This window comes from Pseudoalteromonas sp. GB43 (assembly GCF_054923805.1).
This window is the reverse complement of the sequence record NZ_JBPCHJ010000001.1, coordinates 1,556,880-1,735,000: the sequence shown is the minus strand read 5'-3', so window position 1 is coordinate 1,735,000 and position 178,121 is coordinate 1,556,880. Positions and strand designations below refer to the sequence as shown.

General features: G+C 42.2%; 148 protein-coding genes, 7 tRNA genes, 5 rRNA genes and 26 pseudogenes (2 of these 186 cut by a window edge). 122 read left to right on the top strand and 64 right to left on the bottom strand.

Annotation, left to right across the window (positions count from 1 at the left end; genetic code table 11):
• Positions 1-942: ribosomal RNA gene (locus tag ACRWSG_RS08355) — 23S ribosomal RNA — on the top strand (it extends 1,941 nt beyond the left edge of the window).
• Positions 943-1,066: 124 nt separating this feature from the next.
• Positions 1,067-1,181, top strand: a 5S ribosomal RNA gene (rrf, locus tag ACRWSG_RS08350).
• 345 nt (positions 1,182-1,526) lie between these two features.
• Here rrf (ACRWSG_RS08350) and ACRWSG_RS08345 read toward each other — a convergent pair.
• The 5 genes and pseudogenes from ACRWSG_RS08345 to uvrD all read right to left on the bottom strand — a co-directional run bounded on the left by ACRWSG_RS08345 (position 1,527) and on the right by uvrD (position 9,174).
• Positions 1,527-2,500: pseudogene (locus ACRWSG_RS08345) on the bottom strand (IS630 family transposase).
• 456 nt (positions 2,501-2,956) lie between these two features.
• A pseudogene (locus ACRWSG_RS08340) lies at positions 2,957-3,804 on the bottom strand (chemotaxis protein CheW).
• A gap of 72 nt (positions 3,805-3,876) precedes the next feature.
• Positions 3,877-4,833, bottom strand: coding sequence for an ABC transporter substrate-binding protein (locus tag ACRWSG_RS08335; RefSeq protein ID WP_462166054.1), 957 nt, complete (start codon positions 4,831-4,833; stop codon positions 3,877-3,879).
• A gap of 128 nt (positions 4,834-4,961) precedes the next feature.
• On the bottom strand, positions 4,962-7,031 hold the full coding sequence (locus ACRWSG_RS08330) for a GNAT family N-acetyltransferase (RefSeq protein ID WP_300546007.1): 2,070 nt from the start codon (positions 7,029-7,031) through the stop codon (positions 4,962-4,964).
• Positions 7,009-9,174 carry a DNA helicase II gene (uvrD, locus tag ACRWSG_RS08325; RefSeq protein WP_462166053.1) on the bottom strand — a complete coding sequence of 722 codons (2,166 nt, stop codon included), beginning with the start codon at positions 9,172-9,174 and terminating at the stop codon, positions 7,009-7,011. The genes ACRWSG_RS08330 and uvrD overlap by 23 nt, the downstream gene beginning before the upstream one ends.
• A 259-nt stretch (positions 9,175-9,433) precedes the next feature.
• Between uvrD and ACRWSG_RS08320 the strand changes: the two genes are divergently transcribed.
• Entirely contained in the window at positions 9,434-9,658 is a 225-nt protein-coding gene (locus ACRWSG_RS08320; RefSeq protein WP_054554878.1) for a hypothetical protein, read from the top strand.
• Positions 9,659-9,780: 122 nt separating this feature from the next.
• Positions 9,781-10,149 (top strand): YacL family protein, encoded by a 369-nt coding sequence (locus ACRWSG_RS08315; RefSeq protein ID WP_462166052.1) that lies wholly within the window; start codon positions 9,781-9,783, stop codon positions 10,147-10,149.
• Between the two features lie 32 nt (positions 10,150-10,181).
• Here the strand turns inward: ACRWSG_RS08315 and ACRWSG_RS08310 are convergent, their stop codons facing one another.
• On the bottom strand, positions 10,182-10,811 hold the full coding sequence (locus tag ACRWSG_RS08310; RefSeq protein ID WP_054554876.1) for a peroxiredoxin-like family protein: 630 nt from the start codon (positions 10,809-10,811) through the stop codon (positions 10,182-10,184).
• Positions 10,812-10,931: 120 nt separating this feature from the next.
• On the opposite strand from ACRWSG_RS08310, the gene ACRWSG_RS08305 reads away from it, so the two are divergent.
• Positions 10,932-11,552 (top strand): dUTP diphosphatase, encoded by a 621-nt coding sequence (locus ACRWSG_RS08305; protein ID WP_462166051.1) that lies wholly within the window; start codon positions 10,932-10,934, stop codon positions 11,550-11,552.
• Here ACRWSG_RS08305 and yrfG read toward each other — a convergent pair whose 3' ends face one another.
• Positions 11,553-12,209 (bottom strand): GMP/IMP nucleotidase, encoded by a 657-nt coding sequence (yrfG, locus tag ACRWSG_RS08300; protein WP_054554874.1) that lies wholly within the window; start codon positions 12,207-12,209, stop codon positions 11,553-11,555.
• Positions 12,210-12,270: 61 nt separating this feature from the next.
• Here yrfG and nudE point away from each other — a divergent pair, with 61 nt between their 5' ends.
• The 5 genes from nudE (at position 12,271) to ACRWSG_RS08275 (ending at position 14,302) form a co-directional block, all read left to right on the top strand.
• Positions 12,271-12,843: an ADP compounds hydrolase NudE gene (gene nudE / locus ACRWSG_RS08295; protein ID WP_171037179.1), complete on the top strand. Its 573-nt coding sequence runs from the start codon at positions 12,271-12,273 to the stop codon at positions 12,841-12,843.
• Positions 12,836-13,633, top strand: coding sequence for a 3'(2'),5'-bisphosphate nucleotidase CysQ (cysQ, locus tag ACRWSG_RS08290; RefSeq protein WP_054554872.1), 798 nt, complete (start codon positions 12,836-12,838; stop codon positions 13,631-13,633). Before nudE ends, cysQ begins: the two co-directional genes overlap by 8 nt.
• Before the next feature lie 240 nt (positions 13,634-13,873).
• Positions 13,874-13,950, top strand: a tRNA-Met gene (locus ACRWSG_RS08285).
• A gap of 135 nt (positions 13,951-14,085) precedes the next feature.
• Positions 14,086-14,162: transfer RNA gene (locus ACRWSG_RS08280), tRNA-Met, on the top strand.
• 63 nt (positions 14,163-14,225) lie between these two features.
• Positions 14,226-14,302: transfer RNA gene (locus ACRWSG_RS08275), tRNA-Met, on the top strand.
• A gap of 674 nt (positions 14,303-14,976) precedes the next feature.
• Here the strand turns inward: ACRWSG_RS08275 and ACRWSG_RS08270 are convergent.
• The 3 genes and pseudogenes from ACRWSG_RS08270 to ACRWSG_RS08260 all read right to left on the bottom strand — a co-directional run bounded on the left by ACRWSG_RS08270 (position 14,977) and on the right by ACRWSG_RS08260 (position 18,506).
• A pseudogene (locus ACRWSG_RS08270) lies at positions 14,977-17,135 on the bottom strand (ATP-binding protein).
• A 112-nt stretch (positions 17,136-17,247) separates the two neighbouring features.
• Complete coding sequence (locus ACRWSG_RS08265) at positions 17,248-17,904, bottom strand: helix-turn-helix transcriptional regulator (protein ID WP_054554870.1); 657 nt, start codon at positions 17,902-17,904, stop codon at positions 17,248-17,250.
• 230 nt (positions 17,905-18,134) lie between these two features.
• Positions 18,135-18,506, bottom strand: coding sequence for a histidine triad nucleotide-binding protein (locus ACRWSG_RS08260; RefSeq protein ID WP_462166050.1), 372 nt, complete (start codon positions 18,504-18,506; stop codon positions 18,135-18,137).
• A gap of 105 nt (positions 18,507-18,611) precedes the next feature.
• Here ACRWSG_RS08260 and ACRWSG_RS08255 point away from each other — a divergent pair, with 105 nt between their 5' ends.
• Positions 18,612-19,241: a DUF2057 domain-containing protein gene (locus tag ACRWSG_RS08255; protein WP_166339846.1), complete on the top strand. Its 630-nt coding sequence runs from the start codon at positions 18,612-18,614 to the stop codon at positions 19,239-19,241.
• A 52-nt stretch (positions 19,242-19,293) separates the two neighbouring features.
• Here ACRWSG_RS08255 and ACRWSG_RS08250 read toward each other — a convergent pair whose 3' ends face one another.
• Entirely contained in the window at positions 19,294-21,138 is a 1,845-nt protein-coding gene (locus ACRWSG_RS08250) for a M1 family metallopeptidase (RefSeq protein WP_054554867.1), read from the bottom strand.
• Positions 21,139-21,283: 145 nt separating this feature from the next.
• Here ACRWSG_RS08250 and murB point away from each other — a divergent pair, with 145 nt between their 5' ends.
• From murB to ACRWSG_RS08180, 14 genes are all read left to right on the top strand, one after another.
• Positions 21,284-22,294 (top strand): UDP-N-acetylmuramate dehydrogenase, encoded by a 1,011-nt coding sequence (gene murB / locus ACRWSG_RS08245; protein ID WP_462166049.1) that lies wholly within the window; start codon positions 21,284-21,286, stop codon positions 22,292-22,294.
• Positions 22,291-23,283, top strand: a complete 993-nt coding sequence (birA, locus tag ACRWSG_RS08240; protein WP_054554865.1) for a bifunctional biotin--[acetyl-CoA-carboxylase] ligase/biotin operon repressor BirA — start codon at positions 22,291-22,293, stop codon at positions 23,281-23,283. Before murB ends, birA begins: the two co-directional genes overlap by 4 nt.
• The gene (locus ACRWSG_RS08235) at positions 23,280-23,978 is read left to right on the top strand and encodes a type III pantothenate kinase (protein WP_462166047.1); all 699 of its coding nucleotides are present in this window, start codon (positions 23,280-23,282) and stop codon (positions 23,976-23,978) included. Before birA ends, ACRWSG_RS08235 begins: the two co-directional genes overlap by 4 nt.
• A 117-nt stretch (positions 23,979-24,095) precedes the next feature.
• Positions 24,096-24,171 (top strand) — tRNA-Thr (locus ACRWSG_RS08230).
• 40 nt (positions 24,172-24,211) lie between these two features.
• Positions 24,212-24,296 (top strand) — tRNA-Tyr (locus tag ACRWSG_RS08225).
• A gap of 45 nt (positions 24,297-24,341) precedes the next feature.
• Positions 24,342-24,416: transfer RNA gene (locus ACRWSG_RS08220), tRNA-Gly, on the top strand.
• Between the two features lie 13 nt (positions 24,417-24,429).
• Positions 24,430-24,505: transfer RNA gene (locus ACRWSG_RS08215), tRNA-Thr, on the top strand.
• Between the two features lie 136 nt (positions 24,506-24,641).
• Positions 24,642-25,826, top strand: coding sequence for an elongation factor Tu (tuf, locus tag ACRWSG_RS08210; protein WP_054564107.1), 1,185 nt, complete (start codon positions 24,642-24,644; stop codon positions 25,824-25,826).
• 157 nt (positions 25,827-25,983) lie between these two features.
• Positions 25,984-26,064, top strand: coding sequence for an EF-Tu C-terminal domain-related protein (locus tag ACRWSG_RS08205; protein ID WP_082874015.1), 81 nt, complete (start codon positions 25,984-25,986; stop codon positions 26,062-26,064).
• 413 nt (positions 26,065-26,477) lie between these two features.
• Positions 26,478-30,467: a hybrid sensor histidine kinase/response regulator transcription factor gene (locus ACRWSG_RS08200; protein ID WP_462166045.1), complete on the top strand. Its 3,990-nt coding sequence runs from the start codon at positions 26,478-26,480 to the stop codon at positions 30,465-30,467.
• A gap of 290 nt (positions 30,468-30,757) precedes the next feature.
• Positions 30,758-32,536 carry a PKD domain-containing protein gene (locus ACRWSG_RS08195; RefSeq protein ID WP_462166044.1) on the top strand — a complete coding sequence of 593 codons (1,779 nt, stop codon included), beginning with the start codon at positions 30,758-30,760 and terminating at the stop codon, positions 32,534-32,536.
• A gap of 7 nt (positions 32,537-32,543) precedes the next feature.
• Complete coding sequence (locus ACRWSG_RS08190) at positions 32,544-34,256, top strand: hypothetical protein (RefSeq protein WP_462166043.1); 1,713 nt, start codon at positions 32,544-32,546, stop codon at positions 34,254-34,256.
• 427 nt (positions 34,257-34,683) lie between these two features.
• Positions 34,684-35,298 (top strand): trimeric intracellular cation channel family protein, encoded by a 615-nt coding sequence (locus tag ACRWSG_RS08185; protein WP_138600951.1) that lies wholly within the window; start codon positions 34,684-34,686, stop codon positions 35,296-35,298.
• Between the two features lie 39 nt (positions 35,299-35,337).
• Positions 35,338-36,849, top strand: coding sequence for a YifB family Mg chelatase-like AAA ATPase (locus ACRWSG_RS08180; protein WP_462166042.1), 1,512 nt, complete (start codon positions 35,338-35,340; stop codon positions 36,847-36,849).
• A gap of 7 nt (positions 36,850-36,856) precedes the next feature.
• Here the strand turns inward: ACRWSG_RS08180 and ACRWSG_RS08175 are convergent, their stop codons facing one another.
• Positions 36,857-37,561, bottom strand: coding sequence for a winged helix-turn-helix domain-containing protein (locus ACRWSG_RS08175; RefSeq protein WP_462166041.1), 705 nt, complete (start codon positions 37,559-37,561; stop codon positions 36,857-36,859).
• A gap of 165 nt (positions 37,562-37,726) precedes the next feature.
• A pseudogene (locus tag ACRWSG_RS08170) lies at positions 37,727-40,223 on the bottom strand (alpha/beta hydrolase family protein).
• Between the two features lie 144 nt (positions 40,224-40,367).
• On the opposite strand from ACRWSG_RS08170, the pseudogene ACRWSG_RS08165 reads away from it, so the two are divergent.
• Positions 40,368-41,430 (top strand): annotated as a pseudogene (locus tag ACRWSG_RS08165) (hemolysin family protein).
• Here the strand turns inward: ACRWSG_RS08165 and ACRWSG_RS08160 are convergent.
• Positions 41,427-42,647, bottom strand: a complete 1,221-nt coding sequence (locus ACRWSG_RS08160; RefSeq protein ID WP_054554503.1) for an EAL domain-containing response regulator — start codon at positions 42,645-42,647, stop codon at positions 41,427-41,429. The pseudogene ACRWSG_RS08165 and the gene ACRWSG_RS08160 sit on opposite strands and share 4 nt — an antisense overlap.
• 173 nt (positions 42,648-42,820) lie before the next feature.
• On the opposite strand from ACRWSG_RS08160, the gene ACRWSG_RS08155 reads away from it, so the two are divergent.
• Positions 42,821-43,837, top strand: coding sequence for a metalloprotease (locus ACRWSG_RS08155; protein ID WP_462166040.1), 1,017 nt, complete (start codon positions 42,821-42,823; stop codon positions 43,835-43,837).
• Positions 43,838-44,500: 663 nt separating this feature from the next.
• Here the strand turns inward: ACRWSG_RS08155 and ACRWSG_RS08150 are convergent.
• Both ACRWSG_RS08150 and ACRWSG_RS08145 read right to left on the bottom strand, forming a co-directional pair.
• Positions 44,501-45,813, bottom strand: a pseudogene (locus ACRWSG_RS08150) (short-chain fatty acid transporter).
• A 115-nt stretch (positions 45,814-45,928) separates the two neighbouring features.
• Positions 45,929-46,882: a chemotaxis protein CheV gene (locus tag ACRWSG_RS08145; protein ID WP_054554500.1), complete on the bottom strand. Its 954-nt coding sequence runs from the start codon at positions 46,880-46,882 to the stop codon at positions 45,929-45,931.
• A 145-nt stretch (positions 46,883-47,027) separates the two neighbouring features.
• Between ACRWSG_RS08145 and ACRWSG_RS08140 the strand changes: the two are divergent.
• Both ACRWSG_RS08140 and ACRWSG_RS08135 read left to right on the top strand, forming a co-directional pair.
• A pseudogene (locus ACRWSG_RS08140) lies at positions 47,028-48,091 on the top strand (ion channel).
• Between the two features lie 43 nt (positions 48,092-48,134).
• Positions 48,135-48,347: a hypothetical protein gene (locus tag ACRWSG_RS08135; protein WP_054554498.1), complete on the top strand. Its 213-nt coding sequence runs from the start codon at positions 48,135-48,137 to the stop codon at positions 48,345-48,347.
• 31 nt (positions 48,348-48,378) lie between these two features.
• Here ACRWSG_RS08135 and ACRWSG_RS08130 read toward each other — a convergent pair whose 3' ends face one another.
• The 7 genes and pseudogenes from ACRWSG_RS08130 to ACRWSG_RS08100 form a co-directional block, all read right to left on the bottom strand.
• Positions 48,379-49,263: a hypothetical protein gene (locus ACRWSG_RS08130; RefSeq protein ID WP_462166039.1), complete on the bottom strand. Its 885-nt coding sequence runs from the start codon at positions 49,261-49,263 to the stop codon at positions 48,379-48,381.
• Between the two features lie 129 nt (positions 49,264-49,392).
• A pseudogene (locus tag ACRWSG_RS08125) lies at positions 49,393-50,588 on the bottom strand (dipeptidase).
• Between the two features lie 60 nt (positions 50,589-50,648).
• Entirely contained in the window at positions 50,649-50,906 is a 258-nt protein-coding gene (locus ACRWSG_RS08120) for a YheU family protein (protein ID WP_054554495.1), read from the bottom strand.
• Positions 50,903-51,883: a hydrolase gene (locus ACRWSG_RS08115; RefSeq protein ID WP_054554494.1), complete on the bottom strand. Its 981-nt coding sequence runs from the start codon at positions 51,881-51,883 to the stop codon at positions 50,903-50,905. The genes ACRWSG_RS08120 and ACRWSG_RS08115 overlap by 4 nt, the downstream gene beginning before the upstream one ends.
• A 142-nt stretch (positions 51,884-52,025) precedes the next feature.
• The gene (locus ACRWSG_RS08110; protein ID WP_074989877.1) at positions 52,026-52,166 is read right to left on the bottom strand and encodes a DUF3149 domain-containing protein; all 141 of its coding nucleotides are present in this window, start codon (positions 52,164-52,166) and stop codon (positions 52,026-52,028) included.
• Between the two features lie 219 nt (positions 52,167-52,385).
• Complete coding sequence (locus tag ACRWSG_RS08105; protein WP_138618474.1) at positions 52,386-52,811, bottom strand: TIGR02444 family protein; 426 nt, start codon at positions 52,809-52,811, stop codon at positions 52,386-52,388.
• A complete protein-coding gene (locus ACRWSG_RS08100; protein ID WP_462166038.1) occupies positions 52,798-54,717 on the bottom strand; it encodes an ATP-binding cassette domain-containing protein in 1,920 nt (639 codons plus the stop codon). Before ACRWSG_RS08100 ends, ACRWSG_RS08105 begins: the two co-directional genes overlap by 14 nt.
• A 129-nt stretch (positions 54,718-54,846) precedes the next feature.
• Between ACRWSG_RS08100 and ACRWSG_RS08095 the strand changes: the two genes are divergently transcribed.
• The gene (locus ACRWSG_RS08095) at positions 54,847-55,050 is read left to right on the top strand and encodes a YheV family putative zinc ribbon protein (RefSeq protein WP_054554491.1); all 204 of its coding nucleotides are present in this window, start codon (positions 54,847-54,849) and stop codon (positions 55,048-55,050) included.
• Positions 55,051-55,092: 42 nt separating this feature from the next.
• Here ACRWSG_RS08095 and ACRWSG_RS08090 read toward each other — a convergent pair whose 3' ends face one another.
• Positions 55,093-55,305: a SlyX family protein gene (locus ACRWSG_RS08090; protein WP_054554490.1), complete on the bottom strand. Its 213-nt coding sequence runs from the start codon at positions 55,303-55,305 to the stop codon at positions 55,093-55,095.
• The gene (locus tag ACRWSG_RS08085; RefSeq protein WP_054554489.1) at positions 55,292-56,290 is read right to left on the bottom strand and encodes a WD40 repeat domain-containing protein; all 999 of its coding nucleotides are present in this window, start codon (positions 56,288-56,290) and stop codon (positions 55,292-55,294) included. The genes ACRWSG_RS08090 and ACRWSG_RS08085 overlap by 14 nt, the downstream gene beginning before the upstream one ends.
• 200 nt (positions 56,291-56,490) lie before the next feature.
• Between ACRWSG_RS08085 and fkpA the strand changes: the two genes are divergently transcribed.
• The gene (gene fkpA / locus ACRWSG_RS08080) at positions 56,491-57,246 is read left to right on the top strand and encodes an FKBP-type peptidyl-prolyl cis-trans isomerase (RefSeq protein WP_199529967.1); all 756 of its coding nucleotides are present in this window, start codon (positions 56,491-56,493) and stop codon (positions 57,244-57,246) included.
• A 55-nt stretch (positions 57,247-57,301) separates the two neighbouring features.
• On the opposite strand, the gene ACRWSG_RS08075 is transcribed toward fkpA, so the two are convergent.
• Together ACRWSG_RS08075 and rsd are read right to left on the bottom strand one after the other, a co-directional pair.
• Positions 57,302-58,348, bottom strand: coding sequence for a S66 peptidase family protein (locus ACRWSG_RS08075; protein ID WP_462166035.1), 1,047 nt, complete (start codon positions 58,346-58,348; stop codon positions 57,302-57,304).
• Positions 58,349-58,494: 146 nt separating this feature from the next.
• Positions 58,495-58,965 carry a sigma D regulator gene (gene rsd / locus ACRWSG_RS08070; RefSeq protein WP_166341170.1) on the bottom strand — a complete coding sequence of 157 codons (471 nt, stop codon included), beginning with the start codon at positions 58,963-58,965 and terminating at the stop codon, positions 58,495-58,497.
• A 613-nt stretch (positions 58,966-59,578) separates the two neighbouring features.
• Between rsd and hemE the strand changes: the two genes are divergently transcribed.
• Positions 59,579-60,643: a uroporphyrinogen decarboxylase gene (gene hemE / locus ACRWSG_RS08065; RefSeq protein ID WP_462166034.1), complete on the top strand. Its 1,065-nt coding sequence runs from the start codon at positions 59,579-59,581 to the stop codon at positions 60,641-60,643.
• 45 nt (positions 60,644-60,688) lie between these two features.
• On the opposite strand, the gene sthA is transcribed toward hemE, so the two are convergent.
• A complete protein-coding gene (gene sthA, locus ACRWSG_RS08060) occupies positions 60,689-62,119 on the bottom strand; it encodes a Si-specific NAD(P)(+) transhydrogenase (RefSeq protein ID WP_166341167.1) in 1,431 nt (476 codons plus the stop codon).
• Between the two features lie 13 nt (positions 62,120-62,132).
• Positions 62,133-63,266, bottom strand: coding sequence for an acyl-CoA desaturase (locus ACRWSG_RS08055; RefSeq protein WP_058586121.1), 1,134 nt, complete (start codon positions 63,264-63,266; stop codon positions 62,133-62,135).
• A 116-nt stretch (positions 63,267-63,382) separates the two neighbouring features.
• Here ACRWSG_RS08055 and fabR point away from each other — a divergent pair, with 116 nt between their 5' ends.
• The 17 genes from fabR to ACRWSG_RS07970 all read left to right on the top strand — a co-directional run bounded on the left by fabR (position 63,383) and on the right by ACRWSG_RS07970 (position 77,241).
• Positions 63,383-64,015 (top strand): HTH-type transcriptional repressor FabR, encoded by a 633-nt coding sequence (gene fabR, locus ACRWSG_RS08050; protein WP_054554482.1) that lies wholly within the window; start codon positions 63,383-63,385, stop codon positions 64,013-64,015.
• 109 nt (positions 64,016-64,124) lie between these two features.
• Positions 64,125-64,508, top strand: a complete 384-nt coding sequence (locus tag ACRWSG_RS08045) for a hypothetical protein (RefSeq protein ID WP_462166033.1) — start codon at positions 64,125-64,127, stop codon at positions 64,506-64,508.
• A gap of 103 nt (positions 64,509-64,611) precedes the next feature.
• Positions 64,612-65,578 (top strand): IS630 family transposase gene (locus tag ACRWSG_RS08040; protein WP_462166031.1). Its coding sequence is split into 2 segments (ribosomal slippage): positions 64,612-65,010 and positions 65,012-65,578, totalling 966 coding nucleotides; the frame shifts between segments, so codons are not numbered across the junction.
• A 255-nt stretch (positions 65,579-65,833) separates the two neighbouring features.
• Positions 65,834-66,310 carry a hypothetical protein gene (locus tag ACRWSG_RS08035; protein WP_462166030.1) on the top strand — a complete coding sequence of 159 codons (477 nt, stop codon included), beginning with the start codon at positions 65,834-65,836 and terminating at the stop codon, positions 66,308-66,310.
• A 98-nt stretch (positions 66,311-66,408) separates the two neighbouring features.
• Positions 66,409-67,065, top strand: a complete 657-nt coding sequence (locus tag ACRWSG_RS08030; RefSeq protein ID WP_062564771.1) for a PGRP and LysM peptidoglycan-binding domain-containing protein — start codon at positions 66,409-66,411, stop codon at positions 67,063-67,065.
• Positions 67,066-67,068: 3 nt separating this feature from the next.
• On the top strand, positions 67,069-68,190 hold the full coding sequence (locus ACRWSG_RS08025; RefSeq protein ID WP_462166028.1) for a T6SS phospholipase effector Tle1-like catalytic domain-containing protein: 1,122 nt from the start codon (positions 67,069-67,071) through the stop codon (positions 68,188-68,190).
• A complete protein-coding gene (locus ACRWSG_RS08020) occupies positions 68,171-68,776 on the top strand; it encodes a hypothetical protein (RefSeq protein WP_462166027.1) in 606 nt (201 codons plus the stop codon). Before ACRWSG_RS08025 ends, ACRWSG_RS08020 begins: the two co-directional genes overlap by 20 nt.
• Complete coding sequence (locus ACRWSG_RS08015; protein WP_462166026.1) at positions 68,761-69,279, top strand: DUF2931 family protein; 519 nt, start codon at positions 68,761-68,763, stop codon at positions 69,277-69,279. The genes ACRWSG_RS08020 and ACRWSG_RS08015 overlap by 16 nt, the downstream gene beginning before the upstream one ends.
• A 9-nt stretch (positions 69,280-69,288) precedes the next feature.
• The gene (locus tag ACRWSG_RS08010) at positions 69,289-69,801 is read left to right on the top strand and encodes a DUF2931 family protein (RefSeq protein WP_462166025.1); all 513 of its coding nucleotides are present in this window, start codon (positions 69,289-69,291) and stop codon (positions 69,799-69,801) included.
• 17 nt (positions 69,802-69,818) lie between these two features.
• Positions 69,819-70,337, top strand: coding sequence for a DUF2931 family protein (locus ACRWSG_RS08005; RefSeq protein ID WP_462166023.1), 519 nt, complete (start codon positions 69,819-69,821; stop codon positions 70,335-70,337).
• A gap of 9 nt (positions 70,338-70,346) precedes the next feature.
• Positions 70,347-70,859 carry a DUF2931 family protein gene (locus tag ACRWSG_RS08000; RefSeq protein ID WP_462166022.1) on the top strand — a complete coding sequence of 171 codons (513 nt, stop codon included), beginning with the start codon at positions 70,347-70,349 and terminating at the stop codon, positions 70,857-70,859.
• Between the two features lies 1 nt (position 70,860).
• Positions 70,861-71,394 (top strand): DUF2931 domain-containing protein, encoded by a 534-nt coding sequence (locus ACRWSG_RS07995; RefSeq protein ID WP_339980976.1) that lies wholly within the window; start codon positions 70,861-70,863, stop codon positions 71,392-71,394.
• A gap of 451 nt (positions 71,395-71,845) precedes the next feature.
• Positions 71,846-73,393: a 2-isopropylmalate synthase gene (gene leuA, locus ACRWSG_RS07990; RefSeq protein ID WP_175083016.1), complete on the top strand. Its 1,548-nt coding sequence runs from the start codon at positions 71,846-71,848 to the stop codon at positions 73,391-73,393.
• A complete protein-coding gene (leuB, locus tag ACRWSG_RS07985) occupies positions 73,390-74,466 on the top strand; it encodes a 3-isopropylmalate dehydrogenase (RefSeq protein ID WP_054554475.1) in 1,077 nt (358 codons plus the stop codon). The genes leuA and leuB overlap by 4 nt, the downstream gene beginning before the upstream one ends.
• 58 nt (positions 74,467-74,524) lie before the next feature.
• A complete protein-coding gene (gene leuC, locus ACRWSG_RS07980) occupies positions 74,525-75,925 on the top strand; it encodes a 3-isopropylmalate dehydratase large subunit (protein WP_462166021.1) in 1,401 nt (466 codons plus the stop codon).
• The gene (gene leuD / locus ACRWSG_RS07975) at positions 75,925-76,524 is read left to right on the top strand and encodes a 3-isopropylmalate dehydratase small subunit (RefSeq protein ID WP_054554473.1); all 600 of its coding nucleotides are present in this window, start codon (positions 75,925-75,927) and stop codon (positions 76,522-76,524) included. The genes leuC and leuD overlap by 1 nt, the downstream gene beginning before the upstream one ends.
• Before the next feature lie 123 nt (positions 76,525-76,647).
• Positions 76,648-77,241, top strand: coding sequence for a hypothetical protein (locus ACRWSG_RS07970; RefSeq protein WP_054562892.1), 594 nt, complete (start codon positions 76,648-76,650; stop codon positions 77,239-77,241).
• Between the two features lie 2 nt (positions 77,242-77,243).
• Here the strand turns inward: ACRWSG_RS07970 and ACRWSG_RS07965 are convergent, their stop codons facing one another.
• On the bottom strand, positions 77,244-77,561 hold the full coding sequence (locus ACRWSG_RS07965; protein WP_251603649.1) for a hypothetical protein: 318 nt from the start codon (positions 77,559-77,561) through the stop codon (positions 77,244-77,246).
• 175 nt (positions 77,562-77,736) lie between these two features.
• Between ACRWSG_RS07965 and ACRWSG_RS07960 the strand changes: the two genes are divergently transcribed.
• On the top strand, positions 77,737-78,183 hold the full coding sequence (locus tag ACRWSG_RS07960) for a tellurite resistance TerB family protein (RefSeq protein WP_054554468.1): 447 nt from the start codon (positions 77,737-77,739) through the stop codon (positions 78,181-78,183).
• A gap of 23 nt (positions 78,184-78,206) precedes the next feature.
• Here ACRWSG_RS07960 and ACRWSG_RS07955 read toward each other — a convergent pair whose 3' ends face one another.
• Positions 78,207-78,776, bottom strand: a complete 570-nt coding sequence (locus tag ACRWSG_RS07955; RefSeq protein WP_054554467.1) for an NADPH-dependent FMN reductase — start codon at positions 78,774-78,776, stop codon at positions 78,207-78,209.
• Positions 78,777-78,891: 115 nt separating this feature from the next.
• On the opposite strand from ACRWSG_RS07955, the gene ACRWSG_RS07950 reads away from it, so the two are divergent.
• Complete coding sequence (locus ACRWSG_RS07950) at positions 78,892-79,785, top strand: LysR family transcriptional regulator (RefSeq protein WP_462166020.1); 894 nt, start codon at positions 78,892-78,894, stop codon at positions 79,783-79,785.
• Here the strand turns inward: ACRWSG_RS07950 and norR are convergent.
• Positions 79,782-81,345: pseudogene (gene norR / locus ACRWSG_RS07945) on the bottom strand (nitric oxide reductase transcriptional regulator NorR). The gene ACRWSG_RS07950 and the pseudogene norR overlap by 4 nt on opposite strands.
• Before the next feature lie 256 nt (positions 81,346-81,601).
• Here norR and ACRWSG_RS07940 point away from each other — a divergent pair.
• Positions 81,602-82,735, top strand: a complete 1,134-nt coding sequence (locus ACRWSG_RS07940) for an NnrS family protein (protein ID WP_462166018.1) — start codon at positions 81,602-81,604, stop codon at positions 82,733-82,735.
• Between the two features lie 20 nt (positions 82,736-82,755).
• On the top strand, positions 82,756-83,919 hold the full coding sequence (gene hmpA / locus ACRWSG_RS07935) for an NO-inducible flavohemoprotein (protein ID WP_462166017.1): 1,164 nt from the start codon (positions 82,756-82,758) through the stop codon (positions 83,917-83,919).
• Between the two features lie 114 nt (positions 83,920-84,033).
• Here hmpA and ACRWSG_RS07930 read toward each other — a convergent pair whose 3' ends face one another.
• A complete protein-coding gene (locus ACRWSG_RS07930) occupies positions 84,034-84,687 on the bottom strand; it encodes an endonuclease (protein WP_462166015.1) in 654 nt (217 codons plus the stop codon).
• A 116-nt stretch (positions 84,688-84,803) separates the two neighbouring features.
• On the opposite strand from ACRWSG_RS07930, the gene ACRWSG_RS07925 reads away from it, so the two are divergent.
• Complete coding sequence (locus ACRWSG_RS07925; RefSeq protein WP_054554461.1) at positions 84,804-85,157, top strand: VOC family protein; 354 nt, start codon at positions 84,804-84,806, stop codon at positions 85,155-85,157.
• Here the strand turns inward: ACRWSG_RS07925 and ACRWSG_RS07920 are convergent.
• Positions 85,132-85,858 (bottom strand): annotated as a pseudogene (locus tag ACRWSG_RS07920) (hypothetical protein). The gene ACRWSG_RS07925 and the pseudogene ACRWSG_RS07920 sit on opposite strands and share 26 nt — an antisense overlap.
• 158 nt (positions 85,859-86,016) lie before the next feature.
• Here ACRWSG_RS07920 and ACRWSG_RS07915 point away from each other — a divergent pair.
• Positions 86,017-86,397: a hypothetical protein gene (locus ACRWSG_RS07915; protein ID WP_054554459.1), complete on the top strand. Its 381-nt coding sequence runs from the start codon at positions 86,017-86,019 to the stop codon at positions 86,395-86,397.
• A 7-nt stretch (positions 86,398-86,404) separates the two neighbouring features.
• Here ACRWSG_RS07915 and ACRWSG_RS07910 read toward each other — a convergent pair whose 3' ends face one another.
• Positions 86,405-86,842, bottom strand: a complete 438-nt coding sequence (locus ACRWSG_RS07910; RefSeq protein ID WP_054554458.1) for a PaaI family thioesterase — start codon at positions 86,840-86,842, stop codon at positions 86,405-86,407.
• A gap of 161 nt (positions 86,843-87,003) precedes the next feature.
• Between ACRWSG_RS07910 and lexA the strand changes: the two genes are divergently transcribed.
• The 5 genes and pseudogenes from lexA to ACRWSG_RS07885 all read left to right on the top strand — a co-directional run bounded on the left by lexA (position 87,004) and on the right by ACRWSG_RS07885 (position 92,236).
• Positions 87,004-87,621 (top strand): transcriptional repressor LexA, encoded by a 618-nt coding sequence (gene lexA, locus ACRWSG_RS07905; RefSeq protein ID WP_054554457.1) that lies wholly within the window; start codon positions 87,004-87,006, stop codon positions 87,619-87,621.
• Positions 87,622-88,059: 438 nt separating this feature from the next.
• A pseudogene (coxB, locus tag ACRWSG_RS07900) lies at positions 88,060-89,201 on the top strand (cytochrome c oxidase subunit II).
• Complete coding sequence (gene ctaD, locus ACRWSG_RS07895) at positions 89,201-90,793, top strand: cytochrome c oxidase subunit I (protein WP_462166014.1); 1,593 nt, start codon at positions 89,201-89,203, stop codon at positions 90,791-90,793. Before coxB ends, ctaD begins: the two are co-directional and overlap by 1 nt.
• The gene (locus ACRWSG_RS07890; protein WP_054554454.1) at positions 90,793-91,323 is read left to right on the top strand and encodes a cytochrome c oxidase assembly protein; all 531 of its coding nucleotides are present in this window, start codon (positions 90,793-90,795) and stop codon (positions 91,321-91,323) included. The genes ctaD and ACRWSG_RS07890 overlap by 1 nt, the downstream gene beginning before the upstream one ends.
• A gap of 37 nt (positions 91,324-91,360) precedes the next feature.
• Positions 91,361-92,236 carry a cytochrome c oxidase subunit 3 gene (locus ACRWSG_RS07885; RefSeq protein WP_462166012.1) on the top strand — a complete coding sequence of 292 codons (876 nt, stop codon included), beginning with the start codon at positions 91,361-91,363 and terminating at the stop codon, positions 92,234-92,236.
• On the opposite strand, the gene ACRWSG_RS07880 is transcribed toward ACRWSG_RS07885, so the two are convergent.
• Positions 92,136-92,447 carry a DUF2909 domain-containing protein gene (locus tag ACRWSG_RS07880; protein ID WP_138601009.1) on the bottom strand — a complete coding sequence of 104 codons (312 nt, stop codon included), beginning with the start codon at positions 92,445-92,447 and terminating at the stop codon, positions 92,136-92,138. The genes ACRWSG_RS07885 and ACRWSG_RS07880 overlap by 101 nt on opposite strands.
• 14 nt (positions 92,448-92,461) lie before the next feature.
• Here ACRWSG_RS07880 and ACRWSG_RS07875 point away from each other — a divergent pair, with 14 nt between their 5' ends.
• The 13 genes and pseudogenes from ACRWSG_RS07875 to ACRWSG_RS07815 all read left to right on the top strand — a co-directional run bounded on the left by ACRWSG_RS07875 (position 92,462) and on the right by ACRWSG_RS07815 (position 104,514).
• On the top strand, positions 92,462-93,211 hold the full coding sequence (locus ACRWSG_RS07875; protein WP_462166011.1) for an SURF1 family protein: 750 nt from the start codon (positions 92,462-92,464) through the stop codon (positions 93,209-93,211).
• Positions 93,192-93,686 (top strand): transmembrane cytochrome oxidase associated protein, encoded by a 495-nt coding sequence (locus ACRWSG_RS07870; protein WP_166341139.1) that lies wholly within the window; start codon positions 93,192-93,194, stop codon positions 93,684-93,686. Before ACRWSG_RS07875 ends, ACRWSG_RS07870 begins: the two co-directional genes overlap by 20 nt.
• A 20-nt stretch (positions 93,687-93,706) precedes the next feature.
• Positions 93,707-94,696, top strand: a complete 990-nt coding sequence (locus ACRWSG_RS07865; RefSeq protein ID WP_462166010.1) for a COX15/CtaA family protein — start codon at positions 93,707-93,709, stop codon at positions 94,694-94,696.
• Positions 94,697-94,705: 9 nt separating this feature from the next.
• Positions 94,706-95,613 (top strand): annotated as a pseudogene (gene cyoE, locus ACRWSG_RS07860) (heme o synthase).
• Complete coding sequence (locus ACRWSG_RS07855; RefSeq protein WP_054554448.1) at positions 95,610-96,227, top strand: SCO family protein; 618 nt, start codon at positions 95,610-95,612, stop codon at positions 96,225-96,227. Before cyoE ends, ACRWSG_RS07855 begins: the two are co-directional and overlap by 4 nt.
• 164 nt (positions 96,228-96,391) lie before the next feature.
• The gene (locus ACRWSG_RS07850; RefSeq protein WP_054554447.1) at positions 96,392-96,664 is read left to right on the top strand and encodes an STAS domain-containing protein; all 273 of its coding nucleotides are present in this window, start codon (positions 96,392-96,394) and stop codon (positions 96,662-96,664) included.
• A gap of 9 nt (positions 96,665-96,673) precedes the next feature.
• The gene (locus ACRWSG_RS07845; RefSeq protein ID WP_054554446.1) at positions 96,674-97,036 is read left to right on the top strand and encodes a response regulator; all 363 of its coding nucleotides are present in this window, start codon (positions 96,674-96,676) and stop codon (positions 97,034-97,036) included.
• A 15-nt stretch (positions 97,037-97,051) separates the two neighbouring features.
• Positions 97,052-99,133 carry a chemotaxis protein CheA gene (locus ACRWSG_RS07840; protein ID WP_462166009.1) on the top strand — a complete coding sequence of 694 codons (2,082 nt, stop codon included), beginning with the start codon at positions 97,052-97,054 and terminating at the stop codon, positions 99,131-99,133.
• A complete protein-coding gene (locus ACRWSG_RS07835) occupies positions 99,130-99,615 on the top strand; it encodes a chemotaxis protein CheW (RefSeq protein ID WP_054554444.1) in 486 nt (161 codons plus the stop codon). The genes ACRWSG_RS07840 and ACRWSG_RS07835 overlap by 4 nt, the downstream gene beginning before the upstream one ends.
• A 29-nt stretch (positions 99,616-99,644) precedes the next feature.
• Positions 99,645-101,973 (top strand): annotated as a pseudogene (locus ACRWSG_RS07830) (methyl-accepting chemotaxis protein).
• Positions 101,974-102,037: 64 nt separating this feature from the next.
• Positions 102,038-102,856, top strand: coding sequence for a CheR family methyltransferase (locus tag ACRWSG_RS07825; protein ID WP_054554442.1), 819 nt, complete (start codon positions 102,038-102,040; stop codon positions 102,854-102,856).
• The gene (gene cheD, locus ACRWSG_RS07820; RefSeq protein WP_462166915.1) at positions 102,857-103,471 is read left to right on the top strand and encodes a chemoreceptor glutamine deamidase CheD; all 615 of its coding nucleotides are present in this window, start codon (positions 102,857-102,859) and stop codon (positions 103,469-103,471) included. It begins immediately after the preceding gene.
• An 8-nt stretch (positions 103,472-103,479) separates the two neighbouring features.
• A complete protein-coding gene (locus ACRWSG_RS07815) occupies positions 103,480-104,514 on the top strand; it encodes a protein-glutamate methylesterase/protein-glutamine glutaminase (protein ID WP_462166008.1) in 1,035 nt (344 codons plus the stop codon).
• On the opposite strand, the gene ACRWSG_RS07810 is transcribed toward ACRWSG_RS07815, so the two are convergent.
• Positions 104,501-105,532 (bottom strand): polysaccharide deacetylase family protein, encoded by a 1,032-nt coding sequence (locus tag ACRWSG_RS07810; protein WP_462166007.1) that lies wholly within the window; start codon positions 105,530-105,532, stop codon positions 104,501-104,503. The genes ACRWSG_RS07815 and ACRWSG_RS07810 overlap by 14 nt on opposite strands.
• Here ACRWSG_RS07810 and dinF point away from each other — a divergent pair.
• Complete coding sequence (gene dinF, locus ACRWSG_RS07805; protein WP_462166006.1) at positions 105,509-106,843, top strand: MATE family efflux transporter DinF; 1,335 nt, start codon at positions 105,509-105,511, stop codon at positions 106,841-106,843. The two genes, ACRWSG_RS07810 and dinF, sit on opposite strands and share 24 nt — an antisense overlap.
• A 1-nt stretch (position 106,844) precedes the next feature.
• On the opposite strand, the pseudogene ACRWSG_RS07800 reads toward dinF, so the two are convergent.
• A pseudogene (locus ACRWSG_RS07800) lies at positions 106,845-107,112 on the bottom strand (hypothetical protein).
• 14 nt (positions 107,113-107,126) lie between these two features.
• Positions 107,127-107,702, bottom strand: a complete 576-nt coding sequence (nfuA, locus tag ACRWSG_RS07795; RefSeq protein WP_054554437.1) for a Fe-S biogenesis protein NfuA — start codon at positions 107,700-107,702, stop codon at positions 107,127-107,129.
• Between the two features lie 144 nt (positions 107,703-107,846).
• On the opposite strand from nfuA, the pseudogene ACRWSG_RS07790 reads away from it, so the two are divergent.
• Positions 107,847-110,397 (top strand): annotated as a pseudogene (locus ACRWSG_RS07790) (M14 family metallopeptidase).
• Between the two features lie 6 nt (positions 110,398-110,403).
• Here ACRWSG_RS07790 and ACRWSG_RS07785 read toward each other — a convergent pair.
• Complete coding sequence (locus tag ACRWSG_RS07785; RefSeq protein ID WP_462166004.1) at positions 110,404-111,120, bottom strand: ComF family protein; 717 nt, start codon at positions 111,118-111,120, stop codon at positions 110,404-110,406.
• Between the two features lie 58 nt (positions 111,121-111,178).
• Between ACRWSG_RS07785 and bioH the strand changes: the two are divergent.
• The 3 genes and pseudogenes from bioH (at position 111,179) to ACRWSG_RS07770 (ending at position 113,198) form a co-directional block, all read left to right on the top strand.
• Positions 111,179-111,916, top strand: a pseudogene (gene bioH / locus ACRWSG_RS07780) (pimeloyl-ACP methyl ester esterase BioH).
• 101 nt (positions 111,917-112,017) lie between these two features.
• Entirely contained in the window at positions 112,018-112,326 is a 309-nt protein-coding gene (locus ACRWSG_RS07775) for a hypothetical protein (RefSeq protein WP_054554434.1), read from the top strand.
• A gap of 5 nt (positions 112,327-112,331) precedes the next feature.
• The gene (locus ACRWSG_RS07770; RefSeq protein ID WP_462166003.1) at positions 112,332-113,198 is read left to right on the top strand and encodes a putative metalloprotease CJM1_0395 family protein; all 867 of its coding nucleotides are present in this window, start codon (positions 112,332-112,334) and stop codon (positions 113,196-113,198) included.
• Between the two features lie 68 nt (positions 113,199-113,266).
• Here ACRWSG_RS07770 and ACRWSG_RS07765 read toward each other — a convergent pair.
• The 4 genes and pseudogenes from ACRWSG_RS07765 to greB form a co-directional block, all read right to left on the bottom strand.
• Positions 113,267-115,583 (bottom strand): annotated as a pseudogene (locus tag ACRWSG_RS07765) (Tex family protein).
• 135 nt (positions 115,584-115,718) lie between these two features.
• A complete protein-coding gene (locus ACRWSG_RS07760; protein WP_054554431.1) occupies positions 115,719-116,300 on the bottom strand; it encodes a CBS domain-containing protein in 582 nt (193 codons plus the stop codon).
• A 49-nt stretch (positions 116,301-116,349) separates the two neighbouring features.
• Entirely contained in the window at positions 116,350-116,655 is a 306-nt protein-coding gene (locus ACRWSG_RS07755) for a hypothetical protein (RefSeq protein ID WP_194442662.1), read from the bottom strand.
• Positions 116,656-116,768: 113 nt separating this feature from the next.
• Positions 116,769-117,250: pseudogene (gene greB / locus ACRWSG_RS07750) on the bottom strand (transcription elongation factor GreB).
• 156 nt (positions 117,251-117,406) lie between these two features.
• Between greB and ompR the strand changes: the two are divergent.
• Together ompR and envZ are read left to right on the top strand one after the other, a co-directional pair.
• On the top strand, positions 117,407-118,126 hold the full coding sequence (gene ompR, locus ACRWSG_RS07745; RefSeq protein ID WP_054554428.1) for an osmolarity response regulator transcription factor OmpR: 720 nt from the start codon (positions 117,407-117,409) through the stop codon (positions 118,124-118,126).
• Between the two features lie 5 nt (positions 118,127-118,131).
• A pseudogene (envZ, locus tag ACRWSG_RS07740) lies at positions 118,132-119,428 on the top strand (two-component system sensor histidine kinase EnvZ).
• Positions 119,429-119,562: 134 nt separating this feature from the next.
• Here envZ and ACRWSG_RS07735 read toward each other — a convergent pair.
• Positions 119,563-121,605 carry a glycoside hydrolase family 97 protein gene (locus tag ACRWSG_RS07735; protein ID WP_462166001.1) on the bottom strand — a complete coding sequence of 681 codons (2,043 nt, stop codon included), beginning with the start codon at positions 121,603-121,605 and terminating at the stop codon, positions 119,563-119,565.
• 158 nt (positions 121,606-121,763) lie between these two features.
• Between ACRWSG_RS07735 and ACRWSG_RS07730 the strand changes: the two genes are divergently transcribed.
• From ACRWSG_RS07730 to ACRWSG_RS07720, 3 genes are all read left to right on the top strand, one after another.
• Positions 121,764-122,378, top strand: coding sequence for a methylamine utilization protein (locus ACRWSG_RS07730; protein ID WP_054554425.1), 615 nt, complete (start codon positions 121,764-121,766; stop codon positions 122,376-122,378).
• Positions 122,365-123,594 (top strand): hypothetical protein, encoded by a 1,230-nt coding sequence (locus ACRWSG_RS07725; RefSeq protein ID WP_462166000.1) that lies wholly within the window; start codon positions 122,365-122,367, stop codon positions 123,592-123,594. The genes ACRWSG_RS07730 and ACRWSG_RS07725 overlap by 14 nt, the downstream gene beginning before the upstream one ends.
• Positions 123,595-123,667: 73 nt before the next feature.
• A complete protein-coding gene (locus ACRWSG_RS07720; RefSeq protein WP_054554423.1) occupies positions 123,668-125,269 on the top strand; it encodes a methyl-accepting chemotaxis protein in 1,602 nt (533 codons plus the stop codon).
• 49 nt (positions 125,270-125,318) lie between these two features.
• Here the strand turns inward: ACRWSG_RS07720 and speE are convergent.
• Positions 125,319-126,181, bottom strand: a pseudogene (gene speE, locus ACRWSG_RS07715) (polyamine aminopropyltransferase).
• A gap of 198 nt (positions 126,182-126,379) precedes the next feature.
• Between speE and speA the strand changes: the two are divergent.
• From speA to ACRWSG_RS07695, 4 genes are read left to right on the top strand one after another with little or no spacing between them, the layout of a single operon-like run.
• Positions 126,380-128,260 (top strand): biosynthetic arginine decarboxylase, encoded by a 1,881-nt coding sequence (gene speA, locus ACRWSG_RS07710; protein ID WP_462166914.1) that lies wholly within the window; start codon positions 126,380-126,382, stop codon positions 128,258-128,260.
• 21 nt (positions 128,261-128,281) lie between these two features.
• Positions 128,282-129,160: an acyltransferase gene (locus ACRWSG_RS07705; RefSeq protein WP_054554421.1), complete on the top strand. Its 879-nt coding sequence runs from the start codon at positions 128,282-128,284 to the stop codon at positions 129,158-129,160.
• A 28-nt stretch (positions 129,161-129,188) separates the two neighbouring features.
• Complete coding sequence (locus ACRWSG_RS07700) at positions 129,189-130,112, top strand: acetyltransferase (RefSeq protein WP_462165999.1); 924 nt, start codon at positions 129,189-129,191, stop codon at positions 130,110-130,112.
• Entirely contained in the window at positions 130,109-131,359 is a 1,251-nt protein-coding gene (locus tag ACRWSG_RS07695; protein ID WP_054554419.1) for a mechanosensitive ion channel family protein, read from the top strand. Before ACRWSG_RS07700 ends, ACRWSG_RS07695 begins: the two co-directional genes overlap by 4 nt.
• On the opposite strand, the gene chrA is transcribed toward ACRWSG_RS07695, so the two are convergent.
• Positions 131,356-132,492: a chromate efflux transporter gene (chrA, locus tag ACRWSG_RS07690; RefSeq protein ID WP_462165998.1), complete on the bottom strand. Its 1,137-nt coding sequence runs from the start codon at positions 132,490-132,492 to the stop codon at positions 131,356-131,358. The two genes, ACRWSG_RS07695 and chrA, sit on opposite strands and share 4 nt — an antisense overlap.
• Positions 132,493-132,612: 120 nt before the next feature.
• On the opposite strand from chrA, the gene ACRWSG_RS07685 reads away from it, so the two are divergent.
• Together ACRWSG_RS07685 and ACRWSG_RS07680 are read left to right on the top strand one after the other, a co-directional pair.
• A complete protein-coding gene (locus ACRWSG_RS07685; protein WP_462165997.1) occupies positions 132,613-133,392 on the top strand; it encodes a substrate-binding periplasmic protein in 780 nt (259 codons plus the stop codon).
• 80 nt (positions 133,393-133,472) lie between these two features.
• Positions 133,473-134,105 (top strand): OmpA family protein, encoded by a 633-nt coding sequence (locus tag ACRWSG_RS07680; RefSeq protein WP_462165996.1) that lies wholly within the window; start codon positions 133,473-133,475, stop codon positions 134,103-134,105.
• Between the two features lie 61 nt (positions 134,106-134,166).
• Here the strand turns inward: ACRWSG_RS07680 and ACRWSG_RS07675 are convergent.
• Positions 134,167-135,938: pseudogene (locus ACRWSG_RS07675) on the bottom strand (ABC transporter transmembrane domain-containing protein).
• A gap of 77 nt (positions 135,939-136,015) precedes the next feature.
• Here ACRWSG_RS07675 and ACRWSG_RS07670 point away from each other — a divergent pair.
• Genes ACRWSG_RS07670 through ACRWSG_RS07655 form a run of 4 tightly spaced genes read left to right on the top strand, consistent with a single transcriptional unit; the run spans position 136,016 to position 137,771 of the window.
• Complete coding sequence (locus ACRWSG_RS07670; protein ID WP_235373247.1) at positions 136,016-136,420, top strand: DUF3224 domain-containing protein; 405 nt, start codon at positions 136,016-136,018, stop codon at positions 136,418-136,420.
• Position 136,421: 1 nt separating this feature from the next.
• Positions 136,422-136,601, top strand: a complete 180-nt coding sequence (locus tag ACRWSG_RS07665) for a DUF4177 domain-containing protein (RefSeq protein WP_054554414.1) — start codon at positions 136,422-136,424, stop codon at positions 136,599-136,601.
• Positions 136,601-137,218 (top strand): LysE family translocator, encoded by a 618-nt coding sequence (locus ACRWSG_RS07660; RefSeq protein WP_199528402.1) that lies wholly within the window; start codon positions 136,601-136,603, stop codon positions 137,216-137,218. The genes ACRWSG_RS07665 and ACRWSG_RS07660 overlap by 1 nt, the downstream gene beginning before the upstream one ends.
• Before the next feature lie 10 nt (positions 137,219-137,228).
• On the top strand, positions 137,229-137,771 hold the full coding sequence (locus tag ACRWSG_RS07655) for a PH domain-containing protein (protein WP_462166912.1): 543 nt from the start codon (positions 137,229-137,231) through the stop codon (positions 137,769-137,771).
• Here ACRWSG_RS07655 and ACRWSG_RS07650 read toward each other — a convergent pair.
• Together ACRWSG_RS07650 and ACRWSG_RS07645 are read right to left on the bottom strand one after the other, a co-directional pair.
• Positions 137,768-139,558, bottom strand: coding sequence for an alkaline phosphatase D family protein (locus ACRWSG_RS07650; protein ID WP_199528401.1), 1,791 nt, complete (start codon positions 139,556-139,558; stop codon positions 137,768-137,770). The two genes, ACRWSG_RS07655 and ACRWSG_RS07650, sit on opposite strands and share 4 nt — an antisense overlap.
• A gap of 62 nt (positions 139,559-139,620) precedes the next feature.
• Positions 139,621-139,965 carry a rhodanese-like domain-containing protein gene (locus ACRWSG_RS07645; RefSeq protein WP_462165995.1) on the bottom strand — a complete coding sequence of 115 codons (345 nt, stop codon included), beginning with the start codon at positions 139,963-139,965 and terminating at the stop codon, positions 139,621-139,623.
• A 145-nt stretch (positions 139,966-140,110) separates the two neighbouring features.
• On the opposite strand from ACRWSG_RS07645, the gene ACRWSG_RS07640 reads away from it, so the two are divergent.
• From ACRWSG_RS07640 to ACRWSG_RS07630, 3 genes are read left to right on the top strand one after another with little or no spacing between them, the layout of a single operon-like run.
• Positions 140,111-140,416, top strand: coding sequence for an ArsR/SmtB family transcription factor (locus tag ACRWSG_RS07640; RefSeq protein WP_054554407.1), 306 nt, complete (start codon positions 140,111-140,113; stop codon positions 140,414-140,416).
• A 3-nt stretch (positions 140,417-140,419) separates the two neighbouring features.
• Positions 140,420-143,707, top strand: coding sequence for an efflux RND transporter permease subunit (locus ACRWSG_RS07635; RefSeq protein ID WP_199528400.1), 3,288 nt, complete (start codon positions 140,420-140,422; stop codon positions 143,705-143,707).
• A complete protein-coding gene (locus ACRWSG_RS07630; RefSeq protein WP_199528399.1) occupies positions 143,697-144,758 on the top strand; it encodes an efflux RND transporter periplasmic adaptor subunit in 1,062 nt (353 codons plus the stop codon). The genes ACRWSG_RS07635 and ACRWSG_RS07630 overlap by 11 nt, the downstream gene beginning before the upstream one ends.
• Here the strand turns inward: ACRWSG_RS07630 and ACRWSG_RS07625 are convergent.
• The 3 genes and pseudogenes from ACRWSG_RS07625 to ACRWSG_RS07615 form a co-directional block, all read right to left on the bottom strand.
• A pseudogene (locus ACRWSG_RS07625) lies at positions 144,751-145,430 on the bottom strand (nitroreductase family protein). The gene ACRWSG_RS07630 and the pseudogene ACRWSG_RS07625 sit on opposite strands and share 8 nt — an antisense overlap.
• A 29-nt stretch (positions 145,431-145,459) precedes the next feature.
• Positions 145,460-145,822 carry a YfeK family protein gene (locus ACRWSG_RS07620; protein ID WP_054554403.1) on the bottom strand — a complete coding sequence of 121 codons (363 nt, stop codon included), beginning with the start codon at positions 145,820-145,822 and terminating at the stop codon, positions 145,460-145,462.
• A gap of 8 nt (positions 145,823-145,830) precedes the next feature.
• A complete protein-coding gene (locus ACRWSG_RS07615; RefSeq protein WP_054554402.1) occupies positions 145,831-146,685 on the bottom strand; it encodes an endonuclease/exonuclease/phosphatase family protein in 855 nt (284 codons plus the stop codon).
• A gap of 175 nt (positions 146,686-146,860) precedes the next feature.
• On the opposite strand from ACRWSG_RS07615, the gene ACRWSG_RS07610 reads away from it, so the two are divergent.
• Positions 146,861-147,175: a Bor family protein gene (locus ACRWSG_RS07610; protein ID WP_054554401.1), complete on the top strand. Its 315-nt coding sequence runs from the start codon at positions 146,861-146,863 to the stop codon at positions 147,173-147,175.
• Positions 147,172-147,495: a Bor/Iss family lipoprotein gene (locus tag ACRWSG_RS07605; protein ID WP_054554400.1), complete on the top strand. Its 324-nt coding sequence runs from the start codon at positions 147,172-147,174 to the stop codon at positions 147,493-147,495. Before ACRWSG_RS07610 ends, ACRWSG_RS07605 begins: the two co-directional genes overlap by 4 nt.
• Here ACRWSG_RS07605 and ACRWSG_RS07600 read toward each other — a convergent pair whose 3' ends face one another.
• From ACRWSG_RS07600 to ACRWSG_RS07585, 4 genes are read right to left on the bottom strand one after another with little or no spacing between them, the layout of a single operon-like run.
• Positions 147,496-148,734, bottom strand: a complete 1,239-nt coding sequence (locus ACRWSG_RS07600; RefSeq protein WP_199528398.1) for an ABC transporter permease — start codon at positions 148,732-148,734, stop codon at positions 147,496-147,498. It lies immediately after the preceding gene.
• On the bottom strand, positions 148,727-149,434 hold the full coding sequence (locus tag ACRWSG_RS07595; RefSeq protein ID WP_138618388.1) for an ABC transporter ATP-binding protein: 708 nt from the start codon (positions 149,432-149,434) through the stop codon (positions 148,727-148,729). The genes ACRWSG_RS07600 and ACRWSG_RS07595 overlap by 8 nt, the downstream gene beginning before the upstream one ends.
• Positions 149,434-150,600: an efflux RND transporter periplasmic adaptor subunit gene (locus ACRWSG_RS07590; RefSeq protein WP_054554397.1), complete on the bottom strand. Its 1,167-nt coding sequence runs from the start codon at positions 150,598-150,600 to the stop codon at positions 149,434-149,436. Before ACRWSG_RS07590 ends, ACRWSG_RS07595 begins: the two co-directional genes overlap by 1 nt.
• Positions 150,601-150,648: 48 nt before the next feature.
• Positions 150,649-151,359 carry a YIP1 family protein gene (locus ACRWSG_RS07585; RefSeq protein ID WP_054554396.1) on the bottom strand — a complete coding sequence of 237 codons (711 nt, stop codon included), beginning with the start codon at positions 151,357-151,359 and terminating at the stop codon, positions 150,649-150,651.
• 170 nt (positions 151,360-151,529) lie between these two features.
• Here ACRWSG_RS07585 and ACRWSG_RS07580 point away from each other — a divergent pair, with 170 nt between their 5' ends.
• Positions 151,530-152,423 carry an aldo/keto reductase gene (locus tag ACRWSG_RS07580; protein WP_138601069.1) on the top strand — a complete coding sequence of 298 codons (894 nt, stop codon included), beginning with the start codon at positions 151,530-151,532 and terminating at the stop codon, positions 152,421-152,423.
• A 65-nt stretch (positions 152,424-152,488) separates the two neighbouring features.
• Here the strand turns inward: ACRWSG_RS07580 and ACRWSG_RS07575 are convergent, their stop codons facing one another.
• From ACRWSG_RS07575 to ACRWSG_RS07560, 4 genes are all read right to left on the bottom strand, one after another.
• Positions 152,489-153,166, bottom strand: a complete 678-nt coding sequence (locus ACRWSG_RS07575; protein ID WP_462165994.1) for a TorF family putative porin — start codon at positions 153,164-153,166, stop codon at positions 152,489-152,491.
• A gap of 288 nt (positions 153,167-153,454) precedes the next feature.
• Positions 153,455-154,621, bottom strand: a complete 1,167-nt coding sequence (locus ACRWSG_RS07570; protein WP_199528396.1) for a hypothetical protein — start codon at positions 154,619-154,621, stop codon at positions 153,455-153,457.
• A 151-nt stretch (positions 154,622-154,772) separates the two neighbouring features.
• Positions 154,773-154,973 carry a helix-turn-helix transcriptional regulator gene (locus ACRWSG_RS07565; protein WP_462165993.1) on the bottom strand — a complete coding sequence of 67 codons (201 nt, stop codon included), beginning with the start codon at positions 154,971-154,973 and terminating at the stop codon, positions 154,773-154,775.
• Between the two features lie 8 nt (positions 154,974-154,981).
• A complete protein-coding gene (locus ACRWSG_RS07560) occupies positions 154,982-155,401 on the bottom strand; it encodes a hypothetical protein (protein WP_054554393.1) in 420 nt (139 codons plus the stop codon).
• A 230-nt stretch (positions 155,402-155,631) separates the two neighbouring features.
• Between ACRWSG_RS07560 and ACRWSG_RS07555 the strand changes: the two are divergent.
• From ACRWSG_RS07555 to rrf (ACRWSG_RS07455), 21 genes and pseudogenes are all read left to right on the top strand, one after another.
• Positions 155,632-157,574, top strand: a pseudogene (locus tag ACRWSG_RS07555) (AsmA family protein).
• A gap of 275 nt (positions 157,575-157,849) precedes the next feature.
• Complete coding sequence (gene rplN, locus ACRWSG_RS07550) at positions 157,850-158,218, top strand: 50S ribosomal protein L14 (RefSeq protein WP_010378257.1); 369 nt, start codon at positions 157,850-157,852, stop codon at positions 158,216-158,218.
• 10 nt (positions 158,219-158,228) lie between these two features.
• Positions 158,229-158,543, top strand: coding sequence for a 50S ribosomal protein L24 (gene rplX / locus ACRWSG_RS07545; RefSeq protein ID WP_054554391.1), 315 nt, complete (start codon positions 158,229-158,231; stop codon positions 158,541-158,543).
• Between the two features lie 16 nt (positions 158,544-158,559).
• Positions 158,560-159,100, top strand: a pseudogene (gene rplE / locus ACRWSG_RS07540) (50S ribosomal protein L5).
• Positions 159,101-159,110: 10 nt separating this feature from the next.
• Positions 159,111-159,416 carry a 30S ribosomal protein S14 gene (gene rpsN, locus ACRWSG_RS07535; RefSeq protein WP_054554389.1) on the top strand — a complete coding sequence of 102 codons (306 nt, stop codon included), beginning with the start codon at positions 159,111-159,113 and terminating at the stop codon, positions 159,414-159,416.
• 21 nt (positions 159,417-159,437) lie between these two features.
• Entirely contained in the window at positions 159,438-159,830 is a 393-nt protein-coding gene (rpsH, locus tag ACRWSG_RS07530; RefSeq protein ID WP_054554388.1) for a 30S ribosomal protein S8, read from the top strand.
• A 13-nt stretch (positions 159,831-159,843) separates the two neighbouring features.
• On the top strand, positions 159,844-160,377 hold the full coding sequence (rplF, locus tag ACRWSG_RS07525) for a 50S ribosomal protein L6 (RefSeq protein WP_054554387.1): 534 nt from the start codon (positions 159,844-159,846) through the stop codon (positions 160,375-160,377).
• Between the two features lie 9 nt (positions 160,378-160,386).
• Entirely contained in the window at positions 160,387-160,737 is a 351-nt protein-coding gene (rplR, locus tag ACRWSG_RS07520) for a 50S ribosomal protein L18 (protein WP_036974021.1), read from the top strand.
• A gap of 9 nt (positions 160,738-160,746) precedes the next feature.
• On the top strand, positions 160,747-161,253 hold the full coding sequence (gene rpsE / locus ACRWSG_RS07515) for a 30S ribosomal protein S5 (protein ID WP_036974018.1): 507 nt from the start codon (positions 160,747-160,749) through the stop codon (positions 161,251-161,253).
• A 3-nt stretch (positions 161,254-161,256) separates the two neighbouring features.
• Complete coding sequence (gene rpmD, locus ACRWSG_RS07510; protein ID WP_016710201.1) at positions 161,257-161,439, top strand: 50S ribosomal protein L30; 183 nt, start codon at positions 161,257-161,259, stop codon at positions 161,437-161,439.
• 4 nt (positions 161,440-161,443) lie between these two features.
• Positions 161,444-161,879 (top strand): annotated as a pseudogene (rplO, locus tag ACRWSG_RS07505) (50S ribosomal protein L15).
• 10 nt (positions 161,880-161,889) lie between these two features.
• A pseudogene (secY, locus tag ACRWSG_RS07500) lies at positions 161,890-163,217 on the top strand (preprotein translocase subunit SecY).
• 22 nt (positions 163,218-163,239) lie between these two features.
• Complete coding sequence (rpmJ, locus tag ACRWSG_RS07495; RefSeq protein WP_002959476.1) at positions 163,240-163,353, top strand: 50S ribosomal protein L36; 114 nt, start codon at positions 163,240-163,242, stop codon at positions 163,351-163,353.
• Between the two features lie 128 nt (positions 163,354-163,481).
• Positions 163,482-163,838, top strand: coding sequence for a 30S ribosomal protein S13 (gene rpsM / locus ACRWSG_RS07490; RefSeq protein ID WP_036974011.1), 357 nt, complete (start codon positions 163,482-163,484; stop codon positions 163,836-163,838).
• A gap of 13 nt (positions 163,839-163,851) precedes the next feature.
• A complete protein-coding gene (rpsK, locus tag ACRWSG_RS07485) occupies positions 163,852-164,238 on the top strand; it encodes a 30S ribosomal protein S11 (protein ID WP_036974009.1) in 387 nt (128 codons plus the stop codon).
• Between the two features lie 21 nt (positions 164,239-164,259).
• Entirely contained in the window at positions 164,260-164,880 is a 621-nt protein-coding gene (gene rpsD / locus ACRWSG_RS07480) for a 30S ribosomal protein S4 (RefSeq protein ID WP_036974007.1), read from the top strand.
• Positions 164,881-164,904: 24 nt separating this feature from the next.
• Entirely contained in the window at positions 164,905-165,891 is a 987-nt protein-coding gene (locus tag ACRWSG_RS07475; protein WP_004589198.1) for a DNA-directed RNA polymerase subunit alpha, read from the top strand.
• Positions 165,892-165,930: 39 nt separating this feature from the next.
• Positions 165,931-166,332, top strand: coding sequence for a 50S ribosomal protein L17 (gene rplQ, locus ACRWSG_RS07470; RefSeq protein ID WP_004589197.1), 402 nt, complete (start codon positions 165,931-165,933; stop codon positions 166,330-166,332).
• Positions 166,333-167,053: 721 nt separating this feature from the next.
• Positions 167,054-168,594, top strand: a 16S ribosomal RNA gene (locus tag ACRWSG_RS07465).
• A 278-nt stretch (positions 168,595-168,872) separates the two neighbouring features.
• A 23S ribosomal RNA gene (locus ACRWSG_RS07460) occupies positions 168,873-171,851 on the top strand.
• A gap of 124 nt (positions 171,852-171,975) precedes the next feature.
• A 5S ribosomal RNA gene (gene rrf, locus ACRWSG_RS07455) occupies positions 171,976-172,090 on the top strand.
• The 16S, 23S and 5S rRNA genes sit together here, the layout of an rRNA operon.
• 754 nt (positions 172,091-172,844) lie before the next feature.
• On the opposite strand, the gene ACRWSG_RS07450 is transcribed toward rrf (ACRWSG_RS07455), so the two are convergent.
• The 3 genes from ACRWSG_RS07450 to hslR form a co-directional block, all read right to left on the bottom strand.
• Positions 172,845-174,383: a phosphoenolpyruvate carboxykinase gene (locus ACRWSG_RS07450; protein ID WP_462165991.1), complete on the bottom strand. Its 1,539-nt coding sequence runs from the start codon at positions 174,381-174,383 to the stop codon at positions 172,845-172,847.
• 277 nt (positions 174,384-174,660) lie between these two features.
• Complete coding sequence (hslO, locus tag ACRWSG_RS07445; protein ID WP_462165990.1) at positions 174,661-175,506, bottom strand: Hsp33 family molecular chaperone HslO; 846 nt, start codon at positions 175,504-175,506, stop codon at positions 174,661-174,663.
• 12 nt (positions 175,507-175,518) lie between these two features.
• Positions 175,519-175,941, bottom strand: a complete 423-nt coding sequence (hslR, locus tag ACRWSG_RS07440; RefSeq protein ID WP_462166910.1) for a ribosome-associated heat shock protein Hsp15 — start codon at positions 175,939-175,941, stop codon at positions 175,519-175,521.
• A gap of 206 nt (positions 175,942-176,147) precedes the next feature.
• Here hslR and gspC point away from each other — a divergent pair, with 206 nt between their 5' ends.
• Both gspC and gspD read left to right on the top strand, forming a co-directional pair.
• On the top strand, positions 176,148-177,089 hold the full coding sequence (gene gspC / locus ACRWSG_RS07435) for a type II secretion system protein GspC (RefSeq protein WP_138601248.1): 942 nt from the start codon (positions 176,148-176,150) through the stop codon (positions 177,087-177,089).
• A 22-nt stretch (positions 177,090-177,111) separates the two neighbouring features.
• Positions 177,112-178,121, top strand: the beginning of a protein-coding gene (gspD, locus tag ACRWSG_RS07430) for a type II secretion system secretin GspD (protein ID WP_054554840.1). Its footprint extends 1,054 nt past the window's final position; the window shows 1,010 of its 2,064 coding nt (coding positions 1-1,010); the start codon lies at positions 177,112-177,114; its stop codon lies off the right edge, out of view.

The following is a 178,121-nucleotide window of genomic DNA, read 5'->3' as shown; positions in this document are numbered from 1 at the left end:
TGCACGAATGGTGTAACCATGGCCACGCTGTCTCCACCCGAGACTCAGTGAAATTGAAATCGCAGTGAAGATGCTGTGTACCCGCGGCTAGACGGAAAGACCCCGTGAACCTTTACTACAGCTTGGCACTGAACATTGACCCTACATGTGTAGGATAGGTGGGAGGCTTTGAAGCAGAAACGCTAGTTTTTGTGGAGCCGTCCTTGAAATACCACCCTTGTAGTGTTGATGTTCTAACGTTGGTCCCTAATCGGGATTACGGACAGTGCCTGGTGGGTAGTTTGACTGGGGCGGTCTCCTCCCAAAGAGTAACGGAGGAGCACGAAGGTTGGCTAAGTACGGTCGGACATCGTACGGTTAGTGTAATGGTAGAAGCCAGCTTAACTGCGAGACAGACACGTCGAGCAGGTACGAAAGTAGGTCATAGTGATCCGGTGGTTCTGAATGGAAGGGCCATCGCTCAACGGATAAAAGGTACTCCGGGGATAACAGGCTGATACCGCCCAAGAGTTCATATCGACGGCGGTGTTTGGCACCTCGATGTCGGCTCATCACATCCTGGGGCTGAAGTCGGTCCCAAGGGTATGGCTGTTCGCCATTTAAAGTGGTACGCGAGCTGGGTTTAGAACGTCGTGAGACAGTTCGGTCCCTATCTGCCGTGGGCGTTTGAGAATTGAGAGGGGTTGCTCCTAGTACGAGAGGACCGGAGTGAACGAACCGCTGGTGTTCGGGTTGTCATGCCAATGGCACTGCCCGGTAGCTACGTTCGGAACTGATAAGCGCTGAAAGCATCTAAGCGCGAAGCAGGCCTCGAGATGAGTTCTCACTAGACTTTTAAAGTCTCTGAAGGGCCGTTGAAGACTACAACGTTGATAGGCAGGATGTGGAAGTGGTGTGAGCCATTAAGCTAACCTGTACTAATTACCCGTGAGGCTTAACCATACAACGCCAAACGCGTTTTATGACAGCGTAACAGACAGAAGTTAAGTTACTAAAGTAGACAATTACTTGATATCAGAATTCCAGATTTTAGTTAATTGCCAAGGCGATTAACAAACCAAATTTGCTTGGTGACAATAGCGTTTTGGACCCACCTGACCCCATGCCGAACTCAGTAGTGAAACGAAACAGCGCCGATGATAGTGTAGCAGCTGCTATGTGAAAGTAGGTCATCGCCAGGCTCCAAATAAGAGAAAGCCCGATTCGAAAGAGTCGGGCTTTTTTGCGTTTGGAGCTGTCAGCCAGGTAGGTTGGGTAGAGCGGAGCGAAACCCAACATAATCCATATGACCCTCTTCATAACCCATGGTTAATACCAACCCGCAATAATACTTAATCATTTTGAGGGATAATACCATTCCGCATAAAGATTAAATCAATTTATACCAATCCGCTTAATTAAGTAGTCTATTTTGAGGCAATAAAACCTCGTTGATAACAAGGCAAAAATTTCGTTATTTAGTTGTTCTAAATGAGAAATTTTTAACGCAGTTAGCGACAGGTTTTATCCCTCAAAATGATTAAGTATTATTGCGGGTTGGTATTAATCCATTCCCGATTGCACATTTTCTTCACTCGATCCGGGATTGAAATAAAGTGATTCCACGCCTTTGAAACTTCATCGACAATTTCGTCATAGCCTGAAAACACTCTATTTGATAAACAATGTTGTCGTATCCAACTCCATACTTGCTCTATTGGATTTAGCTCTGGTGAATAAGGTGGGAGCTTTATCAGGGTTAGGTTTTTAAATTCTGCAGCTGTATCGTATGTGTGCCAGCCTGCGCCATCTATTATCACGACAGCGTGTCTTCCAACAGGTGTCGCGTGTGATATCTGGCGCATATGCTGCGTCATTGCTTCTTTATTTACGAATGGGCTAACTAACGCTTCTGTTTCGGTTTGTGGCTGGACATACCGCGCCAAATAAGTATCCATAGTCAAATTGCTGTTGTTTTACAATCCGTGGCCGAGTGCCTGTTTCAGCCCAAATGCGCGTAGTCGGATTTTGCTGGCCAAATCGTGCTTCGTCCTGAAACCATACGTCGATCCGATCAAGAGGAAGGTGTCCTGGTGTGTGAAGGATCGTTTCCAGCTGGAAGTTTTTTAAAAGCCTCTTGGCTCTGTAATGATTGTTTTGGGTGTTTAGAGCGGCTTGTGATCCAACTAAAGCCAAGTTGCTTTAGAATTTTATAGACATGATTTAAGTGGTAATGAACACCAAATTCAGTGTGAATGTAATGCACAATGTCTTCACCGGTAAGGCGGCCACCACGTAGTTCTGTGTTCGTGCGCTTTATAAATTCAGACAGTTGTTCAAGTTGCCGCTGTTGCAGCCTTGATGGACGTCCTTGAATAGGCTTATTGTCTAAACCATCAAGCCCATACTCTAGGTAACTAGAAACCCATTTATTCACACTACTTCTTGCAGTGTTTAGACGTTTTGCAATATCGGTTCGGCTATTACCCTCATAAAATAAAGACACTGCGAGCAATCGCATGCGTTTTCGTGCGTTTGGTTCTTTTCGAGAAAGCGCTAAAAGCTGTTCAGATATGTTTGAATTCAATGTTATTAGCCGGTGATTTTATATAGCCTATATTAGATCAGATATTTAAGCGGAATGGTATCAGCTTTCAGCCGTCAGACTTCAGTTGAACTGCGGGGTTGCCCTGTACAAAGTCACCCTCAGCAACAAAACCCCGTAGGCACTTCAGTGCCGAATCTAGACCATAACAAACACATTCATGGCTGAAGCCATTCCTAAAAGTACACTTTGTCTAGAACCTAGAACCTCCGGCAGAGGGAGACGCAGCCCCAAACACCCACACCGGGCGGCTGAACGCTGAACGCTGAGGGCTGAAAGCTGATAGCTCTGCGATGTGTTGGGTTTCGCTCCGCTCTACCCAACCTACGCCAGAACTTAACACTTTACTCTTTCTAACTCGCTAATTAGCGACTAAAAAAGCCCATACTCTTCGGTTTCTTCTGCTTCGTGGCGCATGAGGTGTTCTGGGCGGAAGATGGCGCTTGGGTCTAATAGTAAGCTGTGTTTATGCTTCATTTTAATTAGCCCGCGCATCATGTTTTTAGTTTGTGGGTCAACATCAAAACCAACAGAGGTAAGCTGCTCTAAAGGCTTGATATCTTCTTTCTTAACATTAATATTGTCTTCGACTTTATCGACCAGAAGCCCTATATGAGGTGTTACACCGTCTTTAGTTGTAAAAATGATGATTGGCTTGTAATCAAGGCTTATCTGCTCTCGGTTCATTCAAACAACCGGTTTAGCTGATTAAGAGTTTGTCGTTTTTTTTCTTCAAATAAAATAATTACAGAATCTTTTGACTGTGTTTTCCGTACTTCTAAAAGTTCGCTAGCCATAACATGTAGTGCATGGTAGGGCTTTTCAAGTTTGGCAACAATGCTCTTAAGATCTTCATTATCAGTCTCGAAATCTTTGTACCAGCGACTAAATGAGGACTTACTTGGATTTAGCGAATTTGTGAAGGATGTTCCAGTAGATAGGTTGTTTTCTAATACATTGAGCCATTCTAAGTGCTCTTTTTCTCTTTCAACTAATAATTCTGAAAGCGCGGCATTTACTTCGTATGTTGACCTGTTATTTAAAACTACTCCCAAATCAAATATGGGGGTCGGCGTGTCCATATAATCTTTGACCCCGATAAAGCTCTTATTTTCATTGGGCAATGACGTTAAATTACCCTCATAACGTTCAGTTAGAAGAATATCAAGAATTTTTAATGAAATAGTCTTGTGCCCAACTCGGAAATTAATCAAATCCATATTTCCCTCAAAGCCTTGTTAAGTCTTTATAGCATAGAACATTATTATGTTTTTAGTGATGGATTTACAAAATTACTTTTTGAAATAGGAGCGGTAGATTTTTTTATTATTTCCAGCACTATGACTATTAAATAAATCAGCGAATTCAGATGTGTCAGTGAAGAGGTGAGTTAGCTCGGTCAGCAGACATTGATTGTTTAGAGGCGTTGGGCATTTTTGGGCAGCGCTAACCAATGCTACGGCATTCAAATAACCTTCAAATATAATTCTATTCGCACTCGTGTGATAAGGTTCGATATCTTCAATAAATTGCTTACACCAAGAGTTTTTACAGTTATTAGGGTCAGGTACTACTTCAGTGACCATAATGTTGGCGGGCTGTTTAACTCGCTGATATAAATCATGGCTCGAAACGAAAGACACCGAAGTATAGTCTGGGTTGAAGCTTTGTTTGTTTGCTGCATTAATGAATTCAGCGAGAGGCTCGTAGGTGCCGACTAAACAAATTGCGGTTGCTTTACTTTCTTTTAGAAGCGCTAAAGCTTTTGAAATATCATCACTATTGCGCTTAAACCGAGCGACTTCTACAGGTTTAATACCATGTATTTTTAATGCATTAACAAGGTTGTTTTCTACCATATAGCCAAACTCATCGGCTTGGATCATCAAGCCAATTTTTTCATGCTTACGCTCTTTCACGAAATAATTAATTTGCTCTATGGCTTCATCTTGGTAGCTCGCACGAAGATTAAATACATTTGGCATTGAGCTATTATGTAAAAAATCAGCGCCTGTAAATGGCATTAGAAATGGAATGCGGTGCCTATCCAGAATAGGTTTAATTGCATGGGCTGTTGGTGTGCCCATAGAGCCAAAAATTGCATGGATCTTTTGATCAAATAAAAACTCGCGAGTATTCACTACGGTATTTTTTGGCTCATAACCATCATCAGCTAAAATCAGAATCGATACTTTGCCCATTAATACCGTTTTCTTTGTTGATTTTATTAAAGTAAATATTACTGCCAAGCGCCAGTTGTTCGCCTATTTGCTTTGCGGGTCCAGTGAGCGCAGTGGACATGCCGAGTTTAATGGTAGGCTGTGCGTGTTCAGCTAAAGCTATCTGAGGTAGTAGCAAGGTACAAATACATAAACACTTAATGGCTGTGATTTTGAAGTGATTTATAGTGAGCATACCAACCTTGCACTGCGGTTTTGAACTGTGACTCTAAGTCTTTTTTACCTGTAAAACCGGCTTCTTCGATTAAGCTATTTACAGAGGTTTGCTGTAATACTAGTCGAATAAGGATGAACTTTGTATGTTCATCTAATAAATTTAGACTAATTGGTGTGCTCCAAAGTATTTGCCATAGCAATGGCTGTACTTGGAAGAGGTTAATATCACCAGTTAACAGCCGCTCAGCTCTTGCATCTAAGGCAGAAGATAGATCACTTTTTGGTAAGCCTTTGAATAGCTCTGCAATAAGCTGCCAAGGAAGTGAGTTAAAGTGATCAAGGAGTTGCAAAGAGAAATCTTGCTTAAACTCTTCTATTAACAGTGCTGCGCTATCTGTCGTTTGCTTATCTAATGCTTTAACCACTAAGGCAGCATGTTCTGCCGTTGCTTTGTCATGACTAAATCCAAGCTTAACAACGTTGAAGCCATTACTTTGCCAAAACTTAATTAATGTCGCATTTGCGCCAAAGCTAGCACCAAAATAACTACAATTGCTTAATTGGCTTTCGCAGTGGTTTAACAGGGCTGAGCCTATACCTTGCTGATGACATTCAGGTGCAACAGCTATTCTCACGACTCTCGCTGAGTGTTTACACAAATCTTCTGTTTTTCGGCTTAATTGAGTCAGAGTTTGCGCCATTAAATGACCATGTGGTCGACGCTTTCCTCTTATAACCTGCTCTGCAATCTCAGGCGTTAAGCCACCCTCAATAGCAATTAAGCAAACGGCTTTTAATGCATTTTCTTGTTTGCAGATAGATAGCTGTAGCTCTGGGGCATCAAGCAATTGGCGTAAGTCGTTTACCGTGGTTTGATAATGAGCCAACGCCAATAGCGCCATAATTTGGCTAAGCAACTGCTCATCATCAATGAGTTGCTCTTTGCTTATGCTTTCGAATTGATATGACTCTTTACTCTGCGTTTCTAGGTATTTTGCATCAAGTAATAGTAGTTCACGTAGGCTATTTTCTAGGGGGTCATACTTGGCGAAACGAACAGGTTCATCCAAAGTAATTGCCTTTAGCGATTTAAATTGGCTACGTAAGTAATGTAAAAAACGTAACGTGTAACCACGCCCATTTCCTTCATAACCAACCATAGTGCTGGCAAATACGATCCGTGGATAACTTTTTAGGATCTGCAATAGCATAGGAACCGGAATCGCTGCTGCTTCGTCGACAAATAACAGATCGCAATCAGGTTTTTCATGTAGCAGTGTATCTGGCGCAATATAGCTAAGGTTAGCTAGTTGCTTACAGTTTTGCTCTTTGCTAACACCAAGCTCAGCGGCTAAATGCTTAAAGCTTGTTTGTACGGCTTTGGCTTGGGTGGCGCAAATTAGGATTCTTTTATCTTGAAGATTTGCTGCTGCAAGCCCTAAAGCGGCTGACTTACCACGACCTCGGTCTGCACTGATCACAAAAGGACGATTAGCGCGCCCTGTTGCGGTTTTAATAATTTGCTCAACACATGCTTGTTGTTGCTGATAATTTATCTCAGCAGTTGCTGGCGAAATAGATTGGTAAGCAGGAGGCGAGTGCTTAGTAAAATAATGTGGCTGCAATTTTAGCTTGGCGAAAAAGCGCTGATTAAAAAAGCTGTGTTTAATTGCTTCGCCATAAGAGGTAATACTTGTGAGTGCTGGGTCTTGCCAGTTATTATCATCGGGCAGCAGTAATATAAGTACACCACCAGCTTTTACGGTACCGGCAAGCGCGGCGAGTTTATCGGCATATAAACCGCTAAAACCATCAAAAATTGCGTGTTGAAACTCTTGACCAAGAATCTGGTGAGCATGTTTTGGGAACTCACTATTTGCTAATAATGAGCTGCTACTGAAAACATAGGTATTTTTTAGCGCTAATTGGTTTGCAAACTGATAGCACCAAGTTTCGCTGCCTTGCACAATGACAAGCTGGCGATGCTTTGCAATCACCAGCTCATTACATAGCGCTGTTATATACTCATTATAAGGCTTGAAGTCTTGCATACTGTGTTACAAGCCATTTACTGCCTAGATCATCAAAGTTCACTTGAATACGTGACTGTGCGCCGCTGCCTTCGTAATTGAGTACGGTTCCTGCACCGAACTTAGCGTGTAATACGCGCTGTCCTAAGTTAAAGCCGCTATCTTCAAATGCGGCATGTGTTACTGATGGACTAAAACGACCTGCCGCAGGTGGCCTTGAAACCTGTGTTTTAATACGAATTTCTTCGATACAGTCTTCAGGCATTTCGCGTAAAAAGCGTGATGGGCTGTGGTATTTTTCTTGTCCGTATAAACGGCGGCTTTCTGCGTGGCTAATATATAGTTTTTCCATCGCGCGAGTCATGCCAACATAACATAAGCGACGTTCTTCTTCTAAACGACCAGACTCTTCATTACTTTGTTGTGATGGGAACATGCCCTCTTCAACACCCACCATAAATACCAGCGGGAATTCTAGGCCTTTTGCTGAGTGCAGTGTCATCATTTGCACCGCGTCTTCGTGCTCGTCAGCTTGACCTTCGCCAGATTCTAGAGAGGTATATGCCAAAAAGCCTTGCAGTGGTGAGCTGAACTCTTCATCTTCAGGGAGTTCGTATTGACCACAAGCACTAATAAGCTCTTCTAAGTTTTCTACGCGGGCACGGCCTTTTTCACCTTTTTCAGCTTGATACATTGCCATTAACCCCGAGCTTTGAATGGCGTATTTCGCTTGCTCTTCTAAGGTGAGATCGCTGATTTTATCTTCGATATGCTCAACAAGTTCTAAGAATTTAGTCACGGCACTTGCTGCACGACCAGATAAGTGCTGCTGCTCGATAATAGCTTTAGCGGCATACCAAAGTGGCAATGACTCATTGCGCGCGCAATCACGAATGTGGCTTAGTGTTTTATCACCAATGCCGCGAGCAGGGGTGTTAATAACGCGCTCGAAAGCTGCATCATCTTGACGGTTACCAACTAAGCGTAAATACGAAAGTGCATCTTTGATCTCTTGGCGTTCGAAGAAGCGCATACCGCCGTAAATACGGTATTTTAAACCTTCTTGTAGCATTGCTTCTTCGAGTACACGAGATTGCGCATTGTTACGGTATAAAATCGCGGCGTCTTGTAATGCATTACCTGCATTTAGCCAGCTACGTAGTTTGCTGCTAACAAAGCGCGCTTCGTCTAATTCATTAAACGCAGCGTAAACTGAAATCGGCTCACCATCATTGCCGTCTGTCCACAGGCTTTTGCCCATGCGTTCAGCATTGTTTTTGATCAGCGCGTTTGAAGCTTTCAAAATTGTTGCCGTTGAACGGTAATTTTGTTCAAGGCGAATGGTTTCGGCTTCGAAGTCAGTTAAAAAGCGTTTGATATTCTCAATTTTTGCGCCACGCCAGCCATAGATACTTTGGTCATCATCACCTACGATCATAATACTGTTGGTGTTACCTGCGAGTAATTTTAACCAAGCGTACTGAATCGTATTGGTATCCTGGAACTCGTCTACCAGCATATGGGCAAAACGCTGTTGATAGTGGCGTAAAAGTGTTGGGTGGTTTTTAAGTACTTCGTAGCAGCGCAGCAGTATTTCTGCAAAGTCGACTAAACCTGCACGGTCACAAGCCTCTTGATATGCAGCATAGACTCTCAGCATCATTTGCTCATTAATATCGTAGGCTTGAATGTCTTTAGGGCGCAGACCTTCATCTTTTTTCGCGCTGATATACCAACCAAACTGTTTTGCAGGCCACTTTTTATCATCGATGTTCATCGCTTTGAGTAAGCGTTTGATCATACGTTGTTGATCGTCAGAATCTAAAATTTGAAAGCTTTCAGGCAAGTTCGCTTCACGGTGATGGGCGCGTAAAATACGATGAGATAAGCCGTGGAAAGTACCAATCCACATACCGCCAACCGGTGCTTTTAAGGTTTCTTCTACACGAGTGCGCATTTCTTTCGCGGCTTTATTTGTGAAGGTTACCGCAAAGATACTGTATGCAGAAGCTTGCTCAACTTGCATGAGCCACGCGATGCGATGAACAAGTACTCGAGTTTTACCAGAACCTGCACCTGCAAGTACTAGCATATTTTGCAATGGGGCTGCGACTGCATCCCGTTGTTTGTCATTTAAGCCATCGAGTAATTCAGAAACGTCCATCGTTACGCCTTTTCAATCTATAATGGGTGGAGTATAACAGGTGTTTATGCAAGGCTAAATAAAATACTGTTTTTATAAACAGCTATTTTGGCAAGTCATTAAAATTGAAGTATTAAAATTGTGAATTTGACCGATTTTTAGCAAAAAAAACTAAAATCAAAATAACGCTACTTTTTAACACTTTGATTTGTAAGCCATAATAAGTTGGCATAAAGTGTGTTTACTAAAAGTATAATCATTAAAAACTACAGAGGTTAGTATGGCAGAGCAAGGTTCTGGCGGTAATGTAATCGCAGCAATATGTAATATCTTTTTTCCTGGTTTAGGGCAATTGGTACAAGGCCGTTTAATGGCGGCTATTGCATTCTTTTTAGCATGGGTTATCAGTGGGGCACTAATTTACGTTGCAGTTGGCTTTATTCTACTGCCAATCGTATACCTATGGGCGATTATTGATGCTGCGCGCTTCAAATCGCGACTCTAGCTATTTTAAATAGCATAAACACGAGCGCCCCGTTGGCGCTCGTGCTGATTTAAGACTACAAAACTCGCCACGTTTAGCTGCAAACGGTATAATTAGCAGATAACGTATTAAGAGTACCCTCCATGGAATATCAATTTATCCGCGATCCTATTAGCGGTTTACGCATTAAAATCTCCTCTGAACATGCCGTCATAGGCCGTTGGCTAAACGAAGAAATCGGTAAAGAAAAAATCGCGATGGTACAAGCATTAATCTCCGCGGTTAAGAGCAGTCATGAGCCTTTAACCTTACAAGGTCAAGAAATTGATTTGATCTTAAGTAAAGACGAAGCGCTATTCGAAGCACATGCGTTACATCAAGACAACGAAGACTTAGTTGCCTACCAAGATGATGATTTAATGCTTGAAGAAGAAGGCTTGTGTAGTGGCTGTGGTTTTGAAGACTTTGTTGATTTAATTGAATCTTGGCAAGAATTTACACAAAACCGATAAGCAGAAGCATATTCTGCTTATCGATTACTAAATTATTGCTCGCTCACTGATTTAACAGCGGCTAGTAATAAATCTTCTGTTAAGCGTACTTTGTAATTTGGGTTGGCGTATTGAAAATTAACTAACCCATTAGTGTCTATCACAAACACTGCAGGTACGGGTAACGCTACTTTCACTTCGCCCTCTAACGAGACAAAGTTAACCCCAAGTTTGTTGCGGTAAATCTTTGCTGTTTTGTCATCTAAGTAAAACGCTAAACCTAACTTTTGTGCCAACAAAAGGCTGTCGTCAGACAATAATTGATAGTTTGGTGAAGTAATTTTTGATTCAGCGAGCTTTTCAGGACTATCTGGCGAAACGGCAATTATTTGTGCTCCTAAATCCGCTAGCTCTTTCTCAATTTTTTGGACATTGGCCAATTGCTTTGAACAATATGGGCACCAGCCACCACGATAAACAATGAGCACAGTCGTTTTTTCTTTAAAACGCTCAGCGAGTGAGACGGTTTTACCGTATTGATCTTTTAACTCAATATTTGGCACTGCTAAGCCGGGTAATAATGGGCTAACTTGCTCTGCTGATTCGGCAATATTGGTTGCAGTCGCAGCAATAACTTGGCTTGATAGTACAAATAGTGCACTAATGAGTAGAGATTTAAACATAGGCTTCCTCGGTTATTTTTATCAACTGCAGAGCAGACCTGATCATATGTGTTTTTATTTCATCAATGACAAAATTATCTGTAGTATATACATAATTGAAAATGCAAGTTGGGATAAAGAATGTCTGCTAATTTACAAAAACTCGTTGTTATGCTCGAGATGCAAAATGCGATGAATACTAAAGTTCATGAGCAATGGTTTAGCCAAGGTTTTGAATGGTATCGTGCAATTTGGGTTGAGTGTGCTGAAATGCTTGACCACTACGGTTGGAAGTGGTGGAAAAAACAAACCCCAGATACAGAACAAGTTATTTTAGAGTTAGTTGATATTTTCCATTTTGGTTTATCTTTACGTATTGATGGTGAAACCAGCTATGAGCAGTTAGCTGCGCAACTTGAATCTGAGTTAAATGCACCAGTTCAAGCCGATGATTTTAAACAAACACTCGAAGTGTTAGCCGCGTCAGCTGTTGCTGAAAAGAGTTTTAATGCCGCTGCATTTGCAGGTTGTATGGCGCAAATCGGTATGGATATCGATGACTTATACCGTGGCTACGTTGGTAAAAATACCTTGAACTTCTTCCGCCAAGATCATGGCTACAAAGATGGTAGTTATATCAAAGTGTGGAATGACCAAGAAGATAACGAGCACTTAGTTGAAGTGGTAAAAAGCCTAGATACAGAGCATGCAGATTTTGCAAAACTTGTATACCAAGGCTTAGAGCAGCGTTACCCGAAGTAATTATTTAACGGGTATAAACTCGCGAAAATCGATGGTCGATAAAAAGCCATCGAACTGTTTATGCGGTTGCTGACTATCAGGGTTGGCAACCGCAAGTATATGACCAATACCAAACTCTTTTGCCGCATCTAGCACGGCGGGGCTGTCATCCACAAATAAAGTCCGTTCCTTATCAAACTGCCATTCTTGATGTACTTGTTGCCATAATGGTTGATGCTCTTTACTCACGCCATATTGGTGAGTTGAGATCACCCCATCTAAGTAATTATCGATAGCAGTGTGTTCAAACTTTAACATGGCACAATCTGGGTGCGCGTTAGTAAGCATGATCAATTGCTTGCCTGCTTTTCTAAGCTCAGTTAAGAACGGCGGAACATCTTCACGAATTCTGATTAAATGTTGAATGTCACGTTTCAGTGCCATAATTGGTAAATCAAGTTGCTGCTGCCAATAATCTAAACAGTACCAATTAATTTGTCCGTGAACTTGTTGATAACGATGTAAAATGTCAGCTTTTGCTGCGTCTAAACTGATTTTATGTTTACGCGCATATTGCTCGGGAATAACGGTTAGCCAAAAGTAATTATCAAAATGCAAATCAAGTAGGGTGCCATCCATATCTAACAACACAGTATCGATTTTTGACCAATTTAACATAGGCAATTCACTTTAAAAGATTTATGATGAGCATAACTGCCATGATAGCAAATTAATGCCAATGACACAGAAAAAGCATCCTACACCACCGCAAATTTTGTCTAATGAAGTTGTCGCTAAAAGTCGACTATTTACTGTTGAGTCTCTCGAATTGAAGTTTTCAAATGATGAACAAAGGCAATACGAAAGAATTCGTGGCGGTGGCAGAGGTGCAGTGATGATAGTGCCAGTAACGGCCGATAACGAACTGTTATTAGTGCGAGAGTATTGTGCAGGCACCAATGATTATCAGTTGGGTTTTCCAAAGGGCTTAATTGATCCAGGTGAAACACCACAGCAAGCTGCAGACCGGGAGCTGAAAGAAGAAGTTGGTTTTGGTGCTAAGCATTTCGCTGAACTAAAAAAAGTCAGCATGGCGCCAAGTTACTTTAATGCCACTATGCATATTTTGTATGCTGAAGATCTCTACCCTGAAACCTTACCTGGTGATGAGCCAGAACCGCTTGTCGTTGTAAAATGGCCAATAACTGATTGGCAATCATTATTGCAACAAGAAGACTTTACTGAAGCACGAAGTGTCGCAGCTTTGCTATTATTAACAAAGTACTTAGAGTCGGGAGCGGGCAATGAATGATTTTTTAGAACCGTGTATTCGGTTAGCTGAGCAAGCAGGCGATGCCATTATGGCCATTTATCAGCAGGATGATATTGGTGCTGAGCAAAAGTCAGATCATACTCCGGTCACCAAGGCTGACTTAGCATCAAATGATGTATTAATGGCGGGTTTGAAGAGCATAGCCCCCGATATTCCAATTATGTCAGAAGAAACCCCGATCCCAGCGCTGGCAGATAGAAAAGATTGGCACCGTTATTGGTTGCTTGATCCTATGGATGGTACCGGGGAGTTTATACTTGAAAGCGGTGATTTTGCAGTCAATATCGCTTTAGTTGAAAATAATCGCCCAGTGCTGGGTGTTATTCATTGGCCAGCGAAACAAGTGACTTATTTTGCAAGTTATCAAAATGGCGCATTTAAACGTGAAAATGGCCAAGATCAACAAATTTCAGTAGCAACACCCGATAATTTAACCTTAGCAGTAAGCCGCAGGCAAAAAATTGAAGCGGTCAGTCAGTATTTAAACACTCAGTTTGCGACAGTAGCATTAGGCTCATGCTCATTAAAAGCCTGTATTATTGCAGAGGGTAAAGCTGATTGCTTTTTACGTATAGGACCCACTGGCGAGTGGGATACTGGTGCGTCACAAGTGATTGTCGAAGAGGCCGGTGGCTGCATTACCGATGCTGAATTCAATCCGTTAACTTACAATCAACGAGAAAGCACAGAAAACCCTGATTTTATCGTGATGGGTCACCCCGATTGGGAGTGGCAAAAAATGATTAGTCCTCATCAGCGTGCATTTTAACTTTGTTTTGTGTGCTTTTTGTTCGCTTGAGTTAAATTTGTCACTATAACCCTTGATTTCTAATCTTATTGCTATATGATAGCGCTCTCTCTGAAACAGGGCGTCGTTAACATGCTCATGTTACTTAGAGATTACAGGCGCGGGATGGAGCAGAATGATAAATCATTCGTCGGACTCGCTAATACCTGAAGTCGAAGGTCGTCGGTTTAAATCCGGCTTCTGGGACTCTAAACATACAGGCGCGGGATGGAGCAGCCTGGTAGCTCGTCGGGCTCATAACCCGAAGGTCGTCGGTTCAAATCCGGCTCCCGCAACCAATTTTTAAAAGATTGGTGTAATGTTGGAACTATAAAGGTCGTCGTCACGGCGTGAGGCATTCACTCTTCACCTTCACAGCTCCCGCAACCAACTTCTTAAATTAAGTGAGAAGTAAAATAAACTTAATATTCAGGCGCGGGATGGAGCAGCCTGGTAGCTCGTCGGGCTCATAACCCGAAGGTCGTCGGTTCAAATCCGGCTCCCGCAACCAATTCTCTGAATTGAAAGCCAAGTTGTCATGTAAAGCAACTTTAAATAAATCTACAATTTCAGGCGCGGGATGGAGCAGCCTGGTAGCTCGTCGGGCTCATAACCCGAAGGTCGTCGGTTCAAATCCGGCTCCCGCAACCAACTGAAATTGAAGATTAAAATTAAATGAGTTTGATAAGTAGGCACGCGAAAGCGTGTTTTTTTATGCCTGAAATTCAGGTTCAGAGCCGAAGGTCGTCGGTTCGCTCTCAAAATTCACAGCTCCCGCAACCAACTGAAATTGAAGATTAAAATTAAATGAATTTGATAAGTAGGCACGCGAAAGCGTGTTTTTTTATGCCTGAAATTCAGGTTCAGAGCCGAAGGTCGTCGGTTCGTCCTCAAAACTCACAGCTCCCGCAACCAACTGAAATTGAAGATTAAAATTAAATGAATTTGATAAGTAGGCACGCGAAAGCGTGTTTTTTTATGCCTGAAATTCAGGTTCAGAGCCGAAGGTCGTCGGTTCGCTCTCAAAATTCACAGCTCCCGCAACCAACTGAAATTGAAGATTAAAATTAATTGAGTTTGATAAGTAGGCACGCGAAAGCGTGTTTTTTTATGCCTGAAAAAGTAAGTCTTAAGTAATCATATCACAATCATTTTGAAGCCGAATCGTGTTATTTGTAGGCTTTAGCCAAGGCGCTACTTTAGCGCCGAAAAACATTTCACGGCTAAAGTCGTTCCATGTTTTGATGTAGGCGTGAAATTTATTTCGCGCGTTATCTTTTGAATATTGCGCGATATAAAATCGCGCCTACAATGCTCGCTTACCGCTATGATAACTCACGCCTAGCATGCTTAAGGTAAGCTTGTAGACTTTCTTGCCAAAGTATTAGGGCTTCGGTTAATAGTTCTTTTAAGGGCTTGTTATCAAGTAACTTACGTTCGATGCGCTTCAGCTCTGTACCGTATCGATTAAATCCTAGCTGCAATGCTGTGCTTGCTTGACGGTGAATCAGTTTGATGCACTGCTCTTTATCATCATCTACAAGTTGTTGACAGCGAATGAGTTTATTTCTAGCAGATAAAACAAACTCATTGTAAATCGATGATACCTCATCCTCGCTGAATGAGCTTATCAATGTAGCAGCTGCCGTTTCATCGTAAAGTGTATCTCGTAATTCCACCGCGATACTCGCAGATTGGTTTGTTTGTGAATCGCTCAGAGCTTGACGTAATTTCTGCTGCTTTATTGGTTTGCCTACAATATCTTTTATACCTAGTGATAAATACTCTTTTATTTCATCTGGACTGAGGCTAGCGGTAAATGCTAATACTGGCGTGCGTTGATTTAAATGGTCGATATTTTTTAGCTTTTTTAAGACTTCTTGCCCTGTTAAATCAGGCAAATTCATATCGAGTAATACCACATCAAAGTGATGTTTTTGCATCAGTTCAATCGCGCTATTGCCATCTTTTGCAAGTTTTATCTTGTGCTCATCATCAGCCATAAATTCGATGGCAATTTTCTGATTTAAATCGAGATCTTCAACTAATAACACGTCTAAAGGTCAGTAACATAATCCTTTGATTGGTGACGCTGTTCAACTAGGCTAAGCTCACCAATAGCAAGTGAAATATCAAAGCTGAAAGTACTGCCTTTTTTAAGCTCACTTTCTATGTTGAGTTTACTGCCTAACTTTTCGAGTAGCCGGCTGGTAATTGCTAAGCCAAGGCCTGTGCCTCCTTTCTCTTTACCTGCACTACTTTGCACGTATGGTTCAGTGAGGTAGGCTATTTCTTCATCTTCAATACCAGGGCCTGAGTCAATCACACTTACTCTAACTAGGTGGTCTAGTTGGCCTTCATTAAGAAGCTTCACATGAATCTTTACGGCTCCTTGGTCAGTAAACTTAATTGCGTTACCTACTAAGTTTATAATAACTTGCCTGAGTTTTTGTTGGTCGCAGTAATAACATGCCTGTTCTGGCAAATCATATATCAACTCAAACTTTAAGTGTTTTTGTTCTGCTAGGGGGCTGAGAAGTAGGCAAAGATTATTTAGCCAAGTTTTAAACTCAACATCCTCTTCATAAAGTGCTTCATCTCGTTGATCTAAGCTGGCGTAGTCGAGAACTTTATCTACTAATAAATTTAATGATTCAGCGGAGTTAATAATTGCTTCGCAATAAGGTTTATCACGGGGGTCACTCGATTGGTTCATGATCAACTGTGCACTACCTAAAATACCGTTTAACGGTGTGCGAATTTCATGACTAATAGTTGATAAGAACAAACCTCTTATTTCTAAATCTTTATGGGCTTTTTCGGTGAGTTGATTAAGGTTTTGCTCACGCCTTTCATTACATAGTAGTGCCATGCCTGTAGCATAGAACATTGGAGCTATTACGCCATTAATAAATAAAGTGAAACTAAACCAGTCTGCAGATAATAGGTTGGCGGTTGTAATATCTCCCATCATTAAAGTACGGCCAGTAAACACCGCTAGGATAATGCTGAGAATTAAAATATAAACAATACTGCCATTAGGGTAACTTTTACGGCCATTACGAATAAACAAAGCCAGTAAAAACAATGATTCAACAATATGTTGAAGGTCAGAAACCAATATTCGGCTGCGTAACTCTGCGCTGTCAGTAGCAAGGTAAATCATAGTGATAGCTAAAGCGACTGTGATCGAAACAAAGGTTTTAAAGCCAACGCATTTGGCATTCAAAAACTGACAAATTGCGAGTACATGGATGATTGAGGCACAAAACAGTAGAGTATTTGCAATGGCAACACTGGCAAGGTTATTAATATGGCCATGTAGTGCAAAACTCATTACTGATGCAAACATCACAAGTGGATAAAAAATATAGAGTAAGGTGCCCGGAGTCTTATTGTTGGTTCGCCAAGTAAGGTAATTAAGAAGGGTCATTACTGCCATCATGGCAGCGCTGGCGTAATATAAAGTAGCTGAGTCGAGCATTGTATTTCCAGTGTTTGGCAATCAGTTTGAGCATAAAGTCAATTACAGTGATTAGCAACCAGAAACAAAAACAGACGCAGTAGCGTCTGTTTTAACAAGTAGGGTATTTCGTTTAACGAATTTCGTCAGGAATGTTTTGCTGAGCCCAAGATAGTAACTCAATACGATTACGACACTTAGTTTTTCTAAATGCACTGTATAAGTGAGTTTTCACTGTATGCGGACTAATACTTAAATCTTCAGCTATTTCTTTGTTTTTCGAACCTTTACTCATTAATGAAATAATAGCTTTTTCACGTTTGGTAAGCTTAACTGGTTCGATATCACCGTCTGTTAATTTATGTAGTGCGTCTTTGTTAAACTGCAACATACGGTTAAGTGCATTACACATAATATCACGACGGTACCAGAGTTGGTCTTCAAGTAACAAACGAATGCCTTTCATTAGCACATCGGCGTTATCCGTGGTGTAAAATACACCTCTTATGCCACTTAGAAGAGCGCGATTAGCTAGTTCTGGGTTTTCATCTAGATTAAATAAAACAATATCGCATTTAATTCGTAGATTAACTAATTGCTCCTTTAGTTTTCCCCACGGATCTGTACTTGACGTTTCAATGAATAGCAATCGTGTGCCTTCAGGTACTTCAGAAATATCAGTACCAGTTGTCACAGTAAGTCCTTGTGTTTTTAACAATGGTTCTAATACATTTACACCAATCGTGTTAATCGGTTCTGGATCTAATAATAAAAAGGCTGAACTACTCATATTTATTCACTCTTGAAAAAAGTTGACAATTGCATCCTATCACGCAATCCACCCCTTTCGTATTAGAAATTTCTGAGACTTGTGCAGGAAAAGTACAGTTTGTGTCTATTTTGTGTCAAAAAATACAGCTAGTTAACTAATTGCAATACATTAACTAGCTGATCTGTCACTATTATAGACAAAAACAGTATCTTTGTTCTACCTTTTGCATATTTTTACATACTAAAATATTAGAGATTGGTTTTCTTCTTGTCTTGATACGGAGGCCAGCCCATTGTTTTACCTGCCAGCATATGTAGGTGTATATGGTACACAGTTTGTCCGCCATGGTCATTACAGTTCATTACGACGCGAAAACCGTCTTCACTAAAGCCAAACTGTTTGGCAAGTTTGGCAGCAACCACATATAAATGACCGACTAAAGATGCATTTTCTTCTGTAACATCATTAATCGTCGCTATTGGTGTTTTTGGAATGATCAGCACATGAAAAGGGGCTTGTGGGTTAATATCTTTAAAAGCTAAAGACAACTCGTCTTCATATACAATCTCAGCAGGGATCTCTCGGTTAATAATCTTTGTAAAAATAGTCTCTTGGCTCATACTTAGCTCTCTTATAAATGTGGTTAAATGACCGCCCACTAATGACAAACTTTATTTGCAGTGTCAAACTGAAACTGCCGTAAATTGAACAACCAAGGAGTGAACATGCGTAAGTTAGTATTACTGAGTAGTGCGTTAATGCTATTAAATAGTTTAAGTAGTGTCGCTGAGACTATTCACTTTCCAGAAGAGTTTGTACCTTTACAAGTCGGAGAGCGACTTATTGAGCAGTCGTTTTTCAGTCGTGTTGACGATGTTGAACTTGCTCCTGGTACTTACCAAGTGAAGATGAAATATACCGATCTTTACGAGCAAGGTTATGATGACCACCAAGTTGTTGAGTCAGAGCCATTCTGGGTTGAGCTCACAGTAGAGAGCGGCAAAGACTATGACCTAGTGTTTAATCGTGCCAGTAATGCTGTTGCGGCAGAAGTGTTTGCTGAATCACCGCAAGTAAGCTTAAAAGCCAAGGGCAGTGAACTTGCTGTGCCACTATCGATAGTTAGCTATCGTGCATCTAGCGCGCCTGCACAAGCTGTAGCCAGTGCCCCAGTTGCTGCTACAAGTACAAGCAACAAGCCTGCGACTGCTGTCCCTGTCACATTGCCTGCAAAAGTACCCGGCGGACAAGCGGGTTTGAAAAATATGCCAAGTGCGGCTGCGATGCTTGAGTTTTGGTGGCAACAAGCAAGCCCAGAAGAGCGCCGTGCGTTCTTACAAAAAGTAAGTAACTAATAAAATAATTAAAAAAGGCGCTGATTGCAGCGCCTTTTTTGTGTTTGATGACTTACTTTGCAAATAAGTCGTCAACAGTACCTTGTGCAAGTGGGTGGTAACCCGGACGTGCTTTTAAGTACACATCATGCGCCCAGTCTTTTTTACCGTTTTTAATAAGTGCTTTATAGAGTGGCACAATTAATTTACGACGACCGATGCCTGATAGATGTTCATCAAGCGCTGGGTAAATTGGTTGATAACCATTACCTACCGCTAGCATAAACCATGCGAAAGCACGCTCAGCATTAGTTGACTGTGTAAGGTTGAATTGATTATCAAGCTCAGTCATTTTTTCAATGCTTAAATCGCGAGGTAGGTTATTCAAAAAGTGTAGCCACTCGTGAACTGACCAATCCGCTGTTGGTAACTGGGCTGCACTAATTTCGCCGTTTAACCATGTTTTGGTTACAGCATCAACTTTATCGAAAGCATCAGACGTTGGGTTAGGGGCATCGCTTGGTAAACCAGGCTCAAAGATCCACTCATTAACTTTATCCATGCTCACAACGCCTGGATATTTTTCGATCAAGTTAGCTTTTAAGTAAGTAACAAATTGCGCTGTTGTAAGAGACTTAAACGCAAATTGGTCAAAGTAACCCTTTACGAATGGGTCAAACTTATCACGGCCAAATTTGTTTTCTAGATAGATTAAGAAAAGCTGACCTTTAGTGTAAGGCACTGAGCTAAATGCATCATCAGGATCGCGGCCATTAAGCTTTAAGTTAAGGCGTGTATCTGGTGCTGGCAGAGTTTTAAGTAATGCGCGTAAGCCCGCTGCATCAAGCGCTTGTTCCATAACTGCACGGTCACGACCAAACACTTCTTCCATAATGCGGTTTTCAACGTAAGACGTGAAACCTTCGTTTAGCCATAAATCTTCCCATGTCGCATTGGTTACTAAGTTACCAGACCAAGAGTGAGCAAGTTCGTGAGCAATTAGGTTTACTAAGCTTTTATCGCCAGCAACAACCGTTGGTGTAATGAATGATAAACGTGGGTTTTCCATGCCACCAAATGGGAAGCTTGGCGGTAGCATTAATAAGTCATAACGACCCCATGCGTATTCGCCATACATCGCGTTAGTTTTATCGATCATCGCTTGAGTGTCGTTAAACTCAGCAACTGATGCATCTAAAATTGTTGGCTCAGCAAAGATACCTGTTTGCTTAGACATAGCTTTAAATTCTAAATTACCTGCACCAATTGCGATTAAGTATGGCGAAATTGGTTGTGGCATATTAAATAGGTAATCGCCGTCTTTATAAAGTGCATCTTTGTTATCAGCACTCATTACCGCACGAATGTCTTTAGGAGTGTGAATACGTGCCGAGTAGGTTACACGCATTGCTGGCGTATCTTGTACTGGGATCCAACTACGAGCATGAATTGCTTGTGATTGGCTGTACATAAATGGGTGTGACTTACTGGCTGTTTGCTCTGGTGTTAACCACTGTAAACCTGAAGCTTCTGGGCGGCTGTTGTAGTAAATACGTGCTTTAACCGCTTGGCTTTTAAATTTAATTGTTAATTTTGAGCCCTTTACGTCATCACGTGCAGCAAGGGTGAAGTCAGCTTTGTGCCAGCTGCCTTTTTGATCTTGATACATTACTTTGTCGATATCTAAATCGCGTGTATCAAGTACCAGTGTTTTGCTTGTTGCGTTGTGCCAATCTAGCGTATGCTCAACAAAACCTTCTAGTTGTTTGTCATCAAAATCAACATCTAAATCTAGTAGTAGGTGAGTGGTTGTTACGTCATCTAAGTTTGCGTAAGTGTGCTGGCTGATTGCATCTGCAGTTGCTTGAGAGCAAGCACCGGCCATAGCAAGACTTAAAAGTAATGGTTTAAACTTCATAATAACCCTGGAACGGAAATGAAAAAGAGCCCGTTTTATAACATGATTAGTGCAGTGGGTTGAGTGATTTTTACAATCTAATGCGTATTTTGCGACGATAGGTTACACTAATGCGATTAGTTACCGGTAACCTTTGAGGCGTTTTGTGGCTCAGTCCCTGCAATCTTTTCATACCTTTTCTTTGCCAAGCCAATGCCAGCATTTTTATCAAATTGATGAAGTGAATCAGCTTTTAAGCACAGACTTTTCTGGGCCATTTTGTATTTTAGGTGAAGGCAGTAATACGGTGTTTTTATCTGACTACCAAGGTTCTGTGATCCACATGAATACGAAGGGCATCGATATAGAGCAGCAAAGCGATGGCTTTTTATTGCACATTGCAGCCGGAGAAAACTGGCACCAATTAGTTGCTATGACTATTGCTAATGACATGGCTGGGCTTGAAAACCTTGCTTTAATACCTGGGACTGTTGGTGCTGCACCAGTGCAAAATATAGGTGCTTACGGTGTAGAGCTTGAAAAGTTTGTGAGTTATGTCGAATACTTTGATATTGCCACCAAAACCATAAAGCGCTTAACTAAAGGCGAATGCCAATTTGGCTATCGTGACTCTATCTTCAAGCATGCACTGAAAAATCAAGCGGTGATCACCCAAGTAGGGTTGCTGTTACCTAAGAAATGGCAGCCAGTGCTGAGTTATGGACCATTGCAACAGCTTTCAGAACCCTCTCCACAACAGGTATTTGAGCAAATCATCACAACCAGAAACAGCAAACTACCAAACCCTAGTGAACTTGCTAATGCAGGCAGTTTTTTCAAAAACCCAGTGATCAGGAATGAGCAACTTGCGTTACTTTTAAAACAGTACCCAGAACTACCTCATTACTTTGTGGATGCTGAGCATCATAAAGTTGCGGCGGGGTGGTTGATTGAGCAAGCTGGGTTAAAAGGCTTTAAGGTCGCAGGTATTGAAGTGCATCAGCAGCAAGCGTTAGTGCTAGTAAACCACGGTAATAGTACAGGTGATGACTTAATTGCCATGGTAAAGCATGTACAACAACAGATTTGGCATAAATATCAGATTGCTTTACAGCATGAAGTACGCCTGATCAATGCTGAACATGAATGCCACATTGAATTGGGAGCTTCATCATGAAAGCGCCAGATGGAAATAAGCTCGCTATTTTACAAGCTCTAAATACCGGTGGTTTTATTTCTGGTCAGCAATTGGGCGAGCAGCTCGGTATTAGCCGTGCAGCAGTGGGTAAACATATTCACTCTTTGCAGGAGATGGGGCTCGATATATTTAAGGTTACGGGTAAAGGGTATTGCCTAAATAATAGTGCAGGCTTACTGAACAAAGATAAAATTGGTCTGCATTATAATGAGTTAGGTGGCAGCACCGCTAATGTTGAAGTGCAGCCTATTATTGACTCAACCAACAGTGAGTTAATGCGCCGTTTGCAAACAGAAGTATCACTGCCATCTGGAAGCGTATTAGTTGCAGAAATGCAGCAAGCGGGAAGAGGGCGCCGTGGGCGCGTTTGGCAATCTCCATTTGGCGCAAACTTATACTTTAGTTACTTTTGGCGTTTGGATGATGGTTTGCAAGCTGCTATGGGGGTATCTATTGCTGTTGGGCTTGCTGTTTACGATACGCTTAAAGCCTTATATCAATTGGATGTAGAGCTTAAGTGGCCAAACGATATCTACTTAAACCGTGAAAAATTAGCGGGTGTATTAGTTGAGCTTGATGGTCAGCCGCAGGGACCTTGCCAGCTTGTAATAGGTATAGGTATCAATTTACATATGCCAGAAAGTGTTAGCCAACACATAGATCAAGCATGGACTGATTTAAGCCAGCATGTACAGGGATTAGATAAAAACAAGCTGGTGGCCTATTTGTGCTTTTATTTAGAAAAACGCTTAGCTCAGTATCAGCAATCAGGTTTAAACGATATGTATCTACAGTGGAATCAATTAAATGCATTTGCTGGTGAGTGTGTTGAGCTCAATACGGGTCATCGTAGCTGGCGTGGTATTTGTGAAGGAATTGATAACCAAGGTGGCGTGCGTATTCGCCAAGACGGCGAAGTGAAAAGTTATTATGGTGGTGAAATTTCATTACGTAAGGCTGAGCTATGAAATTATTAGTGGATGTTGGCAATACCGCAATTAAAGCCGTTTTGTTTGATGGTAAGGATTACCAAACCTGTGAACTCAGCAATTTACCTTGGTCACAAATAACAGAGCTGGTCTATGCGTGCGTGGGTAACACCGAGCTACTTAAACCGTTATTAGTACAGGCGCAGCAATATGCTGTTCCTTACTTTGAAGCAGAGGTGACCGCTAAACTCGCTACGTTAACCTGTGCTTATCAGCAGTTTCAAAACCTAGGAATTGATCGCTGGCTCGCGGTGATCGCTGCGTATGTAGAATATCCCGAGCAAAACTGCATTATTATTGATGCCGGTACAGCAACGACAATTGATGTGCTTAATGAAGAAGGTGCGCATCTAGGTGGTTGGATCTTACCTGGCCTTGATTTAATGACCTCTTCACTTACCCAAAATACGCAACGTGTGTTTGATGATGAGCAAATCCCATTTACGACTGAGTTAGGGCGTAATACGCCAAATGGCCTAAAAAATGGTGCCATGGTTGCTACTCTAGGCGCAATCGAGCAGGCAAAACAACACCTTAACCAACAGGATTGCCAGTTAATATTTGCTGGTGGTTATGGAAAGCTGTTAGCAGATACATATAGAGATGCTAAGTTTGACAGCTTGCTCGTATTTAAAGGACTGAATTATTGGCGTGAATTAGCTATAAAGCAGTAAAAATACGGCAATTTGCCTGAATAGTGAGCGTTTAACACATAAATTCACATTTTTTTTAATTTTATGGTTGCATCACAATAAACCTTACCTTAGAATCTCGCCCCGTACTAAAGCAGTGCCGACTTAGCTCAGTTGGTAGAGCAACTGACTTGTAATCAGTAGGTCATCCGTTCAACTCGGATAGTCGGCACCACTTTCCTTTTACCGGAAGTGACTTAGTAAAGAATTTTCGTGGAGGGGTTCCCGAGCGGCCAAAGGGATCAGACTGTAAATCTGACGGCTCAGCCTTCGCTGGTTCGAATCCAGCTCCCTCCACCACTTTATTCTTGACGGTTAGAGGTAGTTTAAGAACAGGTTCCTAATGCGGGCATCGTATAATGGCTATTACCTCAGCCTTCCAAGCTGATGATGCGGGTTCGATTCCCGCTGCCCGCTCCAGACTTCTGGTGTTGCTGATATAGCTCAGTTGGTAGAGCGCACCCTTGGTAAGGGTGAGGTCGGCAGTTCAAATCTGCCTATCAGCACCAGTATCGAGAACTCATCTTAATTTCTTCCTTTATCTGTCAGAAAAAACTATTTGAAATTTGAAAAAATTAAATTAATCTACCCTCGGTGGATTATTTTCATATGTAATCTAGATACACAAAACTGATAGGTTCCGTCATGGCAAAAGAAAAGTTTGAACGCGTAAAACCGCACGTAAACGTTGGTACAATCGGCCACGTTGACCACGGTAAAACAACTCTAACAGCAGCAATCACTAACGTACTTGCAAAAGTATACGGTGGTGTAGCTAAAGACTTCGCATCAATCGATAACGCTCCAGAAGAGCGTGAGCGTGGTATCACAATCTCAACTTCACACGTTGAGTACGATACTCCAACTCGTCACTACGCACACGTAGACTGTCCAGGACACGCCGATTATGTTAAAAACATGATCACTGGTGCTGCTCAAATGGACGGCGCAATCCTAGTAGTTGCTGCGACTGACGGTCCTATGCCACAAACTCGTGAGCACATCCTACTTTCTCGTCAGGTTGGTGTACCTTACATCATCGTATTCATGAACAAATGTGACATGGTTGACGACGAAGAGCTACTTGAGCTAGTTGAGATGGAAGTTCGTGAACTTCTTTCTGAGTACGACTTCCCAGGTGATGACTTACCACTAATCCAAGGTTCAGCGCTTAAAGCGTTAGAAGGCGAGAAAGAGTGGGAAGACAAAATCGTTGAGCTTGCAGAAGCACTAGATTCTTACATCCCAGAGCCAGAGCGTGACATCGATAAGCCATTCATCATGCCTATCGAAGACGTATTCTCAATCCAAGGTCGTGGTACTGTTGTAACTGGCCGTGTTGAAGCTGGTATCATCAACGTGAATGACGAAGTTGAAATCGTAGGTATCAAAGAAACTACGAAGACAACTTGTACAGGTGTTGAGATGTTCCGTAAGCTTCTAGACGAAGGTCGTGCGGGTGAGAACATCGGTGCACTTCTACGTGGTACTAAGCGTGAAGACGTTGAACGTGGTCAAGTACTAGCTAAGCCTGGTTCAATCACTCCACACACGAAGTTCACTTCAGAAGTATACGTACTTTCTAAAGATGAAGGTGGTCGTCACACTCCATTCTTCAAAGGTTACCGTCCACAGTTCTACTTCCGTACAACTGACGTAACAGGTGACGTACAGTTACCAGACGGCGTTGAAATGGTAATGCCTGGTGACAACATCAAGATGACTGTAGAACTAATCTGCCCAATCGCGATGGACGAAGGTTTACGCTTCGCTATCCGTGAAGGTGGCCGTACAGTTGGTGCTGGTGTTGTTGCAACTATCGTTGAGTAATCAACTATAGTGATGCATTAAGCATTAAGCATTAAGCATTAAGCATTAAGAAAAACCCGAGCTTAGTCTCGGGTTTTTTTATGGGTGAAAAAAGCTACCAGCTTTAAGTTTTAAGCAGTTTAGAGTGAAAGGCTAATCTGCCGCCTTCAAATTCCCAATGGACGAAGGTTTACGCTTCGCTATCCGTGAAGGTGGCCGTACAGTTGGTGCTGGTGTTGTTGCAACTATCGTTGAGTAATATCAACAGATAGAGCTTCACAGCTTATAAAAAGGTCGCCTAGGCGGCCTTTTTTAATGCCTGTAGAAAAGCTATCAGCTTTCAGACGTCAGATTAGAACGGTGGGGCTGTTTAGTTCTGTGTATCATTCAGCATTCGAGCAGTTTATTCTTCGGGTAGGTTGGTTTGAGCGCAGCGAAACCCAACACAATCCATGTAAACCTTTTCTTTGGTAAAGCCAAACCACATTAAAGCACTCCCAAGGTTATGCTTGACCTATAACCTAGAGCCTTTACCCTCGCTAACTCGCATCTAAATCCAACCCCTTGATATCTATCTTGGTTATTCATCCCTAAATTGGGAAATGATTATGAATGTTAGCTGAACTGAACTACGCTTGATTAATAACTAATAATAAATGTGTAGATTTAGGGATGATCCGTTTTTTAATAGCGCTGTTAGCACTTCTGTTCTTACCTTCAGCTTGGTCTGCATTTCATAATTACGATATTGAGGATGGATTATCGCAAAGTGTTGTGTTCGATATTGTGCAAGATCAGCAAGGTTTTATGTGGTTTTCGACGCAGGCAGGTTTAAACCGTTATGATGGCAATAAGTTTACCGTATTCACAGCCTCTGATGAGACAAATAGCCTAGCAAATAACTATATCTATCCATTGGCACTTGATAGCGAATCACAGCTGTTTATAGGTACGCGAAATAGTGGTGTAAACCAACTTGCATTACATAATTATCAATTTTCTGAGCCACTCTTAAAAGAGCGTCGCATCACCAGTTTATTGGTAGCGCAACAGCACGTTTATATTGGTACATACGACGGTAGCCTGTTTCGTTACGATAAGCGAACACAGCAACTTGAAAGGCTAATAACAGACTTAAAAAAGCCTATTTATGCGCTATCAAAAATTGCCGACATCCTTTGGATTGGTACCCATGGAGCTGGGTTACTTCATTATGATCTTATTAATAAACAACAAATTAATACTATTTTTTCTGGCTTTGCTGAGCCAATAGATATTCATGCCAGTATCTTTGCTATCAAACAGGCAGCTGATGGCAGTATTTGGTTGGCAAGTCAGGGTGGTGGCTTATACAAGATTGAGTTAAGCACTAAAACAATGACGCAGTGGCTTACCTCTAATGATGGCGGTGTTGGGCTTAGCAGTAATGAAATTCGTGATATTGAGTTTGATAGCCAAGGCCAAGTTTGGCTGGCAACGCGAGGTGGCGGGATTAATGTTTACGATCCAATTAATGCAAGCTTCACCGTTTTAGCACATGACCCATTTGATAAATATAGTCTTGCTCATAACCGGGTCTATAGTATCTACCGAGACAGTAGCGACATTATGTGGTTCGGTACTGCCAATGGGATCAGTAAGCTCGACCCAGCATCATTGCAATTTAGTAAGTTAAAAAAGCCAGCGCCACTTTCAAGTAACGATGCGTGGGCGCTATTTGAAGACTCAAAGCAACGTATTTGGTATGGCAGCTGGGGTGGCGGTATCGATATTCTTGAGCAGCAATTAAATCGTTTAGAGCGCATAACCACCGAAAGTTCACCGTATTCAATTAGTAGCAATGCAATTAAAGCCATTGCCGAAGATCGTAATGGCGATATATGGATTGGCAGTTGGCAGCAAGGGATTGATGTTTTGCATACCGATGGCAGCATCAGTCACTTTCGAGCAGGTGAAGGCGAGCATGGCTTAACTGAGAACAGTATATATGCTCTTTTAGTCGATGAGAAAAATAATGTCTGGGTTGGCACGAATGGTGGAGGGCTGTTTTGTTTTGATAGACAGCGTGGCAAATTTATTAGTTTTGCACAGCCTGTAGCGAATACACAACTTATAATTCCGACTGCGCGGGTGACGAGTTTATATAAAAGCTCGCAAGCAGAGCTGTGGATAGGCACAGATGGTGATGGGGCTTATCATTACAATGCTGCAACCGATACCCTCACTAATTATCGCAAAGGCGACTTGGCTTTATCTGATAATACAGTGCGTGCGTTTTTAGAAATTGACCAGCAAATGTGGCTCGCAACGTCGAACGGCTTAAATATTATTGATTTGAGCAACCAGCAAGTTCATCAGCTTAATGTCGCTCAAGGCCTTCCTAATCAAGTCGTTTATGCATTGTTAAAAGACAATGAAGATTGGGTTTGGCTCAGTACCAACAACGGCCTCGCTAAAATAGATCCTGCAACCATGAGCATTAAAAACTATAAAGCTCGCCATGGCTTACAAGGTAATGAATTTAATGCCGGTGCTTATTTAAAAACCCGTGATGGCCGCTTGATGTTTGGTGGCACACAGGGGGTGAGTGTCATTAATCCTGCTGACCTTGAAGTTAATACTATTGGCGGGCAATTGGCACTTACTAGTTTGCAATTTGATGATGAGGATGTGGTAAACGAAGGAGTCAGTCGTTTAGGCAGTTTATACCAAATAGAAAAAAGCCGTTCAGTGACTATTCCTGCGGGCATCAAACGGGTTCACTTTCAGATTAGTTACCTACACTACTCTGAGCCACAGACTAACCTGTACTCTTATCAGTTAGCGGGCTTTGAACAGCAATGGCGTAAAGCTACAGGGCCTTTTTTATCTGTTGATTATACTAACCTTCCTGCTGGTAAATATCAGTTGAAAGTTAATGCTAGTAGTGAAAGCGGGGCAAATGTGCTCACTCCATTACTGTTAAACATAACCGTTCTTGCTCCTTGGTGGCAAACTAGTGAGTTTTATCTGTTAGCGGCTATGCTGATTTTGGCGATGGTGTGGCTATTCACAGTGCTTTGGACTCGCCGGATACGCAAACAAAAATATTATCTGGAGCAAATTGTTAGTGAGCGTACCGACGAAATCGCAGAGCAAAAAACGCTCATCGAACAGCAAGCTGAAGCTCTGAGTGATTCACTCGAAAATAAAGTACGCTTCTTCACGCATGCATCTCATGAATTACGTACTCCTTTGAGTTTGTTGATTGCGCCGTTGCAAAAGCTAATAGCTGATGAGCGAATTACTGAAAAGCGTGAGCAGCTGAATTTGGTATTGCGAAATAGCCGGCGTTTAGAAAATTTGGTTGATAAGCTATTAACGCTGACTCGTTATGATGAGCGCCATGAAGAGATTATAAAAGTTGTGTCACTATCGGCAATTGCCAGAGAGGTCGCAGGGCAGTTTGCTGTGTTAGGTGAAAAGTCTATCGACTTTAAGGTCGATATTGAAGAAGCCGTATTTATCGAAAGCACCCGAGAAGGGGTGCTCACGATTCTTACCAACCTTTTAAGCAATGCATTTAAATATACTCAGCAAGGTCAAGTCAGCTTAACTGTAAGCGTATCAGGTGAGCTTGCCAACATAGAAGTAACAGACACAGGTAAAGGTATCGCAGACGCTGAAAAAGGCAAAGTATTTGATACTTTCTACAGAGTGAGTAGTCATGCAAATGTAGAAGGTAGTGGCGTTGGCCTAGCCATCGTTAAGCGTTTGGTTGATAAGTACAAAGGCACGCTTGTGCTGGCAAGTCGCTTAGGGGAAGGAACTAGTTTTAAACTTTCATTTCAAGCAACGCAATTTGCTGCTCATGCTTCTGCTGCAAGTATCAGTTTAAAATCAAATGAAGTGCAGAATAAAGCCAGTGTATTAATTATTGAAGACAACGATGAGTTACGCCATTACCTTAAATCTGAGTTACAACACCGCTACCAAGTTTTATTAGCGCAAGATGACCAAGTTGGATTGCAAATAGCTTTGAGCCAAGTGCCAGATTTAATCATCACTGATTTAATGATGCCTAAAGTTGATGGCTTTACTGTGTTAGATTCATTACATAACTCGCCCGTTACATGCCATATCCCAGTAATTATTTTGACCGCAAAGGGCGATTATGAAACTCGAGTGAGTAGTTTGCAGCAACACGCGCTAGATGTGATCACTAAACCATTCGATAGAGAAGAGCTATTTTTAAAAATTGAGAACTGGCTAGGCTGGGTAGCTCAATATGCACAACAATCGAAATCTGAAAAGTCGCCACATAAAGCTCAGCAAAAAACGGCCTTTTCACTCGATCCGAGAGACAAAAAGCTGCTTGAAAAGTTAGCTGAATATGTTGCTGAGCATTTTCATCAGCAGGGCTTTTCTATGCTTGAATGTGCGAAGCACTTAGCATTGAGTGAGCGTCAATTCCAAAGAAAGTTAAAAGTATTGTTAAATATCACACCAAGTGAATATCTTCGCGAATATAGATTGCAAAGAGCTGCTGAGTTGTTACAGCAGGGTCGCCAAGTAAGTCTAGTTATAGATGATGTTGGTTTTTCCTCACGTTCGTATTTTTCTAAGTTTTTCAAAGAAAAATATGGTGTGACGGCAAAAGAATATCAATGTCAAAAACTTTAACCTACTGTTTTTTAATTACATGTCGTATTTGAGTACATTTTTGTCGGCATTCAGTACACACAATTTGAATAACTCATCTACCATAAAACCTTAATGAAAAATGAACGGGAAAACATGCTTCGAAGTACTCAAATTGACGGGCAAACATAAAGTCTAATTTATGGTTAAAAGAGTGATCGAGCGCTGACCTTGTTCATATGTTTATTAAGATTTGCTTCCTTTGAGATTGGCAACTGCTCTGCAGTTGCCTCTTTTTAGTGAGCTATACCGCAATCAATGTAAGGATTAACATGATGAGCCCTCCAAATTTCAGGTCTATGAATTTTATAAAACAATTACTTTTCGCAGCCAGTATTATTAGCTTAACAGCTTGTGGTGGGAATAATAGCAACAACGAAGATGATACCCCTCCTGTTGCTGAAGAGAATAAAAGTCCAACAGTATCAATTAACAGTGACACAGAGTTACTAGAGGGAGAGGAGCTAGTTTTACAGGCGACAGCGACTGATAGTGACGGAAGCATTAGTCAATATGCTTGGACACAAGTATCTGGTCCTACCCTTGATCTTTCTGGTAGCGATACAAGCACCTTAACAATTACAGCACCTGCAGTTGAAGAAGATGCAGATATTGTTCTTGCTTTGACTGTAACAGATGATGACGATGCAACTGCAAGTGCAGAAGTTAATATAGCTCTGAAGCGCAAGGCACTAAAAATAACATTTGAAGGCATTGTAACTGATGAGCCAATTGTTAATTCTAGTGTTGTAGTTCAAATTGGTGATGAACAGTTTGAAGTAACCGCGGATGCCCAGGGTCGTTTTAGCGTAGATATTGAAGTGGATGACTCTGATGCAAATGAATTAGTGAAGCTAGTCGCATATGGTAATAATTCAATCAATCCCGGTGTAGAGTTTGTCTCACAGCTAAAATCAATTTCAACTTTGCTGGCGCAAGCAGGAGCTGATGGAAAACTTAGTAAAGAGGATAATTTTGGCGTTAATGTAACTAATGTTACTACCGCAGAGTTTGCATTATTGACTCGTGATGGTGCTGATATCAACTCCGAAGAAGCACTCGATGATGCATTGTTAGCTGTTGATGCGGATGAGAAGTTACTTTTAGCATCATTAATTAAAATTATTGTTGATAACGAAAACTATGAACTTCCTGAAGGCGTCGAATCAACCTTAGACCTTGTATCAAATTCTGAGGATATTGATAACTTTGTTAATACCGTAGAGAGCCAAGAACCGGGTCTAATTGAATCGACAAAAGAAGAAATTAAAGAAGATGATGAACTTGTAGATCAGACCGTTACTAGTATTGTGGGTGAGTATATTTTAATGCAGCCGCAATACTATAGAGCATCAACTGCGCAGTTAGAGTTTAAGGCTGATGGAACTGGCTATGCTAGTTTGATTGATGTCGATACAAGCTTTAATTGGTCTCAGCAAGAGCAGGATATTACAATTAATTTAGCTGAGCCTGTACTTATAAACTGCTCATTTAGCAATGATGAAAATGATCAGCAGCAGGAGGTATGTGAGTATTTAGTTGAGTTAGATCTAATTATTCTCTTGGAAAATGATGCTAATAGAACTGTAGAGTTTTCTCGCAAAACTGAAACTCGTTTCAGTAACAGCGGTGAAGTGTATAACAGCTCTGAATCTAATTATAACGCCACCCTTATTGAACAACGACAAACACTTGCAGTGACAGCAGATGAGCTTATTGGTACTTGGGTTATTGATAATTTGAGCGAGTTTGGTGGGTATAGTAGTGCTGTAAGTATTGAGCTACTTTCTGGTGGAACTGGGACGCTCACTGATAACGATAAAGCGCCTGTAAGTGTTACTTGGCAAGTCGATGAGAATCAACTGCTTATAAGTAATAGCGCAGAAAGTATCAATTATGACATCGCAATTTGGTTAGTTAAAAATGTACAAGTTGGTTATCAATTTGCTGCATCACTAGAAGCTAAAACAGATGATAGCTCGCGAACAGTTACTGGTTTAATGGTGAAAGATAACCAGCTTTCATTTACTGAAGCAGAATCTACTTGGTAAATGGACTGTGTACCAAGGTTATAACTCACCACAAACAGACCTTCATTACGACGTTTATGACGATGGTTTAATGAATTTTAATTTGAATCAAAACTTTCGTTCTTGGCAAGTAAGTAGTGATGGAGAATTCTTACGTTATAACTATTTTACAAGTAATGGCATTCAGCCAATCTGCCCTGAAGGTGATGTTTGCCAAGTATATAGTGAGTTTTCTCAACGTCTGCTAGCAACCAATAACGGGCAAAACTTTACTTACCGTAAGTATCGCTTTTTTAATTATGACGGAACCGAACGCCCAGAGGATTACTCATCACATCTTCGTAACTTCTCAGTTTCTAATGAATATGGCGTATCTAAATTTGCTCCCTACTGGTTAGAAGAAAACGCTAGCTATGATGAAAATGGTTATCCGACAAACGTTGGTTTTATTGAGCTTTATTCGCCAAGGGAACGTGGTGTTGAAACTATTAAAGTTGAGACAATCTATAACGATGAATTAGATGAATATAAACGTAGAATTAGCTTTTCATATCTTGGAGTTTTAACTGAATATGACTACAGCTTAGCCTCCGGCAAATTGATGTTTAATACATCGCAAGCAGAGGTTAGTGACTTTGATAGGTATTTCTTAACGGTTTGTGTTTATGCGCAGTCAGCGAGTTGTACTGAAGGTGATAAGCAAGCTTGGTTCTTTGATAAAGCGATGGCGGAAGCGCAGGTTGATATTGATCGCCCTGCAACAGAGCACCCGTTAGATGGCGCCTGGCAACTTGCCGATGAACCTGATGTTGCAGTGGTTTTACGTGATGGGAAGTGGATTCAGATTCAAGCAATGGCAGATGAAGGCGTTGATGATGCTCATCCGGGATTTGAGTTAGGCGATTTTACTTGGAATGAGAGTACAGGTGAGTTTGCTGTTGAACTAAGCGAAGATACCAATGGAAGTTTTGGGATTGACGATGCTGGCAGCATTATAGCGTCTGTCTCTGCAGATACACTTACTCTTGAAATTGAAGGGGAAGGTGATGTTGTACTAACACGTATTTATAGTCTGGGAAATCCACTAGTAGGTGCTTATTTCGATGGGTCGCTTGATGGTGACTTCTTTATGGGCATATTTAAAGAAGACGGTACTTTCTTAGAGCTTGCTCATGACACTGAAAATGATGAGCTGGGTATATCTGGAGGTTACTATAATTATGACATTGAGAATCAAAAAGTGTTTGTCGATTTCTATGAAAAAACATACGGTAGCCCAATAGAAGAAGCTGACCCGCACTTTATTGTCAAAGCACAAGGCAACTTTTTACAATTTAAAGATGGCGATGACTTCGGTGTAATGCAAAGAATTACGCGAGTTATTGAGCAAGATTCTTTTATTGAAGTCGACTTAATTGGTACACATATTTTCACCTATATGACCGAGAGTGGTGGTGTTGAAACATCAAATATTGTCATTGCTGAAGATGGCAGCGCTTCATTCGAATTAGATGGTGAAGTTCGTAGTGCGTCTTGGGAGCTGCATTTAGGATCTTTAATGATGTTTAGTGAGGCTACCGAGAGTCAGAATTATGGTTATGGCGTGTTAATGACTCCTATCACAACCGTTGATGGAGGATTTAGCGTTGAAACTTTAGGTTTTGAAGTACCAGAAAGCTATAACGACGATGATGACCCTGCATTACATACATTTTTGTCAGGCAGCTTAATTAAGCAGTAATTTATACCCAAACCACCTCAAGATGCAGAATTCAGCGTTTCACAGGTGCTTAAAATCAAGGCGTTACTTTGCAAGAATGGCAGTCCCTTTTAAGAAGTAACAACGATGAGAGTAAGTGCCTGCGAAGCGCCCAAAGGGTTGGTTTAAAAGCGATTTATACTGCGTTATTGATTTTAACAATAGAACCACTATTACTTGCAATCAATGCCTTGCCTAAATCGCTTTTAATTCCAACTGAAACTCGCACCTTGAAATGGTTTGGGTATATAAAGCCCAGCACAGTATGAAGTACTGGGCTGTTTTTTTAGGATTGATAGTCGTAGTAAATCAAAATACACACCAGCTAATCTACTTAGATCTAATCTTCGCTTAAAAGATTGAAAAGTTTATGTTACAACGGCACTAACATTACTTTTTAGTTACAAACATGACTGAACTTTACCATTGGTTTGATTTAATCGGCGTAGCCGTGTTTGCTGTTTCTGGAACGCTATTAGCGTACGACAAAAAAATGGATGGCTTTGGGGTTGTTGTGTTAGCCACAGTCACTGCTATTGGCGGTGGAACTGTGCGCGACGTTATTTTAGATGTGCCCGTATTTTGGTTACATGATCAAAGCTATTTCTGGGCTATATTACTTTCTGTATTTGTTACCACTCGTTTAATCAATAAACAGCGTTCGATTTCACTTAATGCATTGCAAGTGGCAGATGCTTTTGGTTTAGCATTTTTTGCGGTGATGGGGGCGCAAAAAGCCATGCTTGCTGGTATGCCTGATACCACCGCGATTATTATGGGTGTGATCACAGGGTGTTTTGGTGGCGTTATCCGTGATGTGTTGGCTGGAAATATGCCGATGCTGTTAAAAGGTGAGCTCTATGCTATTACTTGCATCGCAGGTGGGATTGTTTACACATTAAGTATCTCACTGGGTTTAGTGACCGAAATGGCCATGGTGTTGGCTATGCTTATGACCTTATCACTGCGTTTAGCTGCAATGAAATGGCACCTTACATTACACGTTTTTAAATATCCCGACTAAGATTAGTATTAAGAATGAATGATAGGGACATCATGGATCGTGTCTTTAGCTAGAATATTTTCTCGTGCACAAGTAGGTGTGCAAGCTCCTGAAGTGATTGTAGAAGTACACTTAGGCAATGGCTTACCTGCTTTTCATATCGTTGGCTTGCCAGAAGCGTCAGTCAAAGAGTCAAAAGATAGAGTGCGTAGCGCACTCGAAAACTCACAGTTTGGCTTTCCTGACCAACGAATAACCGTCAACCTTGCGCCTGCTGATTTACCTAAAGAGGGTGACCGTTTTGACTTGGCTATTGCAGTGGGTATCTTGGTCGCCTCTGGGCAAATAAACTGCCCCGATATTCATCGTTATGAGTTCTACGGAGAACTGGCTTTAAATGGTGAGGTAAGAGGGGTGAATGCTATTTTGCCTTCGGTGTTAGGAGCGAAAGAGCAGGGTCGCTGTTGTTTCTTACCCGCTGAAAACGACAATCTCGCAAGCCTTGTTTCGGGCGTTTCTCGAAAAGCCGTTTACTCCTTACAAGATGTTTGGAATGACTTATTAAATCAGCAACCTCTGCCACTTAATATTTGTTATCCAGAGCAGCAGTCGCAGCGTGACTCGCTACTCGATTTAAGTGATGTGAAAGGCCAACCTGGAGCCAAAAGGGTACTCGAAATTGCTGCGGCTGGTGGCCATAATTTATTGTTTCTTGGTCCTCCAGGTACTGGCAAGTCAATGCTTGCCCAGCGTATGCCAACGATTATGCCAACCATGTCGGATGATGAAGCAATTAGCACTGCCGCGTTATATTCGATAATTGGTCAATCGGTTGATTTATCGAATTGGCGTGAACGCCCCTTCAGAAACCCACATCATACTTGCTCTGCTGTTGCCCTTGTTGGTGGTTCCTCAAATCCTAAACCGGGTGAAATCTCTCTCGCTCATAATGGCGTTCTGTTTTTAGATGAGTTACCCGAATTTGAAAGAAAAGTGCTCGACTCATTGCGAGAACCAATGGAAACGGGCGTGGTGACTATATCGCGAGCGGCACGACAAATGGAATTTCCATCGCAATTCCAGCTGATCGCCGCATTAAATCCTAGCCCCACAGGAAGCCATACCGATAAGCGTGCAACGCCAGATCAAGTATTGCGGTATTTATCTCGAGTATCTGGACCATTTATCGATAGGATTGATTTACAAATTGAGCTGCCGAGACTCACCAGTAGCCAATTACAGAGCACGCAAGTAGAAGAAAGCAGTGAACAAGTAAGAGCCAGAGTTGAAAGAGCTTATGCAATTCAACTCAACCGGCAAGGCAAAGTGAATGCGCGCTTGAATAATAAAGAAATGAGCATTCATTGTGAGTTGGCAGCTGCTGAGCTGCAGTTTTTAGCAAAAGCCAGCGAAAAACTGGCGTTATCACCACGCTCATATCATCGTGTTATTAAAGTGGCGCGTACCATTAGCGACTTGAAAGCACAGCCAGCAATTACCTTAAATGAATTAAAAGAGGCGTTGAATTATCGTGCGTTTGAACGGCTAATAAGCCAATTAACGCAGTTTTAGTGAGCTTTTAAATTGATAGCATGTAGCCTTTACCGCGAACGGTTACGATACGCTTTTGGTCTTTTTCATCGCTGAGTTTTTTACGTAAGCGGCCAATAAGTACATCAACGGTACGATCGCTTGGGCTCCAGTCAGGCTGACCAATTTCTTCGGAAATTTTTTCACGTGATGTCGCTTTACCCGCATTTGCAATAAGGCAAATAAGTACCTTGTGTTCTGCTTCAGTAAGACGAGACTCTTCACCATTAGGGGTGACTAATGTGCGGTTATCAGGGTGCAGTTTAAAGTCGGCATATTCAATAAACTCTTCGCTCTCATCATCTTGCTGAGAGCCTCTTATGCGTTTAAACAGGGCGCGCATTCTTAGTTCAAGTTCAAGTAAATCAACTGGTTTGCAAATGTAGTCATCGGCACCTTGTGCAAGACCTGCAATACGGTCAGCTTGCGAGTCACGACTAGACAGCACAATAACGCCAATGTCTGTTAGTGCATTAAGCTCTTTGGCAAGCAAAAGCCCATCGCGTTTTGGTAACACAATGTCGATAACGGCTAAAGAGATTGCTTTTTTTGATGAAGCACGCGATTGTACAATGCTTAATGCATCGAACACCGTTGAATCTACCTCAATATTAAACTCAGTTTCTTTAAAATGATTAAGAATGCGTTTAACGAGTAGTTCGTCGTCTTCAACCAATAAAACTTGAATAGTCATTCGCTTTAATTTCACACTTGATTTGTTGTAATGTTAGCACTGTATGGCAAAGGCTGAGAAGAGTCATGATAAGGTTTATAACTATTTCTTACAATTTAATGGCTTAGCGATAGTTTAAAAGGATGAAAGCTGAGCACTCACACAGTGCCCAGCCAAGGGATTAAACTACTTTTCAGGATAAAGGTATTGCCACCATTGCGGCTGATCTTTTAAGTTTTTATCGAAATAAGCCAGCATGGTATTCCACCAGTCAAAGCGTTTATCACGAGCAAAAATTTGGTGATCTGCGCCTTTATACTCAATCAGGTCAACATCTTTACCTAATAACTTTAATGCCGTGTACATATTGTGACTTTCACCAACCGGTACGTTGGTATCCGAATCACCATGAAGGAGTAATAACGGCGTTGTTACTTTGTCAGCATGAAAAACCGGGCTGTGTTGGCTGTAAAGTGTAGGATTGTTCCACGGGAAGCTATTTTTAGATGCTTCAGCTGAGTATAAGTAACCCCACCAACCTTGGCCCCAATACGAGGTGATGTTTGAAATTCCAGCATGAGCAATCGATGCACTGAACATATCTGTTTTAGTTGCGAGTAGCATGGTCATAAAGCCACCGTAAGAGGCTCCTAAATTACCTACACGCTTACTATCTACAAAGCTATATTTATCTAAAAAGGCTTTTGTGCCGTCGATGATATCGTTGGCGGTGTATTCACCCCATGCGTTGACGTGTTTAGCCGAGAACTCTTGGCCAAAGCCTGTTGCGCCCGTAGGTTGTACAACGTAAACAACATAGCCATGCTCAGCCCATAAGTTAAACGGGTAACGGCCTGTAAAACCACGAGTTACTGGTGAAGTGCCACCATAATAATAAACCAGTGCAGGGTATTGTTTATTGCTATCTAAATCATGGGGTAAATAAACGCGACCCTTAATTTCAATGCCATCTTTATTAGTAAAGTTAAACTCTTCCAGTGAGGCTACTTGCGTATTTTTATAGCCAATTGGCTTAGAGTCCCACACTACTTTAGCGCGACCTTTACCTAAGCTTAGTTGTTTTAACTGCTGAGGTGTTGACGCTGTGGTGCCGGTAACCAAAATGCGCGGGGTGCGTTCGTGTGAGTAGCTAACTTGCTCAACAACATCAAAACCCGTATTCACTTTATTAAAACGCTTTTTGCTTAAGTCGAATTGATAAAGTTGTACGGTATCTTGCTCGGTCACTTTAATAAGCGCATCACCGTTTTTAAGTACGTGTAACTGGACCGATAGCCGGGTTAAACTCTTTACTTAGCGCTCTTGCCTTTTTACCGTCACGGCTTAGCAAATAAAGTTGACCGTCATAGTTATTAGCAAGCATCCCTTCAGGAAGGTTACGACCTAAGCCATTATTAAAATCTGGTCCGGCAGTGACATAAATTCCGTCGTCAGTATATTTAGCCTGATTAAATGTATTGTATTGACCAAGTACCGTAAGAGCCGATGTAGCTAGGTTTAGCTCAACAAGTTCTGTTGCTGGTTGTGGTGATAGCTGCATTGCTTGTGCCGAGCGGCTCATTAAGACGTGGCCGCTTTTAGCGTCAAAATCTTCAAGTGAATGGCTAAGTGGGCCTTGGCTTAAGATTTTGCTTAGACCTGTGGCGATATCGAGTAAATAGACTTGCGACGTGGTACGAGCATAAGACCAACGGTCTTGCAGGCCTTGATAATGTTTAGTGAGCTTGCCATTGTCTGTTGGAGACTTCGACCAACTAAAAATTAAGCTGTTGTTATCGAAAAACTGAAAGCCACTTGCACCCGCGAGGTTTTTAGCAATGACGCTAAGTTGCATGGTTTTTAGGTTTAAACGCTTAAGTTCGCCATTTAATAAATACACTAAGCTTTTGCTATCTGGGCTCCAAGTAATGTTACTCGGTTGGGCTGACTCAAAGCGATAAAGTGTATTGTTTTTTGCGTCTTTAAGCTCAGTAACATATTGCGCTTGATTAGCGGTTGCATCTTCGTAATGACGTTGGCTAGTTATGAAGTAATCGCCATTTGGTGCCATTGAAATATAACTAACCGTTGGCGCATCGAATAATTGCTTAGCCGACAAACCGTGTTGTTGTTTAGTACTAAATTGCACAGCATCTAGTTCTGACTTAGCCGTAAAATCAAGCTCAACCTCATTCCAGTTGGCTACTTGCTCAGTGATGATAATAAACTGATGATCGCCTTGGCTTAAAGCTAGCTCATAGCTTTTATTTTTTTCTGTTTGCTTTTCACCATCAATAAATAGCTGCGCGTTTTCAATGCCTTTAAGTGTTAATGAGCCTTGGCTAAAACGTTCAGTTGAGGCGGTAAATTTGAGTGCCTGTAAACCACCAAGTGTTAGCGCACTCACTTTATCGAATGATTGCCAGTCAAGCTCATCGCCAAATACGCGTATGCTATCGCCGCTTTTTTGCAAGCTAGGTAGTAGGTTAGCAATAATGGCATCGCGATGATCCGTTTGATATGGCTTAAGTTGCATATTTTCGCCAAGAGGGCCAATAAATTGCACCGCTGATTTATCAATGGCAGCGGCCATCGCAGTATTGCTTAACGCACATAACGCTAATGCACTAAATGTTGTTTTTAGCTTGGCTGATTGGCTTAGCCAAGTAGTTGAAAGTGTCATAGTTTCGCCTGTTGAAGGTAATTTAAACCAATATAGCACGCTGCAAATTAGCCAAAAAGTGCTCTGCGTTAGATTGCAGTCGGGTTTGAGCTTGTGGATTTCAATTGCTATGGTGAGCAGGTTAACTTTTTAAGAGGGCTTACAGTGACATTGTTACTTGTTTATATGTTTGTTGCTATTACGGTTTCGTTTTTGTGCTCAGTGATGGAAGCGGTACTGTTAAGTATTACGCCAAGTTATGTTGCCATGCTCAGAAAGCGACAACCACAACTGGCAAAACGTGTTGGTAAGCTTAAAGACAATATAGACCAACCGCTGGCAGCAATACTTACGTTAAATACCATAGCGCACACGGCAGGCGCAGCTGGTGTTGGCGCACAAGCTGCAGTGGTGTTTTCAGATGCTGCGGTTGGCGTTGCCTCTGCAATTATGACGCTATTGGTGTTGGTGCTTTCTGAAATTATCCCTAAAACATTAGGGGCTAATTATTGGCGAGGATTAACACCCATTGTTAGTGTGAGCCTAATTTGGTTGGTGTTTATTCTAAAACCCTTTGTGTGGTTTGCAGATATTTTAACGCGCTTTTTAGGGCGTAATTACGATGATATATTATATTCGCCAAGAAATTGAAGCCATGGCTGATATTGGTACTGAATCAGGAGCCCTTGGGCAAGATGAATCTGAAATCATTCGCAGCCTGCTGCATTTTCGTCATGCCAAACTCGATACCTTAATGACACCACGTACGGTGCTTTTTAAAGTACATAAAGATTTAACTGTAAACCAATACTTGGCGGAGCATGGTTCTTCTTCGTTTTCTAGGGTATTGGTTTATGACAAAAATGGTGATGATATTATTGGTTTTGTGCATAAAAATGACATTATGCTGGCTTATCATCGTCTAGGTGAAGACTATAAAATTAGCAAGCTCGTTAAGCCTATTTACACCGTACCAGAAACCTTACATGTGCCGACTTTACTCGAAACCTTACTGTCTGAGCGCACGCATATTTGTTTAGTCGTGGATGAATACGGTGATGTGCAAGGTATTGTCACCCTTGAAGATTTAATCGAAGCATTAATGGGGCTCGAAATTGTTGATGAGCACGATCAATCAGCTAATATGCAAAAAGTCGCCAAACAGCGTTGGCGACAACGTTTAGCATCGAGTAATACCATCGTCAGTGACGATAAGCGTAAACCTTAGCGGCGATGCCCCGCTGCGGTTTTTACCATTTGTCGCCATGAGAGTGACCAATTTAAAAAGTCTTCTTTGGCTTTCGGGCGGCACAGCAAAAAGCCCTGCATAAGAATAAACTCTTTGTAGCGGTCGAGGTATTCGAGTTCTTCCACTCGCTCAATGCCCTCGGCTACAATAGCGAGATCTTCTTGTATCGCTATATTCACTAAGCTACTAACAATCACTTGGGAAAACTGATCGGTTTCAATATTGCTAATCAGGGTGCGATCGATCTTAATTTCGGTAAACGGTAGCGTTTTGAGTTGTTGAACATTAGTAAAGCCAGTGCCAAAGTCATCGAGCGAAATACCAAAACCGCGCATTCGTAAACGGTTGAGTGTTTCGAGCTGTGCCGCACTTCTAAGTGCATACTGCTCAGTGATTTCGAGGATGATTTCACTTGGAGTTAAATTATTTAAGTGTAAGATTAACGCAAGTTTATCTGGGCAGCTTAAATCTTCTAGTTGCGAGGGTGATAAATTGAAAGCGAGCTTTAAGTTTTGATCAAAGTTTTCCTTTATTTCAATAAAATCGCTAGTGGCTTTTTCAAATAATTGAAAAGTAATAAGGTTTATCAAGTCCAAATCTTCAGCAACACAAATAAAGCGTTCGGGCAAAATGATTTCTTGTTCTTGACGCGTGTTGATCCGTGCTAATACTTCAATACTTTCAACCCGGTTGTCATGACGATTAATTTTAGGCTGATAAAACGGGATCACTTCATTGTGGCTGATAGCATGCAGTAGTAATGATTCAGAAATAGGCGCCTGAGTTCGTTCAACATGAATAGCAAAGTGTTCCAACTTTTGAAGTAGTAAGTAAACTTGATTTAATTGTACTGGCTTAGAAACATTACCAATTAAGTGAGCGTTATGCTTGCGAGCTAAGTCAGCAGCTAGGTCTATAACCTTAGGGTCCATCTCAGAAATAATGGCAATTGCACCTTGGTATTTCATGGCGCCTAAATGGCGGATAAGTTCCATGCCATCCATGTCTGGCATATTGAGATCAGTAAAAACAGCATCAAAGTATTTCGGGGCTTTTTTTATTTTTTCTAGTGCTTCCTCAGCACTTAAGCTGGTGGTGATATGAGGGACTTCGAGCTCATTCAAAATAGCATGCATGACAATTAAAATTGCTTTCGAATCATCTACGACGAGAATGTGCCTATTTGACTTAACCATATTCATTCCTTGAATGAGAATACTATTATAAAAGTAGTAGAAAAATTGCATTAAGTCATGTTTATTGGTTTCTTTTTGTATAATAAATAAACAATCACTTAAGGGGTTGAAACTCGTAATTTTATCTGTGCGAAGTATAATAGCCGCACTTTTTATTCGTATTTATAAGAACTATGGTCAGACTTCAGTTGAGTCTCGCAGATGAAATCTTTATTTTGCATTTAAACGGCTCACAGTTAATTCAGCTTTTTCATCAACAACAAGCAATTGCCTTCGATAATCCAGAGCCAAAACTTTATGAGTTTGATTTTCAGGGGCAGCGTATTGGCCTTGATACCAGTAAAGTGCACGAAAAAAGCTTAGTGATTTTTGTTAATCAGCAGCAGGTAAGTCAACTTGCTTTACCTGAGTTGCAAGAAGCCGAACCAAAACGCGGCATTATTGGTTTGCTGGCATTAGGTTTTAAATTATTCAAAAGTGCAAAAGTCGTGAAAGCTGCGTTAGCGGGTGCCTCGGTGGCTGGCTACGCTTGGCTATTTTCCATTGAATTTGCCTTAATGTTAATCGCTTGCTTGGTTGTGCATGAATACGGTCATGTGCGCGCAATGAAATATTTTGGCATTAAAACGAAAGGTATTTACCTTATTCCCTTTGTCGGTGGTTTGGCTGTTTCTGATGATAAAATTACCACTCGATGGCAAGACGTGGTGATCTCACTCATGGGGCCCGCTTTTGGCTTAATTACCTCAGTGCTAGGAGTGGTGCTTTACTACGCCACTGAAATGGAAATATTCGCCGGTGTGGCGGTACTCAGTGCACTGTTAAATCTATTTAACTTGTTACCTATTCTGCCCTTGGATGGTGGCCATGTACTTAAAAGCATTAGTTTCTCGATGCGTTCATGGATAGGCCTAAGTGTATGTTTATTAGGTGTGTTATTTGGCTTGTGGCTGAGTTACACCTTTGGCTTGATGCTACTGGTGTTTTTCTTATTTGTAGGGGCACTTGAGATTATCTTTGAGTGGCGCGGGCGTCACTACTCACACCTCATTCCTCTTGATACTTACGGGCAAGGTTTTTCAGCAGTAATGTACGCACTGGTTGTTGCAGGTCACGTTGCTGTGATGATGCACTTTGCCGACTCACAAAGCCCAATCCTAAGCTTACCAATGAAAATCTTAGCAAGTTAATTAATATTTAAGCACTAAGTTATATTCCGCTTGGTGCTTAAATTCACGTTAGTGCATATAAATCCTTATTTAAATGACTAAGCATTAAATTTAAAAAGGATACTATTTGAGAAAGTTCCGATTTATAGAACCTAGAATATTTAGCTAATCTTAAACCCAAGAGGAACAGTAAAAGGACTTTGCAATGAGCTTGTTCAGAAGGGAGGCGACTGTGCAGCAAAGTGAGCAGTTAATATGTGTAATCACTTTAGCACAGACATTATCTATTAAATTAAATGGAGATTGTTTTGTTCATGAAGCAATTTTTATTAATTTTCTTTATCACTTACATCATAACCAGAGTTGCTTTTTTTACTTTTGATTTTTCTATTTCAAAAAGTAGTTGCTTGGTAGATTATTTTATCGATATATCTGCGTTCATTTTAGTGTACTTCGTTGTTTCTAGAATCGTTTGTTTTGTATTAAAAAGAGATAAAAGAAGCGAGAGCAGTAATTCTAACTTTAAGTAATAGACTGTTGTTTTGGTAGAATGAAGTACTGATTCGGCGGTGATTGAAGACCGAATGAGAGTTTTGGTTACCTTTGGTAAACAAACCGTTTTGAAGAGGGGCTCTCGCTATGAGCTTTTGCCCCTCTCTAATAGATGATGTTTATAAAGCTTTTTTAAGGGTAAAAACTTAGTATTAACGATATAAACACGCCGGTGATGATCAGCTGTACAAGGCAAAAGCCCATGATGTCTTTTGCTTTTAAGCCGGCAATAGCAAGTACGGGGAGTGCCCAGAACGGCTGAATAAGGTTAGTCCAAGCATCGCCCCATGCTACAGCCATGGCAACACGTGGCATATCCGCGCCAAGTGTTTGTGCAGCAGGAATGACAATCGGCGCTTGCACTGCCCATTATCGCCGCCTGACGGCACAAATATATTCACAAATCCTGCGCTTAAAAAGCTCCAAAATGGCAGAGTTTCGGCTGTTGCAATGGCAATAAATCCTTCAGATATTTGTTGAGCAAGTCCCGTTTTTACCATAATAGCCATGATCCCGGCATAAAAGGGAAATTGAATCACAATACCTGCGCCACTAGGGATTGCTTGCTGTAAGCTGCTAAGTAAATTATGCGGTGTTTGATGCAGTAAAATTGCGCTAAATAAGAAAATTGCGATCACGCTATTTAAGTTTAAGCCGCCTCCGTTTAACACAAAATAATAAAACAAATAGGCAAGACCAACGGCACCTACTCCCATACCTAGCAAACGACTATGTTCTATGACTTCAGCAGGGCGGGTGGGTGTTGCTATTTGCTGCGTTTCATCATCAAGCTTTGCGGGGTCAACATAAACACTGTCTTTTTCGCTTGGCAACATATAGCGATTTACCAGCGGCATGATAATAAACAAGCCCACAACAATAGCGATATTAAATGCCGAAAAAATTGTGTTTTCGGTACCTATCACCCCAATGCTTTGCTGTGCAAAGTGGCCATCGGTTGCGATGGTCAGCGGCACTGAACCGGCTAAGCCACCATGCCAAACAATAAAACCTGAATAGGCACTGGCTACTAACAAACGGTAATCAACGCGGGTTTGTTTCGCAATTGCTTTGGCGAACAAAGCGCCAATAACTAAACCGAAGCCCCAATTTAGCCAGCTAGCCAATAATGACACGAGCGTAACGAGTATAATCGCTTTGGCAGAGCTGTTGGCGAAAGTCGCAAGCTTGTTGAGTATGCTGCGCATCACCGGGGTACTTGCTAGCATGTAGCCCGTTAGCAGCACCAGCAACATTTGCATGGCGAATTGTAGCAGGTTCCAAAATCCACCACCCCAAGCCGCGAGCACTTGCGTGGGCGTTGATGGCGTAAAGAGGCTCGCAACGATAAAGCTCAGCAAAGTGAGTAATATAACAAATACAAATGGGTCGGGTAGATAACGCTCTACTAGATTAGTGAATGGTTTAGCAACGCGATTTAGCATGGTTTTTATTGTTGTCGTCGAATCGATAGTGCCAATAAATCATGAATAACGATGATTGGCAAATTGCGACGTCGTTGCTTGAGCTTATGCCTTCAAAAACAAATGCTAAAATTAATTACTGTGAATCTTGCTCAAGCACCGCTTTTAAGCGAGCCTGAACTTCTTCGACTAGCAGTATTGGCTGGAACTTTGATAAAAACGCATTACAACCAACCTTCTCAACTAAAGCTTGATTAAAGCTACCACTCAAAGATGTGTTAAGCACGATATATAGGTTTTTCATGCGGCTGTCGTTACGAATTTCGTGTGTTAAGCGGTAGCCATCCATTGCCGGCATTTCTGCATCGGTGATCACCATGAGTAATTCTTTCTCAACATCTTTGCCTTGATCAGCCCAGCCTTTTAACATTTCGAGTGCTTCAAGTCCGTTACGAGCAGGTATGATTTCGATGCCAAGTTGCGACAAGGTATCGCTTACTTGTTTACGAGCAGTTGGCGAATCATCGGCATGAAGAATTTTGCGGCCTGCAAATTCATTCACGATACTTTTATCAAGAATGTCATTAGATATTTGTACTTCATACTCAACGATTTCGGCGAGCACTTTTTCTACATCGATAATTTCAACTAGATGTTCTTGGCCATCGCGTTTTACTTTAGTTAAGGCTGTTAGGTAGTGATTTTTACCAATTGCGGTTGGCGGTGGCATGATATCTGACCATGTCATATTAATGATCTGATCCACTTTACCTATTAAAAAACCTTGCACAGTGCGGTTGTATTCAGTGATAACTAGGTTTGTATCTTCGATGTTTTTAGCTTCAGGCATATTAATCGCCTTGCGTAAGTCAATAACCGGAATTGATTCACCGCGTATATTGACTACCCCCGATACTTTTGGGTGCGCATGAGGGATCTTGCTAATTGGTGGCAGCTTTACTACTTCTTTAACTTTAAACACATTTAGAGCAAATAAGTGACGGCTGTGAAGGTAAAATAGCAAAAGCTCTAAGCGGTTTTCACCGACCAGTTGCGTACGCTTATCAACAGAAGCAAGAACACCTGACATATTTCACCCTAAACACCTAATACAGAGATAGTATAGTCTACTATTATTTTTCATCGACATGTATGTTCAATTTAGCGCCTGTTGCTAAATATCCTGCATTACAGTACCGTATCGATAATTTCCCCCACGATAAATTGCAAGGATCATGCACTATTTTTTTAATCGAATAGTAGTTCTTATTCGCAGCCATATTGATCAAGTAAGTTGGCAGGCTGTGGTGCTTACCACGCTTTTGCATATGCTACTAATTTGGTGGCTGCTTATGTTTGCAGGAGAGCAAGCTCTTACACCTCTTGGCACTTATTTTTATTATTATGTAGTAACTACGTCAACAGTTGGCTATGGCGACTTTAGTGCGAGCACTGAGCTTGGCCGTTGGATTGTCGCATTACTGCAAATACCTTTTGGTTTAGCATTATTTGGCGTTCTGTTAGGAAAAACAGGGCAAACAGTAACTTATTTAATTAGGCGCGCTATGACGGGTGATAAAAGCTTCGCACATATAAACAATCACATTATTATCTTTGGTTGGCACGATACACGTACTAAGAAGATGGTCGATTATATCTTGGCCGATCATAAACGTTTAGATCGTCGTATTTTATTGGCCGTTACGGAGCAAATGGAGCATCCATTTTTAGCAAACCCGATGGTTGATTTTGCACGCTTAACTAGCTTTACTGACCTAGATGAGTTGAACCGAATTGCGATTAACGGGCCGATAAAATTATTATTGATGGCCAAGATGATGACCAAACGTTTACAACGGCATTACGTATTAGCAAGTTGGTAAATGAACAGTGCCACATTAGTGCACATTTTTCTGATGAAACTAAAATCGAAATGCTACATGAGCATTGCCACAATGTAGAATGTAGCAGTGCTAAATCAGCCGAGATATTAGTGCGTTCAATGCAAGACCCGGGTTCAAGTCGCGTGCAAGAAGAGTTACTATCGACATTGCACGGTGATACTCAATTTAGTTTACCAATTCCAAAAGGCGTGCAAGCAATGGAATTTGGCAAACTGTTTCATCACTTTAAATATAGTCACGATGCTATATTACTGGGTGTCGCACATAATTTGAGTGCAAAAAATATGGACTTAAACCCGCCGCTTGATTACGTGGTGAGTGAGGGAGATATTTTGCATTATATCGCTGCTGAACGAGTTTTGAGCGACGAAGTTGATTGGTCAGCGTTGGTATAGTACCAATCCGCAATAATACTTTTAATTAAGTGAATTGGTATATATGAATGAAGTTGTGTTTTTAATTATCGTACTCAGTGCCTACATTTTACCTGTGGTCATTGTGCTCAATAGTAAACGCACGCAAGGCCACGAAAAGAATGCTTGGTTAATCGGTATCATCTTCTTTTCGTGGTTAGCTTTAGTAATGTACTTAACAATCATCCCTAAACACGGGCGGGTCAAAAAGCACCGTAAAGTAAAACCCAAAAGCTAGAGCCTTTTACTAGTGGCAACTTACGGTTTTTTCATTTCCCCAACGCTTTATCTAGTTCTTCTCTTAAGCGTGGACCTTTTAGGTTTTCAGCCATGATTTCGGCAGCTTTTGCATTACTGCTATTCTCAATAGTGGTAATTCGTTCTGCTAAATCACTGGCATAACTATTGTTGCCGTCTCTTGTGGCGCGAAAAAATTGGCCGATGAGGGCTGTGGCAGAAATATTGCGAACATAATCATTATCGTCTGTTTGTAACAGCTTTTGAAAATGCTCAGCGAGCTTAGGCGAGACGTTATTTTGGCGAGATAAATTCTCTAAAGTACTGACACGAATCTTAGGATCATTAGTGTATTCGCTAATGCTTATCATGGCATCGATAACAGCATTTTCTTGGTTTTCATCTAAGTCGCGTCTGAGCATGCTTAAGGTCATTTTTAGTTGCCCGTAGGCTGCTAAGCGCTCATTTTCGGACTTACTCAAATTGAGTAAGGTAGCAAGAGCTTCATTTATTGAGCTGTCGGCATATTGTGGGTCTGCTTTGATGCGTTCGCGGTAGTCATCAGGTAAATTACTTAGCCAACCAAGCGCCGGATTTCTCTTCTCAATTTCGGCACGTCGCTCGTTTTCTTGCTTTTCTATCGCCTGTTCAACCAATGTTGCTAGCAGCTCGGGATCAATGGCTGGCGCTTGATTTTCAAGCTCGTGAATGCGTGTTTCGAGATCTAAAATATAGCCATGTAAGGCGACTAGGTTTTCTCTGTCTTGCTCTGGAATGGTTAACTCTTTTAAGTTAGGTTTTGCCTGCTGTATAACTACAGGCTTGTCAGTCGAGTTTACTTTTGTATAGCTATAAATTGATAAGCCCAGTGCAATGCTTGCAAATGCCAGCGCAGTACTCCCTTGCCAAGTCGACATATCACATCATCCAAGTTGCTTTGTAATATCAGCAGATTAAAACAAGCCATTTGTATTATCAATTACTTATGATGATAAAAACAAAAAGCGCAGCTAGTTAGCTGCGCTTTTAAATAGAGTTTATGTCGATTAATGGGCTTTTGCGTATGCTTCAGCTTGTTGCCATACACGGAGCATATTGCCACTTAAAATCTTTTTGATGTCTTTATTGCTATAACCGCGGTCCATTAGACCTTGCACTAGGTTAGGATAGCTAGATACATCTTTTAAGCCAGTAGGTAGAGAGTCGCCTACACCATCGTAATCTGAGCCAATACCCACATAATCGATGCCAATTAGCTCAACTACATGATCGATGTGATCAAGTACTTGTTCTAAGCTTGCAAATGGAAACGGGTTTTTAGCGCGATAAGCAGCATCAAAATCTTTGCTTAGCTTAGTGCCGTCTTTTTTCTTTTCAGCCTTTGCTGATTTAAGTTGATCGTACCAAGAGCCAGCCTTTGCCGTAACAAAGCTTGAACCGAAGTTAATTTGAATAACACCACCGTTCTTTTTGAGTGCTAACAGCATGTCGTCATTCATATTACGCTCAAAGCCTGGGGTGTATTTACGCAGTGATGAGTGTGAAGCAATCACGGGTACTTTCGAAATTTCCATCACTTGGTAAAACGCATCATCAGAAATATGTGATACATCAACCAGCATACCAATGTTGTTCATTTCTTTTACCAGCTCTTTACCGAATGGGCTCAAACGTTTTTCCACTTACGACGAATATCATAAGATGAATCAGAAATGTGGTTACTCTGCGAGTGGGCTAAAGTGATGTAACGTACGCCACGCTCATAAAAATGCTTAAGGTTTTTAATGTCGCCTTCGATAGGTGAGCCGTTTTCCATACCCATAGCAATCGACATTTTGCCTTGTTTAAACTGCTCTATAATATCGGCAGTCGAGTTTGCAATGGCGAACTTATCTGGCGCGCGTTGTACAATCGCTTCCATAGAGTCGATTAGCTGATTTGCTAATTGGTAGCTTTTACCTTTGCCTTCAAATTCTAGGTTTGCAGGAATGTAAATTGACATGAAAGGAGCGTTCAAACCACCTTGCACAGCACGCGGATAATCAAAATCACCGTCGCTTGTAGCTTTGGTTACGTCAGCCCACTTGTTATGAATACGGTAAGGCACATCGATATGGGTATCGATTAAAATAGTGTCTTTTGCCAGTTTAATGGCTTTATCTGATGCAGTAACCTGATCTGCATTTGCTTGACCAATTAAGGCCAAAGAAACTGCGGCAACCAGTGAGCTTAGTTTTTTCATTTTTTAATGGCTCTTTAAGTTAAAAAGCCATTGTGAAGGGTTACAGTGTAACTTACAAATTTAGTCGTTGAACGACGCTTGGTACTCTGGGTCAGCTTGTAGAGCAATGAATTCAGCTTTGGATATAATCGTAACTGACTCATGTAACTCAGAAAAAAACACCATGGCTTCACCATTTTTAAGCTGTTGATGAACCTGCGCTACTTTGCTTTCAATGCTAAATTCTTGTTCGCCGTAATCAGTGCCTTCACGTAAAACATAACTTTCGATTAAATTATACAGAGTCTCTTTATCGAGGCGTTCGTGGGGAATGATCATAACTGCTCTTTTTTAACTAATTGTTGAAAATACTCAGGAACAATTCGTTCAAGCCAATATTCGGGCTTAAAAGGGTTTTTACCGCTAATAAAACCGACATGGCCCCCTTGTTCTGAGATGCGCAGCGTAACATGCTCACTCACATCTAAGCTATCTGGTACGGCTTTTATTGATAACATTGGGTCATCTTTAGCGTGCACAATCAGCGTAGGTGTTGCAATGCTTTTTAAAAATGGTTTTGCACTCGCTTGCTGATAGTAATCTTCAGCACCGGCAAAGCCGTGCAATGGTGCCGTGAGCATATTATCGAATTGCCATAAGTCATCAATCGCCATCAGTTTTTCTGGCGTTAGGCTAATTTGCTGTTCGATTTGTGGCAGCTTTCTTTGCATCGATTTTTTCATTCGATCGAGCAAATATTTTTGATAAATCTTACCTAAGCTTTTACGAATAACTTCGCACGATGATGACAAGTCAAATGGTGCCGAAACAACGGCAGCGCCAGTTAAGTTCGATTTAGTACCATGCTCACCTAAATATTTTGCTAGTACATTACCACCTAGTGAAAAGCCCACGGCAAATAACGGGCGTTTTGGGAATTTGCTCTTAAGGTGATTGATGAAAAAGCGCAGGTCTTCTGTTTCGCCGCTGTGATAAGCACGTGCTAAACGGTTAACTTCGCGCGAGCAGTTTCGAAAATGCATTAAAACTACAGCAAAGCCTTGTTGCTTAAGTTTTTTCATCATGCCTTTAGCATAAAAGCTATTTATATTGCCTTCTAAACCATGCAATACAATAGCGAGGGGTGCTTGCTCATTATGAGGTGTTGCCCAAGCCAGTTCTAAAAAGTCACCATCAGGAGTATCGATAGTCGATAAGTCATACCGGGTATTATGAAAAGGGCGAAAAAAGCGCGGCATTATGGTTTGTAAATGGCGATTGCGCATCCACCACGCAGGCTTAAATTCAGGTAACATAGCTGACACTTTCGAAACAAAATAAGCACCTATTGTAGCAAGTTTTTGCTTTTTGAGAACTGCTACAAGATTTTAGCTATACACAAATAAAAAGCCCCTAAACAATAAATTGGATAGGGGCTTTGTGCGTCGTGCTTAATTCTTACTTAGGAACTTCTGCGTCATGTACTTTTTTAATGAAGTAACCAACATAGAAAAGGCATAAAACGATAACAACTGCCAAAATGCCGAATGACATAAATAAAACTGGGTCGCTAAAAAAATCTCTAAAGAATACGTTCATGGTTGTGCCTCCTAATGTCTATGGGTTAATCATAGGCTGGCTTGAGGACGGCAGATATGATCCAAATCAAGCTATTTTCCTGATGCTAAATAAGGCGATTTAATTGTTGATTTGGATCAAGTTTATTAGGGGAGTTCGGAGCTTTTAGCTATAAGTTTTAAGCAGATAGAAAGGGATATTACTGAGGGCAGTTCAATTAAGATTGCTACCGACTAGATTTTACTGCTTGTCGCTTAAATAAAGCCTTACATTTTCAGCCTGTTTATGGAGGGTGAATATCATGGTATTTGCTGCGTTTATCAGTAATTGTTGCTGCTTTTTTTCTAGCTTTAATTCTGCGCTAAGTAGCTCTTTGCGAATGGTAGGGTAGTCTGAAACCTCGTTTTGAATGGTTTTAAGGTAGGCGCGTGTGGCTCGTAGGGGCTGTAAAGCCTGTTGGTCAAATTCGGCAATGCACGACTCAAGCTCACTCAGTTGAGAGGGTGTTACAGCCAGCTCTAACGAATCAAGATAATAAAGCAGCAGGCAAAGGTTAACATTTTTGCTTTGCTGGTCTTGATAGCCTAGTAGCTTGGTTTGCATGCCGTCTTTGCTGTAAAGCTTGCATGCAAACTGCCAAAACTGTTCGCTGTTAAGCGGTTTCATCGGCAAAGGCCTGCTCTTTTTCTTCAAGCTCTTCAAGTGCCATGAGCAGCTCTTCTTCAACGTCATTAAGCTTGGGTGTTAAGCTTGCTTGCTTAGTGAGCAGCTCTGTCAGTTTGGCTTTATTTTCATCACTATATAAATCATTATCGGCAAGTGCGTTTTCGATTTCTCCAAGCTCTGTAGAGTACTTATCAAGTTGCTTTTCAAGCTTTTCTATTTGCTTTTTCAACGGCTGCACTGACTTTCTGAACTCAGCTTCTAAGCGCTTTTGCTCTTTGCGGTTAACGCTTGAATGTGCTTTAGGGGCATTGTCTTCAGGGCTTTTAGCAGCTTCTTTATTGGCATTGAGTAGCCATTGGTAATAGGCATCAAGGTCATAACCAAATTGTGTTACTTCGCCGTTGTCAACAAGGTAATACTCATCAGCGGTATTTTTAAGCATGTGACGGTCGTGCGATACGGTCACCATAGCACCTTCGAAGCCTTGTAGCGCCATTACTAAGGCATGACGCATTTCTAAATCTAGGTGGTTGGTTGGCTCATCCAGTAACAGTAGGTTTGGCTTTTGGTACACCAGCATTGCTAGCACTAAACGGGCTTTTTCACCGCCAGAAAATGGCGCAACTGGCTCAAGTGCTTTATCACCAAAGAATGCAAAACCGCCTAAAAAGTCACGCAATGATTGCTCAGAAGCTTGCGGATTTAAACGTTGTAAATGGGTCACTGCACTGGCTTTTAAATCAAGTGACTCAAGTTGATGCTGTGCAAAGTAACCAATATTTAAGCCCTGATGCTGAAAAACTTCACCTGCTTGAGGTTGTAAATCGCCAGCTAATAATTTAATCAGTGTTGATTTACCCGCACCATTTCGACCAAGCAGTGCAATACGGCTACCCGGCACAAGGTTTAACTTGATGCTATGCAAAATGGTGGTGTCGCCATAGCCTGCTTTGGCTTGGTCGAGAGTCATTAACGGGTTTGGCAGCGCTGTTGGCTCCGCAAATTCAAAATCAAAGGGTGAGTCAACATGGGCTGGGGCTAACTTTTCCATACGCTCTAGGGCTTTTACGCGGCTTTGTGCTTGCTTAGCTTTACTGGCTTTTGCTTTGAAGCGCGTAATGAATTTTTCTAGGTGAGCAATTTGTTCTTGTTGCTTTTCGAACATCGCTTGTTGTTGTAATAAGCGCTCTGCTTTTTGGCGTTCGAATTGCGAGTAATTGCCTTTATAAACATTTATTTTTTGTGCGTCTATGTGCCAAATTTGGTCAACAACGGCATCTAAGAATTCTCGGTCATGGGAAATAAGCACTAGAGTGCCTGTGTAGGCGCGTAAAAAGCGCTCTAACCAGTAAACGGCATCGAGATCTAAGTGGTTGGTTGGCTCATCTAGCAGTAATAAATCAGCATCACGAATAAGTGCTTGTGCTAAGTTTAAGCGCATACGCCAGCCACCTGAAAAGGCGCTCACTGGGTTGTCAATTTGCTCATTACTAAAACCTAAACCGTGTAATAGCTCACCTGCTTTTGCCTCAATGCTATAGCCTTGAATATGTTCTAGGCCAATATGTGCTTTTGCCTGCGCATCGCCGTCGTTATTTTGCTCGGCTTCGCGTAGTGCAATTCTTAGCGCGTAATATTCAGGGTGACCTTGTAATACATAATCCAGAGCGCTGATTTCGAGCGCGGGAGTTTCTTGTTTTACAGAGGCAATTGTCCAGTCTTTAGGAATTTGGCATTCACCGGCATCGAGTTGCAATTCAGACTTTAATAGCGCGAACAGCGTTGATTTACCACAGCCATTAGCGCCAACAAGGCCGACTTTATGCTCTGGGAATAAGGTTGCAGAAGCCCCTTTTAGTAAGGCATTACCACCACGTAGAAGTTCGATGTCTGAAATTTGGATCATGAATGTTTACTTGCACAGCACTGATTAAATTGCCGCTATCATAACACGGATCACATTAGCCTTCGCAATCGTATCAAACAGAGAATTATTAGGCTAAAATAGCCGCCTACATGCCACGGGAGATCATCTATGAGACAAAGAAAACGCTTTATTGCTGGCGCATCATGCCCTGAGTGTAAGGCCATGGATACCATGATGCTTTATAAAGAACATGATGTGGAAAAAGTGGAGTGCGTACAGTGTGGCCACAAAATGACGCAACCAGAGCAGGCTGTACAAGCCTCAACACGCCAATTTGAGCAAGTGATTGGTGTATTTAAGCCGGGCGATTAATTCCCGGCTCTATCACTACCTAATTACTCTATCACTACCTAATTAATAGTGCGGCGGTGGCGGCTCTTGCATTTGTGACATTAAAGATGGCTGCTGCGCTTCTTTAATCTTTTCTGCAAGTAACTCTGTCTGGCGTTTCATTTTAGCCAGCTGCTGTTGGTGCGCTTTAAGCTCATCGTTTAATATTTCAATTGTTTCATCTTGAAAAGCGACTTTCGCTTCAAGTTCCATTAGACGATCTTCAATTGTATTCATTTGATTCTCTTAGATTAAAACTTTCAGCGAATCCGCTGGAGCTTTCGGTTAATAACGCTTGGTTGTTATCAGTAAACGCAACATCTAACACCACGGCTGATTTCGGGCGGCTTCCTTCACGAGGAATCACTTGCCACGTTTGTAATTTTTTACCTGACTCTAGTTGCCATAAATCAACCAATCGATTGGGTGAACCTGTGGCAATTAAAGTGCCTTCATCGTTAAAACGGACGGCGGTAAAAATTTTCTGACGCGCAATATACGCCAGTTTGCTAACAAGATCACCTGTAGTCAGTTGCCATACATTTGCTTGCTTCATACTGTCTGCGGTAAATGCGTAACGACCTTGTGGATCAAGGGCGACTTGAGTAACGCGACTTGGGTGATTAAAGCGATGGATCACTTGCCCTGTGCGAGTGTCCCAAAAGTAAGCAACATAGTCATTTGAGCCGCTAATGGCGTAGTGACCGTTAGGTGATAGATCAACAACATTGACTTTTTCTTGGTGACCAAGGAACTCTATGCGCCTGCCACTCTCTAAGTCGAGGTAAACGACTACACCGTCGGCGCGACCATATAATACACTGCGCCCTTGGTTACTTATCGCGATATCTCTAATTGTTGAGGCGTGTATTTTGTAATAACCCGTGTTGTTGCCCGTGGCAATGTTCCACACTGCAAAGGTGGACTTCTCAGCGGTAACTGCATGGCTGTTGTCGTACGAGATAGCAACAGTATGGACGAGACTATCTTGGGCTTGTTGTTGAAACCATTGGTATTTTAATACCTGCTGTTGATTATCCCACAATGCAACCCCATGGTGTATTGATGAGATTAAGCTGTATTTACCATCGTGCGACAGCGCGGAGGCGAAGGCACCTTTAGCCGCATGCTCATAGCGTGCAGTTGATTGCTCATGTTGCTCAGAGCAAGCTACAACTAAGCAAAGGCTGAGCAGATACAAAAAAGTACGAAATATCGACATATTACGAGTATTTCCCCTTAACTCTTAGTGATTGAGAGGTTAGACTAGGTCTCGTTGAAGACCTAGGTTGTTAGTCTAATCGCTGATCATGCATTGGCATGACGTTAGTTATTAGACAAGCAGCCTACCATGTAGGTCGTTAATCTTTAACTAGTAATAATACAATAATTGACAACTGCAAAGTGTGTCGGAGATATAAAATGAAAAAGACGATTAAATTGTCATTGATTGCAGCGTCAGTTTTAGCGCTTACAGCTTGTAATCAGGAAGCAAAAAAAGAACAGCAAGTTGAAGTTAAACTAGAGACTGAAGCTCAACAACAAGCATACGGTATTGGTGCATCTGTTGGTAACTTCTTAAACCAAGACCTTGCTGATAAAAAAGCGCTAGGTGTTGAATTAGACGAAGCACTTCTTAAGCGTGGTTTTGAAGACGCACTAGCGGGTAACGCTAAACTTGATGACGAAAAAATTCGTGAAGTGTTAACTGCACTTGACCAAAGCATTCGCACTAAACAACAAGAAAAAGCGAAAGTAGAATCTGAAAAGAGCAAAGCTGAAGGCGAAAAATACCTAGCTGAAAACGCGAAAAAAGAAGGCGTGACAGTAACTGAGTCTGGCCTACAGTACGAAGTGATCACTGAAGGTGAAGGCGAAAAGCCAGTAGCAACTGACGTTGTTAAAGTACACTACAAAGGCACTTTATTAGACGGTACTGAGTTCGATAGCTCTTACTCACGTAACGAACCAACTACTTTCCCACTTAACCGTGTGATCCCAGGTTGGACTGAAGGTTTACAATTAATGCCAGTTGGCTCTAAGTACAAGTTCACTATTCCATCTGAACTTGCATACGGTGAGCGTGATCTTGGTAAGATCCCTGCAAATTCAACGCTTGTTTTCGAAGTAGAATTACTTGAAATCCAAAGCGATGACAAAGCTGTTCCAGCTGAGTAATATTTAACTCAATACAAAAAGGGCTGAAAAGCCCTTTTTTTATGCGCGAAGTTTATTAACTAAATGCCGTTTCTTTCATTTTTAATGTGCCACTATCTGCATCAAGCTCAACCACAGTACCAACAGGCAGGATAAATTGGCGCTTAATATGGCCAATCATAGCTCCACGATAAGCAGGGATCCCCAGCGGTTTTATATAATCTGCAAAAATATCATCAAGGGTTAATGAGCCATAACCACGGCCTGGCTTACAGTCATTACAATCGCCAAATACAAAGCCTGCAATTTTATCCAGTGCGCCCATAAGTTTTAGTGTGCTCATCATCCTGTCAATTCTATACGGTGCTTCGTCGATATCTTCTAAAAATAAAATTGCGCCATTAAAGTCAGGTAAATAATTCGAGCCAGCAAGGGCTGTCAGTACCGTTAAATTACCGCCGATTAATCGTCCTGAGGTTTTACCTGATGTAATCGTTTGGGTCAGATACTGAGTGTTAACAAGCTCATCATCGGCTTTTGATAAGTTTTGGAAATGCATCAACTTACGCGCTTCGAACATGCTCTTAAATTGCGCGACATGAAACGGGTTCCAGTCACTTGATGCATTTGGACCATGAAAGCTGATTAACCCAGCTTGAGACAGTAATGCATTGTGAAGAGCGGTAATATCTGAATAGCCCATTAGAGGTTTTGGGTTGTTACGGATCATTGCGTAGTCAAGCAAAGGTAGAATACGGGCAGCGCCTGAACCGCCACGTAAACACAAAATGGCATCAACCTCTTTGTCGCTGAATAAACTATTTAAGTCGCTAGCTCGCATTGCATCAGTGCCAGCTAAATGACCGCATCTAGCTAGAATGTTTGGTGCAAGCTTAGCCTTGTAACCCAGTGCCTCTATAACGCCTTGTGCTAATAAAATATCAGCGTGCGCAGCAGTGGCAGCTGAAGGGCTACATATCCCAATTGTGCCGCCTGTAGGAAGAGCTTTTGGCTTAATTAATGTTTGGGTGCTAGCACTCTGCGCCGCCATTAAAGGAGCTGATGTCAGACTTGCGCTTGCGGCAAGAATTGAAAGTGACTTTAAAAATGACCGTTTATTCATAGCGAGCCTCATGTTTTTATAGTATGAGTATCGCATTGAAGAAAATATTTCAAATATTTGTTACGAAATGGAATAGATGATTCTTTTTAGGCAGGCAAAAAGGTGTTTTTCAGCAGAGAGTGTTTCTCTGCTGTGTAACTAAGCTGTTAGCTGGTGTGATTAGAATAAAGGTTATCGATTAACTCATCTTCTAGCTCAAAGCGCAGTTCAAGCGCTTCGCCTAAGATTGATAGGTCTTTATCAAACTCATCAAGCAAGTCATCTTTGTCAACTTCTGCGTATTTGTCGTTAAAGTCGAGTGCCACATCTGTGGTTTCAGAAATGCGTGGGTATAAGGCATTAGCCAGCTTTTGGCTTTCAGGACCTTTTTCTTTACACGCTTTGGCAATGTCGTCGTAAATTTCGAAATGACCAGCAGAAAGGTAATCCATCAGAATTTGGCAAAAGTTTTGAATTTGCAGCTGATCAGGAAGGGCGTGATCTTTCTTTTCGTACGGTGAAAAGCCTGCAATACGGCAGAACAACACAAGCAGCTCTTGACGTTCTGTGAGCCATTTGTCGATTACAGAGTGACTACCACCCCACTTTTGTTGAGCTTTTTCCAAACGCGTCAGCATATTTCATCTCCTCGCTGAGTAGGTTTTCCTTTGTATATATAAAAAGGAAATATGACACAAAGAATCAACTAAATTCTTAGTGTCTAATTGCAACAGATTGTAAAAGTCATTCTAAAGGCATAGTTTTCAGCATTGAATAAGCTAAAAAATTCCTTGTTTTTTAGAGTGGACTTTTTTTGCTCTCATTGCAGTGTATGGGAATTGATTCAAAACTACTAGTATTAATTTTGCGATTTTTATCTAAGTGGATGAGTTGTAATTTGCTGATTTAGAAAAGAAAAAACCACCAAAATTGGTGGTTTAATTCTTTTTCTAAGACTTGTTAAAACAAGCGTTCTTATTATTATGGGAAGATTGTTGTTCTTATTGTTATAAGATTTTTATTATTGTTTTTGTTAACGCGGGATAAGTTATACCAAGCTTTTTTGTATGTTGCAAATTTATTAATGAAAAGTTTTAAATTTATTTTGTTTTCGCTCAAAAAACACACTATAGGCGTAGGTTGGCTTAAAAAACATGATCTATATCTAGCCTTGATTATCTATCCATAGTGAGACGCGCAATATGGTGATACAATCTGCTCAATTTCATTCAGTTCTAGGATTTTATACGCATGAGCGAATTAAAAAACGATCGTTATTTACGTGCACTACAAAAGCAACCTGTTGATGTCACACCGGTATGGATGATGCGCCAAGCTGGCCGTTATTTACCTGAATACCGTGCTACACGTGCCCAAGCAGGCGACTTTATGAGTTTATGTAAAAACGCTGAACTTGCTTGTGAAGTAACGTTACAGCCATTACGTCGTTATCCGCTTGATGCTGCAATTCTATTCAGTGATATTTTAACTATTCCAGATGCTATGGGCTTAGGTCTTTACTTTGAAACAGGTGAAGGTCCAAAATTTGAACGTCCGATTTCTTCATTAGCAGATGTTAAAAAAATCCCAAATATCGATCCAACTGATGAGCTTGGTTATGTGATGAATGCGGTAAGTACGATTCGTCGCGAATTAAAAGGTGAAGTACCGCTAATTGGTTTCTCTGGTTCACCTTGGACACTTGCCACTTACATGGTTGAAGGTGGTAGCAGCAAAACATTCGGTAAAATCAAGAAAATGGCCTTTGCAAATCCACAAACACTGCACCTATTACTTGATAAATTAGCTGACTCAGTAATCGACTATTTAAACGCGCAAGTTAAAGCGGGCGCGCAATCCTTAATGGTATTTGACTCATGGGGCGGTGTATTAAGCCCACGTGACTACAATGAGTTTTCATTACAATACATGCACAAGATTGTTGATGGCTTAATTCGCGAATACGATGGCCGTAAAGTGCCAGTGACGTTATTTACTAAAAATGGTGGTCAGTGGATTGAAGCAATTGCAGCAACAGGCTGTGATGCAGTAGGTCTAGACTGGACTATTAACATTGGTGATGCAAAGCGTCGTGTTGGCGATAAAGTCGCGCTGCAAGGTAACATGGACCCAGCAATGCTGCATGGCACGCCTGAGCGTATTCGCCAAGAAGTTGCTACTATCCTAGAAGACTTTGGTACAGGCTCTGGCCATGTATTCAACCTTGGTCACGGTATTACACCAGATGTAGACCCAGAAAACGCAGGTGTATTTATCAACGCTGTTCATGAATTCAGTGGTAAATACCACAAATAAGCAAAAGCTAGTCATAAAAAGCCCGCATTAAGCGGGCTTTTTTATTTACTTAAACAAACGATTTAAACCATTTAATGCAGCTACGCGATAGGCTTCAGCCATAGTCGGGTAGTTGAACGTGGTATTTACAAAGTAATCAATGTTATTACCGCCGTTCTTTTGTTCCATAATCGCTTGACCGATGTGAACGATTTCAGAGGCACGCTCACCGAAGCAGTGCACACCCAGTACTTCTTTGGTATCAACATGGAATAAAATCTTTAGGCTACCCACCTCAGTGCCTGCAATTTGCGCACGCGCTAAATGCTTAAATTGAGCACGGCCTACCTCGTAAGGGACTTTTGCAGCTGTTAACTCTTGCTCGGTTTTACCCACAGAGCTCATTTCAGGGATTGTATAAATACCTGCTGGGATATCAATGATCAGCTTTTCATCACAGTTACCACATGCAATCGCATCGGCTGCAATACGGCCTTGGTCAAATGCCGCACTGGCAAGGCTTGGGTAACCTATTACATCGCCCACAGCATAAATGTTGTCGACTTCTGTTTGGTATGTTTCATTCACTTTAAGCTGGCCACGACCATCCGCTTTTAGGCCAACAGCTTCAAGGTTTAATGTGTCTGTGTTACCGGTACGGCCATTGGCAAATAAAATACAGTCAGCTTTTACGCGCTTGCCTGATTTCAAGTGCATTACCACACAGTCATCACGGGTTTCTACACGATCAAACTCTTCATTATGACGAATAACAATACCGCTATTCCAAAAGTGATAGCTCAGAGCATCTGAAATTTCCGCATCCATAAAGGCAAGTAGGCGGTCACGGGTATTCACTAGGTCAACCTTGGCGCCTAAACCTTTAAAAATAGAGGCGTATTCACAACCAATTACACCAGCACCATAAATGAGCACACGATGAGGGTCATCTTCAAGGCCTAAAATGGTATCGCTGTCGTAAATACGTGGATGTTTAAAGTCTACACCTGGTGGACGGTAAGGGCGCGAGCCAGTAGCAATAACGATTGTTTGTGCGGTGATTGTTTCAAATGAACCGTCTAGGTGCGTTACTTTAATGGTGTGTTTATCAATAAACTCAGCATCACCTTGATACATATGAATGCGGTTACGCTCATAAAAGCTGCTACGTAAATTAGATTGCTTTGAAATGACGTTACTTGCGTGGCGCAAAATATCGGGGAAAGTTAAGCGGTTAGGGCGCTCACTAATATTAAATAGCGGGTTTGCTTTATATTCAATATAACGACTTACAGAGTGACGTAATGCTTTTGAAGGGATAGTACCCCAGTGCACACAACCGCCGCCTACCGCTTCTTGACGTTCAATAACAGCGACTCTTTTGTTGCTTTTAGATAGGTTCATGGCGGTACCTTCACCGCCAGGACCTGTACCTATGATGATTGCATCATATTGATAAGATGGAGTATCTTTTTGCTTTACTTGTTGTTTGGCCACAGCCGCTCCTATGTTAACTAAAAGAGGCTTTTAACAACCTCGCATTTAGTGCAAGCCAAGCCTGCTTTTGGTTTTCCCAAGCGGCTTCAAGCTCGTGATATTGTGTCATTAATGCTGATTTTTCACACTGTTTCATCATTTTATTGCGTTTGATTTCTAACACGCGTTTTTGCAAGGCACAGAAGTGTTGCAGTTTTTTCAGCAGTAAATCGTACTCAGATTGTAATAATGTAAGCTTATCTTGCGCTAAAGGCAATTTTGCAAGGCGACCTTGAGTCTTATTCATCAAGGTTTCTGCCTTGGCTTTTTCGATTCGCTCAATCGGTGTGCGCTTTAATTTTGAAGCAAGACCGATTGCCGCTAAAGAGCGGATCATCCACTTAGTTGGATCATAGTGATACCACTTAATGCCATTGCGATAGTCGCTAGCAAAAATATGGTGGAAGTTATGATAGCCTTCACCGTATGTGAATAGCGCTAAAAAGCCATTATCACGGGCGGTGTTTTTTTCTGTGTACGGACGTGAACCCCAGATATGCGCCAGCGAGTTGATAAAAAAGGTAAAATGTTGGCTCAATACCAAGCGCAGTAAACCAACCAGTAATAACATGCCCCATACATCGCCAAGCATTAAGCCAAGTAGTAAAGGAATACCAAAATTAGTCGCGACGACTAACTTCATATAGTGACGGTGTTGCCACATAACGACTTTGTTTTTTTGTAAGTCTCGGCAGTTACTGTAGTTACCGTATTGTTCGCCTTGATAATCGCGCAGCATCCAACCAATGTGGCTATACCAAAAGCCATTAGTAGCGGCGTAAGGGTCTTTGATTGGATCATCAACTTGACCATGGTGAATACGGTGATCGCTACTCCAGTGCAAGGCACTATTTTGTAATGCAAAAGCACCACCTAAGGCAAAAATTACTTCAATAACAGGATGCACATCATAGGCTTTGTGTGCCCACAAGCGGTGATAACCTGCAGTAATAGAAAGTCCGGCGTAGAACATACAGCCAACAAAGGCTATCCACTGTGTACTGGTGTATCCGTAGCTAAAGCCATACCAAGGAACAAGGGTAATCGCGGCCAAAAATGTAAGGCTAAAAAATAGCACATTGGTCCAAATAATCGGTGGTTTTTTCATCTGAATAAATCTCGGCGTACAGTTGTACGCTAAAATAGTGTTTCATTCTCTCCGCGTCAAGTATTAGACTAGCTCATTAACCGAAAAATCATTAAAAGTTCACGCTGGGAGTTTCCATGTCGGGTGTTAGAGCGCAACAGAAACAAAAAACACGACAAGCACTAATCGAGGCTGCATTCAATCAATTGAGTGCCGATCATAGTTTTTCTAATTTAAGCTTACGTGAAGTTGCCCGTGAAGCAGGGATTGCCCCCACCTCTTTTTACCGCCACTTTAAAGACATGAATGAGCTTGGTTTGACCATGGTTGATGAAGCTGGTTTAACACTGCGTCAACTTATGCGCCAAGCGCGTCGCCGTATTGAGAGCGGCGGTAGTGTGATTACGACATCAATCGTGACCTTTATGGAGTTTATCGATAACTCGAGCAACCAATTTAGATTGTTATTGCGTGAGCGCTCAGGAACTTCAAAAGCATTTCGTGCTGCGGTTGCTCGTGAAATTAAACATTTCATTTTAGAGCTTGCGCATTACCTTGAAAGCGAAACTCCGTGCGACCCAACTCATGCATATATTCAAGCCGAAGCCATGGTGACTTTAGTATTTAACGCCGGTGCCGAAGCCCTCGATATTGAAGGGACACAACGCGAAGAACTGGTTGAACGCTTGATCTGGCAATTACGTTATATTGCTCGCGGTGCCACTTTGTATGGTCGTGATAGTAAAGGTAGTGTAGAAAAAACAGCCTAAAGCATGGTAGATTTTTGTTCCCATTTTGTGTATCGTTTTTTGTTTAAATCAGTAACTGAATTCTAAATAGTCAGTTACGCCACAAAATGAATAAATAGCGAGGACGCACATGCTCACCAAGGATCCGGTGAATAATACTCATGCCCATTTTTTAGAACAGAGTGAAGAAACAACGGTAAAAAATAGCCCAAGCTTTCGAGAGCTGAGCCGCAGTTTGTTATACTCGTTACCGAAACATGTGCAAAAGAAAATTCAAGATAACTTGTTTGGCGTATTAGACGCTCATCAGGTCTCACAATTTCGAGATGACAAACGCTGCCAGTTTTGGATTAACCAAAATGGTTGGAAGCGAGTTCCCTACAGTCAGTTTCGCCATGTTTATAGCCGAATTGCGCTATACCCAAAAAGCGCCACTATTTCAAAGATCCATAGCTCAGAGGCTGCTAGCAATGCAACATCAGCTGATTTGATACCATTCCGCTTAAATATCTGATCTAATATAGGCTATATAAAATCACCGGCTAATAACATTGAATTCAAACATATCTGAACAGCTTTTAGCGCTTTCTCGAAAAGAACCAAACGCACGAAAACGCATGCGATTGCTCGCAGTGTCTTTATTTTATGAGGGTAATAGCCGAACCGATATTGCAAAACGTCTAAACACTGCAAGAAGTAGTGTGAATAAATGGGTTTCTAGTTACCTAGAGTATGGGCTTGATGGTTTAGACAATAAGCCTATTCAAGGACGTCCATCAAGGCTGCAACAGCGGCAACTTGAACAACTGTCTGAATTTATAAAGCGCACGAACACAGAACTACGTGGTGACCGCCTTACCGGTGAAGACATTGTGCATTACATTCACACTGAATTTGGTGTTCATTACCACTTAAATCATGTCTATAAAATTCTAAAGCAACTTGGCTTTAGTTGGATCACAAGCCGCTCTAAACACCCAAAACAATCATTACAGAGCCAAGAGGCTTTTAAAAAACTTCCAGCTGGAAACGATCCTTCACACACCAGGACACCTTCCTCTTGATCGGATCGACGTATGGTTTCAGGACGAAGCACGATTTGGCCAGCAAAATCCGACTACGCGCATTTGGGCTGAAACAGGCACTCGGCCACGGATTGTAAAACAACAGCAATTTGACTATGGATACTTATTTGGCGCGGTATGTCCAGCGACAGGCCAAACAGAAGCGTTAGTTAGCCCATTCGTAAATAAAGAAGCAATGACGCAGCATATGCGCCAGATATCACACGCGACACCTGTTGGAAGACACGCTGTCGTGATAATAGATGGCGCAGGCTGGCACACATACGATACAGCTGCAGAATTTAAAAACCTAACCCTGATAAAGCTCCCACCTTATTCACCAGAGCTAAATCCAATAGAGCAAGTATGGAGCTGGATACGACAGCATTGTTTATCCAATAGAGTGTTTTCGGGCTATGACGAAATTGTCGATGAAGTTTCAAAGGCATGGAATCACTTTATTTCAATCCCGGATCGAGTGAAGAAAATGTGCAATCGGGAATGGATTAAATTGATTTAATCTTTATGCGGAATGGTATGAGAGAATCAACAAGCTAGGCTATTACATAGCAATGGCTTTGAGGGACAACCTAACAGGATAGATCAACACATAACTTATACTCGTCGTGTTATCCGCCCAACAGCAACTCAACAATTTCAACCTACGTTAGCTCTTTATAAGCCTGTTGCAAATAGTAAGGTAGAGTTAAAAGCATCTCACCAAGTTCGGCAAAATTTCACAACTCATGTGCTCCAAGCATCTGAAACGGTAGAAATGTTAGCTCAACAATATACAGGCTATAAAAATGCGAACCTTATTTATGATTACAATTTGGGGTTTAGTCGTGCTAAGCCCGCACCGGTAGGTACTGGATTGATAGTTCCCAATGGTTGGAAATTAAATATAGAAGGCTCCTGCAGTAATTGCCGCAGTATAGATATAGTTTGGCAAGGGCCTACAAATGGTCAAATTACATTGCAATTAGAAAAAAAGCGCCCAGATGAAATATCGTTTTGGCAGCATTATTTAGTTGTGAAGCCAGGTGTTTATGCTGTCACTGTGACTGCGTCAGGTCTTGTGGAAACCACCTCTTTTACAGTGCTTCAACCAACACAAGAATATGAAATTGAGTTGCTTGATCAAGCAGGTAACCCACAGACAAACATGGGCTATAAAATTCGCTTGCGTAATGGGCATGTAGTCAGTGGAGTATTAGATAGTAAGGGTTATGCCCACGTATCAGATCCCTGACTTTGAAAACGCTAAAATAAGCTTTCATGAGTTAGATGACAAAGACTGGCAGGTGGCCAGCCCTTCCCGTAATGAATAAATTTATAAGGATATAATTTATGACCTTACAACATACTGTGTCGCAAGGCGAAACCTTGCTACGCATTGCTCGTCAATATGGGTTTAGAACCTCTAATGGTCTTTACTTGCATCCGCTTAATGCTGAGTTTCGTTCTTTAAGGCCTGATCCTAACCAAATTTACCCCGGCGACGTAATTGCTATTCCAGCAAAAGTTGAAAAATTCATGCCACTGAAAACAGATAGTAAAAACTCTTTTATGGTGCGTGATGAAAAAGAATTCTTTCGTTTAAAACTAGCTTACGAAAATGGCGAGCAAATTACGGGAAAGCGCATTGTACTGAATATCGCAGGGCAAACAATTGATACCGTCATAGCAGAAGATGGTTTAATTGAAGTAGAGCTCACCGAAAATGAAACGCTTACAGGGCAAGTAGATTTATATCTCAATGACGAAGACACCACACCAACAAAGAGTTTTGCTATTCAAGTTGGGCACTTAGACCCTATTGAAACCTTGTCAGGAGTGCAAGGGCGTTGCAATTTACTTGGATTTGATTGTGGCAAGGTTGATGGAATTAATGGATCAAAAACACAAACAGGTGTTAAAGCTTTTCAGCTTGCGCAGCAGTTGCAAGTTGATGGCATAGCAGGGCCAATTACTAAACGTCGTCTTGTTGACGTATACGGAGCATAAGTAATGAGCCAAGCAATGCCAATGGCAGTAAATCTTGTTAATACACTTGTTATTAATACCGGTGCGGGTGCAACCACAAAGCATATTATTGTAAAAGTACTGGGCGATGTTGATGTAGAAATACAGCTATTTTCACAAGGCAACAAGGCCGTAGTTGAAAAACAAGCAGCGCAGCACTACCGTTTTAATAACCTGTCGCAAGATACACCTTATACACTCAAAGCAATTGTTGCTGGTAAGGCCGAGTTTACTCTTGTTAATGAGCAGCAATTTGCAGACTATTTTAATTCAAACACGGTAAAGTCATTTAATATTGGCAGTAAGGGCGGCCCGCAACTACTTCAGCATAAAATTTTACCTAAAGGCCATGTAGAACTCACCTTACTTGCCGAACCGCCTTGCTTTGGGGTGTTTTTTGATGGCACAGGTAATAACCGTTTTAACGACATACAAGACTCAACAGACAGCAAGGAGCCCACGAATGTTGTTAAGTTGTTTGAGTTATATCCGATTAAGACTTTTCAAAATAGGCATTATGAAGAAGGAATTGGCACTGAAGCGAATAAAAGTGATTCAACACTAGATATGGGATTGGCGTTTAGCTTTGACGAGCGTATAAAACAAGCATTAATCAGAACTGCCGAGTTTTTCAAAAAATTTGCATACACAAAAACTGGGTTTATAGATGTATTTGGCTTTAGCCGAGGTGCAGCCCAAGCGCGAGCGTTTGTTAATCAGGTCAATGCAATATATCAAGACAAGCCAAATTATTGGGGCGGCATTAAGCCTGTTATTCGTTTTGTGGGCTTATTTGATAGTGTTGCATCTATTGGCGGCGATGGCGATAACAACCACAGCGAATTTTACGCCGATGACGAACTTGACTACCCCATTAACTTAAATTTAGCGAGCAGCAGTGCCGGGTATGTGATGCACTTAGCTGCGTTTGATGAAAAGCGCGATAAATTCCCTCTTAGCTCATTACTCAGTAGTAACAAGCTGCTATCAGAAAACCACAAAGAAATTGAGCTGCCAGGTGTGCACTCAGATATTGGTGGCGGTTACGGCCCCGTTGAAACGAACATTCTTTACCCTCGGCAGTATATTGCGAAACCAAGCTGGTGAGCCAGAGCACGACAAAGAGCTCGTACAGCTTAAACAGTCACTCGAACAAAAATATTATTGGCCAACAATTAATATTCAATTTAAAGCAAGCCGGCCAAGAATAAACCGGCAACCAAAGCGAATTTGGAATAAATCAGAAAATACAATTTACACCAGCTATAGGCCGTATTGGAGCCGTAAATTAAGCAATATTCTGCCGCATTATAGTTTAGCGCTTATGCACGAAACGGCTGTAAATCAAGGGGTGCCGTTGCAAAACCTCGCAGAGCTTGCTATCCGTAAACAAGCTGATGGTCAGGCTTTTCCTTATGTTTTACCAAGCGAGCTTAAATCGCTTGTAGATACAGCGCGCAGTTTTGGCCCGCAAAGTGAAGCCTGGCATGCTTTATACAAAGACTACATTCACCATAGTGTTAAATACGCGGCAACGATTGATGCGATAGCTCACGGCCCCGAAGAAGAAGCCGAATTTACCACCAAAAACCAACAGCGCGAGCTTTTTTATAACCAGCCAAGCCAAGCTGAAACAAGCACACAATGGCAATCACAACTAATAAATGGATACCGATTATGGACAAGTTTATAAAACCACTCATCTCAATTGCATATGCTTTGTTTTTGGCCGGTTGCTCGTCAACGGGAAAAATAGATTACATGGTAGCAGGCGTAGGCACTGAGAATGGGAATGCTATTTGGGGGCGCTCAGTGGTATTTGATGATACATGGGGCATACCATCAGGGGCAATTGAGTGTTGTTATGCTGAGGCTGGCGGTACAGTCAGTTTGTACGACCAAAAGTTCCCCGAAAAAGTGGCGGTTGAATGGCTCGATAAATCAGAAAATAGAATTTATTACGGTGAAGTGGCTATAGATAAGGCAGGGTATAAATTAGCTAAAAATTTACCTACTTATACATGGGTAAGCACAGGAGAGATAGAAACAAATATAACCCCCTACTTGATTATTGGTATGGGAGCAACTGGCGAGATTAAGGTTTGGTTATCAAATACAAGCTCAGAAATGAATAGGGTTGGTCGTGTATTACATGAACTTGGCTCAGGGCAAGCGCAATGGCGTGAGAATAAATAAAAACCGACTATGGACAAGTTTATAAAACCACTCATCTCAATTGCATGTGCTTTGTTACTGGTAGGTTGCTCGTCAACGGGAAAAATAGATTACATGGTTGCAGGCGTAGGCACTGAGAATGGGAATGCTATTTGGGGGCGCTCAGTGGTATTTGATAATACATGGGGCATACCATCAGGAGCAATTGAGTGTTGTTATGCTGAGGCTGGTGGTACAGTCAGTTTGTACGACCAAAAGTTCCCTGAAAAAGTGGCGGTTGAATGGCTCGATAAATCAGAAAATAGAATTTATTACGGTGAAGTGGCCATAGATAAAGCGGGATATAAATTAGCTAAAAACTTACCTAATTTTAGTTATTACACAGGTGAAGTTGAGGACGAGATTTTTCCCTACCTAATTATTGGCATGGGTGAGACAGGTGAAATAAAAGTGTGGATATCAAATACACGTTCAGCAGGGTTCACAGGGCGAGTATTACATGAACTAGGCTCAGGGCAAGCGCAATGGCGTGAGAATAAATAAAAATGCACTTGGCAACGATGGACAAGTTTATAAAACCACTTATCTCAATTGCATGTGCTTTGTTTTTAGCAGGTTGCTCGTCAACGGGAAAAATAGATTACATGGTTGCAGGAGGTGCGACACAAAAAGGTAACCAAATTTGGGTGCAGGCAATTACTTTTGATGATAGTTGGGGGGTTCCTATGGGAAGCCTCGGTTGTTGTTGGGAAAGTGCAGGCAAAACAAGTGGTGTATATGACCAAAAATTCCCAGAAAAAGTGGTAGTTGAGTGGCTTGATAAATCAGAAAATAGAATTTATTACGGTGAAGTGGTCATAGATAAGGCAGGGTATAAATTAGCTAAAAACTTACCTAGATACACCGTTGTGAGCACTGGGCGCAAAGCAAAAGAAATCATACCTTATTTAATAATAGGAATGAGCGAGACAGGCGAAATTAACGTTTGGCTATCCAATGCGCCCTCGGGAAGAAATAGAACTGATCGTGTATTACATGAACTTGGCTCTGGGCAAGCGCAATGGCGTGAGAATAAATAAAAACTGACTATGGACAAGTTTATAAAACCACTTATCTCAATTGCATGTGCTTTGTTACTGGTAGGTTGCTCGTCAACGGGAAAAATAGATTACATGGTTGCAGGCGTAGGCACTGAGAATGGGAATGCTATTTGGGGGCGCTCAGTGATATTTGATGATACATGGGGCATACCATCAGGGGCTATTGGTTGCTGTTATGGAGAGACAAGAGCGACAGTTGGTGTATACGACCAAAAATTCCCGGAAAAAGTGGCGGTTGAATGGCTCGATAAATCAGAAAATAGAATTTACTACGGTGAAGTGGCTATAGATAAGGTGGGGTATAAATTAGCTAAAAACTTACCCCCATTCACTGCGCACACAGGTAAAGTTTTTAAAGATGTAAAACCTTATTTAATTATTGGTATGGGTGAGACCGGTGAAATAAAAGTGTGGATATCAAATACACCTTCAGCAGGGTTCACAGGGCGAGTATTACATGAACTTGGCTCAGGGCAAGCGCAATGGCGTGAGAATAATTAAAATGCATTTAGTTACTATGGACAAGTTTATAAAACCACTCATCTCAATTGCATGTGCTTTGTTACTGGTAGGTTGCTCGTCAACGGGAAAAATAGATTACATGGTAGCAGGCGTAGGCACTGAGAATGGGAATGCTATTTGGGGGCGCTCAGTGGTATTTGATGATACATGGGGCATACCATCAGGGGCTATTGGTTGCTGTTATGGCGAAACTAGAGCGACAGTTGGTGTATACGACCAAAAGTTCCCCGAAAAAGTGGCGGTTGAATGGCTCGATAAATCAGAAAATAGAATTTATTACGGTGAAGTGGCTATAGATAAGGCGGGATATAAATTAGCTAAAAACTTACCTAGATACACCGTTGTGAGCACTGGGCGCAAAGCAAAAGAAATCATACCTTATTTAATAATAGGAATGAGCGAGACAGGCGAAATTAACGTTTGGCTATCCAATGCGCCCTCGGGAAGAAATAGAACTGATCGTGTATTACATGAACTTGGCTCTGGGCAAGCGCAATGGCGTGAGAATCAATGATGTTTTTAGAACATCTCACTAAACAATTAGATTTTTTCCTCGTACTGTTACTTTATGTGTATGTGATAACTATCACAATTAAAAGTTAATCTAAGCAATAGAAGCTTTACCTTCCGAAACTTTAAACGTTCTATGCATTCAATTGGGTTTAATTAACCTTTAAAGTGTGCTTTTATGGATTTTTAATTTCATTAACGCGATTTAAAAATCGATTTTGTGGAAAGATTATGCTTGCAAGCTGGTTTTTTGAATGTTAAAAATACAGCCACTGAACACACATTTAGTAAATTAAGATGCAAATTACACATTCAATTACATTAAAACTAAACCTCTTACTGCTTAAATCAGTGAGCGGGGCTTAGTGTATTTGCATTTGTAGAACATTAAAAAACCCCGCAACCGCGGGGTTTTTTTTATCTCGCTAATGGGTCATTGGGAACGAGGACAGTTTATGAAAGATAAGGTTTGGATTTTTGACACAACGTTACGTGATGGTGAGCAAGCATTAAAAGCAAGCCTAACCGAAGACGACAAAATTCAACTTGCGCATACCATTAGCCGCTTAAATGTGGATGTAATGGAAGTAGGTTTTCCGGTATCTAGCCCAGCAGATTTTCGCTCTGTACAGCGCATTGCGACTGAAGTGAAAGGGCCGATTATTTGTGGCTTAGCACGTGCTGTAGCAAAAGATATTGAAGCATGTGGTGAAGCGCTTCGCCCGGCAGAGCAGGGCCGTATTCATACATTTATTGCAACCAGCCCATTACACCTTGAGCACAAATTACGTATGAGCTTAGACGATGCAACGGCAATGGCTGTTAAGTCGATTCAACTTGCACGTAACTACACCGATGACGTTGAGTTTTCGTGTGAAGATGCTGGTCGTACACCGCATTGGGATTTATGCCGCATCGTTGAAAAAGCTATTGATGCGGGTGCATCAACTATCAACTTACCTGACACTGTTGGCTATGTAACGCCAGACGAATATGCTGCGATGATCCATCACTTAATGAACAATGTGCCAAATATCGACAAGGCTCGTTTGAGCGTGCATTGCCATAACGATTTAGGTTTAGCGGTTGCTAACTCAATCGCTGCAGTACAAGCCGGTGCTCGCCAAATCGAATGTACGATTAATGGTATTGGTGAGCGCGCAGGTAACTGTTCGCTTGAAGAAGTGGCGATGATCATGAAGATGCGTGAAGACCACTTAAAAGTGCATACCGATATTCGTAGTGAAGAAATTTACCGTGCTTCGCGTCAAGTCGCGAAGATTTGTAATATGCCAGTACAACCAAACAAAGCAATTGTTGGTGAAAATGCCTTTGCACACAGCTCAGGGATCCACCAAGACGGCGTATTAAAAGCCCAAAACACTTACGAAATAATGTCGCCAGAAAGTGTCGGTGTACCTAATAACCAATTAAACATGACTTCGCGTTCAGGTCGTCATGTTATTGAGCATCGTTTAGAAGAGTTAGGCTATCAAAAATCTGATTACGATATGGATAGCTTATACAGCAGCTTCTTAGCATTAGCAGACCAAAAAGGCACTGTGTATGACTACGACTTAGAAGCGATGATTTACTTTAATCAAATCAAAGATAAAGACGAAAAATATCAACTTGAGTTTGTTAACTCGACGTCTAACTCACAATCGGTGGCGAGCTCAACAATCGGCATGACAATTGATGGTGAGTCAAAGCAAGAGGCCGCAACAGGGAATGGCCCTGTAGAAGCATCATTCTTAGCAATTGAGCGCTTAACGGGTATGTCGGTTGAGATGATTGAATACAACCTAGAAGCAACAGGCCAAGGTGCCAGCTCGCTAGGGCAAGTGAATATTATCGCTAAATACGATGGTCGCCCATATCACGGCGCGGGCATTGCAGCGGATGTGGTAGAAGCGTCAGTACGCGCCATGATCCGCGTTTATAACTTAATTTATCGTGCACAAAAAGTGTCTGATTTAAAACAACAGAGGAAAGCAGGATGAGTCAATCGAATTACAGTATCGCAGTATTAGCAGGCGACGGGATTGGTCCAGAAGTTATGGCAGCAGCAGAAACCGTCTTGGATGCTGTAAGCGAAAAGTTTGGTTTTACTTTGACTCGTCATCACCACGCGATTGGTGGTGCTGCCATTGATGAGTTTGGTCAGGCACTGCCGCAAAGCACACTGAGTGCCTGCGAAAATGCCGATGCGATTTTATTTGGCTCGGTAGGCGGCCCTAAGTGGGAAAACTTACCACCGAACGAGCAGCCAGAGCGAGCTTCACTGTTGCCACTGCGCAAGCATTTTGGTTTGTTCTGTAATTTACGCCCAGCACAATTATTACCAGCACTAAGTGCTGCGTCACCACTTCGTGCAGATATCAGCGCACAAGGCTTTGATATCTTATGTGTGCGCGAGCTAACCGGCGGTATTTATTTCGGTGAAAAAGGCCGCAGTGGCGAAGGTGAGCAAGAAGCCGCTTTCGATACCCAAACATATTCACGTAAAGAAATTGAGCGCATCGCACGCTTTGCATTTGAAGCCGCTAAGCTGCGTAGTAATCATGTTACCTCGGTTGATAAAGCGAATGTGTTAGCGACCAGCGTACTTTGGCGTGAAGTGGTCTCTGAAGTAAGCAAAGATTACCCAGAAGTAAGCCTTGACTACATTTATGTTGATAACGCGGCAATGCAGTTAGTAAAACAGCCAAGCCAGTTTGATGTATTACTTTGCGATAACTTATTTGGCGACATTTTGTCTGATGAGTGCGCGATGATCACAGGCTCTATGGGCTTATTACCATCAGCGAGTTTAAATCAGTCTGGCTTTGGTTTGTATGAGCCAGCTGGTGGCTCAGCACCTGATATCGCTGGTAAAGGGGTGGCAAACCCAATCGCGCAAATTTTAAGTGCTGCGCTTATGTTGCGTTACTCACTAGGGCAAGATGAAGCGGCTCGTACGATTGAAAAAGCGGTGGCAGAAGCGGTTGAAGCCGGTGTTGGTACGCCAGATATCTACCCAAATGCAGGGTATACCACCAGTGATGTTGCTGCGGCAATTGTGGCACGTATTTAATTAAAAATTGTTTGCGCTGAGCACGTCACTCAGCGTAACTAAAATGAGGGAATAGCAAGTGGCCCAAACCTTATACGATAAAATTTGGCAAGCTCATGTAGTCGCCAGCATAAATGATCAAACTGATTTACTTTATATCGACCGTCACCTAGTTCATGAAGTTACATCGCCGCAAGCCTTTGCTGGTTTACGTGAGAAAAACCGCAAAGTACGTTGCCCAGAAAAAACCTTTGCGACTATGGACCATAATGTTTCAACAAAAAGTCGCTCATTAGATGCTGCGAGTGAAGTGTCAAAAAATCAATTAATGGCACTGGATGCAAACTGTAAAGAGTTTGGTATTCAACTTTATGATTTAAATTCGATTAATCAAGGTATTGTGCATGTAATGGGGCCTGAACAGGGCATTACCTTACCGGGCACAACCATAGTGTGTGGTGACAGCCATACCTCTACCCATGGTGCATTTGGTGCACTAGCGCACGGTATTGGTACTTCAGAAGTTGAGCATGTTCTAGCCACTCAAACACTGCAGCAGAAAAAAGCCAAGTCATTAAAAATTCAAATAAATGGTCGCCTACGTCCAACCGTTACTGCCAAAGATTTAATCATGGCAGTGATCGGTAAATTAGGCACTGCGGGTGGTACTGGCTATGTTGCTGAGTTTTGTGGTGAAGGGATCGAAGCGCTGTCTATGGAAGCGCGTATGACGCTTTGTAATATGAGTATTGAAATGGGCGCAAAAGCGGGTTTAATCGCACCAGATCAAACAACTTATGATTATTTAAAAGGTCGCCCATTTGCACCACAAGGTGCTGACTTTGATAGTGCCGTTGCCTACTGGCAAACACTAAAAACTGATGAAGGCGCAGAGTTTGATCATGTTGTTGAATTAGAGGCTGCTGATATTCAACCGCAAATTACGTGGGGTACCAGCCCTGAGCAAGTGATTGGCGTAGATGAATTCATTCCTGATCCTGAGCAAGAACCAGACCTAATCAAAGCTGATGCAATCCGTAGCGCACTAAAATATATGGGTTTAAAAGCCGGTGATAAATTGTCTTCTGCGACTGTTGATACCGTATTTATTGGCTCATGTACAAATAGCCGAATTGAAGATTTACGTGCTGCTGCGCAAATTGTTGAAGGTAAGCAGGTTGCAGCGGGTGTTGAAGCGCTGATTGTTCCAGGCTCAGGTCTTGTTAAAAAACAAGCCGAAGACGAAGGTCTTGCAGATATCTTTAAAGCAGCTGGCTTTGAATGGCGTGAGCCAGGTTGTTCAATGTGCTTAGCAATGAATGACGACAGATTAGAAGCAGGTAAACGCTGTGCTTCTACATCAAATCGTAACTTTGAAGGTCGCCAAGGTCGCGGTGATCGCACTCACTTAGTGAGCCCTGCAATGGCTGCGGCAGCGGCAATTCATGGTCGTTTTGTTGATATCAGAGGAGAAGCCTAATGAGTGTATTTTTTAGTGGCTTAATGGCCCCGTTAGATAAAAACAATGTTGATACTGACCAAATTATTCCAAAGCAGTTTTTAACGTCGACCAGCCGTGATGGCTTTGATGCGGCGCTTTTTTACGATTGGCGTTATTTAGATAACGGCGAGCCAAACCCTGAGTTTATTTTGAACCGCCCTTGTTACCAAGGTGCGCAAATTCTTTTAACTCGCGACAATTTTGGTTGTGGTTCATCGCGTGAGCACGCGCCATGGGCATTAAAGCAATATGGTTTTGAAGTTATCTTAGCGGAAAGCTTTGCTGATATTTTCTTTAACAACTGCGGCAATAACCAAATGCTTGCTATCGCATTACCTGCAGAAACACTTGAGCAATTATTTGTACTGAGTGAACAGCATGATGATATTAATATCGAAGTTGATTTAGAAAACCAACAACTTCGTAGCGATAAGTTTGACACTATTCACTTTGATATTCGCCATGACATCAAAGAGCGTTTATTAAGTGGCTTGGACTTTATCGGTGTGACTGAAACACTTAACAGCCAAATTGATGCCTTTGAGCAGCAACTTGCAGCAGAACGCCCTTGGCAATAACCTGTTTTTCCATGTGAACCTAAACGCGGCCAAGGCCGCGTTTTTTTGTTATTTATCGTAATTGTTTTCTTTATGGCCTTTAAACCATTAGCCTAGACTGCAATTTTATTTAGGGAACACACCATGAAATACTTAGTGGCATCGATGCTCGTGGCAGCATCATCAGTAGCGGCTGCACGACCTGCACCGTTAGTGTCAATTCCAAGCCATGATGGCTTTTTTGATAATATCGCTGCCCATTGCGGTAAAGCTTACGAAGGTAAAGTGAGCGTTGATAACGCAGCTGGCCCGAGCTCATTTGCGGGCAAAAAGTTAGTAATGCATGTACGTCGTTGTAACGAGCGTGAGTTACAAGTGCCATTTCATGTAGGGGATGATGCATCTCGTACTTGGATCATCACAAAAACGGGCAGTGGACTTAGTTTAAAGCATGACCATCGTCATAAAGATGGCAGCGATGATAAATCAACCATGTATGGTGGCCATACCCTTGATGCGGGTTTTGCTAACGCACAGTCGTTCCCGGCTGATCAATACTCAAAAGAGTTGTTTGTGAGCCAAGGTATTCCCCAATCAATGGGTAACACTTGGCAAATGTATATTTATCCAAAGCAATTTACGTATCGCTTAGTGCGTGAAGGACGTGAGTTTCGCGTTGATTTTGACTTAACTAAACCTATCACGCCGCCAAGCGCGCCGTGGGGATATGAAGACTAGTACTATTTAGCTTCGTCTTCACACTGTAAAACAACCGTTAAAGGGGGCTGATAGGCGCGAGGTTTAGTTGGAAAACGTTCATACTCCTGCACCCCATCAGTCACTCTTAGCATAAAAGGTTTGTCTCTACATAAGCGACTAGCATGGCGCAGTAAGAATACGCTTTGATTGCGAAAGTGCTTGTAGTCGTCAGACTGAATTTCGAGGTGGTAGCGGCCGTCGGCCAATTTAGTTTGGTAGTAATGGACTTTTTCGTCGAAGTCATAGAGCTTTTCGGTTTCGCCTTTTGCTGCCTGTGCATTACTGCACCCCGCTAACATTAAAACGGCGCTAATTAATAGTGCTTGTGTACTTCTCAGTTCACTCATAAACACTTAACTCCATGTGATTAATACCTTGTTTCATCGTGATGTTGAACCTGAATTAGCATCCATAGTCAAACTAAGGTAACGTTACGTCTTACATGTAGTCTAACACCCAAAAAGGGAAAATGTGATGCTCAATAAAATAAAACAGCTGTTTTCAGCGCTGAATGATACCCAATCTAGCATTACTGAGCATGACCTAAAAACCGCCGTTGCTGCGTTATTGATTGAGGTTATGCGTGCAGATAATGAGTTACAAGATGATGAGCAACAGACCCTGAATGAGACCTTAAAGAAGTATTTCTCGCTTAACGAGGAAGAGGTTCAAGAGTTAGTTGCAAGTGCATCGCAAAGCCTAGATGATGCAATAGATTATTTTCAGTTTTCAAAGCAAATTAATGCCCAGTGCAGCGCCGAGCAGCGTATTGATATCATCGAGCTGTTGTGGCGTTTAGCCTACGCAGATGGCAATTTAGATAAGCATGAAGAAATGGTTATTCGCCGTGTCGCAAGTTTATTGTATGTAACCCATGAAGATTTTATCGCTGCTAAGTTAGCAGCGACAAAACTAAGTTAGTAGCGATAAAACTAGGCTAGCAATTATTTATTTAATTTGCTCGCTACGCTCACAAGTTGCTGGGCAAGGCTGGCAACTTTATCGGCTGTATCAGCATCGCTGATGCGGCCTTGCTCATCTAATTTAGTGTGGATAGCAGGCACTGCTAGTTGATCTGCAAGTACTAAGCTACCAATACCCGATAAAATATCACGTACATGATTTAAACCACGTAAGCCACCTAAACCACCCGGTGACGATGCATACAGTGCAGTAACTTTATTTCGAAAAGCAGGCACTGCACCTTGCTCTGTACGAGATGCCCAATCGATTGCGTTTTTAAGTGGTGCTGTAATTGAGCCATTATATTCTGGGCTTGCTAATAAAATACCGTCAGCTGCGCGAAGCTTATCTTTTAATAATTGTGCGCCAGCAGGTGTACCTTGCGCTTCAATATCTTCGTCAAATAAAGGTAAGTTTAAATCGCTTAATTTAATCACTTCTACTTCAGCACCACTTTCGAGGGCGAAGCGCGCAGCTTCATTGATCAGTTTTTGATTAAAGCTGTCTTTACGTAGGCTGCCTGCTAGGGCAATAATTTTTGGTGCTGTCATGATTGCTTCCTTTTTTAAGCTTCACTGTTGATATACTCACTGTAGCAAAAAACAGCTTGCAGAAAAGCCAAATAAACGCAAAACTTATGTGCGTATATGCACACAAGGAGCCGTTATGGCGATTCAATTTGATGATTGGCAAGATGTAAAAGTCGCTTTTGAAGTGGCAATACTCGGCACGTTAACCGCAGCTGCCGAATCGTTAGGTGTTCATCACAGCACAGTGCTTAGAAGAATCAACAATTTAGAAGATAACCTTGACGCGCGGTTATTCCACCGTCATGCCCGTGGCTATACAGTGACAGAAATAGGCGCTAAGTTGTTTGCGACTGCAAAATCGATTAACGCTGAACTTGAAAAACTTCACAACGATATTATTGCCGCTGATAGCCAACTGCGAGGCAGTTTATTATTAACTACGGTCAGTGGTTTTATTGATGTGCTTAGTGATGTCTGCGAACAGTTTCAAAGCCTGCACCCGCAAGTGCAGCTCGAAGTTATTCTTGATCAAAACCGCTTACGTCTTGATCACGGTCAGGCACACATTGCCGTGCGAGCAGGTCCTCGGCCTGATGAAGGCGACTATATTGCCCAGCATTTAGCTGAACTTTCGTCAGGGTTTTATGCCTCTAAAAGTTATATTGAAAAGTATGGCATGCCAAAGAATATTGAGCAGTTGCAGCAGCATAGTTTTGTCTCTGGGGTGGCTGGCTATAACGGTAAAGTGCCTTATTTTGCATGGGTTGATCAACACATTGAACCTTCGCAAATTAAGCTACGGGTGTCTGAAACATCAGAAGCTACACGGGCGATTGTGAGGGGCTTAGGAATTGGTGGTTTACAGCATGAAGTGGCAAGCCAATACCCTGATCTGCTGCCAGTGCTTCCTAAAGAGCTAAACTGGCCAACGGATCTTTGGCTGGTAACGCATCACTTGGTGCATCGCACAGCCAAAGTCCAAGCATTTAGTCAGCTTTTAAAAGCCTATTTTAAAGATTTAAAAGCTTAAACAGACTTTTTAACGCTAATGCCTAGCCGTTTGGCTAGGCGCACAAGGTTGGCTCTATCAACACTTAAGCTACGTGCTGTGGCAGCCCAGTTTAGGTTATGTAGTTCAAGTTGTTGCATAATCAATTGATAACTAAAAGCGTCAGTTGCCTCTTTCAGCGATAAGCGAGTGGCTTTTTGTTCGTTAACTGCAACAGGGCTTGGTGCGGCAACGGCGGTTTTAGCAATATCACAATGTTCAGGCTCGATTGTGACAATGCTTTGTTGCCATTGCTGTTGTTTGGCTTTGAGTGCTGCGCGACTGATCACATGTTCAAGCTCTCTCACATTGCCTGGCGCAATCATATTGACGCAGTAGTAATTGTGTATCGCTACTAAGCTTAAGTTGCTTAATTGCCAGTTTTTTAGATGTTTGCTCAATAAAAAAGCCTGCTAATAAAATAACATCGTTATCGCGCTCTTTTAGTGGTGCAACATGCAATGGGTAAACGCTTAATCGGTGATAAAGATCTGCACGAAAGCGCCCCGCAGCGACTTCTTGTTTTAAATCGCGATTGGTTGCTGCAATCACTCTGACATCAACATAACGGCTTTGATCTTCCCCCACCGTTTGTACTTCACCACTTTGTAATACACGCAATAACTTACTTTGCATGGCAAGCGGAAGTTCGCCGATTTCATCTAAAAATAGCGTGCCGCCATCGGCGAGTTGAAACTTACCCTGGCGAGCAGTATGTGCGCCAGTAAATGCGCCTTTACTGTGACCAAAAAATTCACTTTCGGCTAAGTTCTCTGGTAACGATGCGCAGTTTAAGTGGATCAACGGCATGTCACGGCGTTTTGAGTTTAAATGGATATTGCGCGCAACGAGTTCTTTACCGACGCCTGTGTCGCCTTGTATTAAAACGCTAAATTCTGAGGCAGCCACCAGCTGAATATCATTTTTAAGGGTCTGCATTGCTTGGCTATTACCAATAATTTCGACACCTTCTCGTGTTAGTGCCTCAAGGTTAAGCTGCTGCGCAACTTGATGGCTGTGCTGTGCGTGTTGCATAAAATGCTGCAAGGTTAGGGCATGCTCAACATAGCCTGCAGCTAGCTGTTTTAGTTGATTGAGCTCGTTCATTGCTAAAGCGTCAAAGGCATGTTCATCTAAACTATCAAAGGTCAAAACACCCAATAGTTCGTTGTTATCTTTGCTACTCAGCAGCGGCACGCCCATGCAGGCATGAACAGGAAAGTCGCCATGCTGGCTTTGTAATAAACCATCGTAGGGGTCGGGTAGGCCACAGTCTTTGGCAAATTTTAGCGGTTCACTGCCACGGCATATTTCAAATAAGCGCGGATGCTCCGCTATTTTAAAGCGTCTTCCTAACGTATCGTCCGACAACCCATGAAGGGCTACGGGCTTTAACACATCGCCTTGTTTCAATAATAAGGCAACTGCATCACATTCAAGCCAATCATTAATGCAACTCAACAGATAACTGAAATTATGATCAACACTGCTTGCTTTGGTAAGTGCAAGTGCAACATCAAGAAGGGATTTTTTGAGTATCATGTCAATTTGACCTGAATGTGTTTTATTGATGCTTTTAATGGTGTGTCATTTTGACTTATTTATCAAGTGTCCAAATTTAATGCATTGATATTTAATGGTTTTTATTTTTGGCTTGAACTGTGCAATAGCTGGGGAAATTAAACGCTGAGAGCACGAATGAAAGTCATTAATTTAACTGAACCTATGCCAACTAAGAATCAAATTTTATCAACTCAGCCAGTGGCCGTTATGGGCATTAGCATTTCGGCCTTTTTTCTTGGCGGCAGGTGCCTTAGCTGTATTTGCTATGAGTTACTGGTTTTTAATCTTGGCGGGCTATGCACAGTGGCACCTAACAATGCCCGCAACGCTTTGGCATGCTCACGAAATGCTGTTTGGCTTTGCAGGCGTGGTTGCCATGGGCTTTTTGCTAACCGCCGCACAAACATGGACAGGTGTGGCGAGTGTAAGTGGTATTAAGCTTTGTTTGCTTAGCATGATTTGGCTTGCTGCAAGGTTTAGTTTTTTTATTGAGATTGCAGGGTTCGAGCAGCTAAACCTTTATATTGTTAGTGCGCTACAACTCGTTTGGTGGCTAGCTGGAATTATTATTCTAGCTGACATGCTGATACAGGCAAAAAGCAGCCATAACTACTTATTTATTGTCATCGCATCTTTGCTCTGTGCGCTCAATGTGATTTTTTTGAGCTTAGTTGTACTTAATAAAATGTCGCTGGCACTGGGGGTTGTTGATACCGCTGTACTTATCATGACACTGCTAGTTGGTGTTGTGGCTGGGCGAGTTGTGCCATTTTTTACCGCGCGCGGCCTTAACCTAAGTGAACAAGTTAGAACCCCCAAGCTCGATAAATTAGTCGTATTTAGCTCATTTTTCGCCATTGCGTGGTTTTTTATGAGTCAGCTATTTTTTAGCGCAATGAGCACCGGTTGGGTTTTTGCTTGGCTTGCTTGTTTACATTCAGCCCGGTGTGTTTTGTGGTGGCATAAAGGCATTCTAAAAGTGCCTTTGCTATGGTCATTACATGTGGCTTATTGGGCTTTATCGGTTGGTTTAATACTCGTCGCGCTGAGCTATTTCAGCCCAATTATCTTATTCAAAGATGCGCTTCATCTGATCACTGTTGGCACCATAGGTGTGATGATCATCGCCATGATGGTACGTGTCTCTCATGGTCACACTGGGCGCGCATTACAGGCCCCTGCGTACATTAGTTTGGCATTTGTACTCATTGTGATAGCTGCCATTGTACGTTCGTTACTTCCCGTTTATTTAGGTCATCACCTTGCATGGCAGTTAAGTGCGTTGCTGTGGGTTGCTGGCTTTAGCTTATTTTTATTTCATTGTGCGCCCATCTTAGTGAATCGTCGTGTTGATGGTCGCCGCGGTTAACCTCTCCAATAGGAAAAACTATGTTATCTGAAAAAACGATCCAGATTGTTAAAAGTACTTTGCCGTTGCTTGCACAAGCAGGCCCTCAAGTGACTGAGTATTTTTATGATCGTATGTTTAGCTACAACCCAGAGCTTAAAAATATTTTTAATATGACGCATCAGCAATCGGGCTCTCAGCAATTTGCGCTATTTAATGCCTTAGCTGCCTACGCGGCAAATATTGATAACTTGGCAGTGTTAAAAGGTGCGCTTGCGCGCATTAATCATAAACACACCAGTTACCATATTTTGCCAGAGCATTATCCTATTGTTGGTGGACATCTGATTGCGACTTTAAAAGAGTTATTGCCAGAACAATTTACTCCTGAGGTCGAGTATGCATGGCGTGAAGCCTATTCATTATTAGCGGATGTATGTATCAATGAGGAGATGTCGCTATATCAAAAAACCAAAAAGGCACCGGGAGGTTGGTTTGGTACTCGTACTTTCACAATTACAGAAAAACGTATGGAGTCATCGCAAATTTGCAGTTTCATATTAACGCCTGCCGATGCAAAGCCTGTTGTGGCGTATTTACCGGGCCAATATTTAGGAATTAAAGTAACGCCAGCAAACAGTGATTTAACGCAAGTTAGGCAATACTCTTTATCACAGCAAAGTAATGGCCACAATTACCGAATTAGCGTGAAAGAAGAAGGCTTGGTATCTAACTACCTACACAGCTTAACTGAGGGGGATAAGGTAGAAATTTACCCACCTGCAGGCGACTTTGTGCTTCGCGAAATCGACTCGCCTGTTGTATTGATTTCTGCGGGTGTTGGTCAAACCCCGATGATGGCGATGCTAGAAACACTATTAAGTAATCAACCTAACCAGTCAATCCATTACCTGCATGCTTGCGACAGTGAGACGCAGTTTGCCTTTAAAGAGTATTTAATACAGCAACAACAAGCGCACGCTTCATTACATTGTGTTACCTGGTTTAAAGATGGCAAGGGGGGCGATTTTGCGGGCTTAATGGATGTAAACCACATAGCTGACAGCTTACCAATTAGTAAAGGTGACTTTTACCTGTGTGGCCCTATCGCCTTTATGGCAATGATCAAAGAGCAGCTGCTAAGTATTGGGGTTGCAAGTGAACGCATTCACTACGAGGTGTTTGGTCCTCACCAAAGCTTATGATGTAAAAGGCGTAGCTGAAGCTGCGCCTTTTTTGTTAGTTAACTTCGCGCTCTAGATCAGGAAGTGAAATACGGAGCTCTTTTTGTACTTTAGAAGCCCATAAGAACTTCACTATTAGAGTAACTTACGATTGCTAATTTCAGCTATTTCAAGCTTTTGCCACGATTCAAATAATTTACGTTGTTTGTCAGATATTTTTAAGCCATAGGTTTTTTGCATATAAAAATAGGTATCGGCTATTTGCTTTCTTGCATAAATGGGTGGCTCAAATACGCGTTGCTTAAAGTCGACTTTTACGGGGCATGCTCCGTAACTTGCACTTGATGTTGACACCATGCCATAGCGAAAGTTTGAACGGTCAGCATTGAGCTCGCCTATAGCAGGTGCAAGGTTATTAATGTCAGCTTCCATTTGACGAAACTTTTCACTGACCTTTTTACAGTTTTTGCGACCGCCATCCTGCCAGCATTGTAATTGATGACCAAACTCCCAGGCAGGCACAATGTGCTCCCATTCTATTCTTTTTGCGCGTGCATTCTCTTTTCCTGAGCGGGTGACAGAGTTTCTAGGAATATAACCACACGCATTAGGATCTGGCACAAGTTTTTTACCTTGGCGCTTTATGTCGCAGCCACAATATAAGCTTTTACTGTTGCTTGGTAGATTCTTAATTAAATGCTTTTTGGCACTGTAAAAGCTCGAAAATTCTTTAGCGGATATAGGAAAAGTGAAAATAAAACACAGGGCTAAGTATAGAAATAAACGCATATCCATCACATCAGTGAACTACAGGAAGCGCTATTTTAGAGCGACTATTCTAAAAATGAAAAGTTTTTCAACTCAGCTATAGTTGTTAGGCCGTTTTAATTAAAGGAATTACAACTATGTTATTAGGTGCTTTTTCTGTAAGTCTAAATGTAAAAGATATTCGTGCTTCAAAGCAGTTTTATGAAAAGCTAGGTTTCAACGAGTTTGCCGGGGAGATAGAACAGCATTGGCTAATTATGAAAAACGGTGAACATTTAATTGGTTTGTTTCAAGGTATGTTCGACAAAACCATGCTGACCTTTAACCCAGGGTGGGATCAAAATGCTGAAGCTTTGGATGAATTTGCAACCTTTGAGCAATTAGCTGCACAATTTCAGCAACAAGGATTAGAAATACAAAAGGCCGGTGACGCGAGTTTTATTATCACCGACCCAGATGGCAATCCTATTTTGATTGACCAACACGTGTAGCTGGCTTTTTACGTTTAATTCGAACGTTTTGTAGTAACAAGAGAACTCCTGTAATACAAAATAGTACGCTGGTGGCCGAGAAGCTGATGAGTAGTGGATTGTTAAAGTTCTCACGCTCATCATAATCCATAATGTGTAGCATCCAGAAAAAGTCGAAAACCCGCCACAGGGTGCTGCGCACAGTAATAAGGTTACCGGTTTGGCTATCTAAATATAAGGTTGTTGTTAACCAATCATCGAAGCTAACTTGCCAAACATTGGCTTTGCGGCCGACCTCTCTTGGCCCTTTTGTTAATAACTGCGCTTGCGTTATTTTTGCGTCAATAAGCAGGTGAGCTTGCGCATTTTCAATGATTTGCGCTTTACTCGGTGCAGGCATTTTAGCACCTGTTCTGCCATCAAAAGTAAACGTACCGCTAGAGGATGTAACTTCTATAATCGGGGTATTTAAAAAATGGCTATATTTAATACCTTCGATTTGCTCAAATTGCGCTGTTATTTTATCAATTGAAGCAGGGTAGTCCGACAATAAAAATGGGCTACTTAAACTGCGATTAGCCAGATGCTTACCATGCACTTTTTCAAGTGGTAATGAGCTCATCACAAGCCCACCTAAAAGCCAAAAAAAGAATCTGTAAAGCAAGTAAATAACCAAGCCATTTATGCCCTTTACGAGCATACTTAAACAGGCGTTTATTCATAATTACCCCGTTATTATTGTTATGTGGGCGCTATTTTAGGTTGTTTAGCTAGATTGCCAATGCGGCATAATGTCGCATTAACTGTATTCTAGATTTGGTATATATACAAAACTGAGTTAAAGTTTCAGTCGATATCAATAGAGGGTAAAAACGAGAGTATGTCGGAAATTCAATTTTTAAATGTAGATCTGGAGCTTGAATCAAAGCACGATATTAGTGCGCTTGTTGCTGATTTGAAGAAAAACGCCATGGTTTTACATTATGACCAAGATGAATACCGCCAACTAGCACGTATTGAAGCAACCGCAGATATCAGCTCTCCAGATAAAGCCATTAACCAGCTTTGCGAGCTTATTGAGTCATGCTCGCGCAATGCATTAAAACAGTGGTTATCGTGCTCAAAGCGTACATTTGATATAGGCTTTGAATCAGGTAATTCGCCTAAATGCTTTAACCAACCCCTGCATGCCGATACCTTGTTACGTATCTCTGCAATTGGCGCAGGGATTGAAATTACTATTTATCCTGTCGAAAAATAGCCAGAATTTATCGCTCTACAACAGCTGCGGTCATTCTTGATACGCAGCAAAGCTCTCCTGCGGCATTGGTAATTTTAATATCCCAAACAGATGTTCGCTTACCTAAATGCAGCGGTCTTGCTGTTGCTGTTAACGTTCCTTTGCGTGACGCTTTCATGTGGTTGGCATTAATTTCTTGGCCAACAGCATAGAACTTATTGAAATCAACCACGAAATTGGCTGCATAGCTTGCCACTGTCTCTGCTAATACAACGTTTGCTCCGCCATGAACCATACCCATAGGGTTATGATGCTCAGGAATAGCAGGCATAGTTGCCATTAAATAATCATCACCAATTTCAGTCACCTCAATGCCCATAGTTTTCATTAAAGTGCCTTGACCGGTGATCCCTTGTTCTAGCTCTTTGCAAAGCTCTAACGTGATTGGGTGGTGCCAAATACTCATTGTGTTTCCTTAGCCTGCTAATTAAAGCTAATACCTTATGGCATCTTTCGGTGTGGTTCAATGTTAGTTTTGTAGCAATATGATGGGGTTAATTTAAATTTGCGATTTTCAAATAACTGTATATACTCACAGTTAAATGTACTGTATGGAAAACCAGTTGTATGCGCCCATTAACTAAACGCCAATCGCAAATTTTAGAACTAATTAAAGTCTTTATTAAAGATACAGGCATGCCACCTACGCGTGCTGAAATAGCTCAAACATTAGGTTTTAAAAGTGCCAACGCTGCTGAAGAACACCTAAAAGCACTGGCTAAAAAAGGCATGATCAAAATGAAGCCTGGGGCGAGTCGCGGTATTCAGTTAATTGAAGAAGATGAGCCAGAGCAACTAGGCTTACCTTTAATTGGTCGTGTTGCAGCTGGTGAACCTATTTTGGCGCAAGAGCATGTTGAAAGTCACTGCCAAGTTGATCCTTCATTATTTAAACCTGCAGCCGATTTCTTACTGCGTGTAAATGGTATGAGTATGAAAGACATTGGTATTATGGATGGCGATTTGCTTGCAGTACACAGAACACAAGTTGCTGAAAACGGGCAAGTAGTTGTAGCTCGAGTCGATGAAGATGTAACAGTTAAGCGTCTAGAAAAAGCGGGTCGCAAAGTACTTTTACACGCTGAGAACGAAGAGTTTTCGCCTATTGAGGTTGACCTTGAGCATGAGTCGTTCAACATCGAGGGGTTAGCGGTAGGTGTTATTCGTAACGCTGACTGGATGTAAACGTTCCCAATTTGGTGCATCAAATTGACTCAATTTGGTGCGCCACTGAAATTTTACTACTTAATTAGGATTTGTGAATCCTTACTCTTCATTTAAAGCCTTATATGGCGCAGTTTTCCTCTCTTTTTATATTTCGTTTTTTACCCCTAAACATTAAATAAAGCGCTGATTATAGTTGTTATTTCTGCACCAAAATAAACATTTATTATCATTAAAACTTGCTTATTGGTCATTTTTTAACTAATTAGTTAATACACTGTATTAACACCTAATTAATAAAAAGACACAAAAATGTGCGAGGTGTTAGTCATGGGGTCGGTATCATAAGTGGGTCAAAATGATACGTAGTCGCTCTGAACAATAAGAAAAACGAATGGGCACCTTGTTGTATCGCCTTTTCGCTTTGCGTCTTGCAATAGCATCTAAAGGAGCCGTCACATGGGTAAACTGCGTTACGCCTTGTGGCTTATATTGTTTGCACTTCCTGAGCTTGCATTGGCAAATAGCCAATACAATATGCGTAAAGGGGTGACCGATATAAGTAATAATGTTTATGAGTTACACATGACGATATTTATTATCTGCTGTGTAATCGGCATCATCGTATTTGCGGTGATGTTTTGGGCTTTAATACACCACCGTAAATCCAAAGGGATAAGCCTGCCCAATTTCATGAAAGTACAAAAGTTGAAATACTTTGGACTGCCATTCCATTTGTCATCTTAATCGCCATGGCTGTGCCTGCCACAAAAACCTTAATTGCCATGGAAGATGCCTCTAAAGCCGATATCACCATTAAAGTGACGGGCTCACAGTGGAAGTGGCATTATGAGTACATGGGTGAAGACATTGCCTATTACTCGATTCTATCTACTCCTAAAGATCAAATAGACAACCAAGCAGAGAAAACTGAACATTATTTGCTTGAAGTAGATAAACCGCTAGTACTTCCTATCAATAAAAAAGTTCGCTTTTTAATGACTTCAGACGATGTAATTCATTCATGGTGGGTGCCTGATTTTGCGGTTAAAAAGGATGCAAATCCTGGGTTTATCAATGAAGCGTGGACACGTATTAACGAGCCAGGCGTGTACCGTGGCCAATGTGCTGAGTTATGCGGTAAAGATCATGGCTTTATGCCTGTAGTGGTGAAAGCTTTACCTGAAGATGAGTTTGCTAATTGGCTTGCAGATGCTAAGCAAGAAAAAGCCAATGCGGCCGCAGCGGATGCTGCTTTGCTTGATCAAACATTACCGAAAGAAGAGCTTATGACCTTGGGTGAGCAAGTCTACATGGCTAGTTGTGCTGCATGCCACCAACCTACCGGTATGGGCCTACCTGGCGTATTTCCAGCACTTAAAGGCAGCCCGATTGTATTAGGTGATGTAAAAGATCACATAGATATTGTGTTACACGGTAAGCCTGGCACAGCAATGCAAGCGTTTGATAAACAGCTTTCAATCAAGCAACTTGCTGCGGTTATTACTTATAAGCGAAATGCGTGGGGTAATGACACCGGCGATGTTATCCAACCGAGTCAAATTCAAGCCGCGATTGATGCAGCAGCGGAGGCGAACTAATGAGTAACGTTATTAACGAGCAAGCAACTGGGCATGCGCATCACGACCATCATCACCCTGCTAAAGGTTTTAAGCGTTGGCTTTACACCACCAATCATAAAGACATCGGGAGTTTATACCTGATTTTTTCACTCACTATGTTTTTAATTGGCGGAGCAATGGCAATGGTGATCCGCGCTGAACTGTTTCAGCCTGGATTACAGTTAGTCGATCCGCACTTTTTTAATCAAATGACTACCGTACATGGCTTGATCATGGTGTTTGGTGCCGTTATGCCCGCGTTCACTGGGCTTGCAAACTGGATGGTACCTATGATGATAGGTGCACCGGATATGGCCTTACCACGTATGAATAACTGGAGCTTTTGGATATTGCCTTTCGCATTTTTAATCCTCTTAGCTTCGTTACTCATGCCGGGTGGCGGTCCTGCGTTTGGTTGGACTTTCTATGCACCACTCTCCACCACTTACAGTAACGACAACACCGCACTGTTTGTATTTGCTGTACATATCATGGGTATCAGCTCAATTATGGGGGCGATTAACGTTATCGTGACCATCGTCAACCTAAGAGCGCCGGGTATGACGTGGATGAAGCTACCGCTATTTGTTTGGACATGGTTAATCACTGCATTTTTGTTAATTGCTGTTATGCCTGTTTTAGCAGGGGCGGTCACTATGGTGTTGACCGATAAATACTTTGCAACCAGCTTTTTTGATGCAGCCGGTGGGGGCGACCCTGTGATGTTCCAGCACATTTTCTGGTTCTTCGGTCACCCTGAAGTGTACATCATGATTTTACCAGCCTTTGGCATTATATCGACTATCGTACCTACCTTCTCGCGCAAAAAGCTATTTGGCTACGCGTCTATGGTGTATGCAACTTCATCGATTGCGCTGCTAAGTTTTATCGTTTGGGCACACCATATGTTTACCACTGGGATGCCTGTGGCAGGCGAGTTGTTTTTCATGTACGCCACCATGCTCATTTCGGTGCCAACGGGCGTTAAAGTGTTTAACTGGGTGGCCACCATGTGGCGCGGTTCAATTAGCTTCGAAATTCCGATGATGTTTGCCATCGCCTTTATTGTGTTATTCACCTTAGGTGGTTTCTCTGGCTTGATGCTTGCGATTACACCGGCAGATTTTCAATATCATGATACCTATTTTGTGGTGGCACACTTCCATTATGTGCTTGTGACAGGAGCTGTGTTCTCAATTATGGCGGTATACTACTGGTTACCGAAATGGACCGGCAACATGTATAACGAAACGCTGGCGAAATGGCATTTTTGGTTATCGCTAATCAGTGTCAACGTGTTGTTCTTCCCTATGCACTTTGTTGGCCTTGCCGGTATGCCGCGTCGTATTCCTGACTATGCACTGCAATTCGCTGACTTTAACGCCATTATCAGTATTGGTGGTTTTGCATTTGGCTTATCGCAACTGTTGTTTGTGTTGGTGGTATTTAAATGTGCCAGAGGGGGCGAAAAAGCACCTGCCAAAGTATGGGATGGAGCTGAAGGTTTAGAGTGGGAAGTCGATTCTCCAGCACCTTATCATACCTTTGAAACACCGCCGGAGATTAAGTAATGAACCATGCACCTTTGCTAAAAAAACTGCTGATTACATGCTTGCTCATGTTTGCTTTTGCTTTTGCAATGGTGCCGCTTTACGACGTGTTTTGCGACGTTACAGGGTTGAATGGTAAGCCATCATTAGAAAAAGCGAGCGCGAGTGAATCAATAAATACACAGCGTCAAGTTGATGTCAGCTTTACCACTCACGCTCAAAGCGGCGCGCCATTTAAGGTGCAGTCTGAGCAATACAGTGTGGCAGTACAACCTGGTGCCATGCGTGAAGTTAAATTCTCAGCGAAAAACACCAGTAATGAAGACAAAGTCATGCAAGCAATTCCATCAGTATCACCGGGTAAAGCGGCAAAGTACTTACATAAAATCGCCTGTTTTTGCTTTGATCAGCAGCCAATGAAAGCCGGTGAAGAAATGGAATTTACCTTGTTGTTTTATGTTGATACTGAGTTACCCGACGATGTTGAGGAACTGACGTTGTCGTATACCGTGTTTGATATTAGCGGGCATGTTGTGGCTAAAAACGATTAAAAGCCGCCAAGCTAATTGCTAATTGGGAGCAAACAAAATGAATCAAAATTATGAAAAATACTATGTTCCAGCCGAGAGTCCTTGGCCAATAGTTGGTGCCATCGCGATGTTTTTAATTGCTGTTGGTGCTGGTTTAACAGTGATGCAAGTAAGTGGTGAGAGCAGTAGTGGCCAGTATGTGTTGTATCTAGGCATTGCCATATTAATCTATATGGTTTTTAGCTGGTTTAAAAACGTTATTGAAGAGTCTCATAAAGGGCTTTATTCAGCGCAAATGGATCGCTCCTTCAGACAAGGTATGGGCTGGTTTATCTTCTCTGAAGTTATGTTCTTTATGGCATTTTTTGGCGCACTATTTTACGCCCGTATGATTTCGGTGCCTTGGCTTGGTGGCGCAAGTAATAATGCTATGACCAATGAAGTACTCTGGCCAACCTTTGAAGCCGTATGGCCGCTATTAACTACGCCAGCGGGCGAGACCACACAAGCTATGGGCTGGCAAGGTCTACCATTGATCAACACGCTTATTCTGCTTACCTCGTCGGTCACAATTCACTTTGCTCATGTTGCTATTGAAAACAATAAGCGCGGCGCTCTTAAGGTATTTTTATCTTTAACCGTGCTATTAGGTGTGATTTTCCTTGGCTTACAAGTTTATGAGTATATGCATGCTTATCAAGACCTAGGTTTGACCTTAGATGCGGGCGTTTATGGGAATACCTTTTTCTTGTTAACGGGCTTTCACGGTATGCACGTGACACTTGGAACCATTATTTTATTTGTAGTGCTACTAAGAATTTTTAAAGGCCACTTCACGAGTGAAAAGCACTTTGCCTTTCAAGCAGCTGCTTGGTATTGGCACTTTGTTGATGTGGTGTGGTTGTGTTTATTTGTATTTGTTTACGTGCTGTAGCTTTGTGAAGCGGCGACGGGTTGGTGTGAATAAAGCCCAATTTCATTGCGGCAATGATGAGCACCAGCACAATACCTGAAAACAGCACTCGACGACCTAAGTAATGCGACATGGGTTTCGAGTGCTCTTTTGCTGACATCATCACAAACAGCGCTCTAAACAGGTTGAACAGAATATAAAGTAATAACAAAACAATAATGATTTTAATCATATTAGGTATTCCAAATGCAGTTAATTTTATGGCGCAAACAAAAGCTTAGCTCAATTATCGCAATTTGCGTTGTGATACTTGCAGTGCTTATTTGTTTACGACTCAGCGTTTGGCAATACCAGCGAGGCGAGCAAAAACAGCAGCAACTAAGCCAGTTAGCCGTTTCGAAAGAGCAAGGAGTTTTGAGCTGGCAAGAGCTGCAAAATTTACCTAAAGAGCTGAACAAAACGGGCTTGCAAGTCAAGGTCTCTGGCGAGGTAAATAAACAACAATACTGGCTGCTTGATAATCAAATTTATCAGGGGCAGGTGGGCTATGACTTACTAGTAGCTATGACAATTACCGGTGAAACCGCGCCTATAATCGTTAACTTTGGTTGGTTAAAAGCTCCTGTAAACCGCAACCAGTTACCAACCGTTGAGTGGCCAGAATCAACAAGGTTTTCGGCCACAGTGCAATTGAAACAAGGCAACTTACAAGGCTTCACACTCGCCGATGAGATTGGTGCAGAACAAGGCTGGCCTAAGCGTATTCAAGGCATCGATTTAACAATTTTTAGTACTCAATTAGCAAAGCCCTTACAAGGCTTTATTGGTTATCGTAATGAAGCAGATGGTATTGCAACCCCGCATTACCAGAGTGTCGTGATGGGGCCAGATAAACATTACGCCTATGCCGTGCAGTGGTTATTAATCGGCTTAGCGTGTGTAGTTATTGCTTTTTTTGCGATGAGAAGGAGAGGTTATGAAAATAAACCCGCTTAGTTTGTTCGTTTTGTGCTGTTTTGTGCCGTTGGCACTTGCATATGCAGCATTAAAGCTTGAGTGGTTACCGAGTGGTTCGAGTAATCATGGTGAGCTTTTAAGTGAAGAAGTGAAGCTAGTTGATTGGCAACAAGGCGAACCTAAACAATGGACTATTGCGCTTAATTATCCAAAAGAGTGCACTGATGTTTGTGCAAACCAATTAGCCAGTCTAGATAACCTATATGTCGCTTTAGGTAAAAATCAGCAAAAAGTGGATGTGGCGGTACTGACAAATCAACAGCAGGTATCGGCAAATTGGCGTCAATTAGCAGTAAGTCCTGCACTCAAAGCGGGAGACCTATATTTAGTTGATCACATGGGCTTAGTGGTTTTGCATTACCCCTACACGGCTGAGCCAGAACAAAACAGACTGATTCAAAAAGGCTTACTTAAAGACTTAAAGAAACTACTTAACTATGCGCGTTCAAGTTAAACCTCATTAAGGGGATAAAGATGTATAAAAATTATAAATATTTAGTCTTAATTACGGTTTTCTTCTCTATCTTAGTTGTTGGGCTTGGTGCTTATACACGGCTGAGTGATGCTGGGCTTGGCTGTCCTGACTGGCCAGGGTGCTATGGATTTTTAACCGTGCCAAAACATGAAACTGCTCTGTTACATGTTGAGCAAAACTACCCTGATATGATGTTTGAGGCTGCAAAAGCATGGAAAGAAATGATCCACCGCTATTTTGCCGGTGCCCTTGGCCTATTAATTTTAGCTTTGTTTGTTTTTGCATTTTTAAAACGTCAATATCCAAATATGCCGGTTAAGCTGCCATTAGCACTATTATTACTGGTGGTATTCCAAGCCGTATTGGGCATGTGGACTGTCACTATGAACCTACAACCTTTAGTTGTAATGGGGCATTTGCTCGGCGGTTTTAGTATTTTGTCGTTGCTGTTTTTATTGTATCTACGTTTAAAGACCGAACCTGTTGCTAGCAGTGATAGCGGCGCAAAGCCATATTACCGGTTAGCGCTGGTGGGCTTGGTGGTGCTTATACTGCAAATTGCATTGGGTGGCTGGCTTGCGGCGAATTATGCAGCTCCACATTGCAATGGCTTACCGCTGTGTAGCTACGGACAACCGTTTTCTTTGAAGAGCGTTTTTCAATTACCGCTCGAGCACAGTACCTATGAATATGGTGTGCTATCGCAGCAAGCGCGTATGTCTATTCATTTGCTGCATCGTATTTGGGCGCTGGTTACTTGTGTAGTGTTAGCGCTGATCATGTGGCGCATATATTCACGCTGTTACTCACGAAAAATTAAGCACTGTACCGTCACTGTATTAATCGCTTTGTTGTGCCAAATCTGTTTAGGTCTAGCTGTTGTGCACTGGCACTTTCCATTAAGTGTTGCGCTTGCGCACAACCTAATGGCCGCATTGTTACTGCTTAGCATGGTAAGACTATGCTTCCACTTAAAAGTAAGAACCTAGGAGGCTGTGATGGCATTATTACTAAGCTCAGAAAAATCATTATTTATTCAAAGCTCAGAGTTACTTAAAGATTACTTAGCTATAAGTAAATTTAAAGTGGTTGCCATGCTTGTACTCACAGCATGGGTTGGTCTGGCATTAGCTCCTGATGTTGGGCGAGGAGTATTTGTGCAACTTGCAAGCTTGCTAGGCATTGGCTTGCTGTCGTCGCAGCTGCTGTGATCAATCATGTTGTTGATAGTGAAATCGACAGTAAAATGGCACGTACGCGCCATCGCCCTGTGGCAAAAGGTCGACTCAGTAAACAGCACGCTTTGAGCTTTGCTGGAGTGATTGGCGTAATAGGTTTTATGATGCTTGTGATTTGGGCTAATACACTTACAGCCATTCTTACTTTGTTTGCGCTTGTTGGCTATGCCTTTATTTACACTTCATTTTTAAAGCGTGCCACACCGCAAAATATTGTTATTGGTGGTTTGGCTGGAGCTATGCCACCGCTGTTAGGATGGGTATCTGAAACTGGCCATATGGCTGCTGCACCATGGTTATTGGTGATGATTATATTTACCTGGACCCCACCACATTTTTGGGCATTAGCGATTGCACGTAAAAGTGATTACGAGCGGGCAAAAATTCCGATGCTGCCAGTTACTCACGGTATTGAATTTTGTAAAACATGTGTAGTGGCTTACAGCATTTTACTCGCGTTAGTGTGTGTACTCCCTTACTTAATTGGTATGTCAGGGCTAATTTATTTGCTTGGGGCGAGCATACTAGATGCTGTTTTCATTTATAAGGCGCTGAAGCTGAAAATAGCACCTAAAGATGATACTGCAATGGACTTATTTCGTTTTTCAATTGTGCATTTAATGCTACTCTTTATTGTCTTATTTATTGATAAATGGTTAGTTTTATGACGCGAATAGTCGCTTTATTATTTATGGGCTTGGTGTTATTTATTGCTGGATGTGAAAAAAATAATAGCGTCCCTGAGGTGGAAGCGCTGGTTTATGAGCAAGCGAAACCGATTAGTCCTTTTTTATTAACTGATCAACATGGTGCGCCTGCAGATAACAGCCAATTTATGGATCATTGGAATTTGGTCTTTCTAGGTTACACCAGTTGCCCAGATATTTGTCCAATGACACTGGCAAAACTAACCGCGATTCAAAAACAGTTAAGTCAAGATTACAAAGTACAAGTATGGTTTGTTGCTGTTGATCCAAAGCGTGACACAACTGAAAAGCGTAAAGCTTATATTGATTACTTTAATCCTAACTTTCTTGCTGTTTCAGGTCCGCATAAACAACTTTTTCCATTTGTAAGAGAGTTAGGCTTAATTTACGCAATTAACGATAGCGATCAGCAAGAATACGCAGTTGATCATAGTGCATCAGTTGTTTTAGTTGATCCTACAGGCTCTGTTAGAGCTATTTTCAAACCACAATTTAAGCAAGGTAATGTGCCATTAGTAGATGCTAGCAAGTTAACGGAGGAGTTTAAGTTAATAGCAGACTATTATGCAGAATAAAGCATTTGCCTTGCGATATTAGCTAACAATAGTAAATACATTTTTTGCCATAACTCGCTAAGCTACTAAAAAAATTTACTATTTTTTAAAGCAATTTATGGCAATTTCGTTTAGTCAGTCTAAGCTTTTATTATGAATTGTTTTAAGCAGGGAAGATTCAAATAATGTTAAAGCTCCCTATTGAATTAGCCATTACTCAGGTCGAAACACTCCATCAAGATTTGCTACAAGAATTGTCTGCGAATGACGATATTTGTCTTGATATTAGTGAAGTGACACGAGCTGATACGGCGTCAATTCAGCTTTTATGTGCGCTGCAAAAACATTTGCTTTCAGTACAACACAAAATCATATGGGTTGGTGAAAGCAAGCCTTTGCAACAAGCAATTACTAGTTTGGGTTTAAGCCATTATCTTGTGCTTGAAAATGCCAATTAAGAGGTTTTTATGAAGAGAATTCTAGCTGTCGATGATTCTGCATCAATGCGCCAAATGGTCAGCTTTACACTAAAAAAAGCAGGCTTCGATGTAACAGAAGCAAAAGATGGTAGCGAAGCACTAAATATCGCTAAGCAACAAGGTTTTGATGCGGTTATTTCTGATGTGAATATGCCTGTCATGGATGGCATTACTCTTATTCGCGAGCTGCGTAGCTTACCGAATTATAAATTTACACCACTACTAATGCTGACCACAGAGTCAGGGCTTGATAAAAAAACAGAAGGTAAAGCTGCTGGAGCAACAGGGTGGATTGTTAAACCATTTAATCCTGAGCAATTGTTAGCGGTATTGAAAAAAGTGATTCGCTAATAATAGGAGCGGGGCATGAGTATAGATCTAAGCCAATTTTTTGAGGTTTTCTTTGAAGAAAGCTTCGAAGGTCTTGATGCAATGGAAGCCGAGTTATTGAACTTGGTGCCAGGCGAAGAAGACTTGGAAACGATAAATACAATTTTCCGTGCTGCACACTCAATAAAAGGAGGCAGTGGTACCTTTGGTTTCAGCGCCGTTGCTGACTTTACTCATGTACTTGAGACTTTGTTAGATCAAATCCGTGAAGGCTCTCGTACCTTAACCGCAGAACACGTTAATCTCCTTCTCAAGTCGGTTGATTGCTTAAGAGCGTTGTTAAGAACATTGCAAGCGGAGCAGCAGCCAGACTTAACAGAGGCTGATGAGTTACGGGTTAAATTTGAAGAAATTCTGGGCATGCGCTCTAAGAGCAAAGTTGTTCAGCAGCAGGCAGTTAGTAACGAAACTAACATAAAAAATACCTTTCAAATTGACTTCAAACCCCATCATCATTTATTTAAAACTGGCAATGAACCACTGTACATGATCAGTGAACTTGCTGAGTTGGGTGAGCTAGAAACACAAGCCTTTCAAGATGATGTCCCCGATATTACTAACCTTGCCCCCGAAGACTGTTTCTTATCATGGCGTTTTTTCTTAACCACAGACAAAGAGCAAAGTTGCATAGAAGAAATTTTTGAGTGGGTTGAGGATGACGCTGACATTGCTATCACATTGTGCGGTGGCTTGTTTGGTGATGAAGAAATTACAACGACTGAAACGGCTACAGCAGTTGTCGAACCAAAGAAAGAAGCCGAGCCTATTCCAGTTAAACCAACTACTGATACGAAAAAACCAGTACCCGTTAAAGCGACCACAGCCAATGCAGAGTCAACCTCAATCAGGGTTGGTATCGACAAAGTTGATTCATTGATCAACATGGTGGGTGAGTTAGTTATTACCCAAGCGATGTTAAGCCAGTTAGGTGAGCAAGAAATAACCGAAGCAACCATCGCCTCGTTACAAGAGGGCTTAGCGCAACTGGCACATAATACACGTGACTTACAAGAAAATGTCATGCGTATTCGCATGTTACCAATAAGCTTTGTATTTAGTCGCTTCCCTCGGTTAGTTCGTGATATCTCGCAAAAGTTGGATAAACAAGTTGAGCTTAAATTGCTTGGTGAACAAACAGAACTAGATAAAACGGTGATGGAGAAGCTTTCTGATCCTATGGTGCATCTAGTGAGAAATTCCTTAGATCATGGCTTAGAGACCGTTGATAAGCGTGTTGCTGCGGGTAAAGACCCTGTTGGCACTGTGACGCTTAATGCATTTCATCAAGGCGGTAATATTGTTATCGAAATTATGGATGATGGTCAGGGGCTCAACACGCAAAAGATCAGAGAAAAGGCGATAAAAAATGGCTTGATCTCTGAAAATGACGATTTAAACGATAACGAAATTAATGAGCTTATCTTTTTACCTGGCTTTTCGACAGCGGATCAAGTGAGTGACTTATCTGGTCGCGGTGTTGGTATGGACGTGGTTAGGCGTAATATCGAAGCGCTCAGTGGCTCGGTTGAGGTGGCTTCATCTCCAGGTATCGGTTCAACCTTCACCATCCGGTTACCTCTTACTCTAGCTATTTTGGATGGTCAATTGGTTAAAGTTGCCCAGCATACATACATTATTCCACTCATTTCTATTATTGAGTCACTACAAATTGATATCAGCAAAGTCAGTCGCGTCGGTAAAGATTTAGATGTACTTCGTTTGAGAGATGAGTACATCCCAATTTTAAGGCTTTACAATATTTTTAATCACAAAGGTGCGATAGAAACGCTTGATAGAACTTTGTTGGTTGTTGTTGAGAGCGATAATCAAAAAGTTGGTTTGTTGGTTGATGATTTATTATCACAGCAACAAGTGGTTATTAAAAGTTTAGAGGCGAATTATCAAAAAGTTGATGGTGTATCAGGAGCGACAATTTTAGGAGATGGCAGAGTATCTTTAATTATAGATATCAGCGGCTTAATTAAATTGTCAGGCTTAAGGAAGCCAGGAAGCCAAGAGTTAATTATTGAATCAAAAGCTAATTTGGAGGCGTCATGATTGTTGAGCACGATGACCTACAAAGTAAGCTGAATATCGGGCAAGACGAAGATATTAAACAGTTTTTAACCTTTTTCATGGCTGATGAAGAGTACGGTGTAGATATTCTTACGGTACAGGAAATTCGTAGTTGGGAAGAAATTACTGAAATTCCAAACTCACCTGACTTTGTTAAAGGCGTTATAAATTTGCGCGGCACTATAGTTCCTATTATTGATTTACGGCTGCGCTTTGGCTTGCCCGCTGTCACTTATGGACCGTTAACTGTCGTTATTGTACTGAAAGTTAAACTAGAGAGCACATGTAAAATTATGGGTATCGTGGTTGATGCCGTGTCGGATGTCTATAGCATTGCAGAGCATGAAGCGAAAGCGGTGCCGCACTTGTCTGACTCAGACAACACTCAATTTGTTGCGGGTTTAGTCAATGTGGGTGAAAAGATGGTCGCGTTACTAGACCTACAAAAAACAATGGACATTTAATTGGGTAGATTAACAAGAAGGTGAAGGGTATGGGATGGTTTAGTAGTCCTAAAAACGTTGAGTCAAATAATGATTTAGTTGTTGCAGCACTGAACAAATCGCTGGCAGTTATTGAGTTCGAACCAAGTGGAAACATAATCACTGCGAATGCTAATTTTTTGAATGCCATGGGTTACCGACTTGAAGAAATTCAAGGGCAACATCACGCAATTTTTGTTGATGACCAAGAAACTCAAAGTCCTGAATACCAACAGTTCTGGCAGCGCTTGCGCACAGGTGAATTTATGTCAGATGAATTCAAGCGGTTTGCCAAAAATGGTAAAGAAATTTGGATTCAAGCTACCTATAACCCAATTATTGATAGTAATGGCAATGTCGTTAAAGTTATTAAGTTTGCCAGTGATATTACAGCGCAAAAAGAGCTAGAAAAAAAATCTAAGCGTGATGCAAATATGTCAAACGCGCTTCGGGTCTGCCAAGCCAATGTGATGATTGCTAATAATGACCTAGAAATTATTTTTGTTAACGACCAAGTACAAAAAATGCTTAAGTTTCGTGAAGAAGCTTTAAAAGAGGTGCTGCCAAACTTCTCGGTTGATAGCTTAGTTGGCACCTGTGTTGATGACTTTCATAAGCAACCATCTCATCAGCGTGAAGTACTAAGAACCTTGACCGAGCCTTTTAAAACAACGCTTAAAATTGCGGATTTAATATTTAGTTTAATAGCAACGCCGTGGCTCAGTGTATCTGGAAGTCGCCTAGGAACAATTGTTGAATGGCAAGATATCACTGATAGCGTGGCAAAAGCGGAAGCTGAAAAACGTGAAGCAGAAGAAAATCTTCGTGTTCGACGCGCGTTAGACCGTGTGGCAACCAATACCATGATTGCAGACGCCGGCAATAATATTATTTACATGAACGAAGCTGTTTTAAATATGATGAAAGCAGCTGAAAGTGATTTACGTAAAGACTTACCTAATTTCAACAGTAGTAACCTCATTGGTCAAAATATTGATGTGTTCCATAAAAACCCAGCACATCAGCGCAATATGCTGGCGAAGCTGAGTAGCACATATAGCACTGAAATATATGTTGGTGGTCGAACATTTGGATTAGTTGCAAACCCTATCTTTACGCCAGAAAACGAACGAATTGGTACGGTTGTAGAGTGGGAAGATAGAACAGCTGAAGTGGCGATTGAAAAAGAAATTGCAAACGTTTGTTGCTGCTGCCGGGAATGGTGATTTAGAAGCGCGTGTTGAAGAAGCGGGCAAACAAGGATTCTTCTTACGTCTAGCGCAGGGCTTGAATAGTCTAGTTAGTATCGTCGATGATGCAGTAAAAGACACTGGCAATATGCTTGATGCCATGGCAAATGGTGATTTATCAAAACGAATAGAACAAGAGTACCAAGGTTCATTCGATAAGTTAAAACGTGATGCAAATGCCACAGCTGATAAGCTTACTGAAGTGATTAATCGCATTAATACCTCTGCAACGCTCGTTGCCAGTGGTGCAGAAGAAATTTCGCAAGGTAATGCAGATTTAAGTCAACGGACTGAAGAGCAAGCTTCATCACTTGAAGAAACAGCATCAAGCATGGAAGAAATGACCAGTACGGTTCGTCAAAATGCTGATAATGCAAAAGAAGTGAATGAACTTGCGGAAGAAACGCGTACAAAAGCGCAAAAAGGTGGTGAAGTTGTCAATCGCGCCGTAACCAGCATGTCGGCAATTAATGAATCGAGTAAGAAAATTGCTGACATCATTAGTGTGATTGATGAAATAGCTTTCCAAACAAACCTACTTGCGTTGAATGCTGCAGTCGAAGCTGCACGAGCAGGTGAGCAAGGCCGAGGTTTCGCTGTTGTTGCTGGTGAGGTCCGTAACTTAGCACAGCGTTCAGCCGCCGCAGCAAAAGAAATCAAAGAATTAATCCGAGACAGTGTTGGCAAAGTTGAAGATGGTACATTACTTGTTAATGAATCAGGTTCAACATTGCAAGAAATAGTAACAGCAGTACAAAGAGTTACGGCAATGATCTCTGATATTGCCCAAGCATCAGAAGAGCAAAGCTCTGGCATTGAGCAAGTTAATAAAGCCATCGCTCAAATGGATGAAATGACTCAACAAAATGCAGCTTTAGTTGAAGAAGCATCAGCTGCGGGCGAATCAATGGCTGAACAAGCAAATGATATGCGCCGCTTGTTAAACTTCTTCTCGTTATCAAATAACGAAGTTGATATTTCAAACAGCGCTAGTTCAGCGCCAGCAGTTAAACAGCCTAGTTCGACAGTGCGCTCGGCACCAAAAGGCAACAATTTTGTTGATCCCAGTGACGAGTGGGAAGAGTTTTAAACTCTTCCCGACTTTATTCTAATAAGTTAATTGCACCGACTGTTACAGCTGCAGGGTCAAACACATGAAAGAGTTTTTATTAACGGATAATGATTTCAAGGCTATTTCTTCTCAGGTGTACGATGCGTGTGGCATTGTATTGGCGGAGCATAAACGTGAAATGGTTTACTCGCGTTTAGCAAGACGTATCCGCCATCACAAGCTAAAGAGTTTTAGGGAGTACTTAGGTTTTCTTGATGAGAATAAAGAGCAAGAGTTCAGTGAATTTATTAATGCTATAACCACTAATCTGACTTCTTTTTTTCGTGAGCCCCATCACTTTAATTACCTGAAAAATACTATAGTGCCAAAACTATTGGTTGGTAATGCAAAACAAAAGCGGGTAAGGGTCTGGTCAGCTGGTTGTTCCACTGGCGAAGAGCCTTATACGATTGCTATGACATTGCATGGTTTATTTCCACCCGATTGGGATGTGAAAATTTTAGCCACCGATTTAGACTCAAATGTACTCGCAAAAGCGCAGGCTGGCACCTATACCGCAGCAAATGTGAATGGACTAGACAAAAGCCATCTTAAGCGCTGGTTTTTGAAAAGCCACGATGGAGAACTTTATAAAGTAAAGCCCGAACTACAAAAGAACATTTTTTTTAAGCGTCTAAACTTATTACAGAGCTGGCCTATGAAAGGACCGTTTGATGTGATTTTTTGTCGTAATGTTGTTATCTATTTCGATAAGCCAACCAAAGACGAACTTTTTAAACGCTATCACGACTTACTGACTAACACTGGCTACTTATTTTTAGGGCATTCAGAGACATTAGGGAAGGATCATAAGGAATTTAAAAACTTAGGCCAGACTATTTACCAAAGGGGCGGATCATGAATAGCCACTTCCGGACCTGTTATATCTGGCTTTGAGCATGTGAAACGGTTTTGGGATAATCGTCGTGGGAAGGTAATTGCTAAGGTATTACCTGGCGAGTTTTATGTCTCTAAAACTGATGAATTGATCACGACAGTGCTTGGTTCATGTATTGCTGCATGTATTTATGATGAAGGCCTAGGAATTGGCGGCATGAATCACTTTATGTTGCCTGTAGAAAAAGGAGTCGATCCTAGTAATGCTCATAGTCTTAATTGTCGTTACGGTAACTGGGCAATGGAATATCTGATTAATGAAATCCTTAAAAACGGTGCTTCTAGGCGCAATCTCAAAGTAAAACTGTTTGGCGGAGGGAAAATAATCCGCTCAATGACTGATATTGGTGTTGGCAACATTCGTTTTGCAAATGCTTATATACTTGAGGAAGGTTTAGATTTAGTATCTCATGATGTCGGTGGGCCTTGGCCCCGAAAGGTGATGTTTGATCCTCAAACAGGTAAAGCCCAAGTAAAAAAAATGCGTGAACTGCATTCAGATAAGCTCGAAAAACGTGAAATCAAATACCTACACGATATCGAACAGCAAGATGCAGAAACGGATATTGAATTATTTTAGGAGAGCAAATGATCAAAGTACTCATAGTTGATGATTCTGCTTTGATCCGTGGTTTACTCAAGGAAGTACTCGAGCAAGCAGAAGACATTCAAGTTGTTGGCGCGGCAGAAGATCCTTATCAAGCCCGAGATTTAATTAAGCGCCTCAATCCTGATGTCTTAACGCTGGATATCGAAATGCCGAAAATGGATGGACTAAGCTTTTTAAAAAACTTGATGCGCCTTCGTCCTATGCCAGTTGTGATGATTTCAACACTGACTCAAAAAGGCTCACCCATTACACTGGAAGCCCTCGAAATTGGTGCTGTTGATTTTATTGCTAAACCAACTATCAATGTAACAGAAAACTTGCAGCGATATGCACATTTACTTCATCAAAAAGTATGCACAGCCGCAGGTGCAAGAATACGTGCATTTAAAGAAACAAAAATTGAAGACGATAGCGCCTTAACAGCACTGCAATTTAAGCCCAATAGTGTACTTGCAATTGGTGCTTCAACAGGTGGAACTGAAGCAATTAAAGAAGTGCTTGTGCGCATGCCAGAAAACTGTCCACCGATAGTGATTACACAGCATATCCCGCCGGTTTTTAGTACTTCGTTTGCGATGCGCATGGATAGAACCTGCAAAATTAGTGTTAAGGAGGCTGAACATGGCGATAAGTTACAGTCAGGTTGGGCGTACATTGCGCCAGGCGATCAGCATTTAAGTGTAGTGAAAAAAGCAGGCGGCCTATACTGCCAGCTTGATACTAATGAGTTGGTTAATCGCCATCGCCCAGCGGTTGATGTGCTATTTAACTCCTTGGTTGTGGCTTGCCCTAAAGCGGTTGTGGCTGCGTTATTGACCGGTATGGGCAGCGATGGCGCAAAAGGCATGCTCGCATTAAATCAAGCAGGAGCTTACACCATCGCGCAAGATGAATTATCGTCAGTGGTATGGGGCATGCCAAAAGCCGCAGTCGAACTCAATGCGGCTAATGAAGTGGTTCGCCTTGATAAAGTCACAGCGCAAATGCTAAAACAAGCAGTTAAGGTACAATAACCCAAGGTTGAGAGAACCAATAATAGCTGCCTTTATTCGCGATAGAAGGGGCCGTGCAGTTAAAGCGAGAACGGCCTTTTTTCAGTTTTTCAGGTGATGTGATCTTCACCGTATCTTTACTAAGCCAGGTTAAATCAGCTTGACCAATACCTGATACATAACAAGCAAACTGGCTTTTATGAAAGTCCTGCATATCAAATTGCATCGTTAAACTAGGTGGGTTTTCGTCTGTCACACTATCTGAGTAGGTGAGCTGTTTGATAGTGAATGCTTGAGAGTCGAGTTTAGTGGCAAGTGTTTCAAGCTTTGAATAAAAGCCCGATGCTGGAAAACGTGGTAATCGGGTAAAGTCAGAATGGATACCAACAGCACCCGAATGCTGACCTATACCAACAAAGCCTAGCGATTTTACTAGTTGTTGCAATGAATTATTAAACTCGCCATAAGGGTAAGCGAGGTATTTATAATCATGGCCAATTTCTTCTTTAATTCGCTGCTGGGCAGATAAAATGTCTTTTTTAGTACGTGCAAGCCATGCTTCTTCACTCTCGCCTGGTTGTTTGCGATGTAAGTAATTATGAATTTGCGTATGGTTGCTAATTAAGGCACCTTTTTTCGATAGCTCCTTTAACTGCTGCCAGGTCATTACATAGCTTTTGCCTTCATCAATTAGCTCGGGATTGACGAAAATAGTGTACGGATAGCCAAATTTTTCTAAGATGGGCGCTGCTTCTTCATAGTTATTTTTGTAGCCATCGTCGAAGGTAATCGCGACGGTTTTATCTGTTAGCGGTTGGCCTGTTTGTAATGAGGTAATGAGTTCATCTAATGGAATAACGTTAAAGTTATTATCTTTTAAATATTGCATATGTTCAGTGAATGTTTCGCTACTGACACTGGTGACCGCAGGAAGGCTTTCACTGACGTGGTGATACTGTAGAATGACTGCACCATGGGCGCGCAAAGATAAACCTAACAGGACTGCAAATACTACATGAAACATTTTCTTAAACGTCATAAGGCACACCATAAAAGTTTACTGTTATTAGCCGGTCCGATGATTTTATCAAATATTACCGTGCCAATGTTAGGTTTAGTTGATACTGCTGTAATCGGCCACTTAGGAAGCGCTCACTATTTGGCTGGTATAGCGCTCGGTTCAGCAGTTATCTCGTTATTATTTTGGCTAGCGGGCTTTTTGCGCATGAGTACCACAGGCTTGGTTGCACAGGCTTACGGTAAACACGATCACACCTTACTTGCCGAGCTATTAAAGCGCAGCTTGTTACTAGCGACAGCGGTTGCGCTGCTCTTAATTGCGCTGAGTATACCTATTCAATCCTTAATGGCATATTTATCAAATGCTAATGAAGCTGTTTTAGAACAAGCAAATAGCTATTTTTCTATTCGTATTTTTAGTGCGCCCGCTGCTTTATGTAATTTGGTTTTACTTGGTTGGATGCTAGGTGTCCATTATGGTCGCGGGCCTTTTTATTTATTACTAATCACCAATATTACCAATATCGTGCTTGATATTTATTTTGTGGTGTTTCTTGATTGGGGTGTGGCTGGAGCTGCGTGGGCGTCTTTAATTGCTGATTATATCGCCCTTGCTTTTGCACTTATGTTAGTTGCTCAGCTCGCCAAAAAGCAAGGTGTCAACCTTGCCGTGAAAGCCTGGTTAAGTGTTGCTAAGTTACTTGATTTGGTGAGCTTAAATCGCGATATTTTTATTCGCTCACTAGCACTCCAGCTGTGCTTTAGTTTTATGACTTTTTATGGCGCACGGATCGGCGAAACAACTTTAGCGGCTAATGCCGTATTGCTAAACTTTTTAATGTTGGTGAGCTTTGCGCTTGATGGTATTGCTTATGCAAGTGAGGCAAAGGTAGGTAAAGCGAAAGGTGAGCACAGCGCTAAGCAGATTAAGTTATGGGTTAATTTGAGCCTATTTTGGGGCGGGTTATTTGCGCTGTTTTATAGCTTTATATTTTTATTATTTGGTGAGGCAATTATTCGCTTACTTACCGATGTGCCCGAAGTTATCAGTCTTGCAACGGTTTACCTTCCTTGGGTGATTATATTGCCTATCGCGGCGATGGGCTGCTTCTTATTTGATGGCATATTTGTTGGTTTAACCCGTGCTAAAGATATGCGTAATACTATGCTATTTAGTGCTTTAGTGGGCTTTTTTGGACTGTTTTGGTTAGTGAGTAGCTGGCAAAATCATGGTTTATGGTTTGCGATGACCAGCTTTATGCTGATGCGCGGGTTAACGCTGTGGTTTCGCTACCGTAAAATTGTCAATAATCAGCAATTATTAGATTAAATTACTTCCACAAATCAGGGTCGTGATTTTTAGGTGAAGAGCGCTCTAAAACTTGCGCGAAGCGGTTGGCAAAAATACCTAAATAGCCCCAACCAGCAAAGAATAAAGCCACTGCGAGTATGACTAGGCCAATTAATTGAAATAGTGCGACCATAATAACCTATGGCAATAAAAATCACGGCTAGCACAAATAGTGCTAGGCCGCGAAGAAAGCGTTTTAAGCTTAATTTGGGATCGCTACCTAAGCGAAATACCCATTTTTTAAGCATGCTTTAGATACCGGTTAGTAGTAAGAGTGCTCACCAGATTGGTGATCAGTAATGTCTCTTACACCGTTGATTTCGTCAAACTTGGCGATCATTTCTTTCTCGATGCCTTCTTTAAGTGTGACGTCAATCATAGAACAACCGTTACAGCCACCGCCAAATTGCAGTACCGCGATACCGTCAGCTGTAATTTCTACTAGGCTTACTTGACCGCCGTGGTTTGCGAGCTGTGGATTAACTTCGGTTTCAAGCATGTGTTGAACACGCTCTTGTAGTGACGCATCATCGCTAAGTTTGCGTGCTTTTGCGTTTGGTGCTTTAAGCGTTAACTGAGTACCCATTTTGTCAGTTACAAAATCGATTTCAGCTTCTTCTAAGAAAGGGGCGCTTTCTGCATCAACAACGGCATCAAAACCATTGAATGGTAGACGAATATCAGTCGCTTCAACGGCGTCTTCTGGGCAGTAAGATACACCACACTCAGCCTGCGAAGTACCTGGGTTTACTACAAACACACGAATGTTTGTTTGTTCAGCTTGGTCTGCTAAAAGTTTAGCAAAATGAGATTGTGCAGATTCAGAAATAGAGATCATAAAACGGACTATACTTGACTAAATTACTCGGATACTGTGTATCATACTCCGCTCATCGTGTTGTCGCCAGTGTTGAGCGTAAAAAGTTGCATCTATTTTATCGAATGGTAGCGTTAAAACATCAAATAATTACGGGTGCTATCTATGCGTTTCATAATAACAATATTAACCATGCTAGTGAGCGTTAGCGCATTAGCAAAACCTCTTTCTTATTACTTTGAACAAGATGTGAAATTTGACCCAAGTATTCCTACTCCTGAACAGGTGTTAGGCTACGAAGTGGGTGAGTGGCATGTACGTCACGATCAGCTTGTGCAATATATGCAAATTCTTGCTGAAAAAAGTGACCGAATGAATTTTAAAGTAATCGGTCGTACTCATGAGCAGCGTCCATTGGTGATGCTAACAATTACAGCGTCCGACAAACTTGGCCAAGTTGAGCAAATTCGTAAGGCTCACTTAGCTCGCCTAAATGGTGAAGCAAGTGACTCAAGTAAGCAGCCAGCGGTTGTTTGGATGGGTTACAGTGTTCACGGTAATGAATCATCAGGTAGCAATGCGTCGTTACTGGTTGCGTATTACCTTGCAGCTGCACAGGGCCCAGAAATTGACGCCTTACTTAACAACACGGTTATTTTACTCGACCCATCATTAAACCCTGATGGCTTAGCGCGTTTTGCAAATTGGGCAAACAGCAACCGTGGCATGAAGTTATCATCAGATCCGCAAACTCGTGAGCATATCGAAAGTTGGCCTAGTAGCCGTACTAACCATTACTTGTTTGATTTAAACCGTGACTGGTTATTACTACAACATCCTGAATCACGTGCACGTATTGCACAGTTTCACCAATGGAAACCGAATATCCTAACTGACTTCCATGAGATGATCAAACAGCACTTATTTTTTCCAACCAGGGATCCCAACTCGTAAGCACCCAATCACGCCTGAAGAAAATGTCACGCTGACTAAAGCAATTGCAAACTATCATGCAAAGACACTTGATGAGCACAACGCACTTTACTTCACTGAAGAAAGCTTTGATGACTTTTACTATGGTAAAGGCTCAACTTACCCAGACGTCAATGGCGGTGTAGGCATCTTATTTGAACAAGCGAGCTCGCGTGGTCACTTACAAGAAACGATCAACGGTCCGTTAAGCTTCCCGTTTACAATTAAAAATCAGTTATTAACTAGCTTATCGACATTCCAAGCAGCGATTGATAACCGTACAGACTTACTTGATTATCAAGCAAAATTTTACAACAAAGCAGTTGATCTTGCTGGTGATGAAGACTTTAAAGGGTATGTAGTTAAAGGCGGCGCTGATCACAGCCGCATGCAATACTTCCTTGATTTACTTAGACAACATCAAATCAATGCGTACATGTTAGAAGAGCCGTTAAAAATAAACGGTCAAAGCTTTTCTGAGCAGAGCTATTATGTGCCATTAGCACAGCCACAATTTCGTTTAATTAAAGCAATTTTCAGTGAGCAGCAGCGTTTTGTTGATAATACGTTTTATGATGTATCTGGCTGGACACTTGCTCATGCCTTCAACCTAGAATTTGCAAAGGTAAGCAGCAACTGGGGTTTAAATGTGGCAAAAATGCCTTGGCAGCAAAGTGTTAAGTCAAGCTTTGCTGCATTACCGCAAAGCTATGCATACGCATTCAAATGGGATGACTACCTAGCGCCAAAAATGCTTAATAGCTTACTCGAGCAAGGCGTGAAAGCACGTGTGGCATTAAGCCCACTAACAGCAAAAACACCATCAGGTGAAATCGCTTTTGAGCCAGGTAGTATTCTTGTTCCTGCTGGTCTGCAAACTGATAGCAACTGGGTTAGTTATTTAAACCAAGCACAGAATGAGTTTGGCATTGAAATTACACCCATTAGTTCGGGCTTAACGGTGAAGGGGGCTGATTTAGGTTCTCGTGCAATGGCGGTTGTGAAAGCGCCTAAAGTATTGCTAGTGGGTGGTCAAGGAACTAGCCAGTATGAGCTGGGAGAAGTGTGGTACTACTTAGATCGTTTTGTTGGTACAGCGCCAAGCATTATCGAAATGGAACGTTTAGGTAACATCGACCTTGAAAACTACAGCCATATTATTTTAGCGCACGGAAATTTCAATCGTCTTGATGATGCGACTAAAGTGGCTATTAAGTCGTGGGTGCGTAAAGGCGGTGTTATTTGGGGTCACAAAGGCGGTGCTAAGTTCTTAGCTGATCAGCAGCTACTAAAAGCCAATTACTTATCTCGTCGTGATGTAGCGAGTGCCTTTGATACCACAGGGCTTAGCTATGCTGATAAAGATCACTTAGCAGACCGTCAGCGTATTGCCGGCGCAATTTTTAATACCTCTGTAGATTTATCTCACCCACTTACGTATTCGCTGAACCGTAATACATTACCTGTATTTAAGAATAGCACTTGGCTACTTGAGAAGTCAGATGCTCCATTTGTTAATGTGCTTACTTACACAGATAAACCGCTTTTAGCTGGCTTTACTGATGACGTAAACGTAGAGCAAGTCGCGGGTGCTGCTGGCCTCATTGCGCATTCATATGGCAAAGGCAGTGTGATAGGCATGACAGATAACCCAGTATTCCGTGGTTACTGGTACGGCACGAGTCGATTACTAAGCAATGCCTTATTTTTTGGTAATGCCTTTCATGCCTCTGGTGATAAATAATCACACTTAATCATAATGCAGGTTGCCTAACCCTGTTAGGCAAGTGAGCATAGCCCATATTTGCTTCGCCCCTGCATTTTTTATGGCTTCTGTCGCAGCATTTAAAGTTGCGCCAGAGGTCATCACATCATCAACAACTGCCACGGTTTTCCCTGTTAAATCTTGCTGACAAACAAATGCATTTTGTAGATTTTTAACTCTTTTCGCTTTACTTAACTGTGATTGTGCTTTGGTTGCTTTTTGCTTGTAAAGAGCTGAGCTAACAGTACATTGCTGGTTTTTTAAAACAGGCAGCCAAGTTTGGCTTACCTGATTAAAGCCGCGTGCTAAAAAGCGTTGATTATGCAGAGGCAGCACAATAAAAAGGTCTGGCCAATTTGCATTAACTTGACGAGCTAATTGCAGCTGTTTCCCTATCACTTGTTGTAGTGCCACACGAAAATATTGTTGGTCATTAAATTTCAATTGCTTGAGCCAAAGTTTAAAAGGTGCTTGATACCACGCACAGGCAATTAAATGGTCAAAATTACTATCAGGAAATGCATCACATATATCTGGTCGGTGTAACAGATTTGGATGGCGTGTAAGGTCAAATAAATTAAGGTCACCTAAACAATACTGACACAAAGCTTGATCAGCCTGTATGTGATTCTGGCAGCTAATGCAAAAGTTGGGGAATAGTGCGTCTAGCCCTAGTTTTAAGGCATGAGGTAAGTGAGACATTGCATTCATTCCTTTAAACGCTATTATGAGCGCTAAGTGTGGTTGGGAAATACAAATTATGCAAAATGAGATGGTGCTATTACATGGCTGGGGAATGAACCAAGGGGTTTGGCAAGTGATCAAACCTGAGCTTGAGTTTTTTCATGATGGTGAAGTCCGTTGTCTCGATTTACCTGGCTTTGGTAACGCACAGTCTATTCCCATACCTTACACTTTGCACGCTGCGGCTGAGCAACTAAGTACACAGCTAAATGATCAGTCTATTCTTGTTGGCTGGTCGTTGGGCGGGCTTTTTGCCTTGTATATTGCAGCACATTGGCCTGACAAAGTAGCAAAGGTTGTGTTGGTTGCCTCAACGCCTTTTTTTGCGCAAACCGACGAATGACCGGGTATCAAACCTGACGTATTAAATGCATTTAAAGATCAGCTAGTTAGTCACAGAGAAAAAACGATAGAACGGTTTTTGGCGATACAAGCGATGGGCAGTGAATCAGCTCGGGATGATATTAAGCAACTTAAAGCACTTTTAAACCAATACCCTGCGCCTCAAGAGCAAGCTTTAAGTGCGGGCTTAGACATTTTACAGCAGGATGATTTACGGGAACTATTCGTTAACCTTAGCGTACCTGTGCGTGGTATTTTCGGTCGCTTAGATTCATTAGTACCGTATCGTGCGATTGAAAAAATGCATGCCATACAACCCCAGTTTGAATACGAGGTTTTAGATAAAGCTTCACATGCGCCTTTTATTTCTCATAAAGCAGCATTTATATCAGCACTGAAATCAATGTGTTAAGCAAAACTCGCTGAGAGGCCAGAAAAATAGCGGGATTTAGCTTTATTTTGCTCGTTTTATGAGCGATACTTACCGGGTAAATCTCACTGTTGGAGGGTGTTATGCCAATCAGTTCTGTTTTTAATAATGCGGTAGAAGGTTATAACCGTGCAAGCCAAGGTATCGAAAAGGCAAGCGCTGAGATTAGCCGTGCCTCAATTGATCAGCAAGATGATGCCCAATTAGCTCAACAACGCCAATTACAAGCGGCGACTCCAAATGAAGCTGTAACTCCGCCAGTTTCACAACCTGCCCCAATTGATGAGTCGCTTGTTAACTTAAAAGTTGAAGAGTTTAATGCAAAAGCCAATATCAACACGATTCAGACTGCTGATGAAGTGCTCGGCACATTAATAGATATTAAAGTTTAAAACTTATGAATATCGTCACTCCGTTTCCTTCGATTAATATCAACACGGCGAACGTGCACACCGAAAGTGCTCGCCGTGATAATCAGTTACGTGAAGTGATCCCGCCACCTGCCGCTACCAAGCCGAGTAACGCAGAAAATAAAACCCTGAATGATGGCGACAAAACCAAGCAGCCGGGTTCTGAGGCGGGTACGTATGATGCAAAAGGGCGTCTGGCTGAAGACAAGGTGATTGAAGAACGTCAGCAAGGTGGTGAGCAAGAAGAGCCTGAACAATCAGAGCAAGAACAACAAGAAGCTAAACAAGAGCAGCAAAAAGAGCAAAAGGTTGCCCAGCAAGAGCAGCAAGATGCTGAGCAAATTAAAGAGCTAAAAGCCCGCGATACCGAAGTACGTATTCATGAGCAAGCTCATGCATCAGTGGGGGGGCAATATGCGGGCTCACCAAGCTATGAATATCAACGCGGTCCTGATGGTACGAACTATGCTGTGGGCGGCGAGGTGCAAATTGATGTTGCTGTAATTGAAGGCGACCCAAAAGCCACAATTGAAAAAATGCAGACGGTGCGTGCTGCAGCACTTGCACCACAAGAGCCTTCGAGTGCTGATCGTTCAATTGCCGCAGATGCCACGCAAAAGCTGATGGCAGCGCAAGCTGAGCTCGCCAGTCAATCAGCCGATGGCGATGTTGATTCAGGTAAATCGACCTTCAAAATAAACAGTGAGTATGGTGAAGATAGCGCTACTCAAACTAGCGAAACCAAAACAGCAAAGCGTGACGTTGAAGTAGATGAGCGCGCTGCACGTATTGCTAATTTTTATCAAGCAGCGACCTCGCCAACTAATCAAAATCAGTTATCTGCTTTTATTTAAGTTTCTAAAATAAAAAACCGCGTAAGTTTACACTTACGCGGTTTTTTTCGACTTATGCCTACAGCCTATTATTTTTTCACTTTTGCATTGGCAAATGCATCAGCAAAGGCATTACCCATGGCAACATTGCCAAATTCGCGTTTTTGTTTAGGTGCACTTTTCGCTTTCGCAGCTGGCTTAGGTTTGCTAGCTGATGCGGCTTTATTGCTGGTATCAACATCATCGTCTAAACGCATGGTAAAGCTAATACGTTTACGGGCAGCATCTACTTCAACTACTTTTACTTTTACAATATCGCCCGCTTTAACCACTTCACGTGGATCAGAGATAAACTTGTTCGTAATAGCAGAAATATGCACTAAACCGTCTTGGTGTACACCCACATCAACAAAGGCACCAAAGTTAGCAACGTTAGACACGACACCTTCTAAAATCATACCCGGTTTTAGGTCATTAATGGTTTCAACACCGGCTTTAAATTCAGCTGTTTTAAACTCAGGGCGCGGGTCGCGTACCGGTTTATCAAGTTCTTTGATAATGTCGGTAACCGTTGGTAAACCAAACTTTTCGTCTGTGTAGTCGTTCGCAACGAGCTTGTTTAGGATGTTAGAGTTACCAATTAGGCTGTTAACATCTAAGCTGTTCTTCTCGCAGATACGCTTAACAACTGGGTAGGCTTCAGGGTGAACTGACGAGTTATCAAGAGGATCTGAGCCTGTGCTGATACGTAAGAAACCGGCAGCTTGTTCAAAGGCTTTAGGCCCTAAACGTTCAACTTTTTTAAGTTCAGAGCGTTTGCTAAATGAGCCATTCGCATCACGGTAGCTAACAATGTTTTGTGCTAACGTTTTGTTTAAGCCAGATACGCGAGTAAGTAGTGGCACCGACGCCATATTTAAGTCTACACCCACTGAGTTTACACAGTCTTCAACCACTGATGTTAGTGTTTGACCAAGTTGGCTTTGCGATACATCGTGCTGATATTGACCTACACCGATTGATTTAGGCTCAATTTTTACCAGCTCAGCAAGTGGGTCTTGTAAGCGGCGCGCGATAGACACAGCACCACGTAGTGAAACATCAAGGTTAGGGAATTCATTGGCGGCAAACTCAGACGCTGAATAAACAGAAGCGCCCGCTTCACTGACCATAATTTTATTGAGTTTAAGTTCGCTGTTGGCTTTAATCAGTTCAGCTACTAACTTGTCAGATTCACGTGAAGCCGTACCATTACCAATAGCGATTAGCTCAACTTTATGTTGGCGGCATAATTGCTCAAGAGTACGAAGTGATTTATCCCAATGATTTTGTGGTGCGTGCGGGAAAATTGTTTGTGTTGTTAACAGCTTGCCAGTGCTATCGACAACGGCAATTTTACAACCAGTACGCAGGCCAGGATCGAGACCTAACGTAGTACGTGGACCTGCAGGAGCGGCCATTAATAAATCTTTTAAGTTTTTAGCAAAAACGTCGATTGCGCCGGTTTCTGCTTTTTCGCGCATTGCACCTAAAAATTCATTCTCAAGGTGAAGGCTTAACTTAATTTTCCATGCCCATTGCACTACGCCCATTAACCAACTACTTGCAGCAGAATTGCTAATATCTAAGCGATAATGATCGGCAATCATTTGTGCACACACTTGCGCCGGATTTTCTGCGCCAGGCTCTGGGTTGATACTAAGTTGTAAGACGCCTTCATTACGCGCACGCAGCATAGCAAGTGCACGGTGTGATGGTACTTTTTTAAGTGGTTCTTGATGCTCAAAGTAGTCGCGGTACTTTACGCCTTCATTTTCTTGGTCCAGCGATTACAGTACTTTCAATCTGACCATGTTGTGTGATATGACTACGGAATTTAGCGAGCAATTTGGCGTCTTCAGCAAAGCGTTCCATTAAGATAAATTTAGCGCCATCTAACACCGCTTTATTATCTGCAAAGCCTGCATCGGCATTAATGTAGTCACTTGCTTGTTGTTCAGGGTCGAGGCTAGGGTTGTTAAATAGCGCATCGGCAAGCGGCTCAATACCCGCTTCAATGGCAATTTGTCCTTTTGTACGGCGCTTAGGTTTGAAAGGCAGATATAAATCTTCAAGCTCAGTTTTACTGTCAGCGTTATTAATATCAGCACTTAGCTCAGCAGTTAACTTGCCTTGCTCTTCGATAGTATTAAGGATAAAGCTGCGGCGCTCTTCTAATTCACGTAAATACGATAAACGTTGCTCAAGTAAACGTAATTGCGTGTCATCTAAGCCACCAGTTACTTCTTTACGATAACGGGCGATAAAAGGAACTGTGGCACCTTCATCAAGTAATTTGATTGCAGCAACAACTTGTGGTTGCTGGGCACTTAGCTCAGTTGCTAAGCGTGCAGAGATATTGCTCATGCATAACCCTTTTTAAAAATAGAAAATCAGTAAAACTGAAGATTAATTGCCTGAATAATATCACAATAAGAAGGCCTTAAAAGCACTGCTTTTAAGGCCTGCAAAAATAGTCTTACACAACGCGGGTTTTAACGCTTAGTGCGGGTGATCAACCTGCTGTAATACTTCGCTGAAGCCATTAGCAATTGGGTTGATATTAACAGGAATATGTAATTTTTTAGCAATTTCACGGGCTGAAATCAAACCACAAATTTCATGTTCAGCGCTGGTTACTAAAAGGAACATCATACCTTGGTGTTCCATAGTTTGCAGTGCATCGCCAATGCATGCATAGCTAATACTTTGTAAGCTTACACCAGCTAAGCTGCTAAGTGGTGTCATTACATGCTGCAAAGTAACTTCATTGCGATGTAAATTGAGGCGCTGAGCAAGAATCATGATTTTAGAGCTTTGTAAGTCAGCACTTGAAGTAATACCAATAAGCTTTTCGTCATTATCTACGACTAAAATAAAGTCAGAACAACGACTGCTGGTTTGTTTAAGTGCATCGACAATACTCAAATCATGATGTGCTCGCACAGGGTCTTTGCTTGTAAAGCTATTTAATACTTTTAGCGCTGGAGAAGTTAAGTCGAGGGTTGGTTCAACTTCGTTTACAGTATTAGATAAAGCACCATTAGAAATGTCTTGAAGACGTAATTCTTTGAATTTATTCATTTTGATCACCATACATTTTAATAAAACAGAAATAGAAAATTTGAGTTAATTAAAAAGCAGGTGGTCCTCGCTGGTGCGCGCTATAAACAGACACCTTATTACAAGGGGGAACATACGAAACAACAGGCGCATCTTGCAGTGGTTGGGCTACATTAGTGATGAACGCAGGAGTATGTTTATCGAGGTCGGTATCTAAGTTAGCAGGGTCTGCACTATCACACGCAATAAAGTGAGCGGTTGGCGTAACACTGTCTGAATGGCTCTCTATATCACTGGCATAAGATATCAAACTCACACTAATTAATAGTGCGAATACAATGGCATTATTCATTATGCGTTGTATTGCGTTTGACATACTTACTACCTTCTAAAACTCAAGTAATGATTTATCTTGAGTAACTTTAGTTATAGATCACATTTTTAGACTAAACAATCACTAATTAACGCTTTCTGAATTTTCAGGGAAAATTAGTTTGCATCCGGATAAGTTATCTCATTGATATACCATTCTTTTGCGCCTTCAGGCGTGATCACCGAAAAATCATCATCTACCTGTTTGCCAAGGAGCGCTCGAGCCATAGGTGCATCAATCGAAATGTAATCTTTGCGCTCGTAAATTTCGTCGGGATCACAATGCGAAAACGCTTTGTATCGCCTTGTTCATTCTCAATTTCGACCCAAGCACCAAAAAACACTTTACCTGCTTGTTGCGGGTTGTAGTCAACAATTTTAAGATCTGGCATGCGTTTACGAAGATAGCGCACACGGCGATCTATCTGTCGTAAAACACGCTTATTAAACTGATAATCTGCGTTTTCAGAACGGTCGCCCAAGCTTGCTGCCCAAGTCACAATTTTGGTAATTTCAGGGCGCTTTTCATGCCATAAGTAGTCATGTTCTTGTTGTAATTGCTGATACCCTTCTCGGGTTATTAAATTTGTCTTTGCCATTTTATTCAGCCTAAAAAGAAAACCAGCCGCAAAGTATACCCTTTGTCGAGTCGGATTTTGAAATGTTCAGTAACAATCTAAGCGCGTAATTCGTTTTTTATTCTTAACTTTTTCATTTATATTAATAAGTAACATATTACAAAAAGAATGAAAGTTATGGGACACGAAACGACAAAAGTATTGGTTGTTGATGACGATATGCGCTTACGAAGTTTGCTAGAGCGTTACCTTGTAGAACAAGGCTTTATTGTTCGCTCAGCAGCAAATTCAGAGCAGATGGATCGCTTATTAGAGCGCGAAAACTTCCATTTGATAGTATTAGATTTAATGTTGCCAGGTGAAGATGGGTTATCAATTTGCCGTCGTTTACGTCAAAAAGAAAATGACATTCCAATTGTAATGCTTACAGCCAAAGGCGATGAAGTTGACCGTATAATCGGTTTAGAGCTTGGTGCTGATGATTACATTCCAAAACCATTCAACCCACGTGAACTGTTAGCGCGTATTAAAGCAATTTTACGTCGTCGTGCGAAAGAAGTGCCGGGTGCGCCTGCTGCCGAAGAAAACGAAATTAGCTTTGGTGACTTCACACTAAACCTTGCGACCCGCGAAATGAGCCATGGTGATAAAACAATGTCGTTAACCAGTGGTGAGTTTGCGGTATTAAAAGCGTTAGTGACTCATCCTCGTGAACCGCTTAGTCGCGATAAACTGATGAACTTAGCGCGCGGCCGAGATTACAGTGCGCTTGAGCGCAGTATCGATGTGCAGGTTTCACGCTTACGCCGGATGATCGAAGTGGATGCCGCGAATCCACGTTATATACAAACAGTATGGGGCTTAGGCTACGTATTTGTGCCAGACGGTGAAAAATAACAGTAATGGGCATGTTTCCACGTAGTGCGTTTGGACAAACGGTATTTTTGGTTGCAGCCCTGCTGTTAATCAATCAAATTGTCTCTTATATTACGGTCAGTTTTTATGTTGTTAAACCAACTATAGAACAAGTAAACCTGATCCTATCTAAACAGGTGAAAACCGTGTTTATTGAATGGGAAGAAGGGGTTGAGGTTAGCAAGGAAGCTTCTGATAAGTTTTTTGAGATCACCGGCATCGAGGTCATGACCCAGCGCCAAGCAATGAGTCAGGGTTTGGCTGAAACTCGTGAGTACTCAATGCTATCGCGAAGCATGTCGAAAGAGCTCAATGGTTCTGCTCGGGTACGTATTAGCCAAACCGACCCACTTGTTTATTGGGTTGAAGCTCCACAAGCACCGGGTTATTGGGTGCGCGTGCCGCTCACCGGCTTTGCAAGAAAACAACCTAAAATTCTTAACCTTTTATTTATCGAGTATTGGCTTTTTAAGTGTACTCGGTGGGTGGTTGTTTGCCCGCCATCTAAATAGACCTTTAAAGGCACTGCAACAAGCCGCTGTTAAAGTAGGGGTGGGTGACTTTTCTACCAAGCTAGAAGAGCAAGGCTCTACAGAAGTCATTGAAGTAACCCGTGCGTTTAACCAAATGTCGCGTGGTATTGCTGCCCTTGAGAATGACCGTCGGTTATTAATGGCAGGTGTTTCTCATGACTTGCGTACGCCGCTTACACGTATTCGCCTTGCCACCGAAATGATGTCGGACGATGAAGATTACCTGCGTGAAGGGATCATTCATGATATTGAAGACATGAATGCCATTATCGACCAATTCATTGAATATTTACGCCACCACAAACGTGAAGAACTTGAGCTAGAAGATTTAAACGCGATTGTTTCAGAAGTTGTCGAAGCTGAACAAAAACATCACCGCACTATTACCTTTAAAGAGAATCCGAGCTTAAGTGAAGTGCCAGTGAGTATGGTGGCAATAAAGCGTGTTGTTACTAATATGATTGAAAACGCAATTCGCTATTCAGATGGTGATATAGAGGTTGAAACCCGCGTGAGCAGTAATAAAAAGTTTGCCATAGTTGTGGTTAACGATCACGGTCCGGGGATCCCAGAAAGCGAACTTGAAACTGTATTTGAACCGTTTAAACAAGGTGATGCCGCTCGCGGTAGCGAAGGCAGTGGCTTAGGCCTTGCGATTATTAAACGTATTGTCGATATGCACGGCGGCCGAGTACAATTACTTAATCGCCCAGAAGGTGGTCTCAGTGCGCAAATCTATTTGCCGTTTTAAAAGTATTTAGCTGTAAGCCTTAAGCTATAAGTTTCAAGCAGCCCGAGTGGGCTGCTTTTTTATGGCAATAAAAAAGCGCGACATCAAATGCCGCGCTCTTTTTTACTTGAAGCTTAAAACTTTCAGCTTTTAGCTTAGATTGCTTTAAAACGAATCGCTGTGCCGCCGCTGGTGGCAAGCTTTAACGTTAGCTTATCATCAGCAGTCACTATGCGTTTTTCTACTTTTAAGTCGTAAGGGTTATTTACCCATTCAGCTTTGTCACCGTCGCGGTAGATTTGCGCTTCAAACTTTTTACCTTTATCTAAGAAGTCTAACTTCACTTCTAGAGTGCGGGCTTTTTCGTCTGTAACAGCACCTAGATACCAGTCGTTACCTGAGTATTGATCACGCTTGCGTTCTTTACGTGCAAATACAACGAAATCGCCAACTTCACCTTGTAGTGCAATACTTTGTTGCCAATCAGTTGGTACATCCTGAATAAACTGGAATGCATCTGGCTTCGCTAAATAATTACGTGGTAAATCTGCCGCCATTTGAATTGGGCTGTACATTACAACGTATAGCGCTAATTGCTTCGCTAGGGTTGTTTGTGGGCGGTTGGTATCAGCACCTAAACCGTTAAAGCCCATATCAAAAATACCTGGCGTAAAGTCCATTGGGCCTGCAAGCATACGCGTGAAAGCTAGCATTGGAATATGCTCTGGTGGGTTCGGCGGTGTACCCCATGCGTTAAACTCTTGACCACGAGCACCTTCACGAGCAATCCAGTTCGGGTATGTACGACGTAGGTCGGTATCTTTCACAGGCTCATGCGTGTTGATACTAATTTTATGTTTTGCAGCAAGTTTTACGTTGTGTAGGTATTCATTAACCATGAACTGACCATCGTGCCACTCTTTGCGTACAATACCATTTTCATCGATACGCTTGATGTTACCACCGTCGGCGACATAACCTGTTTTAACTTGGCTTACATTTGATTTTTCGTATAACGCAAATGCATCTTCCATTTGGTTACGGTAGTTAGTCACGTTACCCGACGTTTCGTGGTGACCGATTAATTGTACGCCTTTTTCTTTGCCGTAACGTGTCAGCTCCTCAATATCAAAGTCGTCATAAGGTTGTGTAAAGCTAAAAACGTCACCGTTATAGAACCAGTCGCCATCCCAGCCAATATTCCAGCCTTCGACTAGCACGCCATCGAAGCCATATTTAGCAGCGAAGTCCATGTAATATTTCGTGTTTGCAGTGGTTGCACCATGAATTTTACCGCTACCCCAAGTATTTTCATTGATGTGCATACCCCACCAAATACCTACGTATTTACCCGGTTTAACCCAAGATACATCACCCAGCTTATTTGGCTCATTTAGGTTTAAGATGATATCTGAGTTGATTAAATCAACGGCTTCATCACCAATTTGAATTGTACGCCAAGGAGTATTAAATGCGCCGTGCTTTTTAACCGCTACACCGTCTGACCAAGGTGTTAAATCGGCTTGGAAGGTACCATCACGACGTTGATTTAACACCATGCCTGCATAATCAACAAGGGCAGCTTCGTGAATACTAATATGCACACCCTCTTTATTTTTTATAGTAAATGGTGTGTGCACAAGTGCTGCTTTATGAAGTGGGGTGGTGTTATAAACATATTCATAACGGTTCCAACCACGAGCGGGGATCCACCAAGCTGTTGCATCTGATGAGTCTGTAATTGCAAATTCTGTAAGCTCTTTAGTGATTTCTACATCATCATAGCCAGCTTGTTTTGGTAATTCGTATCGAAAACCTACACCATCATTAAAAGCGCGAAAACGTACCGTAAACGTGCCACCTTGTGGTTGTGGTTTTTTAAAAGTAACAGCGACTTCGTTATGGTTATCAACTACAGTTTGGCGCTCACCCCAAGGTTGATCCCAGCTGCTTTTTACCGAATCAGTGGTTTGGCTGCTAATTTTGTAACCTTCGCTCATTGCTGGTTGTTGTTTAAAAACAAGGCCTAACGAAGAGTTAGCAATGACTTGTTTACCTGCAAAGCTGATTTCGTAGCTAGGTGTGTGTTGCTCATCTGAGATAGTTACTTTGATCTGCCCATCAGGTGAACTGACGGTTGTGGTTTGTGCTAGGCAAGTACCTGAAAAGGCTGCTAACATTAAGGCAGTTAATCGCATTGTTGTTCCTTGGCGGCTTATGGTTATGGATTGTTGTCACGTATTCAATACATCCTTAAAGCATAAAGTGACTTGCCGGTTAATACGAGAGATCTGCATACGTATTCAACAAAGTGAACGCTGCGATATCAGCCCTGCACCTAAAAAGGTTAAGCAAAATGATAAGAATAACCCTGTTGCTACTATTGTTTAGTCAAAGTTTATTGGCACAGCAAATACAGATAGTTGATAAGCAGAATCAGCCAGTCAAGAATGCCGTGGTTTGGCTCAAAGGTTCAAAACAACTTGCTGTTGCTGATAGTCACTACACCATGAGTCAAAAAGAACGTGCCTTTGTGCCTCATGTGCTGGCAGTGCCACAAGGAGCAAATGTTGAATTTCCTAACCTTGATTCAATCATGCACCACGTTTATTCATTTTCTAAAACAAAGCAATTTGAGTTAAAGCTTTACCACGATAAACCCGAAAAACCGATTAACTTTGCACAATCGGGGGTTGTTGAGCTTGGCTGTAACATTCATGACTGGATGCTGGGTTACATTGTGGTCGTCGATGGTGGGATCTATGGGCAAACAGATGATCAAGGTATGGTTGAATTAAGCTTACCTGAAAGTAAGTTTACTCTGGCTGTTTGGCATGACCGCTTTAATGATATCAGTACACCAGAAACTATCGAGATAACGAACAATGCAAAGTCGTTGAGCTATCAGTTAAAGCAAAACTTATTACCAAAATTAGAACTAAGCAGTGACGAGTTTGATGATTATGAATAAATGGCAAGCCTTGCTATTGGCGAGTGTTTTTGGGTTGCCTGCAGTGGTATATGCTGAGCATGATGGGCTGGTAACTGTTTCGGCTGTGCGTGGTGACCAACTAGCGAGCTATCAGCGCAAAGGAATTGGCTTATACCGTTATGACCAAGAGCATGATGGTGTTGTGATATCCCAAGCTATGCTGAGTAGTCGTTTTGAGTTAAATAGCGATTGGTCTGCGCACACAGTACTTAACGCTCACCCTGATCCAGAACTAACAGTTGGTTTAACTCAGGCTTATTTGCAATATCAGCCTCTTACAGCTAGTCGTTACAAATGGGCTGTTAAAGCGGGTGGCTTTTATCCAAAAATGTCGCTTGAGAACCCGCAAAATGGCTGGATGTCACCTTATAACTACACTAATTCTGCGATTAATACTTGGATTGGCGAAGAAGTGCGGACTTTTGGTTTAGAGGCAAACATTAAGCGCCCAGGTAGGCAATTTAGAAGTAATCATAGTTTTGAAGGCTTTGCTGCGGTTTTTAAAGGCAACGATCCTGCTGGGACGTTGCTGTCATGGCGTGGCTTTGCTATGCATGACAGGCAGACTACGTTCAATGAACAAATTGATTTTGCTGTTCCACGTTCATTTGAATGGTCGCAGCTAGATAAGCAAGCCGAGCACGTGCAGCCTTTCGAAGAAGTAGATGGGCGTTTTGGCTATTACGTTGGCGCTCATTGGGATTATCAAAAAAAATCACAATTACGTGTCTATTATTATGACAACAATGGCGATCCAGGTGCTTTGAATACCCGTACTGGTCAATATGCGTGGGATACACGTTTTTTAAGCGCGGCATGGTTGTATAAATTTAATAAGCAAACACGCATTATTGTACAGCTCCTTGATGGTAAAACTGCGATGGGCACAAATCGTGGGGTAGACAATGATTTTTATAGCCATTTTGTTTTATTAAGCCACAAGTTAGACCAGCATCGTCTCACAATTAGGTATGATTATTTCAAGGTTAGCGATCATGATGATTGGCAATTTGATCCTAACCAAAGTCGTGGAGAAGCTTTAACCGCAAGTTGGCGTTATCAACTGTCAACCAAGTGGCAAGTAGGTGCTGAATATTCAGTGCTGAGCAGTGACGCTCAAAACAGACCCGGTATGGGATTTAATGAGCATAACTCGCAGCAGCAATTTCAGCTTTCAGCGAGTTGGCACTTTTAATTTCATACAGTTTTATATTTTTCAGCTAAGATTCAATAAGCATGCTGGTTTCGATTTTTAATTAGGAAAATGTATGAATTTACAAAGCATTCGCGTTAAAAGTTCCCTACCGATTATTTTGTTAGGCATTGCCATTCTTATTCTAATTGCAGGCTACACTTATCTTATCAGTTTGCAAAAACAAGCTGTTGACGCGCAATCAGAACGATTTTTGAATGCGATTTCGGTCGTTGTTAATGCTGATAGAGATATTTACCAAGCAAAGGTTGCCGAGCTTACTCTTGTTACAAGCAGTAACACAGATAAAACTTATCTAAATGAACATCAAGAAAATGCCGATCAAGTTAAAGAGCGCTTTGGGCAATACTTGTCTTACATGTCACCTTACACCGAGGTAGTCGACCGGTTCCGTCATTTTGATAGCGCATTTGATTCATGGTATTCGGCATCAAAAAACTTTATTAATGACCCACAAAACAGTGAAAAAAAGCAGATTGCTGAACAAACATTTTCAGCTCTGAGGGATATTTTAGATAAAGCAGGCGAAGCAGCAGATAAAACATCAAAATCTGAAACTGAGAAGTTAATGGATGGTGTTATCAGCTTTAAAGTTAAACTAATGATAATGATCGCTATCGTTTTACTTGTCGCTGGTTGGTTTAGCTATTATGTACCTCGACAACTCACGAAGCAGATTAACTTTGTGACAGAGCGAATTAATGAGATTGCGTCGGGAGATGGTGATTTAACAGGCCGTATCAATGTAAAAACACAAGACGAGTTTGCAGAACTTGCGACGGCTTTTAACGGGTTTTTAGATAACCTACAACAACTTATCAAAGACATACTTGGACAGGCTAAAGAGCTGCATAATTTAGGTCGTGACCTTGATAATTTTGCTAATCAGAACCATCAAATAAATCAAAAGCTTAGCCAAGCATCTGAATCAATAGTTAGTGCAGTACATGAAATGAGCGTTGCAAGTCGTGAGGTTGCAGGTGTGGCACAAAACTCATCCCATGAAGCTGACAACTCACAGCAACTGGCTAAACAAGGCTTGGCTGCGGTTGATAACTCGAGTCGAAAAATTGTTGCCTTGTCAGATAATATGGAACATGCCAGCCAACGTTCCACTGAACTGCAACAAAGCTCAGACAACATTGCTAAAGTGCTTGAAGTTATTCGCGCTATAGCTGAGCAAACTAACTTACTTGCACTCAATGCCGCAATTGAAGCTGCGCGAGCTGGTGAGCAAGGGCGAGGTTTTGCGGTGGTTGCAGATGAGGTTCGTACCCTAGCAACTCGGACCCAAGAAAGCACTAATGATATTCAAACTATGGTTGAGCAATTTGCAGCCAGTGTTGAGCAATCCTTACAGGCGATTAATAGTGGTAAGCGTTTTGCTGATGAAGCAGTAGAATCGTTTACCCAAACTAACGATATACTTAACTCGATGCAAGAATCATCGGTCAAAGTAAATGATATGGCGATGCAAACAGCACAAGCAACTGAAGAGCAAACTGCTGTTGCAGATGAAATTAGTCAAAACCTGTCTGATCTAAACGATCAAACCCAACATGGAGGCGGGTTAGCGAGTTCAACACAAGAGGTCGCTAACCGTATGAATCAGCTTACTGACGAACTGAATCAGTTAGTTAATAGATTTAAGGTTTAATACAACAAAAAAGGGCTCAATGAGCCCTTTTTTCATCTAGTCAAAACGCTTACTTTTTCTCGAAAGCACGTTTCATATAATTAGGTGTGGCTAATGCACCGTGGTGAATACCTGCATTATAGTATTCAGTGCTTTGCGCAAGTTTATTGGCATCATCTTCACGAAAACCAGCGAACGCTTCTGACTTACGAGCAAGCGTTACAGACCATAAACCACTTGGATAAATTGGTTGTGGGAAAGGCAGCGTTTGTAAGTCAACAAAGCCCACTTCAGTCATTGCATCACGCATTTCAACTAAAAGTGGCATGTGCATAAGTGGCGATTCACTTTGCTGAATTAAGATGCCACCTGGGCGAAGTGCAGTTAAACAGCTGGTATAGAAAGCGTGGTTAAATAAACCTTCGCCTGGATAACTGGATCTGTACCATCAACAATGACTACATCGATTGATTCTGGCGCTGCTTCGCGCATGTACTTGATGCCGTCATCAAACATCACTGTAGCACGCGGATCTTGATTTGATTCACACAGCTCAGGGAAGTATTTAAGTGACATTTGTGTCACGACTTCGTCGATATCAATTTGCGTTACGTTTTCAACACTTGGGTGTTTTAATACTTCGCGTAAAGTACCGCAGTCACCACCACCAATGATCACAACATTTTTTGGATTTGGGTGTGCAAGCAATGCCGGATGGCTGATCATCTCGTGGTAAAAAAAGTTTTCACGGCTACTTACCATAGTACAACCGTCAATAATCATCAGATTACCGAAGTCAGTTGTTTCGTACATTTCTACTTTTTGAAATGGCGATTGCTGTTCATCAAGCTTCTTAGTAATGCGTAATGAAAAGGCACTACCATCACGGTCACTAATTTCAGTGAACCAGTTATTTTGATCTAAATTAGCCATCTTGCTTATACACTTTTGGTTAATGGTAAAAAAGGGGTGCAATTTTGCCAGTGCTTGGCTAATTGCTCAATCAAATTTTAATCAGTATAGCGAATATTTTTTATCACTTTGGCATACAGCGCAATTTTTGTTAGCGTGGTCAGCCCTAGCGTATTAAAATGTGCGTTTATATTTAATGAATTTACAGAAGACATTGCCATGACTTGGGGTTTAGATAAAGCACGCGAAACATACAATGTTGCTCACTGGAGTGACGGTTACTTTGACATCAACGCACAAGGTGAGCTGGTGGCTTACCCTGATGGCGATCAAACTAAAGCCGCGGTGTCTTTATCTGAACTGACTGAGCAATTTAAAAAGCAAGGTCTTACCCTACCTGTTTTAGTGCGTTTTACCGATATCTTACAAAATCGCGTTGAAACGCTGACTAGCGCATTTACCAAAGCACGAAATTCCCGTGAATACCAAGGTAGTTATACCTGTGTTTATCCAATTAAAGTTAATCAACAGCGTTCTGTGGTCAGTAAACTACTTGCTCACCCAAGTGGTTTAGTGGGCCTTGAAGCCGGCTCAAAACCTGAGCTGATGGCTATTTTAGGTGTAGCACAAGAGCCAATTACCATCGTTTGTAATGGTTATAAAGACAGTGAGTTTTTACGCTTAGCCTGTATTGGCCAAGGCATGGGTCATAAGGTTCATATTGTTGTAGAAAAACTTTCTGAGCTAACTACTCTATTGGCAGAAATTGATGACCTAGGCATCGAGCCATCAATTGGGATTCGTATTCGCTTAAACTCGGTTGGTAAGGGGAAATGGCAGAATACCGGTGGCGAAAAAGGTAAGTTTGGTTTAACAGCAGGGCAAGTGCTATCTGCGGTTGAGCTGCTTAAATCGCGCAATAAACTTCATTTAATGCAACTAGTGCATTTCCACATCGGCTCGCAAATTGCCAATATCCGCGATATTCATCGCGCACTGCGTGAATGTGCTCGTCACTTTGCAGAGTTAACACAGTTAGGCGTACCACTTAATACCGTGGATGTCGGTGGCGGTTTAGGTGTTGATTACGAAGGCTCTGGGTCACGTAGTTCGTGTTCAATGAACTACAGTGTTGAAGAATATGCGCGTAATGTAGTTAATGCGTTTGCTGAAGTGTGTCAGCAACATGACCTAAAACACCCTGCCATTATTACCGAGTCAGGCCGTGCGTTAACAGCGCACCACGCGGTATTAATTACAGATGTTATTGATGTTGAGCGTGCGCCAAACCATGCAAATCCAACGGCGCCAGAGGCAGGCAGTGTATTGGTACTAGATGAAATGTGGCAGTGTTTACAGCGTTTAACACCGCGTATGGCGTTGGAAATTTATCATGATGCAATGCATCTATTCAGTGAAGCCCATGACCAATATGTGCATGGCCTACTCACTATGCTTGAGTGGGCGAAGCTCGAGCAGTTGTATTTCACAATTTTACATCGTGTTCGTGCATCACTTAGTGAGAATGCCCGTTCACATCGAGAAGTGTTAGACGATTTAAACGAGAAACTTGCCGATAAGCTCTTCGTTAACTTCTCATTATTTCAGTCACTCCCCGATGTCTGGGGGATTGGGCAGTTATTCCCTGTCATGCCAGTTGAAAACTTGCATCAGCCATTAACACAGCGCGCCATTATTCAAGACATTACCTGTGACTCAGATGGGCAAATTCGTGATTATGTCGAAGGCACAGGCATAGAGAGCAGCTTACCTATTCCTGAGTACAAGCAAGGTCAGCAATACCATATTGCAATGTTTTTAGTGGGTGCGTATCAAGAGATTTTAGGTGATTTACATAACCTGTTCGGCGATACAGATTCAGTGCATGTTGAGCTTACAGAAGCAGGCTATCAACTGACTAATGCCATTAAAGGTGACAGTGTTAAGGACGTATTAAAGTTTGTTGATTATGATAGCGAGATTCTTGCTGAAAACTTTGCAAAACGGGTCAACTCACTGGCAATTGATGAGCAATCTAAGGCACAATATTTATCAGAACTAAATGCAGGCCTTGCTGGCTATACGTATTTTGAAGATTAAGCGTTAAAGGAATAAGTAGTAATGTCGATGATCCGTTGTGTGTTCAGTTTTTTATTTTACACCCTCAATACCCTTTTTTGGTTTGTGCCTATTTTTATTTGTGGCCTCATAAAGCTTATTCCAATCAAGCCATTGCAAAAATTAATGAGTTGGATTGCTAAGCAATGCGCCACTATGTGGGTGAGTTGCAACAGCATCAACCAAAACATATTTGCTTCATATAATCTGAACGTGACAGGTCTTGAGCAGTTAAAAGCGAAAGACTGGTACTTGGTGATCGCGAATCATCAAAGCTGGGTCGATATCGTTGTTATGCAACGTCTGTTTAATCGCCGTATTCCGTTTTTAAACTTTTTCTTGAAAAAAGAGCTGATATACGTTCCTTTCTTGGGTCTTGCATGGTGGGCGTTGGATTTCCCATTCATGACTCGTACGAGTAAAGCCCAGTTAAAGAAAAACCCTAAATTGCGTGGCAAAGACTTAGAAACCACGCGCAAAGCCTGTGAAAAGTTTAAAGAAATGCCAGTGAGTATTGTTAACTTTGTTGAAGGTACGCGTTTTACTGAGCAAAAGCATTCTCGCCAAAATAGTCCTTTTGAGCACCTATTAAAGCCGAAAGCGGGCGGGGTTGCGTTTGTTATGCAAGCAATGGGTGAACAAATTTCCAAAGTAGTGAATGTAACCATTCATTACCCTGGTGGTATTCCTAGCTTTGTGGACTTTGCTAGTGGTCGAGTAAAGCAAGTCGATGTGCGAGTAGAAGTGATGGAAGTGAGTCCAAATTTGATTGGGGATTATACGGGCGATGCAGAGTTTAGAGTAAATTTTCAAGCTGAGCTAAATCGAATTTGGGAAGAAAAAAATCAACAGTTAGCCGAATTAGAAGCTAAAACGCAGTAGTATTGCTAACGCAGTCGAGAGCACACATATGTTAAAGAAATTTTTACCAAATTGGTTAACAGGCGTTCTAGTTAGTATTGTCTTGTTTGCTAATGTGATTATTTGGGGCACGCTGGTGCTGCTGTTTGGTGTGCTTAAGTTACTACTGCCATTTAAGGTGGTTAGCGATATTCTTCATTTAGCTTATCGCGGTTGGTGTAAAGGTAACCGCTTTGCCTTGTGGTTAGGTTGCCCAGTAATTGAAATTGATATTAAAGGTAAAGTTACTACAGATGGTTGGTACTTACTTATCTCTAATCATATGAGCTGGCTAGACATTGTTGTTCTGAGTGCAATCGATGTTTTACCCGCGCCAAAGTTTTTCTTAAAAGATGAGCTGAAGTATGTGCCATTCATTGGCACTGGCGCATGGGCTATGGGTATGCCTTTTATGAAGCGGGTGAGCAAAGCGCAACTGGCAAAAAATCCTAAGCTGAAAGGGCTTGATGTTGAGCGCACCAAACGTAGCTGCCGTGATTTTCGTAATCACCCAACAACAATCATTAACTTTGTTGAAGGCACGCGCTTTACAAGTCAAAAGCACAGTAAGCAAAATAGTCCGTTTACTTACCTTTTAAAGCCCAAAGCAGGCGGTATAGCATTTGCTCTTGAGGTGTTAGGTGAGCAATTTGATGCATTATTAAATACCTCGATTATTTATCAGGGGGAGGGCGACCATATTTGCCGTAACCTGATGCGTGACCGTTTAAACGTGATTAAAGTTGAAGTGCAAGTGCAAGCAATTAGCGCAGAGATGATTGGTGATTATCAGCATGACCGTGCATTTAGAACGGTTTTCCAACAACATATTAATGAGTTGTGGTTACAAAAAGATGCTCAGCTACTAACTTATCACCAAGCTCAGCAAGCTGAGTACCTTGATACCATCAATAAGGAGATTGAAGCGCCATGAAGCAAACTCACCTACAAGAGTTGGTGATGCCTTGGTTTGAATCAATGCCAGACGCGGCGCTAATAAGTGCATTAACCGCTACAGCTATCGGCGTTGGCTCATTACTAATAATTTACATGTTTACCCGTCGCTTATTACTACCGGGTATTCAAAAGGTTGTTACACGCCTGTCTCCTGAGCGTATTGGTGCGCTCACACCTATGCTCAATAAGTTAAACCGTCGTTTTGCAGGGATATTGTGCTGTGTACTTTATTTAGCGACCTTCGATTATGTTTATCCAGTTCATGATGTCGCTGCATTAGTACTTAAAACGGTGGGTCAAATTGCACTGATCATTTACGGTGGCTTCATTTTAAGTAGTGTGGTGAGCATTGCTGGTGGTATTTATAACCAGCTTGATTTTGCGCGCGATATTCCGATTCAGGGCTTGATCCAAGTTGTAAAACTTATCACTTTTATGGTTTGCGCCATTCTCATTGTGAGCATTTTGCTAGAGAAGTCGCCAACTTATATTTTGTCTGGCTTTGGTGCGATAGCGGCGGTGACCTTACTCGTATTTAAAGACACCATTTTGGGTTTTGTCGCCAGTATTCAAATAGCAGCAAATCGACTAGTAACTTATGGTGATTGGATCCAAGTGGATAGCTATGGCGCAGACGGTGAAGTTATCGACCTTGGCTTAAATACAGTAAAAGTGCGTAACTGGGATAACACGATTACAACCATTCCAACTTACATGTTAGTTGCAGGGTCATTTAAAAACTGGCGTGGTATGCAAGAGTCAGGTGGTCGTCGTATCAAGCGTTCTTTAAACATTGATATGAATAGTATTCGTTTGGTGGATGATGCTTTTCGAGAGCAAATTGATGATGCAATTCCTTTGCATGACTACATACGAGTAGCAAATTTACCTAACCCAGTAACAAATCTTGGCTTATTTAGACGTTATGCTGAAGGTTACTTAAAGCAACATGAAAAAATTAATCGTGATTTAACTTTAATGGTGCGAGAGCTGCAACCAATAAATCATGGTTTACCTATTGAGTTTTATTGCTTTAGTGAGGATAAGCGCTGGATTTCATACGAGCACTTGCAAGCAGAGATCATGGATCATCTACTTGCTGTACTGCCTATTTTTGGGCTTAGACCTTATCAAAGTGTTACGGGTCAGTTGAGCACAAGCGAAGCCCAAACTGGCTTAAAGCCTAGTATCAAGGTAGCTAATCCTCCACGTGAGAAAGCTTAAAGCTGACCAATCAATAAGCTAATCGTAATAAAGCCTAACAAAAGCCACCAAATAGGTGGCTTTGCCATTCTTAGCCATGTAAATGCTGCAATGACTAAAGCTACTTGCCATAGATTTTGCACTGCCGATTGCCAAATCGGTGAATAAAGAGCAGCGGCTAAAAACCCCACTACAGCGGCATTTAGCGCTGCGATACTGCCTGCAAAGCGTGGCTTATCTGCTAACTGTAACCAGCTTTTCATAAAGGCTAACATCAACAAAAAACCCGGTAAGAAAATCAGGATGGTCGCGACAATAGCACCTACAAGTGGAATGCTTGGTGTAACTTGTGCGCCCAAATAAGTAGCGATAGTAAACATCGGTCCAGGTATGGCTTGGGCACTGGCATAAGCCGATAAAAACTGCTCAGTTTCAAGGCTCGGTACACCAGCTTGTAAAATAGGTAACACAACGTGACCGCCACCAAAGACCATAGCGCCAGTTTGATAAAATGGTGCAAACAAAGAAAGCCATTCACCGAAAGGTAAAAAACTAATTAATAACAAGATGGCAAATAAGCCAAGTGGTAACCAAGCAATTTTCACTGATTTTTGCTCTTGGCTTTCAGGTAATTTAAGTTGTGGATAGCACCAACCTATAGCCGCTGCTGCAATAAGTACTAAAATTTGGCTCGATAATTGTGAGAAAATAATCAATACAACAGTACTTAGCACTGCTATAAGTTTATGTAAGTGGTTTTTGCAAAAGCTCATTGCCATGCTATAGGTTGCATCGGCAACAATCACTACTGCAAAGAGTTTTAGCCCAGCAATTACTGCAAAGTATATATCACCAAATTGATGAGCGCTTAGAGCCAGAAAAAACATGATTAAAAATGAGGGTAGGGTAAACCCAATAAAAGCGCACAGGTCACCCAATACCCCTCCTTTTTCAACCCCCATCGCAAAGCTAACTTGACTCGAACCTGGGCCCGGTAATGCTTGGCTAAGACTAATCAGTTGGGCATAGCGTTCAGCAGAAAGCCATTTTAAATTATCAACAAAGTGGCGTTTGAAGTAACCAAGGTGTGCTGCAGGGCCACCAAAGCTCATACAGCCTAATAAAAAGAATTGCTTAAATATGATGAATAACATTGATTTGCCATCAGTAATTTTTTTTCAATTATGACAAAATTGTATGACATTTTTGTGGTTTTTATGACACAAGGCCGTCTACAATATACAGAACCAGTGAACGTAGTCATGAGTATCACTATGAAACACTACATTGCAAGTTTGTTGTTATTTTTTTTCAGTGGCTTAGTATCTGCGAACTCTTATGAGAAAGTGTTGGTGGCTGTTGATCATGCGCCCCCTTATGGCATGATTTCTGATGATGGTAAAGTGAGTGGCGCAATTGTTGATATTATGCGTGAAATGCAACCTAGCTTACCAATTAAGTTTGAGTATGTTGCTTGCCCATTTTCTCGTTGTTTAAAGATGCTTGAGCAAAATGAGCTGGATGTGATGGGCGGCCTTATTCGCACAGAAGCGCGCGAACAAAAAATGCAGTTTCTTACCCCGCCGTATATGATGCTGTCGTCTTCTTTCGTGTTTTATGCAAAAGCTGATAGCGAGCTTAAAATAAACAATTATCAAGACCTAGTCGGTAAGCGCATTGCGGTAATGCGAGGTGCGGCGCATTTTCCCCGCTTCGACACTGATAAAACCCTCACTAAAATCGAGGCTTTAAGCGAACATAATGCTTTTGAGATGTTATTAAAAAATCGTGTTGATTTAGTGATTGCTGTTGAAGAGACTGCAGATTATGCCTCCGTTTTTTTGCAGCGACCTTCACAAGAAATTGTAAAAATGCCTTATCGCTATAAAGATGTTATTTATGGTCACATTGCCCTAAGTAAACAGTTTGCAAGCTCGAGTTTAGCCGAAAAAATTCAAGAGCGCCTCAATACCTTAGTCCTCAATGGCCGTTTAACAGAATTGGTCAAAAGTTATAACTTACCTCCGGTTACTGCTGTAGCAATCGATAAGTAACCCATTCTTCATAGTTTGTTCATAGACGTTCATTCATAATTGTTAACAATTCAATTTGAATAATTGCCATGGAGAGACACATGACTTTTACAAAATCAGTTTTAACAGTGGGCGTATTAGCCGTTTTATTGACAGGTTGTGAGACAACGAATACAGGTAAAGGCGCTGCGATTGGTGCTGCTACAGGTGCCGTTCTAGGTAAAGCAACTGGCGACCACGATGATAAACGTATCTTCATTGGTGCGGCTATTGGTGCATTAGCAGGTGCAGCCGTTGGCGATTATATGGATAAGCAAGAAGAAGCATTTCGCGATGAGCTAGCAGGCTCAGGTGTTGAAGTGGTTCGTGAAGGCGACAATATTCGTCTAGTCATGCCATCAAATATTACTTTTGCAACTGACCAATCTTATATTTCGTCGGGCTTTCATAGCACCTTAGATGCGATTGCTAAGGTGATGAATAAATACGAAAAAACCTACTTAAGCGTAGAAGGTCATACCGACAGCACAGGTAAAGATAGCTACAATATGACGTTATCTCAACAACGTGCGCAAAGCGTAAAAGATTACTTAGTGAATCATCAGATTATGTCTGCGCGTATCAGCACACGAGGCTATGGTGAAACACGCCCTGTGGCAAGCAATGACTCAGCAAATGACCGAGCTTTAAACCGCCGCGTAGAAATTCAGATCGTACCGAATACACAAGGTTAGATTTTATATCTAGATTTGTGGTCAGGTTTGATATGCCCTTTCAAACCTGACATTTCCCTTCTTAATCTCGATTAAACTGTAATTCGCACAATTGTTTATACAATGGGTTAGTCTCAAACAATTGCTGATGCGTACCCGTTGCAATAATTTCTCCTTTATCCATCACGACAATCACATCGGCGTGTTTAACCGTTGCCAAACGATGGGCAATGATCAGTGTTGTTCTGTCTTTCATTAGATGCTCAAGGGCAGCTTGTACATGAAACTCACTTTGTGCGTCGAGTGCACTGGTTGCTTCATCAAGCAATAAAATTGCAGGGTCTTTTAATATTGCGCGGGCCAGAACTATGCGTTGTTTTTGCCCACCTGAAAGCCTAACACCTTGCTCCCCTAAAAAGCTGTGGTAACCATCTGGCAGTTGACTAATAAACTCATCGGCATGGGCATATTTGGCCGCCGCATATACTTGCTCGTCGCTGGCGCTTGGGTTGCCATAACGTATGTTATGCATTACGTCTGAGCTAAATAAAATTGGGTTTTGTGCCACCATCCCCATTTGCTGGCGTAAGCAATCAAGAGAGAGTGCTTTTATGTTTATTCCTGCCAGCGAAATACTCCCTGAACTTGGGTCGTAAAAGCGCTGCAGTAACTCAAACAACGTTGTTTTACCAGCCCCCGATGGGCCAACGATAGCAAGAGTTTGACCTTGTTTTACTTGTAAATTCAGCGTATTTAAAGCGGCTTTATCTGGCCTTGAAGGGTAATGAAAAGATACCTCATTAAACTCGATAGCAGGGTGATTAAGTTTGTTTGCTTCAAGTTGTGCATCATGATTTGTATCCGGACTTTTGATCATGCTTTCAACGGCAAGTAGCTCTAATAGCCGTGCTGCCGCACCTGCGGCTCTTTGCAGCTCACCATACACTTCGGCAACGGTTGCTACAGACATCGCCACCATAATCGCATAGAACACGAAAGCACCTAGCTCACCACCTGTCATAGTGCCAGCTAATACGTCACTGCCACCAACCCAAAGCATCACGCTAATAGCACTAAAGGTCAGAAATATCACCGCTGCAATCAAAAACGAGCGCTGTTTGATTCGGCTCTTCGCTACTTGAAACGCCTTGTTGGTCTCTTCGCTAAATGCTGCTTTTTCACGTTCTTCATGGCTATAACTTTGCACTACTTTAATATTTTGAATGATCTCACCAGCATAGGTGCTGATATCGGCAATGGCATCTTGGCTTGAGCTTGCTAGTTTTCTTACTTTTCGGCCAAAAATCATCATCGGCACTAATACTACTGGTACGCAGGCAACAACGACAAGGGTCAGCTTTAAGTTGGTAATTAGTAACATAGCCAAGCCACCAATCAGCATTAAACTACTACGTAGTGCCATTGAAAAAGAGGAACCAATGATAGATTGCAATAAGGTGGTGTCGGTGGTCAGGCGCGACATCAGCTCGCCACTACGGTTTTCTTCAAAGTAGCTCGGGTGTAATGTAACGATGCGATCAAACACGGCTTTACGGATATCGTTACTGACTCGCTCACCAATCCACGACATTAAATAAAAGCGACAAAAAGTACCTACAGCTAATAAGCTTATTAAACCAATCAACACCATTACTGCTTGTTGAAGCTGAGCTTGTGAGCCTGCAATAAAGCCATGGTCGATAACAAATTTAACGCCTTGTCCGAGTGATAAGTTAACAGCGTAGTAAGCAGCAAGGCGCCAAGGGCCGTAAACACCATCCATTTATAGGGTTTTATAAAAGCTAAAATCGGTAACAGGCTGCTAAATGCGGCCTTTTCTTTATTGGTAGACATGCTAGATTCTTGTTGATGAATAGGGTATAGATATGGTTATCAATGCTCTAAAAATCAACAGTTATTAAGGGATTAGTATGGAATCTACAACGATCAGTGGTCAATTCACCGTAAAGTTAAACCCAATTGGCGGCTATGCCACAGGGCAAGATGGCGTAAATTTGGGACGCATGTCGATTGATAAACAGTTTTCAGGTCCATTAGAAGCAACAAGCCAAGGCGAAATGCTCAGTGCCATGACTGCAACTCAGGGCAGTGCAGGTTATGTAGCGATAGAGCAAGTTGTTGGTAGCTTAGAAGGTAAGCAAGGCAGTTTTGTGCTACAACATTTTGGCACCATGGATAAAGGGGCTGACCGATTGATTTTAGAAGTGGTACCAGACTCAGGCGTAGGTGAACTTGAAGGTATTTCTGGTAAAATGGCAATTCGAATTGAATCGGGTATTCATCATTATGACTTTGAATACCAACTGACGGACTAACATGCAAAAAGTTGTAGAGTTTAAAAAGAAACGCTTTTTTGGCGGCATCGATATTGATGCATTAAATCAACGAGTGTTCGAATTAGGACAAGCAGGTTGGCAAGTGAAAACCATCACTACAGCAACAGGGGTTTATGGTCAGATAACATCCGTTTTATTGCTAATCGAGAATAACGAATAATGACACTAACTGAGTGGTTGAGTTTAGTTTTAATTTGCGTGATGGGAGCGATGTCGCCGGGGCCGAGTTTAGCTGTGGTTTTAAAGCACAGTTTACATGGCGGTATGAAGAATGGCATGTTAGCGGCGTTAAGCCATGGTATTGGGGTTGGCTTTTATGCGTGTGCCTCGTTACTTGGTTTAGGTGCGCTGATGACTCAGTTGCCAACGCTTTATCAAGTGCTGGTCTATGGCGGTGCAGCCTATCTCGCATATTTGGGTATTCGTATTTTGTTAGCTAAACCTAGCTCGCAAACATTGAATGTTGAGCAGACTAAGCCGAGTCCTCGTAGCGCATTGCAAGATGGCTTTGCTATTGCCTTTTTAAACCCAAAACTTGCGGTGTTCTTTTTAGCACTGTTTTCGCAATTTATTGATCCTGAAAAGCTGACTTTGCAAGTTGGTTTAATCATGTGTTTAACGGTATTTGTGCTTGATACGGGCTGGTATCTAGTTGTTGCACTGTTAACCGACATATCAAAAAAGCGTTTTGGTTTCACCAAGACAAATCCATGGCTCGAAAAATTGTTAGGGGTTATCTTTATTGCCTTAGCTGTTCGCGTTGTAGTCAGTTTATAGGGAGCCTATGATGACAGAAACCAGTTTATTGAGTGCCAGCTTTGATCCAAAAGTAAAACAGTATTGGTTATTACTGGGTATTTTTACCTGTGTGATTAGTATGGTAGGGAGCCCTTTCATTCCCATTGTTGCGTTAATAATCTGGCTGGTGGCAGGGCGTATTTTAGCGGCGATGTCAGCCACGTTGTTAACACGTAAGTTAGTGGTAAAACGCGGTGTCTTCTTTAAAGAAGAAAAATCGATCCCACTTGAAAAAATAACCGATGTAGCACTTAGCCAAGGCCCTTTAATGCGCCAATTTGGTCTTTATCGACTGAGCTTTGAAACGGCAGGTCAATCAGGGCAAGGTGCATTAGTATCATTGCTCGGAGTGGTTGATGCAGAGACGTTTCGCGAGGCAATCTTAAAACAAAAAGATGAGATGACTCAAAGCAGCAGTATTAAAGCTGAGCATCAACCTGAAGATAGTCAGTTAGAACTGCTGCGTTCACTTACTTATAGCGTAAAAAACATTGAGCAAATGTTAGTTACGCTATTAGATGAAAAGCGTTAAGCCATTTGTAAAGTAGGGTTACCAGCTTGTACGCTGAGCGCTTTTTGACGCTCGCTAAGCAGTGTGTAATCGGCTGTTTTAACGCTACTTACATAATGCCACTGGGCAAGCGCTTGTTGTTGAGTAAAGGTGACGGTTAAGTAGCCGCGTTCAACTAAGTTATTGTAAGCTAGGTCGTTAACCAATAATGCAATGACTTGCTCAATTTGTGCGACAGCTTCGCTCGATTGCGTATTTAACGCTAAGTAGTTCTCAAGACCTGGTGATGAAACCGAAGATGTTGCAAATTCAACACCAGCTGCGGCTTTAGCAGAAACAGGATTGCTTGCATCAGTGACTAATTGTCCTGCCCAACTGTTATGCGTATCACCTGCCAAAACGACCAAATTCTTTTGTGCTGCAATTGCAGTCCCAAGTATTTGCTCGCGCTCATAAGCATAGCCATCCCATGCGTCAAGATTATAAGGTGCTGTTGTTTCTACACGTGCTCGCTGTTCACTAGTAACCGTTGGATCGCCAGCTAATACGCGCCCTTTAATTTGCGCAAGCTCACTAAATAATGTGTTTGCTTGAGCAAGTAATGCCGAGGGATCAGCACCGTTTGCTTGAGTCACTTGAATATTCATTAGTAACTGTAAAATCTCGAGTGGCAAATGCATTTTGGTCATCAGCACCTGTTGCCCAAGTACTTGCCATTGTGTTGTTGCTGTCGTTAAACCATCAGTCAGCCATGTAAGTTGCTCGTTACCTAATAAAGCACGAGTAGGTGAGCTAATTGCTGCAACAAAGTCAGTTTGTCCTTGGCTGCTGGTTAAGTCGAAATCCGCATAATTAACTTGCTCGTCGCGCGCCAAAACACGGGTATCGAGCATGTGTAATGACACTAAATTACCAAACTCAAAGCGTCGATAAATACGTTCTTTATCGGCAACATTACGGATAGGCATCCATTCAAAGTATGCTTGTAGCGCATGCATTTTGCGCTCGCTAAATTCACCTTCGCCGTCGTTGTGATTTTCAGCGCCACTATGCCATGTATCATTAGTTATTTCATGGTCGTCCCAAACAGTAATAAATGCACAATGACTATGGGCAGCTTGCAGGTTTTCGTCTTTACGATAATGGGCGTAACGTTTGCGATAATCCGCTAAAGAAATGATTTCATCGCTATTGTCATCAGGTAATAAACGGCCAAGTTCGGCGGCATCTTCAGTGGCATAACCCGTATTACCATATTCATAGATGTAGTCACCTAGGTGCAGTACTGCATCTAAATCGGTTTGTTTTGCGATTTCGCCATACACATGGAAGTAGCCTGCAGGATAGTTAGCGCAAGAGACAACGGCAAATTTTACTTGTTCTATGTTGTCGGTTGGAAGTGTTTTACCTGCTCCAGTGGGTGAGGTTTTACCATTACTTATGAAGCGGTAGTAATAGGTGGTGTTGGCATCGAGACCTTGCAGATCAACTTTTAAGGTGAAGTCAGTTGCATCGCTTACCTGTGTTTCGCCATCATGGCTAATGGTTGTAAAGTTAGCATCTGTTGAGGCTTGCCAAACTACGTTAACACTCGTGACGTTTTCAAGAGGTGTTATGCGAGTCCAAATAATGAGGCTGTCAGCGAGCGGGTCGCCACTGGCAACACCGTGATCAAAGCTGACAGGGATTTGCTTTGTAGTTTCGTCATCATCGTCATTAAGACTACAGCCCGTTAAACCAAAAGATAAAACGGCGGCTCCAAAACCAGCCGCCGATGCTTTTAAAAAGCGTCTGCGCGTAAAAGTCATTGCTCTGTACCTATAAGTAGAAAAGTACGAGCTTATCCGACCAGTGTTACTGTTCTATGAAGTTAAAACACCTGACAAATTTGTTCTGTATTACAGGTGATTACAGTGACATTTTCGTAACCAACACGAGTCAGTGCTTCGGCACTCAGTGTGGCGCGGGCACTACTTGCACAGTGTAAGTAAATGGAATTTGCAGGATCTTTTTCAATTTCCATTAATTTCATTTCAAGTACACCACGTGGGATATTAATTGCACCTGTCGCTGCTTTAGTTGCGTGCTCAGCAGGCTCACGTACGTCAATTAATAAACCATGGTTTTCGCTTAGCTCTTGTTTTGCTTGGTCAGCGCTAATGCGGCGCTGGTTTGGGGCAACAATTTTCATTAAGTCAGGAATTGGTGTCAGCATACTAATCCTCCATGCCAAGTTTTCGTAAAAGGGTGATGTATTTAATATATTAGATAACACTATATTAGTAAATTCTAATATTAGACTTTTCTAATATATCAATCTATACTTTAGCGGCATTTTAAGAATATAGAGTAGTGTGAATATGAACATCGATTTTGCGGCTATGGCCGACAATGTGGAGCAAGCAGAGCAAATGCTAAAGATATTGGCGAATAAAAATCGCTTGATGATCTTATGTTCGCTGCAAGATGGTGAAATGAGCGTGAGCGAATTAAACGAAGCTGTGCCGTTGGCGCAGTCTGCATTATCGCAACACTTAGCGGCGCTGAGAAAAGCTCAGATAGTTGCTACTCGACGCGAAAGCCAAACTATCTATTATCGCGTGGTTGATGAAAATGTAGTATCGATCCTAGCAACTCTATATGGCTTATTTTGCAAAGGTAATTAAGCAGTGAGTGCTATCGATAATGCTGTTAAAAACAGCTTGAGCGGCCGCCTTCCTGTTATTATTTTTATTATGTCGGTGTTGCTTGGCTTAATGGCATTAAAGCAAACCCCTCGTGAAGAGGAACCGCAAATTGTGGTTCCTATGCTTGATATATATGTAGCAGCACCAAACGTTGAAGCGCCAGAAGTAGCCAGGCTGGTAACAGAGCCATTGGAGAAGTTATTGGCGCAGTTAACGGGTGTTGAGCATATTTACTCAACTACACAAAGTAATGCTGCTGTTGTCACTCTTCGTTTTGAAGTCGGTCACGATCGTGAGCAAGCTATTCTCGACACTTACGCTAAACTCTATAGCTATCAACACACGATGGCGTCAGTGATCAGCTCATGGCAAATCCGTCCGGTTGAAGTGAACGATGTGCCCATTGTGATGCTGGGCTTATTTAGTAAAGATCCAAAACTTTACGATGACTATCAACTAACCCGCTTTGCTAACGAAATCGCTAATAGTTTACAGCGCATCGAAAACACCAGCGAAGTGAAAGTGATTGCTGGTAGAACCCGTCAATTAACAATTAACCTTGATGCAAGCGCTCTTGCTGCCCATCAAACAACCCTAACTGATGTGTATTATGCGCTTAGCGTATCTAACCAATTAGTTAATGTGGGCAGTGTTGTTGAGGGAAAGCAGCAAATTGCCTTACAAGTGGGTGATGTTTTACGTTCTCAATCTGCGATAGAACGGCTTGTTGTCAACGTGGTAAACGGTAAGAGTGTTTACCTAAGTGATGTCGCCGAGGTGAGTGATGGTCCAAGCGAAGCACAAAGCTATCAATGGCTGGCTCATTCAGATAACCAACAACAACTTCCTTTAGTCACTATTAGTGTCGCTAAACAAGCTGGCACCAATGCGGTCGCTGTAGCCAACGAAGTGCACAGCATGATGGACAGTTTATCGGCTAATCTATTGCCAGATGAAGTGGGCTACACCGTACTGCGTGATTATGGCCAAACCGCGAACGAGAAAGTAAATAACCTTACCTCAAGCTTAGTGTTTGCGGTATTTACCGTGGTTATTTTTGTTGGCGTATTTTTAGGTTGGCGACCAGCGATTGTGGTTGGTTTGGCAGTGCCTATTTGCTACGGCATCACCCTGACACTTGATTTTGCCTTTGGCTATACAATTAACCGAGTCACACTGTTTGCACTAATCCTTTCTTTAGGTTTGTTGGTTGATGATCCAATTACTGGGATAGACAACATAAGTCGTTTTTTAACCCACAAAGGCGATAAAAAACAACGCATAGTTGATGCCATGAGCGAAATTCGTGTGGCGCTGTTTATGTCTACATTAACCATTATGGTGGCGTTTATCCCACTTGCGTTTATTACTGGCATGATGGGGCCGTACATGGCACCGATGGCATTCAATGTGCCAATTAGTGTAATGGTTTCGACCATAGTGGCATTTTTTGTTACGCCGTGGTTGGCAATGAAACTACTTAAAGCGCCAGTCGGTGACAGCGTTCAACTCGATGCCAATCAGCATGGTTTATATGAGCGCATATTATCACCATTACTTGAGTCTAAAGGCCGTGCCAAACTCGTTTTATGGACCACATTAGCCTTGTTTGTCGCCAGTGCCATGTTACCCGTAATGCGTGCAGTGCCTTTAAAGCTATTACCGTTTGATAATAAAAACGAGTTACAAGTTTTAATCGATATGCCAGAAGGTACAAGCCTGGAGCAAACCGCCGCTTTCACTCGACAAGTACAAACCATCACTTGGCAATTAAATGAAGTAAGCGAGGCGGCAGCCTACGTTGGTCAGCCATCAAGCATGGACTTTAATGGTATGGTGCGTGGTTATTATCGACGTGAAGCTGCTAATTTAGCTGAACTCAGAGTATTACTGCTCGATAAAACTGAGCGTGATCATCAATCTCATGGCGTGGTCATGCGCTTGCGTGCCGCATTAGCGCCACTGGCAACCGATGGCATTGTAATTAAAGTGGTTGAAGTGCCACCGGGTCCGCCGGTTTTAAGTACCTTAGTGGCTGAAGTTTACAGTGAGCCATTTGTTGATACAGACACGCACTATCAAGCAGCCCTTGCTGTTGCTGCAAGGTTAAAACAAGAGCCGCATGTGGTTGAAGTTGATACCAGTATTGCTGCCAATGCGCCCTTACAGCGTTTTATTACCGATAAAAGTAAAGCGTCATTGTCAGCGGTGTCTACGCAAGATATTGCCCAGACCTTAGCCATTGCTTCGCATGGGCAAAATGTTGGGGTGTTATATGTTAGCGGCGAAACAGACCCTGTCGATATAAAGTTACAACTGCCATATCAAGATCGTAACCAATTTGCTCAATTGCTGGCATTACAAGTTCGTGGTGATAGGGAGCTTGCAAAAACCAGTGATGAATTTGGGCTGCAAAGTGCACCGCGTCCGCTGGTGGCGCTCTCTGAGTTAGGTGAATTTCAGCATCAAGATGTTGCCAAGCCAATTATGCGTAAAGATCAGCGTAATGTTGTGTATGTAATGGCTGAGTTAAATGGGCGTACACCCGCTGAAATTATTGCTGACGTCAATGCTGACTTAGGCATTAGCGCTGACGAATTTAGCCAAACTGATTGGCAAATTAGGCACTTTTTCAATAATGGCGGTAGCCAAGCTTGGCAATTACCTGCTGGCACTGACGTGACCTTTAGTGGTGAAGGTGAATGGCGAATTACTATTGATGTATTCAGAGATATGGGGATTGCCTTTGCGTTTGCGCTAACAGCCATTTTCATCATCTTACGCATTCAAACAAACTCTGCCAGTTTGTCACTGATCATCATGTCGGCTATTCCATTAACCGTAATAGGGATCATGCCGGGCTTTTGGCTATTAAATCAATTTGGAGAGCGCAGCATTGCTGGTGCTCCAGAGCCGGTGCTATTCACTGCAACAGCCATGATTGGCATGATTGCACTTGCTGGTATTGTGGTTCGTAACTCACTTATTTTAGTTGAGTTTATTAATCAAGCTCGCGGCCAAGGTATGGCAATTAAACAGGCTTTGATTGCCGCAGGTACGGTGCGTATGCGCCCTGTGTTACTCACAGCGGGAACCACCTTATTAGGTAACTTGGTGATCACCCTAGATCCGGTATTTAGCGGTCTAGCGATTGCAATTATTTTTGGTATTGTGGCATCAACATTGTTCTCATTATTTGTTGTGCCACTGGTTTATTATTTAGTGTTTGCAAAGGATGCAGGTAAAGAGGAACAAGCTCATGCAGGGTAAATCAAAACTTACTGGCTCGATCATCGCGTTATCTGTGATCATTGTGGCGGTACTTTACATGGCGGGCAGTTTCTCTGATAAGCAAGCTGCAGGCATGAAAAACCCATCAGCAAATGATTACACTGGTCAGTTAGTGACAGTGACACTGGCAGATATTGCGCGTGATGAAGTTGTACCGGGCACCGTGATTGCAAAACAAAATACGCAAATCTCTTCTCGTGTAATGGCACAAGTTGAGCGTTTAAATGTACGCGCTGGCGATACTGTAAAACAAGGTGACGTGCTAATTACCTTGCAGCAAGATGACTTTAAAGCAGGGCTGGCTCAAAGCGAAGCACAAATAAATGCGATTAATGCATCGCTGACTCAAGCAGAGAAACAACTAAAGCGTATTAACGATTTATACAAGCAAGGTTTGGTATCTATTAGCGAATACGACGATGCAAAAGCAAGGTTCGATAATTTAACGGCGAACCTAGCGATTGCTAAACAGCAGCAAACACAAGCGCAAGTTGCACTGAGTTTTACGCAAATTAAAGCGCCAATTTCAGGTGTTGTGGTTGAGCGTTTTGCAGAGCCTGGCGATACCGCAACTCCTGGCACGCCATTACTCGCACTGTATAACCCACAACAATTGCAATTAGCATTTGATGTCAGAGAACAACAAGCAATTAAGTTGAATGTTGGTCAAACTCTAACGGTTAAACTACCTGCTTTATCTACGTCAATGCCTGCCACAGTGACAGAAATTGTGCCGGTTGCTGATAGTGCTGCGCGTAGTATGGAGATCCGTTTAGAAACAGATGCGCAAACTGGATTAATGCCAGGGCTTTATGCGCAATTACAATTACCGCTCGCCACTGAAAAAGGGGTGTTGATTGACTCAAGCTGGGTGTACCAATATGGCCAATTGAGTATGGTCTATTTACTTGAAAATAATCAGATAGTGCGTCGCTATGTGCGCCTTGGCGAAATGCTCGATGGCAAGCAGCACATCGTTTCAGGTTTAAACCCGGGTGATGTGCTGGCTGTTGAATTTAAAGCTAAATAAAGGTCGCTATTTCGTCTAGCGACTTTTTCACTAAGGCATGCTCAGGGATGGTTGCATCTGTGCCTGGGTAGCCTGCAATTAGCAGCATATAAGGGCGCTCATTATCTTTATCGCGGCCACAAATTTCGGTTAAAAAGCTCATTGGTTTTGGTGTATGCGTGAGGGTGGCAAGACCAGCTCTGTGTAGTGCTTGAATTAAAAAGCCTGTTGCTAAACGCCAACAGATTCATGAACATAGTAATTGGTATTTTTGTCATCGGCAGAAATACCGCCTTTCTTTTGACTAAACACGGCAATTAGCCAAGGTGCATGCTCAAGGTAGGGCTTACTGGCATCGGTGCCAAGTGGTTTTAAGGCATCTAACCATTCTTCACCTGCGCGACCTTCATAAAATGAGCGCTCTAGTTTTTCAGCGGCTTCTCGAATTTGTTTTTTTACATCGCTGCTGTGTATTGCTACAAAGTGCCAAGGTTGATGGTTGGCGCCGCTCGGTGCAGTGCCAGCCGCTTTAATACAAGTTTCGATTATTTCTCTTGGCACTGGGCGGTCGCTAAAGCTACGAATACTGTGGCGACGCTGACTCACGGCTAAAAACTCTTCGGCGCGTTTTAACATCTCGTCATGAGGGTACTCAATAAAGTCATTAAGTGGCTGATTCTTGTGTTCTTGCATGGCTTTTCGCTTCTTGTGTGTTGATGATTTTAATTATGAATATGTTGGTTTCGACGGTACTCTTTTAATTCATTGCTTAACCAATCTTTTGCATTGATTAAGTTACCATTGCTGAGTTTAACTTTATAGGGCTTACCGCTCCATGAGCTTTTGCTCGCCAGATTTTCGATAAACTTTTCGGCAGTTTTTGCATAGCGGGTTGCTTTTCGATACTTCATAGCTAGGTGTTCGGCAGCATCTTGGCTTGAGTGCTCTGTGCCGTTGCGAATAAATACGGCATCACTCTTAGCGACAAAATCAATGAGGTGATTTATCTCTTGTTCTGGGGTCGCTGCATTACTGAATTGGCTAATGCTCAATAACATTAACGCGATAAACCAATATCCTTTCATTGTTATTTTCACTGTACTTTTTGCTCTATGGTCAAGGTTGCAATTATTGGATTATGATCTGAGCTTACAAGCTCAGGTACTATGGTTGTCTTTATTTTGACACCACGCACCCATACTTGGTCAAGTGCTAACCCAAATGCTTTGGTACGTTTATCATCTAAATAGATAGCTTCGTGCAAACCTAGCTGAGTCAATGTTTGCTGTAATAATGCTTGGCGCTCATCACTCCAAGTATTGAGATCACCGGCAAACACGATAGGCCCTTTGTGCGTTTGCATAATAGCAGCGGCATCGTCTAGCTGTTGTTTAAAGTCACTAACGCCAAAAGCAAAGTTAATGGCATGCAGGTTAATACTCAGTAATAACTGTTGATCTGGCAGCGCATATTCCACAATATTGGTGGCTTTTGGGCTACGTAGCCAAGGCTCTTTATGGGTGAGTGTACAATGCACAGTAGCTGGCCAGCGGCTGAGTGTCATAACTCCAGATTGCACGCCGCCACTCTTATACCCTTTAGCAAAGCGCCAATAGGGTTTGAGCTTTGTAAGCGAAGGTTCTTCGATAGCTTCTTGTAGTAACACAATATCAGCACCGGCATTTAGGTTTTGCAAATCTGTGAGTAAGCCATCTATTTGTGCTTTGTAGATATTCCAACTCAATAACTTGAACTGATAGGGCAAAATATAATGTTCAGCGTAAGTTTGCATACGACTTTGTGCTAACTGCTGTTGGCAATTAGCAAGGTTCACAGCGGTTTTGGTTATACCTTGTTGCTCATCAGAGCTAGGATCGCTTGAAAAGCTATACCAAGACAGCACACTCAAACACACAAGTAATAAAAATATACGCAGATATGCCGTCATAATGACCTTTAGTTACGTTCCTTGAGAGTTAGTCGTTGTTAGCCTCAGTTTAGTTCAAAGGCTAAATGTTAGAAACTGTAGTATTTTCTACAATTTCTATACGCTTTCTTACCCAAAATGAGTACTCATATTCTTATACTTACTGAGCTTAACAACTCAGACAAAGGAACTACTCATGAAACAAATGGCCTGTATGCTGCTTGCCTTATCGGTGACAGCGTGTTCATCAGTCACCATAGTGCCAGAAAAAACAACCAATAAATTAGCCACTAAAGCTGATTACCAAGATAGCCGCCCATTCTTTTTGTGGGGCCTCGTTGGTGAAGAGCGCGTTGATGTAAAGGCTATTTGCCAAGATAAAAAAGTTGCCCAAATGCAATCGCAACAAACATTCGCTGATGGCGCATTAGGACTCGTTACACTCGGAATTTATGCTCCTCACACAGTAAAAGTATGGTGTGAGCAACAAGCACAGGAGCAACAATTATGAAAAGCCTACTAGCAACAACTGTGTTAGTGGCAACCTTAAGTGGTTGCACAAATATCTACTTTGATAATGGCAGTGCTGCACAAGCCAATAAAGCGCCTGCAACAGAGCAATGGCATCATAACTTTGCCGCGGCGCTTTACGAAGGTTCAGAGCCTGTAGACTTATCAGAGGAGTGCCCTGATTCCGAATGGCAAACTGTTCACACTTATAAGTCGTTCACCAATGGTTTAGCTGAAGCTGCAGTAAACCAAGTTGGGCCTATTTGGTACCCGAAAACAGTTGAAATAAGCTGCGCTCAAGTACCTTATAAGCCAGACTAGTTATTCATAACGCAGTGCATCAATTGGGTTTAAGCGTGCAGCTTTAATAGCGGGCGCTAAGCCAAACACAATACCAATCAATGAAGTAAAGCCAAATGACAGCATAATCGCCCAACCCGGTATGTAGGCATCTGGCATGCTCGGCACTAAAACTGAAATTAGTGCCGCAGCACCGTAGCCTATCGCTAAACCAATTAAACCACCAAACAGTGATAGCACCACCGCTTCAACTAAAAATTGCAGCATAATAAAACCAGGTGTTGCCCCTAATGCTTTTAAAGTGCCGATCACACGCGTACGTTCTGTTACCGAAACCAGCATGATATTCATCACTCCGATACCACCAACTACCAGGCTGATACCTACGATCCCCGCGGTAATTGCGGTTGCACTTCCGGTAAATTTATCGATATTAGCACGGGCTTTTTCGGCGGTTTCAAACTCAAAGTCGTCATCTTCACCGTCTTTCAGTTTATGTAATTGACGTAAGAGGCGGCGAATTTTAGCCAGTACTTGCGCTTCGTTAGCATCGTCTTTCAAACGAAACATCATTTGTACATTGGTATCAACACTGCCGCCCTCTAGCGCACTCATGGTACTTATCGGAATATTAATGTAATCGTCTTGGTCAAAACCTAATAAACTACCTTGTTTTTCAGCAACACCAATAATGCGAAACCACTCACCACCGAGTTTGATATATTCACCTACAGGGTTTTCAGGCAGGTTAAGCTTTTCGATAATTGAAGGGCCAATAAACGCCACTCTACGGCGTTTTGCATCATCTTCTGCGCGAATAAATCGGCCGAGTTCTGGGTAGGTGCGGTAAGCTTTTTGGTAGTCTTGCTCTGTGCCCATTACCCGTGAAGCATGGCTTTTATTGCCATACTCTGCTGCACCCGAAAAGCGCCAAGTAAACATCAGTGCAGTAAAGGTTTCAGCTTCTTTCACGCGTGCTTTTAGAGTTAAAAAGTCGCTGTAGGTTAACTTTGCTTGTTGCCCTACCATTTCTTTTTCTACGCTAGTGTAAGGCTTTATATTGGTGACATCAGGAGACATGTCAGCAAGCTGATCATTAATTTGCTTGGTAAACCCTTGCATTACTGCTACCACGGTCACAACTGCAGCAACACCAATAATAATGCCCAAGCAGGTAAGGGCACTACGCATTGCATTGGCTTTAATTGCCATCAGTGCTGCTTTTGTGCCTTCCATTACAGCGATAGCAGATTTAAACATGTTGTCTTGCTCCTTCGCCTTTGCGGGTATCACTAACAACTTTGCCATCAACTAAACGAATAACACGTTGGCAGTGATCAGCAATATCTTGTTCGTGAGTAACCAAAATAATGGTGTGCCCTTCGTTATGAAGCTCATCAAACAGCGCCATGATTTCAGTGGTGGTTTTACTATCTAGGTTACCGGTAGGCTCATCACCAAGTAGAATATGGGGCTTAGTAACTAGTGCGCGAGCTATAGCGACACGTTGACGTTGACCACCAGAAAGTTGGCTTGAAAGGTGATTCACCTTATCGCCAAGACCAACCCGTTGTAATGATTCGAGCGCTTGTTGCTTTCGCTCTTTGGCTGAGATAAATCGATACACTAAGGGCTGCATAACATTTTCAAGGGCGGATGCTCGTGGTAATAAATTGAAACTTTGAAAAATAAAGCCAACACTTTCATTACGCTGATGAGCAAGCTCCGTTTCGGTCATGCGCTTTACGAGCTTATCTTTTAAATAGTAGTCACCACTGGTGGGAGTATCTAAGCAGCCAAGCAAGTTCATCAGGGTTGATTTACCTGAGCCGGAAGGGCCAATAATGGCAACATACTCATTTTGAGCAATTTCAATATTAATATCATCAAGGGCTTTGAAAACTTGTTCGCCCATTTTGTATTGTTTATTGATATTACTGAGTTTGATCACCACAGACATTAGCTAGCACCTTTTTCAGGGCTGTTTTTAACGGCTACCGTATCACCCTCTTTTAGTGAGCTAAGTGGTCTAGCTGGGCCGATAACAATACGATCTCCTTTTGCAACACCGCTGGTTAGTGCTTGTTCGATATCTGAAGAAATACCTACCGTAACAGCTGTTTTAGTTACTGTGTTATCTGCGTTAAGCTTCCAGACAAAGTAGCTATCATCCTCTTTTTGAATAGCTTCAATAGGCAGTTTTAAGCCGTTTTCGGCAATGCTTGTGGCGATTTCTGCGCGGCAGCTCATTCCGGCATAAAGCTGGCGGTCAGTGGCATCAAGCAGTACCTTGACTTTAAATGATAAGCCTTGTGAACCAGCTTGATTTTTTGCTGATGTGCCAATGTTTATGACTTTGCCAGTAAAAGGTTGATTTGGGTAAGCGGCAGCATAGATATCTGCATGTTGGTCTAGTTTGATACCAGCAATATCGGTTTCATCCACTCGAAGTTCGGCTAATATTGCGCTGGGGTCAGCTACTAGCATCAAGTCTGAGCCAATAATGTTGGTTGTTCCCGCAATAACGGTTTCACCTTCTTTAATATTTACCGAAGCAAGTAGGCCACTCATTGGAGCGCGAAACACGCTTTTATTTAAACGGTCTTCAGCAATCAATAGTGATGCTTGGGCTTGGTTGTAAGCTTCACGTTTTGCTTCAATATCTATTTTTGCTAAATCGCGGGCATTTTGTAGGTTTTCATACACTTCTTGGCCAGCAAGGCCCACTTCATAAAGCTCTTTTTGGCGGCTTAATTGGCGCTCAATATTTTTTAATCGGGTTTCGCTATGTTTAATATCGATTTCGGTCGCACGAAGCACGGCTTTATTGCGGGCAACTTCAGATTCAAACGCGGTCGTATCTAAGCGCATAAGAATATCGCCTTCAGTGACACTTTCGCCTTCTTCTACAAACACTTTCGCTACACGGCCAGTCACTTCTGAGCGCAGTTGCACTTGGGTGTTAAAAACTAGGTTACCAGAGGCTAAAATTGAATCGGCAATATTGCCTTGTTCAACTTCTGCAATATGCATTTCTGGTGCATCTTTATTGCCTGTGACTTGTTTTGAGATTAGTAAAGCGACAAATGCCGTAACAGCGAGGCCAATTATAATGGCTTTTTTCATCTTTCTTCCTTGGAAGTTAAGAGCGGCATATTGCCGCTCAAAGCAGAATTAAACGAGAGCGATTACAGTCCAAATACCGTAAATAACAATACTTGGTAAGGCTGCAAACAGTAGCGCCTTATTGAAAGTGAAATTAGTCCAGCTCTTTAAACCGATAGCTGCGATGAAAATACCCCAAATAGAAAAGATATTGAGACTTTCAAGTAAGGTGTAGAATGGGTGGCCAATTTCTAAACCAATTAAAAGTTGGTTAATCGAAGCATAGTTAAATAACGTCTGTGAGATTTGGTCGGTACTCGCAGTTAATACTAAGATGAGTAAACCTAGGCTTGAAATAATCATTGGCATCATAGTCCACACACCAAAGCCATACCACGCACCATAGCCATAATTAGCTTCTGGGTCTTGCTTAGATACAAATAGGTAGTAGCCTGCCATTAGAGCATTAATAACAGCCAAACCAATAATGCCACCAAACATAGCAAACCATACTTGCATATCTATGGTTTGCTCCATGCTTTGGCGAATCATTTTTTGTTCTGCAATGGTGGCATCAACACTGGCCGCTGCCACTTGTTGATCTATTAAAAACTGCGGGTCAGCCTTATTGTAAAAAGCAAACATGCTGGCAGCGAGAATGCCGGCAAGTAAAATAAAGGCAACAAAAGACCAACCTTTTGCCTCTTTTAAACCATTAAAGGCTTTGCTTGGGCTGATAAAAATATCAACCAAAGCAGTCATAACATTTGACGATTTCATTTTTTATTCCTTGTTTTATAACATTTGTTTTTAGGTACTAAAATATCCTGTTTAGTAACAAATTAGCAATCTATTTTGTAACTGTATGTTAACAGCTGTGATTGGTAAATCTGTGATATGGTTAAAGAGTTAATTTGAGTCGAATTTATTAGGAAAAGTAGGTCGTTATGGTGAATAACAATGATCGTTGTATTGATGAGTTGGTATTAGGGTTCTGGCGTTTGCTAGATTGGCAGATAACGCCCCAGCAATGCTTAAGTTTTTTAGAAAATGCAATTGAAATGGGGGTGTCACATACCGATCACGCTGACATTTACGGTGAATACGGTTGTGAAGCTGAATTTGGTAAAGCACTTAAACTAAAACCAAGTATTCGTGATGAAATCAAAATAATCACAAAGTGTGGTATCAAGCCTGCGTTTGCAAGCCTAGGGCTACAAGGCAAAGCAAATCATTATGATTCAAGTGCCGCGCATATTATTGCCTCGGCACAGCAGTCACTTAAAAACTTCAGCACTGATCGTTTAGATGTATTACTTATTCATCGCCCTGATTACTTGATGAACGCCGATGAAATGGCACAAGCATTTAATACCCTAAAAGCAAATGGTGATGTGCTTGACTTTGGTGTATCTAATTTTACCCCATCGCAACTTAGCTTGTTGCAGTCGCGTTTAGACTTTGAGCTTGTGACTAATCAAATTGAGTTTTCACCTTACGAGATGAAAGCCCTTGATGATGGCAGCTTAGACCAATGCCAATTACTTGATATCAAACCTATGCTTTGGTCTCCATTAGCTGGGGGGCGCTTATTCTCAAGTGAAGATGAAAAAGCGGTGCGTTTACGTGCAGTGTTGGAGCAGGTTGGGGCTGAAATTGGCGCCACAGCCATTGATCAGGTTGTTTATGCTTGGCTGTTAATGCACCCAAGTGCACCGTCTGTGGTACTTGGTACGGGTAATATTGAGCGTGTTAAATCAGCTGTTGACGCTAAGCAGCTTACTATGAACCGTGAACAATGGTATCGCATTTGGCAAGGATCAACTGGTCATAGTGTACCATAAGTGTATTGATATAAATGAGAAAAGGGCCTTAACGGCCCTTCGTGTTGCAGCAAGTAACACATTCTTTATAAAGTGAAGTCAACCGCGTAAGCGACGTACACTTTTACATCTGAACCATCAATGTCGTTGTCTGAAAGACCGAAAGTAAAGCCGTCTTTCGACACTGAAACACCGTAGTCGATGATGTTATCATCACCAATGAAATCCCCTGAGTAATGACCTAAGTGAAGGACCATTTCTGCACCGGTACTGCCAACTGGGAAACTGTAGTCAGCATTTAAATATAGAGAGTCACCAAAATCTGTACCGTCACCGCTTGCTGCTGATGTTGCTAGGACTGCTGCACCAAAGGTGAAGCTACCCACGCTAATGCTACCGTAGATTTCAGAGAAGTCTGCATCTGTGTAAGATGCTGCATCTGGGTATGCATAATAAATGTAGCCAACATCGTAGCTAAAGGTTTCATTGATTTCACCGCCAAAACCAGCATAAAGGTCTAGCTCGTAAGTCATGTCGTCAGCCCAGCTAGCATTCGACACCCAAGTACCCGCATAAAAGCCAGATTCACTTGCGTAGTCGATACCACCTTGGATTGCAGCATCACCGCCGCCTTGCTCTTGACCACGCCATAAGTAGTTTGAAGTTGCCGCAGCGTTTGCTGTGACTTCTGCATAGCTATATGTTGAGCTCAAAGTTAATAGCGCAAGGGCGCTTGCTGCGACCGTTTTTTTTAGTTTTAGCATGTTTCTGTATCCTGTTGTTATGTTGATTTTGTCCCATTTTCAGATTGCAGTCTGGTTATTATTTGAGGACATTTTCTATGTGTTGTCTGGATACGATATTGCACTGGTTGTGCCAAGTTAATTTCTAACGGGATATTTTATGCTTAAAGGCTTTAAAAACAGGCTTTTAAACTTGTTTAATTGTGAAAAGGATAGTTATTTGAATTGTTCATGCGCACATGTGTGGTGCAAAAAATAACCCGGTTGCACAATTGCGAAGCAACCGGGTTTTGCTTATTTGAGAGTAACTTAGCCGAAAATTGCACGCATTAGACTAATGGTTTCTTCAACACTGCGGCCTTTTTCAACTTCACTGATGATTGAATCGCGCTTAGCTTTGATATGTTCAGGGATATCATCACTTGCTAATGCTCGGTCCACCAGTATCTCTGCTGATTCTTTGCCACGGCGTACGGTCTTTTTACCTGCTGAGCTCGTGGTACTCTTAGGTTTGTTTAACAACTTAATATAGTTAGAGTTATCAGCGGTACTTTTATCTGCATAATAAAAGAAGCTAGGCAATAGGGCTTTGATTTCAACCAGAGATTGTTCAAGCTCATTTGCTGCACTGGTCATTTTGAACCAAGGCATGCTATGTATTGCTTCGACAACATCTTGCCAGTAGCGCTCAAAATCACGGTTATTAAGCTTAGTAATGCCTAATGCCGCACAAAGGGCATCAAGTTTACTATTTACGATTGGTGTAAACACGTCAGGTCGGCGCATCGCAAGCAAGCGAGTAGCAGGAGCAAGCGTTGGCTTTTCATCGCTGCCATTAAATGCCATGAAGTAAGCAACCATAAAATGCTGATAATGTTCTTGCGTTACTTCACCCTCAGCTGGAATGTGTACAAGCGCCTCATCGAACGCACCAGGTAAATCACTCAACATTTGGTGGAAACCTTTCGCGTTCTTGGTAGAAGCAAACCACTCAACGTCGAAGTTATAGCTGCTTGGATCAAGCGAGGCACTGTGTTTACCTGAAAACGCTAAACGGTCTTCTGGGATCATCTCTTTTAGGGATTGCGATTTAATTGCAGCAATGTAATTAGCTAAGCGTAGTTGCTCATCAAGGGCTAAAAGCTCTTTATGCTGCTCGATGAAGCCTGCAATAACAGGCCATGGCGCAACCCTTAATGTTTTTAACTGCAAAAAACTGATTGCAGAAATTAATAAGTCATGAAGTTTTTTAAGAGTGGGTAATTGCTTATCTTCTAACAGATCGTAGTTAATGCGATCGCGGCTTGCACTTAATAGCTCATAGCACCAACCTAAAAAGTCTTCAGGGTGGTTTTCTACTTTAACTGCCATTAGGTTTAAGCTGATATCAGAGGCTTGCTTGAGGATATTTTGATAAATTTGACTTTCTTGCTCGCCAAGCGCCATTTTTGACGGTGAAATAAGCAGTTTCTTCATGCTTAATCGATACTCCAGTTTTGACCAAATTGGGTTGTTTAATTTTAGTACACAGGGTGCAAAAACAACAGGGTCGTGCATCATACCGAAGTAATGAAATGATGCAATCTTACTGATAATTTATAAGTAAGATTGCGACTGGCGTGGTTAATTAATCATGGTCATCGAGTGTAAATAATTGCTCAACACTGAGTTCAAAGTGAGCGGCAATTTTTAACGCGATAATCACCGAGGGTATAAAGCGATATGTTTCAACTGTGCTAATGGTTTTACGTGATACTGTAATGGCATCGGCAAGTTCTTGCTGCGATAACCCCTTTTCTTTGCGGAATTTAGCGATATTATTTTGCACTTTTATACCTAGTCTCTACTTTGCCAAAGAATTGATACGCCATATATCAAACACATCAAGGCAAGGTAAAATGTGGCCATCATGCTATGAGATACATTTAAAGCAAGTTCATCAGACAATAAAAAAATAGCCCCCATGCTAAAAAGCAATCCAAGCACAACATGTTTATAAGCGATGGTATCAATCGTATTTAAAAATTCATCCTTATAAGTAAGGCGATAACCGAGTTTCCATGTAAATCCCCCTCTAATCACAAACATAAAGAAAGATCCTAAAAATGCGGCAACACCAATAAACAGTAAAAATACTGATGTTTGCTTGAGCATTGGGTAAACACTAATAATTAATAACGTGACTCCCATGAATATTGAAAACCATGCGTTATGACTCATAAACTTTTCTTCCGTTTTGATATCTTGCTTAGACATAATCGTTTCCTTTTATTTTAAACTCAAATGTAACCTACAGGTATCAATGTAACCCTAGGGTATCATACGGTCAAGATCTTTTTGTAACCTACAGGTATCAAAAAGTTTCAGCGCTGATTCATATTCTTGTACCTAAGCTTGTTTACAAACCTTTTTGTGTGTTGGGCAATGCATTTGCGCCTAACTACCGCTATGATATGAACATTGTTTGCCCATTTTTAAGGATGATTATGAAAACCTTACTGAAAATTGTTGGTGTCATCTTCGTATTACTGATTGCATTGGTAGTCGCTGCACCATTTCTCATACCTACAGACGCGATATTTAATAAAGTATCGGAGCAAGTAGAACAAACCACAGGTCGTAGTCTGACTATTAATGGCGATAAAAAGCTGTCGGTATTTCCATCATTAAAACTCGAATTGAATGATGTGCACTTTGCCAATATGCAAACTGGCTCGCAAAAAGATATGGCAAGCATGCAGCAACTTGCTATCCGTATCCCGTGGATGTCGTTATTTGGCGGTGAGTTTAAGCTCGATAAATTCGTTATTAACGAACCAACAATTTTGTTAGAAACCGATAAAAATGGTAAAGCAAACTGGCAATTATTTGATGCGGTTGCTGAGCAACCACAGACAGAGCAGCAAAAGAGTTCTGGCGCTGTTAACTTACCAGATAACTTTGATATCGAACTTGGTGAAGTAGCAATCTACGGTGGTACTTTCACTTATCTAGATGGTAAAACCGGGGCAAAGCAACAGATAAGCGATTTAGAATTAGCAATCTTATTACCTTCTCTTCGTAAGACCTTAGAGTTAAAAGGCGGTATTACCTATATGGGTGAGCGCTTTGATTTAGATGTGACGCTAGATACACCTGTTAAAGCGATTGAAGGCGAAACCTTTAATGTCAGCACTGAGGTTGATTCACGCTTAGTCGATTTAAATTTTAAAGGTGCAATTGCAGAAATGGGTAATGACGTGCAAGGGCTTCTTTCTGTCAGTGGTGACTCAGTAAAAAATATTGCGAGTTGGCAAGGTGTTGAGCTTAATGCAAAAGAAAATGCGTTTAATGCCTTTAATGTAAAGGGTTCAATGCACCTAAAAGGACAGCAGTTTAAGCTTACTGAGCTACTTGCCACCCTCGATGAGCTGCAAATTAAAGGTAAAAGCGATATTAAGCTTGGTGAACGTTTAGCTGTGAATGCCGATATTGATTTGGGCATGCTTGATTTAAACCCTTACCTACCAGAGGGCGTAGCTAAAGAAGAGCAAGCAGAGCCTGCAGCAGATGCGCCAGCACAACCAATTGTTTGGGATGATACTGCAATTGATATGAGCGGCTTAAATGCACTTGATGCAAATGTAGTCGTGCGTTCAAGCGGCTTACAAGCAAATGATATTACCCTTGGTGAAAACCAGTTAACGGTGAACCTAAAAAATGCCGTGGCAAAAATCAGTCTAGATAAGTTTGTTGCTTATGAAGGCAATGGTAAAGGTGTCATCACCGTTAACGCCAAGCAAACACCTTATAAAATTAGTACTAACTTTTCTTTAGATAAAATCGATGCACAGCCATTACTAACTGATGCGGCTGGTTTCGATAAGTTAATGGGTAAAGGGTCTCTAAACTGGGATCTAACGACCACAGGTCAAAGCCAAAAGAGCTTTATCAATGCTTTAAATGGTAAGTTAGGCTTTGAGTTTGCTGATGGTGCGGTAAAAGGGATAACATTGCAGAGATGGTTCGTAAAGCAAAAGAGCTTATCAAAGGTAACTTGAGTGCAGTATCAGAAGGTTTAGATACAGGCTTTGATAACTCACAGCAAACAGACTTCTCGGCATTGCAGGGCAGTTTTGTATTCACTAACGGTGTTGGTGAAAATAAAGACCTATCCCTACTTAGCCCGCTAATTCGCATTACAGGCTCAGGTAAAGTTGATTTACCTATGACGAATGTAGACTATCGCTTGGTAACGGGGATTGTTGATTCAATCGAAGGGCAAGGCACGACCGATGACAGTACCGGCTTTAAAATTCCACTGCGTATCAAAGGTCCATTCCATGATGTTGGTTATAGCCTAGATGTCAGTGATGCGGCTAAAGAAGAAGTCAAAGAAAAAGCTAAAGATAAAATCAAAGACAAATTAAAAGGTCTATTTGGTAATTAATAAAAATTTAATTAAAGTCAAAAACAGGGCGCATTTGCGTCCTGTTTGTTTTATAATCAATAACAAACCAGCAAGCTGCTGTAATTCCTCAATGCAAGCATTGCGATTAATTCCAAATTAATTAAAAAATAACCTACCACTTCCTTGCCATTGCTGCTACAATTGCCCGCCCTTAAGAGACAACTTGCTTGTTTTTTGAGTGGAATTTAACCGAAATGTCTTGATTTTAAACAAAATTAAGGCGCGTTGTAATTTCTACACCGGAGGTCATTAACATGATCCAAATGCAAACTCAGCTGGACGTTGCTGATAACAGCGGCGCTCGCAAAGTGCAGTGTATTAAAGTCCTTGGCGGTTCGCACCGTCGCTATGCAGCGGTTGGCGATATCATCAAAGTTTCTGTAAAAGAAGCTATTCCTCGCGGTAAAGTGAAGAAAGGTGATGTTAAAAACGCGGTAGTTGTGCGTACTAAAAAAGGCGTTCGTCGTCCGGACGGTTCTTTGATCCGTTTCGATAGCAATGCGGCTGTTATCTTAAACGATAACTTACAGCCAATTGGTACTCGTATCTTCGGCCCTGTGACTCGTGAACTTCGTACTGAAAAGTTCATGAAAATCGTTTCACTAGCACCAGAAGTACTATAAGGAGTCTATCATGGCAGCAAAAATCCGTCGTGATGACGAAGTAATCGTACTAGCAGGCAAAGACAAAGGTAAGCGCGGTAAAGTGCTTTCAGTTGTTGCTGAATCTGGTCGAGTATTTGTCGAAGGCATCAACTTAATCAAGAAGCACCAAAAGCCTGTTCCTCAGTTGAACCAAGCTGGCGGTATTGTTGAGAAAGAAGCGTCTATCGACGTATCAAACGTTGCGATCTACAACTCGGAAACGGGTAAAGCAGATCGTGTAGGTTTCAAGATTGAAGATGGTAAGAAATTACGTATCTTTAAATCTACTGGTAAAACTATCTAATAGTTGGAGTAGAATGATGGCGAAACTGCATGAAGTATATAAAGACAAAGTAGTTGCTGAGCTTCAAGAGAAGTTTGGTTTCAGCTCTGTCATGCAAGTCCCTCAGATCGAAAAGAATCACATTAAACATGGGTGTGGGCGAAGCTCTAGCTGACAAGAAGATCCTAGATAACGCTGTTGCGGATCTAGAAGCAATCTCTGGTCAGAAACCTCTAATCACTAAAGCACGCAAATCAGTTGCTGGCTTCAAAGTGCGTGAAGGTTACCCAATTGGTTGTAAAGTAACCCTACGTGGCGAGCGTATGTGGGACTTTTTTGAGCGTTTGGTTTCAATCGCTATCCCACGTATCCGTGACTTCCGTGGTGTAAGTGCTAAGTCTTTTGATGGACGTGGTAACTACAGCATGGGCGTACGTGAGCAAATCATCTTCCCAGAAATCGATTATGATAAAGTAGACCGTGTTCGCGGTTTAGATATCACAATCACTACTTCTGCGAAAACAGATGATGAAGGCCGTGCGTTGTTAGAAGCGTTTAACTTCCCATTCAAGAAATAAGGGTAGGGTTATGGCAAAGAATTCTATGAAAGCGCGCGAAGCAAAGCGTGCGAAATTAGTTGCTCAGTTCGCTGAAAAGCGTGCGGCACTAAAAGCTATCATCAGTGATGTTAATACATCTGACGATGATCGTTGGGACGCGGTATTAAAGCTACAAGCTTTACCACGTGATTCTAGCTCTTCACGTCAACGTAATCGTTGTAACGTTACGGGCCGCCCACATGGTTACCTTCGCAAATTCGGCATGAGCCGTATTAAAGTTCGCGAAGCAGCTATGCGCGGTGAAATTCCTGGCCTTAAAAAGGCTAGCTGGTAATAGTATCACGGGAGTAAGACTATGAGCTTGCAAGATCCTATTGCGGATTTGTTTACACGTATCCGTAACGGTCAGTCTGCGAAGAAAGTATCAGTAACGATGCCAACTTCAAAACTGAAAGTAGCAGTAGCTAAAGTATTAAAAGATGAAGGTTATATCGCAGATTACGCTGTAAGCGGTGAAGCGAAGCCTGAGCTTTCTATCGATTTGAAATATTTCGAAGGCAAAGCTGTTATTGAAAACATCCAGCGTGTTAGCCGCCCTGGTCTACGTATCTATAAGAAACGTGACGAATTACCAAAGGTAATGGGTGGTCTTGGTATCGCTATCGTATCAACTTCTAAAGGCCTAATGACAGACCGCGCAGCACGTAGTGCCGGCGTTGGTGGTGAGATCATTGGCTTTGTAGCTTAATCGGAGGGGAACTATGTCTCGCATAGCAAAGGCACCAATCAATGTTCCTGCCGGTGTAGAAGTTACATTAAAAGGCCAGGACATCACAGTTAAAGGCAAAAACGGTGAATTAACTCGTACAATCAACGACGCTGTTGAAGTACAAGTTAACGACAACGTTATTACAACTTTACCTCGTGAAGGCGTAGCTAATGCATGGGCACAAGCAGGTACTGCTCGCGCTCTAATCAACAACATGGTTGTTGGTACGCATGAAGGTTACGAGAAGAAACTTCAGTTAGTAGGTGTTGGTTACCGTGCAGCAGCTAAGGGCAAAGTATTAGACTTAACTCTTGGTTTCTCACACCCAGTGAATTTCGAAGTACCAGAAGGTATTACGATTGAAACACCAAGCCAAACAGAAGTTCTAGTTAAGGGCGTAGACAAGCAGTTAGTTGGTCAAACAGCTGCTAACATCCGTGCATACCGTAAACCTGAGCCTTATAAAGGTAAAGGTGTTCGTTACGCGGACGAGAATGTACGCCGTAAAGAGGCTAAGAAGAAGTAAGGTAAGACGATGGATAAAAAAACAGCTCGTCTACGTCGTGCTAAGCGCACTCGTAGAAATTACATTGAACAAGGCACAACGCGTCTTGTTATCCACCGCACGCCACGTCACATTTACGCTCAAGTAGTTACTGCTGAGGGTACTGTACTGGCTGCTGCTTCTACTGTTGAAAAAGCAATTAGCGAAACAGTTAAAGGCACAGGTAACGTTGCAGCTGCTCAAGCAGTTGGTAAAGCGGTTGCTGAACGTGCAGCTGACAAAGGCATCGAAAAGATTGCTTTTGATCGCAGTGGCTTTAAATATCACGGCCGTGTGAAGGCGCTTGCTGATGCAGCGCGTGAAGCCGGTCTGCAATTCTAGGAGTAGACAATGGCTAACGTAGAAGCAAAGCAACAACAGCCTGATTTGGCTGAAAAGCTAATCGCGGTAAACCGTGTGTCTAAAGTGGTTAAAGGTGGTCGTATCTTTAGCTTCACTGCACTAACAGTAGTTGGTGACGGCGCAGGTAAAGTAGGTTTTGGTTATGGTAAAGCACGTGAAGTTCCAGCTGCTATTCAAAAAGCAATGGAAAAAGCACGTCGCAACATGATCAGTGTAGACCTTAACGGTAACACGCTACAGCACCCAATCAAGGGTCGCCACGCGGGTTCTAAAGTATACATGCAGCCTGCTTCTGAAGGTACAGGTATCATCGCCGGTGGTGCGATGCGTGCAGTACTAGAAGTAACTGGTGTACAGAACGTATTGTCAAAAGCATACGGTTCAACTAACCCGATCAACATCGTTCGTGCAACGATTGCTGCTCTAGAGAACATGAACTCTCCAGAGTCAATCGCTGCTAAACGTGGTCTTAGCGTTGACGAAATCACGGGGTAAACCATGGCTAATAAAACTGTAAAAGTAACACAAGTAAAGAGCTCTATCGGTCGTTTACCGAAGCATAAAGCTACATTACGCGGTCTTGGTCTACGTCGTATCAATCACACTGTTGAGTTAGAAGACACAGCATGTGTGCGTGGTATGATTAACCAAGTTTCTTACATGGTAAAGGTTGAGGGTTAATTCGATGCATTTGAATACACTTTCACCTGCTGCTGGTGCAAAAACTGAAAAGAAACGTCTAGGTCGTGGTATTGGTTCTGGTCTTGGTAAGACTGGTGTACCGTGGTCATAAAGGCCAAAAATCACGTTCTGGCGGTAAAGTACGCGTTGGTTTCGAAGGCGGTCAAATGCCTATGCAACGTCGTCTACCTAAATTTGGTTTCACTTCACGTAAATCATTAGTATCTACTGAAGTTAACCTTTTTGAAATCGCTAAAGTTGAAGGCGATGTAGTAGACGTAAACGCGTTACAAGCAGCTGGTCTAGTTAAAAAGAACATCCAGTTCGTTAAAGTAGTTAAATCTGGCGAAGTTTCACGCGCAGTTACCGTTAAAGGTCTTAAAGTGACTAAAGGTGCTCGCGAAGCTATCGAAGCTGCCGGAGGCAAGGTAGAAGACTAAGGAAGTACTAATGGCTAAACCAGGTCAAGATATGAAAAGTGCACAAAGTGGGCTTTCGGAATTGAAGCGTCGATTACTATTTGTATTAGGTGCTATCATTATTTACCGTCTAGGTTCATTCGTGCCGATCCCTGGGATTGACGCCGCTGTACTTGCCGATTTCTTCGAGCAACAAAAGGGCACCATTGTTGAAATGTTTAACATGTTCAGCGGTGGTGCGCTTGAGCGCGCTTCAGTGTTAGCACTGGGTATTATGCCGTACATCTCGGCTTCGATTATTACGCAACTATTAACGCATATGTATCCGCCGTTTATAGAGCTTAAGAAAGAAGGTGAGCAAGGGCGTAAGAAAATTAGCCAGTACACACGCTACGGCACGCTTGTGCTTGCTACAATCCAATCAATCGGTATTGCTACTAGCTTACCGGGCATGATGGACGGGTTAGTTGTTAACCCAGGTATCGGTTTCTACTTCACTGCTGTAGTGAGTTTAGTAACTGGTACTATGTTCCTAATGTGGTTGGGCGAACAAATTACAGAGCGTGGTATCGGTAACGGTATCTCAGTTCTGATTTTTGTTGGTATTGTAGCTAACCTGCCGTCTGCTATTGGTTCGACAGCCGAAATGGCGCGCCAAGGTGATCTGAATGTACTTGTACTGTTATTGATTGCTGTAATCGTATTCGCTGTTACTTACCTAGTTGTATTCTTTGAACGTGATAACGTCGTATCGTCGTTAACTACGCAAAGCGTCAACAAGGTCGTCAGGTATTTGCTGCTCAAAGCACGCACTTACCACTGAAAGTAAACATGGCGGGTGTTATTCCACCAATCTTTGCTAGCAGTATAATTCTGTTCCCTGGTACAATTGCAAGCTGGTTCGGCCAGGGTGAAGGTCCGGTCGCTGATGTGCTACAAGCAATCGCTACAACGTTGACTCCAGGTCAACCTTTATATGCGATGGTTTTAGCTGCGGCTATTATCTTCTTCTGCTTTTTCTACACCGCGTTGGTATTTAACCCGCGTGAAACAGCAGATAACCTGAAAAAATCTGGCGCATTTATCCCAGGTATTCGTCCAGGTGAGCAGACATCTAAATACATTGATAAAGTGATGACACGCCTGACATTGGCAGGTGCTTTGTATATAACCTTTATCTGTCTGGTGCCCGAATTCATGACTATGGCATGGCAAACGCCATTCTATTTCGGCGGTACATCAATTTTGATTATCGTTGTTGTAATCATGGACTTTATGGCACAAGTACAGACGCATCTGATGTCACATCAGTATGATTCTGTGCTGAAAAAAGCAAACCTTAAAGGCTACGGTCGATAAGGTCATTTTACGGAGTTGAGCAATGAAAGTACGTGCTTCCGTTAAGAAAATATGCCGTAACTGTAAAGTTATTAAACGTGCTGGTGTAGTACGCGTAATTTGCAGTGAGCCTAAGCACAAGCAAAGGCAAGGCTAATTAAACAGTCGTGCAGGCTGAGTTATTTACTCGGCCTGTGTTTTTAGTTGTGATTTGGTCTTCGTTTGAGTATCCTTACGGGCTTTTCAAACAGATGATTACCAAATTCAAATATAGGAGATGTGTTAGTGGCCCGTATCGCTGGCATTAACGTCCCTGATCATAAACACGCAGTTATCGGTTTAACTGCTATTTATGGCATAGGTAAGACTCGCTCTAAGGCTATCTTAGCAGCGACTGGTATCGCCGAGACCACAAAAATCGGTGAACTTTCAGACGAAACACTTGACGTATTGCGTGAAGCAGTTGGCAAGTACACTGTAGAAGGTGACCTTCGTCGTGAAGTTACATTAAATATCAAGCGCCTTATGGACCTTGGTTGTTTCCGTGGCCTACGTCACCGTCGTTCGTTACCACTACGTGGTCAACGTACTAAGACTAACGCGCGTACTCGTAAGGGTCCTCGCAAGCCTATCAAGAAATAAGGTGGGGTAGATTATGGCTAAAGCACCAATTCGTCGTAAGAAGGTTAAAAAGCAAGTTGCTGATGGTATGGCTCACGTTCATGCTTCTTTCAACAACACTATTGTAACAATTACCGACCGTCAAGGTAATGCACTATCTTGGGCAACAGCAGGTGGTTCAGGTTTCCGTGGTTCACGTAAATCTACTCCATTCGCGGCTCAGGTTGCTGCAGAGCGTGCAGGTACTGCTGCTCAAGAATACGGTTTAAAAAATCTAGAAGTTTTCATCAAAGGTCCAGGTCCAGGTCGTGAATCTGCTGTACGTGCTTTGAATGCTGCTGGTTACCGTATCACCAACATCACTGACGTGACGCCAATCCCTCATAATGGTTGTCGTCCACCGAAGAAACGTCGCGTTTAACAATAGGTTAGGAGAAATAACATGGCAAGATATTTGGGCCCTAAGCTCAAGCTGAGTCGTCGTGAAGGTACTGACCTGTTCCTTAAGAGCGGCGTAAGAGCTATCGACTCTAAGTGTAAACTTGAGACTGCACCTGGTCAGCACGGCGCTCGTAAAGGTCGCTTATCTGATTACGGTTTACAGCTACGTGAAAAGCAAAAAGTACGTCGTATCTACGGTGTATTAGAAAAGCAATTCCGTAACTACTACAAAGAAGCTGCTCGCCTTAAAGGTAATACAGGTGAAAACTTGTTACAGCTTTTAGAGCAACGTTTAGACAATGTTGTATATCGCATGGGTTTTGCTAGCACACGCGCTGAAGCACGTCAGTTAGTAAGCCACAAAGCGATTTTAGTTAATGGTCGTGTTGTGAACATTCCTTCATACGTAATTACTCCAGAAGATACTGTTGTAATTCGTGAGAAGTCAAAAACACAAGCACGTATCATCGCTGCTCTAGAGTTGGCTGAGCAACGTGAAAAGCCGACTTGGGTTGAAGTTGACGGTAAGAAAATGGAAGGTAGCTTCAAGCGCCTACCTGAGCGTTCAGATCTGTCTGCGGACATTAACGAACAACTAATCGTCGAACTTTACTCTAAGTAAAGTTAAGAGTTAAGAGAGGATAAAATGCAGGGTTCTGTTACCGAATTCCTAAAACCAAGGTTAGTCGATATCGACGCTATCAACCCAACGCGTTCTAAAGTAGTTTTAGAACCATTAGAGCGTGGCTTTGGTCACACTTTGGGTAATGCCTTACGCCGTATACTGTTATCATCTATGCCTGGATGTGCAGTAACTGAAGTAGAAATCGACGGTGTATTGCATGAGTACAGCGCGAAAGAGGGCGTACAAGAAGACATCATTGAAATTCTGTTAAACCTTAAAGGTCTAGCAGTAACTTTAGAAGGCAAAGATGAAGTTTTTCTGACCCTGACTAAATCTGGTGTAGGTCCTGTGACTGCGGCTGATATTCAGCACGATGGTGATGTAACTATCGCCAACCCAGATCACGTTATCTGTCACCTTACGACAGATAGCAGCGAGATCAGCATGCGTATTCGTGTTGAGCGCGGTCGCGGTTATGTGCCGGCATCTAGTCGTTTATCCTCTGATGACGATGAGCGTCCAATTGGTCGTCTGCTGCTTGATGCATCATTCAGCCCAGTTGAACGTATTGCGTACTCGGTTGAATCAGCCCGTGTTGAGCAACGTACAGACTTAGACAAGTTAATCATTGATATGGAAACAAACGGCACTCTAGATCCTGAAGAAGCGATCCGCCGTGCGTCTACTATCTTAGCTGAGCAATTAGATGCATTCGTAGATTTACGTGATGTAACTGAGCCAGAAGAGAAAGAAGAGAAGCCAGAATTCGATCCTATTCTGCTTCGTCCAGTTGATGATCTTGAGCTAACAGTACGTTCAGCAAACTGTTTGAAAGCCGAGCAAATTCAATATATCGGTGATTTAGTTCAGCGCACTGAAGTTGAGCTTCTTAAAACGCCTAACTTAGGTAAGAAGTCTCTAACTGAAATTAAAGACGTGCTAGCTTCACGTGGTCTTTCTCTAGGTATGCGCCTAGAAAATTGGCCGCCTGCAAGCCTAGCTGAATAATCTAAATCACTATATTAGTTTAGTTAGAAGGATAGGGTCATGCGCCATCGTAAGAGTGGTCGTCAATTAAACCGTAACAGCAGCCATCGCAAAGCGATGTTCAGCAACATGGCTGGTTCTTTGGTGAAACATGAAATCATCAAAACAACTTTGCCTAAAGCTAAAGAGTTGCGCCGTGTAATTGAACCTTTAATCACACTGGCTAAGACTGACAGTGTAGCAAACCGCCGTTTAGCGTTTGCTCGCACGCGTGATAATGAAGTAGTTGGTAAATTATTCAGCGAAATCGGTCCACGTAATACAGACCGTCCTGGTGGTTACACTCGTATTCTTAAGTGTGGCTTCCGTGCTGGTGATAATGCACCAATGGCTTATATTGAACTAGTTGGTCGCCCAGCGACAAACGAAGAAGTTCAAGAAGACGCGCAGTCTGCAGAGTAAGTCGTAAAGACACCAAAAAGCCGAGCTTATGCTCGGCTTTTTACTTTCTAAAATTCACTACTAAAAATTCACTATCAATAAAACAGCTCTATCAACCCCAAACATTACCATGCAATCTTGAAGCACCTAGCACCTAGCACCTAGCACCCAGCAATTAAGATCACATATAAAGATCAATTCGCGTTCTTTTATAGTTAAATCACCTTCTATACAACTTAAATACAAGCTCATTTATAAAAAACACTGCCTAAATAGCCATAATACGAGTAATTTAGTGCTATTTTTACCCGTTTCGTTCGTATTTTGCGCGAATAGTCATTTTTTTCATGAAAACTTCAAAAAACAGTTGATCTCAATTCGGATCTCCCTATAATGCGCATCCACCGACACGGCGGACTGCTTACAAAAAAGCAAAACGACGAGTTGGTTGAGTCAAGTAAAACTGAGTTTTGAAAAAATAAACTTTTCTCAAAATTAAGTGTTGACAAAAATAACGGCTTGCGTAGAATGCACAGCCCTTGGGACGCAAAAGTGTCTCAAACGTTCTTTAACAATATAAAGCAATCATCTGTGTGGGCACTCGTACAGATTGAGTTCTAACAGCGAAGCTTAGTTTACTAAGTGGAGCAAACAAATTTAGAGTCTCAATTTCTTATGAGTGACTATATAGTCAATTTATACAGAATTCATTGAGCACGAAACTTCGGTTTCAAAAAACTTTTAATTGAAGAGTTTGATCATGGCTCAGATTGAACGCTGGCGGCAGGCCTAACACATGCAAGTCGAGCGGTAACAGAGAGTAGCTTGCTACTCTGCTGACGAGCGGCGGACGGGTGAGTAATGCTTGGGAATATGCCTTATGGTGGGGGACAACAGTTGGAAACGACTGCTAATACCGCATGATGTCTACGGACCAAAGTGGGGGACCTTCGGGCCTCACGCCATAAGATTAGCCCAAGTGGGATTAGCTAGTTGGTGAGGTAATGGCTCACCAAGGCGACGATCCCTAGCTGGTTTGAGAGGATGATCAGTCACACTGGGACTGAGACACGGCCCAGACTCCTACGGGAGGCAGCAGTGGGGAATATTGCACAATGGGCGCAAGCCTGATGCAGCCATGCCGCGTGTGTGAAGAAGGCCTTCGGGTTGTAAAGCACTTTCAGTAAGGAGGAAAGGTTAAGTGTTAATAGCACTTAGCTGTGACGTTACTTACAGAAGAAGCACCGGCTAACTCCGTGCCAGCAGCCGCGGTAATACGGAGGGTGCGAGCGTTAATCGGAATTACTGGGCGTAAAGCGTACGCAGGCGGTTTGTTAAGCGAGATGTGAAAGCCCCGGGCTCAACCTGGGAACTGCATTTCGAACTGGCAAACTAGAGTGTGATAGAGGGTGGTAGAATTTCAGGTGTAGCGGTGAAATGCGTAGAGATCTGAAGGAATACCGATGGCGAAGGCAGCCACCTGGGTCAACACTGACGCTCATGTACGAAAGCGTGGGGAGCAAACAGGATTAGATACCCTGGTAGTCCACGCCGTAAACGATGTCTACTAGAAGCTCGGGTCTTCGGACTTGTTTTTCAAAGCTAACGCATTAAGTAGACCGCCTGGGGAGTACGGCCGCAAGGTTAAAACTCAAATGAATTGACGGGGGCCCGCACAAGCGGTGGAGCATGTGGTTTAATTCGATGCAACGCGAAGAACCTTACCTACACTTGACATACAGAGAACTTACCAGAGATGGTTTGGTGCCTTCGGGAACTCTGATACAGGTGCTGCATGGCTGTCGTCAGCTCGTGTTGTGAGATGTTGGGTTAAGTCCCGCAACGAGCGCAACCCCTATCCTTAGTTGCCAGCGATTCGGTCGGGAACTCTAAGGAGACTGCCGGTGATAAACCGGAGGAAGGTGGGGACGACGTCAAGTCATCATGGCCCTTACGTGTAGGGCTACACACGTGCTACAATGGCGCATACAGAGTGCTGCGAACCTGCGAGGGTAAGCGAATCACTTAAAGTGCGTCGTAGTCCGGATTGGAGTCTGCAACTCGACTCCATGAAGTCGGAATCGCTAGTAATCGCATATCAGAATGATGCGGTGAATACGTTCCCGGGCCTTGTACACACCGCCCGTCACACCATGGGAGTGGGTTGCTCCAGAAGTGGATAGTCTAACCTTCGGGAGGACGTTCACCACGGAGTGATTCATGACTGGGGTGAAGTCGTAACAAGGTAGCCCTAGGGGAACCTGGGGCTGGATCACCTCCTTATACGATTTAGAACTTATTTGTTCGTAGTGTCCACACAGATGATTGTTAGTTAGCTAAACCACGTTGGTTTAACTAATTAATATGCTCTTTAAAAATTTGGAAAGCTGATATTAAAATTCTTATAGATATTCGTATCTATAAAGAGTTTTCAAAAGTAAAAATATGCCATTAATCGAAAGATTAATTGGTATCTACTTTAGTATTCTCATCATTATTTGATGAATTAACTTCTGGCGAAGTTAACAGCTGTCACTAACAAAGACCCGTTTGGGTTGTATGGTTAAGTGACTAAGCGTACACGGTGGATGCCTTGGCAGTTGGAGGCGATGAAGGACGTATTAACTTGCGATAAGCCTAGTCAAGCTAGTAAAAAGCGCTTGAGACTAGGATTTCCGAATGGGGAAACCCACCTGCTTGCAGGTATCTTACACTGAATACATAGGTGTAAGAGGCGAACGCGGAGAACTGAAACATCTAAGTACCCGCAGGAACAGAAATCAACCGAGATTCCGGAAGTAGCGGCGAGCGAAACCGGACCAGCCCTTAAGCTTATTATGTGTTAGTGGAACATTCTGGAAAGTTTGACGATACAGGGTGATAGTCCCGTACACGAAAATGCATCTTAAGTGAAATCGAGTAGGTCGGAGCACGTGAAACTTTGACTGAATATAGGTGGACCATCATCTAAGGCTAAATACTCCCAACTGACCGATAGTGAACCAGTACCGTGAGGGAAAGGCGAAAAGAACCCCTGTGAGGGGAGTGAAATAGAACCTGAAACCGTGTACGTACAAGCAGTAGGAGCCCTTCGAGGGTGACTGCGTACCTTTTGTATAATGGGTCAGCGACTTATATTTTGTAGCGAGGTTAACCGATTAGGGTAGCCGTAGGGAAACCGAGTCTTAACTGGGCGTATAGTTGCAAGGTATAGACCCGAAACCCGGTGATCTAGCCATGGGCAGGTTGAAGGTTGAGTAACATCAACTGGAGGACCGAACCCACTAACGTTGAAAAGTTAGGGGATGACCTGTGGCTAGGAGTGAAAGGCTAATCAAACCGGGAGATAGCTGGTTCTCCCCGAAATCTATTTAGGTAGAGCCTCGGACGAATACTTACGGGGGTAGAGCACTGTTAAGGCTAGGGGGTCATCCCGACTTACCAACCCTTTGCAAACTCCGAATACCGTAAAGTACTATCCGGGAGACACACGGCGGGTGCTAACGTCCGTCGTGAAGAGGGAAACAACCCAGACCGCCAGCTAAGGTCCCAAAGTCATAGTTAAGTGGGAAACGATGTGGAAAGGCCCAGACAGCCAGGAGGTTGGCTTAGAAGCAGCCATCCTTTAAAGAAAGCGTAATAGCTCACTGGTCGAGTCGGTCTGCGCGGAAGATGTAACGGGGCTAAACTATGCACCGAAGCTGCGGATTTGAGCATACCACCCAAGCTATTTTGATTAACGTTGACAGCGCGAAGCGCCCAACGTTCAAGCGCCCCCGAACGTGAGTCGGTGGTAGAGATAGTTTCGGGGTATGCTCAAGTGGTAGGGGAGCGTTCTGTAAGCCGTTGAAGGTGAACCGGGAGGTTTGCTGGAGGTATCAGAAGTGCGAATGCTGACATGAGTAACGATAATGCGGGTGAAAAACCCGCACGCCGGAAGACCAAGGGTTCCTATCCCATGTTAATCAGGGTAGGGTAAGTCGACCCCTAAGGCGAGGCCGAAAGGCGTAGTCGATGGGAAACGGGTTAATATTCCCGTACTTGGTATAATTGCGATGGGGGGACGGAGCAGGCTAAACAAGCATGGCGTTGGTTGTCCATGTGAAAGTGAGTAGGTTGGTGACTTAGGAAAATCCGGGTTGCTAAGACTGAGACACGAGACGAGCACCCAAGGGTGTGAAGTTGTTGATGCCATACTTCCAGGAAAAGCCTCTAAGCTTCAGATTATACCGAATCGTACCCCAAACCGACACAGGTGGTCAGGTAGAGAATACTAAGGCGCTTGAGAGAACTCGGGTGAAGGAACTAGGCAAAATTGTACCGTAACTTCGGGAGAAGGTACGCTCCTATCTGTGATGAGACTTGCTCTCTAAGCGGACGGGAGCCGCAGTGACCAGGTGGCTGGGACTGTTTATTAAAAACACAGCACTGTGCAAAATCGCAAGATGACGTATACGGTGTGACACCTGCCCGGTGCCGGAAGGTTAATTGATGGGGTTAGTTTTCGGACGAAGCTCTTGATCGAAGCCCCGGTAAACGGCGGCCGTAACTATAACGGTCCTAAGGTAGCGAAATTCCTTGTCGGGTAAGTTCCGACCTGCACGAATGGTGTAACCATGGCCACGCTGTCTCCACCCGAGACTCAGTGAAATTGAAATCGCAGTGAAGATGCTGTGTACCCGCGGCTAGACGGAAAGACCCCGTGAACCTTTACTACAGCTTGGCACTGAACATTGACCCTACATGTGTAGGATAGGTGGGAGGCTTTGAAGCAGAAACGCTAGTTTTTGTGGAGCCGTCCTTGAAATACCACCCTTGTAGTGTTGATGTTCTAACGTTGGTCCCTTATCGGGATTACGGACAGTGCCTGGTGGGTAGTTTGACTGGGGCGGTCTCCTCCCAAAGAGTAACGGAGGAGCACGAAGGTTGGCTAAGTACGGTCGGACATCGTACGGTTAGTGTAATGGTAGAAGCCAGCTTAACTGCGAGACAGACACGTCGAGCAGGTACGAAAGTAGGTCATAGTGATCCGGTGGTTCTGAATGGAAGGGCCATCGCTCAACGGATAAAAGGTACTCCGGGGATAACAGGCTGATACCGCCCAAGAGTTCATATCGACGGCGGTGTTTGGCACCTCGATGTCGGCTCATCACATCCTGGGGCTGAAGTCGGTCCCAAGGGTATGGCTGTTCGCCATTTAAAGTGGTACGCGAGCTGGGTTTAGAACGTCGTGAGACAGTTCGGTCCCTATCTGCCGTGGGCGTTTGAGAATTGAGAGGGGTTGCTCCTAGTACGAGAGGACCGGAGTGAACGAACCGCTGGTGTTCGGGTTGTCATGCCAATGGCACTGCCCGGTAGCTACGTTCGGAACTGATAAGCGCTGAAAGCATCTAAGCGCGAAGCAGGCCTCGAGATGAGTTCTCACTAGACTTTTAAAGTCTCTGAAGGGCCGTTGAAGACTACAACGTTGATAGGCAGGATGTGGAAGTGGTGTGAGCCATTAAGCTAACCTGTACTAATTACCCGTGAGGCTTAACCATACAACGCCAAACGCGTTTTATGACAGCGTAACGAACAGAAGTTAAGTTACTAAAGTAGACATTTACTTGATATCAGAATTCCAGATTTTAGTTAATTGCCAAGGCGATTAACAAACCAAATTTGCTTGGTGACAATAGCGTTTTGGACCCACCTGACCCCATGCCGAACTCAGTAGTGAAACGAAACAGCGCCGATGATAGTGTAGCAGCTGCTATGTGAAAGTAGGTCATCGCCAGGCTCCAAATAAGAGAAAGCCCGATTCGAAAGAGTCGGGCTTTTTTGCGTTTGTAGCTGTCAGCCAGGTAGGTTGGGTAGAGCGGAGCGAAACCCAACACAATCCATGTGAACCTCTTCATACCAACCCGCAATAATACTTAATCATTTTGAGGGATAAAACCTGTCGCTAACTGCGTTAAAAATTTCTCATTTAGAACAACTAAATAACGAAATTTTTGCCTTGTTATCAACGAGGTTTTATTGCCTCAAAATAGACTACTTAATTAAGCGGATTGGTATCATAACCCATGGTTAAAAATTCTTAAAATCTCTACTGGTCTAACAGGTTAGCGATCTCTAAAATGGCTTACTTCACCTTGCGCTAATTCGTCTGTTATTAATGAGCTTTACCTCTTCATTGTGCATGACGAATTACCACGCTGTTGGGTTTCGCTGCGCTCTACCCAACCTACGCCAGACCTTCAAGCTTTATCTTGCTAATAGACAACTCTGAAGTGCCTTGGCAGGGCTTTATTGCTTAGGGAGACTCTTACCCAAAAAACCACACCGCGCGGCTGTTCGCTGACATCTGAAAGCTGATAGCTCTTTTTATGTTGGGTTTCGCTTCGCTCTACCCAACCTACGCCAGTATTAAAACTTTCCCCTTGCTAACTCGCTAACTTTACTCTAGCAACTCGCAACTCATCAGCTTATGAACCAAAAACAAAAACGCCAGCATATAGCTGGCGTTTTTTAATCTGAGGGTAAGCTTGGTATTAAGCTTTTGGACCTGCTGATTTGATTGCTTCTGAAACATCGTATTTAGCGAAGTTTTCAGTGAAGTCAGAAGCTAGTTTGTTTGCATATTCTGCGTACTTCTCTTTATCTTCCCATGTATTGATTGGGTTAAGAAGTTGGCTGTCTACACCAGGAACAGCCACTGGTACATCTAGGTTTAGAACGTCGATGTGTTGAGTTTCAACATCTGCCAGTTTACCTGATACGATTGCATCAACTACAGCACGTGTAGTCGGGATATCGAAGCGTTGACCAGTACCGTAAGGGCCACCTGTCCAACCTGTGTTAACTAGGTATACTTTAGCGCCGAATTCACGTACACGCTTCATTAGAAGCTCTGCATAAACGCCAGCAGGACGTGGGAAGAAAGGAGCACCGAAACATGTTGAGAATGTAGACTCGATGTCGCTTGTAGAACCGATTTCAGTTGAACCGACTTTCGCTGTGTAACCGCTTAGGAAGTGGTATGCAGCAGCTTCTTCAGTTAGTACTGAAACTGGTGGTAATACACCGCTTACGTCGCATGTTAAGAATACAACGGCTTTTGGCTCACCAGCACGGTTTTCTACTTTACGTTTTTCAACGTGCTCTAGTGGGTAAGCAGCTCGGCTATTTTGTGTAAGGCTTGTATCATGGAAATCTGGTACACGGTTTTCGTCAAGTACCACGTTTTCTAAGATTGTACCGAAACGAATTGCATTCCAAATTACTGGTTCGTTCTTTTGTGAAAGATCGATACATTTAGCATAACAACCACCTTCGATGTTAAATACGCTACCAGGTGCCCAACCGTGCTCGTCATCTCCAATAAGGAAGCGAGTAGGGTCTGCAGATAATGTTGTTTTACCTGTACCAGATAGACCGAAGAATAACGCAGTGTCGCCTGCTTCACCTACGTTTGCAGAGCAGTGCATTGGTAATACACCTTTTGCAGGAAGTAGGAAGTTTTGTACAGAGAACATTGATTTCTTCATTTCGCCAGCGTAGCGCATACCAGCTAGTAGAACTTTACGTTGTGCGAAGTTAATGATTACAGTGCCGTCACTGTTAGTGCCATCACGCTCTGGGTCACATACAAATGAAGGTACATTCATTACCTGCCACTCAGGGAAGTCTGCAGTATTGTATGTTTGAGGTTCGATAAACATGTTTTTGGCAAAAATATGATGCCATGCAGTTTCTGTTGTAACTACAACTGGTAAATAGTGCTCAGGATCAGCGCCAACTTCTAGGTGAGAGATGAAGTGGTCGTTGCTTTTCACGTGTTCTTCTACACGTGCCCATAACGCGTCAAACTTGTCTGCATCGAATGGGCGGTTAACGTTGCCCCATTGGATTTCGTTTTCAGTGCTTGGCTCTTGAACAATAAAACGATCTTTTGGAGAGCGGCCAGTGCGAGCACCGGTTTTAGCAACAAAAGCACCATTAGCGGCTAGAGTCCCTTCGCCACGACGAATAGCGTGTTCGACAAGTTCAGCTGCTGTAGAATCAACAAAACTAGTAGCGTTTGCAGTCATGTTTATACCTAAATTGTGAGAGATTGAACGGGATAGCTCTGGGGTTCTTAGTTTTCCCTTTTGCTAAAATAATAGTAACAGAAGGATTAGGGATATTCGAGTGTCTGAAGGGCCTAAAAAGGCATATATTTGGCAAAAAACATGAATAATTTCAATGATACCGGTGTCATAAAATGACGCATTTTCATGACACCGGTATCATTAGTTTTGATATTATTTTTAATAAAAAAGCCGCACTGATGGCGGCTTTGAATATAATAATATTTATTATGATGTATTAATTAAAAATGGCTTTAATATCTTGCTCGTTGAATATGTAATCTTTTAAGCAATAATGACAGCTAATTTTTACTTCACCATTTGCTTGCACGTCGGCAAGTAATTCGTTTTGACCTACATTAACTAGTGCAGCAATTGTTTTGTCTCTGCTACAACCACAACGGAAACTAATAGACTGTGGTTCGAATAACTGAGGATTATCTTCATGGTAAAGTCGAGTCAGCACAGTGTTAGCATCTAAACCTAGTAACTCTTCATCTTTGATTGTGTTGCTAATCGCTTCTAGATGAGTAAAGTCTTCTACCGACTTTTCTTTATTAACGGGTAATACTTGTAAGAATAAGCCTGCTGCTTTTGCTGTGTCTGCTGTTACTTCAGTTGCAAACCAAAGACGTGTTTTTAATTGTTCCGATTGCTCAAAATAGTTTTCAAGGCATTTATCTAAGCTATCGTGTTCTAACGGTACAATACCTTGGTATCGCTCACCTTTAGTTGGCGTAATTGTAATAACCATATAGCCATTACCAATTAAGTCTTTTATTGAGCTACCGGTTACTTCACCTTGAAGGCGTGCGATGCCTCGCATGTTTTGTTTATCGTCACCATTAATTACGGCATATTTTACTGGGTCATCGCCTTGTAGTTGAACGGCAATTTCGCCTTCAAACTTTAAAGTAGCCGTCAATAAGCAGGTAGCAACAAGTAGTTCACCTAATAAGGTTTGCACAGGTGCTGGGTAATTATGGTTTGCGATCATCTCTTGAAAAGTGTTTTCAATTTGTACGAGTTCACCACGTACATCGAGCTGATCAAATATATAACGATGAAGTAAATCTTGTTGCATGAGTTGCATTACCTAACTTGATTTCATTTTTAACAGTTCACGTCTTTGCTTCTTATCTGGTTTACGATCAGGATGTGGAGCAAAGAAGCTGTTGTTCTTACGGGCGATAGCATTTGCTTCGCGTTTCTCAATGCTTGCTTGAGTTTCTTGGTATAAGGTTTGTGCAACGGGGGCGCCTTGACGTTTTTCAAGGATCTTTTCAATTGTCACTACCTTTTCATCGACCCCTTGTAGTAGTTTAACTACTGCACCTACCTCGACAATTTTACTGGGCTTGGTACGTTGTCCATTATAATGCACTTTGCCACCTTGCACCATGTCTCTTGCTATTGAACGGGTTTTGTAGAAGCGGGCAGCCCATAACCATTTATCAAGGCGCACGCTTAATTCGTCTTGTTTGTCTTGTGACTTATGAGTGTTACCTTTTGACACAATTGTGCTCTTTTATAGCTGCTGATATATAGGCAAAATTTACCATGAAACTTAATCACAAAGAAACAGTCATAGTTATTCCTTGCAGCCCCTGTTCGTTGAATTTACCTTGTTTACAAAGTTTAATATACGTGTGCTTGTTGAATGAAAAATGAAAAGGTACTATAGGCCAGCTATCAAGCAGTAAATTAAAATAAGAAATAGAGTTTATGGATCAACACTTACAACAAGTTAAACAGTTTTTGAACGGCTTACCTCATGCCAAGCTAAGTGCATTTGTAGTGCTGTTAGTTGTTGTTTACATTGCTTTTTTGTCATCCAAGCTGTTTTGGCTTGTATGGCCAGAACCCGATACAAGCGCATTGCCAGTAACAGGTGTTAATACCATGGCAAAGCGAGTTGAGACTGTCAGTTCTCGACAAATAATTGAGCAAAATTTATTCGGCAAAGTTGTTGTCGAAACTAAAAAGTCTGCCGCTAAACAAAATCAAGTCATTAACAACGCCCCTGAAACACGTCTAAGTATTAACCTAACCGGCATTGTTGCTGTAAGCCAAAATGACCAAGCAGGTCTTGCTATTATCGAATCTCAAGGAAAACAAGAAACCTATGTTGTCGATGATGCAATTAAAGGCACTCGCGCCAAGCTTGCTCAAGTATTACCTGACCGAGTAATTTTAGATGTTAGCGGTCGTTTTGAAACGTTAATGCTTGATGGTCTAGATTTTACGAAAACGGTGTCTATGCCAGTGTTAGCAGAGCGTGATGAATCAGAATTAACTGCAGGCCCTCAACTTGTCGAAAATAATGAAATAAATGCGACTGAAGATGAAGAGGTAAAAGAAGCGCTCATCGAAACGCGTGAAGAAGTATTAGACGATCCCGGTAAACTATTTGACTACATTCGCGTCTCTCAAGCGATGGTTGATGGCGAGTTAGTGGGGTACCGCTTAAGCCCAGGTAAAGATCCTGCTTTATTTAAGCAAATGGGACTAATGAATAATGATTTAGCTATTGCGATTAATGGCTATCAATTAAATGATTTGAAACAGGCAATGTCAGCAATAAACGAATTACGAAATAGTACTGACGCAAGTATCACTATCGAACGCGATGGTGAGCAAATTGATGTGCAATTTAGCCTGCAATAACTAGCTTTGGAGTTTTTATAGAATGGTTCACGCGCTACACCTCACAAAAATCAAAAAAGGGTTAGCTAAATATGCAGCGCTTTTTTTATTAACAGGATTATCGCTTTCAGTTTCAGCTGTTGAGTATGCGGCTAATTTTAAAGGCACTGATATTAATGAGTTTATTAATATCGTTGGTAAAAATTTAAATAAAACCGTCATTATTGACCCAAATGTGCGTGGCAAAGTAAATGTGCGCAGTTATGAGTTAATGGATGAAAAGCTTTATTATCAGTTCTTTTTAAATGTACTTGAGGTTTATGGTTATTCAGCTGTAGAGATGGATAACGGTATTATCAAAATTGAAAAAAGCTCTGACGCTAAAAAGTCAAATGTACCGCTTATCACTGAGGATAACCAAGCCAGTGGCGATATGATGGTAACGCGAGTTGTACGTGTTAAAAATGTAAGCGTACAAGAGCTTGGCCCGCTAGTTCGTCAATTTAGCGATCAAAAAGATGGCGGCCACGTTGCTAACTTTAATGCTGCGAACGTGATGATGTTGACCGGCCATGCAGCGTCAGTTAACCGCTTAGTAGAAATTATCCGCTCTGTTGACCAAGCTGGTGACAAGCGTGTTGATATTGTAAAGCTTAAGTTTGCTACCGCAGATGATGTTGTGTCTGTTGTTGAGAATATTTATAAAGATGGCGGTAAAGGAAGCGTTCCAGAATTTCTAATTCCTAAAGTAGTTGCTGATGGTCGAACTAACAGTGTGATTGTCAGTGGTGAAGCGCAAGCGCGTACTCGTGCTGTTGAATTAATTAGCCGTTTAGATGGTGAATTAGAAAACCAAGGTAACACTAAAGTTATCTACCTTAATTACGCCAAAGCAGAAGACCTTGTAAAAGTATTGCAGGGCGTAAGCAAAACACTAGCAGAAGATGCGCAAGGCGGTGCAACTAAAACGCGCTCTCGTAATCAAAACGAAACAAGTATTGAAGCACACCCTGATTCAAATTCACTTGTTATTACTGCACAGCCTGACACCAT

What these genes read in the sequence shown, in the direction of transcription:
- ACRWSG_RS08330 (WP_300546007.1), bottom strand. Translation starts at nt 7,031, where the DNA reads ATGCAAGACTTCAAGCCTTATAATGAGTATATAACAGCGCTATGTAAT.
- uvrD (WP_462166053.1), bottom strand. Translation starts at nt 9,174, where the DNA reads ATGGACGTTTCTGAATTACTCGATGGCTTAAATGACAAACAACGGGAT.
- ACRWSG_RS08320 (WP_054554878.1), top strand. Translation starts at nt 9,434, where the DNA reads ATGGCAGAGCAAGGTTCTGGCGGTAATGTAATCGCAGCAATATGTAAT.
- ACRWSG_RS08315 (WP_462166052.1), top strand. Translation starts at nt 9,781, where the DNA reads ATGGAATATCAATTTATCCGCGATCCTATTAGCGGTTTACGCATTAAA.
- ACRWSG_RS08310 (WP_054554876.1), bottom strand. Translation starts at nt 10,811, where the DNA reads ATGTTTAAATCTCTACTCATTAGTGCACTATTTGTACTATCAAGCCAA.
- ACRWSG_RS08305 (WP_462166051.1), top strand. Translation starts at nt 10,932, where the DNA reads ATGTCTGCTAATTTACAAAAACTCGTTGTTATGCTCGAGATGCAAAAT.
- yrfG (WP_054554874.1), bottom strand. Translation starts at nt 12,209, where the DNA reads ATGTTAAATTGGTCAAAAATCGATACTGTGTTGTTAGATATGGATGGC.
- nudE (WP_171037179.1), top strand. Translation starts at nt 12,271, where the DNA reads ATGACACAGAAAAAGCATCCTACACCACCGCAAATTTTGTCTAATGAA.
- cysQ (WP_054554872.1), top strand. Translation starts at nt 12,836, where the DNA reads ATGAATGATTTTTTAGAACCGTGTATTCGGTTAGCTGAGCAAGCAGGC.
- ACRWSG_RS08265 (WP_054554870.1), bottom strand. Translation starts at nt 17,904, where the DNA reads ATGAGTAGTTCAGCCTTTTTATTATTAGATCCAGAACCGATTAACACG.
- ACRWSG_RS08260 (WP_462166050.1), bottom strand. Translation starts at nt 18,506, where the DNA reads ATGAGCCAAGAGACTATTTTTACAAAGATTATTAACCGAGAGATCCCT.
- ACRWSG_RS08255 (WP_166339846.1), top strand. Translation starts at nt 18,612, where the DNA reads ATGCGTAAGTTAGTATTACTGAGTAGTGCGTTAATGCTATTAAATAGT.
- ACRWSG_RS08250 (WP_054554867.1), bottom strand. Translation starts at nt 21,138, where the DNA reads ATGAAGTTTAAACCATTACTTTTAAGTCTTGCTATGGCCGGTGCTTGC.
- birA (WP_054554865.1), top strand. Translation starts at nt 22,291, where the DNA reads ATGAAAGCGCCAGATGGAAATAAGCTCGCTATTTTACAAGCTCTAAAT.
- ACRWSG_RS08235 (WP_462166047.1), top strand. Translation starts at nt 23,280, where the DNA reads ATGAAATTATTAGTGGATGTTGGCAATACCGCAATTAAAGCCGTTTTG.
- tuf (WP_054564107.1), top strand. Translation starts at nt 24,642, where the DNA reads ATGGCAAAAGAAAAGTTTGAACGCGTAAAACCGCACGTAAACGTTGGT.
- ACRWSG_RS08205 (WP_082874015.1), top strand. Translation starts at nt 25,984, where the DNA reads ATGGACGAAGGTTTACGCTTCGCTATCCGTGAAGGTGGCCGTACAGTT.
- ACRWSG_RS08200 (WP_462166045.1), top strand. Translation starts at nt 26,478, where the DNA reads ATGATCCGTTTTTTAATAGCGCTGTTAGCACTTCTGTTCTTACCTTCA.
- ACRWSG_RS08195 (WP_462166044.1), top strand. Translation starts at nt 30,758, where the DNA reads ATGATGAGCCCTCCAAATTTCAGGTCTATGAATTTTATAAAACAATTA.
- ACRWSG_RS08185 (WP_138600951.1), top strand. Translation starts at nt 34,684, where the DNA reads ATGACTGAACTTTACCATTGGTTTGATTTAATCGGCGTAGCCGTGTTT.
- ACRWSG_RS08175 (WP_462166041.1), bottom strand. Translation starts at nt 37,561, where the DNA reads ATGACTATTCAAGTTTTATTGGTTGAAGACGACGAACTACTCGTTAAA.
- ACRWSG_RS08160 (WP_054554503.1), bottom strand. Translation starts at nt 42,647, where the DNA reads ATGGTTAAGTCAAATAGGCACATTCTCGTCGTAGATGATTCGAAAGCA.
- ACRWSG_RS08155 (WP_462166040.1), top strand. Translation starts at nt 42,821, where the DNA reads ATGGTCAGACTTCAGTTGAGTCTCGCAGATGAAATCTTTATTTTGCAT.
- ACRWSG_RS08145 (WP_054554500.1), bottom strand. Translation starts at nt 46,882, where the DNA reads ATGTCAGGTGTTCTTGCTTCTGTTGATAAGCGTACGCAACTGGTCGGT.
- ACRWSG_RS08135 (WP_054554498.1), top strand. Translation starts at nt 48,135, where the DNA reads ATGAATGAAGTTGTGTTTTTAATTATCGTACTCAGTGCCTACATTTTA.
- ACRWSG_RS08130 (WP_462166039.1), bottom strand. Translation starts at nt 49,263, where the DNA reads ATGTCGACTTGGCAAGGGAGTACTGCGCTGGCATTTGCAAGCATTGCA.
- ACRWSG_RS08120 (WP_054554495.1), bottom strand. Translation starts at nt 50,906, where the DNA reads ATGATCATTCCCCACGAACGCCTCGATAAAGAGACTCTGTATAATTTA.
- ACRWSG_RS08115 (WP_054554494.1), bottom strand. Translation starts at nt 51,883, where the DNA reads ATGTTACCTGAATTTAAGCCTGCGTGGTGGATGCGCAATCGCCATTTA.
- ACRWSG_RS08110 (WP_074989877.1), bottom strand. Translation starts at nt 52,166, where the DNA reads ATGAACGTATTCTTTAGAGATTTTTTTAGCGACCCAGTTTTATTTATG.
- ACRWSG_RS08105 (WP_138618474.1), bottom strand. Translation starts at nt 52,811, where the DNA reads ATGAAACCGCTTAACAGCGAACAGTTTTGGCAGTTTGCATGCAAGCTT.
- ACRWSG_RS08100 (WP_462166038.1), bottom strand. Translation starts at nt 54,717, where the DNA reads ATGATCCAAATTTCAGACATCGAACTTCTACGTGGTGGTAATGCCTTA.
- ACRWSG_RS08095 (WP_054554491.1), top strand. Translation starts at nt 54,847, where the DNA reads ATGAGACAAAGAAAACGCTTTATTGCTGGCGCATCATGCCCTGAGTGT.
- ACRWSG_RS08090 (WP_054554490.1), bottom strand. Translation starts at nt 55,305, where the DNA reads ATGAATACAATTGAAGATCGTCTAATGGAACTTGAAGCGAAAGTCGCT.
- ACRWSG_RS08085 (WP_054554489.1), bottom strand. Translation starts at nt 56,290, where the DNA reads ATGTCGATATTTCGTACTTTTTTGTATCTGCTCAGCCTTTGCTTAGTT.
- fkpA (WP_199529967.1), top strand. Translation starts at nt 56,491, where the DNA reads ATGAAAAAGACGATTAAATTGTCATTGATTGCAGCGTCAGTTTTAGCG.
- ACRWSG_RS08075 (WP_462166035.1), bottom strand. Translation starts at nt 58,348, where the DNA reads ATGAATAAACGGTCATTTTTAAAGTCACTTTCAATTCTTGCCGCAAGC.
- rsd (WP_166341170.1), bottom strand. Translation starts at nt 58,965, where the DNA reads ATGCTGACGCGTTTGGAAAAAGCTCAACAAAAGTGGGGTGGTAGTCAC.
- hemE (WP_462166034.1), top strand. Translation starts at nt 59,579, where the DNA reads ATGAGCGAATTAAAAAACGATCGTTATTTACGTGCACTACAAAAGCAA.
- ACRWSG_RS08055 (WP_058586121.1), bottom strand. Translation starts at nt 63,266, where the DNA reads ATGAAAAAACCACCGATTATTTGGACCAATGTGCTATTTTTTAGCCTT.
- fabR (WP_054554482.1), top strand. Translation starts at nt 63,383, where the DNA reads ATGTCGGGTGTTAGAGCGCAACAGAAACAAAAAACACGACAAGCACTA.
- ACRWSG_RS08045 (WP_462166033.1), top strand. Translation starts at nt 64,125, where the DNA reads ATGCTCACCAAGGATCCGGTGAATAATACTCATGCCCATTTTTTAGAA.
- ACRWSG_RS08035 (WP_462166030.1), top strand. Translation starts at nt 65,834, where the DNA reads ATGTTAGCTCAACAATATACAGGCTATAAAAATGCGAACCTTATTTAT.
- ACRWSG_RS08030 (WP_062564771.1), top strand. Translation starts at nt 66,409, where the DNA reads ATGACCTTACAACATACTGTGTCGCAAGGCGAAACCTTGCTACGCATT.
- ACRWSG_RS08025 (WP_462166028.1), top strand. Translation starts at nt 67,069, where the DNA reads ATGAGCCAAGCAATGCCAATGGCAGTAAATCTTGTTAATACACTTGTT.
- ACRWSG_RS08015 (WP_462166026.1), top strand. Translation starts at nt 68,761, where the DNA reads ATGGACAAGTTTATAAAACCACTCATCTCAATTGCATATGCTTTGTTT.
- ACRWSG_RS08010 (WP_462166025.1), top strand. Translation starts at nt 69,289, where the DNA reads ATGGACAAGTTTATAAAACCACTCATCTCAATTGCATGTGCTTTGTTA.
- ACRWSG_RS08005 (WP_462166023.1), top strand. Translation starts at nt 69,819, where the DNA reads ATGGACAAGTTTATAAAACCACTTATCTCAATTGCATGTGCTTTGTTT.
- ACRWSG_RS08000 (WP_462166022.1), top strand. Translation starts at nt 70,347, where the DNA reads ATGGACAAGTTTATAAAACCACTTATCTCAATTGCATGTGCTTTGTTA.
- ACRWSG_RS07995 (WP_339980976.1), top strand. Translation starts at nt 70,861, where the DNA reads ATGCATTTAGTTACTATGGACAAGTTTATAAAACCACTCATCTCAATT.
- leuA (WP_175083016.1), top strand. Translation starts at nt 71,846, where the DNA reads ATGAAAGATAAGGTTTGGATTTTTGACACAACGTTACGTGATGGTGAG.
- leuB (WP_054554475.1), top strand. Translation starts at nt 73,390, where the DNA reads ATGAGTCAATCGAATTACAGTATCGCAGTATTAGCAGGCGACGGGATT.
- leuD (WP_054554473.1), top strand. Translation starts at nt 75,925, where the DNA reads ATGAGTGTATTTTTTAGTGGCTTAATGGCCCCGTTAGATAAAAACAAT.
- ACRWSG_RS07970 (WP_054562892.1), top strand. Translation starts at nt 76,648, where the DNA reads ATGAAATACTTAGTGGCATCGATGCTCGTGGCAGCATCATCAGTAGCG.
- ACRWSG_RS07965 (WP_251603649.1), bottom strand. Translation starts at nt 77,561, where the DNA reads ATGTTAGCGGGGTGCAGTAATGCACAGGCAGCAAAAGGCGAAACCGAA.
- ACRWSG_RS07960 (WP_054554468.1), top strand. Translation starts at nt 77,737, where the DNA reads ATGCTCAATAAAATAAAACAGCTGTTTTCAGCGCTGAATGATACCCAA.
- ACRWSG_RS07955 (WP_054554467.1), bottom strand. Translation starts at nt 78,776, where the DNA reads ATGACAGCACCAAAAATTATTGCCCTAGCAGGCAGCCTACGTAAAGAC.
- ACRWSG_RS07950 (WP_462166020.1), top strand. Translation starts at nt 78,892, where the DNA reads ATGGCGATTCAATTTGATGATTGGCAAGATGTAAAAGTCGCTTTTGAA.
- hmpA (WP_462166017.1), top strand. Translation starts at nt 82,756, where the DNA reads ATGTTATCTGAAAAAACGATCCAGATTGTTAAAAGTACTTTGCCGTTG.
- ACRWSG_RS07930 (WP_462166015.1), bottom strand. Translation starts at nt 84,687, where the DNA reads ATGCGTTTATTTCTATACTTAGCCCTGTGTTTTATTTTCACTTTTCCT.
- ACRWSG_RS07925 (WP_054554461.1), top strand. Translation starts at nt 84,804, where the DNA reads ATGTTATTAGGTGCTTTTTCTGTAAGTCTAAATGTAAAAGATATTCGT.
- ACRWSG_RS07915 (WP_054554459.1), top strand. Translation starts at nt 86,017, where the DNA reads ATGTCGGAAATTCAATTTTTAAATGTAGATCTGGAGCTTGAATCAAAG.
- ACRWSG_RS07910 (WP_054554458.1), bottom strand. Translation starts at nt 86,842, where the DNA reads ATGAGTATTTGGCACCACCCAATCACGTTAGAGCTTTGCAAAGAGCTA.
- lexA (WP_054554457.1), top strand. Translation starts at nt 87,004, where the DNA reads ATGCGCCCATTAACTAAACGCCAATCGCAAATTTTAGAACTAATTAAA.
- ctaD (WP_462166014.1), top strand. Translation starts at nt 89,201, where the DNA reads ATGAGTAACGTTATTAACGAGCAAGCAACTGGGCATGCGCATCACGAC.
- ACRWSG_RS07890 (WP_054554454.1), top strand. Translation starts at nt 90,793, where the DNA reads ATGAACCATGCACCTTTGCTAAAAAAACTGCTGATTACATGCTTGCTC.
- ACRWSG_RS07885 (WP_462166012.1), top strand. Translation starts at nt 91,361, where the DNA reads ATGAATCAAAATTATGAAAAATACTATGTTCCAGCCGAGAGTCCTTGG.
- ACRWSG_RS07880 (WP_138601009.1), bottom strand. Translation starts at nt 92,447, where the DNA reads ATGATTAAAATCATTATTGTTTTGTTATTACTTTATATTCTGTTCAAC.
- ACRWSG_RS07875 (WP_462166011.1), top strand. Translation starts at nt 92,462, where the DNA reads ATGCAGTTAATTTTATGGCGCAAACAAAAGCTTAGCTCAATTATCGCA.
- ACRWSG_RS07870 (WP_166341139.1), top strand. Translation starts at nt 93,192, where the DNA reads ATGAAAATAAACCCGCTTAGTTTGTTCGTTTTGTGCTGTTTTGTGCCG.
- ACRWSG_RS07865 (WP_462166010.1), top strand. Translation starts at nt 93,707, where the DNA reads ATGTATAAAAATTATAAATATTTAGTCTTAATTACGGTTTTCTTCTCT.
- ACRWSG_RS07855 (WP_054554448.1), top strand. Translation starts at nt 95,610, where the DNA reads ATGACGCGAATAGTCGCTTTATTATTTATGGGCTTGGTGTTATTTATT.
- ACRWSG_RS07850 (WP_054554447.1), top strand. Translation starts at nt 96,392, where the DNA reads ATGTTAAAGCTCCCTATTGAATTAGCCATTACTCAGGTCGAAACACTC.
- ACRWSG_RS07845 (WP_054554446.1), top strand. Translation starts at nt 96,674, where the DNA reads ATGAAGAGAATTCTAGCTGTCGATGATTCTGCATCAATGCGCCAAATG.
- ACRWSG_RS07840 (WP_462166009.1), top strand. Translation starts at nt 97,052, where the DNA reads ATGAGTATAGATCTAAGCCAATTTTTTGAGGTTTTCTTTGAAGAAAGC.
- ACRWSG_RS07835 (WP_054554444.1), top strand. Translation starts at nt 99,130, where the DNA reads ATGATTGTTGAGCACGATGACCTACAAAGTAAGCTGAATATCGGGCAA.
- ACRWSG_RS07825 (WP_054554442.1), top strand. Translation starts at nt 102,038, where the DNA reads ATGAAAGAGTTTTTATTAACGGATAATGATTTCAAGGCTATTTCTTCT.
- ACRWSG_RS07815 (WP_462166008.1), top strand. Translation starts at nt 103,480, where the DNA reads ATGATCAAAGTACTCATAGTTGATGATTCTGCTTTGATCCGTGGTTTA.
- dinF (WP_462166006.1), top strand. Translation starts at nt 105,509, where the DNA reads ATGAAACATTTTCTTAAACGTCATAAGGCACACCATAAAAGTTTACTG.
- ACRWSG_RS07810 (WP_462166007.1), bottom strand. Translation starts at nt 105,532, where the DNA reads ATGACGTTTAAGAAAATGTTTCATGTAGTATTTGCAGTCCTGTTAGGT.
- nfuA (WP_054554437.1), bottom strand. Translation starts at nt 107,702, where the DNA reads ATGATCTCTATTTCTGAATCTGCACAATCTCATTTTGCTAAACTTTTA.
- ACRWSG_RS07785 (WP_462166004.1), bottom strand. Translation starts at nt 111,120, where the DNA reads ATGTCTCACTTACCTCATGCCTTAAAACTAGGGCTAGACGCACTATTC.
- ACRWSG_RS07775 (WP_054554434.1), top strand. Translation starts at nt 112,018, where the DNA reads ATGCCAATCAGTTCTGTTTTTAATAATGCGGTAGAAGGTTATAACCGT.
- ACRWSG_RS07770 (WP_462166003.1), top strand. Translation starts at nt 112,332, where the DNA reads ATGAATATCGTCACTCCGTTTCCTTCGATTAATATCAACACGGCGAAC.
- ACRWSG_RS07760 (WP_054554431.1), bottom strand. Translation starts at nt 116,300, where the DNA reads ATGAATAAATTCAAAGAATTACGTCTTCAAGACATTTCTAATGGTGCT.
- ACRWSG_RS07755 (WP_194442662.1), bottom strand. Translation starts at nt 116,655, where the DNA reads ATGTCAAACGCAATACAACGCATAATGAATAATGCCATTGTATTCGCA.
- ompR (WP_054554428.1), top strand. Translation starts at nt 117,407, where the DNA reads ATGGGACACGAAACGACAAAAGTATTGGTTGTTGATGACGATATGCGC.
- ACRWSG_RS07735 (WP_462166001.1), bottom strand. Translation starts at nt 121,605, where the DNA reads ATGCGATTAACTGCCTTAATGTTAGCAGCCTTTTCAGGTACTTGCCTA.
- ACRWSG_RS07730 (WP_054554425.1), top strand. Translation starts at nt 121,764, where the DNA reads ATGATAAGAATAACCCTGTTGCTACTATTGTTTAGTCAAAGTTTATTG.
- ACRWSG_RS07725 (WP_462166000.1), top strand. Translation starts at nt 122,365, where the DNA reads ATGATTATGAATAAATGGCAAGCCTTGCTATTGGCGAGTGTTTTTGGG.
- ACRWSG_RS07720 (WP_054554423.1), top strand. Translation starts at nt 123,668, where the DNA reads ATGAATTTACAAAGCATTCGCGTTAAAAGTTCCCTACCGATTATTTTG.
- speA (WP_462166914.1), top strand. Translation starts at nt 126,380, where the DNA reads ATGACTTGGGGTTTAGATAAAGCACGCGAAACATACAATGTTGCTCAC.
- ACRWSG_RS07705 (WP_054554421.1), top strand. Translation starts at nt 128,282, where the DNA reads ATGTCGATGATCCGTTGTGTGTTCAGTTTTTTATTTTACACCCTCAAT.
- ACRWSG_RS07700 (WP_462165999.1), top strand. Translation starts at nt 129,189, where the DNA reads ATGTTAAAGAAATTTTTACCAAATTGGTTAACAGGCGTTCTAGTTAGT.
- ACRWSG_RS07695 (WP_054554419.1), top strand. Translation starts at nt 130,109, where the DNA reads ATGAAGCAAACTCACCTACAAGAGTTGGTGATGCCTTGGTTTGAATCA.
- chrA (WP_462165998.1), bottom strand. Translation starts at nt 132,492, where the DNA reads ATGTTATTCATCATATTTAAGCAATTCTTTTTATTAGGCTGTATGAGC.
- ACRWSG_RS07685 (WP_462165997.1), top strand. Translation starts at nt 132,613, where the DNA reads ATGAAACACTACATTGCAAGTTTGTTGTTATTTTTTTTCAGTGGCTTA.
- ACRWSG_RS07680 (WP_462165996.1), top strand. Translation starts at nt 133,473, where the DNA reads ATGACTTTTACAAAATCAGTTTTAACAGTGGGCGTATTAGCCGTTTTA.
- ACRWSG_RS07670 (WP_235373247.1), top strand. Translation starts at nt 136,016, where the DNA reads ATGGAATCTACAACGATCAGTGGTCAATTCACCGTAAAGTTAAACCCA.
- ACRWSG_RS07665 (WP_054554414.1), top strand. Translation starts at nt 136,422, where the DNA reads ATGCAAAAAGTTGTAGAGTTTAAAAAGAAACGCTTTTTTGGCGGCATC.
- ACRWSG_RS07660 (WP_199528402.1), top strand. Translation starts at nt 136,601, where the DNA reads ATGACACTAACTGAGTGGTTGAGTTTAGTTTTAATTTGCGTGATGGGA.
- ACRWSG_RS07655 (WP_462166912.1), top strand. Translation starts at nt 137,229, where the DNA reads ATGACAGAAACCAGTTTATTGAGTGCCAGCTTTGATCCAAAAGTAAAA.
- ACRWSG_RS07650 (WP_199528401.1), bottom strand. Translation starts at nt 139,558, where the DNA reads ATGACTTTTACGCGCAGACGCTTTTTAAAAGCATCGGCGGCTGGTTTT.
- ACRWSG_RS07645 (WP_462165995.1), bottom strand. Translation starts at nt 139,965, where the DNA reads ATGCTGACACCAATTCCTGACTTAATGAAAATTGTTGCCCCAAACCAG.
- ACRWSG_RS07640 (WP_054554407.1), top strand. Translation starts at nt 140,111, where the DNA reads ATGAACATCGATTTTGCGGCTATGGCCGACAATGTGGAGCAAGCAGAG.
- ACRWSG_RS07630 (WP_199528399.1), top strand. Translation starts at nt 143,697, where the DNA reads ATGCAGGGTAAATCAAAACTTACTGGCTCGATCATCGCGTTATCTGTG.
- ACRWSG_RS07620 (WP_054554403.1), bottom strand. Translation starts at nt 145,822, where the DNA reads ATGAAAGGATATTGGTTTATCGCGTTAATGTTATTGAGCATTAGCCAA.
- ACRWSG_RS07615 (WP_054554402.1), bottom strand. Translation starts at nt 146,685, where the DNA reads ATGACGGCATATCTGCGTATATTTTTATTACTTGTGTGTTTGAGTGTG.
- ACRWSG_RS07610 (WP_054554401.1), top strand. Translation starts at nt 146,861, where the DNA reads ATGAAACAAATGGCCTGTATGCTGCTTGCCTTATCGGTGACAGCGTGT.
- ACRWSG_RS07605 (WP_054554400.1), top strand. Translation starts at nt 147,172, where the DNA reads ATGAAAAGCCTACTAGCAACAACTGTGTTAGTGGCAACCTTAAGTGGT.
- ACRWSG_RS07600 (WP_199528398.1), bottom strand. Translation starts at nt 148,734, where the DNA reads ATGTTTAAATCTGCTATCGCTGTAATGGAAGGCACAAAAGCAGCACTG.
- ACRWSG_RS07595 (WP_138618388.1), bottom strand. Translation starts at nt 149,434, where the DNA reads ATGTCTGTGGTGATCAAACTCAGTAATATCAATAAACAATACAAAATG.
- ACRWSG_RS07590 (WP_054554397.1), bottom strand. Translation starts at nt 150,600, where the DNA reads ATGAAAAAAGCCATTATAATTGGCCTCGCTGTTACGGCATTTGTCGCT.
- ACRWSG_RS07585 (WP_054554396.1), bottom strand. Translation starts at nt 151,359, where the DNA reads ATGAAATCGTCAAATGTTATGACTGCTTTGGTTGATATTTTTATCAGC.
- ACRWSG_RS07575 (WP_462165994.1), bottom strand. Translation starts at nt 153,166, where the DNA reads ATGCTAAAACTAAAAAAAACGGTCGCAGCAAGCGCCCTTGCGCTATTA.
- ACRWSG_RS07570 (WP_199528396.1), bottom strand. Translation starts at nt 154,621, where the DNA reads ATGAAGAAACTGCTTATTTCACCGTCAAAAATGGCGCTTGGCGAGCAA.
- ACRWSG_RS07560 (WP_054554393.1), bottom strand. Translation starts at nt 155,401, where the DNA reads ATGTCTAAGCAAGATATCAAAACGGAAGAAAAGTTTATGAGTCATAAC.
- rplN (WP_010378257.1), top strand. Translation starts at nt 157,850, where the DNA reads ATGATCCAAATGCAAACTCAGCTGGACGTTGCTGATAACAGCGGCGCT.
- rplX (WP_054554391.1), top strand. Translation starts at nt 158,229, where the DNA reads ATGGCAGCAAAAATCCGTCGTGATGACGAAGTAATCGTACTAGCAGGC.
- rpsN (WP_054554389.1), top strand. Translation starts at nt 159,111, where the DNA reads ATGGCAAAGAATTCTATGAAAGCGCGCGAAGCAAAGCGTGCGAAATTA.
- rpsH (WP_054554388.1), top strand. Translation starts at nt 159,438, where the DNA reads ATGAGCTTGCAAGATCCTATTGCGGATTTGTTTACACGTATCCGTAAC.
- rplF (WP_054554387.1), top strand. Translation starts at nt 159,844, where the DNA reads ATGTCTCGCATAGCAAAGGCACCAATCAATGTTCCTGCCGGTGTAGAA.
- rplR (WP_036974021.1), top strand. Translation starts at nt 160,387, where the DNA reads ATGGATAAAAAAACAGCTCGTCTACGTCGTGCTAAGCGCACTCGTAGA.
- rpsE (WP_036974018.1), top strand. Translation starts at nt 160,747, where the DNA reads ATGGCTAACGTAGAAGCAAAGCAACAACAGCCTGATTTGGCTGAAAAG.
- rpmD (WP_016710201.1), top strand. Translation starts at nt 161,257, where the DNA reads ATGGCTAATAAAACTGTAAAAGTAACACAAGTAAAGAGCTCTATCGGT.
- rpmJ (WP_002959476.1), top strand. Translation starts at nt 163,240, where the DNA reads ATGAAAGTACGTGCTTCCGTTAAGAAAATATGCCGTAACTGTAAAGTT.
- rpsK (WP_036974009.1), top strand. Translation starts at nt 163,852, where the DNA reads ATGGCTAAAGCACCAATTCGTCGTAAGAAGGTTAAAAAGCAAGTTGCT.
- rpsD (WP_036974007.1), top strand. Translation starts at nt 164,260, where the DNA reads ATGGCAAGATATTTGGGCCCTAAGCTCAAGCTGAGTCGTCGTGAAGGT.
- ACRWSG_RS07475 (WP_004589198.1), top strand. Translation starts at nt 164,905, where the DNA reads ATGCAGGGTTCTGTTACCGAATTCCTAAAACCAAGGTTAGTCGATATC.
- rplQ (WP_004589197.1), top strand. Translation starts at nt 165,931, where the DNA reads ATGCGCCATCGTAAGAGTGGTCGTCAATTAAACCGTAACAGCAGCCAT.
- ACRWSG_RS07450 (WP_462165991.1), bottom strand. Translation starts at nt 174,383, where the DNA reads ATGACTGCAAACGCTACTAGTTTTGTTGATTCTACAGCAGCTGAACTT.
- hslO (WP_462165990.1), bottom strand. Translation starts at nt 175,506, where the DNA reads ATGCAACAAGATTTACTTCATCGTTATATATTTGATCAGCTCGATGTA.
- gspC (WP_138601248.1), top strand. Translation starts at nt 176,148, where the DNA reads ATGGATCAACACTTACAACAAGTTAAACAGTTTTTGAACGGCTTACCT.